Origin of the sequence: Salmonella sp. SSDFZ54, from assembly GCF_004010735.1 — a bacterium.
Classification (GTDB): domain Bacteria; phylum Pseudomonadota; class Gammaproteobacteria; order Enterobacterales; family Enterobacteriaceae; genus Salmonella; species Salmonella enterica.
The window spans coordinates 2,130,561-2,361,246 of sequence record NZ_CP034819.1 but is presented as its reverse complement, the minus strand read 5'-3'; the positions used below and the strand labels follow the sequence as shown (position 1 = coordinate 2,361,246).

The 230,686-nt window shown below is 52.7% G+C and carries 209 protein-coding genes, 7 tRNA genes, 6 rRNA genes, 3 pseudogenes and 2 riboswitches (2 of these 227 only partly in view); of the genes and pseudogenes, 104 read left to right on the top strand and 121 right to left on the bottom strand.

The features are described 5' to 3' along the window. The 6 genes from EOS97_RS11790 to dnaB all read right to left on the bottom strand — a co-directional run. Positions 1–255, bottom strand: partial view of an MmcQ/YjbR family DNA-binding protein gene (locus tag EOS97_RS11790; protein WP_000155665.1) — the 5' portion only. Its footprint begins 102 nt before the window's first position; 255 of the gene's 357 nt are visible here — the first part of the coding sequence; the start codon lies at positions 253–255; its stop codon lies beyond the left edge, outside the window. Between the two features lie 2 nt (positions 256–257). Further along, positions 258–674, bottom strand: coding sequence for a secondary thiamine-phosphate synthase enzyme YjbQ (locus EOS97_RS11785; RefSeq protein WP_000270392.1), 417 nt, complete (start codon positions 672–674; stop codon positions 258–260). Positions 675–802: 128 nt separating this feature from the next. Then, positions 803–1,516 carry an acid phosphatase AphA gene (gene aphA, locus EOS97_RS11780; protein WP_000724431.1) on the bottom strand — a complete coding sequence of 238 codons (714 nt, stop codon included), beginning with the start codon at positions 1,514–1,516 and terminating at the stop codon, positions 803–805. Positions 1,517–1,702: 186 nt separating this feature from the next. Beyond that, positions 1,703–2,896: an aromatic amino acid transaminase gene (gene tyrB, locus EOS97_RS11775; protein WP_000486914.1), complete on the bottom strand. Its 1,194-nt coding sequence runs from the start codon at positions 2,894–2,896 to the stop codon at positions 1,703–1,705. 185 nt (positions 2,897–3,081) lie between these two features. Continuing rightward, positions 3,082–4,161 (bottom strand): alanine racemase, encoded by a 1,080-nt coding sequence (alr, locus tag EOS97_RS11770; RefSeq protein ID WP_001147297.1) that lies wholly within the window; start codon positions 4,159–4,161, stop codon positions 3,082–3,084. Between the two features lie 31 nt (positions 4,162–4,192). Beyond that, on the bottom strand, positions 4,193–5,608 hold the full coding sequence (dnaB, locus tag EOS97_RS11765) for a replicative DNA helicase (RefSeq protein WP_000918353.1): 1,416 nt from the start codon (positions 5,606–5,608) through the stop codon (positions 4,193–4,195). A gap of 64 nt (positions 5,609–5,672) precedes the next feature. On the opposite strand from dnaB, the gene EOS97_RS11760 reads away from it, so the two are divergent. Beyond that, positions 5,673–6,656, top strand: coding sequence for a quinone oxidoreductase (locus tag EOS97_RS11760; RefSeq protein ID WP_000235550.1), 984 nt, complete (start codon positions 5,673–5,675; stop codon positions 6,654–6,656). A gap of 174 nt (positions 6,657–6,830) precedes the next feature. Here the strand turns inward: EOS97_RS11760 and pspG are convergent, their stop codons facing one another. The 3 genes from pspG to EOS97_RS11745 all read right to left on the bottom strand — a co-directional run bounded on the left by pspG (position 6,831) and on the right by EOS97_RS11745 (position 9,637). Then, positions 6,831–7,073, bottom strand: a complete 243-nt coding sequence (gene pspG, locus EOS97_RS11755) for an envelope stress response protein PspG (protein WP_000891413.1) — start codon at positions 7,071–7,073, stop codon at positions 6,831–6,833. A 167-nt stretch (positions 7,074–7,240) separates the two neighbouring features. Beyond that, positions 7,241–8,239, bottom strand: a complete 999-nt coding sequence (gene dusA, locus EOS97_RS11750; protein ID WP_001182227.1) for a tRNA dihydrouridine(20/20a) synthase DusA — start codon at positions 8,237–8,239, stop codon at positions 7,241–7,243. Positions 8,240–8,326: 87 nt separating this feature from the next. After that, positions 8,327–9,637, bottom strand: coding sequence for a conjugal transfer protein TraF (locus EOS97_RS11745; RefSeq protein ID WP_001039327.1), 1,311 nt, complete (start codon positions 9,635–9,637; stop codon positions 8,327–8,329). 246 nt (positions 9,638–9,883) lie between these two features. Between EOS97_RS11745 and zur the strand changes: the two genes are divergently transcribed. Beyond that, complete coding sequence (zur, locus tag EOS97_RS11740; protein WP_000416271.1) at positions 9,884–10,399, top strand: zinc uptake transcriptional repressor Zur; 516 nt, start codon at positions 9,884–9,886, stop codon at positions 10,397–10,399. Between the two features lie 99 nt (positions 10,400–10,498). Here zur and EOS97_RS11735 read toward each other — a convergent pair whose 3' ends face one another. From EOS97_RS11735 to EOS97_RS11715, 5 genes are all read right to left on the bottom strand, one after another. Next, positions 10,499–10,708 carry a CsbD family protein gene (locus tag EOS97_RS11735; protein ID WP_001030592.1) on the bottom strand — a complete coding sequence of 70 codons (210 nt, stop codon included), beginning with the start codon at positions 10,706–10,708 and terminating at the stop codon, positions 10,499–10,501. 21 nt (positions 10,709–10,729) lie between these two features. Then, entirely contained in the window at positions 10,730–10,843 is a 114-nt protein-coding gene (locus EOS97_RS11730; RefSeq protein WP_001575282.1) for a hypothetical protein, read from the bottom strand. Then, positions 10,840–12,165 carry an MATE family efflux transporter DinF gene (gene dinF, locus EOS97_RS11725; RefSeq protein WP_001128113.1) on the bottom strand — a complete coding sequence of 442 codons (1,326 nt, stop codon included), beginning with the start codon at positions 12,163–12,165 and terminating at the stop codon, positions 10,840–10,842. The genes EOS97_RS11730 and dinF overlap by 4 nt, the downstream gene beginning before the upstream one ends. Positions 12,166–12,343: 178 nt before the next feature. Continuing rightward, positions 12,344–12,952, bottom strand: coding sequence for a transcriptional repressor LexA (lexA, locus tag EOS97_RS11720; protein ID WP_000646079.1), 609 nt, complete (start codon positions 12,950–12,952; stop codon positions 12,344–12,346). A 108-nt stretch (positions 12,953–13,060) separates the two neighbouring features. Then, positions 13,061–13,429, bottom strand: a complete 369-nt coding sequence (locus tag EOS97_RS11715; RefSeq protein WP_000002900.1) for a diacylglycerol kinase — start codon at positions 13,427–13,429, stop codon at positions 13,061–13,063. Positions 13,430–13,599: 170 nt separating this feature from the next. Here EOS97_RS11715 and plsB point away from each other — a divergent pair, with 170 nt between their 5' ends. Next, on the top strand, positions 13,600–16,020 hold the full coding sequence (gene plsB / locus EOS97_RS11710; RefSeq protein ID WP_000017360.1) for a glycerol-3-phosphate 1-O-acyltransferase PlsB: 2,421 nt from the start codon (positions 13,600–13,602) through the stop codon (positions 16,018–16,020). Between the two features lie 98 nt (positions 16,021–16,118). Here plsB and ubiA read toward each other — a convergent pair whose 3' ends face one another. The 5 genes from ubiA to malK form a co-directional block, all read right to left on the bottom strand. Then, on the bottom strand, positions 16,119–16,991 hold the full coding sequence (ubiA, locus tag EOS97_RS11705) for a 4-hydroxybenzoate octaprenyltransferase (RefSeq protein ID WP_000455249.1): 873 nt from the start codon (positions 16,989–16,991) through the stop codon (positions 16,119–16,121). 13 nt (positions 16,992–17,004) lie between these two features. Continuing rightward, positions 17,005–17,502 carry a chorismate lyase gene (gene ubiC, locus EOS97_RS11700; protein WP_000019229.1) on the bottom strand — a complete coding sequence of 166 codons (498 nt, stop codon included), beginning with the start codon at positions 17,500–17,502 and terminating at the stop codon, positions 17,005–17,007. A 180-nt stretch (positions 17,503–17,682) separates the two neighbouring features. Then, complete coding sequence (malM, locus tag EOS97_RS11695; RefSeq protein ID WP_000782504.1) at positions 17,683–18,600, bottom strand: maltose operon protein MalM; 918 nt, start codon at positions 18,598–18,600, stop codon at positions 17,683–17,685. 163 nt (positions 18,601–18,763) lie between these two features. Further along, positions 18,764–20,122, bottom strand: a complete 1,359-nt coding sequence (locus EOS97_RS11690) for a maltoporin (protein WP_000973643.1) — start codon at positions 20,120–20,122, stop codon at positions 18,764–18,766. An 88-nt stretch (positions 20,123–20,210) separates the two neighbouring features. Next, positions 20,211–21,320: a maltose/maltodextrin ABC transporter ATP-binding protein MalK gene (gene malK, locus EOS97_RS11685; protein ID WP_000179176.1), complete on the bottom strand. Its 1,110-nt coding sequence runs from the start codon at positions 21,318–21,320 to the stop codon at positions 20,211–20,213. 361 nt (positions 21,321–21,681) lie between these two features. Here malK and malE point away from each other — a divergent pair, with 361 nt between their 5' ends. From malE to malG, 3 genes are all read left to right on the top strand, one after another. After that, the gene (gene malE / locus EOS97_RS11680) at positions 21,682–22,872 is read left to right on the top strand and encodes a maltose/maltodextrin ABC transporter substrate-binding protein MalE (protein ID WP_000695415.1); all 1,191 of its coding nucleotides are present in this window, start codon (positions 21,682–21,684) and stop codon (positions 22,870–22,872) included. A gap of 131 nt (positions 22,873–23,003) precedes the next feature. Continuing rightward, entirely contained in the window at positions 23,004–24,548 is a 1,545-nt protein-coding gene (gene malF / locus EOS97_RS11675; protein ID WP_000382576.1) for a maltose ABC transporter permease MalF, read from the top strand. Positions 24,549–24,562: 14 nt separating this feature from the next. After that, positions 24,563–25,453, top strand: coding sequence for a maltose ABC transporter permease MalG (gene malG / locus EOS97_RS11670; RefSeq protein WP_001252081.1), 891 nt, complete (start codon positions 24,563–24,565; stop codon positions 25,451–25,453). Between the two features lie 165 nt (positions 25,454–25,618). Here malG and psiE read toward each other — a convergent pair whose 3' ends face one another. From psiE to pgi, 6 genes are all read right to left on the bottom strand, one after another. Beyond that, positions 25,619–26,029, bottom strand: a complete 411-nt coding sequence (psiE, locus tag EOS97_RS11665; RefSeq protein ID WP_000982752.1) for a phosphate-starvation-inducible protein PsiE — start codon at positions 26,027–26,029, stop codon at positions 25,619–25,621. A gap of 142 nt (positions 26,030–26,171) precedes the next feature. Further along, positions 26,172–28,268: a YjbH domain-containing protein gene (locus tag EOS97_RS11660; RefSeq protein WP_000750791.1), complete on the bottom strand. Its 2,097-nt coding sequence runs from the start codon at positions 28,266–28,268 to the stop codon at positions 26,172–26,174. Continuing rightward, the gene (locus EOS97_RS11655) at positions 28,268–29,005 is read right to left on the bottom strand and encodes a capsule biosynthesis GfcC family protein (RefSeq protein WP_000977975.1); all 738 of its coding nucleotides are present in this window, start codon (positions 29,003–29,005) and stop codon (positions 28,268–28,270) included. The genes EOS97_RS11660 and EOS97_RS11655 overlap by 1 nt, the downstream gene beginning before the upstream one ends. Beyond that, on the bottom strand, positions 29,002–29,640 hold the full coding sequence (locus EOS97_RS11650) for a YjbF family lipoprotein (protein WP_000824801.1): 639 nt from the start codon (positions 29,638–29,640) through the stop codon (positions 29,002–29,004). Before EOS97_RS11650 ends, EOS97_RS11655 begins: the two co-directional genes overlap by 4 nt. Positions 29,641–29,703: 63 nt before the next feature. Then, positions 29,704–29,946, bottom strand: coding sequence for an exopolysaccharide production protein YjbE (gene yjbE / locus EOS97_RS11645; protein WP_001541297.1), 243 nt, complete (start codon positions 29,944–29,946; stop codon positions 29,704–29,706). A gap of 443 nt (positions 29,947–30,389) precedes the next feature. Continuing rightward, positions 30,390–32,039 (bottom strand): glucose-6-phosphate isomerase, encoded by a 1,650-nt coding sequence (pgi, locus tag EOS97_RS11640; RefSeq protein ID WP_000790024.1) that lies wholly within the window; start codon positions 32,037–32,039, stop codon positions 30,390–30,392. A gap of 388 nt (positions 32,040–32,427) precedes the next feature. On the opposite strand from pgi, the gene lysC reads away from it, so the two are divergent. Then, positions 32,428–33,777, top strand: coding sequence for a lysine-sensitive aspartokinase 3 (lysC, locus tag EOS97_RS11635; protein WP_000136392.1), 1,350 nt, complete (start codon positions 32,428–32,430; stop codon positions 33,775–33,777). 130 nt (positions 33,778–33,907) lie between these two features. Here lysC and EOS97_RS11630 read toward each other — a convergent pair whose 3' ends face one another. Then, positions 33,908–34,255 (bottom strand): Mor transcription activator family protein, encoded by a 348-nt coding sequence (locus EOS97_RS11630; protein WP_000615248.1) that lies wholly within the window; start codon positions 34,253–34,255, stop codon positions 33,908–33,910. 576 nt (positions 34,256–34,831) lie between these two features. Here EOS97_RS11630 and EOS97_RS11625 point away from each other — a divergent pair. The 27 genes and pseudogenes from EOS97_RS11625 to EOS97_RS11495 all read left to right on the top strand — a co-directional run bounded on the left by EOS97_RS11625 (position 34,832) and on the right by EOS97_RS11495 (position 55,709). Next, positions 34,832–35,119, top strand: a complete 288-nt coding sequence (locus tag EOS97_RS11625) for a putative holin (protein WP_001226439.1) — start codon at positions 34,832–34,834, stop codon at positions 35,117–35,119. 2 nt (positions 35,120–35,121) lie between these two features. Further along, complete coding sequence (locus tag EOS97_RS11620) at positions 35,122–35,727, top strand: lytic transglycosylase domain-containing protein (protein WP_001270444.1); 606 nt, start codon at positions 35,122–35,124, stop codon at positions 35,725–35,727. 12 nt (positions 35,728–35,739) lie between these two features. Then, complete coding sequence (locus EOS97_RS11615; RefSeq protein ID WP_000777266.1) at positions 35,740–36,054, top strand: membrane protein; 315 nt, start codon at positions 35,740–35,742, stop codon at positions 36,052–36,054. A gap of 159 nt (positions 36,055–36,213) precedes the next feature. Continuing rightward, positions 36,214–36,669, top strand: coding sequence for a Gp37 family protein (locus EOS97_RS11610; protein WP_000449435.1), 456 nt, complete (start codon positions 36,214–36,216; stop codon positions 36,667–36,669). After that, a complete protein-coding gene (locus EOS97_RS11605) occupies positions 36,666–36,863 on the top strand; it encodes a hypothetical protein (RefSeq protein ID WP_000875314.1) in 198 nt (65 codons plus the stop codon). The genes EOS97_RS11610 and EOS97_RS11605 overlap by 4 nt, the downstream gene beginning before the upstream one ends. Beyond that, entirely contained in the window at positions 36,853–38,280 is a 1,428-nt protein-coding gene (locus EOS97_RS11600; protein WP_000729848.1) for a phage tail sheath family protein, read from the top strand. The genes EOS97_RS11605 and EOS97_RS11600 overlap by 11 nt, the downstream gene beginning before the upstream one ends. Then, positions 38,280–38,804, top strand: coding sequence for a phage major tail tube protein (locus tag EOS97_RS11595; RefSeq protein ID WP_000907495.1), 525 nt, complete (start codon positions 38,280–38,282; stop codon positions 38,802–38,804). Before EOS97_RS11600 ends, EOS97_RS11595 begins: the two co-directional genes overlap by 1 nt. Positions 38,805–38,855: 51 nt before the next feature. After that, positions 38,856–39,173, top strand: a complete 318-nt coding sequence (locus EOS97_RS11590; protein WP_001003638.1) for a phage tail assembly protein — start codon at positions 38,856–38,858, stop codon at positions 39,171–39,173. Next, positions 39,133–39,261, top strand: a complete 129-nt coding sequence (locus EOS97_RS27495) for a GpE family phage tail protein (protein WP_001185654.1) — start codon at positions 39,133–39,135, stop codon at positions 39,259–39,261. The genes EOS97_RS11590 and EOS97_RS27495 overlap by 41 nt, the downstream gene beginning before the upstream one ends. A 96-nt stretch (positions 39,262–39,357) precedes the next feature. Continuing rightward, a complete protein-coding gene (locus EOS97_RS11580) occupies positions 39,358–41,724 on the top strand; it encodes a phage tail tape measure protein (protein WP_001262487.1) in 2,367 nt (788 codons plus the stop codon). Next, positions 41,724–42,677, top strand: a complete 954-nt coding sequence (locus tag EOS97_RS11575; RefSeq protein ID WP_000271430.1) for a phage tail protein — start codon at positions 41,724–41,726, stop codon at positions 42,675–42,677. Before EOS97_RS11580 ends, EOS97_RS11575 begins: the two co-directional genes overlap by 1 nt. Beyond that, positions 42,677–42,886 carry a tail protein X gene (locus tag EOS97_RS11570; RefSeq protein WP_001269716.1) on the top strand — a complete coding sequence of 70 codons (210 nt, stop codon included), beginning with the start codon at positions 42,677–42,679 and terminating at the stop codon, positions 42,884–42,886. Before EOS97_RS11575 ends, EOS97_RS11570 begins: the two co-directional genes overlap by 1 nt. Further along, positions 42,874–43,917: a phage late control D family protein gene (locus tag EOS97_RS11565; protein WP_000818143.1), complete on the top strand. Its 1,044-nt coding sequence runs from the start codon at positions 42,874–42,876 to the stop codon at positions 43,915–43,917. Before EOS97_RS11570 ends, EOS97_RS11565 begins: the two co-directional genes overlap by 13 nt. 9 nt (positions 43,918–43,926) lie before the next feature. Then, positions 43,927–44,649 carry a phage baseplate assembly protein V gene (locus EOS97_RS11560; protein WP_000679389.1) on the top strand — a complete coding sequence of 241 codons (723 nt, stop codon included), beginning with the start codon at positions 43,927–43,929 and terminating at the stop codon, positions 44,647–44,649. A 327-nt stretch (positions 44,650–44,976) separates the two neighbouring features. After that, positions 44,977–45,339, top strand: coding sequence for a GtrA family protein (locus EOS97_RS11555; protein ID WP_000593184.1), 363 nt, complete (start codon positions 44,977–44,979; stop codon positions 45,337–45,339). Next, a complete protein-coding gene (locus tag EOS97_RS11550; RefSeq protein ID WP_000703634.1) occupies positions 45,336–46,265 on the top strand; it encodes a glycosyltransferase family 2 protein in 930 nt (309 codons plus the stop codon). Before EOS97_RS11555 ends, EOS97_RS11550 begins: the two co-directional genes overlap by 4 nt. Beyond that, positions 46,265–47,812, top strand: coding sequence for a DUF6056 family protein (locus EOS97_RS11545; protein ID WP_023165900.1), 1,548 nt, complete (start codon positions 46,265–46,267; stop codon positions 47,810–47,812). Before EOS97_RS11550 ends, EOS97_RS11545 begins: the two co-directional genes overlap by 1 nt. A 163-nt stretch (positions 47,813–47,975) precedes the next feature. Next, positions 47,976–48,335 (top strand): GPW/gp25 family protein, encoded by a 360-nt coding sequence (locus tag EOS97_RS11540; RefSeq protein ID WP_001093494.1) that lies wholly within the window; start codon positions 47,976–47,978, stop codon positions 48,333–48,335. Beyond that, complete coding sequence (locus EOS97_RS11535) at positions 48,326–49,441, top strand: baseplate J/gp47 family protein (protein ID WP_000951738.1); 1,116 nt, start codon at positions 48,326–48,328, stop codon at positions 49,439–49,441. The genes EOS97_RS11540 and EOS97_RS11535 overlap by 10 nt, the downstream gene beginning before the upstream one ends. Then, a complete protein-coding gene (locus tag EOS97_RS11530; protein WP_000359504.1) occupies positions 49,434–50,066 on the top strand; it encodes a phage tail protein I in 633 nt (210 codons plus the stop codon). The genes EOS97_RS11535 and EOS97_RS11530 overlap by 8 nt, the downstream gene beginning before the upstream one ends. A 2-nt stretch (positions 50,067–50,068) precedes the next feature. Then, positions 50,069–51,514, top strand: coding sequence for a phage tail protein (locus tag EOS97_RS11525; RefSeq protein WP_000368191.1), 1,446 nt, complete (start codon positions 50,069–50,071; stop codon positions 51,512–51,514). Between the two features lie 2 nt (positions 51,515–51,516). Next, entirely contained in the window at positions 51,517–52,218 is a 702-nt protein-coding gene (locus EOS97_RS11520; protein WP_000493810.1) for a DUF4376 domain-containing protein, read from the top strand. Further along, positions 52,215–52,670, top strand: a complete 456-nt coding sequence (locus tag EOS97_RS11515; protein ID WP_000084333.1) for a hypothetical protein — start codon at positions 52,215–52,217, stop codon at positions 52,668–52,670. The genes EOS97_RS11520 and EOS97_RS11515 overlap by 4 nt, the downstream gene beginning before the upstream one ends. 251 nt (positions 52,671–52,921) lie before the next feature. Beyond that, a pseudogene (locus EOS97_RS11510) lies at positions 52,922–53,211 on the top strand (hypothetical protein). 196 nt (positions 53,212–53,407) lie between these two features. After that, positions 53,408–54,136 carry a hypothetical protein gene (locus EOS97_RS11505; RefSeq protein ID WP_000587743.1) on the top strand — a complete coding sequence of 243 codons (729 nt, stop codon included), beginning with the start codon at positions 53,408–53,410 and terminating at the stop codon, positions 54,134–54,136. Between the two features lie 261 nt (positions 54,137–54,397). Further along, positions 54,398–55,339, top strand: a complete 942-nt coding sequence (gene panS, locus EOS97_RS11500; protein ID WP_000881648.1) for a ketopantoate/pantoate/pantothenate transporter PanS — start codon at positions 54,398–54,400, stop codon at positions 55,337–55,339. A 97-nt stretch (positions 55,340–55,436) separates the two neighbouring features. Continuing rightward, positions 55,437–55,709 carry a DUF3811 domain-containing protein gene (locus tag EOS97_RS11495; RefSeq protein WP_001207628.1) on the top strand — a complete coding sequence of 91 codons (273 nt, stop codon included), beginning with the start codon at positions 55,437–55,439 and terminating at the stop codon, positions 55,707–55,709. On the opposite strand, the gene rluF is transcribed toward EOS97_RS11495, so the two are convergent. Genes rluF through EOS97_RS11480 form a run of 3 tightly spaced genes read right to left on the bottom strand, consistent with a single transcriptional unit; the run spans position 55,706 to position 57,297 of the window. Further along, complete coding sequence (rluF, locus tag EOS97_RS11490) at positions 55,706–56,575, bottom strand: 23S rRNA pseudouridine(2604) synthase RluF (RefSeq protein WP_000954618.1); 870 nt, start codon at positions 56,573–56,575, stop codon at positions 55,706–55,708. The two genes, EOS97_RS11495 and rluF, sit on opposite strands and share 4 nt — an antisense overlap. 46 nt (positions 56,576–56,621) lie before the next feature. After that, complete coding sequence (locus EOS97_RS11485; RefSeq protein WP_001096727.1) at positions 56,622–57,161, bottom strand: DUF2058 domain-containing protein; 540 nt, start codon at positions 57,159–57,161, stop codon at positions 56,622–56,624. A 34-nt stretch (positions 57,162–57,195) separates the two neighbouring features. After that, on the bottom strand, positions 57,196–57,297 hold the full coding sequence (locus tag EOS97_RS11480; RefSeq protein ID WP_031606603.1) for a hypothetical protein: 102 nt from the start codon (positions 57,295–57,297) through the stop codon (positions 57,196–57,198). Positions 57,298–57,368: 71 nt separating this feature from the next. Here EOS97_RS11480 and pepE point away from each other — a divergent pair, with 71 nt between their 5' ends. Beyond that, the gene (pepE, locus tag EOS97_RS11475) at positions 57,369–58,058 is read left to right on the top strand and encodes a dipeptidase PepE (protein WP_000421775.1); all 690 of its coding nucleotides are present in this window, start codon (positions 57,369–57,371) and stop codon (positions 58,056–58,058) included. A gap of 75 nt (positions 58,059–58,133) precedes the next feature. Here pepE and EOS97_RS11470 read toward each other — a convergent pair whose 3' ends face one another. Both EOS97_RS11470 and metH read right to left on the bottom strand, forming a co-directional pair. Further along, on the bottom strand, positions 58,134–59,765 hold the full coding sequence (locus EOS97_RS11470) for a Na/Pi cotransporter family protein (protein WP_127836149.1): 1,632 nt from the start codon (positions 59,763–59,765) through the stop codon (positions 58,134–58,136). Positions 59,766–60,031: 266 nt separating this feature from the next. After that, positions 60,032–63,715, bottom strand: coding sequence for a methionine synthase (metH, locus tag EOS97_RS11465; protein WP_000095973.1), 3,684 nt, complete (start codon positions 63,713–63,715; stop codon positions 60,032–60,034). Positions 63,716–64,019: 304 nt separating this feature from the next. Between metH and iclR the strand changes: the two genes are divergently transcribed. Both iclR and EOS97_RS11455 read left to right on the top strand, forming a co-directional pair. Beyond that, entirely contained in the window at positions 64,020–64,844 is an 825-nt protein-coding gene (iclR, locus tag EOS97_RS11460) for a glyoxylate bypass operon transcriptional repressor IclR (protein ID WP_000226434.1), read from the top strand. Positions 64,845–64,854: 10 nt separating this feature from the next. Beyond that, entirely contained in the window at positions 64,855–65,262 is a 408-nt protein-coding gene (locus tag EOS97_RS11455; protein WP_010989091.1) for an ASCH domain-containing protein, read from the top strand. Here the strand turns inward: EOS97_RS11455 and aceK are convergent. The 4 genes from aceK to metA all read right to left on the bottom strand — a co-directional run bounded on the left by aceK (position 65,226) and on the right by metA (position 71,214). Next, the gene (gene aceK / locus EOS97_RS11450; protein WP_127836148.1) at positions 65,226–66,977 is read right to left on the bottom strand and encodes a bifunctional isocitrate dehydrogenase kinase/phosphatase; all 1,752 of its coding nucleotides are present in this window, start codon (positions 66,975–66,977) and stop codon (positions 65,226–65,228) included. The genes EOS97_RS11455 and aceK overlap by 37 nt on opposite strands. Before the next feature lie 101 nt (positions 66,978–67,078). After that, positions 67,079–68,383, bottom strand: a complete 1,305-nt coding sequence (aceA, locus tag EOS97_RS11445) for an isocitrate lyase (protein WP_000857882.1) — start codon at positions 68,381–68,383, stop codon at positions 67,079–67,081. A 31-nt stretch (positions 68,384–68,414) separates the two neighbouring features. After that, on the bottom strand, positions 68,415–70,016 hold the full coding sequence (gene aceB / locus EOS97_RS11440) for a malate synthase A (protein ID WP_001069363.1): 1,602 nt from the start codon (positions 70,014–70,016) through the stop codon (positions 68,415–68,417). A 268-nt stretch (positions 70,017–70,284) separates the two neighbouring features. Further along, on the bottom strand, positions 70,285–71,214 hold the full coding sequence (gene metA, locus EOS97_RS11435) for a homoserine O-succinyltransferase (protein ID WP_001122764.1): 930 nt from the start codon (positions 71,212–71,214) through the stop codon (positions 70,285–70,287). Positions 71,215–71,370: 156 nt separating this feature from the next. Here metA and EOS97_RS11430 point away from each other — a divergent pair, with 156 nt between their 5' ends. Then, positions 71,371–71,808 (top strand): acetyltransferase, encoded by a 438-nt coding sequence (locus EOS97_RS11430; protein WP_000973248.1) that lies wholly within the window; start codon positions 71,371–71,373, stop codon positions 71,806–71,808. Positions 71,809–72,102: 294 nt separating this feature from the next. On the opposite strand, the gene rrf (EOS97_RS11425) is transcribed toward EOS97_RS11430, so the two are convergent. The 4 genes from rrf (EOS97_RS11425) to EOS97_RS11410 form a co-directional block, all read right to left on the bottom strand. Next, positions 72,103–72,218, bottom strand: a 5S ribosomal RNA gene (gene rrf / locus EOS97_RS11425). Between the two features lie 93 nt (positions 72,219–72,311). After that, positions 72,312–75,316 (bottom strand): 23S ribosomal RNA (locus EOS97_RS11420). Between the two features lie 232 nt (positions 75,317–75,548). Next, positions 75,549–75,624, bottom strand: a tRNA-Glu gene (locus EOS97_RS11415). 85 nt (positions 75,625–75,709) lie between these two features. Continuing rightward, positions 75,710–77,251: ribosomal RNA gene (locus EOS97_RS11410) — 16S ribosomal RNA — on the bottom strand. Together the 16S, 23S and 5S rRNA genes with 1 tRNA gene alongside form the textbook arrangement of a ribosomal RNA operon. A 625-nt stretch (positions 77,252–77,876) precedes the next feature. Between EOS97_RS11410 and purH the strand changes: the two genes are divergently transcribed. Then, positions 77,877–79,466 carry a bifunctional phosphoribosylaminoimidazolecarboxamide formyltransferase/IMP cyclohydrolase gene (gene purH / locus EOS97_RS11405; RefSeq protein ID WP_001187511.1) on the top strand — a complete coding sequence of 530 codons (1,590 nt, stop codon included), beginning with the start codon at positions 77,877–77,879 and terminating at the stop codon, positions 79,464–79,466. Between the two features lie 15 nt (positions 79,467–79,481). Beyond that, on the top strand, positions 79,482–80,771 hold the full coding sequence (purD, locus tag EOS97_RS11400) for a phosphoribosylamine--glycine ligase (protein ID WP_000866787.1): 1,290 nt from the start codon (positions 79,482–79,484) through the stop codon (positions 80,769–80,771). On the opposite strand, the gene zraR is transcribed toward purD, so the two are convergent. Beyond that, the gene (zraR, locus tag EOS97_RS11395; RefSeq protein ID WP_000617934.1) at positions 80,768–82,093 is read right to left on the bottom strand and encodes a sigma-54-dependent response regulator transcription factor ZraR; all 1,326 of its coding nucleotides are present in this window, start codon (positions 82,091–82,093) and stop codon (positions 80,768–80,770) included. The genes purD and zraR overlap by 4 nt on opposite strands. A gap of 5 nt (positions 82,094–82,098) precedes the next feature. Further along, a complete protein-coding gene (gene zraS / locus EOS97_RS11390; RefSeq protein ID WP_001533549.1) occupies positions 82,099–83,496 on the bottom strand; it encodes a two-component system sensor histidine kinase ZraS in 1,398 nt (465 codons plus the stop codon). 253 nt (positions 83,497–83,749) lie between these two features. Between zraS and zraP the strand changes: the two genes are divergently transcribed. After that, complete coding sequence (zraP, locus tag EOS97_RS11385; RefSeq protein WP_000828135.1) at positions 83,750–84,205, top strand: zinc resistance sensor/chaperone ZraP; 456 nt, start codon at positions 83,750–83,752, stop codon at positions 84,203–84,205. 41 nt (positions 84,206–84,246) lie between these two features. On the opposite strand, the gene EOS97_RS11380 is transcribed toward zraP, so the two are convergent. The 6 genes from EOS97_RS11380 to nudC all read right to left on the bottom strand — a co-directional run bounded on the left by EOS97_RS11380 (position 84,247) and on the right by nudC (position 88,601). Then, entirely contained in the window at positions 84,247–84,939 is a 693-nt protein-coding gene (locus EOS97_RS11380; RefSeq protein WP_001083931.1) for a DUF1481 domain-containing protein, read from the bottom strand. Between the two features lie 11 nt (positions 84,940–84,950). Further along, on the bottom strand, positions 84,951–85,223 hold the full coding sequence (hupA, locus tag EOS97_RS11375; protein ID WP_001044509.1) for a nucleoid-associated protein HU-alpha: 273 nt from the start codon (positions 85,221–85,223) through the stop codon (positions 84,951–84,953). Between the two features lie 186 nt (positions 85,224–85,409). Next, positions 85,410–86,000: a YjaG family protein gene (locus EOS97_RS11370; protein WP_000940092.1), complete on the bottom strand. Its 591-nt coding sequence runs from the start codon at positions 85,998–86,000 to the stop codon at positions 85,410–85,412. A gap of 41 nt (positions 86,001–86,041) precedes the next feature. Continuing rightward, positions 86,042–86,713, bottom strand: a complete 672-nt coding sequence (nfi, locus tag EOS97_RS11365; protein WP_000362363.1) for a deoxyribonuclease V — start codon at positions 86,711–86,713, stop codon at positions 86,042–86,044. Positions 86,714–86,722: 9 nt separating this feature from the next. Further along, positions 86,723–87,787 (bottom strand): uroporphyrinogen decarboxylase, encoded by a 1,065-nt coding sequence (gene hemE / locus EOS97_RS11360; RefSeq protein WP_000137620.1) that lies wholly within the window; start codon positions 87,785–87,787, stop codon positions 86,723–86,725. Positions 87,788–87,827: 40 nt separating this feature from the next. Then, positions 87,828–88,601 carry an NAD(+) diphosphatase gene (nudC, locus tag EOS97_RS11355; protein ID WP_000373960.1) on the bottom strand — a complete coding sequence of 258 codons (774 nt, stop codon included), beginning with the start codon at positions 88,599–88,601 and terminating at the stop codon, positions 87,828–87,830. A gap of 92 nt (positions 88,602–88,693) precedes the next feature. On the opposite strand from nudC, the gene rsd reads away from it, so the two are divergent. From rsd to thiH, 7 genes are all read left to right on the top strand, one after another. Continuing rightward, entirely contained in the window at positions 88,694–89,182 is a 489-nt protein-coding gene (gene rsd, locus EOS97_RS11350; protein ID WP_000934317.1) for a sigma D regulator, read from the top strand. Between the two features lie 52 nt (positions 89,183–89,234). After that, a riboswitch (TPP riboswitch) is annotated at positions 89,235–89,459 on the top strand. 86 nt (positions 89,460–89,545) lie between these two features. Further along, complete coding sequence (gene thiC, locus EOS97_RS11345; RefSeq protein WP_000108406.1) at positions 89,546–91,441, top strand: phosphomethylpyrimidine synthase ThiC; 1,896 nt, start codon at positions 89,546–89,548, stop codon at positions 91,439–91,441. Then, a complete protein-coding gene (thiE, locus tag EOS97_RS11340) occupies positions 91,441–92,076 on the top strand; it encodes a thiamine phosphate synthase (RefSeq protein ID WP_000284628.1) in 636 nt (211 codons plus the stop codon). The genes thiC and thiE overlap by 1 nt, the downstream gene beginning before the upstream one ends. Continuing rightward, positions 92,069–92,827 carry a HesA/MoeB/ThiF family protein gene (locus EOS97_RS11335; protein WP_000997755.1) on the top strand — a complete coding sequence of 253 codons (759 nt, stop codon included), beginning with the start codon at positions 92,069–92,071 and terminating at the stop codon, positions 92,825–92,827. The genes thiE and EOS97_RS11335 overlap by 8 nt, the downstream gene beginning before the upstream one ends. Further along, the gene (thiS, locus tag EOS97_RS11330) at positions 92,808–93,008 is read left to right on the top strand and encodes a sulfur carrier protein ThiS (RefSeq protein WP_001166834.1); all 201 of its coding nucleotides are present in this window, start codon (positions 92,808–92,810) and stop codon (positions 93,006–93,008) included. The genes EOS97_RS11335 and thiS overlap by 20 nt, the downstream gene beginning before the upstream one ends. 1 nt (position 93,009) lies before the next feature. Beyond that, entirely contained in the window at positions 93,010–93,780 is a 771-nt protein-coding gene (gene thiG / locus EOS97_RS11325; protein ID WP_000944079.1) for a thiazole synthase, read from the top strand. Further along, a complete protein-coding gene (thiH, locus tag EOS97_RS11320; RefSeq protein ID WP_000847488.1) occupies positions 93,777–94,910 on the top strand; it encodes a 2-iminoacetate synthase ThiH in 1,134 nt (377 codons plus the stop codon). Before thiG ends, thiH begins: the two co-directional genes overlap by 4 nt. A gap of 220 nt (positions 94,911–95,130) precedes the next feature. Here thiH and EOS97_RS11315 read toward each other — a convergent pair whose 3' ends face one another. After that, a complete protein-coding gene (locus EOS97_RS11315) occupies positions 95,131–96,159 on the bottom strand; it encodes a type III secretion system effector arginine glycosyltransferase SseK1 (RefSeq protein WP_000400595.1) in 1,029 nt (342 codons plus the stop codon). Positions 96,160–96,539: 380 nt separating this feature from the next. Here EOS97_RS11315 and EOS97_RS11305 point away from each other — a divergent pair, with 380 nt between their 5' ends. Next, the gene (locus tag EOS97_RS11305) at positions 96,540–96,899 is read left to right on the top strand and encodes a hypothetical protein (protein ID WP_031606606.1); all 360 of its coding nucleotides are present in this window, start codon (positions 96,540–96,542) and stop codon (positions 96,897–96,899) included. On the opposite strand, the gene EOS97_RS11300 is transcribed toward EOS97_RS11305, so the two are convergent. The 14 genes from EOS97_RS11300 to EOS97_RS11235 all read right to left on the bottom strand — a co-directional run bounded on the left by EOS97_RS11300 (position 96,885) and on the right by EOS97_RS11235 (position 111,443). Further along, entirely contained in the window at positions 96,885–97,211 is a 327-nt protein-coding gene (locus tag EOS97_RS11300; protein ID WP_077906551.1) for a hypothetical protein, read from the bottom strand. The two genes, EOS97_RS11305 and EOS97_RS11300, sit on opposite strands and share 15 nt — an antisense overlap. A 41-nt stretch (positions 97,212–97,252) precedes the next feature. Continuing rightward, positions 97,253–101,476 carry a DNA-directed RNA polymerase subunit beta' gene (rpoC, locus tag EOS97_RS11295; RefSeq protein ID WP_000653964.1) on the bottom strand — a complete coding sequence of 1,408 codons (4,224 nt, stop codon included), beginning with the start codon at positions 101,474–101,476 and terminating at the stop codon, positions 97,253–97,255. A gap of 76 nt (positions 101,477–101,552) precedes the next feature. After that, positions 101,553–105,581 (bottom strand): DNA-directed RNA polymerase subunit beta, encoded by a 4,029-nt coding sequence (rpoB, locus tag EOS97_RS11290; protein WP_000263105.1) that lies wholly within the window; start codon positions 105,579–105,581, stop codon positions 101,553–101,555. A 317-nt stretch (positions 105,582–105,898) separates the two neighbouring features. Continuing rightward, positions 105,899–106,264, bottom strand: coding sequence for a 50S ribosomal protein L7/L12 (rplL, locus tag EOS97_RS11285; protein ID WP_000028882.1), 366 nt, complete (start codon positions 106,262–106,264; stop codon positions 105,899–105,901). Positions 106,265–106,330: 66 nt separating this feature from the next. Then, entirely contained in the window at positions 106,331–106,828 is a 498-nt protein-coding gene (rplJ, locus tag EOS97_RS11280) for a 50S ribosomal protein L10 (RefSeq protein ID WP_001207203.1), read from the bottom strand. A gap of 419 nt (positions 106,829–107,247) precedes the next feature. Next, the gene (gene rplA / locus EOS97_RS11275; RefSeq protein ID WP_001096676.1) at positions 107,248–107,952 is read right to left on the bottom strand and encodes a 50S ribosomal protein L1; all 705 of its coding nucleotides are present in this window, start codon (positions 107,950–107,952) and stop codon (positions 107,248–107,250) included. Between the two features lie 3 nt (positions 107,953–107,955). Continuing rightward, complete coding sequence (gene rplK / locus EOS97_RS11270; protein WP_001085926.1) at positions 107,956–108,384, bottom strand: 50S ribosomal protein L11; 429 nt, start codon at positions 108,382–108,384, stop codon at positions 107,956–107,958. A gap of 157 nt (positions 108,385–108,541) precedes the next feature. After that, positions 108,542–109,087 carry a transcription termination/antitermination protein NusG gene (gene nusG / locus EOS97_RS11265; RefSeq protein ID WP_001287521.1) on the bottom strand — a complete coding sequence of 182 codons (546 nt, stop codon included), beginning with the start codon at positions 109,085–109,087 and terminating at the stop codon, positions 108,542–108,544. Between the two features lies 1 nt (position 109,088). Then, positions 109,089–109,472: a preprotein translocase subunit SecE gene (gene secE / locus EOS97_RS11260; RefSeq protein ID WP_001275691.1), complete on the bottom strand. Its 384-nt coding sequence runs from the start codon at positions 109,470–109,472 to the stop codon at positions 109,089–109,091. Between the two features lie 229 nt (positions 109,473–109,701). Next, positions 109,702–110,886: an elongation factor Tu gene (gene tuf / locus EOS97_RS11255; protein ID WP_000031748.1), complete on the bottom strand. Its 1,185-nt coding sequence runs from the start codon at positions 110,884–110,886 to the stop codon at positions 109,702–109,704. Between the two features lie 115 nt (positions 110,887–111,001). Continuing rightward, positions 111,002–111,077: transfer RNA gene (locus EOS97_RS11250), tRNA-Thr, on the bottom strand. Between the two features lie 6 nt (positions 111,078–111,083). Then, positions 111,084–111,158, bottom strand: a tRNA-Gly gene (locus EOS97_RS11245). A 116-nt stretch (positions 111,159–111,274) separates the two neighbouring features. Beyond that, positions 111,275–111,359 (bottom strand) — tRNA-Tyr (locus tag EOS97_RS11240). An 8-nt stretch (positions 111,360–111,367) separates the two neighbouring features. After that, positions 111,368–111,443: transfer RNA gene (locus EOS97_RS11235), tRNA-Thr, on the bottom strand. A gap of 19 nt (positions 111,444–111,462) precedes the next feature. On the opposite strand from EOS97_RS11235, the gene EOS97_RS11230 reads away from it, so the two are divergent. Together EOS97_RS11230 and coaA are read left to right on the top strand one after the other, a co-directional pair. Continuing rightward, positions 111,463–111,636 carry a hypothetical protein gene (locus tag EOS97_RS11230; RefSeq protein ID WP_001541267.1) on the top strand — a complete coding sequence of 58 codons (174 nt, stop codon included), beginning with the start codon at positions 111,463–111,465 and terminating at the stop codon, positions 111,634–111,636. A 208-nt stretch (positions 111,637–111,844) separates the two neighbouring features. Beyond that, a complete protein-coding gene (gene coaA, locus EOS97_RS11225) occupies positions 111,845–112,795 on the top strand; it encodes a type I pantothenate kinase (protein ID WP_000023068.1) in 951 nt (316 codons plus the stop codon). Positions 112,796–112,829: 34 nt separating this feature from the next. Here coaA and birA read toward each other — a convergent pair whose 3' ends face one another. The 9 genes from birA to btuB all read right to left on the bottom strand — a co-directional run bounded on the left by birA (position 112,830) and on the right by btuB (position 123,375). Next, positions 112,830–113,792: a bifunctional biotin--[acetyl-CoA-carboxylase] ligase/biotin operon repressor BirA gene (gene birA / locus EOS97_RS11220; RefSeq protein ID WP_000655746.1), complete on the bottom strand. Its 963-nt coding sequence runs from the start codon at positions 113,790–113,792 to the stop codon at positions 112,830–112,832. Next, positions 113,789–114,817: a UDP-N-acetylmuramate dehydrogenase gene (gene murB / locus EOS97_RS11215; protein ID WP_000149798.1), complete on the bottom strand. Its 1,029-nt coding sequence runs from the start codon at positions 114,815–114,817 to the stop codon at positions 113,789–113,791. The genes birA and murB overlap by 4 nt, the downstream gene beginning before the upstream one ends. Positions 114,818–114,998: 181 nt before the next feature. Continuing rightward, a 5S ribosomal RNA gene (rrf, locus tag EOS97_RS11205) occupies positions 114,999–115,114 on the bottom strand. 93 nt (positions 115,115–115,207) lie between these two features. Continuing rightward, a 23S ribosomal RNA gene (locus EOS97_RS11200) occupies positions 115,208–118,298 on the bottom strand. A gap of 182 nt (positions 118,299–118,480) precedes the next feature. Further along, a tRNA-Ala gene (locus EOS97_RS11195) sits at positions 118,481–118,556 on the bottom strand. Between the two features lie 111 nt (positions 118,557–118,667). Then, positions 118,668–118,744 (bottom strand) — tRNA-Ile (locus EOS97_RS11190). A gap of 69 nt (positions 118,745–118,813) precedes the next feature. Continuing rightward, a 16S ribosomal RNA gene (locus EOS97_RS11185) occupies positions 118,814–120,355 on the bottom strand. Between the two features lie 379 nt (positions 120,356–120,734). Continuing rightward, entirely contained in the window at positions 120,735–121,586 is an 852-nt protein-coding gene (gene murI, locus EOS97_RS11180) for a glutamate racemase (RefSeq protein ID WP_000201805.1), read from the bottom strand. Next, complete coding sequence (gene btuB, locus EOS97_RS11175; RefSeq protein ID WP_000591403.1) at positions 121,531–123,375, bottom strand: TonB-dependent vitamin B12 receptor BtuB; 1,845 nt, start codon at positions 123,373–123,375, stop codon at positions 121,531–121,533. The genes murI and btuB overlap by 56 nt, the downstream gene beginning before the upstream one ends. A 65-nt stretch (positions 123,376–123,440) precedes the next feature. Further along, positions 123,441–123,634: riboswitch (cobalamin riboswitch) on the bottom strand. A 114-nt stretch (positions 123,635–123,748) separates the two neighbouring features. On the opposite strand from btuB, the gene trmA reads away from it, so the two are divergent. Further along, a complete protein-coding gene (gene trmA / locus EOS97_RS11170) occupies positions 123,749–124,849 on the top strand; it encodes a tRNA (uridine(54)-C5)-methyltransferase TrmA (protein WP_127836147.1) in 1,101 nt (366 codons plus the stop codon). A 46-nt stretch (positions 124,850–124,895) separates the two neighbouring features. On the opposite strand, the gene EOS97_RS11165 is transcribed toward trmA, so the two are convergent. Then, entirely contained in the window at positions 124,896–125,255 is a 360-nt protein-coding gene (locus EOS97_RS11165) for a YijD family membrane protein (protein WP_000813838.1), read from the bottom strand. 15 nt (positions 125,256–125,270) lie between these two features. Next, entirely contained in the window at positions 125,271–125,906 is a 636-nt protein-coding gene (gene fabR, locus EOS97_RS11160; protein WP_000971958.1) for an HTH-type transcriptional repressor FabR, read from the bottom strand. Positions 125,907–126,104: 198 nt separating this feature from the next. On the opposite strand from fabR, the gene sthA reads away from it, so the two are divergent. Beyond that, positions 126,105–127,505, top strand: coding sequence for a Si-specific NAD(P)(+) transhydrogenase (sthA, locus tag EOS97_RS11155; RefSeq protein WP_001120791.1), 1,401 nt, complete (start codon positions 126,105–126,107; stop codon positions 127,503–127,505). Here the strand turns inward: sthA and oxyR are convergent. The 4 genes from oxyR to argC form a co-directional block, all read right to left on the bottom strand. Next, the gene (oxyR, locus tag EOS97_RS11150) at positions 127,488–128,405 is read right to left on the bottom strand and encodes a DNA-binding transcriptional regulator OxyR (RefSeq protein WP_001025919.1); all 918 of its coding nucleotides are present in this window, start codon (positions 128,403–128,405) and stop codon (positions 127,488–127,490) included. The genes sthA and oxyR overlap by 18 nt on opposite strands. Positions 128,406–128,688: 283 nt before the next feature. Continuing rightward, entirely contained in the window at positions 128,689–130,065 is a 1,377-nt protein-coding gene (gene argH / locus EOS97_RS11140; protein WP_001230048.1) for an argininosuccinate lyase, read from the bottom strand. A gap of 117 nt (positions 130,066–130,182) precedes the next feature. Next, positions 130,183–130,959 (bottom strand): acetylglutamate kinase, encoded by a 777-nt coding sequence (gene argB / locus EOS97_RS11135; RefSeq protein ID WP_001575262.1) that lies wholly within the window; start codon positions 130,957–130,959, stop codon positions 130,183–130,185. Between the two features lie 7 nt (positions 130,960–130,966). After that, positions 130,967–131,971: an N-acetyl-gamma-glutamyl-phosphate reductase gene (argC, locus tag EOS97_RS11130; RefSeq protein WP_000935337.1), complete on the bottom strand. Its 1,005-nt coding sequence runs from the start codon at positions 131,969–131,971 to the stop codon at positions 130,967–130,969. Between the two features lie 88 nt (positions 131,972–132,059). Here argC and argE point away from each other — a divergent pair, with 88 nt between their 5' ends. The 7 genes from argE to EOS97_RS11090 all read left to right on the top strand — a co-directional run bounded on the left by argE (position 132,060) and on the right by EOS97_RS11090 (position 142,109). Beyond that, positions 132,060–133,211, top strand: a complete 1,152-nt coding sequence (gene argE, locus EOS97_RS11125) for an acetylornithine deacetylase (protein WP_000800201.1) — start codon at positions 132,060–132,062, stop codon at positions 133,209–133,211. A 391-nt stretch (positions 133,212–133,602) separates the two neighbouring features. Next, the gene (gene ppc / locus EOS97_RS11115) at positions 133,603–136,254 is read left to right on the top strand and encodes a phosphoenolpyruvate carboxylase (RefSeq protein WP_001005550.1); all 2,652 of its coding nucleotides are present in this window, start codon (positions 133,603–133,605) and stop codon (positions 136,252–136,254) included. 210 nt (positions 136,255–136,464) lie between these two features. Continuing rightward, positions 136,465–138,198 carry a phosphoethanolamine transferase CptA gene (locus EOS97_RS11110; protein WP_001192092.1) on the top strand — a complete coding sequence of 578 codons (1,734 nt, stop codon included), beginning with the start codon at positions 136,465–136,467 and terminating at the stop codon, positions 138,196–138,198. Positions 138,199–138,358: 160 nt separating this feature from the next. Then, on the top strand, positions 138,359–139,195 hold the full coding sequence (locus EOS97_RS11105) for an AraC family transcriptional regulator (RefSeq protein ID WP_000274595.1): 837 nt from the start codon (positions 138,359–138,361) through the stop codon (positions 139,193–139,195). 254 nt (positions 139,196–139,449) lie between these two features. Next, positions 139,450–140,112 carry a fructose-6-phosphate aldolase gene (fsa, locus tag EOS97_RS11100; protein WP_000424870.1) on the top strand — a complete coding sequence of 221 codons (663 nt, stop codon included), beginning with the start codon at positions 139,450–139,452 and terminating at the stop codon, positions 140,110–140,112. 11 nt (positions 140,113–140,123) lie between these two features. Then, entirely contained in the window at positions 140,124–141,227 is a 1,104-nt protein-coding gene (locus tag EOS97_RS11095) for a glycerol dehydrogenase (RefSeq protein WP_000374031.1), read from the top strand. A 258-nt stretch (positions 141,228–141,485) separates the two neighbouring features. Then, positions 141,486–142,109, top strand: a complete 624-nt coding sequence (locus EOS97_RS11090) for a DUF1287 domain-containing protein (protein ID WP_000666688.1) — start codon at positions 141,486–141,488, stop codon at positions 142,107–142,109. A 57-nt stretch (positions 142,110–142,166) separates the two neighbouring features. Here EOS97_RS11090 and katG read toward each other — a convergent pair whose 3' ends face one another. From katG to EOS97_RS11075, 3 genes are all read right to left on the bottom strand, one after another. Beyond that, on the bottom strand, positions 142,167–144,347 hold the full coding sequence (gene katG / locus EOS97_RS11085; RefSeq protein ID WP_000108105.1) for a catalase/peroxidase HPI: 2,181 nt from the start codon (positions 144,345–144,347) through the stop codon (positions 142,167–142,169). Positions 144,348–144,511: 164 nt separating this feature from the next. Then, positions 144,512–145,402, bottom strand: coding sequence for a methylenetetrahydrofolate reductase (gene metF, locus EOS97_RS11080; protein WP_000007507.1), 891 nt, complete (start codon positions 145,400–145,402; stop codon positions 144,512–144,514). 194 nt (positions 145,403–145,596) lie between these two features. Then, positions 145,597–147,153 (bottom strand): bifunctional UDP-sugar hydrolase/5'-nucleotidase, encoded by a 1,557-nt coding sequence (locus EOS97_RS11075; RefSeq protein WP_000865257.1) that lies wholly within the window; start codon positions 147,151–147,153, stop codon positions 145,597–145,599. Positions 147,154–147,288: 135 nt separating this feature from the next. On the opposite strand from EOS97_RS11075, the gene EOS97_RS11070 reads away from it, so the two are divergent. The 3 genes from EOS97_RS11070 to mscS all read left to right on the top strand — a co-directional run bounded on the left by EOS97_RS11070 (position 147,289) and on the right by mscS (position 150,506). Beyond that, the gene (locus tag EOS97_RS11070) at positions 147,289–148,413 is read left to right on the top strand and encodes a hypothetical protein (protein WP_001134800.1); all 1,125 of its coding nucleotides are present in this window, start codon (positions 147,289–147,291) and stop codon (positions 148,411–148,413) included. A gap of 234 nt (positions 148,414–148,647) precedes the next feature. Continuing rightward, positions 148,648–149,646 carry a hypothetical protein gene (locus EOS97_RS11065; protein WP_000406832.1) on the top strand — a complete coding sequence of 333 codons (999 nt, stop codon included), beginning with the start codon at positions 148,648–148,650 and terminating at the stop codon, positions 149,644–149,646. A gap of 2 nt (positions 149,647–149,648) precedes the next feature. Continuing rightward, on the top strand, positions 149,649–150,506 hold the full coding sequence (gene mscS, locus EOS97_RS11060) for a small-conductance mechanosensitive channel MscS (protein WP_000398251.1): 858 nt from the start codon (positions 149,649–149,651) through the stop codon (positions 150,504–150,506). A 115-nt stretch (positions 150,507–150,621) separates the two neighbouring features. On the opposite strand, the gene EOS97_RS11055 is transcribed toward mscS, so the two are convergent. Together EOS97_RS11055 and metB are read right to left on the bottom strand one after the other, a co-directional pair. Then, on the bottom strand, positions 150,622–153,054 hold the full coding sequence (locus EOS97_RS11055) for a bifunctional aspartate kinase/homoserine dehydrogenase II (RefSeq protein WP_000110805.1): 2,433 nt from the start codon (positions 153,052–153,054) through the stop codon (positions 150,622–150,624). Between the two features lie 2 nt (positions 153,055–153,056). Continuing rightward, positions 153,057–154,217, bottom strand: coding sequence for a cystathionine gamma-synthase (gene metB / locus EOS97_RS11050; protein WP_000197215.1), 1,161 nt, complete (start codon positions 154,215–154,217; stop codon positions 153,057–153,059). Between the two features lie 264 nt (positions 154,218–154,481). Between metB and metJ the strand changes: the two genes are divergently transcribed. Continuing rightward, positions 154,482–154,799: a met regulon transcriptional regulator MetJ gene (metJ, locus tag EOS97_RS11045; RefSeq protein WP_000852811.1), complete on the top strand. Its 318-nt coding sequence runs from the start codon at positions 154,482–154,484 to the stop codon at positions 154,797–154,799. A gap of 456 nt (positions 154,800–155,255) precedes the next feature. Then, positions 155,256–157,046, top strand: coding sequence for an aryl-sulfate sulfotransferase (locus tag EOS97_RS11040; protein ID WP_000899639.1), 1,791 nt, complete (start codon positions 155,256–155,258; stop codon positions 157,044–157,046). A gap of 996 nt (positions 157,047–158,042) precedes the next feature. Here the strand turns inward: EOS97_RS11040 and rpmE are convergent. Beyond that, positions 158,043–158,255, bottom strand: coding sequence for a 50S ribosomal protein L31 (rpmE, locus tag EOS97_RS11025; RefSeq protein WP_000715284.1), 213 nt, complete (start codon positions 158,253–158,255; stop codon positions 158,043–158,045). Between the two features lie 203 nt (positions 158,256–158,458). Between rpmE and priA the strand changes: the two genes are divergently transcribed. The 7 genes from priA to rraA all read left to right on the top strand — a co-directional run bounded on the left by priA (position 158,459) and on the right by rraA (position 166,445). After that, the gene (priA, locus tag EOS97_RS11020) at positions 158,459–160,657 is read left to right on the top strand and encodes a primosomal protein N' (protein ID WP_023165889.1); all 2,199 of its coding nucleotides are present in this window, start codon (positions 158,459–158,461) and stop codon (positions 160,655–160,657) included. Between the two features lie 154 nt (positions 160,658–160,811). Further along, the gene (gene cytR / locus EOS97_RS11015; protein WP_000841337.1) at positions 160,812–161,837 is read left to right on the top strand and encodes a DNA-binding transcriptional regulator CytR; all 1,026 of its coding nucleotides are present in this window, start codon (positions 160,812–160,814) and stop codon (positions 161,835–161,837) included. Between the two features lie 93 nt (positions 161,838–161,930). Then, positions 161,931–162,908, top strand: coding sequence for a cell division protein FtsN (ftsN, locus tag EOS97_RS11010; protein ID WP_000068809.1), 978 nt, complete (start codon positions 161,931–161,933; stop codon positions 162,906–162,908). Between the two features lie 91 nt (positions 162,909–162,999). Further along, on the top strand, positions 163,000–163,530 hold the full coding sequence (gene hslV / locus EOS97_RS11005) for an ATP-dependent protease subunit HslV (protein WP_000208240.1): 531 nt from the start codon (positions 163,000–163,002) through the stop codon (positions 163,528–163,530). Between the two features lie 9 nt (positions 163,531–163,539). Beyond that, positions 163,540–164,871: an HslU--HslV peptidase ATPase subunit gene (gene hslU / locus EOS97_RS11000; RefSeq protein WP_001293360.1), complete on the top strand. Its 1,332-nt coding sequence runs from the start codon at positions 163,540–163,542 to the stop codon at positions 164,869–164,871. Between the two features lie 66 nt (positions 164,872–164,937). Continuing rightward, on the top strand, positions 164,938–165,867 hold the full coding sequence (gene menA / locus EOS97_RS10995; RefSeq protein WP_000139639.1) for a 1,4-dihydroxy-2-naphthoate polyprenyltransferase: 930 nt from the start codon (positions 164,938–164,940) through the stop codon (positions 165,865–165,867). Between the two features lie 92 nt (positions 165,868–165,959). Continuing rightward, positions 165,960–166,445, top strand: coding sequence for a ribonuclease E activity regulator RraA (gene rraA / locus EOS97_RS10990; protein ID WP_000872918.1), 486 nt, complete (start codon positions 165,960–165,962; stop codon positions 166,443–166,445). 221 nt (positions 166,446–166,666) lie between these two features. Here rraA and zapB read toward each other — a convergent pair whose 3' ends face one another. Beyond that, on the bottom strand, positions 166,667–166,906 hold the full coding sequence (zapB, locus tag EOS97_RS10985; RefSeq protein ID WP_000051370.1) for a septal ring assembly protein ZapB: 240 nt from the start codon (positions 166,904–166,906) through the stop codon (positions 166,667–166,669). 398 nt (positions 166,907–167,304) lie between these two features. Here zapB and EOS97_RS10980 point away from each other — a divergent pair, with 398 nt between their 5' ends. From EOS97_RS10980 to fpr, 4 genes are all read left to right on the top strand, one after another. Continuing rightward, positions 167,305–168,150 carry an MIP/aquaporin family protein gene (locus EOS97_RS10980; RefSeq protein ID WP_000084285.1) on the top strand — a complete coding sequence of 282 codons (846 nt, stop codon included), beginning with the start codon at positions 167,305–167,307 and terminating at the stop codon, positions 168,148–168,150. A gap of 20 nt (positions 168,151–168,170) precedes the next feature. Next, the gene (gene glpK / locus EOS97_RS10975; RefSeq protein ID WP_127836146.1) at positions 168,171–169,679 is read left to right on the top strand and encodes a glycerol kinase GlpK; all 1,509 of its coding nucleotides are present in this window, start codon (positions 168,171–168,173) and stop codon (positions 169,677–169,679) included. Positions 169,680–169,790: 111 nt separating this feature from the next. Continuing rightward, a complete protein-coding gene (gene glpX / locus EOS97_RS10970; RefSeq protein WP_001250624.1) occupies positions 169,791–170,801 on the top strand; it encodes a class II fructose-bisphosphatase in 1,011 nt (336 codons plus the stop codon). 96 nt (positions 170,802–170,897) lie between these two features. Further along, positions 170,898–171,644, top strand: a complete 747-nt coding sequence (gene fpr, locus EOS97_RS10965) for a ferredoxin--NADP(+) reductase (protein ID WP_000796303.1) — start codon at positions 170,898–170,900, stop codon at positions 171,642–171,644. Between the two features lie 106 nt (positions 171,645–171,750). Here fpr and EOS97_RS10960 read toward each other — a convergent pair whose 3' ends face one another. Further along, a complete protein-coding gene (locus EOS97_RS10960; RefSeq protein ID WP_000155239.1) occupies positions 171,751–172,179 on the bottom strand; it encodes a DUF805 domain-containing protein in 429 nt (142 codons plus the stop codon). A 100-nt stretch (positions 172,180–172,279) separates the two neighbouring features. Between EOS97_RS10960 and EOS97_RS10955 the strand changes: the two genes are divergently transcribed. Together EOS97_RS10955 and tpiA are read left to right on the top strand one after the other, a co-directional pair. After that, positions 172,280–172,876 (top strand): YiiQ family protein, encoded by a 597-nt coding sequence (locus EOS97_RS10955; RefSeq protein ID WP_000802241.1) that lies wholly within the window; start codon positions 172,280–172,282, stop codon positions 172,874–172,876. Between the two features lie 112 nt (positions 172,877–172,988). After that, positions 172,989–173,756, top strand: coding sequence for a triose-phosphate isomerase (tpiA, locus tag EOS97_RS10950; RefSeq protein WP_001216339.1), 768 nt, complete (start codon positions 172,989–172,991; stop codon positions 173,754–173,756). A 91-nt stretch (positions 173,757–173,847) separates the two neighbouring features. On the opposite strand, the gene EOS97_RS10945 is transcribed toward tpiA, so the two are convergent. The 7 genes from EOS97_RS10945 to lsrA form a co-directional block, all read right to left on the bottom strand. Further along, entirely contained in the window at positions 173,848–174,612 is a 765-nt protein-coding gene (locus EOS97_RS10945) for an epimerase (RefSeq protein ID WP_001088047.1), read from the bottom strand. 9 nt (positions 174,613–174,621) lie between these two features. Then, on the bottom strand, positions 174,622–174,912 hold the full coding sequence (lsrG, locus tag EOS97_RS10940; protein ID WP_001519465.1) for a (4S)-4-hydroxy-5-phosphonooxypentane-2,3-dione isomerase: 291 nt from the start codon (positions 174,910–174,912) through the stop codon (positions 174,622–174,624). 82 nt (positions 174,913–174,994) lie between these two features. Beyond that, a complete protein-coding gene (gene lsrF, locus EOS97_RS10935) occupies positions 174,995–175,870 on the bottom strand; it encodes a 3-hydroxy-5-phosphonooxypentane-2,4-dione thiolase (protein ID WP_000774150.1) in 876 nt (291 codons plus the stop codon). Positions 175,871–175,898: 28 nt separating this feature from the next. Next, positions 175,899–176,921 carry an autoinducer 2 ABC transporter substrate-binding protein LsrB gene (lsrB, locus tag EOS97_RS10930; protein ID WP_000090737.1) on the bottom strand — a complete coding sequence of 341 codons (1,023 nt, stop codon included), beginning with the start codon at positions 176,919–176,921 and terminating at the stop codon, positions 175,899–175,901. Positions 176,922–176,949: 28 nt separating this feature from the next. Then, positions 176,950–177,951, bottom strand: a complete 1,002-nt coding sequence (lsrD, locus tag EOS97_RS10925) for an autoinducer 2 ABC transporter permease LsrD (RefSeq protein WP_000981826.1) — start codon at positions 177,949–177,951, stop codon at positions 176,950–176,952. Further along, positions 177,948–178,991: an autoinducer 2 ABC transporter permease LsrC gene (gene lsrC / locus EOS97_RS10920; RefSeq protein ID WP_000911133.1), complete on the bottom strand. Its 1,044-nt coding sequence runs from the start codon at positions 178,989–178,991 to the stop codon at positions 177,948–177,950. Before lsrC ends, lsrD begins: the two co-directional genes overlap by 4 nt. Further along, the gene (gene lsrA, locus EOS97_RS10915; RefSeq protein ID WP_001167248.1) at positions 178,985–180,520 is read right to left on the bottom strand and encodes an autoinducer 2 ABC transporter ATP-binding protein LsrA; all 1,536 of its coding nucleotides are present in this window, start codon (positions 180,518–180,520) and stop codon (positions 178,985–178,987) included. Before lsrA ends, lsrC begins: the two co-directional genes overlap by 7 nt. Positions 180,521–180,775: 255 nt before the next feature. Here lsrA and lsrR point away from each other — a divergent pair, with 255 nt between their 5' ends. From lsrR to EOS97_RS10900, 3 genes are all read left to right on the top strand, one after another. Continuing rightward, the gene (gene lsrR / locus EOS97_RS10910; protein WP_001283049.1) at positions 180,776–181,735 is read left to right on the top strand and encodes a transcriptional regulator LsrR; all 960 of its coding nucleotides are present in this window, start codon (positions 180,776–180,778) and stop codon (positions 181,733–181,735) included. An 87-nt stretch (positions 181,736–181,822) separates the two neighbouring features. After that, a complete protein-coding gene (gene lsrK / locus EOS97_RS10905; RefSeq protein WP_000113083.1) occupies positions 181,823–183,415 on the top strand; it encodes an autoinducer-2 kinase in 1,593 nt (530 codons plus the stop codon). 13 nt (positions 183,416–183,428) lie between these two features. Further along, positions 183,429–183,779 carry a cupin domain-containing protein gene (locus tag EOS97_RS10900; RefSeq protein WP_001173080.1) on the top strand — a complete coding sequence of 117 codons (351 nt, stop codon included), beginning with the start codon at positions 183,429–183,431 and terminating at the stop codon, positions 183,777–183,779. Between the two features lie 101 nt (positions 183,780–183,880). Here the strand turns inward: EOS97_RS10900 and EOS97_RS10895 are convergent. From EOS97_RS10895 to cpxP, 11 genes and pseudogenes are all read right to left on the bottom strand, one after another. Next, positions 183,881–184,009 (bottom strand): annotated as a pseudogene (locus EOS97_RS10895) (CDP-diacylglycerol diphosphatase); the annotation flags it as partial. A gap of 51 nt (positions 184,010–184,060) precedes the next feature. Continuing rightward, positions 184,061–184,186: pseudogene (locus EOS97_RS10890) on the bottom strand (hypothetical protein); the annotation flags it as partial. A 97-nt stretch (positions 184,187–184,283) separates the two neighbouring features. After that, positions 184,284–185,006 carry a GntR family transcriptional regulator gene (locus tag EOS97_RS10885; protein ID WP_023165890.1) on the bottom strand — a complete coding sequence of 241 codons (723 nt, stop codon included), beginning with the start codon at positions 185,004–185,006 and terminating at the stop codon, positions 184,284–184,286. 62 nt (positions 185,007–185,068) lie between these two features. Continuing rightward, positions 185,069–186,109, bottom strand: coding sequence for an ADP-ribosylglycohydrolase family protein (locus EOS97_RS10880; protein ID WP_000557882.1), 1,041 nt, complete (start codon positions 186,107–186,109; stop codon positions 185,069–185,071). A 9-nt stretch (positions 186,110–186,118) separates the two neighbouring features. Continuing rightward, a complete protein-coding gene (locus tag EOS97_RS10875; RefSeq protein WP_000646498.1) occupies positions 186,119–187,078 on the bottom strand; it encodes an aminoimidazole riboside kinase in 960 nt (319 codons plus the stop codon). A 10-nt stretch (positions 187,079–187,088) separates the two neighbouring features. Beyond that, positions 187,089–188,423, bottom strand: coding sequence for an MFS transporter (locus EOS97_RS10870; RefSeq protein WP_000777314.1), 1,335 nt, complete (start codon positions 188,421–188,423; stop codon positions 187,089–187,091). A gap of 263 nt (positions 188,424–188,686) precedes the next feature. Next, a complete protein-coding gene (locus EOS97_RS10865) occupies positions 188,687–189,442 on the bottom strand; it encodes a CDP-diacylglycerol diphosphatase (protein WP_000750762.1) in 756 nt (251 codons plus the stop codon). 100 nt (positions 189,443–189,542) lie between these two features. Further along, entirely contained in the window at positions 189,543–190,532 is a 990-nt protein-coding gene (locus EOS97_RS10860) for a sulfate ABC transporter substrate-binding protein (RefSeq protein WP_000758714.1), read from the bottom strand. A 203-nt stretch (positions 190,533–190,735) separates the two neighbouring features. Further along, on the bottom strand, positions 190,736–191,698 hold the full coding sequence (gene pfkA, locus EOS97_RS10855; RefSeq protein ID WP_000591793.1) for a 6-phosphofructokinase: 963 nt from the start codon (positions 191,696–191,698) through the stop codon (positions 190,736–190,738). Positions 191,699–191,882: 184 nt separating this feature from the next. Continuing rightward, on the bottom strand, positions 191,883–192,785 hold the full coding sequence (gene fieF, locus EOS97_RS10850) for a CDF family cation-efflux transporter FieF (RefSeq protein WP_001077321.1): 903 nt from the start codon (positions 192,783–192,785) through the stop codon (positions 191,883–191,885). A gap of 147 nt (positions 192,786–192,932) precedes the next feature. Beyond that, complete coding sequence (cpxP, locus tag EOS97_RS10845; RefSeq protein ID WP_001233463.1) at positions 192,933–193,433, bottom strand: cell-envelope stress modulator CpxP; 501 nt, start codon at positions 193,431–193,433, stop codon at positions 192,933–192,935. A 150-nt stretch (positions 193,434–193,583) separates the two neighbouring features. Here cpxP and cpxR point away from each other — a divergent pair, with 150 nt between their 5' ends. Together cpxR and cpxA are read left to right on the top strand one after the other, a co-directional pair. Beyond that, entirely contained in the window at positions 193,584–194,282 is a 699-nt protein-coding gene (gene cpxR / locus EOS97_RS10840; protein ID WP_001033731.1) for an envelope stress response regulator transcription factor CpxR, read from the top strand. Then, complete coding sequence (cpxA, locus tag EOS97_RS10835; RefSeq protein WP_000580402.1) at positions 194,279–195,652, top strand: envelope stress sensor histidine kinase CpxA; 1,374 nt, start codon at positions 194,279–194,281, stop codon at positions 195,650–195,652. Before cpxR ends, cpxA begins: the two co-directional genes overlap by 4 nt. Positions 195,653–195,699: 47 nt before the next feature. Here cpxA and EOS97_RS10830 read toward each other — a convergent pair whose 3' ends face one another. The 4 genes from EOS97_RS10830 to sodA form a co-directional block, all read right to left on the bottom strand. Then, on the bottom strand, positions 195,700–195,903 hold the full coding sequence (locus EOS97_RS10830; protein ID WP_000338671.1) for a hypothetical protein: 204 nt from the start codon (positions 195,901–195,903) through the stop codon (positions 195,700–195,702). Positions 195,904–196,023: 120 nt separating this feature from the next. Then, positions 196,024–196,419 carry a nuclear transport factor 2 family protein gene (locus EOS97_RS10825; RefSeq protein ID WP_000133442.1) on the bottom strand — a complete coding sequence of 132 codons (396 nt, stop codon included), beginning with the start codon at positions 196,417–196,419 and terminating at the stop codon, positions 196,024–196,026. A gap of 11 nt (positions 196,420–196,430) precedes the next feature. Beyond that, positions 196,431–197,120, bottom strand: a complete 690-nt coding sequence (yiiM, locus tag EOS97_RS10820; protein ID WP_000559219.1) for a 6-hydroxyaminopurine reductase — start codon at positions 197,118–197,120, stop codon at positions 196,431–196,433. Between the two features lie 69 nt (positions 197,121–197,189). Further along, complete coding sequence (gene sodA, locus EOS97_RS10815; protein ID WP_000122632.1) at positions 197,190–197,810, bottom strand: superoxide dismutase [Mn]; 621 nt, start codon at positions 197,808–197,810, stop codon at positions 197,190–197,192. Positions 197,811–198,138: 328 nt separating this feature from the next. Here sodA and EOS97_RS10810 point away from each other — a divergent pair, with 328 nt between their 5' ends. The 3 genes from EOS97_RS10810 to EOS97_RS10800 are packed head-to-tail and all read left to right on the top strand — an operon-like array spanning position 198,139 to position 200,956. Further along, positions 198,139–199,122, top strand: a complete 984-nt coding sequence (locus EOS97_RS10810; protein ID WP_000812816.1) for a TRAP transporter substrate-binding protein — start codon at positions 198,139–198,141, stop codon at positions 199,120–199,122. An 18-nt stretch (positions 199,123–199,140) separates the two neighbouring features. After that, on the top strand, positions 199,141–199,656 hold the full coding sequence (locus EOS97_RS10805) for a TRAP transporter small permease (RefSeq protein WP_001091413.1): 516 nt from the start codon (positions 199,141–199,143) through the stop codon (positions 199,654–199,656). Beyond that, positions 199,649–200,956: a TRAP transporter large permease gene (locus tag EOS97_RS10800; RefSeq protein WP_000566800.1), complete on the top strand. Its 1,308-nt coding sequence runs from the start codon at positions 199,649–199,651 to the stop codon at positions 200,954–200,956. The genes EOS97_RS10805 and EOS97_RS10800 overlap by 8 nt, the downstream gene beginning before the upstream one ends. Before the next feature lie 157 nt (positions 200,957–201,113). Here the strand turns inward: EOS97_RS10800 and EOS97_RS10795 are convergent, their stop codons facing one another. Next, positions 201,114–201,797 (bottom strand): oligogalacturonate-specific porin KdgM family protein, encoded by a 684-nt coding sequence (locus EOS97_RS10795; RefSeq protein ID WP_000378721.1) that lies wholly within the window; start codon positions 201,795–201,797, stop codon positions 201,114–201,116. A 618-nt stretch (positions 201,798–202,415) separates the two neighbouring features. Here EOS97_RS10795 and rhaT point away from each other — a divergent pair. Next, complete coding sequence (gene rhaT / locus EOS97_RS10790; protein ID WP_000063541.1) at positions 202,416–203,450, top strand: L-rhamnose/proton symporter RhaT; 1,035 nt, start codon at positions 202,416–202,418, stop codon at positions 203,448–203,450. Here rhaT and rhaR read toward each other — a convergent pair. Both rhaR and rhaS read right to left on the bottom strand, forming a co-directional pair. Next, positions 203,447–204,295, bottom strand: a complete 849-nt coding sequence (rhaR, locus tag EOS97_RS10785; protein ID WP_000013288.1) for an HTH-type transcriptional activator RhaR — start codon at positions 204,293–204,295, stop codon at positions 203,447–203,449. The genes rhaT and rhaR overlap by 4 nt on opposite strands. A gap of 152 nt (positions 204,296–204,447) precedes the next feature. Further along, positions 204,448–205,284 carry an HTH-type transcriptional activator RhaS gene (gene rhaS / locus EOS97_RS10780; protein WP_000217112.1) on the bottom strand — a complete coding sequence of 279 codons (837 nt, stop codon included), beginning with the start codon at positions 205,282–205,284 and terminating at the stop codon, positions 204,448–204,450. Between the two features lie 287 nt (positions 205,285–205,571). Between rhaS and rhaB the strand changes: the two genes are divergently transcribed. The 5 genes from rhaB (at position 205,572) to rhaM (ending at position 210,853) form a co-directional block, all read left to right on the top strand. Beyond that, positions 205,572–207,041, top strand: coding sequence for a rhamnulokinase (gene rhaB / locus EOS97_RS10775; RefSeq protein WP_000143963.1), 1,470 nt, complete (start codon positions 205,572–205,574; stop codon positions 207,039–207,041). After that, a complete protein-coding gene (locus tag EOS97_RS10770) occupies positions 207,038–208,297 on the top strand; it encodes an L-rhamnose isomerase (protein ID WP_000211472.1) in 1,260 nt (419 codons plus the stop codon). Before rhaB ends, EOS97_RS10770 begins: the two co-directional genes overlap by 4 nt. A 142-nt stretch (positions 208,298–208,439) precedes the next feature. Continuing rightward, a complete protein-coding gene (rhaD, locus tag EOS97_RS10765) occupies positions 208,440–209,267 on the top strand; it encodes a rhamnulose-1-phosphate aldolase (protein WP_001179685.1) in 828 nt (275 codons plus the stop codon). Between the two features lie 126 nt (positions 209,268–209,393). Next, the gene (fucO, locus tag EOS97_RS10760; RefSeq protein WP_000009259.1) at positions 209,394–210,542 is read left to right on the top strand and encodes a lactaldehyde reductase; all 1,149 of its coding nucleotides are present in this window, start codon (positions 209,394–209,396) and stop codon (positions 210,540–210,542) included. After that, a complete protein-coding gene (gene rhaM, locus EOS97_RS10755) occupies positions 210,539–210,853 on the top strand; it encodes an L-rhamnose mutarotase (RefSeq protein ID WP_000619478.1) in 315 nt (104 codons plus the stop codon). The genes fucO and rhaM overlap by 4 nt, the downstream gene beginning before the upstream one ends. An 88-nt stretch (positions 210,854–210,941) precedes the next feature. On the opposite strand, the gene EOS97_RS10750 is transcribed toward rhaM, so the two are convergent. Then, positions 210,942–211,490, bottom strand: a complete 549-nt coding sequence (locus tag EOS97_RS10750) for a helix-turn-helix domain-containing protein (RefSeq protein WP_001517951.1) — start codon at positions 211,488–211,490, stop codon at positions 210,942–210,944. Positions 211,491–211,590: 100 nt separating this feature from the next. Here EOS97_RS10750 and EOS97_RS10745 point away from each other — a divergent pair, with 100 nt between their 5' ends. Both EOS97_RS10745 and EOS97_RS10740 read left to right on the top strand, forming a co-directional pair. Further along, a complete protein-coding gene (locus EOS97_RS10745; RefSeq protein ID WP_000683586.1) occupies positions 211,591–212,250 on the top strand; it encodes an AzlC family ABC transporter permease in 660 nt (219 codons plus the stop codon). Then, positions 212,250–212,573, top strand: coding sequence for an AzlD domain-containing protein (locus tag EOS97_RS10740; RefSeq protein ID WP_000527677.1), 324 nt, complete (start codon positions 212,250–212,252; stop codon positions 212,571–212,573). The genes EOS97_RS10745 and EOS97_RS10740 overlap by 1 nt, the downstream gene beginning before the upstream one ends. A 355-nt stretch (positions 212,574–212,928) precedes the next feature. Here EOS97_RS10740 and EOS97_RS10735 read toward each other — a convergent pair whose 3' ends face one another. Continuing rightward, positions 212,929–214,029 carry a YiiG family protein gene (locus EOS97_RS10735; RefSeq protein WP_000828048.1) on the bottom strand — a complete coding sequence of 367 codons (1,101 nt, stop codon included), beginning with the start codon at positions 214,027–214,029 and terminating at the stop codon, positions 212,929–212,931. A gap of 182 nt (positions 214,030–214,211) precedes the next feature. Here EOS97_RS10735 and EOS97_RS10730 point away from each other — a divergent pair, with 182 nt between their 5' ends. After that, a complete protein-coding gene (locus EOS97_RS10730; protein WP_000710969.1) occupies positions 214,212–215,243 on the top strand; it encodes a YiiG family protein in 1,032 nt (343 codons plus the stop codon). A gap of 267 nt (positions 215,244–215,510) precedes the next feature. Here the strand turns inward: EOS97_RS10730 and fdhD are convergent, their stop codons facing one another. Continuing rightward, a complete protein-coding gene (gene fdhD / locus EOS97_RS10725) occupies positions 215,511–216,347 on the bottom strand; it encodes a formate dehydrogenase accessory sulfurtransferase FdhD (protein ID WP_001059745.1) in 837 nt (278 codons plus the stop codon). 194 nt (positions 216,348–216,541) lie between these two features. On the opposite strand from fdhD, the gene fdnG reads away from it, so the two are divergent. The 4 genes from fdnG to fdhE are packed head-to-tail and all read left to right on the top strand — an operon-like array spanning position 216,542 to position 222,065. After that, complete coding sequence (gene fdnG, locus EOS97_RS10720; RefSeq protein WP_077248424.1) at positions 216,542–219,592, top strand: formate dehydrogenase-N subunit alpha; 3,051 nt, start codon at positions 216,542–216,544, stop codon at positions 219,590–219,592. 12 nt (positions 219,593–219,604) lie between these two features. Continuing rightward, complete coding sequence (fdxH, locus tag EOS97_RS10715) at positions 219,605–220,507, top strand: formate dehydrogenase subunit beta (protein WP_000331361.1); 903 nt, start codon at positions 219,605–219,607, stop codon at positions 220,505–220,507. Continuing rightward, positions 220,504–221,139 (top strand): formate dehydrogenase cytochrome b556 subunit, encoded by a 636-nt coding sequence (fdoI, locus tag EOS97_RS10710; RefSeq protein WP_000829025.1) that lies wholly within the window; start codon positions 220,504–220,506, stop codon positions 221,137–221,139. Before fdxH ends, fdoI begins: the two co-directional genes overlap by 4 nt. Next, positions 221,136–222,065 (top strand): formate dehydrogenase accessory protein FdhE, encoded by a 930-nt coding sequence (fdhE, locus tag EOS97_RS10705; protein ID WP_000027730.1) that lies wholly within the window; start codon positions 221,136–221,138, stop codon positions 222,063–222,065. Before fdoI ends, fdhE begins: the two co-directional genes overlap by 4 nt. A gap of 46 nt (positions 222,066–222,111) precedes the next feature. On the opposite strand, the gene EOS97_RS10700 is transcribed toward fdhE, so the two are convergent. Further along, positions 222,112–222,402: a DNA-binding transcriptional regulator gene (locus tag EOS97_RS10700; protein ID WP_000362050.1), complete on the bottom strand. Its 291-nt coding sequence runs from the start codon at positions 222,400–222,402 to the stop codon at positions 222,112–222,114. Then, positions 222,403–222,714, bottom strand: a complete 312-nt coding sequence (locus EOS97_RS10695) for a hypothetical protein (protein ID WP_001159628.1) — start codon at positions 222,712–222,714, stop codon at positions 222,403–222,405. It lies immediately after the preceding gene. Positions 222,715–222,931: 217 nt separating this feature from the next. On the opposite strand from EOS97_RS10695, the gene EOS97_RS10690 reads away from it, so the two are divergent. From EOS97_RS10690 to EOS97_RS10680, 3 genes are all read left to right on the top strand, one after another. After that, positions 222,932–223,861 carry an alpha/beta hydrolase gene (locus EOS97_RS10690; RefSeq protein WP_001127701.1) on the top strand — a complete coding sequence of 310 codons (930 nt, stop codon included), beginning with the start codon at positions 222,932–222,934 and terminating at the stop codon, positions 223,859–223,861. Positions 223,862–223,946: 85 nt separating this feature from the next. Beyond that, positions 223,947–224,258 carry a type II toxin-antitoxin system HigB family toxin gene (locus EOS97_RS10685; RefSeq protein ID WP_000558166.1) on the top strand — a complete coding sequence of 104 codons (312 nt, stop codon included), beginning with the start codon at positions 223,947–223,949 and terminating at the stop codon, positions 224,256–224,258. After that, positions 224,255–224,701: a type II toxin-antitoxin system HigA family antitoxin gene (locus EOS97_RS10680; protein WP_001259011.1), complete on the top strand. Its 447-nt coding sequence runs from the start codon at positions 224,255–224,257 to the stop codon at positions 224,699–224,701. Before EOS97_RS10685 ends, EOS97_RS10680 begins: the two co-directional genes overlap by 4 nt. A gap of 14 nt (positions 224,702–224,715) precedes the next feature. Here the strand turns inward: EOS97_RS10680 and fabY are convergent, their stop codons facing one another. From fabY to EOS97_RS10650, 6 genes are all read right to left on the bottom strand, one after another. After that, the gene (gene fabY, locus EOS97_RS10675) at positions 224,716–225,657 is read right to left on the bottom strand and encodes a fatty acid biosynthesis protein FabY (RefSeq protein ID WP_001518251.1); all 942 of its coding nucleotides are present in this window, start codon (positions 225,655–225,657) and stop codon (positions 224,716–224,718) included. Positions 225,658–225,701: 44 nt separating this feature from the next. Further along, positions 225,702–226,139, bottom strand: a complete 438-nt coding sequence (dtd, locus tag EOS97_RS10670; RefSeq protein ID WP_000560969.1) for a D-aminoacyl-tRNA deacylase — start codon at positions 226,137–226,139, stop codon at positions 225,702–225,704. Next, a complete protein-coding gene (locus EOS97_RS10665; protein WP_000921423.1) occupies positions 226,136–227,008 on the bottom strand; it encodes a virulence factor BrkB family protein in 873 nt (290 codons plus the stop codon). Before EOS97_RS10665 ends, dtd begins: the two co-directional genes overlap by 4 nt. Then, positions 227,002–227,601: a glucose-1-phosphatase gene (gene yihX, locus EOS97_RS10660; RefSeq protein WP_000965695.1), complete on the bottom strand. Its 600-nt coding sequence runs from the start codon at positions 227,599–227,601 to the stop codon at positions 227,002–227,004. Before yihX ends, EOS97_RS10665 begins: the two co-directional genes overlap by 7 nt. A 190-nt stretch (positions 227,602–227,791) precedes the next feature. Continuing rightward, the gene (locus EOS97_RS10655; RefSeq protein WP_000059693.1) at positions 227,792–228,595 is read right to left on the bottom strand and encodes a DeoR/GlpR family DNA-binding transcription regulator; all 804 of its coding nucleotides are present in this window, start codon (positions 228,593–228,595) and stop codon (positions 227,792–227,794) included. A 33-nt stretch (positions 228,596–228,628) separates the two neighbouring features. Then, positions 228,629–229,525, bottom strand: coding sequence for a sugar kinase (locus EOS97_RS10650; RefSeq protein WP_001805206.1), 897 nt, complete (start codon positions 229,523–229,525; stop codon positions 228,629–228,631). A gap of 164 nt (positions 229,526–229,689) precedes the next feature. Here EOS97_RS10650 and yihU point away from each other — a divergent pair, with 164 nt between their 5' ends. Together yihU and yihT are read left to right on the top strand one after the other, a co-directional pair. Further along, positions 229,690–230,586: a sulfolactaldehyde 3-reductase gene (gene yihU, locus EOS97_RS10645; protein ID WP_000268248.1), complete on the top strand. Its 897-nt coding sequence runs from the start codon at positions 229,690–229,692 to the stop codon at positions 230,584–230,586. A 22-nt stretch (positions 230,587–230,608) separates the two neighbouring features. Further along, on the top strand, positions 230,609–230,686 hold the start of the coding sequence (yihT, locus tag EOS97_RS10640; protein WP_001067413.1) for a sulfofructosephosphate aldolase. It continues 801 nt past the right edge of the window; 78 of the gene's 879 nt are visible here — the first part of the coding sequence; the start codon lies at positions 230,609–230,611; its stop codon lies off the right edge, out of view.

Sequence of the window (230,686 nt, the reverse complement as noted above, 5' to 3'; positions counted from 1 at the left end):
TCCGTCCAGATAGACCGTGCTCCAGTGCGCTTTATTAAGGTGCCGACTCGGTCGTACATCGCTGTGCTGCTGACGTAACAACTCTGCCAGTTCCGGGCTGGTTTTGAGAGAGGCTGCCGGTCGTCCTTCAACTTCTTTTACCATCGCGAAAAGTACATCTTCCACTTTAATTTGCGTCGCTTTCCAGTCGCTGTGGACGCTCTGCTCTGCGCCAGGTTTTGCCATGCAGTATTGCAGTAATTCCGAAATGGTCATTATCATTCCCCTTGTAGTGTCGCGATGATTTTACGTGGACCGCCGTGAATACGGTGCTCTCCCAACCAGATACCTTGCCATGTTCCTAACTGTAAACGCCCCTGGCGTACAGGCAGCAGCAACGAGACGCCCAATACTGACGACTTAATATGCGAAGGCATGTCATCCGCCCCTTCGTAATCATGTTCATACGCCGCATTATCGGGAACGGTTTTCAGGAAATGGCGCTCCATATCAGCGCGCACGGTGGGATCGCAGTTTTCGTTTAACGTCAGCGAGGCCGAGGTGTGTAGCAACAACAGATGCAGCAAACCCGTTTCGACAGGCGGTAAGCCAGACAATTTATCGATAATTTCATCTGTTATCAGATGAAACCCGCGCGGCTTCTCGCTCAGTGTAATGGTGCGCTGATACCACATAGGCTGCTCCTTCCTAAAAACAAACGTCTCCTGAATAGTGTGCAGCAAGTCTGGAAAAGGTAAAAGCCAGCGGGGCAAGTTTGTGCAAAAATCATGCAAAAAAGGAGAGCCTGTCGCTCTCCTGATTTTTAGTACTCCGAGTTGACAATGACTTCCTCGCCAAACGCTCCTGCCTGTGGCAGCGGTTTGTAGGTGGAGTTAGCCGCGCGCAGGATGCGAATACCGCGGATACCACAATCACGGGCCGCGGTAATATCGTTATCCGAATCGCCGTAGAAGATACGCATGTTCTTCTCCTGCAGCCACTGTACTTTCGTATTTTGTTCTGGTTTATCGCCGGCGAAAATCACCGGATTCATATTCGCCGCCGGAATATGGAAGTTATCCGCCAGCGTTTTCGACACGGTTTCCGTTTTCGTCTGACTACGACCAGTGACAAAGTAAATACTGTCGCCACGGCGAACATGCATATCAATGAGCTGTCGGGCCACTTCTTTTGGAATACTGAACTCATCCCAGCCGTTGTTCATTTTTTCCCAAAAGGCCGGATTTTTCAGATAATCGTCGCTGTCCGGGGAGTAGGTTTTCTTTCCGCGCCAGAATCCGGGGCTGGAAAATAACACGGTGTCGTCAATATCAAAGCCGACCGCCATCGGCGGGCGTCCGGTGAGGCTGTTTTCAATCTGGGCGACAGAGACCCAATGGACAGGCGCTTGTTCCGCGAGTTTTGCAACATTAGTGCCCGGATTGAGCGTCGAAGGGGAAGATACTAACGCATTCGCGGAATGGTTTAGCGTAAACAATAAACAGATGGCACTTAGCGCCAGGGTTATTTTTTTCATGCTTTTCCCTTAAAATTCAAAATATTATAATTATTAAGATGAGTCTTTGCTCAAAAAACTATCTGACCATAACGCCAGTAACGGTCAAAAGGAAGGATTATCTGCGGTTTTGTTACGAAAAAAGAGGATGATCACAACAGCTATTGTCAGGCCGGAGGGCAATGTTATCGCCGTCCGGCCTGAATATTACATGACAGCGGCAAATGCCTTCGCCACGCGGTGTACATTTGAAGCATTAAGCCCGGCGACACACATGCGGCCACTGGCAATCAGGTAAACGCCAAACTCATCGCGCAACCGCTCGACCTGCTCCTCGCTTAACCCGGTATAGCTGAACATACCGCGCTGCTGTAACAAGTAATCAAAGTTGCGGTCAGGCATCTCCGCCTTCAGCTCCTTCACCAGCGTCTGGCGCATCGATATAATGCGGTTACGCATCGCGTCGACTTCCGCCAGCCAGCTCGCTTTTAACGCCTCATCGCCCAGGACCGTAGCGACCACCTGAGCGCCGAAACACGGCGGACTGGAGTAAATTCGGCGCACCGTCGCTTTTAGCTGTCCCAGAACCCTCGCGGCGATTTCAGCATCTTCACACACCACGGACAGGCCGCCGACGCGCTCGCCGTACAGCGAGAAAATCTTCGAAAAAGAATTACTGACTAACGCAGGTAACCCGGCGCTGGCAATGGCGCGAATAGCGTAAGCATCCTCGTCCATGCCTGCGCCAAACCCCTGATAGGCAATATCAAGGAACGGAATCAGATCGCGCGCTTTCACTATCTCAATCACCGCATCCCATTGCGAAGGCGTTAAATCCGCCCCGGTCGGGTTGTGACAACAGGGGTGCAGCAGCACGATACTGCGCGCAGGTAACGTATTCAGCGTGGCCAGCAGATCGTTAAAACGGATGCCGTTAGTCGCGTCGTCATACCAGGGGTAAGTACTCACTTCGAATCCTGCCCCGGCAAATATCGCAATATGGTTTTCCCAGGTGGGGTCGCTCACCCATACGCCTGCGTCGGGGAAATAACGCTTCAGGAAATCCGCGCCCACTTTCAGCGCGCCGGAACCGCCTAATGTCTGGATAGTAGCCACGCGCTGTTGCTGAAGAACCGGGTGATCGGCGCCAAAGAGCAAAGGCGCGATAGTATGGCGATAAGTATTGAGTCCTTCCATCGGCAGGTACAGCGAAGCGCCATGCGGCTGCGCGTTAAGCCGGGCTTCGGCTTCGGCCACCGTTTTAAGCTGTGGGATAATCCCGTCTTCGTTGTAATACAGGCCAATGCTCAGATTTACTTTGTCGTGACGGGAGTCGTCTTTAAAACGCTCCATCAGTGAAAGAATCGGATCGCCGGCATAGGCGTCAACTTTTTGAAACACGCGATGGTTCTCCAGGTTTACAGAGGGCAGGAAATAACACAATAAACCGGAAGGACGAGAAGATCGAGAGGATGTTGTGGTGGATGCGCATATTACCGGATAGCGGCGTGAACGTCTTATCCGGCCTACAGCCAATGCGCGATACAAGCCGGATAAGCGCAAGCGCCACCCGGCCCGCCGCGTATTTAATCAATATACTTCATCGCCACCCTTGAGGTCAGGCGCGTGATAAGTTCGTAAGCACTTACTTTTGTCATTTCAGCGATACGTTCAACCGGCAGACCTTCACCCCATAAGACCACCGGATCGCCCGCGTTATCCTGCGCGTTTGGCCCCAAATCTACGCAAATCATATCCATCGCCACCCGCCCGACAATCGGAACTTCACGACCATTGACCAGTACTGGCGTACCGGAAGGCGCCGCTCGTGGGTAGCCATCGCCATAACCCATCGCCACCACGCCCAGGCGCGTGTCGCGCTCACTCACCCATGTCCCGCCGTAGCCCACCGGTTCGCCCGCTTTGTGGTCACGCACCGCGATCAAACTGGAGGTTAAGGACATCACCGGCTGAAAACCAAAATCCGGCCCCCAGGGTTTGTGCTCCAGCGGCGATACGCCATACAAAATGATGCCCGGACGCGCCCAGTCAAAGTGAGACTGCGGCCACAGCAGGATACCGCCAGACGCGGCAATAGAGCGCTGACCGGGTTTACCCTGACAGAAGGCATTAAAAATGTCGAGCTGATGTTCGGTAGCGCCGCATTCCGGCTCATCCGCACGGGCAAAATGGCTGACGATATTCACCGGCTGGCGTACATTTTTACAGTGCGTCAGACGCTGGTAGAACGCCTCCGCCTCTTCGGGACGCACGCCGAGACGATGCATACCGGTATCCAGTTTCATCCAGACCGTTACCGGCTCCGCCAGCTCCACCGCCTCCAGGGCGGCAAGCTGCTCCTGATTATGTACGGCGGTATGCAGACATTGCGCGGAAATGGTCGGCAGATCGGCGGCGTCGAAAAAACCCTCCAGCAGCAGGATAGGCTGCGTGATCCCGCCCGCTCGCAGACGTAGAGCCTCTTCAAGACGCGCCACGCCAAAAGCGTCAGCATCAGGGAGCGTTCGCGCGGTCTCCAGAAGACCGTGTCCATAAGCGTTCGCTTTCACCACCGCAACCAGCTTACTGGCAGGCGCCAGTTCACGCAGACGTTGCAGGTTGTGTCGCAGAGCGCGGCGGTTAATGACGACTGTTGCCGCTTGCATTTGAATTCCTTGTTAAAAGAATGACGGAGAGTTACTCATCATCGTATTGCGGTCCCGCATAGTTATCGAAGCGCGACCACTGACCATTGAACGTCAGACGAACCGTACCGATAGGACCGTTACGCTGCTTACCAATAATAATTTCAGCAATGCCTTTTAAGTCGCTGTTCTCGTGATAAACCTCATCACGGTAGATAAACATAATTAAGTCGGCATCCTGTTCAATAGAGCCGGATTCACGCAGGTCGGAGTTCACCGGACGTTTATCCGCGCGTTGTTCCAGGGAGCGGTTAAGCTGCGATAGCGCCACGACCGGCACCTGGAGTTCCTTCGCCAGCGCTTTCAACGAGCGAGAAATTTCGGCGATTTCCAGAGTACGGTTATCAGAAAGCGACGGCACACGCATCAATTGCAGGTAGTCGATCATAATCAGACTTAACCCGCCATGTTCGCGGAAAATACGCCGCGCGCGCGAACGGACTTCTGTCGGCGTAAGACCTGAGGAGTCGTCAATATACATATTGCGTTTCTCCAGCAGAATGCCCATCGTGCCGGAGATTCGCGCCCAGTCTTCATCATCAAGTTGACCGGTACGAATACGTGTCTGATCGACGCGGGACAGCGAGGCCAGCATACGCATCATGATCTGTTCGCCGGGCATCTCCAGGCTGAAGATCAGTACCGGTTTATCCTGCAACATCGCCGCATTTTCGCAGAGGTTCATCGCAAAAGTGGTTTTACCCATGGAGGGGCGCGCCGCGACGATAATCAAATCCGAACGCTGTAACCCTGCCGTCTTTTTATTGAGGTCCTGATAGCCGGTATCCACGCCTGTAACGCCATCGTGCGGTTGCTGGAACAACTGCTCAATACGCGCCACGGTGGCGTCGAGAATCTGGTCGATGCTTTTCGGACCTTCGTCTTTGTTGGCCCGGTTTTCCGCGATCTGGAAGACGCGCGACTCCGCCAGATCCAGCAGTTCGTCGCTATTGCGCCCCTGTGGATCGTAACCGGCGTCCGCAATTTCATGCGCCACCGCGATCATATCGCGGACCACGGCGCGTTCGCGCACAATGTCCGCATAAGCACTGATATTCGCCGCGCTTGGCGTGTTTTTAGACAGCTCCGCCAGATAGGCGAAACCGCCGACGCTGTCCAGTTGGCCCTGCCGCTCCAGCGATTCCGCGAGCGTAATCAGGTCGATAGGACTGCCGCTTTCCTGCAAGCGCCCCATCTCTGTAAAGATATGGCGATGCGGGCGGGTATAGAAATCTTCCGCCACCACGCGCTCGGCCACATCGTCCCAGCGCTCGTTATCCAGCATTAAACCGCCCAACACCGACTGTTCCGCTTCAATCGAGTGCGGCGGCACTTTTATCCCGGCAACCTGCGGATCGCGGTCGCGGGCATCAGTCTGTGGTTTGTTGAAGGGTTTATTTCCTGCCATAGTGAATGGAGTTACCGAGATAGTGATTGGGTCGAAAGATTACCACATTTCTTTTGGAGGAAGCATGGCAACGCGTATTGAATTTCACAAGCATGGTGGTCCGGAAGTGCTTCAGACCGTGGAGTTTACGCCAGCGGAACCGGCGGAACACGAAATCCAGGTTGAGAACAAAGCCATTGGTATCAACTTCATCGACACCTATATCCGTAGCGGACTCTATCCGCCCCCGTCGTTACCTGCGGGCCTGGGAACCGAAGCTGCGGGTGTAGTCAGTAAAGTCGGCAACGGCGTGGAGCACATTCGCGTGGGCGATCGCGTCGTCTACGCGCAGTCAACGCTCGGCGCTTACAGTTCCGTCCATAACGTCCCCGCAGATAAAGCCGCGATTTTACCTGACGCCATTTCCTTCGAACAGGCGGCAGCCTCTTTTCTCAAGGGGTTGACCGTTTTTTACCTGTTGCGCAAAACCTATGAAGTGAAACCCGACGAACCCTTCCTGTTTCATGCCGCTGCGGGCGGCGTCGGTCTGATCGCCTGCCAGTGGGCGAAAGCGCTGGGCGCGAAGCTTATCGGTACCGTCGGTAGCGCGCAAAAAGCGCAGCGGGCGCTGGACGCTGGCGCCTGGCAGGTAATTAATTACCGTGAGGAGAGTATTGTCGAACGGGTAAAAGAGATCACCGGCGGCAAAAAAGTCCGCGTGGTCTATGACTCCGTGGGGAAAGATACCTGGGAAGCCTCACTGGACTGCCTGCAACGTCGGGGACTGATGGTCAGTTTCGGCAATGCGTCCGGCCCCGTCACTGGCGTGAATTTAGGTATTCTGAATCAGAAAGGTTCCCTGTATGCCACGCGACCTTCACTACAGGGGTATATTACGACACGTGAAGAACTGACCGAAGCCAGCAATGAATTGTTCTCATTGATCGCCAGCGGCGTGATTAAAGTTGATGTGGCTGAAAATCAACGCTATGCGTTAAAAGATGCCCGTCGCGCGCATGAAGTGCTGGAAAGCCGGGCCACACAGGGCTCAAGCCTGCTGATTCCGTAATAGCTCTGCAAAGAAATTGGGCTTCCACCCGGGAAGCCCTTTCTTTTTTTGTTCGGCTGTATGTAGGGTACAGCGCGATGAATTCGTTACCTGCGCAATCATGACAGATTTAATAATCGATTCCTATTTGCTTGTGAGGGCAAAGTTCCAGGTTGTGACGAACCGCTCAATACCTTAGTAAAACCGACGGTTATTGCGCTGATACTGTGGGATTTTTGGCGTTTTTACTGCTTTGATCACCCACACCACAGCCACCGCCAGCAGTAGCCACGGTAACAGCTTGATCATCAGGGCGAACATTCCGCCCAGGAATATGACGGCAGTCGCTACAACCAGCGCGGCCAGAATGCCCAGCAAGGAGACGCCCGTCACCATTAACATCAGAAAAAAGCCAAGCACAAAAAGTAGTTCCAGCATAGTCGCTCCCCATAAAGATGGCATTGCCCGGCGGCACGGCGCTTACCGGGTTTGGTCAGGTAAGCTATTACAAAAATCATGCCAATATTTATGTTTTTGATATATAAAGAAAACGCCCTGCAAGACTGCACAGGGCGTGGTGAGATTGACTAATTTTTGGCGAACTTTTAACGCTTGTCTGCCACCAGTTTTAGCGCCTGCTCCAGTACAGCAACATCCGCGCCAGCTTTATGGGCGTTTTCGCTCAGATAGCGACGCCACTGTCGCGCGCCGGGGATACCCTGGAACAACCCCAGCATATGGCGAGTGATATGCCCCAGATACGCTCCCTGGCTCAATTCACGCTCAATATAGGGATACATCGCGCGAACCACCGCAACCGGGTCGGCATCGGTGGTATCGGCGCCAAAAATCTCCCGATCCACCGCGGCCAGAATACCCGGATTCTGATAAGCTTCGCGGCCAACCATGACGCCATCCATATGGCGCAGGTGCTCCTTCGCCTCTTCCAGCGATTTGATGCCGCCGTTAATGGACATGGTCAGGTGCGGAAAATCCCGCTTTAGCTGATAGACGCGCGGGTAATCCAGCGGCGGGATCTCACGATTTTCTTTCGGGCTTAAGCCAGAAAGCCAGGCTTTGCGCGCATGGATAATAAACATCTCGCATTCGCCCCGACCGGAAACCGTATCGATGAAATCACACAGAAACGCATAACTGTCCTGATCGTCAATACCAATGCGGGTTTTTACCGTTACCGGAATCGAGACGACATCACGCATGGCTTTAACACAATCGGCGACCAGTTGCGCATTGCCCATCAAACAGGCGCCAAACATACCATTTTGCACGCGATCGGAAGGGCACCCCACGTTGAGGTTAATTTCATCGTAGCCACGCGCTTCCGCCAGCTTTGCACAATGCGCAAGCTGAGCCGGATCGCTTCCACCAAGCTGTAGAGCGACCGGATGCTCTTCTTCGCTATAAGCCAGATAGTCACCCTTACCGTGAATAATCGCGCCCGTGGTCACCATTTCGGTGTAGAGCAGCGTCTGGCGAGACAGCAAACGCAGGAAATAGCGGCAATGTCTGTCCGTCCAGTCGAGCATAGGCGCGATGGAGAAGCGATAAGCAGGAAAAGCGGAGGACTGGGTTTCAGGCTGCATGACGAATAAATAAGCATCCGGTTAAAAAAGGGGCGTTACTATAGCATAACGCTAAACCGGAGGCGTAGCGCCTCCGGTGAAAGCACCTCAGAATGTCATTGTAAGCTGCGCGCCTGCCCCCCAGGTTTCATCTTCGCCGTACAGTCCCATTAAATCGAGATGCACACGGTTAAAGGGCGCAAAGCCAAGACCGCCGGTAACCACATTGCTATCGTTATTTTTCACATCCGCACGATACCCTGCGCGCACCGCCAGCCATGACAACGGTCGAACTTCAGCGCCGACGCCAACGTACTGTGAATTGTCTTCGCTCTTAAAGCCTTTCGTTTCCGTCAGATCGCCATCGGCGCTTACGGTCAGCAAATCGTTATGCCATGCGATGCCCGCGGTAACCAGGGGGCGGATTTGGTATGTATCTTTGTAGTTGGTGGTTTCTCCCGTCATACCATTAGTGATGTAAATATCTTTCGTATCGATATCGCGAGATACCAGATTTTGCCCGCTCAGCCCCAACGTCCAGTTTTCACCGATATCGGCAGCAAGCCCCGCATCAATGTTAAAACCCGTATCGTCATTGCGATAACGGCTGCTATTCCAGTCGCTACTGTCGTAGTTATAAATTGAGGTGGTGTAGTTATAGAGCCAGGTTTTTTGCAGTTTTGGCGTAACGCCAATGGAAACAGGCACCTCGCCCACCACAAACTGCTTCGCCAGCGCAATACCGTAGTCAGATACAATCGCTACCCGCCCCGACGCGGTAGAGTTTAAATGCTTTGTAATTTCGTCAGACCCCAGCAAAGCAGCGCGTCCTGCTTCACGAAGCGCGACACGTTCATCATGCTGGATATCGCGCAGATACTGAATATCGTTCTGATCAATGGACGAACTCACGCGCCCATGCGCATAACCTTTGGCGATAAACGCCACGGAAAGCGTTTGTCCTGGAATACTTACCGCCAACCCGGCGCCGGCATTGGCGCGAGCGGTTTTTCCGTTGAGATATTCCAGCTCATCGGCCAGGTCGCGCGCGGCGCCCTGAAATTGATTCAGCACGCCTCGCGGATTGAGCAGAATTTGCCCCAACGTAAGGTTATCGACGGCCTCATCGTAGTAATCCACTTTATCGCTGATATCGTCAATTTCATCCTGGAGATTGTCTTTATCCGTAATCTGGACGCCGACCGCAGGAAGGACAACCGTGATATTGTCTTCCGGTTTGGCTTTTGCCAGTAACGCCGGATTTAATAGTACTCCGCTGCCATAATTCGCGGACGCGACGCCCGTCCCGCCCATTGCGTCATTACGCGCTTCCGTCCAGGTATTGGCGGCGCTCGCCTGCTTTGCCATAAAAAGCGAGACCGCGATAGCAATCAGTGAAAGTTTGACGTTTTTGTTCACAGTTAGCCCATCTTATTATCAGGTGAAGTAATCCCTCCGCCACGCTTTACCGGACAGAGGCGAACTATTGCTGTGAAATAGTGATGTTAAATCCTGTTGTTATAATATCGACCCTCATTAGGTATAGATGAGAATACTGGCGCGGAAAAGCTTAGCAGGCGATATATTGTCGCGTGGTAATTTCAGAGTTTTAAGCAGCTCGTGGTAAAGTAACGGATTAGACTTTCATGCCATTCGAGGTGCTACATGGAAAAGACCACAACGCAAGAGTTACTGGCGCAAGCTGAAAAACTCTGCGCGCAGCGCAACGTGCGCCTGACGCCTCAGCGCCTCGAAGTGCTGCGCCTGATGAGTCTGCAACAGGGTGCCATCAGCGCATACGATTTGCTCGATTTGCTGCGCGAAACGGAACCACAGGCCAAACCGCCTACCATCTACCGCGCGCTGGATTTTTTGCTCGAACAGGGTTTTGTCCATAAAGTGGAATCCACCAATAGTTATGTGGTTTGCCACCTGTTCGACCAGCCGACGCACAGCTCGGCCATGTTTATCTGCGATCGTTGCGGCGTGGTGAAGGAAGAGTGTGCCGAGGGCGTGGAAGACATCATGCATACGCTGGCGGCTAAAATGGGATTTGCGCTACGACATAACGTTATTGAGGCGCACGGTCTGTGCCCTGCGTGCGTAGAAGTGGAAGCGTGTCGCCATCCGGGCGACTGTGGTCACGATCACTCGGTGCTGGTGAAGAAAAAACCGCGTTAGCCTGAACGGAAAAACGGGCGGCAGTAGAGAGGGGCACGCCCGCATTCATAAGCAAACAGTGGGAAGCACATCCATGTACTCCTGGTAGGGGAAAACATATTACCAGCGATAGTTGTTACGGGTTTCCCAGTCAACAACCTCTTTTTCCGCCTGATCTTTCTGGTAACCGTAACGCTCCTGGATTTTACCTACCAGTTGGTCGCGTTTACCTTCGATAACGGTCATATCGTCATCGGTCAGTTTGCCCCATTGTTCTTTCATTTTACCTTTAAACTGTTTCCAGTTACCGCCGGCTTCGTCTTTATTCATCATCTTGTCCTCATCATTCGGTTAGGAATAGCAGGTGTTATTCGCCCAAATGCACTGCAATTTCTGCTGGACGTGATAATAATTGTAGGCAGGAATTCGGCCTTCGGTTTTATATTCAGAATTTTTAACCGTCACGATCTGGCAAACCATGTACCCTCGCGCCAGTGACGACGCCAGATAAGGCTCAACGACAGACCGCGAAGCGCCAGGAACACGGTTAATGCCAGCCATAAACCATGATTTCCTAATACCGGCAGGGCGAAGAGCGTCAGCGCGAATCCTCCCGCGGCGACTGCCATGCTATTGCGCATTTCGGCGGCGCGCGTCGCGCCAATAAACATACCGTCGAGCAGATAGCACCATACGCCCACCAGCGGTAATACCACCTGCCAGATAAGATACCGATCCGCCAGTAGCTGTATTTGCGGCAATGAGGTCAGTAACGCGACAATATGTTCGCCTGCCAGGGCATAGACTGTAGAAAACAACAAGGCCACAATTCCTGACTGACGACACGCCGCTCGCCAGACGTCCAGTAGCTTGCTACCGTCACGCGCGCCGTAAGCCTGACCGGAGTGCGCCTCCACCGCATAAGCAAAACCGTCCAGCGCATAGGCCGTAAAGGTGAGTAAGGTCATCAGGACTGCATTTACCGCGATAATATCGCTGCCCAGCCGCGCGCCTGACACCGTGATTGCGCCAAAACAAAGCTGAAGGAGCAATGAGCGCAGCATAATATCGCGATTGAGCGCCAAAAGGCGGCGCACGTTGCCGCGCCAGGCCTGTTTTAGCATATCCAGCGACACACCGCGGAGATGGAGAACTTTACGTACCATCATGAGGCCGATCAGTAACGTGGCATATTCTGCGATGACCGTCGCCAGGGCGGCGCCCTGCACGTTCATATGAAGCCCCATCACCAGCCACAGGTCGAGCGCGATGTTGAGAATATTGCCCACGACCAACAAGATAACCGGAGCCCGCGCATACTGAACGCCTAACAGCCAACCGAGCAGTACCAGATTCGCCAGTGACGCGGGAGCGCTTAGCCAACGAATTTCAAGGAAGCGTCTCGCCTGCACCAGGACAGCGTCGTTCCCGCCGACAATATGTAAAGCCAGCTCGATAAGCGGCGTGCGAAATAGCACAATCATCACGCCAGCGCCCAGTGCCAGCAATAACGGTTGAATGAGCGCCCGGGCTAACGCCTGCGGATTTTTGGCGCCAAATGCCTGCGCCGTTAGGCCGGTGGTGCTCATACGTAGAAATAGCAGCAGCATGAAAAGAAAGCTGGTGGCAGTCGCGCCCACCGCCACGCCGCCCAGGAAAACCGGGCTGTCCAGATGACCAATCACCGCCGTATCGACCAGCCCCAGTAAGGGGACGGTGATGTTAGAAAAAATCATCGGCAGCGCGAGACGCCAGAGAGCTTTATCAGAGGAGGTAAAAAGCGGCATGGAAAAAAGCCTGACAAGGAGTTAAACGAAACGAGCGCATTGCCGGATGGCGACGTAACGCCTTATCCGGCCTACAAATTAATCATCTCAGGAACTGCATTCCCGTAGGCCTGATAAGCGCAGCGCCATCAGGCTGCACGATTGCCGGATGACGGCTTACAAGGAGATTAAAAAGAGATTACAACCATTCCCCGTTGCGAATGACGCCTACCGCCAGCCCTTCAATCGTAAAGCTTTGTTCGCGCAGATCCACCACTATCGGTGTAAACTCGCTGTTTTCCGGCAGCAGCTCCACTTTATTGCCCTGCTTTTTCAGGCGTTTTACTGTCACTTCATCATCAATGCGAGCGACAACCACCTGGCCATTACGGACGTCCTGCGTTTTATGTACCGCCAGCAAATCCCCATCCATAATACCGATGTCTTTCATCGACATACCGCTCACGCGCAGCAGGAAATCGGCGCTGGGTTTGAACAGTGAAGGATCGACCTGGTAATGGCCTTCAATATGCTGCTGCGCCAGTAGCGGTTCACCCGCCGCGACACGCCCGACAAGCGGTAATCCGTCCTCTTCTTCCTGTAACAGACGGATACCTCGCGATGCGCCGGAAACGATTTCAAGCACCCCTTTGCGCGCCAGCGCTTTAAGGTGTTCTTCCGCCGCGTTTGGGGAACGGAACCCCAAACGCTGCGCGATTTCCGCACGCGTCGGTGGCATACCTGTCTGGCTGATGTGATCCCGGATGAGATCAAACACCTCTTGTTGCCTGGCCGTTAACGCTTTCATTCCGCCCCCTGGGTGTATATACAGTCATGCTGTGAGTATATACAGTTAAAGGTGATTTTGGAACCACAAACGGCGCAAAAAACAAGAGATTTATAAAATTTGGAACCTTTATCGAAAATGTGACCATAACAGGATGCCCCAGGTCATCAGGGCAACGAAAATAGACAGTAGCACCGCAGCCGATCCCATATCTTTCGCACGGCCGGAAAGCTCATGGTATTCAGAACCGATGCGGTCCACGACCGCTTCAATAGCGCTGTTGAGGATTTCAACAATCATGATAAGTAAAACGGAACCTATCAATAACACACGGGTAATCGCATCCACATCCAGCCAGCAGGCGATGATGACGCCCAGCAATACCGCGATACTTTCCTGGCGAAACGCCGCTTCGTGAGTCCATGCGGCGCGAAATCCTTTCCAGGAATATCCTGCCGCTTTGATAATTCTGGTGAATCCAGTGGTATTATTGGCCATCAAAAGAACCTTTTTACATTATTAACGTCAATGACATTATACGGTTGCCCTGCACGATTCGGACTGCCGTAACGCAGCGCGAAGTATGACGGGATACAACAGAAATTCGCTAAACTTTCTGATATCCTTGCACCGCATTTGCATTATTAACCAGAGGCTTTACATCGTTTATGTCCGGCTGGCCACGAATTTACTACAAATTACTGAATTTACCATTAAGCATACTGGTAAAAAGCAAGTCTATTCCGGCGGAACCCGCCCAGGAATTGGGGCTCGATACTTCTCGCCCCATTATGTATGTCTTGCCATACAACTCAAAAGCGGACTTACTGACGCTGCGGGCGCAATGTCTGGCGCACGATCTCCCGGATCCGCTGGAGCCGCTGGAGATCGACGGCGCGCTGCTGCCACGCTATGTATTTATTCACGGCGGACCGCGTGTCTTTACCTATTACACGCCAAAAGAAGAGTCGGTGAAACTTTTTCACGATTATCTCGATCTGCATCGGAGTAATCCGGCTTTGGACGTGCAGATGGTGCCCGTTTCCGTGATGTTTGGCCGCGCGCCGGGTCGTGAAAAGGGAGAAGATAACCCGCCTTTACGTATGCTGAACGGCGTACAGAAATTCTTTGCCATCTCCTGGCTGGGTCGCGATAGCTTTGTCCGATTCTCGCCGTCCGTCTCATTGCGTCGCATGGCTGATGAACACGGCACCGATAAAATCATCGCGCAGAAGCTGGCTCGCGTGGCGCGTATGCACTTTGCTCGCCAGCGCCTGGCGGCGGTTGGCCCACGCCTGCCCGCCCGTCAGGATCTGTTTAACAAACTGCTGGCCTCGAAAGCGATCGCCCGCGCGGTAGAAGACGAAGCGCGCAGTAAGAAAATCTCTCATGAAAAAGCGCAGCAAAACGCCATTGCGCTGATGGAAGAGATCGCGGCGAACTTCTCTTACGAGATGATTCGTTTGACCGACAGGATTTTGGGGTTTACCTGGAACCGACTTTACCAGGGGATTAACGTGCATAACGCCGAGCGCGTACGCCAACTGGCGCACGACGGCCATGAAATCGTCTATGTACCCTGTCACCGCAGCCATATGGACTATTTGCTCCTTTCTTATGTGCTGTACCATCAGGGACTGGTTCCGCCGCACATTGCCGCAGGCATTAACCTTAATTTCTGGCCCGCTGGCCCGATTTTCCGTCGTCTGGGCGCGTTCTTTATTCGTCGCACCTTTAAGGGGAATAAACTCTATTCCACCGTCTTTCGCGAATACCTGGGCGAGCTGTTCAGCCGCGGTTACTCGGTTGAGTATTTTGTCGAAGGAGGACGTTCGCGTACCGGACGTTTGTTAGACCCGAAAACCGGCACCCTGTCGATGACTATCCAGGCGATGCTGCGCGGCGGTACCCGTCCAATTACGTTAGTGCCTATTTACATCGGCTATGAGCACGTCATGGAAGTGGGCACCTATGCGAAAGAGCTGCGCGGCGCGACAAAAGAGAAAGAGAGTCTGCCGCAGATGCTGAAAGGCTTGAGCAAGCTGCGCAATCTGGGTCAGGGCTACGTTAACTTTGGCGAACCGATGCCGCTCATGACGTACCTGAACCAGCATGTGCCGGAGTGGCGCGAATCTATCGACCCTATAGAGGCCATACGCCCAGCCTGGCTGACGCCGACGGTAAATAGTATCGCCGCCGATCTGATGGTGCGTATTAACAACGCTGGCGCGGCAAACGCGATGAACCTGTGTTGTACCGCGCTGTTAGCGTCGCGTCAGCGCTCGCTCACCCGCGAGCAGCTCACCGAGCAGCTTGATTGCTATCTCGATCTGATGCGCAATGTCCCTTATTCCACAGACTCAACCGTTCCTGCCGCCAGCGCTGGCGAGCTCATCGCTCACGCGCTGCAGATGAATAAGTTTGAGGTCGAGAAAGACACCATTGGCGATATCATCATCCTGCCGCGCGAGCAGGCGGTGTTGATGACCTATTATCGTAACAATATCGCGCATATGTTGATTATGCCTTCGCTGATGGCGGCGATTATCACCCAGCATCGTCGCATTTCGCGTGATGCGTTGCAGCAGCATGTTGAAGCGCTCTATCCGATGTTAAAAGCGGAGCTGTTCCTGCGCTGGGAGCGCGAGGAGTTAGCCTCGGTCATTGACGCGCTGGCCAGTGAAATGCAGCGTCAGGGGCTAATTACCCTGCAGGATGATGAACTGCATATCAACCCGACGCATTCCCGTACGCTGCAACTGCTGGCGGCAGGCGCGCGCGAAACGCTACAGCGTTATGCCATTACGTTCTGGCTGTTGAGCGCCAATCCGTCCATCAACCGCAGTACGCTGGAGAAAGAAAGCCGTACCGTGGCGCAACGTCTGTCTGTCCTGCACGGTATTAACGCGCCGGAGTTTTTCGACAAAGCGGTGTTCAGTTCACTCGTGTTGACGCTACGGGATGAGGGTTATATCAGTGATACGGGCGATGCCGAACCGGCAGAAACGATGAAGATATATCAGATGCTTGCCGATCTGATTACCTCTGATGTCCGTCTGACGATTGAAAGCGCGACGCAGGGCGAGTAAGCCAGTGCCTGAAATGCCCGATGGCGTAAGCTTATCGGGCAACTGATATGACGTATTGAAAATTTTGGCTTTGTAGGCCGGGTCCGCCCGGCATGACATCAGAAGTGCCAGTAACTCATCGCCAGCCCTAAAAATAGCACCAGGCCAACGTAGTTATTGTTCATAAAGGCTTTAAAGCAGGCTTCACGCTCACGGTTCGCAATCAGTTTTTGCTGGTAGACAAACAGCGCGCCCGCCACCAGCACAGCCCAGTAATATCCCCATCCCAGACCATTCAACCAGCCGATCAGCGCCATTAACGCCATGACGCCAAGCTGCAGAATCCCGATAATCAATGTGTCATAACGACCAAACAAGATCGCCGTCGATTTAATGCCTATCTTGATATCATCATCTCTGTCGACCATCGCATATTGCGTATCGTAAGCCACTGCCCAGAGAATATTGGCGAGGAACATTAGCCAGCAGCTCAACGGCAGGGATTCGCTCACCGCGGCGAACGCCATGGGGATTGACCAGCCGAAAGCGGCCCCCAGCACGACCTGCGGCAGGTGGGTATAGCGTTTCATAAAGGGATAAACCCAGGCCAACGCCAGCGCCGCCACGGAAAGCAGAATCGTCATGGCGTTCAGCGTCAGCACCAACAGAAACGCCAGCAGCACCAGCACCACAAACAGGTTGCGCGCTTCTTTCTCTGTCACGGCGCCGCTGGGTAAAGGTCGGTTGACCGTACGTTTTACATGTCCGTCAAATTTACGATCGGCATAATCATTCACCACGCAGCCCGCCGCGCGCATTAACCACACGCCAGCGACAAAAACTGCCAAAATCCACAGCTGAGGCATACCCGGCGTCGCCACCCATAGCGCCCAAAGCGTCGGCCAGAGCAGCAGCAACGCGCCAATAGGCTTATCTGTACGCATCAAACGGTGAAACGCCAGCAGCTTACTCTGCGTCAGACTCCACTCCATCTTTATCTTCCTCTCAGTACAGCGGCGATGCAGGTAAAAAAAGCTCGGTAAGCAACAGCGGTTTTCCGCTCAACCGCAGTCGAGAGCGGCGCCCCCACAGCGTTGCATCGCGTCCAATTTCAATAAAATCGCGGGTCAGTGTCGATGATGTAAATAGATAACGTCCAAGCGGGGTTTTACCCAGATGTTGTAAGACCTGTTCAGGTCCGCATAGCGTGGATTCCGGTACCACGGTACGTCCGGCAAGCCAGGGCTCGCCGTCAGCGCAAAGCAGTATCTCACGTAACCAGTAGCGGGATTCGGATGGCAGTAAACCTGATGCTTCCTCGACCTCACTTTGGCCGACAAACGCTTCCCGAATCAGCGTCACGCTTACCCGCTTTCCCTGCTGCTCAAAACGTTTAGTCATAGAATCTTCCAGCAACAGCCAGTCCAGCAAATGGGGATCAAGCGCAGGAATCGCATCAAAATAGCGCAGCGCACGCAGTCGCGTTAACGCAGGGTGTGACATGCCTTACTCTCCGATTCATAACCTAAAGTCATTGTATCTCAGAAAAGACATTACGGGGGGCGTAATCACAATTAAGTGATCTGTTGCGCAACAAAAAAATAACAATTCGCATGAAATGATAAAAAAAGGTGCGCCAGGAGACGCACCAGTTGCTGCAAAATCAGCACTGTGGGGAAACAATTACCCCTTGCCTTTTACACTGCTGATAAAGGTGGAACGGGCAGATGTCGATCCCAGACGTTCGGCCTCATCAAGCAGTTTCAGCGCTTTATCGACGTCGCCTTTCGCTACGGCATCCTTAATCGCTTTATTAAAGTAGCTTTCCGTATCGTTCAACATCGGTTCGCTTTTCTTCGGCGCGACTGGCGCTGGCGCAGCGACCGGCGCGGCGGTATTGCCTACCGTTACCGGCCCGGTACCGGACGAGCCAAACAACGGCCCGACCAATACGCTGGAGCTGCTGTTGGTTTTCACCTTCAGTTTCACCACGCCGTCAGTGGTATGGCGAGCAACTGGATCGGGAATATCCGGGATAGAGTTACCGACGCCTTTGGCATAGGCTTTTGCCGGATCGAGCAGCGTAGTGGTTTGCTGAAGATCTTTTTCGGTCGTAAACACCAGAACATAGAGTTTCTGCTGCCCCAACGCAGGCGTCAGGCGCATCACGCCTTCCAGCCGGTCTGCGCTCATGACGCCCGGCTGCTGATAAGTAAAGTAACTGCTGGGGAAGAACGCCGAAGGCGTCATATTTTGGTCAAGAATCAACACGTTTGGCGCAAAAACGCTGGCTTGCTTATTGACCTCGCTGGTCAGAGTTAATGTCAGCTCGCCGATATTCGCCGGAACGCTATAAGCGGCGACCGGGCCGGTAATGCCGGCGACGTCAAGGCGCTGGCCGCCAGTCGCCAGTTGGGTAGACTGCGTTTTTGACTGATCTACAGGCGTCCAGGTTAATTGCTGTAGCGCGGCAGCAGGAATAACGGGCGCGGCGCTGGTATTTTGCGGTACATAGTTCACTTCCGCCAGGCTGATACCCGGCACGCTGGCGAACAGCCCTGCGGTTAAACAGAGGGCGACGAGACTTTTCTTCATTTTCATTATTCTCACCTCAATAAGGCGGGTTCAGCGGTAGCCAGGCAATAGCGCGCCAACCCAAACATATCGCCGAATGGCGGCTGGCGCCTTATTCGGCTTACAAGCATCATCAGACCTGATGTTTCAGAGGGGCTTGCGCCCCTCGTTACGTCAGATGACCATCGTATTACCACCAGATTTCCATCTGGGCGCCGAAGGTCCACTCATCGCTATCGCCACGGCTGTTGGTGGAAATGCCGGAGTTAGTTGCTGCGGCATAACGGGAAATGTTATTGCCGTCTTTGATATAGCCCCATTTCTCATCCCATTTCGCGTAGGTGGCGAAAATACGGATAGCCGGACGCGACCAGATGCTGTCGCCCGCCTGCCACTGTTGCGCCAGGGTGATTTTATATTGATTGTTACGATCGCCGGTCTGCTGAGATTTCACGTTGTCGTAGCCGACTTCCAGCAGGGTACTCATGATTGGCGTCCACTTGTACATTGGACGTACGCCCACGGTCCACCACTCAGTACCCAGGTTATTATCCCAATCGATATTCTGGTACATACCGACGTACATCAAATCCCATTTATCACCAAGCGAGATGGCGCCATGATCCAAAATACGCCACATATCGCCATTATTATTGATGACCTTATTGGCGTAATTAATTTTGGTTCCATCAGGCAATTCTTCAGTGAAAGATGAAGAACCGTCGGAACCGCGCGCCTGGCCTTTACCCTGCGTAGTCATGGCATCGGTGGCATATTGCACGACAAACTTGTTATAGCCTTTCAACATGCTTTGCGTGTGTTCGGCGGTGAACATCCAGCCGTCTTTCGATGCCCCATCCGCCAGCTTATAACCATCGGTCGTATTGGCGCGACCGTAGTCAACGCCCAGCTCCAGTACGCCGTCCGGGTTCGTTTGCAGACCAGCCAGACGTACGTCAAAGACGTCGTTAGCGGTATCTTTTACTTCATCATAAATATTCTGGCTGCTGAAGGTGTAAGAGCCGCCCGCTTCAGTAGACCGGGTCGCCGCCAGCGAAAGCTTACCGAAGCCCAGATCGATATTTTCGATACCCGCGCCAGGACCTGAAATATCCCAGTAGTAGAAGTCGATCATGTGTACGTCATGACGCTGATAGAAGCGCTTACCGGCCCAGATGGTAGAGCCCGGCAGCCATTCAATCAGGTTTTTACCCTGCACGTTCGCTTCGCGGAAGGCGGGATCGGTCGATTCCCAGTCGTTCTGCTGGTTAACCGAATAGGCGACGTTGGTGTCGAAATAGAAGCTCTTATCGCCCTCTTTCCACACTTCCTGGCCCAGTTTCAGTTCCGCATAGGTTTCACATTCGTTACCAAGACGGTATTTACTTTGGGCACCCGTTGCCTGGAAACACTGTTGTTCGCCGCCGCTTCCCGTCCAGCCAATACCGGAACGGGCGTAACCGTGGAAATCGACAGCCATTGCCTGAGCGGACATTACGCCCGCTGCGACAGCAACCGCCAGTGGGAGTTTGCGCAGAGTAATCATCATTCTATCTCCTGAGATCATTGCTTTTCTTTAAACGCTGCCACCTTCTAAAACTGCGAATGGTTTTGCGTTTCGTTTTTTTATGGAGGCCTTAAACACCCGGCTCTTGATGCAGACGACGACATGCGCTGCCATCCTCGCGGAACAGATGACAGCGCTCTGGCGGCAGGCCGATAGCGAATGTGGCGCCCTCTTCTACCAACACCACGTCATTCTGGCGATAAACCAGGTTTTGACGGATGGCGGGGATCTGGATATGAATTTGTGTTTCATGACCAAGCTGCTCGACCACCTGGACTTCGCCTTCCAGGGTGACATCGGCGATATCGCTCGGCAGCAGGTGTTCCGGCCGAATGCCTAAAGACATATTGGCGCCGACCTGCACGCCGCGACTTTCGACCGGCAGCCAGATTTGCTGGCGATTCGGCAGTTCGACCTGGACTTGTTCAATCGCGGTGGCGGTCACTTTCACCGGCAGGAAGTTCATCTTCGGCGAGCCGATGAAGCCCGCGACAAAACGGTCCGCCGGATAGTGGTACAGCTCCAGCGGCTTACCGACCTGCGCGACGCGACCGGCGTCCAGCACCACGATTTTGTCGGCCAGCGTCATCGCCTCGACCTGATCGTGGGTGACGTAAATCATCGTGCGGCCCAGACGTTTATGCAGGCGAGAAATTTCAATGCGCATCTGCACGCGTAGCGCGGCATCCAGGTTAGAGAGCGGTTCATCCAGTAAAAACACACGCGGCTCCGCCACCAGCGTGCGGCCAATCGCTACGCGCTGACGCTGACCGCCGGAAAGCGCTTTTGGCTTACGTTCCAGCAGATGCGCCAGTTGCAGTACTTCCGCCACCTGATTGACGCGTTGATTCATTACCTCTTTTTTGGCGCCCGCCAGCTTGAGGCCGAAAGACATGTTTTCTGCAACGGAGAGATGGGGATAGAGCGCATAAGACTGGAATACCATGCCCACGCCGCGCTCGGCAGGCGGAATATCATTCATACGGGTTTCCCCGATAAACAGGTCGCCACTGGTGATGGTTTCAAGCCCGGCGATCATACGCAGCAAGGTCGATTTACCACAGCCTGACGGTCCGACAAACACCACGAACTCCCCGTCATGGATATCGAGGTTAATATCTTTCGATACCACCACGTCACCCCAGGCTTTCGTTACATTTCGTAGCTGTACGCTCGCCATGCCCTTCTCCCTTCGTTACAACCTGTCATTGACAGCAACATTCATGATGGCCTGACTATGCGCGATCCCTGACTGGGGTAAATCCTCCACCCCCCGGCTTTTTTATGGGGGAGGAGGCGGGAGGATGAGGGCACAGCGCCTGAGACCACGGGCGCGGACAGAAAAGGAATTTCGTGATGCCGCCCGCAAAAATCGGCGTGTTTTTGTGTGCGCCAGCACGCATTACTCACATTTATGCAACACAGATCACATAAAGCCGGGGTGGGGCGTAGGGGCGGGGAGGATGGAAAGAGGTTGTCGTATAAAGAAACTAGAGACCGTTAAACCACCTCTGTGTACATCACCAAAAAGGATGGGAGATATGAAGATTAAAACTGGCGTAGGCATCCTCGCATTATCCGCACTTACGACGATGATGATTTCCGCCCCGGCTCTCGCCAAAATTGAAGAAGGTAAACTGGTTATCTGGATCAACGGCGACAAGGGTTATAACGGTCTGGCCGAGGTCGGTAAAAAATTTGAGCAAGACACCGGCATTAAAGTGACCGTTGAGCACCCGGATAAGCTGGAAGAGAAATTCCCGCAGGTGGCAGCCACCGGCGACGGTCCTGACATTATCTTCTGGGCGCACGACCGTTTTGGCGGCTACGCGCAGTCTGGTCTGCTGGCGGAGGTCACTCCGGATAAAGCGTTTCAGGACAAACTCTATCCGTTTACCTGGGATGCGGTACGTTATAACGGCAAGCTGATCGCCTACCCCATCGCCGTTGAAGCCCTCTCCCTGATTTATAACAAAGACCTTGTCCCGAACCCGCCGAAAACCTGGGAAGAGATCCCGGCGCTGGATAAAGAGCTAAAAGCGAAAGGGAAGTCGGCGATAATGTTCAACCTGCAAGAGCCGTATTTCACCTGGCCTTTGATCGCCGCTGACGGCGGTTACGCGTTCAAATTTGAAAACGGCAAGTATGACGTGAAAGACGTTGGCGTCGACAACGCCGGCGCGAAAGCGGGCCTGACTTTCCTGATCGATATGATCAAGAACAAAAATATGAGCGCCGATACCGATTACTCCATCGCCGAAGCGGCCTTCAATAAAGGCGAAACGGCAATGACCATCAACGGTCCGTGGGCATGGTCGAACATCGACAAGAGCAAAGTCAACTACGGTGTCACCCTGCTGCCGACCTTCAAAGGTAAACCCTCGAAGCCGTTCGTCGGCGTGCTGAGCGCGGGGATTAACGCTGCCAGCCCGAACAAGGAGCTGGCGAAAGAGTTCCTCGAAAACTACCTGCTGACCGATCAGGGTCTGGAAGCGGTGAACAAAGATAAACCGCTGGGCGCCGTGGCGCTGAAATCTTTCCAGGAGCAGTTAGCGAAAGACCCCCGTATCGCCGCCACCATGGATAACGCCCAGAAAGGCGAGATCATGCCGAATATTCCGCAGATGTCCGCCTTCTGGTATGCGGTACGTACGGCTGTGATCAACGCCGCCAGCGGCCGTCAAACCGTGGATGCCGCGCTGAAAGATGCACAAAGCCGTATCACCAAGTAATGCCGCGAGCCTGTGCCGGATGGCGGCATAAATGCCTTATCCGGCCTACAACACACCGTAGGCCTGATAAGCGCAGCGCCATCAGGCACATCTCCGGCCAGGAAGTTTCAACGCTGTAGAGGAAAACCCCCATGGATGTCATTAAAAAGAAACACTGGTGGCAAAGCGACCAGCTTAAATGGTCAGTAATTGGTCTGCTGGGCCTGCTGGTGGGTTACCTTGTAGTTTTAATGTACGTACAAGGGGAGTATCTGTTCGCCATCATGACGCTGATTTTAAGCTCTGCTGGCCTGTATATTTTCGCAAATCGTAAAACCTACGCCTGGCGCTACGTTTACCCTGGCCTCGCCGGCATGGGGCTGTTTGTGCTATTCCCGCTGGTGTGCACCATCGCCATCGCCTTTACTAACTACAGCAGCACCAACCAGCTCACCTTTGAACGCGCCCAGCAAGTGCTGATGGACCGTTCTTATCAGGCAGGAAAAACCTATAACTTCGGTCTTTACCCGGTCGGCGACGAGTGGCAACTGGCCCTCACCGACGGAGAAACGGGCAAACATTACCTGTCTGACGCATTTTCCTTCGGCGGCGAACAAAAATTACAGCTGAAAGAGACCGATGCCCTGCCGGGCGGCGAACGCGCCAATCTGCGGATAATCACCCAGAACCGTCTGGCGCTGAACCAGATAACCGCCGTCCTGCCGGATGAAAGTAAAGTGATTATGAGCTCGCTGCGTCAGTTTTCCGGTACTCGTCCGCTGTACACACTGGCTGATGACGGCCTGCTGACCAATAACCAGAGCGGCGTAAAATACCGGCCAAACAACGATAGCGGTTATTATCAGTCGATCAACGCCGACGGAAGCTGGGGTGATGAAAAACTCAGTCCTGGTTATACCGTTACTATCGGCGCGAAAAACTTTACGCGCGTCTTTACCGACGAAGGGATCCAGAAGCCTTTTTTCGCTATCTTCGTCTGGACCGTGGTCTTTTCGGTCCTCACTGTGGTGTTAACCGTGGCGGTTGGGATGGTATTGGCCTGCCTCGTACAGTGGGAAGCGCTGAAAGGTAAAGCTATCTACCGCGTCCTGCTGATTCTGCCCTACGCCGTACCGTCGTTTATTTCAATTTTGATTTTCAAAGGGTTATTCAACCAAAGCTTTGGTGAAATCAATATGATGCTGAGCGCGCTGTTCGGCATTAAACCTGCCTGGTTCAGCGACCCCAACACCGCGCGGGCAATGGTGATTATCGTGAATACCTGGCTGGGCTATCCCTACATGATGATCCTGTGCATGGGACTGCTGAAAGCGATTCCGGACGACCTGTACGAAGCCTCCGCAATGGACGGCGCCGGTCCATTTCAGAATTTCTTTAAGATCACCTTACCGCTGCTGATTAAGCCGCTAACGCCGCTGATGATCGCCAGCTTCGCCTTTAACTTTAATAACTTTGTCCTGATTCAACTGTTGACCAACGGCGGGCCAGACCGTCTCGGCACCACCACGCCTGCCGGTTATACCGATCTGCTCGTCAGCTACACCTACCGTATCGCCTTTGAAGGCGGCGGCGGTCAGGACTTCGGTCTGGCGGCGGCCATTGCCACGCTGATCTTCCTGCTGGTAGGCGCGCTGGCAATAGTGAACCTGAAAGCCACGCGTATGAAGTTTGATTAAGGGAGATAATAACAATGGCTATGGTCCAACCCAAATCTCAGAAACTGCGTCTCTTCATCACGCACCTGGGGCTGCTGATTTTCATCGCGGCGATTATGTTCCCGCTGCTGATGGTCATCGCTATCTCGCTACGTGAAGGGAACTTCGCCACCGGAAGCCTGATCCCGGACAAAATCTCCTGGGAACACTGGCGGCTGGCGCTGGGTTTCAGCGTGGAACATGCGGATGGTCGGGTAACGCCGCCTCCCTTCCCGGTCCTGCTGTGGCTGTGGAACTCGGTGAAAATCGCCGGTATTACCGCCATCGGCATCGTGGCGCTCTCCACCACCTGCGCCTACGCTTTCGCACGAATGCGTTTTCCAGGTAAAGCAACACTGCTCAAAGGGATGCTGATTTTCCAGATGTTTCCGGCGGTTTTGTCTCTGGTAGCGCTGTATGCGTTATTTGATCGCCTGGGACAATACATTCCATTTATCGGTCTGAATACGCATGGCGGCGTGATCTTCGCCTATCTTGGCGGCATCGCGCTGCATGTCTGGACGATTAAAGGCTACTTCGAAACTATCGACAGTTCGCTGGAAGAGGCCGCCGCGCTGGATGGCGCAACCCCGTGGCAGGCGTTTCGCCTGGTGCTGCTGCCGCTTTCCGTACCGATTCTGGCGGTGGTGTTTATTCTGTCGTTCATCGCGGCGATTACCGAAGTTCCGGTCGCCTCGTTGTTACTGCGCGATGTGGACAGCTATACGCTGGCCGTGGGTATGCAGCAATATCTCAACCCGCAAAACTATTTGTGGGGCGACTTTGCCGCCGCCGCCGTCCTTTCCGCTATTCCTATCACCCTGGTGTTCCTGTTGGCGCAACGTTGGCTGGTCAACGGCCTGACGGCAGGGGGTGTGAAAGGTTAAGTTTTATCGAAGTACCTGCCCGGCAACGGGCAATGCCACTGCCCTCAACTTATGTTATCCCCACTTATGGTCGTATTTTGGCGCTCTTCGGAGCGCTTTTTTTATGCGTTATAGACAGAGGCTAATTTATTGACACGCCGTACGTCCGTTACGGTGTGGCGACGCCTATTCTCGCCGTAGTCGGTTCGAATTACATAACCACAACGTGATAACCAACAGGAGGATCGCCGCCGAATAGAGTAATACATCCATTGGCGTTTTATGATCGACAATGATCAGGCGCACAATCGCCGTGATCCCAATGTACACGAAATAGCGCAGCGGAAAGTGAAGGCCAGACTTAAAGTACTTCACAATCAGCGCAATAAATTCGAAATAAAGAAAGTAGATCACCAGCCCTTCCACCAGTTCATATTTGCTGGCTTGCTCAGGCACGAATAATGCATCCGCCAGATGCACCGTCTCTTTACCGAGAAAAACGACCAGGATCAGACCGAGGGTAAGCAGCCCCAAATTTAGTACGTTTTGTAAAATCGTGGCGATAAACTCAAGACGTGAGCGCGATAATGGCATCATAACAGCCCCCTCTTTCTCTGCGGCGAGGTTTCTGTATAACGCACAAATGTGACGGGTATCTATATTTTTTATTTATGTTTATATTTTGTTCAATAAGATAATTTGCCGGATAGCGCCGTGAACGCCTTATCCGGCCTGAGTATTAACGGAAATTTACGCTCCTGTCACTGGTCATATCATACAGGCCAAACTTACGGCCAAGCTGTTGACCACCGTCACGCGTCAGCGGCGTCCAGCCAATTGCCGCACGACTTCGGGTTGGGCCGGACGAGAAGAGATCCAGCGGCACGGAAACATATACGCCTTTGGTAAAATCCCCTTCTCCATATTCATCCGGCGACGCATCGGTAATCGTCGCGTAACCGCCGACAACGACGCCACTATCGAAGCGTTTGGCGATCTCCAGCGTACCGCCTTTATCGCCCGCCAGATACTGACCAACGCTGGCTTTCACCAGCACATCCTGGGCGAACGACGGCGTCCAGTATGCGGTCAAATGTCCGGTCTTCACGCTGTAATCGGTAAACTTCATCATATCCTGCGCGCTACGCCAGTCACGCTGTTTCACGTAGTTGGCATCCAGGCCAAACGCCCAATTGCTGTCTACCGGGCGATACAGGACTTCCGCCCCGGCACCGCCAAACATGGTCTCCAGATAACCGCCGTAGACCTGCCCATAGAAACCATTGCCAAAATACTGGAAGTAGTTGGCCTGTAGGTTATTCACATAAACATCATTCTGCACATACTCACGGACATGCGTACGCACCCGCGGCAGATGCGAATCCTTCGGCGGATTGGTGTAGTTAAATTTGTCGTAGTTGTTGGCGATATTGGCAAACACGCTGCCCGTGGTGAGCAGATGATCCGTGACCCACAGATCCGCAGTTCCCATTACGCCCAACTGATACATATAGAAGTTTTCCGGGCCGCCTACCGACTGATTCAGCACGGGATCAAGATGAAAATCAACGCGCGACTTGTCGATATACCAACCCTGTTCAGTACTCTCTGGCACGATCGGCTCCACGCGTTTTTGCGCCAGCGGGGTTTCATGTCCCAGCGGTTCGCCTTCCAGATGGCGTTTCAGGCTGGCGACATCGGTTTCAGTGGTGACCTGCGGCAGATTAAGGCGGTTTTCCGTCACGCGGATCGTGCGGGTCCCCTCCGGCAGATCGTTCATGACGATCCGGTTAGCGCGCACGATCCCTTCACGGGAGTCGCGGTACTTCATCTGTTCACCGGTAACGTATAGCGTATCGCCTTTGACCTGGATTTTCGGGTCCGCCAGACCGGCATTATATTTCAATAACGTTAATTGATTAGCCACTACCGAATGTTGCAGGATGGCATCCTGCGGCTGTGGTCGGTATTGCGGGCGTGAATTGTCATGATACGCGGGACGTAAATCGTTGAAATTGGTGCGCAGCGTAACGCCAAACATAAAGGTGTTGCCGCGCTCGTAGCTGAGGTTAACGTCGGCCCAATCGGTGACGCGGTAAATGGCGCCGACGTTAAACTTGCTCTTCTGCTCCAGTTTACCCGCAAAATCCTGCTGATAGTTATTGCCTTCATACTCCAGCTTCAGGCGTAGCGGTTGCCACGGGGTCTGGTATTCCACGCCGCCAAACAGCGAGGCCGGGCCGTGAAACATATCGCTACCGTCGACGGAACCTGCCTCTTTATAGCTGTTATCACGCGAACAGAATTTACCACTATACGAACAGAAAGGATTAGACACATTGCCGCTGGTGCCAAGATAGCCCCAGCCGAGACCTAATGAAAAATCAAATGGCCCCCAGGCCTTACTCGCTACAATATATTCCGCATCAAACAGCCCCGTCCCGCCGATATCGCGCGCGCCAACCGCCACCTGCGGCATCCAGTAACTCTCTTCCCACAACCGCAGTTTCACATCAAACGCTTTATCTTTGTAAGTCTGGTCACCGGAGAATGATTCCACGCTGCTGTACTTTTTCGTACGGACATCGGTATAGCGCAACGTGGTTTCCAGCCACGGGAAAAGCTGAACCGAAGCCGAGTAGTAGCGGTACTGATCGTTATCGCGATAGTTCAGGCTCATCTCCCCTTCACGCGCCATACGCGCTGTCGGCGTTTGCAGCAGGCCCACGCCGCCAAAGTCAGATTGTGAAGGCCCAATAGGGGCTGGATATGTTTCGGCATGGCAGGCCGCGCTAATACCCAGCGCCAGCACGCTGAGCAGATGTGTTTTTTTCATTATTCAGGTATCCGCTGCGTCAGGGTATGAAGAATGTCGGCATTCATCGCCTCCGGCGTGCCGCGCCAAAGGGAATCGGCAAAACCGACAAAAATAATGCTGCCGGGCATCGGCTCGATATGACGCTTATTCCAGTAAGCCACCGGCGCTTTTTGGCTGCGTCCATCAGGGTAAACCACCCAAGCATAGCTACGATCCGCGCCGCTGAGTAAGCGCTGACCCTCAAGATAACTGGCGACGTCCCGCCCAGGGACGAACGGCTGGCTGCCCGGCTGGCTAATCAAGCCAAAGAGCGTCACCTGCGTGGGTTGCGGCCCGACCCAGAGCGTGTAGTGACCTTGCAGCGGCGGGTTACCTCGTTCGCTCACCCGCACCACGTCAGGATCAAGATTCACGAATTGTCTGCCCGTCACCTTCACCGCCTGAATCTGTCGGCGTAGTGTGTTTATTGCCGCCGCCGCATCGCCATCTTCCTCAGCGCTGAGCGCCGCCAGTCGCCCGAGAAGTTCCTGCTGCTGTTGACGCGCCGTCACGGTCGCCTGTTCTTCGCCTATCACCGCCGCAGGCCACCAGCTCGTTGCCAGGCGCGGCTGTCCGACTAAATCGAGCAGACGCTCAGCGTCTGTCAGCGTTTTAGGCTCGCTATTACCCTGGGTAAAAACGGTAACAGTGCCGCTGGCAAAGGCGGATGACGCGACAAAGGCCAGCGCCAGCGCGCTTATCGTCCTTTTCATCATGATTTTGCCGCCTTAATCAGCGTGGTTTTCACCGGAAAGTAATTCGCGCCCAGATACTGTTCCGTCTGGCGAATTTGGCCTTCGCTATCAATCCAGTAGCGATTACGCCAGCGCGTTTGATCGGTCGTCACTTCTTCATCCAGCACCCGCACGGCGGTCTCTTCACTGCCGACGCTAACGCTATCGGTCCCTCGCCATGTAAAAACGGAACGGGCGGTGGCGTAACGCACCTGGCGATGTTCGGTCCAGCCCAGGGTGCGAGTCCAGGTCGCGCCATCGATAATCTGTCCTGGTTTCGCCAGCGGGTCGGTCGCCAGATTATTCACATCGATCAGGTTGTCGCCGCCGAGCAGAGTTTTGACCAGACGGCCATGCTGCGTCACGATCGTCGCGCCATCCTGCGTCACCCATTTCTGCTGCCCGTTTTCCGAGAAAGCGAGCACCACAAACAGTTGAGGACCGCCGTTAAGTTGCATGTACTGGCTGGCATAAGGCATGTTTTGAATATCGTCATCAGTTAGCTGTACGCCTGGCGTACCGAACAAACTGTCCCACAGTGAATCGCCCAGGCCTTTAGTGGTGGCCGAACACGCCTGTAATAGCAGGCAAATCAGGATAAGTGCGAGTCGCTTCACGACGCTTCTCCAGAGGGGCAAAATAACCACACCGGAGTGTGGTTATGGTTAAACGTACCGATACTACTGGGTACTGGTGGTCGTGGTGGTCGTGGTTCCGGTATTAGAACCATCGCCGCCGCCGGTTGCCGCTAACGCGACGCCCACCGCCGAACTTACGGTGCTAACGCTGGTAGCGGAGGAGCTTCCCGCCGATACCGACGTCGCTGCCGACCCTGCCGCTTCACCCACCTGAACGGGGGCTGCCGAGACAGATGTCGCCGCAAGCGCGGTTATGGCAAAAATGCCATACAGTACTTTTTTCATCATAATTTCCCTTCATTGAATGAATGGAGATTTACCCAAAAGAATTTCGGGCGCTACCGAGTATACACAACCAAAGCAGGCGGATTATGTCCGGGAGAAATAACAGCGAGGTTTTAGGATAATTAAACTTTAAAGAAGTAACGCCTACATCATTTAATTAACAAACAAATAAAATCAATAAGTTAAAATTAAACTAAAAGACATCGACATCCGTATAATCTGAAAATAACGCAGAGTGATTTTCTGGTTATTGCTTATTTTAGGATTAAGCTCAATATAAAATTGTGGGGATAAAGACGGACAAGCGGAATTATCTTATAAAAAAAGCCGATGTGAATATCGGCCTTTTTATTATCTTATTCTCTTTTTGCCGGATGGCGGCGAAACGCTTTATCCGGCCTACAGACACTATGCATTACGTAGACCGGATAAGCGCAGCGCCATCAGGCGCGCCAGGCTTTATAACGGTTAATCAGACCGTTGGTAGAGCTATCATGGGACGAAATAGCTTTATCATCGCCCAGCTCCGGCAGAATACGGTTAGCCAACTGTTTACCCAACTCAACGCCCCACTGGTCGAAAGTAAAGATGTTCAGGATGGCGCCCTGCGTAAAGATTTTATGCTCGTACAACGCAATCAGCGCGCCCAGACTGAACGGCGTAATTTCGCGCAGCAGGATAGAGTTGGTCGGGCGGTTGCCTTCAAACACTTTGAATGGCACAACGTGTTCAAGCTGCGCCGGATCTTTACCCTGATCGCGATATTCCTGCTCAACCACCTCGCGGGATTTACCAAACGCCAGCGCTTCGGTCTGCGCGAAGAAGTTAGACAGCAGCTTCTGATGATGATCGGATAGCGGGTTATGGGTGATAGCCGGGGCGATAAAATCACACGGCACCATTTTAGTACCCTGGTGAATCAATTGATAAAACGCGTGCTGACCGTTGGTGCCTGGTTCGCCCCAGATAATTGGGCCTGTCTGGTAATCCACGGCGTTGCCGTTACGGTCAACGTATTTACCGTTGGATTCCATGTTGCCCTGCTGGAAGTAGGCGGCGAAACGGTGCATATACTGGTCGTACGGCAGAATGGCTTCGGTTTCCGCGCCGAAGAAATTGTTGTACCAGATACCAATCAACGCCAGCAGAATGGGTAGGTTTTTCTCCGCCGGAGTGGTGGAGAAATGCTTGTCCATCGCGTGCGCGCCGGAAAGCAGCTCGACAAAGTTGTCGAAACCGACGGACAGAATAATGGACAGCCCGATGGCAGACCACAGCGAGTAACGACCGCCGACCCAGTCCCAGAACTCGAACATATTGGCCGTGTCGATACCAAATTCGCCGACCGCTTTGGCGTTGGTGGAGAGCGCAGCAAAGTGTTTCGCCACGTGTTTTTCATCGCCTGCACTTTTCAGGAACCAGTCGCGCGCGCTGTGGGCGTTGGTCATGGTTTCCTGCGTAGTGAAGGTTTTCGACGCCACCAGGAACAGCGTGGTTTCCGGGTTCACTTTTTTCAGCACTTCAGCGATGTGGGTACCATCAACGTTAGAGACGAAGTGCATGTTCAGATGGTTTTTATACGGACGCAGCGCTTCGGTCACCATGAACGGGCCGAGGTCGGAACCGCCGATACCGATGTTCACCACGTCGGTGATGGCCTTACCGGTGTAGCCTTTCCACTGACCGGAGATAATCGCTTGCGAGAAAGTTTTCATCTTCTCAAGCACGGCGTTCACTTCCGGCATCACATCTTTGCCGTCCACGATGATCGGCGTATTGCTACGGTTACGCAGCGCCACGTGCAGCACGGCGCGGTCTTCGGTGCGGTTGATCTTCTCGCCGGAGAACATGGATTTAATCGCGCCGGCCAGATCGGTCTCTTTCGCCAGATCCTGTAATTTTGCCAGCGTCTCTTCGGTGATGCGGTTTTTGGAGAAATCCACCAGCATCAGATCGTCAAACGTCGCGGAAAATTTAGCGAAACGGTCGCTATCGTTCGCGAAAAGCTCAGCGATCGTAACGTCTTTCATTTCATCGTAGTGTTTCTGGAGCGCCTGCCAGGCAGAAGTCTGCGTTGGATTGATGTTTTTCATTAGCAATACTCTTCTGATTTGAGAATTGTGACTGGGATCGATTGTAACGCCAGTCACAGAAAAGTGTGATTGTTTTAGTGCCGTTGCCCCAGGCACTGTCGAATGAGGATAAAAAGTATATACCCTAAATAATTCGAGGTGCAGAAAGGCGGCAAATGGGTGAGTCGCCGGGCGCATAGATAAGCCAACATTCCTACAAACGGGTATCGGGGTTATAAGCGCTGTTACTGAGCCTAAACTCAGCATAAAAAATCCGCATAATCCCAACGTTGACAGTCCAGGCCACAACTTTTATTTATAAATACGTTACTTGCATTTGCGCCTGCACCGGTTTCTGTTCTGCCCTTGTGCCATGGTCGCGTTTTTCATTTCCTGACACGAGGTTGATATGACAGAGATCGTTGTTTCCAAATTTGGCGGTACCAGCGTCGCTGATTTTGACGCCATGAACCGTAGCGCGGATATCGTACTTTCCGACGCCAATGTTCGTTTAGTCGTGCTTTCCGCGTCTGCCGGCATCACTAATCTGCTGGTGGCGCTGGCCGAAGGGATGGAGCCCGGCGAACGTTTCGCTACGCTCGACGCCATCCGTAAAATCCAGTTCGATATCCTTGATCGTCTGCGTCATCCGAATGTCATTCGCGAAGAGATTGAACGCCTGCTGGAAAACATCACTATTCTGGCGGAGGCGGCATCGCTGGCGACATCGGCAGCCCTGACCGATGAACTGGTCAGCCACGGCGAGCTGATGTCTACCCTGCTATTTGTTGAGATCCTGCGTGAACGCGACGTACAGGCCCACTGGTTCGACGTGCGCAAAGTGATGCGTACCAGCGATCGCTTTGGTCGTGCGGAACCGGACGTCGCAGCGCTTGCGGAACTGGCCGCGCAGCAGTTGCTCCCGCGCCTGAACGAAACGTTGGTCATTACTCAGGGCTTTATCGGCAGTGAAAGCAAAGGCCGCACCACGACGTTAGGCCGCGGCGGCAGCGACTATACGGCAGCGTTGCTGGCTGAAGCGCTCCATGCCGCGCGGGTTGATATCTGGACAGATGTGCCCGGTATTTACACCACCGACCCGCGCGTAGTGCCCGTCGCGCAGCGAATTGATGAAATCGACTTTGAAGAAGCGGCGGAGATGGCAACCTTCGGCGCAAAAGTACTGCATCCAGCCACCTTACTCCCGGCCGTGCGCAGCGATATCCCGGTCTTCGTTGGCTCCAGTAAAGATCCGCAAGCGGGCGGTACGCTGGTGTGCAATAAAACCCAAAACCCGCCGCTGTTCCGCGCGCTGGCGCTGCGCCGCAATCAAACGCTATTGACGCTGCACAGCCTGAATATGCTGCACTCACGAGGTTTCCTGGCAGAGGTGTTCGGCATTCTGGCGCGGCATAATATTTCGGTAGATCTGATTACCACTTCGGAGGTGAGCGTTGCGCTGACGCTGGATACTACCGGCTCCACCTCCACGGGCGATACGTTACTGACCCAATCCTTATTGATGGAGCTTTCCGCGCTGTGTCGGGTCGAAGTCGAAGAAGGACTGGCGCTGGTCGCGCTGATTGGCAACAACCTGTCAAAAGCCTGCGGTGTTGGTAAAGAAGTGTTTGGCGTCCTGGAACCGTTCAACATTCGCATGATTTGTTACGGCGCCTCCAGCCACAATCTGTGCTTCCTCGTGCCGGGAGACGATGCCGAGAAAGTGGTGCAAAAGCTACATCAGAACTTATTTGAATAATCGCCCTGACACGGCAGCGGGTGAGCGCTATCAGGCAATACGCTGCCGGATGGCGACGCAAGCGCCTTATCCGGCCTGTCGCAGCTCCCGGCGTATAGCGCTTGTCGCTATACGCCATACCCGATATCGCTTACAACATACGCCGCTGGTGCTGTTTTTCCGTGTGGACCCGCTTAACGATTTTATAGATCCACTGCAGTGTCAAATTGTACTTTTTGGCCAGCTCCGCATAATTACGCCCATCGCACTCGCTGTAAATCTGATAATCCCGTTCCGAAGCCCGACCAGAGATACCTTTGGGGAAATAAATGCTTTGCCCGCCCCAGTTGCGCATCATTCTGTCAGCAATTGCCTGACCGGCATTTTCGGCTGACGCGCTATCAATATTCATGCTTTCAATAAGTACCTGCGACGCATGAAACGCCAGATCGTTAATAATCTCCGGAAGCCGAACCATTTCTTTTGATTTCTGAATCATATTTTATCTCCATATCCAGCACCATGCTCCCCGTGACGGCACCAAAAAGGGAAGCGTAAAAAACGGTGCAATAACTACCTATCAATATATTCAAAATATATATAAATATTTACTATCAACGACATTTAATTATAAATTAAAAGAATGTATATATCGCTTTCAATTTATAATATGTATTTATTTTATAGGTGAAGTAAGCCTTCACTGATGTCATCATTTTACACAATACTGTATGTATATACAGTTAATTTTTTGCATTTTTTTCTGCGTTCGATCAAAAAGATCGCTTTCCTCACGATCGCGTGAATTTTTAAAGTGACTTTAAAAATCAATAAGATAATTTTAATCAAAGATTATTATGACGCAGCAATACCGCCATCATTGCCTGCCACAGACACATACTGACTCTCCGCAGGCAGCCTCTACCCCCTGCCCCGAAAGCTTTATTTATTCGTTTATTTGTTGGCATTTGACACCATGCGCTAAACATTTTTTAAAGTTATTTATTAAAGCCCTTTTCGTTCTTCCGTTATGGGGAAAAGCGATACTTCTCTCTCAATTATCAGGAGATAGAGTATGCGAAAAATTATTGTTCCCCGACTTTCCGGCTGGCTGATTGCCTCTGTCGTACTGTTTGCGCTTATCGGCTGGACATCATCAGCGCAAATTCCGGTCGTCATCTATAAACTCAGCCTGGTTTCGTTATCAGCGGTGCTGGGTTACTGGCTCGACCGTAGTCTTTTCCCCTGGGCGCGTCCCGACTCCTTTTGCCCCTGGGAAGAATCGCTGTGCTGCGCCGCGGCGATGATTCGTCGCGCGATCATCGTTGCGGCAATTTGCCTTGCCGTCGCGCTGGGGCTGTAACGATGCGTTATCAATACGTATGCCTGGTCTGCGTTATGACTTTCTTGTCTGCCGACGCTGCCGAACCGCCGCGCGCTTCTCTGCAATGGCGAAACGAAGTGATTCGTACCGCGCGCGAAATCTGGGGGCTTAACGCCCCCGTTGCTGATTTTGCCGGGCAACTACATCAGGAATCCGGCTGGGCGCCTGACGCCCGTTCCCCGGCTGGCGCGCAGGGTATGGCGCAATTTATGCCCGCAACGGCAAAATGGGTAAGCCAGTTGTACCCAGCGCTTCGCGAGAACAAGCCGTTTAATCCCGCCTGGGCGATACGCGCGCTGGTACAGTATGACCGCCAGTTGTGGAAAAGCGTGTTAGCAAAAAATAGCTGCCAGCGAATGGCTTTCACTCTGAGCGCCTATAACGGCGGGCAAGGCTGGGTTAACAGAGATAAAAAGCTGGCCGCCGCAAAGGGGTTAGATACGTCCATCTGGTTTGAACATGTAGAACGCGTTAACGCCGGGCGCAGCGCCGCAAACTGGCGCGAGAATCGTCACTACCCCAAAGCGATTTTATACCAACATGCTCCCCGTTATTTGCAATGGGGGCAGGCTAGCTGCATTCATTAATCAGAGGGAGTAATGAAACTCAGTATCGATTTTTGGGAAGTCATCTCCCTCTTACTTTCGTTTGTTGGATTAATGTTTGCTGCCGGTAAATTGCTGCTGGCGCAAATTGAAAAACGGCTGAATGAACGTTTTGAAGCACTGGAAGCTGCCCGGCGCGAATCAGAAGCGGGCTGGTCCAGGCTGGAGAGAGAATTTCTGGAATTTCGCGCCGATTTACCGCTGCATTATGTCCGCCGCGAGGATTATCTTCGCGGCCAGGCCGTTCTGGAAGCAAAACTGGATGCGCTATATAGCAAAATAGAACTGATTCAACGAGGTAACCATTAAACAAATCCCCGTCGTTTATACGCCGGGGATTTTTTATTTGTTTTAACTTTTTTCTCTAAAGGAGATTAAAAGACGCCTGATGCCTGATACATCAAAATACGTCTGAACGATAACGAAGAGAGAATATTATCTCTCCCGGTAAATCAAGGAAAACCGTATATGGAAACATTATCTGTTATACATACCGTGGCGAATAGACTACGTGAATTAAACCCTGATATGGATATACATATTTCATCAACCGATGCGAAAGTATATATCCCAACAGGACAGCAGGTAACGGTATTAATTCACTACTGCGGTTCGGTTTTTACCGCCCCAGAAAATACGAATGCCACGGTACAAAAACAACTAATCCGGATTTCCGCCACCGTTATTGTTCCGCAAATAAGTGACGCGATAAACGCGCTGGATCGTCTACGTCGTTCGTTGGGGGGCATTGAACTTCCCGACTGTGATCGTCCGCTCTGGCTGGAAAGCGAAAAATATATCGGCGACGCCGCAAACTTCTGCCGTTACGCCCTGGATATGACCGCCAGCACCCTGTTTATCGCGGAACAGGAAAGCAAGGACTCCCCCCTGCTGACAATCGTTAATTATGAGGAAATTCAATGAAATATATCTACAGTGGCCCGGCAAGCGGCGTCACGCTCGCCGACGGTCAGGAAGTCTTACTGTGGCCCAATAGCGAAATCTCGCTGCCGGAAGATAACGAGTGGGTAATCACCATGATTGCCCGCCGTCACCTGGTGCCAGTGGTTACGCAAGAAGTAGAAACTAATGAAGAGGAAATTGTCCATGGCAGCTAATTACCTGCACGGTGTAGAGACCATTGAGATCGAAACCGGCCCACGTCCGGTTAAGGCGGTTAAATCTGCGGTTATTGGTCTGATCGGCACCGCGCCATGCGGCCCGGTTAACCAGCCAACGCTGTGCCTTTCTGAAAGCGACGCGGCGCAGTTTGGCCCAGGCCTGGCAAATTTCACCATCCCGCAGGCGCTGAAGGCGATCTACGATCACGGCGCGGGGACGGTCGTGGTGATTAACGTGCTGAATCCGGCGGTACACAAAAGTACCATTCCCAGTGAAACCGTGAAGGTTGATGACAACGGTCAGATTCAACTCAAGCACGGGGCCGTGCAAACGATGAACATTGGCCGCAGCACGAACGCCGGAAACGCTTATATCAAAGGCACCGATTACACCATTGATATGCTGACCGGTAAAATCACCTGCATGGGAACCAACCTGAAACCCGGCGTTCAGGCCTATGTAAATTATACTTACGCGGACCCCACCAAAGTGACTGCCGCCGATATTATTGGCGCGGTAAACACCGCGGGTGACCGTACCGGCATGAAGCTGTTACAGGACACCTGGAACCAGTTTGGTTTTTACGCAAAGATCCTGATTGCGCCGGTCTTTTGTACGCAAAACTCGGTCGCCGTTAAGCTTATCGCTCAGGCAGAAGCGCTGGGAGCCATTACCTACATTGATGCGCCCATCGGCACGACTTTCCAGCAGGTTCTGGCAGGGCGCGGCCCGCAGGGGGCGATTAACTTCAATACCAGTTCCGATCGCGCGCGTCTGTGCTATCCGCACGTTAAAGTGTACGACAGCGCGACGGACAGCGAAGTCCTGGAGCCGCTCTCCTCCCGCGCCGCTGGCCTGCGTGCCAAAGTGGATCTGGAAAAAGGCTTCTGGTGGAGCAACTCAAACCAAGAAATTCAGGGCATTACCGGCGTAGAGCGCTCGCTGTCAGCGATGATCGACGATCCGCAAAGCGAAGTGAATCAACTGAATGAAAACGGCATCACCACCATCTTCAACAGCTATGGCTCCGGTTTGCGCCTGTGGGGTAACCGTACCGCCGCCTGGCCGACGGTTACTCATATGCGTAACTTTGAGAACGTGCGCCGTACCGGCGATGTAATCAACGAATCGATTCGTTATTTCAGCCAGCAGTATATGGATATGCCGATAAACCAGGCGCTGATCGATGCGCTAACCGAATCGGTGAACACCTGGGGTCGCAAGCTGATTGCCGACGGCGCGTTGTTGGGCTTTGAATGCTGGTACGACCCGGCGCGTAACGAACAGACTGAACTGGCAGCCGGGCATCTGTTGCTGAGCTACAAATTCACCCCGCCGCCGCCGCTGGAACGTCTGACGTTTGAAACCGAAATTACCTCTGAATATTTAGTTTCTCTGGAGAGCAATCGCTAATGGCTGGAAAAATTCAAATTAACCGTATTACCAACGCCAATATTTATCTTGATGGTAATAATCTTTTAGGTCGCGCGAGTGAAATTAAACTGCCTGATATCAGCATGATTATGCAGGAGCATAAAGCGCTGGGGATGGTCGGTAAAATTGAACTGCCTGCCGGTTTTGACAAACTGGAAGGTGAAATTAAATGGAACTCATTTTACCACGACGTCATGCGTAAAACGGCAAACCCGTGGCAGGCGGTGGCATTGCAGTGCCGCTCCAGCATCGATTGTTATAACTCGCAGGGTAAAGCGGATCAGTTAGCGCTGGTGACGCATATGACCGTAATGTTTAAAAAGAACCCGCTGGGAACGTTTAAACAGAATGAAAACCCGGAATTCAGCAGCGCCTTCGGCTGCACTTATATTAAACAGGTGGTTGACGGTGAAACGCTTCTTGAACTGGATTATCTGGCGAATATTTTCCGCGTAAATGGCACGGATCAATTAAATGCCTACCGCAATAATATTGGCGGTTAATTACTTCGGGGCTACGGCCCCGAATTTAACACGACGAATAAGGACTACACCATGAACGAAAAATATACCCTGCAATTCCCGTTTACCTCCGCCGCCGGGGAACGTATCGACGTTCTGCAATTACGTCGCCTGAAGGTAAAAGATATGCGCGCCGCGCGACGCGCCAGCGATAAACCGGAAGAGTGGGATGAGCCGTTGATGGCGGCTATGACCGGGCTGGTAGCCGAAGATCTGGCGGAAATGGATCTGCTGGACTATCAGGCATTGCAGAAACGATTTCAGGCCATGCTTAGCATGGCTACAGAACCCACAGCAGTTGTGGCAGGCAATGGCGCTGCTGGCGAGGTGGTTTCGCTTTCCGCCCAGTGAAATTGACGCGCTGTCGGTTGACGATTTTACCTGCTGGCTGGACGAAGCCAGCGCGCAAATTAAACACGAATACGACTCGCAGGCTTAATGCCTGCGGGTTTCCTGACCCAAGCCCGGTTCACTCCTTCCCTGTCCTTTTTCCGGCAAGCAGCCTGTTACCGGGCAACTTATACGAGACACTATTTTGGCCAACGACATTATTACTCAGCTTCAGGCGCGTAATGAGACGTTGACGCAGGCAATAGCCCGTTACGGCTCACTCAACGCCAGCACGCTGCACACGCTCAGCTTTGAGCAAACAAAAATCACCCGGCTTACGCAACAGCTCGCTAACTCCGCCCTTCGCCGGGAAGAGAACGATAAACAGCGCGCCGGGTTGCTGGAAAAAACACAAACGTTCGCCGGACAACTCGGCAAGCTCCTGAACGTTGAGACTCCCGACTGGAAGCTGCCTTACGAATTTCAGGGCAACATGGTCGATATGGCGGCGAAAGGCGGCATGGATAACACCGCGCGGGACGCCCTGAGCCTGAATATCCGCGACTGGAGCCTTGATTTCAATCAGGATCAAAAAGATCTGCAAAGCGCCGCCGCCACGATGATCGAAGGCGGCGTCAGCGCATTGCAGGATCTTAGCCGCTACATGCCCGATATCGCCAAAGCCGCGACCGCCTCCCGCGACAGCGCGCAAAGCTGGGCGCAGGCGGCTCTGGCCACTCGCGACAAACTGAACATCGCCCCTGACGACTTCCGTTTTGCGCAAAGTATGCTGTACAGCGTGGCAAAAAGCGGCGGCGGCTCTGTTGCAGAACAAACCCAGTGGATTAACGCCTTTGCCGGAAAAACCGGCGCTCAGGGGAAAGAAGGCATTGCGGAACTGACCGCAACGATGCAAATCGCCATGAAAAACGCCCCTGACGCAGGCGCGGCGGCAGCGAATTTCGACCATTTCCTGAAATCTACCTTCTCGAAAGAGACGGACAGTTGGTTTGCCCGCCAGGGCGTGGATCTTCAGGGATCGCTGCTGGAGCATCAGCAAAACGGCATCGGCATCACCGAAGCGATGGCCCACATCGTGCAGATGCAACTGGAGAAAATGAACCCGCAGATCCTCGACACCTTCAGGCAAACCATGAAGATTGAGGATCTTTCCGCGCGCGGCGACGCGCTACAGGCCATGGTGGAGAAATTTAACCTTGGCGCGATGTTCGGCGATGCGCAAACGCGGGATTTTCTCGCCCCGATGCTGGCGAATATGGACGTATATCGCCAGCTAAAAGCCTCCGCAATGCAGGCGGCGGGGCAACATTTTATTGATGATGACTTCGCCGCGAAAATGACATCGCCCGGAGAACAGACCAAAGCGTTACAACTTTCACTTAACGATCTGTGGCTGACCGTCGGCCTGGCGCTGATGCCCGCCATTGGCGAACTGGCGCAAAACATCACGCCGCTGGTGCGGCAGTTCAGCGCCTGGCTGCGGGAAAATCCGGCGCTGGTGCAAGGGGTCGCCAAAGTCGTTGGCGTTATCTGGCTGTTCAACGGGGCGCTGAATATTCTCAGGCTGGGAGCAAACCTCATTGCGTCACCGTTTATTCGCCTGATCGATATCTTCCTGAAGGTCAAAGCCGGTCTGGCGCTGGGCGGCGGCAGTCGCGCGCTGTCGGTTCTGAAATCGTTTGGCAACGGTGCGAAAAGCCTGACGATGCTGCTGGGAAATGGCCTGATAAAAGGGCTACGGCTGGTCGGCCAGACATTTATCTGGCTGGGTCGGGCGCTGCTGATGAACCCTGTCGGCCTGACTATTACCGCTATCGCAGGCGCCGCCTATTTACTTTATCGCTACTGGGAACCGATTTCCGGTTTCTTTGCCGGAGTCTGGGAGCGCATCAAAACCGCCTTTGACGGAGGCATTGCCGGCGTCACGCGTCTGATTCTCGACTGGTCGCCGCTGGGGCTGTTTTACCGCGCCTTCGCCAGCGTACTGGACTGGTTTGGCATTGAACTCCCCGCCAGCTTCAGCGAATTTGGCGGCAATATTCTGGATAGCCTGATCAATGGCATTCTGAACGCGCTTCCTTTCCTGAACGGGGCGATTGAGAAGATAAAAGCGCTGATCCCCGACTGGGCGAAAAGCGCGCTGGGTATCAGCGCTGAAATACCGTCTGTCGCCGCCGCCGTCCCCGGTATTGCCGGAACAATGGTTGCGCAACAGGCCAGCGCGCCGCTGGCATCGGGAGCGAAAGCGGTGACAACGCCGCTGGCGTCCACGGCCAAAACGATGGCCTCGCCGCAGCCTGTGAAGACGAACAGCGCCGCCACGTCGCCGACGCCAGCCGCGCTTCCCGGCAAATCCGGCGGGAAACCTTATACGCTGCCCTCCCGCGCGCAAAGCAACGTGCAGGTACACTTTTCCCCGCAGGTTACCGTGCAGGGAAACGGCGCGAATGCCGCCAAAGATATCAACAACGTGCTGTCGCTGAGCAAACGCGAGCTGGAGAGAATGATTAACGATGTCATGGCGCAACAACGGCGCCGGGAGTACGCATAATGTATGCCGTATTAGGCGAAATAGAATTTGACGTCGTCGCTTACTGGGACGAATTTGAAAGCACGATGGGCGTGGATTATACCAGCCATGCCCGTATTGAAGGGAAACCGGGCGTGCAATTTATCGGCGATAAGCTGGACAAAATCACCCTGAAATTCAACTTTCATAGTCAGTATTGCCAGCCGACCACCGAGCTGAACCGTCTGCGGGAAGCGATGACCGCGCACCAGGCGATGGCGCTGGTGTTCGGCAATGGCGATTATCGCGGCTGGTTCGTGATTACCGATCTGACCGCTACCCACCAACACACCGATCCTTACGGTAACGTCATTGCCCAGGGCGGCACTCTGTCGCTACAGGAGTACACCGGCGATCCGAAGAGTCCGTTACTGCCTCCGGCCATCACCACTCAGGAACCGAACATTGACGAGATGTTGGATGAGCTTCCCGACGTTAGCGATTCCTGGTTCGATGAACTGCTGAGCGCCGTCGAAGAGGGTATGCGTGAAGCCAAAGAGATGATGAATGAGGTGGCCGACGTCATTGATGACATCAAAAAAACGATCGCCCAGGCGAAAGAGCTGGTGAAGGAAGCCAAAGCGCTGAAAGAAAAATGCGGCGATATCGTCGATTCGCTGAAAAAAACCATTAGCGCGATAGACGCGCTGTTCCAGCAGCCGCTGGATTTGCAAACGCTGGCCGGGCTGCCGAAAGCGCTGGCGGCGAAAATGCAGGAACTGATCGACAGCCTGCCGGGGATCCGCGAATGCGCGGGCGATGCCGGCACGCTTATCGAACACGCCGAATCGCTGTTTGACGCTATCACCAGCAGCGTCGCGGAAGCGACTTACGACAGCGCCGCGACGCTGGTCAATCAGGCGCGCGGCACGCTGCAAACAAGCGCCCCTGACGTGAGCCAGCTTGCTGCCGCCGATATTACGAGGAGTCTGTAATGCGCTACCTTGAACATGTCACTACCGACGGCGAACGCTGGGATAATCTCGCCTGGCGCTATTACGGCGATGCGCTGGCCTACGAACGCATCATCGCGGCCAATCCGCACGTCGCTATTATGCCGGTTTTGCCGTCAGGCGTGCGGCTGATCATCCCGGTTATCAGCGTTACGCAAACGACCCCGGAGCTACCGCCATGGCTGAGATAACGGTATCCGGCGGGGTGTTCGCCACCCTGACGCCCATTTTTACCCTTTGGTACGGACATAAAGAGATCACTTACGACATCGCGCCTTACGTCACCAGCATCAGTTACAGCGACAGCATTAAAAACGAGTCGGATGTTATTGCCATTGCGCTGGAAGATAGCGCCGGGCGCTGGGTAAACGAATGGTATCCAGGAAAAGGCGACACGCTGGCGCTGCGCCTGGGCTACCAGGGCGAAGATCTGCTCGATTGCGGAATCTATATCATTGATAAAATTGATATCAGCGCGCCGCCTTCGACGGTCAATATCGACGGTATCGCTACCTCGGTCAGCAAAGCGCTACGCACCAAAAACAGCCAGGGCTTTGAGGAGACGACGCTTTCCGCCATCGCCAGTCGCATCGCGCAAAAACACGGTTTAACGCTGGCGGGCAAGATTGCGCCGCTGACGATTGATCGGGTCACGCAATATGCCGAAACCGATGTGGCGTTTCTCAAACGGCTGGCGAGTGAATATGGCTATACCGTGAAAGTGACGGCGACGGAGCTGATCTTTTCGCATCTGCCGACGCTACGCTGTCTGGCGCCGGTGAAGACGTTCAGACGGACGGATATTTCGCACTACACGTTCAAAGATACCATCAACCGGATCTACAAAAACGCCACCGTGCAACATCAAAATAGCAAGCAAAAAGAACTGGTTATCTACACCCATGACAGCCAGGAAAAAGCCCCGGCGCGCGGTGCGGCGACCAGCGCCGATACCCTGAAGATTAACAGTCGCGCTCCGGATACCGGCGCGGCGCAGGCTAAAGCCAACGCCGCGCTGGACAGCCACAACGAATACCAGCAAACCGGCACGCTCAGCTTGATGGGCTGCCCGCAGTTGACGGCGGGCAACAAGATAGAACTGAGCGATTTTGGCGTGCTTTCCGGGCAGTGGCTGATTGATAAATCTATGCACAAACTCACGCGCAGCGGCGGCTACACTACCGAAATCGACATTTCACGCGGACCGGCAACCAGCCAGTAAGGAGACAATATGAAAGGCGTTACCCGCCAGACGGGCATTATCAGTGATATTGATGAGGCGGTCGTGCGCGTCAGAGTCACTCTGCCGGAGTGCGATAACCTGCGCAGTAACTGGCTTGCGGTGCTGCAACGCAACACGCAGGACAACAAAGATTACTGGTTGCCGGATATTGGCGAACAGGTGGAAGTTTTGCTCGACGACAACGGCGAGGATGGGGTGGTGCTGGGCGCGGTCTACTCCAGCGTGGATACCGCGCCGCTGGCCTCGCGCGACAAGCGCTACGTGCAGTTTTCCGACGGCGCGGCCTTTGAATATGACCGTGCGTTACACCAGCTCACCGTCAACGGCGGCATAGAAAAAATCGTCATTGAAGTGAAGGAACGTACGCAGCTTACTTCACCGCAAGTAGAGATCAGGGCGCAGCACGTCACGGTGATATCAGAAACCGTAGACGTGGCGGCCACCTCCGTGGGCGTCAAGGCGGTAGATGTCAACGTGGAAGCGCCCCATACGGGCATTAAAGCGCTGAATGTCACCGTCGATGCGCCGCTCAGCACCTTTACCGGCGACGTTACCGTGATGAAAAAACTTACCTGGCTTGGCGGTATGGCCGGTAGCGGCGGCGTCGGAAACAGCGCGGTTATCACGGGCAACGTGAATGTCCTCGGCAACGTTAACGCCAGCGGCACGCTGATGGACAACGGCGGCAACTCTAACCACCACTCCCACTAACCTGCAAATTGCTGCTGGATGGTGGCTTCGCCTTATCCAGCCTGCAAAAGGTGCATAAACACAGGCCCGGTAAGCGCAAAAGCGCCACCGGGCAAATTGCTGGAGGATATTTATTTTCAGCGCAACGTGATTAGTCCCTTTTCGCGCGCTATTTCCGATGAAAATGTAATCACTTTGCGCTGCAAATATTGCATATATGTATATTGGAAAACTAACGCTATTTTTTACTTTAACTTCGCCCTGTTTACATAAAATCTGCTGTTCAGGAATGATCCTCTCAGTTTTGTCTGGTAGACTTCGCTGAATTACAACTTCTTGATTGCTATAATGATAAAATTATTTATAAAGTACGTTTCGATAGGCGTACTTAATACTGCTTTGCACTGGGCTATCTTTGCCCTTTGCGTCTATGGATTTCAAACAAGTCAGGCTTTGGCAAACGTAACGGGCTTTGCTGTCGCTGTCAGTTTTAGTTTTTTCGCTAACGCCCGGTTTACCTTTGGAGCCAGCGTATCAACCGGACGTTATTTGCTGTACGTCGGTTTTATGGGCGTGCTGAGCGCCGTCGTGGGATGGACAGGCGACAAGTGTGCTATGCCTCCCATTTTTACGCTCATTGTATTTTCCGCAATTAGCCTTATTTGCGGATTTTTATATTCCAGATTCATTGTTTTCAGGAATGAGAAATGAAAATTTCATTAGTGGTTCCCGTCTTTAATGAAGAGGACGCGATCCCTATTTTCTATAAAACGGTCAGAGAATACAGTTCACTTAAACCTTATAACGTTGAGATTATCTTCGTTAATGATGGGAGTCACGATGCGACTGAATCAATCATCAGCGCATTAGCTGTTGCCGATCCTCTTGTTGTTCCGATCTCATTTACCCGCAATTTTGGTAAAGAACCTGCACTTTTTGCCGGATTGGATTACGCGACCGGAGATGTGGTGATCCCTATCGATGTTGATTTACAAGATCCCATCGAAGTAATCCCACATTTGATCAATAAATGGCAGGCTGGTGCAGAAATGGTGCTGGCTAAGCGTATCGATCGTTCAACGGATGGCCACCTGAAGCGTAAAAGCGCTGAGTGGTTCTACAGGCTGCATAACAAAATCAGTACGCCAAAGATTGAAGAGAATGTCGGTGATTTTCGATTGATGTCGCGCGAGATTGTAGAAAATATCAAGCTATTACCAGAACGTAACCTTTTCATGAAAGGTATACTTTCATGGGTTGGAGGTCAAACAGATGTTGTCGAATATGCCCGTGCTGAACGTGTCGCAGGTAGCTCAAAATTTAATGGCTGGAAACTCTGGAACCTGGCGCTGGAGGGGATTACAAGTTTTTCTACTTTCCCTTTGCGTATCTGGACGTATATAGGAGTGAGCGTTTCTGCCCTCTCCCTGATATATGCCATGTGGATGATCATTGATAAATTGATGTGGGGAAACCCTGTTCCTGGTTATCCTTCGCTTATGACCGCGATTCTCTTCTTAGGCGGCATCCAGCTTATCGGCATAGGCATCATGGGTGAATATATCGGACGCGTTTACACGGAGGTAAAGCAAAGGCCTCGCTATATCGTGAAAAACAAAAAAACAATGATGGAATAATGATTACTATGCTCAAGATATTACCGAAAACGGCGATGATACTACTGGCTTTTTTGGCCATTTTTCTTATTGAATGGTATACCCCCATTCACTCTGATGATTACCGCTATTACCTTTTAGGAATTTCGCCGGAATCACATTTTCATCATTATATGACATGGAGTGGCAGGATTATAGCTGATTACACCAGCGCACTCATCCTGTATACACGTTCTCAACTCGTGTATTCCATCAGCGCTGCCGTTTCGACACTGGTATTTTGTTATTTCATTGTGAAGACACCCTCAGGTACATTACGCTGGAATAAATCCGACTACTTATTATTCCCACTAATATTCTTCACTTACTGGATTTCGAACCCGAATTTGGGTCAAACCACTTTCTGGATCGTTGGTGCTGCGAATTATTTGTGGACGAATCTGTTCGTTGTTGCATGGCTGTTCTTCTTTTACACCATAACAATAAAAAACAGTAAAGCGATCAGCCCGTGGGTTGCATTACTAAGTTTTATGGCAGGCTGTTCCAATGAAAGCGTCTCACCTTTCGTCTCGCTTATTTCTGTTCTGGCCATTGCATACGAGTTATGGCAAAACAAATCTGTTTCGCGCAATAAGATAGTTTATAGTCTCTGTGCAATCGCAGGTTCATGCGTATTGATACTTTCTCCGGGCAATTTCATCCGCGCCAGCGGCAAAGAATTCTGGTATGGAAGGCCGATTTTTGAACGTATTTTCATTCACTTAACAGAACGCGTTCATAACCATCTGGCGCTGATCTGGATAGCTTATGTTGTTTTGTTATTGCTGGTCTTACTGGTCATATTCAATAAGCAGATTCGCGCCAAAATTGATAAAACGTCCCTTATCTGCGCTGCGTTAGTCGTATGTATAGGTATTGGCACTTCCTTAATCATGTTCGCGTCGCCGTCCTACCCCGATCGGGTTATGAACGGTACGTTTATGTTTTTCCTTTTAGCTATCTCCTTCATCGCTTACGCCCTGTTGAAAAGTGGCGTTAAGGCTGGAGTCGTAGGCGTAACTGCCGTGACTGTCCTCTGTGGTATCGTATTCCTTTGGTCCTATTCATTGATGCTTAACGGTTATAAAAAAACGGCCGGACAGGAAATCGTAAGACAAAAAATCATTACTAAAGAAATAGCGGCAGGTAAGCAGGAGTTTATCATCCCTGACTATTATTTCGTCAAATTGCAAAATAGCGGTGGTCATTTTGGTTTATTCCATGATCCTGCTGTTTACGGCGAGTATTATCATGTACAAGCTATTTTCAAAAAGAAAATCAATTTTGATTATTCTGTAATCGCTAATGGAGCGAAGCACAGCCTTCCCAATGAAACGACGGCTTATAGCAACACCCGCGGGGATTTCGCTATTATCAGCCGGGAGCAGCTAACGGGTTCGATCACACTCTCAGTTAATGGACGACAGAAAACGATTCCAGTTGAGAAAATGAAGCACGCAGAAATCAATGATGAATTCTGGTACTACGCTTCTGTAGGCAAAGGTGAAATTACAGCAATTTCATTTTAACTTTACGTAAAACGCGATCTTCGCCATTTAACAAAATGTGTATCAACACAGGCCCGGTAAGCGCAGAAGCGCCGCCGGGCAAAACACATTCTGACCCCGCCATCAATTATTTCCTTAAAGCGCTTTAATATCTCTCCCCCCGCCGGAAGGCGAAAATAGCCTCATGAACACGAAAACACGACCCTCGACCCTGCACTGGCAACCTGCCTTGCAACGTCCTGAAGAATACGTCTGCGGGCTGGATGATATTCATCAGGCAATACACATCATTCTGCGCACGCCGCGCGGCAGCGATCCCCACAGGCTGCTTTTTGGCAGCAATCTGTGGCGCTACATCGATTACCCGATCGAGCGGGCCATTCCGCACGTTGTTCGCGAATCGGTGGAAGCGATTCGCATGTGGGAACCCCGCTGCCGGTTGCTGAAGGTGACGCCGACGATTGACGGCGAACACCTGACGTTACGCGTGCAATGGCGCGCCGCAGACGGCGTAATTAACTCAACGGAGGTGTTATGGCGATAGCCGAACCCGACTTTATTGACCGCGATCCCGCGCAAATCACCAGCGAGATGATTGCGCAATATGAAGAAGCCAGCGGTAAAAAACTCTATCCGGCGCAGGCTGAGCGGCTGCTCATTGACCTGTTTGCTTATCGTGAAAACCTTGTCCGCATCGCCATCCAGGAGGCGGCGAAGCAAAACCTGGTCGCGTATTCCCGTGCGCCGATGCTGGATTATTTAGGCGAGCTGGTTGGCGTTCACCGTCTGCCCGCTCAGGCGGCGAAAACCACGCTGCAGTTTTCTGTTACGCAAGCGGCTAAAAGTAACCTGGTGATTCCACAGGGTACCCGCGCCAGCGCGTCGGATAGCGTGATGTTCGCCACCGACGAAGATGTTCTGTTGCCTACGGGCAGCCTGAGCGTTGCGGTAACTGCAACCTGTGTAGCGACCGGTGAATCCGGCAATAACTGGCAACCTGCGCAAATCAGCGCGCTGGTGGATCGGGTAGGCAATTACGATCTCAGCGTCACCAATCTGACGGCCTCAAGTGGCGGCTGCGGCGAAGAGAACGACGACGCGCTACGTAAACGCGTCCAGCTAGCGCCGGAAAGTTTCAGCAACGCGGGCAGCTATGGCGCCTATCGCTTCCATACGCTCTCGGTCAGCCAGTCGATTATCGACGTGGCGGTGCTGGGGCCGGATGAAGGGCTGGCGGAAGGCTGCGTGGAACTCTATCCACTGACCCTGAACGGACTGCCGGGGCCGGAGCTTCTTGCCCAGATCGAACGGGAGGTGAGCAAAGAGAAAAAGCGCCCGCTAACCGATAAGGTGAGCGCTAAATGTTCTCCGCGCGTACCTTATCAGATCCGCGCCCGGTTGACGCTGTTTACCACCGCCGATCAGGAGACGACGCTTGCCGCCGCGCGTGAAGCGATTAATACATGGACGCGCTCGCGCCAGACCCGGCTGGGCCAGGACATTGTGCCAAACCAGATAATTAAAGTGCTGCAGGTTGATGGCGTTTACGACGTGGCGCTGGATATGCCCGCGAAAAAGGTATTGCAGGCACACGAATGGGCGGAATGCACGGCCATTGACGTGACGATTGCCGGGGTCAGCGATGGATAAACTGCTTCTGCCGCCGCCGCTGGCCAGCGACGAACGTTTTTCGATTCTGGCGAATATTGCCGCCGAACGCTTTGCGCAAATCGACCTGACGGCGTTGCTGGTCTATCTGGTGGATATCGTTGATGCCTCGGCACTGCCCTCGTTGGCCGGACAGTTTCATGTTCAGGGGCTGGAGGGCTGGCTATTTGCCGCCAATGAACAGGAGAAACGAGAGTTAATTAAACAGGCGATTGAACTGCATAAATATAAAGGAACTCCCTGGGCCGTTCGCCGCGTACTGGAAATATTATCCTTACCCGGCACGATTTCCGAATGGTTTGAGTATGGCGGCAAAGCTTATTTCTTCAAGGTTGAAATTAAGCTAATCAACCAGGGCATGGATGAAAATCTGTTTAATAATCTGGTCGATCTTATTCATGAGTATAAGAACGTGCGCTCAAAGCTGGAAGCGTTAATTGTCTGGATAATTAACCAAAGCGCTATTCCTGTTATTGGCAGCGCGCTTTACGGTGGAGAAATAACGACCGTCTTACCCTTCCAGGTTCTGGAAGTTCAACAAACTAAACCGATCTATTTCGGTACAGGGCAATGGAGCCTTGAAATTACATCTATTTACCCGGAGTAATTATGGATAATGAGTTTTATACCCTCCTGACCGACAGGGGAATGGCGAAAATCGCCAGCGCCCTTGCGGATAAGAAACAGATACATCTGCAAAAGATGGCGGTTGGCGACGGCGGTGGGCAATATTATGAGCCCACCGCCAGCCAGACCAAATTACGCCACGAAGTCTGGCGCGGCGAGATGAATACGCTAACCGTTGCGCCGAATAATCCTAACTGGCTGATTGCCGAGTTGGTGCTGCCGGAAGAGGTTGGCGGCTGGTACGTGCGTGAAGTGGGCGTGTTCGACAACGAGGGCGAGCTGATCGCCATCGGCAAATTCCCGGAATCCTACAAACCGCTGCTGCCGGGCGGCTGCGGCAAGCAGGTCTGTATCCGCCTGATTATGGAAGTCTCCAACACCACGGCGGTGACGCTGACGGTCGATCCGAGTATTGTGCTGGCAACGCGCGACTATGTGGATGCCCGGCTGGACGAGCATGAACATTCGACAAATCACCCGGATGCGACATTAACGCAGAAAGGCTTTACGCAGCTCAGTAACGCCACTGACAGCGATGACGAAACCAAAGCCGCCACGCCAAAGGCGGTGAAAGCGGCGATGGCGGAAGCGCGTAATCACACGCATACCTGGAACCAGATTACCGGCGTTCCGGACGGTACGCTGACGCAAAAGGGGATTGTTAAGCTTAACAGTGCGACGGACAGCACCAGCACAACGGAAGCGGCAACGCCGAGCGCGGTCAAGGCGGCGATGGATAAGGCGCTTAATGCCATAGCATGTCCTGTTGGCACTCCAATTCCATGGCCGTCAGACACCGCACCATCAGGGTATGTTTTTATGAATGGGCAGCCATTTAATAAAAATATATATACCGAATTAGCTATCGCGTATCCTTCTGGTGTACTACCTGATATGCGAGGGTGGGTAATTAAAGGGAAGCCAAGTAGCAGACGTACTATTCTTTCTACTGAATTAGACAGTATTAAGTTGCATACACATACTGCTAGCACAACAAATACAAATCTTGGAACCGTTTCAACAACGTTAGTAGACCTAGGGGCCAAGACGACTGAAAAAGCTGATCTTGGTTCAAAAACAACTGCGGCTTTTGACTATGGGACAAAAACGACAAACTCCGCTGGCATACATAGCCACACGATCCCTGTAAATGGGGAAGGCACAGCTAACAAAAATGCAGATTCCACATCACCATCGTCAAAAGAAGGTGTTACAAATAGCGCTGGCGCACACAACCATACGATTGGAATTGGTTCCCATGCGCATACGCTGAATCTAGGGTCACATATACATACTGTAGCACTGGGAACACATGCACATTCAATAACTCTTGGTTCGCATTCACACACTGTAACAGTACATGAGACAGGAAATACCGAAAACACCATCAAAAATATCGCATTCAACTATATTGTGAGGCTTGCATAATTATGTTTACTTTTTCAAATGAACCACAAATTTTATCCGTTTTTAATTTTTCACCTGACACCAAAGAATTTATTGGCGAATCTGATGCCTATATCGCACCAAATACCGGACTACCAAGGAATTGTACACAAACACCACCGCCAGAGATAAAACAGGGCTTTACCCCAGTTTGGCTAGGCGAGGAATGGCAATTAGTTGAGGATCATCGAGGTCAAACTTTTTATGATAAACAATCCGGCCACAAAGTGTATATTACAGAACTGGGACCACTTTCTGAAAACATCACTATAATCTCCCCGATGAGCAAATTTGATCGCTGGAACGGTGAAACATGGCAACCTTCAATTACTGATGCTAAAGCAGCCAAAATTCAGCAAATCAAAGCTCACCGCGACACCGTTACCGCCGATTACATCATTATCGACGGCAACCATTTCCACAGCGATGCTAACAGCCGTATTCAGCAAATGTCACTCACCAGAATGGGTCAGGCAAAGCAGATTCCGGCAGGGTTAATGTGGCAGACCAAAAATAACGGTTTGATTAAACTGACCAACGACATCGCCGCGCAGTTTGAAACCGTCACTATGGATCACGATATGCGCCTGTTTGCCAACGCGCAGCGGCATATTGCGGCGGTAGAAGCGCTGGGGGATATCCAGGAAGTGCTCGACTACGACTATTCATCAGGCTGGCAGCCATGAGTCAAACCACCGTCTGGCTCGCTTGCTATAAGGGGCGATCGGAGTATCGCGGCATCGCCAGGTTTGCCGACTGGCTCACGCGCAAAGTCACGCGCGGTATCTACTCTCACTGTGAACTGGCGGTAGAACACGGCGGTAATGAATACCTGTGCTACTCCGCGTCGTTTCGTGATCGCGGCGTGCGGGGAAAGATAATACCGTTACCGGACGATAAGTGGGATAAGCTACCGTTAAAGGCCACGTTGCCGGAAGTGGAAGTCTTTTTCCGCAAACATAACGGCAAACGCTATGACTGGCAGGGCGCGCTCGGTATCGCGCTGTATAACCGGGAGCGCAAAGATAAACTGTTTTGCAGCGAGTTTTGCGCTGAATTTCTCGGACTAAACGATAGCTGGCGCTACTCCCCCAGCCACCTTTATGCCTTAGTCAGTAGCTGGCAATACGATTGTTGAATCTCTCGCCGGGTATAAAGCCCGGCGGTGTTGAATTAAGTAATACCCGTTAGTATTTATTTGTTAGCATCAAATGTTCAGTTTGCATAGCAAATGAAGTATTATAAAAAACCATCTTATAGTATTTTTACCAATTGATACGTGAACCTTCCACGATAATAACATTTATTTAACAAGCTAGCTTTCTTCGTTGGAGGAAGAAAAAATCAAACTCTTACATTGCTTATTATTTTCCATATCTAAAAAAGGAAGTGGATTACGGAAATACTGGCGGCATGAGATCATTCTCAGGAATGAATTTTTATTATATCGATTACTTATGCAGGCCAATAACAATCGCCGTCGTAATTTTTTATTTTGGTGGCGTCTGGCAAATGAGATGTATATCTATGGTTCAAAAAAACAGAAAAAAACTGGATTATGGATTAATCGCAAGCTAAATTCCAAATTTGGAATTGATATAGAGCTGGGAGCAGTAAAAAGGGGAAATAAGATCACTCCCATCCCAACTCTTATTTTATATCTCCCCATGGAAATATAAAAGACAAAACAATCATTAAAACATTTATCAACTTACATTACATATATTAATAACATTATAAACAAATTAATTACATTCACATCTTGAATGTAATTAAACTTCAATAACCATATGAACACTAATTTTGTTGCAATATAAAGCACATTAAATATAGTGGAACATGGCTAAAAACACCTAATATTCACCGGGGAATATAATGATTATTGTTTCTGTGCTCAGACAAAGCAAAGACTTCACCACAAAACATGCTCAATGGTTACATAAGCAGCTCAAAGGTTATGATTCTGTTTGTTTAACAGATGCGCTAAAGATAAAAGGGGTAAATACAGCGCCTCTTTTGTATGATTGGCCAGGATGGTGGGCAAAACTAGAACTTTTCAATCCACTGCATCCTGTTCTTGGTAATGAGGATATTCTCTATATTGATATAGATAGCGTTGTTGTGGGAGATATTACTCCTCTGACAACTATGAAAAAAATAACATTACTTAATGACTTTTCTCAGCATGGTGCTTCAGTTGCGCCAGCAACAGGTATTATGTTTATTCCTGCACCCGCAAAAAAAAATGTGTGGGATGAATTTATGAAAAATCCTGAAAAGGAAATCAATGCCATAAGAACCCCGCCCTATCATGGCGATCAAGGATTTATCGGCAGAATATGTCAAGATGCTGAAAGATGGCAAAACATCTTACCCGGAAGAATTATTAGTTATAAAGCTAATATAGCAACACCAAAAATGATTGGTTTTAACCCTGAACTATACGATGGGACAGGTAATGGAAAATTACCTGACGGAGCAAGCATAGTCTGTTTTCATGGTTCCCCTCGCCCCTGGAACACAGCATTGCCCTGGGTGCCTTACTTTAGTTTAAAAAACACAATCCAAAGCAAAGTGAAACAATATAAGTTATCACTGCGTTAAAGCTTCCTTCTCTTCAATGCCGGCGCTTTTCTTTACGCCACCAGAACCTCTATATATTTCTAATACGGTAGCGTAAGCGCCATCGGGCGATGCGTTGCCGGATGGCGACGCAGGCGCGTCATCCGGCCTGCCACGTGCCCACACTGGATCATGAGCGTAATTTGTTTGAATAATCTTCCTTCACGCGATAAACAATAACTATGGTCTGGCTCGATCCTGACCCGTTGATAACAAACACAACATACTTGCAAGGAAAACAACATGCTCGCCGTCATTACCCGGCTGTTCCCGTTATGGGCGCTGCTGCTCTCTCTCATTGCGTATTACACACCATCCACCTTTACTCCTGTTGGGCCGTGGGTCGCGACACTACTGATGTTGATTATGTTCGGTATGGGGGTCCATCTTAACGTTGACGACTTTAAACGCGTGCTCTCCCGACCAGCCCCTGTCGCCGCAGGGATATTCCTGCACTATCTGGTAATGCCGCTCGCGGCATGGCTGCTGGCGTTGCTGTTTAAGATGCCGCCAAATCTGTCCGCCGGGATGGTACTGGTCGGCAGCGTAGCCAGCGGCACCGCCTCTAACGTAATGATCTATCTGGCGAAGGGAGACGTCGCGCTCTCAGTCACCATTTCATCGGTCTCCACGCTGGTCGGCGTGGTCGCCACACCACTACTCACGCGCCTGTATGTCGATGCCCATATTCAAGTCGACGTGATGGGTATGCTGCTGAGCATTCTACAGATTGTGGTCATTCCAATCACGCTGGGGCTGGTGATTCACCATCTGTTTCCGCGCGTAGTGAAAGTGGTAAAACCTTATCTGCCAGCATTCTCGATGGTGTGCATTTTGGCAATCATCAGCGCGGTGGTCGCGGGTTCAGCTTCACATATCGCCTCCGTCGGCTTTATGGTGATCATCGCGGTGATCCTGCATAACACCCTTGGCCTGCTTGGCGGCTACTGGGGTGGACGTCTGTTCGGTTTTGATGAGTCAACCTGTCGAACGCTGGCGATCGAAGTCGGGATGCAGAACTCTGGTCTTGCTGCTGCATTGGGTAAAATCTACTTTGGCCCGCTCGCAGCGCTGCCTGGCGCGCTGTTCTCAGTGTGGCACAACCTTTCAGGGTCACTACTGGCTGGTTACTGGTCCGGGAAACCGATTGTTGAAAAATCGGGCGAAACGGCAAAGGTAAATTAAAATATTGCCGGGTGGCGCAAGCTTACCCGGCTTACACGCTATCCGCCCGTTGCGTATTGCCGTAGACTAAATGCATCGGCTAACTGAGGGCACCCGTATGGCACTCCCCCGCATTACCCAAAAAGAGATGACCGAGCGCGAACAGCGCGAACTGAAAACGTTGCTGGACCGCGCCCGTATTGCGCACGGTCGTCCGCTGACCAATTCTGAGACCAACAGCGTAAAAAAGGAGTACATCGATAAGCTGATGGCGCTGCGTGAGGCTGAAGCGAAAAAAGCCCGCCAGTTGAAGAAGAAGCAGGCGTATAAACCCGATACGGAAGCGTCATTCTCCTGGTCGGCGAATACGCCGACGCGCGGCAGACGTTAACGTCCTTTCTTCTTTCGTCCCGGCGAGGTAAAGCGCTTACCGCTTGATGCCGGGCGCGCTTTCTCATTGCTTTTTTCGATCGCCACGACCGGTCGCTTAATACCCGTGGTCTTCGGCTTCGCTTTGGCCTTTGGTTTGGCTTCGGAAGAGGAACGCTCAATCAACTTAAACAGATCGATCAGCTCATCGTCCGTCAGATCGCGCCACTCGCCCAGCGGAATCCCGCTCAGGCTGACGTTCATAATGCGCGTACGCTCCAGTTTCGTCACTTCATAACCAAAGTATTCACACATACGACGGATCTGACGGTTTAATCCCTGCACCAGGGTGATGCGAAAGACAAACGGCGCCTCTTTTTTCACCTTACATTTTTTGGTGACGGTACCCAGAATCGGCACGCCAGCGCCCATACCGCGAATAAACTCGTCGGTAATCGGTTTATCCACCGTCACCAGATACTCTTTTTCGTGATCGTTACCGGCACGCAGAATCTTATTGACCAGATCGCCGTGGTTAGTCAGAAATATCAGCCCCTGCGAGTCTTTATCCAGACGACCAATCGGGAAGATACGTTTGCTGTGGTTCACAAAATCGACAATATTGTCTCGTTCGCCGTCTTCAGTGGTACTGACAATGCCAACCGGTTTATTCAGCGCAATCAGCACTAAATCATCCGCTTCTCGCGGCTCAATCAACCGACCATTTACTTTAACAACATCCCCGGCGACCACCTGATCGCCAATGGCGGCGCGTTTGCCGTTGATAAAGACATTGCCCTGTTCGATAAAACGGTCCGCCTCGCGACGCGAACAGATGCCGCTTTCACTGATATATTTATTAAGCCGGGTAGATGTGTCGGTCAGCATATTTACTCTCTGAGAAATTTTTCTACATAAACGTCGGGAATGTGACTTACCACATCAAATCGTCAGGAACTTTAAAATCGGCATACGGATCATCTTCGTCCTGCTCTTCCTGACTCAGCGCACTGTTTACGACAATACTGTCCGCATCTCGTTGTGCGATTTTATCGGCGACGCTCGCGGGAATAATCGCATATTCACATTCACTGCTGTTATTGATAACCAGACGCGCAATCGCGAGACGCCCATTAATCAATTGCGTCTGAGTGAGCTTATCCACGTCTATTTTTTTGATGACGTTATTATCGGTGAAGTTAAAACCAATATCGCCTTTAGATACATTGATTCTATTCATTTCAATAAGTTGCTTAACCTGAGCTTTAAACTCTTTCGCTAAAACCGCTTGTTTTTGCTGTTCACTGAGTTGTTTATCACGCTCAAGTTGCGCCTTTTTATTTTCTTCCACCGCCTCTCTGGCCTCACGAGCCTGAACGCGTGATTTTTTAGCCGTGCGCTGGACTTTGGCCATTTTTTTGCTGGTCACTAATCCCGCTTGTAGCAGTTGCTCTTGTAAGGTCAGTTTTGCCATTTTCGTCTCTAAACGTGTTAAATAATTTTGCGGATTATACCTGTAATTTTTCAGGCGATACCAGATGGCAGATCTGGCCTGTCGTCACTTTTAGCGACCGCGCTTTGCCTGTGACACGCATAACATCATGAGCCATATCAGTAAGACATTAAATGGATAATGGTAGCATTATTACGTTTTGACATTTCCTGATGAAGTGGAGAAGTAATGGAACTGCTTTTATTAAGTAACTCGACGCTGCCGGGTAAAGCCTGGCTGGAACACGCTCTGCCGCTGATAGCGAATCAATTGAACGGTCGACGCTCAGCCGTGTTTATTCCGTTTGCCGGCGTCACGCAAACATGGGACGAGTACACGGATAAAACCGCAGAGGTACTTGCGCCATTAGGGATAAACGTCACAGGGATTCATCGTGTCGCCGATCCGCTTGCGGCGATTGAGAAAGCGGAAATCATTATTGTCGGCGGCGGAAATACCTTTCAGCTACTGAAAGAATCGCGTGAACGCGGGCTGCTGGCGCCGATGGCGGACAGGGTAAAACGCGGCGCGCTGTATATCGGCTGGAGCGCGGGCGCCAACCTTGCCTGCCCGACTATCCGCACGACCAACGATATGCCGATCGTCGATCCAAACGGTTTCGACGCGCTGGATCTGTTCCCGCTGCAAATTAATCCTCACTTCACTAACGCCTTGCCGGAAGGTCATAAGGGCGAGACCCGCGAGCAGCGTATTCGCGAACTGCTGGTGGTCGCGCCGGAACTGACAGTGATTGGTTTGCCGGAAGGTAACTGGATTCAGGTGAGCAACGGCCAGGCGGTTCTCGGCGGCCCGAATACCACCTGGGTGTTTAAAGCGGGCGAAGAGGCCGTGGCGCTGGAAGCGGGTCATCACTTTTAATCCCAGGCCACATTGAATGCCGAATGGCGGGCCTACGCGCATGTTCTCCGTAGGCCCCGCCATCCGGCATTTCACTTAATACTCGCCCCGTTCCTCGTCCTGATCCGGCTGTTCCAGTACGCTATAGGCGACCGAACAGAACAGTGAGTTAAGACGCTTCATATCGCCCAGCAGCCCTAAATGGAGCGAGCTGGTTTCAATGCTTTGCACGTTCTGCTGGTGCAGGCGGTCGACATGCGCATGTGAGTATCGGCGATTAAGTATACGGAAGCGATGTTTACTGCGGCGCAACCGACGGGCGCTGGTGACATCGCCGGAGAAAAAGACCGACATCGCCAGTTGCAGATTACTGAGCAGTTGATCGTAAAGCGCATCCAGCTCTTTCAATCCTTCTTCTGAAAATGCCCGACGCGCCGCCAGCGACTTGTCGGCAATCTCACTGCCCATTCGCTCGATAATATCCGACGCCTGTTCGAGGTTCAGGGCCATCTCAATAATCTCCGCCCACCGGCGGGACTCCTCCGCCGCCAGCTCGTCTTTCGGCATTCGCGCCAGATAAAGCTTAATCGCGGTGTAGAGCACGTTAACGTCATCCGCCAGCTTGCGCAGCGCTTTCTCTTCACGCGGCTCGCCGTGCATGACCTTTTTTAGCCCTTCCATCATCTGTTCCATCGCATCGCCAATGCGCAACACCTCGCGGGCAGCATTAGCCAGCGCCAGCGTTGGCGTATCCAGCGCGCTGACATCCAGATGTTGCGGCTTCAGATGGGTATCCAGTTCAGGCTCATCACGAATAATTCGTTTACAAAAACGCGCCATCAGCTCGGCAAATGGCACCATCGCCAGGCAGCGCACCAGGTTATAGAAAACGTGGAAATAGATCACCAGCTCTGACTTCGGTAGCGATAGCTCATCCATCAGATTCGCCAGCGGATGGACAAACGGCAGGATGACCAGGCTGCCGATCAATTTGAACAATAGGCTGCCGAGCGCTACGCGACGCGCGGCAGCATTGGCGGCGCTGTTATTGAGCATCGCCAGCAGCCCCGATCCCAGATTAGCGCCGATAACCAGGCACAACGCCACCGGGAACGATATAATCCCCGCCGCCGTCAGGGTCGCCGTCAGCAACACCGCCGCCAGGCTGGAATAACTGATAATAGCGAACATAGCGCCAATCAGCGCATCCAGCATAATGTCGCCCGTCAGCGACGCGAAAATGACCTGCACGCCATTAGCCTGAGTGATCGGCGTCACTGCCTGCACAATCAGCTCCAGCGCCAGTAGAATCAGGCCAAGCCCGATACCGACGCGACCCAGCTGCCCGGCGCGGGACTGCTTACGTCCCAAAAAGAAAATCACGCCGATAAAAATCAGCAGCGGCGACAGCCACGAGAGATCGAAGGTCAGGATACGCGCCATTAGCGCAGTACCCACATCAGCGCCCAGCACAATCACCAGAGCTGGCGTCAGGGCGACAAGATCCTGGGCGACAAACGACGTTACCAATAAAGTGGTGGCGTTACTGCTTTGTACCAGCGCGGTAACACCGATACCCGCACAAAAGGCGAGCGGTTTCTTTTCCACGCTGCGGCTGAGGACAGTGCGTAGACGCGCGCCAAACACGCGCATTACGCCAGTACGAACGATATGTGTTCCCCATACCAACAGCGCAACGGCAGAAAGTAGATGGAGCAAAGTTAACACGGCGTCAGGTTCTCCTTATCGTTATACGTTTTCCTGAAGCTCACTTGCGATAAATTGCCTGATGGCGCAAAGCGTTAAGGCCTGCTGGCGTTGCACGCCACCGGGCTTACCATACGTAATACGGTATGCTGGATAAGGCGTTTACGCCGCCATCCGGCAAATTCAGCGTAGAGCCTTCCTTCAGTATAAGGGTTTAATTGTAAGAAAGAGACAAGGCACCCAATGAGTGCCTTGTATGTTGTAAGGAAAAGTGACGATTTTATGAATCAGTCCGCATCGTAACCCAGGTTCGGCGCCAGCCACCGCTCAACGTCCTCAACGCTCATTCCTTTACGGAAAGCATAATCTATCACCTGATCGCGTTGGATCTGCGCTACCGCGAAGTATTTGCTCTCAGGATGGCTGAAGTACCAGCCGGAGACCGACGCGCCAGGCCACATGGCGAAAGATTCGGTGAGCTTCATCCCGGTGTGTTTTTCGACATCCAGTAGCTGCCAGATAGTGCCTTTTTCGGTATGTTCCGGGCAGGCAGGATAACCCGGCGCCGGGCGAATCCCCTGGTAGTTTTCGCGGATTAATTCGTCGTTACTCAGGCTCTCGTTCGGCGCATATCCCCAGTAAACCTTACGTACACGCTCATGCAGATACTCGGCAAACGCTTCCGCCAGACGGTCGGCAATCGCTTTCACCATGATCTTGTTATAGTCGTCGTGTTGCGCTTCGTAAGCATCAGCCAGATCGTCTTCTTCAAGACCGCCGGTGACTGCGAAAGCACCGATGTAATCCGCTTTTCCGCTCAGTTTCGGCGCGACAAAATCCGCCAGACAGTAGTTGGCAAAACCGACTTTCTCGGTCTGCTGGCGCAGGTGGTGGCTGACCGTCAGAACATGAGTACGGGTTTCGTCGCGATAAATTTCGATGTCATCGCCAATGCGGTTCGCCGGGAACAGGCCCACCACGCCACGCGGATTCAACAGTTTCTCGGCGCTCAGTTTATCCAGCATATCATTGGCGTCTTTAAACAGACGCTGCGCCTCAACGCCCACCACCTCATCTTCCAGAATGCGCGGGTATTTGCCGGCCAGCGACCAGGTCATAAAGAACGGCGTCCAGTCGATGTAGTTGCGCAGAGTTTCGATGCTGGCTTCCACCTCCTGCACGCCCAAACGGTGGGCTACCGGCGGGGTGTAGCGTTCCCAATCGAATGCCAGATCATTATCGCGCGCCGCTTCCAGCGTGACCGGCGGCGTACGCGGTTTTTTGCGGGCGTGCTGAATACGCACGGTTTCGTACTCTTTGCGGGTACGGGCGACAAAGTCATCGCGCTGGTTGTCGGAGAGTAGCGCCGCCACCACGCCCACGGTACGCGAAGCATTCTGCACGTAGACCGTCGGACCGCTGTAGTTCTGCTCGATTTTCACCGCCGTATGCGCTTTCGAAGTGGTTGCGCCGCCGATCAGTAGCGGGATAGTAAAGCCCTGTCGCTCCATCTCTTTCGCCACGTTGACCATCTCGTCCAGAGACGGGGTGATAAGCCCGGAAAGACCGATCAGATCGGCATTCACTTCACGCGCCGTTCTGAGGATTTTCTCCGCAGGCACCATCACGCCAAGATCGACGATTTCGTAGTTGTTGCATTGCAGCACCACGCCAACGATGTTCTTGCCAATGTCGTGCACATCGCCCTTCACGGTGGCGATGACCATCTTGCCGTTGCTGGAGCCTTTTTCTTTGCTGGCTTCAATAAACGGCTCCAGGTAGGCCACCGCTTGTTTCATCACGCGAGCGGATTTCACCACCTGCGGCAGGAACATTTTCCCTTCGCCGAACAGGTCGCCGACCACGTTCATGCCGTCCATCAGCGGGCCTTCAATCACCTCAATCGGACGGGCGGCCTGCTGGCGGGCTTCTTCGGTATCCTGTTCGATAAATTCGGTAATGCCTTTCACCAGCGAGTATTCGAGACGCTTTTTCACGTCCCAGCTACGCCATTCCGCCTGCTGGGCACTGGCAGCTTCGTCGGTTTTGCTGCCGCGGTATTTCTCCGCCAAATCCAGCAAACGCTCGGTGCCGTCATCGCGACGGTTAAGAATGACATCTTCAACCGCATCGCGCAGCTCGGCGGGCAGGTCGTCGTAGATAGCCAGCTGTCCGGCGTTGACGATACCCATGTCCATGCCGTTGCGGATGGCGTAGTAGAGGAATACCGCGTGGATAGCCTCACGTACCGGGTCGTTGCCGCGGAACGAGAAGGACACGTTAGACACGCCGCCGGAGATCAGCGCGTGCGGCAGCTCGCGTTTGATGTCTTCACAAGCGCCGATAAAGTCCTGCGCGTAGTTGTTGTGCTCTTCAATACCGGTCGCCACGGCGAAGATATTCGGGTCGAAGATGATGTCTTCTGGCGGGAAGCCCACCTCTTCGGTGAGAATTTTGTAGGCTCGGCGGCAAATTTCGATTTTACGCGCGCGGGTGTCGGCCTGCCCCTGCTCATCAAAAGCCATCACCACCACTGCCGCGCCGTAGCGACGTAGCAACTTCGCATGATGAATAAAGGCTTCCACGCCCTCTTTCATCGAAATAGAGTTGACGATGCCTTTACCCTGAATGCACTTCAGCCCTTTTTCAATAACCTCCCATTTGGAGGAGTCAATCATGATTGGTACACGGGCAATGTCCGGCTCACCGGCAATCAGGCTGAGGAAACGCACCATCGCCGCTTCGGCGTCGAGCATCCCCTCATCCATATTGATATCAATAATCTGCGCGCCGCTTTCGACCTGCTGACGGGCGACATCCAGCGCTTCGCTGTATTTCTCTTCTTTGATCAGCCGTTTAAATTTGGCCGAGCCGGTGACGTTAGTACGTTCGCCGACGTTCACAAACAGGCTATCGTCGCCAATGTTCAGCGGCTCCAGGCCGGAAAGGCGGCAGGCCACCGGGATATCCGGCAGCTGGCGCGGCGGCAAACCGGCAACGGCGCGGCTCATGGCGGCGATATGCTCCGGCGTAGTGCCACAGCAGCCGCCAACGATATTCAGGAAGCCCGCTTCCGCCCATTCGCGAATCTGTTTCGCCATGGTGTCGGCGTCGAGGTCGTACTCGCCGAAAGCGTTCGGCAGGCCGGCGTTCGGGTGCGCGGTGACGTAGCATTCGGCAATCCGCGACAGTTCCTGGACGTACTGGCGCAGCTCATCAGGCCCCAGCGCGCAGTTAAGGCCAAAAGTGAGCGCCTCGGCGTGGCGCAGCGAGTTATAAAAGGCTTCGGTAGTCTGGCCGGAAAGCGTACGGCCAGAGGCGTCGGTGATGGTGCCGGAAATCATGATCGGCAGATCAACGCCCAGCGCTTCAAACTCTTCTTTCACCGCAAACACCGCCGCTTTGGCGTTGAGGGTGTCGAAGACGGTTTCAATCAGGATCAGATCTACGCCACCTTCCACCAGCGCTTTGGTGGATTCGCGGTAGGCGGCCACCAGCTGATCGAAGGTGATATTACGAAACGCCGGGTCGTTGACGTCCGGCGAAATGGAGGCCGTGCGGTTAGTTGGACCAAGCACGCCCGCAACAAAGCGTGGTTTTTCTGGTGTTCGCGCCGTCCATTCATCGGCGCAGGCGCGCGCCAGTTTGGCCGCCGCATAGTTAATTTCCGCCGACAGGGATTCCATCCGGTAATCCGCCATCGCAATGGTTGTCGAGTTAAAGGTGTTGGTTTCGATGATATCCGCGCCAGCCTCAAAGTAGGCGTTGTGGATAGCGGCGATCACCTCCGGCTTGCTGAGGACCAGCAGGTCATTGTTGCCTTTCAGGTCGCAGGGCCAGTCGGCAAAGCGCTCCCCGCGGAAATCTTCTTCATGTAGACGATAGCTCTGGATCATAGTGCCCATACCGCCGTCCAGCACCAGAATACGTTCATTTAACTGCGCACGCAGTTGTTCAACTTTGCTGCTCACACTCGCTCCCGACAACGCTCCACGTAACGAGCCATACTGGCACAAAGCGTGCTGGCGGAAAAGAGAACAACGGGCAACATGAGACATGTTCAGCTTGCCACCCACTTCTGTCGCTTTGTCGGATGGCGGCGCAAGCGCCTTATCCAGCCTACAAATTACTTTGGCGGCTCCCAAAGCGTAGGCCTGATAAGCGAAGCGCCATCGGGCATCCTGTGATGTCACTCATCCGATCAGTTCAGGAACTCTTGCATTATAATTGAATAAAACGAAAATGATTTCCACGATACAGAAAAAGGAGTCTGCCATGGTTGCCCCTGTTCCCGCGAAACGCGGGAGAAAACCTGCCGCTACCACTGCACCCGTAACCGGGCAGGTTCAGTCTTTAACTCGCGGTCTGAAGCTACTGGAGTGGATTGCCGAGTCCAACGGCAGCGTCGCGCTGACCGAACTGGCGCAACAGGCGGGTTTGCCTAATTCCACGACTCACCGTCTACTCACCACCATGCAGCAACAGGGTTTTGTCCGCCAGGTCGGTGAGCTGGGCCACTGGGCCGTAGGCGCACACGCGTTTATCGTCGGCAGCAGCTTCTTACAGAGCCGTAATCTGCTGGCGATTGTCCATCCGATTTTGCGCAAACTGATGGAGGACTCCGGCGAAACGGTAAACCTTGCCGTACTCGACCAGAGCGACCATCAGGCCATTATTATCGACCAGGTGCAGTGTACGCAGCTGATGCGTATGTCCGCGCCTATTGGCGGCAAGCTGCCCATGCACGCCTCTGGCGCGGGCAAGGCGTTTTTATCACAGCTCAGTGAGGAACAGGTTACCAGTCTGCTGCACCGCAAGGGGTTGCACGCTTATACCCATGCGACGCTGGTGTCACCGCTGCATCTGAAAGATGACCTCGCCCAGACGCGCAAGCGCGGCTATTCCTTTGACGACGAAGAACATGCGCTCGGTCTGCGCTGCGTGGCCTCGTGTATTTATGACGAACACCGCGAACCGTTTGCGGCCCTCTCTATTTCCGGCCCCTGCTCACGCATTACTGACGATCGCGTTACCGAACTTGGCGCCATGGTGATTAAAGCGGCGAAAGAGGTGACGCTGGCCTATGGTGGAACTCGCTGAAATGAGCAGCCTGAAATTATACTGGCAGGAGAAGTACCCACAGGCCTTCTGTTGGTCTTTCGGTGATTCGCCGGCGCTGGCCGACGAGCTGGCGGCGCTAGTGGTCGCCGGTAAAAAGCGTGGCACCTGTAGCTCGCTGGTTAGCTATCAGAAAGAGCAGCCCCCTGTCACGCCCGGGTCATATCACATTGTGCTCAACGGCACAGGCGACGCCGTGTGCGTCATACGCACGCTGGCGCTCAGGCTGATCCGTTTTAACGAGATGAGCGCCGATCTCGCCGCACTGGAAGGCGAAGGCGATCTTAGCCTGGCGTACTGGCAAGCGGCACACCGGGCCTTTTTTGAGCGCGAGGGTAATTGGTCGCCGGAGATGGAACTGGTTTACGAAGAGTTCGCCGTACTCGAGATCGCGCCGTAACGCACGCTAAAGCGCTGTCTACGTCGATAGGCATACACATCTTCTACATGCCCTTCTTTAATACGCGTCTGTAGCGCGCGCCAGTAATCGGCGCGAAACAGGTCGGCATGCATCTCTTCAAACAATGGCCCGATACGCGGATCGGCACACAGCCAGTGGCGAAACTCCTCCGGGAAAACATCACCTGGCGAGACGCTATACCAGGGTTCGCTGGCCAGTTCGTCTTCCGGATAACGCGCTGGCGGAATATCGCGGAAATTCACTTCCGTCATGTAGCAAATTTCATCGTAGTCGTAGAACACCACGCGGCCATGACGGGTAACGCCAAAGTTTTTAAACAACATATCGCCGGGGAAAATATTAGCGGCGGCAAGCTGGCGAATCGCATTACCATATTCTTCTATCGCATCGCGCAACTGCTGGCCTTCTACCTGTTCCAGCCAGATATTGAGTGGCACCATGCGACGTTCAATATAGAGATGGCGAATGACGATATGTTCCCCAAGATCGGTAATCTTCTCTGGCACTTCTTGTCGTAACAGCGCCATCCGCGCCGGATCAATTTGCCGTTTATCCAGTACGAAATTCTCAAACTCCTGGGTATCCGCCATACGACCGACGCGATCATGCTCTTTTACCAGTTGATAACAGGCACGCACATGGGCGGCAGACATCTCTTTCTGCGGGGCGAATTTGTCTTTAATGATTTTAAATACCCGGTCGAAACCTGGCAGGGTAAACACCAGCATCACCATGCCGCGGATGCCAGGCGCCTCAATGAATTTCTCATTGCTTTCAGCCAGATAACACAAATATTCGCGGTAGCTTTCGGTTTTCGCATGTTTCTGGCAGCCAATCGCCATATACAGTTCGGCAGTGGTTTTACCCGGCAGGATTTCACGCAACCACTCAACCAGCGCGGCAGGCAGCGGCGCATACACCATAAAATAAGAGCGGGCAAAACCAAACACAATGCTCGCTTCTGCCGTGGTGGTCAGGCAGGTATCGACAAACAGTTCACCCTCATCAGTGCGATGAATCGGCAATAAAAACGGCAGCGTACCGTCAGGTGTGGTTAATTTACCTACCAGCCAGGCCGCTTTATTACGGTAAAACAACTCGTTCGCCACCTGGACATGGCAGCGAGGTAGCGCGTCCTCGCCCAGTGTTTCAGTCAGGTGCGCGATAATATAGCGGATATCCCGGCTTTTATTCTGCCAGGGCAGACGCAGCGGTAAGTCACTGAGTATGCGCATCAACAGCGGCTCCCAACCGTGATCGGGAAAGAAGTCTTTGGCCAGTGGGCGCGGGATAGTACGGAAGCGACGCTCCGGTTGCGAACTGAAAATAAACAACCGCTCGGGTGTTAACGAGCGGTGGTCAAATAACCGGCAATAAACGGAGTTGAAAAAACTCTCCGCAATCTCGAAGCGCGGGTAATCCGGCAACAGCCGGGTGTAATGCTCTTTAACGCGTAAAAGGAAATCCGCGTCGGTACTTTTGCCATCGGTAATACAGCGCAGTTGCTCCACCACCAGACCCACATGATGATCATAGAGGTGGATACGGCTTTTCATCGCCTGCTGGACGGCGTGCCAGTCGGCCTGTTCAAAACGCTGCTGCGCGCCGGAAGTCACTTCCAGAAATCGACCATACTGCGCGTCAAAGCCTTGCAGGATGGTTTGAGCAATCAGTAATTCCAGGCCACGCGGCATTTTTTTCCCTCATCCGGCACCACGTCATGCCGGATGGCGCGTTCGCTTATCCGGCCTACGCTATCTGTAGGCCCGGTAAGCGCAGCGCCACCGGGCATCAATCAAAACTGCGATTCTTCGGTGGAACCCGTTAACGCGGTAACGGATGACGCGCCGCCCTGAATAATGGTGGTGACTTTGTCGAAGTAACCAGTACCCACTTCCTGCTGGTGGGAAACAAAGGTGTAGCCATCTTTCGCCGCAGCGAACTCGGGTTGTTGAACCTTCTCAACATAGTGTTTCATGCCCTCGCCCTGCGCGTATGCATGCGCCAGGTCGAACATGTTGAACCACATGCTGTGGATGCCCGCCAGGGTAATAAACTGGTATTTGTAACCCATGTCCGACAACTGCTGCTGGAAGCTGGCAATGGTCTTGTCGTCCAGATTCTTCTGCCAGTTGAAGGATGGCGAACAGTTATAGGCCAGCAGTTTGCCCGGATACTTCGCGTGGATAGCATCGGCAAAACGACGCGCCAGTTCGAGATCCGGCGTAGAGGTTTCGCACCACACCAGATCGGCATACGGGGCATACGCCAGACCGCGGCTGATCGCCTGCTCAATGCCCGCATGGGTGCGGTAAAAACCTTCGCTGGTGCGTTCGCCGGTAATAAAACCGCTGTCATAGGGATCGCAGTCGGAGGTGATCAGATCTGCCGCATCCGCATCGGTACGCGCAATCACCAGCGTCGGGACGCCCATCACATCAGCGGCCAGACGCGCAGCAACCAGTTTCTGAATCGCCTCCTGCGTGGGGACCAGCACCTTGCCGCCCATATGGCCGCATTTCTTCACCGACGCCAGCTGATCTTCGAAGTGAACGGCCGCTGCACCGGCTTCAATCATCGATTTCATCAGTTCGAAGGCATTCAGAACGCCGCCAAAACCGGCTTCCGCATCAGCAACGATCGGCAGGAAGTAATCCACATAGCGCGGATCGTTGGGTTCAATACCGGATGCCCACTGGATCTGATCCGCACGACGGAAAGTGTTGTTGATCCGATCCACTACCGCCGGAACAGAGTTTGCCGGGTACAACGATTGATCCGGATACATGCTGGATGCCAGGTTGGCATCTGCCGCCACCTGCCAGCCTGAAAGATAAATCGCCTCAATACCGGCTTTCGCCTGCTGCAACGCCTGACCGCCGGTCAGCGCGCCAAGGCTGTTGATATAGCCTTTTTTCGCTTCACCGTGCAACAGCCGCCACATTTTCGCGGCGCCGAGCTGCGCCAGCGTGCACTCCGGGTTAACCGAGCCGCGTAATTTCACCACCTCCTCCGCGCTGTACGGGCGGGTGATGCCTTCCCAGCGCGGTTGTGTCCACTCTTTCTGTAATTCTTCGATTTGTTGAGTACGGGTTTTCATGTGCAGATGCTCCATATTGTTATGTGGTGAATTAAGCCAGTAAGCGATAGCCCGGCAGGGTGAGGAAGTCGATTAAGTCATCTGAGGTGGTGATTTGCTCCATCAGACGTGCGGCATCGTCGAAGCGCCCGCTGCTGTAGCGGTGCTCGCCCAGTTCGTCCTGGATTACCCGCATCTCTTCCGCCAACATTTCGCGGAAAAGCGCTTTCGTTACGGGTTTTCCATTGCTCAGTGTTTTCTCATGGTGAATCCACTGCCAGATAGAGGTTCGTGAGATTTCCGCCGTCGCGGCATCCTCCATCAGACCGTAAATCGGTACACAGCCATTGCCGGAGATCCACGCTTCAATGTACTGCACTGCCACGCGAATATTGGCGCGCATTCCCGCTTCTGTGCGTTCGCCTTCACATGGCTCCAGTAACTGTTCAGCGGTAATCGGCGCATCTTCATCACGGGTAATGAACAGCTGATTTTTGTGCTCGCCCAGTACCTCGTTAAAGACGGCCATTGCGGTATCCGCCAACCCGGGATGCGCAATCCACGTGCCGTCGTGGCCGTTGTTCGCTTCCAGCGCTTTATCCGCTTTCACTTTGGCAAGGACCTGATTGTTGCGTTCAACGTCTTTGCTCGGGATAAACGCCGCCATACCGCCCATCGCGAACGCGCCGCGCTTGTGACAGGTTTTGATTAGCAGGCGCGAGTAGGCGCTCAGAAACGGTTTGTCCATCGTTACCACCTGCCTGTCCGGCAAGACGCGATCCGGGTGATTTTTCAACGTTTTGATATAGCTGAAAATATAATCCCAGCGACCACAGTTGAGACCGACGATATGATCACGCAACGCATGAAGAATCTCATCCATCTGGAAAACAGCAGGCAGCGTTTCAATCAACAGGGTCGCTTTGATCGTACCGCGCGGCAGGTTAAAGCGGTCTTCGGCGTAGCTGAAGACTTCGCTCCACCAGGCTGCCTCCTGCCAGGCTTGCGTTTTCGGCAGGTAAAAATACGGGCCGCTACCTTTAGCGAGCAGCGCTTTATAGTTGTGGAAAAAGTACAGAGCAAAATCAAACAGGCTGCCGGGAATGGCTTCCCCCCGCCAGGTAACATGTTTTTCTGGCAGATGTAGACCACGTACACGACAAATCAATACGGCCGGATCGGGCTTGAGCTGATAGATTTTTCCGGCTTCGTTGGTATAGCTAATGGTGCCGTTCACCGCATCACGCAGGTTGATTTGACCATCAATAACTTTATTCCAGTCCGGCGCCAGCGAGTCTTCAAAATCCGCCATAAACACTTTCACATTTGCGTTCAGGGCATTAATCACCATTTTACGTTCAACCGGCCCGGTAATTTCTACTCGGCGATCCTGTAAATCCGCCGGAATACCACGAATCTGCCAATTACTTTCTCTAATGGAAGTCATTTCCGAAATAAAATCAGGCAACTTACCGTTATCAATATCCTGCTGTTGCTGGATACGTGCAGCCAGGAGTTTATTGCGTTTTGGCGTAAAACGGGTGACTAACTCCGTCAAAAACTCGACTGCCTCAGCGGTCAGGACTTGCTTTTCCAGCTCGCCTTGCGGCCTGGTAAAGGTTAATTCATCAGTTGTGGTTGCCTGTGGATTCATCATGCAGCTCCTCGTTGTTGATCCAGATACATCCCCAATGCGAACGAAGGATCACTGTGCGCTTTTCGTTCAACACAACTAAGACTACTCAATTAAATTTCAAAATCAAAAACAATTTCCATTTTTAATTTAATTATGCATTAACCTATTGATAACAATATAAATTAAATTTAATTACATGATGAGGTGCGTTTCGGAAATAAAAAAGGCACCCGAAGGTGCCTGATTCAACATGCTGAAACGCTTTAGGATCGTCAGAAGCAGAAGATTAATCCAGGGTTGGATTCATGTGACGCAGATCATATGGCGTAATCTGGTAGACATAATAGTTGAGCCAGTTAGTAAACAGTAAATTACCGTGGCTGCGCCAGGTTGCGCGCGGTATGTTTTGCGGATCGTTTTTCGGGAAATAGTTGTACGGAATCTCCGGATTTAACCCGGCCTCAACGTCACGAAAATATTCACCCGCTAACGTATGAGCGTCATATTCAGGATGACCGGTGACAAACGCAATACGTTTATCTTTGCTGGCAAACAGGTACGCATCCCCCTCTTCTGTTTCGGCCAGAATTTCAAGATCCGTATAATCCCGTATTAGCGCCGCCGGGAAATCGGCATAGCGTGAGTGTGGCGCCAGAAACGAATCATCAAAACCACGCGTCAACAGAGCATGAGGATGAAGGATGTGATGTTCATAGACGCCGGAAAGTTTATCTGTACGGGTCTGCTTAGGGATACCATAAAGAATATTGAGTGCGGCCTGAACGGCCCAACAGACAAATAGCGTCGAAGTAACGTGATCTTTCGCCCATTCCAGCACCTGCCTAATCTGCGGCCAGTAAGCCACGTCATTAAATTCCACCAGACCCAGCGGCGCTCCGGTCACGATAAGCCCATCAAAGTTCTGATCGCAGATATCGTCGAAGTTACAGTAAAAGTTGTTCAGATGCTCGGCTGGCGTGTTCCTCGACTCGCGGGCATCTATCCGCAGCAGTTGAATATCGACCTGCAATGGCGAGTTCGATAGCAAACGCAGAAACTGATTTTCCGTTTCAATCTTCTTCGGCATCAGGTTAAGGATAAGTACCTTTAGCGGGCGAATTTCCTGACCTGATGCGCGAGAAGTCGTCATGACGAAGACATTCTCCTCACGTAAAAAATTGACGGCGGGTAGCTCGTCCAGCACGCGAATCGGCATAACCTGATAACCTCACGACATACGTTTAAACGTTTAGACATCCAGACAGCTGAAGATACTCAGAAATCAGGCGAATGTCGAGTCTGCAAGTTCAAGGTGAGAAAGTTTCACGACAGCATTTGCATTAGAATAGAAGTAAGCAAAAAAGGAGTGAAGATGATGATTAACATTCGCCGTTCAAGGCATGAGGAAGGGGAAAAACTGATTGCGATCTGGCGTCGCTCAGTCGATGCCACGCACGATTTTCTGTCAAACGCTTATCGGGCCGAACTGGAAGAGCTGGTGAGCGATTTTCTGCCAGAAGCGCCACTATGGGTTGCCGTGACCGATCAGGATGAGCCGGTAGGATTTATGCTGCTTACCGGTGAACATATGGATGCGCTGTTTGTCGATCCGGACGTGCGTGGTCAGGGTATCGGTAAGAGATTAGTTGAACATGCGTTAACACTGGCGCCGGGGTTGACAACCAATGTTAACGAGCAAAATACACAAGCTGTTGGATTTTATAAGAAAATGGGATTTAAGGTGACGGGACGTTCGGAGGTTGACGATCTTGGGAAACCGTATCCATTGTTGAATTTAATTTATCCGTGAGTAGTGGTGCTGCCTGATAAGTGCATACAGGCCGGATAAGGCGAAACTGCCATCCGGCGGTGCCGGTTGCCTGATGGCGCTGCGCTTATCAGGCCTACATTTTTACAGTTACCACACACGCAAAGAAGCCCGTCCAGACGGACGGGCTTCTTCACTTGTCTGATGCCTGGCAGTTTATGGCGGGCGTCCTGCCCGCCACCCTACGGGCCGTTGCTGCGCAACGAGTGCTCACCGACAGACTACAGATAAAACAAAAGGCCCAGTCTTCCGACAGGGCCCTTCGTTTTATTTGATGCCTGGCAGTTCCCTACTCTCGCATGGGGAGACCCCACACTACCATCGGCGCTACGGCGTTTCACTTCTGAGTTCGGCATGGGGTCAGGTGGGACCACCGCGCTAGTGCCGCCAGGCAAATTCTGTTATCAGACCGTTTTTACGTTCTGATGTAATCTGAATCTGAGCTGAAAATCGTCTCTCATCCGCCAAAACATCTTCGGCGTTGTAAGGTTAAGCCTCACGGTTCATTAGTACCGGTTAGCTCAACGCATCGCTGCGCTTACACACCCGGCCTATCAACGTCGTCGTCTTCAACGTTCCTTCAGGAGACTCTAAGTCTCAGGGAGAACTCATCTCGGGGCAAGTTTCGTGCTTAGATGCTTTCAGCACTTATCTCTTCCGCATTTAGCTACCGGGCAGTGCCATTGGCATGACAACCCGAACACCAGTGATGCGTCCACTCCGGTCCTCTCGTACTAGGAGCAGCCCCCCTCAGTTCTCCAGCGCCCACGGCAGATAGGGACCGAACTGTCTCACGACGTTCTAAACCCAGCTCGCGTACCACTTTAAATGGCGAACAGCCATACCCTTGGGACCTACTTCAGCCCCAGGATGTGATGAGCCGACATCGAGGTGCCAAACACCGCCGTCGATATGAACTCTTGGGCGGTATCAGCCTGTTATCCCCGGAGTACCTTTTATCCGTTGAGCGATGGCCCTTCCATTCAGAACCACCGGATCACTATGACCTGCTTTCGCACCTGCTCGCGCCGTCACGCTCGCAGTCAAGCTGGCTTATGCCATTGCACTAACCTCCTGATGTCCGACCAGGATTAGCCAACCTTCGTGCTCCTCCGTTACTCTTTAGGAGGAGACCGCCCCAGTCAAACTACCCACCAGACACTGTCCGCAACCCGGATTACGGGTCCACGTTAGAACATCAAACATTAAAGGGTGGTATTTCAAGGTCGGCTCCATGCAGACTGGCGTCCACACTTCAAAGCCTCCCACCTATCCTACACATCAAGGCTCAATGTTCAGTGTCAAGCTATAGTAAAGGTTCACGGGGTCTTTCCGTCTTGCCGCGGGTACACTGCATCTTCACAGCGAGTTCAATTTCACTGAGTCTCGGGTGGAGACAGCCTGGCCATCATTACGCCATTCGTGCAGGTCGGAACTTACCCGACAAGGAATTTCGCTACCTTAGGACCGTTATAGTTACGGCCGCCGTTTACCGGGGCTTCGATCAGGAGCTTCGCTTGCGCTGACCCCATCAATTAACCTTCCGGCACCGGGCAGGCGTCACACCGTATACGTCCACTTTCGTGTTTGCACAGTGCTGTGTTTTTAATAAACAGTTGCAGCCAGCTGGTATCTTCGACTGACTTCAGCTCCATGAGTAAATCACTTCACCTACATGTCAGCGTGCCTTCTCCCGAAGTTACGGCACCATTTTGCCTAGTTCCTTCACCCGAGTTCTCTCAAGCGCCTTGGTATTCTCTACCTGACCACCTGTGTCGGTTTGGGGTACGATTTGATGTTACCTGATGCTTAGAGGCTTTTCCTGGAAGCAGGGCATTTGTTGCTTCAGCACCGTAGTGCCTCGTCATCACGCCTCAGCCTTGATTTTCCGGATTTGCCTGGAAAACCAGCCTACACGCTTAAACCGGGACAACCGTCGCCCGGCCAACATAGCCTTCTCCGTCCCCCCTTCGCAGTAACACCAAGTACGGGAATATTAACCCGTTTCCCATCGACTACGCCTTTCGGCCTCGCCTTAGGGGTCGACTCACCCTGCCCCGATTAACGTTGGACAGGAACCCTTGGTCTTCCGGCGAGCGGGCTTTTCACCCGCTTTATCGTTACTTATGTCAGCATTCGCACTTCTGATACCTCCAGCAACCCTCACAGGCCACCTTCACAGGCTTACAGAACGCTCCCCTACCCAACAACGCATCAGCGTCGCTGCCGCAGCTTCGGTGCATGGTTTAGCCCCGTTACATCTTCCGCGCAGGCCGACTCGACCAGTGAGCTATTACGCTTTCTTTAAATGATGGCTGCTTCTAAGCCAACATCCTGGCTGTCTGGGCCTTCCCACATCGTTTCCCACTTAACCATGACTTTGGGACCTTAGCTGGCGGTCTGGGTTGTTTCCCTCTTCACGACGGACGTTAGCACCCGCCGTGTGTCTCCCGTGATAACATTCTCCGGTATTCGCAGTTTGCATCGGGTTGGTAAGCCGGGATGGCCCCCTAGCCGAAACAGTGCTCTACCCCCGGAGATGAGTTCACGAGGCGCTACCTAAATAGCTTTCGGGGAGAACCAGCTATCTCCCGGTTTGATTGGCCTTTCACCCCCAGCCACAGGTCATCCGCTAATTTTTCAACATTAGTCGGTTCGGTCCTCCAGTTAGTGTTACCCAACCTTCAACCTGCCCATGGCTAGATCACCGGGTTTCGGGTCTATACCCTGCAACTTAACGCCCAATTAAGACTCGGTTTCCCTCCGGCTCCCCTATTCGGTTAACCTTGCTACAGAATATAAGTCGCTGACCCATTATACAAAAGGTACGCAGTCACCCCACCACTAAGCCCCCTCTGCTTCTTTTGAGGTTGAACGTCGCTTTCGCTCCGTTAACCGTATCCTCAGCAAAGGATGCGTATGTGGAGTTCACCACTGGCTTAGTGGTGGGGCTCCCACTGCTTGTACGTACACGGTTTCAGGTTCTTTTTCACTCCCCTCGCCGGGGTTCTTTTCGCCTTTCCCTCACGGTACTGGTTCACTATCGGTCAGTCAGGAGTATTTAGCCTTGGAGGATGGTCCCCCCATATTCAGACAGGATACCACGTGTCCCGCCCTACTCATCGAGCTCACAGCATATGCGCTTTTGTGTACGGGGCTGTCACCCTGTATCGCGCGCCTTTCCAGACGCTTCCACTAACACACATGCTGATTCAGGCTCTGGGCTCCTCCCCGTTCGCTCGCCGCTACTGGGGGAATCTCGGTTGATTTCTTTTCCTCGGGGTACTTAGATGTTTCAGTTCCCCCGGTTCGCCTCATTAACCTATGGATTCAGTTAATGATAGTGTGACGAATCACACTGGGTTTCCCCATTCGGGTATCGCCGGTTATAACGGTTCATATCACCTTACCGGCGCTTATCGCAGATTAGCACGCCCTTCATCGCCTCTGACTGCCAGGGCATCCACCGTGTACGCTTAGTCGCTTAACCTCACAACCCGAAGATGTTTCTTACGATTCATCATCGTGTTGCGAAAATTTGAGAGACTCACGAACAACTTTCGTTGTTCTGTGTTTCAATTTTCAGCTTGATCCAGATTTTTAAAGAGCAAATATCTCAAACGTGACTCGTAAGTCAGTTTTGAGATATTAAGGCAGGTGACTTTCACTCACAAACCAGCAAGTGGCGTCCCCTGGAGGTTTGACCTCATCAGTTTGAACGCTGGCGTCCCCTAGGGGATTCGAACCCCTGTTACCGCCGTGAAAGGGCGGTGTCCTGGGCCTCTAGACGAAGGGGACACTGAAGTCTCAATCGCAAGACGCCTTGCTATTCACTTTTCATCAGACAATCTGTGTGAGCACTGCAAAGTACGCTTCTTTAAGGTAAGGAGGTGATCCAACCGCAGGTTCCCCTACGGTTACCTTGTTACGACTTCACCCCAGTCATGAATCACAAAGTGGTAAGCGCCCTCCCGAAGGTTAAGCTACCTACTTCTTTTGCAACCCACTCCCATGGTGTGACGGGCGGTGTGTACAAGGCCCGGGAACGTATTCACCGTGGCATTCTGATCCACGATTACTAGCGATTCCGACTTCATGGAGTCGAGTTGCAGACTCCAATCCGGACTACGACGCACTTTATGAGGTCCGCTTGCTCTCGCGAGGTCGCTTCTCTTTGTATGCGCCATTGTAGCACGTGTGTAGCCCTGGTCGTAAGGGCCATGATGACTTGACGTCATCCCCACCTTCCTCCAGTTTATCACTGGCAGTCTCCTTTGAGTTCCCGGCCGGACCGCTGGCAACAAAGGATAAGGGTTGCGCTCGTTGCGGGACTTAACCCAACATTTCACAACACGAGCTGACGACAGCCATGCAGCACCTGTCTCACGGTTCCCGAAGGCACAAATCCATCTCTGAATTCTTCCGTGGATGTCAAGACCAGGTAAGGTTCTTCGCGTTGCATCGAATTAAACCACATGCTCCACCGCTTGTGCGGGCCCCCGTCAATTCATTTGAGTTTTAACCTTGCGGCCGTACTCCCCAGGCGGTCTACTTAACGCGTTAGCTCCGGAAGCCACGCCTCAAGGGCACAACCTCCAAGTAGACATCGTTTACGGCGTGGACTACCAGGGTATCTAATCCTGTTTGCTCCCCACGCTTTCGCACCTGAGCGTCAGTCTTTGTCCAGGGGGCCGCCTTCGCCACCGGTATTCCTCCAGATCTCTACGCATTTCACCGCTACACCTGGAATTCTACCCCCCTCTACAAGACTCAAGCCTGCCAGTTTCGAATGCAGTTCCCAGGTTGAGCCCGGGGATTTCACATCCGACTTGACAGACCGCCTGCGTGCGCTTTACGCCCAGTAATTCCGATTAACGCTTGCACCCTCCGTATTACCGCGGCTGCTGGCACGGAGTTAGCCGGTGCTTCTTCTGCGGGTAACGTCAATTGCTGTGGTTATTAACGACAACACCTTCCTCCCCGCTGAAAGTACTTTACAACCCGAAGGCCTTCTTCATACACGCGGCATGGCTGCATCAGGCTTGCGCCCATTGTGCAATATTCCCCACTGCTGCCTCCCGTAGGAGTCTGGACCGTGTCTCAGTTCCAGTGTGGCTGGTCATCCTCTCAGACCAGCTAGGGATCGTCGCCTTGGTGAGCCGTTACCTCACCAACAAGCTAATCCCATCTGGGCACATCTGATGGCAAGAGGCCCGAAGGTCCCCCTCTTTGGTCTTGCGACGTTATGCGGTATTAGCCACCGTTTCCAGTAGTTATCCCCCTCCATCAGGCAGTTTCCCAGACATTACTCACCCGTCCGCCACTCGTCAGCAAAGCAGCAAGCTGCTTCCTGTTACCGTTCGACTTGCATGTGTTAGGCCTGCCGCCAGCGTTCAATCTGAGCCATGATCAAACTCTTCAATTTAAAAGTTTGATGCTCAAAGAATTAAACTTCGTAATGAATTACGTGTTCACTCTTGAGACTTGGTATTCATTTTTCGTCTTGCGACGTCAAGAATCCGTATCTTCGAGTGCCCACACAGATTGTCTGATAAATTGTTAAAGAGCAGATGCGATGCGGCTTGCAGCTCACCGTCGCGAGGTGGCGTATATTACGCTTTCCTCTTTCAGAGTCAACCCTGAATTTCAGGATTTTTCTCTTTAACCGACCGGCTGTTTGTGTGAAGTGATTCACATCCGCCGTGTCGATGGAGGCGCATTATAGGGAGTTCTCTGCTGACCGCAATAGAAAAATTGCAGAAAAATGACTGTTTGCTGCATTCCCCAGCAAAACCCCTGGTTATACCCATTTACGCACAGACTTATCCACAAAATGCGCGTTCATTTCCTCGATCTTCTCACTCTGCAAACGATCTTTCAGGGATAAAAGCGGGGACAGAATTTAAAGAGAAAAATTCGCGAGCGTTGCGCAAACGTTTTCGTTACAATGTCGCCGCAAAATGAGAATACCCCATAAGGGGCGTTAGCTGAGTTTTTCACGAAAAATTCAGCTAACGCTCTCTGTAATCGTCAAATCCAGGGGATTTACCATGCAACAACGTCGTCCAGTCCGCCGCGCTCTGCTCAGTGTTTCTGACAAGGCCGGTATCATCGAATTCGCCCAGGCACTTTCCGCACGCGGTGTGGAGCTGCTGTCTACGGGGGGCACCGCCCGCCTGTTAGCAGAAAAAGGCCTGCCGGTGACCGAAGTTTCCGATTACACCGGTTTTCCGGAAATGATGGATGGACGCGTAAAGACCCTGCATCCAAAAGTCCACGGCGGCATCCTCGGTCGCCGCGGCCAGGACGATGCCATTATGGAACAGCACCACATCGCCCCTATCGATATGGTTGTCGTTAACCTGTATCCGTTCGCTGAGACCGTTGCCCGCGAAGGTTGCTCGCTGGAAGATGCGGTAGAGAACATCGATATCGGCGGCCCGACCATGGTGCGCTCCGCCGCGAAGAACCATAAAGACGTGGCCATCGTGGTGAAGAGCAGCGACTACGACGCCATTATTAAAGAGATGGATGCTAACGAGGGCTCTCTGACCCTCGACACCCGTTTCGATCTCGCGATTAAAGCCTTCGAACACACCGCCGCCTACGACAGCATGATTGCCAACTACTTCGGCAGCATGGTTCCGGCTTATCACGGTGAGAGCAAAGAAGCCGCCGGTCGCTTCCCGCGTACGCTGAACCTGAACTTCATTAAGAAGCAGGATATGCGCTACGGCGAGAACAGCCACCAGCAGGCAGCCTTCTATATAGAAGAAAATGTGAAAGAAGCGTCCGTTGCCACCGCACAGCAGGTTCAGGGCAAAGCGCTTTCTTACAACAACATCGCTGATACCGACGCGGCGCTGGAGTGTGTGAAAGAGTTCAACGAGCCAGCCTGCGTAATCGTCAAGCACGCTAACCCGTGCGGCGTGGCGGTGAGCACCACTATTCTCGACGCTTACGACCGTGCGTATAAAACCGACCCAACCTCCGCGTTCGGCGGCATTATCGCCTTCAACCGCGAGCTGGATGCCGAAACCTCGCAGGCCATCATCTCCCGTCAGTTCGTGGAAGTGATCATCGCCCCATCCGCAAGCGAAGAAGCGCTGAAGATCACTGCCGCTAAACAGAACGTTCGCGTCCTGACCTGTGGTCAGTGGGCACAGCGCGTACCTGGTCTGGACTTCAAACGCGTTAACGGCGGCCTGCTGGTTCAGGACAGGGATCTGGGTATGGTGAGCGAAGCTGAACTGCGCGTGGTCTCTAAACGCCAGCCGACCGAGCAGGAACTGCGCGATGCGCTGTTCTGCTGGAAAGTGGCAAAGTTCGTGAAATCCAACGCCATTGTGTATGCCAAAGAGAACATGACCATCGGCATAGGCGCAGGCCAGATGAGCCGCGTGTACTCCGCCAAAATCGCCGGGATTAAAGCGGCTGACGAAGGTCTGGAAGTGAAAGGCTCCGCGATGGCCTCTGATGCCTTCTTCCCGTTCCGCGATGGTATTGATGCCGCTGCCGCTGTCGGCGTGAGCTGCGTTATCCAGCCTGGCGGTTCTATCCGTGATGATGAAGTCATTGCCGCTGCCGATGAACACGGCATTGCGATGATCTTCACCGACATGCGCCACTTCCGCCATTAATTCAGGGAGCAGACGATGAAAGTTTTAGTCATTGGTAACGGCGGGCGCGAACATGCGCTGGCCTGGAAAGCCGCACAGTCGCCGCTGGTTGATACCGTTTTTGTCGCACCGGGTAACGCCGGTACCGCGCTGGAGCCCGCGTTGCAGAACGTGGCTATCGGCGTCACCGATATTCCGGCGCTGCTGAGCTTTGCCCGGGACGAGAAGATCGATCTGACCATCGTCGGTCCGGAAGCGCCGCTGGTGATTGGCGTGGTCGATGCCTTCCGCGCCGCAGGCCTGAAAATTTTCGGCCCAACCGAAGGGGCCGCCCAACTGGAAGGCTCCAAAGCCTTCACCAAAGATTTCCTCGCTCGTCACCAGATTCCGACGGCGGAATACCAGAATTTCACCGAGATTGAGCCTGCCCTGGCTTATCTGCGTGAGAAAGGCGCGCCGATCGTCATCAAGGCCGATGGTCTGGCCGCCGGTAAAGGCGTTATCGTGGCGATGACGCTGGAAGAAGCCGAAGCCGCCGTGCAGGACATGCTGGCAGGCAACGCCTTTGGCGACGCGGGTCACCGCATCGTGATTGAAGAGTTCCTCGACGGCGAAGAGGCAAGCTTTATCGTGATGGTCGACGGTGAGCACGTTCTGCCGATGGCCACCAGCCAGGATCACAAACGCGTAGGCAACGGCGATACCGGCCCGAACACTGGCGGTATGGGGGCCTACTCACCGGCGCCGGTGGTAACCGATGAAGTGCACCAGCGCACCATGGAACGCATCATCTGGCCAACCGTGAAAGGCATGGCAGCAGAAGGTAACACGTACACCGGCTTCCTGTATGCGGGTCTGATGATCGACAAGCAGGGCAACCCGAAAGTTATCGAGTTCAACTGCCGCTTCGGCGATCCGGAAACCCAGCCGATCATGCTGCGCATGAAATCGGATCTGGTGGATCTTTGCCTGGCCGCCTGCGACGGCAAGCTGGATGAGAAAACCTCCGAGTGGGACGAGCGCGCTTCATTAGGCGTGGTGATCGCCGCGGGCGGTTATCCGGGCAGCTACAGCACCGGCGACGAGATCCACGGTCTGCCGCTGGAAGAAGTGGCTGACGGTAAGGTTTTCCACGCGGGCACCAAACTCGCCGATGACGATCGCGTGTTGACCAGCGGCGGTCGCGTACTGTGCGCCACCGCGCTGGGCCACACCGTGGCTGAGGCGCAGAAACGCGCTTACGCCCTGATGACCGACATCCGCTGGGACGGCAGCTTCAGCCGTAACGACATTGGCTGGCGCGCCATCGAGCGTGAACAGAACTAACGGCTGAGTTTAGCCAGTAGCGTTTTGCGCGTAATGCCCAATTGACGGGCGGCTTCGGTTTTGTTGCCGCCCGTTTTTTCCAGCGCAGCCAGAATCACCTCTTTTTCGACGTCCACCAGCGGTTGGATCTCACCACTGTATTCCGTTTTTATCGGCGTCGCGGCAATAGCGAGAGGCAATTCGCGTTCAGAAATGTATTCTCCCGTCAGCAACACCACCGCCCGCTCGATAGCGTTTTCCAGCTCACGGATATTGCCCGGCCAGTCGTAGTGGATCAGCAGATCCATCGCCTGCGGCGTAAACCCCTTCACCACTTTGCGGTTACGTTCGGCAAAACGCCGCAGAAAATGGTCTGCCAGTAGCGGAATATCTTCCCGACGCTGGCGCAAAGAAGGCATTTCAATCGCCACCACATTCAGGCGGTAATAGAGATCCTGGCGAAAACGACCAGCACTCACCTCTTCCGCCAGATCGCGGTGGGTAGCGGCAATCAGCCGCACATCAACCGACACGGTCTGATTGCTGCCCACACGCTGCACCTCACGTTCCTGAATCGCCCGCAGCAGGCGTACCTGCATCAGCGGTGAAATATCGCCAATTTCATCGAGGAATAAGGTGCCGCCATCCGCTTCGACAAAGCGTCCCTCCCGACGTTTATCCGCACCGGTAAACGCGCCTTTTTCGTGTCCGAACAGCTCAGACTCCAGCAGCGATTCATTAAGCGCCGCGCAGTTGAGCGTGACCAGCGGTTTATCGCTCCTGGCGCTACAGGCGTGTAGCGCCCGCGCCACCAGCTCTTTACCCGTGCCGGAGTCTCCGTGAATCAATACCGTGGCGTCTGATGGTGCGACCATCGCGATTTCATTCAGTAAATGTTGCATCGCCGGACTGCTGCCAATCATGCCAAACTGCGCAGCCGACGCCGATGGCAATTCAGCGCCCGTTTCCCGCGTATGCGCCAACGCCTTTTCCAGCGTCTCCTGCAGACGGTCAAAATCCAGCGGTTTAATTAAATAGTCGAGCGCACCGGCTTTCAACGCCTCTACCGCCGTTTCCACGCTGGAGAATGCCGTCATAATCAAAATCGGAATGGCGGGGTTGAGCGCTTTAATCTCCTTCAGCGTGGCGATACCGTCCATCTCCGCCATACGCACATCGCACAGTACCAGATCAAAGACTTTCTCACGCACCTGAGCCAACGCATCATGCCCACTGTAGGCCAGAGCGACGTTATAGCCCCAGCCCCGAAGCAGCGCCTGTAAAATCGTGCAGTGGCTTACATCATCATCCACAACCAGAATATCGATTTTTCCGCGTATCACCCTTGTTAATCCTGTTGTCTCGCTATCACTGGCAACCAGATAGTAAAGACCGCGCCTTTACCCTCAATACTTTTCACCTTAATCGCGCCGCCATGCTGTTCGATGATATTTTGCACCACCGCCAGCCCCAGGCCTGTCCCGTCAGCTTTGGTCGTAAAATAAGGTGTAAAAATCGCCTCCAGCTGATCCGGGGCGATCCCTTTCCCGCTATCGGTAACAGTGATGATAACGCGGTCGGTCCCACTTTCTTTTGCCTCTACGCTAATCGTTCCCTGGCGGCCAATCGCATGAATAGCGTTCAGGTACAAATTCAACAGCACCTGAGTCAGCCTGTCCGGGTCAGCCTGAATACGCTTAAGCGTCTCATTCGCCGTGAACCTCAACTGAATCTCTCTGCTTTGGGCATCCTGACTGACCAGATTCAGGGAGTGAGTAATAATATCATTGAGGTTAACCGTCTGGAGCGTCAGATGCGCGGGCTTTACCAGTTCGAGCAATTCGCTTACCACCCGGTTCAAACGGTCGGCCTCTTTGGCCATCACCTGCGCCAGTTCATGCGACTCGCCGCCGGCAGGCGTGCGCTCGGCAAAGTATTTCGCCAGCCCTTTGATGGACGAGAGCGGGTTACGAATTTCGTGCGCGACGCCCGCCGCCAGATGCCCCATCGCCACCAGCTTTTCTTTACGCTTCATTGCATCAAGCAGTTCTCTGTGTGAGCGCTGATAACGCTGATGCCAAAAAAACGCCAGTAACGTTGCCAACAGCACCGCCGCTAACGCAGACAAAACAATCAGCGTATTACGCCACTCCCTTGCCTGTGTCGCGGCCAGCTCGCTGGCGTCAAAGGCAATAAAAATAGTTTGTTTCGCTGGTTCGTCGTCATTGGCGCTACGCGCCATGCCGTGCCCCCTCATACCGTGACCTCTCATACCGAAAAGCGGCTGGAACTGACGGTAAATTTCCAGCGCAGGCACCGTCTCGCCGTTAGCAGCAACGTCGACACGCCGCCAACGCTCCTGCGGCCCGGGGTTTAGTTGATGCATTTCAGATGCGGAATAGAGCGATTTGCCCACCATGCCAGGGTTGCTATGAGTGATGATTACCCCCTGCGCATCCGTTACGGCGAACCACAACACGCCTGGCTGACCCGCCATCTCTTCCAGCAATGTCTGCTGCTGCGCGTGATGCATCCGCATTCCCATACCTACTCGCGTGCCGGACTCCAGAGCGCGAATGAGTACATTTCCCTTTTCCAGCAGCGTCTGCCTGGCGGCAGCGCTCTCACGGCCATAGTCGCGAATGACCATAATGGAAAATAGCCCCACCAGAATGAAGATCGCCACAGGTAACAGTCGACTCAACCACGTTGCAGCGGCATCTTTATGTAATCGTATAAAACTCACAGGCTTCCCCGGCTCGTTTTTATTTTCCTTACTTAAGCAGAGATCATGCCATTCTTCGCTCCGCATAACCGCGCGGTGTCGCACACCCTTTCGGATACTAGTGGGTAAAAATGACTCGCCAGGCGGGTCATGCGAGTCATTTTTACTCGCTTTTTGCCGCCTGAAGCGGGTTAACTCGCTGCCCGACAAGGAATAGTTACCTGGCACGGAAGATGCAAGAGAGAGGATAAGATGAGCAACAGGAGAACGCAAAATGAAACGGAACAATAAATCAGCTATCGCGCTAATCGCCCTCTCTCTTTTGGCCCTGAGCTCCGGCGCCGCCTTCGCCGGGCATCACTGGGGCAACAATGACGGTATGTGGCAACAGGGAGGTAGCCCGGTAACTACGGAACAGCAGGCGACGGCGCAGAAGATTTATGATGATTACTATACGCAGACCAGCGCGCTGCGCCAGCAACTGATATCCAAACGTTATGAATACAACGCGCTACTGACCGCCAGTTCGCCGGATACTGCGAAAATTAACGCGGTTGCCAAAGAGATGGAGTCATTAGGCCAGAAGTTAGATGAGCAACGCGTGAAACGGGATGTCGCGATGGCGCAGGCTGGCATACCACGCGGCGCAGGAATGGGCTATGGCGGTTGCGGCGGCTATGGCGGCGGTTATCATCGCGGCGGCGGTCACATGGGTATGGGAAACTGGTAAAGCATGTTTGCCGAATGGCGGCTTCGCCATCCGGTATTCCATCAAAAGGTTTTCGCTTGCGGCTGCCAGTGACAGAAATCTGAATTCGCCACCAGCAAAAGTTGCGATCCTTCCGGCGCCTCCAGCCATGCTACGCTCACCTCTACCGATGAGTGGTTCTGGCGGCGCTCAATGTGGCTTATTGCCCAGGAATCCAGATCCGGTTTCAGCGTTTCACCTTCACAGGTGGTTACCGTATGGTCGGCGTGCCAGCGTCCCTGGCGTAGTATGACCCGCCCCAAGCGCAAGGCGTCGCTGGTCTGACGGATTTGTTCGGCGCGATAGCGATACAAGGCAATCTGATCGTTGGAAAGCTGCTGCTTCTGCCCCCCGACTTCACGCTGCATAAAACTGAGTTCGCCATGAGCGTCGAAACGCGCGCGAATATGTTCTGGCGGTTTGCTGTAAATATTGAGTTCAATAAGCGAAAGCGTATCACCCTGCCAACGATATTCGCTGGTCGTCGTGCTGCCGCTATGCCACGGGCTAAAAACAGAAAGCAGATGGACTTCATCGTTCGTATCTTTACGCCAGATACGCACCGCGCCGTGATCGCCGGCAAAGCCGCTGGCAGTAAACGGAGGCGGTGAAGCGTTATGACTGCAGGCAGTCAGCAACAGCGCGCCAGAAAACAGAAACGCGCGACGCCAGACAGACAAAAGGGGCTGACGAGCCCCTTCGATAAAACTGTTCACAGCTACGCGTCTTACTTAACTGCGTCTTTCAGAGCTTTACCAGAAACAAACGCCGGTACGTTAGCGGCGGCGATTTTGATTTCTTTACCGGTCTGTGGGTTACGGCCAGTGCGCTCAGCACGGTGGTTCACTTTGAAGGTACCGAAACCAACCAGTTGTACAGCATCGCCTTCTTTCAGAGACTCAGTAATAGCAGCCAGAGTGGATTCCAGAGCAGCTTTAGCCTGGGTTTTGGACAGTTCTGCTTTGTCTGCAATTACATCAATCAGTTGAGTCTTGTTCATAAGTTATCCTTACAATGTGTTTATCGCTTGCTAAGCATCGAGTGCGACGGAAATGCCAGAAAAGCACTCTCCTGCATACACGCACCGATAGCCACTTTTTTTCGCCTCCCAAATGTAGACCAGACGGGGGGCATAAGGGAAGCCTTATGGCACGACAAATCAGACGTTAAATCACGTTTTCTGGTGTCATTGCTGAAAATTTATACCGATATTGCTCTCACCAGCCTCGCGCAGGTCTGCCCTGAGCCCTTTTATCAGTTCAATATCGCGTTCTTCGCAGTCGGCTAAAAGTCGGAATATTTCCCACTGAATATCCCATTCCTGTTCAACGGCAGGGTTCGTTTTGAGCTCCTCATCGGTCATTTCCCGACCAGCCTGAGTCATTTCCAACATCGCCACCGTAGTAATGGAAGTCTTACTAACCTCAATAGCGTGTTCCAGCGTTTCGCCGCTAAGACGAGAATGCATTAATTCGCTTAATGCGACGCAGGCATCAATCGCCGGGTAAACGCCGTACAGATCATAGTCGTCAGCTGCCGGAATTGCCTCTTCAAACTTCTCCAGTTGGCTATCGAAATTGACCTTTGCATCTTTCACCGTCAGGGTTTCCCAGATCAGATCCAGAATGCGACGGTAGATCTGTCCGTCGCCGAATTCCGTCTGCTTGCAAAACATGGCGTAGTTCGGGTACATGCGCTCGCACAAGCAGGCCATAAAGGTAACGTGCTGCCAGCTTTCCAGCCGCTCCAGACGCAAATGAATCGGGTTTTGTAACATGATGGAATCTCGAATCGGAAATTAGCGGCAGTTTACCTGAATCAGCGCTGAATTTCTTGCCAACGAACAAACGCCGGACGTCCGGAAGCGACGGCATCCGCCCAGCGCGTCGGCTCCGGCAGGCGATACCCTTTCATACAGCGCTGTACCCACGCCAGCGCGCTGTCAGTACTGACCCGGTGCCCCGTCGCGATAAACAGCGGATTACAGCGCGCCTTGCTGCGCCATACCCACGCCAGTTGCTCGCCTTTATCCATTAAGGGGCTAAGTGCGCCAGGTTCGGTGGAAAGTGGCTCAAATTTACCGCATAGCCGTTTTTTCGCTACGCCGATGGTCGGCACGTCCACCAACAGTCCAAAATGACTGGCGACGCCAAGCCGACGCGGATGCGAAATACCGTGACCGTCCACAAACAGCAAATCGGGCTTTTGCGAGAGCTGTTCCCACGCCGCCAGCAGAGCAGGATATTCACGAAAAGAGAGAAAGCCGGGGATATACGGCATGGTGGTGGCAATACGCGCCACCTTGTACTCTACCAGTTCAAGCGACGGATATTTCAGCAACACCATCGCCGCCCGCGTCACCTCGCCCCCCTGCTCAAAACCGACGTCCGCCCCGCCGATAAACGCTGGCGGATCTTTGTCCAACCGATCTTCGCGGCAAACCGATGAAGCAAGTTCTATCTGTTGAGCGCGTAGCGACGCGAGATCCATACTAACTCCTTAGCTGTGATACTGCGCAGAAAGTCGGTGCACTGCCTCCACAAATGCGCCAGCATGTTCTGGCGGCACATCCTGATGGATGCCATGTCCAAGGTTAAAGACGTGCCCTTCTCCCTGACCGAAACCAGCAAGTATAGTCGCTACTTCGTCTTCGATCCGTGCCGGCGGCGCATACAGCATCGAGGGGTCCATATTGCCCTGCAGCGCCACTTTATGGCCAACGCGACGGCGCGCATCGGCGATATCTGTCGTCCAGTCGAGACCCAGCGCGTCGCAGCCGGTTTCCGCCATCGCCTCCAGCCACTGACCGCCACCTTTAGTGAACAGCGTTACCGGCACGCGGCGACCGTCGTTTTCACGCAGCAGGCCATCGACGATTTTATGCATGTAGTAGAGGGAGAACTGCTGGTAATCGCGGCCAGTCAGCACGCCGCCCCAGGTGTCGAAAATCATCACCGACTGCGCGCCCGCTTTGATTTGCGCGTTGAGGTACAGCGTGACGCTTTTCGCCAACTTATCCAGCAGCAGATGCAACGCCTGCGGGTCAGCGTACATCATCTTTTTAATCACCGTGAAGGCTTTGCTACTGCCGCCTTCCACCATGTAAGTTGCCAGCGTCCACGGGCTGCCGGAGAAGCCAATCAGCGGAACCTCGCCTTTTAGTTCGCGGCGAATCGTGCGTACCGCATTCATCACGTAGCCCAGTTCATCCTCCGGATCGGGAATGGGCAGCTTATCGACATCGGCTTTGCAGGTGACAGGAGCCGTAAAGCGCGGGCCTTCCCCGGCTTCAAAATAGAGCCCCAGGCCCATCGCGTCCGGAATCGTCAGGATATCCGAGAAAAGGATCGCCGCATCAAGCGGATAACGGCGCAGCGGCTGTAAAGTGACCTCGCAGGCCAGTTCGGCATTTTTGCACAGCGACATAAAATCGCCCGCCTGAGCGCGAGTGGCTTTGTACTCCGGTAGATAACGGCCCGCCTGGCGCATCATCCACACTGGCGTAACATCAACGGGCTGGCGCAGCAGCGCACGTAGATAACGATCGTTTTTGAGTTCGGTCATTTTTACATTCCTTTAGCGTTGATGCGCCCAGTGTAACATGTCAATCATATTCAGCCCGACACATTGCCACCGTATCTTCGATCAAACGGCGCGCGACGGTGCCCGGCGGCGGCAGTAGCGGCAGATCGTCATAACGGTACCAATTTGCTTCCAACAGTTCTTTCGGGTCGATGACAATCTCGCCGCTGTCATACTCCGCCATAAAAGCGGTCATCAACGACTGCGGGAAAGGCCACGGCTGGGAAGTCACATAGCGCAGATTTTTCACCTTAATCCCGCTCTCCTCCATTACCTCTCGCGCGACCGCCTGTTCTAAGGTTTCGCCGACTTCAACAAACCCGGCCAGTACCGTATGCACGCCGTTGCGGTGGCGAACGTGCCGGGCCAGCAGGATGGAATCCTCACGGCGAATGGCAACAATAATGCAGGGGGCAATTTGCGGATAGTAGCGTTCGCGGCAATGGCTGCACAGCATCGCCCATTCGGTTTTACTCGGGTGCATAGGGTGCCCGCAATAGCCGCAAAATTTATGCGATCGGTAAAACTCCGCCAACTGTACGCCACGTCCCGCCAGTTGGAACAACCCTGCATCCTGATCGATAACCTGGCGAACCGATCCCATATCATGGCGTCGATGCTGTAACACCAGCCAGACGGGCTCGCCTTGCCATTCACCTATCCGGAGTGCGCGCTGCCCCACAAGATCGAAATTTGCTGCCAGCCCGTGTGGTAATTCCCCATACGGCAACCATAATTTTTGTTCATGGCTGACGATCCACCAGCCACTCTCTAATTTTTCAATTATACGATCCATAGCTCTTGCACTACCTTTGCTTCACTGGCATGTTGTTAACATTATTTTTACATTCATGGCGAGCAGCCTTTATCTAACTTGCGGAGACAATCATGCTAAACCAGCTGGAAAACCTGACGGAGCGCGTTGGCGGAAGCAACAAACTGGTCGATCGCTGGCTGGATGTACGTAAGCACCTGCTCGTGGCTTACTACAACCTGGTTGGCATTAAGCCTGGCAAAGAATCGTACATGCGGCTGAATGAAAAAGCGCTGGATAATTTTTGTCAGAGCCTGGTCGATTACCTTTCCGCCGGGCACTTCAGTATTTATGAACGTATTCTCCATAAATTGGAAGGAAACGGTCAGCTTTTACATGCGGCAAAAATCTGGCCGCTGCTGGAAGATAATACGCAGCGCATTATGGATTATTACGACACCAGCCTGGAAACTGCCATCGATCACGATAATTGTCTCGAATTTCAACAAGCTCTGTCAGATATCGGCGAAGCGCTGGAAGCCCGCTTTGTGCTGGAAGACAAGCTGATTATGCTGGTGTTTGACGCGATGCACGACGGCGCCAGAGTCAAACGTCCCGCTTGAGTTCTGCGCGAGTAACAGGTAGTTTACTTCAGCCCCCTCTTCGGAGGGGCAGTTATCTTGTCGGAGTGCTAATTTTCCACAAAAGCGTTCGTGATGCGTCAAGGCGGCAAGTCGGTGAATCTCCAGGAGCTTACATAAGTAAGTGACTGGAGTGAGCGGACGAAGCCAACGAAGAGGCAGCGCGAAGGATGAAGTGGAAAAGGCTGAGACCGTTAATTCGGGATCCGCGGAACCTGATCAGGTTAATACCTGCGAAGGGAACAAGAGTAATTCTGCTTTATGCTGCTGCCTTTACGGGCGGCGCACATCCATTACTCCATCCGTCGTCTGACAAGCCACGTCCTTAATTTTTTGGAATGAGCTATGTCTACAACAACGTTAACCCGCCGCGAGCAGCGCGCTAAAGCCCAGCATTTTATCGATACGCTGGAAGGGACTGCCTTCCCCAACTCGAAACGCATCTACGTGACCGGTTCGCAGCATGATATTCGCGTACCGATGCGTGAAATTCAACTGAGCCCGACGCTCATCGGCGGCAGCAAAGACAACCCGCAGTTTGAAGAGAACGAAGCCGTGCCGGTGTACGACACCTCCGGCCCCTATGGCGATCCTGAGGTGGCGATTAACGTCCAGCAGGGTCTGGCGAAACTGCGCCAGCCATGGATTGACGCACGTAACGATAGCGAAGAACTAGACGACCGTAGCTCGGCTTACACTAAAGAACGTCTGGCCGACGATGGCCTGGACGATCTGCGTTTTACCGGCCTGCTGACGCCGAAACGCGCTAAAGCGGGCAAGCGCGTCACCCAGTTACACTACGCCCGCCAGGGGATTGTCACCCCCGAAATGGAGTTCATCGCCATCCGTGAAAACATGGGCCGCGAGCGCATTCGCAGTGAAGTGCTGCGCCACCAGCATCCGGGGATGAACTTTGGCGCGCGCCTGCCGGAAAACATCACCCCGGAATTCGTGCGCGATGAAGTCGCCGCGGGCCGCGCGATTATTCCCGCCAACATCAACCACCCGGAATCCGAGCCGATGATTATCGGCCGCAACTTCCTGGTGAAGGTCAACGCCAATATCGGCAACTCGGCGGTGACCTCCTCTATCGAAGAAGAGGTGGAAAAACTGGTGTGGGCGACGCGCTGGGGGGCGGATACGATAATGGACCTCTCCACCGGCCGCTATATTCACGAAACCCGCGAATGGATCCTGCGTAACAGCCCGGTACCGATCGGCACCGTCCCGATCTACCAGGCGCTGGAAAAGGTCAACGGGATCGCCGAAGATCTTACTTGGGAAGCGTTCCGCGACACGCTGCTGGAGCAAGCTGAACAGGGCGTCGACTACTTCACCATCCACGCGGGCGTGCTGCTGCGCTACGTGCCGATGACCGCCAAACGCCTGACCGGGATTGTCTCGCGCGGCGGTTCAATCATGGCGAAATGGTGTCTCTCCCACCACAAAGAGAACTTCCTGTTCGAACATTTCTGCGAGATTTGCGAAATCTGCGCCGCCTACGACGTTTCCCTGTCGCTGGGAGACGGCCTGCGTCCCGGCTCCATCCAGGACGCCAACGACGAAGCGCAGTTCTCCGAGCTGCATACGCTGGGCGAGTTGACCAAAATCGCCTGGGAATACGACGTGCAGGTGATGATTGAAGGCCCAGGCCACGTGCCGATGCATATGATTCAGCGCAACATGACCGAGGAACTGGAGCACTGCCATGAAGCGCCGTTCTACACCTTAGGGCCGTTGACCACTGACATCGCGCCGGGCTATGACCACTTCACCTCCGGGATCGGTGCGGCGATGATCGGCTGGTTTGGCTGTGCGATGCTGTGTTACGTGACGCCGAAAGAGCACCTCGGTCTGCCGAACAAAGAAGATGTGAAGCAAGGGCTGATTACCTACAAGATTGCCGCCCACGCCGCTGACTTAGCGAAAGGCCATCCGGGCGCGCAGATCCGCGATAACGCCATGTCGAAAGCGCGCTTCGAATTCCGCTGGGAAGATCAGTTTAACCTCGCGCTCGACCCGTTCACCGCCCGCGCCTACCACGATGAAACCCTGCCGCAGGAGTCCGGTAAGGTCGCTCACTTCTGTTCCATGTGCGGGCCAAAGTTCTGCTCGATGAAAATCAGTCAGGAAGTCCGCGACTATGCCGCCGCGCAAACCATCGAAGTCGGCATGGCGGATATGTCGGAAAACTTCCGCGCCAAAGGCGGCGAAATTTATCTCAAACGGGAGGAAGCCTGATGTATCAGCCTGATTTCCCCACCGTGCCGTTCCGCCTCGGGCTTTACCCGGTGGTGGACAGCGTTGCATGGATTGAGCGTCTACTGGAGGCGGGCGTACGCACCATCCAGCTGCGTATCAAAGATAAACGCGATGAAGAGGTGGAAGCCGACGTTATCGCCGCCATTGCACTGGGGCGTCGTTATGACGCCCGCCTGTTTATCAACGACTACTGGCGACTGGCGATTAAGCACAACGCCTACGGCGTGCACCTGGGCCAGGAAGATCTCGAAACCACTGACCTGAAGGCGATTCAGGCGGCGGGGTTACGCCTGGGCGTATCGACCCACGATGATATGGAGATAGACGTGGCGCTGGCCGCTAAGCCTTCTTATATCGCACTCGGCCACGTCTTCCCCACGCAAACCAAGCAAATGCCTTCCGCCCCGCAGGGACTGGCGCAGTTGGCGCGGCATATTGACCGGCTGGCGGATTATCCCACCGTGGCGATTGGCGGCATCAGTGTGGAACGCGCTCCGTCAGTGCTGGCGACCGGCGTCGGCAGTATTGCCGTGGTCAGCGCCATCACCCAAGCCGCCGACTGGCGCGCCGCTACGCAACAGTTACTTGCAATCGCAGGAGTCGGCGATGAATGACCATGATTTTATGCGTTATAGCCGCCAGATCCTGCTCGGCGATATCGCCATTGAAGGCCAGCAAAAGCTGCTCAATAGCCATGTATTGATTGTCGGCTTAGGCGGATTGGGTTCGCCTGCCGCGCTGTATCTGGCGGGAGCAGGCATCGGCACACTGACGCTGGCGGATGATGACGATGTTCACTTGAGCAATCTCCAGCGGCAAATTCTGTTCACCACCGACGATATTGCCCACCCGAAGGCGCAGGCGGCAAAGCTACGGCTGGCGCAGCTCAACCCCGGTAGCGAGCTGATCGTATTGCAACAGCGTCTGACTGGCGATGTGCTTAAAAACGCGGTAGCGCGTGCCGACGTGGTGCTCGACTGTACCGACAACATGGCGACCCGTCAGGAGATCAACGTCACCTGCGTGGCACTGAATACACCATTAATTACCGCCAGCGCCGTTGGCTTTGGCGGCCAACTGATGGTCCTCACGCCACCGTGGGAACAAGGCTGTTACCGCTGCCTGTGGCCGGACGATGTCGAGCCTGAACGCAACTGCCGTACCGCCGGTATCGTCGGACCGGTTGTTGGCGTGATGGGCACTTTGCAGGCGCTGGAGGCGATTAAATTACTCAGCGGTATTGAGACGCCCAGCGGAGAGCTACGCCTGTTTGACGGCAAAACCAGCCAGTGGCGCAGCCTCGCGCTGCGTCGCGCCAGCGGCTGTCCGGTATGCGGAGGGCGACATGCAAATTCAATTCAATGATGAGCCGATGCAGTGCGCCGCAGGGCAAACCGTCAGCAGCCTGCTCGCTACGCTTAATCAGCTTAAACCGGGCGCAGCGTTGGCGCTCAATCAGCAGATCCTGCCGCGCGAGCAGTGGCAGCAGCAAATCGTGCAGGAAGGTGACCAGATCCTGCTTTTTCACGTTATAGCAGGAGGTTGAGATGTTACGTATTGCCGACAAAACGTTTGATTCGCATCTGTTCACCGGTACCGGAAAATTTGCTTCGTCGCAGCTGATGGTCGAGGCGATTCGCGCCTCCGGTAGCCAGTTGGTGACACTGGCGATGAAACGCGTGGATTTACGTCAGCACAACGACGCTATCCTGGCGCCGCTCATTGAAGCGGGCGTCACGCTGCTGCCCAATACCTCCGGGGCGAAAACTGCCGAAGAGGCGATCTTCGCCGCCCAGCTGGCGCGTGAAGCGCTGGGCACAAACTGGTTGAAATTAGAAATCCACCCGGATGCCCGCTGGCTATTGCCGGACCCGATCGAAACGCTAAAAGCCGCCGAGGCGCTGGTGAAGCAGGGTTTTGTGGTGCTGCCCTACTGCGGCGCGGATCCGGTGTTGTGCAAGCGGCTGGAAGAGGTCGGCTGCGCGGCGGTGATGCCGCTTGGCGCGCCTATCGGTTCGAATCAAGGGCTGGAAACCAAAGCGATGTTGGAGATTATTATCCAGCAGTCCACCGTACCGGTGGTGGTTGATGCGGGCATTGGCGTGCCCAGCCATGCCGCTCAAGCGCTGGAAATGGGCGCTGATGCGGTGCTGGTTAACACGGCGATTGCCGTGGCGGACGATCCGGTGATGATGGCAACCGCTTTCCGCCTGGCTGTAGAAGCGGGAGTACTGGCGCGTCAGGCGGTGCCAGGAAGCAAAAGTTCGCAGGCCAGCGCCACCAGCCCGCTCACCGGGTTTCTGGAGGCGTTAGCATGAAAACCTTCAGCGACCGTTGGCGGCAACTGGAGTGGGACGATATTCGCCTGCGCATCAACGGTAAAACTGCCGCCGACGTGGAGCGCGCGCTGAATGCTTCACGCCTCGACCGCGAGGATATGATGGCGTTGCTCTCCCCCGCCGCCGCCGATTATCTGGAACCGATGGCGCAGCGGGCACAAAGGCTGACCCGACAACGCTTTGGCAATACTGTCAGTTTTTACGTGCCGCTTTATCTCTCAAACCTCTGCGCTAATGACTGCACCTACTGCGGCTTCTCAATGAGCAACCGCATTAAGCGTAAAACGCTGGATGAGGTGGATATTCAAAGGGAGTGCGATGCTATCCGTAAACTGGGCTTTGAGCATCTGTTGCTGGTGACTGGCGAACATCAGGCCAAAGTCGGCATGGACTATTTTCGCCGTCATTTACCGGCTATCCGCCGTCAATTTTCATCATTACAGATGGAAGTCCAGCCCTTGTCGCAAGAAAACTATGCGGAGCTCAAAACGCTGGGGATCGATGGCGTGATGGTTTATCAGGAAACTTACCATGAGGCAATTTATGCACAGCATCACCTGAAGGGAAAGAAACAGGACTTTTTCTGGCGGCTGGAAACGCCGGATCGGTTAGGCCGGGCAGGTATCGACAAAATTGGTTTAGGCGCGCTAATCGGGCTTTCCGACAGCTGGCGGGTTGATTGCTATATGGTGGCGGAGCATCTGTTGTGGATGCAGAAACACTATTGGCAGAGTCGCTATTCTGTTTCCTTCCCGCGTCTGCGTCCGTGTACTGGCGGTGTGGAACCCGCATCTGTGATGGATGAAAAGCAACTGGTGCAAACGATTTGCGCTTTCCGGTTATTGGCACCGGAAATTGAATTATCACTCTCCACCCGCGAATCGCCGTGGTTTCGAGACCATGTGATTCCTCTGGCAATCAACAACGTCAGCGCCTTCTCAAAAACGCAGCCCGGCGGCTACGCTGACGATCATCCGGAACTTGAGCAGTTTTCTCCCCACGATGCCCGTCGGCCTGAAACCGTAGCAAGCGCGTTAAGCGCGCAAGGATTGCAGCCCGTCTGGAAAGACTGGGACAGTTGGCTGGGGCGCGCTTCGCAAATGCGGTGAACCCGTATGTAAACGCATTAGTATTTCACAAGCGAGTACGTAATGTGAAAAACGGGAGATTGTTATCGACCTCCCGTTTTTTTATGTCCGTTCTGAACAGCACTGCGATTTTAAAGCTGGTTGTAGTAGAGAAAACTGAGCAACAAATATTTTTTCGCGGAAATTTGATAGTTTATGTCAATATTTTATGTATTCAATAGCATGATTATTGCCATTTCCGCTACTGCACATGCCTCGCCCATGAACTTTGCGTAAACTGACTGGTATTCATTATAATGTTATCATGCTTAAACTCAATAAAATCGCAAAAAGAATTATAATCTTCATTTAAAGAATAATTAAAATGTTTTCTAATTCCATTACATACACCATCGGAATAGGGATCAGCATCAAATTTAGTATGCATTATTTCCAATCCAGCAAGTAAAGCCGGGTGGTTATTGCGATCAACAGCTATTATCCCGTTTTCCATAGAAGCACGGCCATCTATCCTTTCTACATGAACAGCGATTCCATCCGGAATATATATACCCCCCAATTTTTCCGTGATAATCATATCAGCATCGAGATATATACACCCACTATTTGTTGATAAATCATAACACCCAACCTTATCCGCCTCCAGGAATAACTGACCAGCCTTTAACATAGCCATATTCCTGTAAAAATCAAACCATACATGGCCTTTATCCAGTAAGTAAGATTTAATTAATGAATCATTATCCTCTTGAATATCACTCAATTCTTTTTTCAATAGCTGCAGTAAATGACAATCCCTTTTTTCTTCTGGCATGGATTCTTGCTTAGAAATATTTTCCATATAAATTTCTGATAATTTTTTATCGTACATGCTAAAGTCAATATCATTTCTATATATGACTTTTATGTTTTCATAGTCATACTCAAGTTTTGAAAAAGCATCCTTTTGTCCCGGAAAAAAATCACCATCTACAAAAATACCTATAAGACGTTCTTTTTCAATTGTTGCTGCTTTAATGATATTGTTAAGGTAGGGGTTTTTCTCTGTGTTAATTATAGGTATATCATTTTTCCCAAAGCGAGCAGGATTCCGCTCAAACCACTGGAAAAGAAGAGGGGTTTTCTCATCTAAAAAGCACAAGGGATAATCTTTTCCATTAAAAGTTGTAAACTGAATGTCCCTGTCGGTAACAGTTTTAACCAATTCATTTTTTGAAAGCGCGGGAACATATCTATTTAATGGTGGGATCATAACAATTAAATGCTCCATACTTACTTCATTACATATTTTACATGATGATTATTAGCACATGGTTTTTAGCGTTGCAATCGCTGTCAGCTAAAAGATGTTAAACTAAGCATTAACCGATGGATACATAAATATCCTACTAGTGAGCAATTAAATAAATAATTTATTAAATTTATTTTTATTCCACAAATGGCATCATATTTATAATTCCTGTAATAAGAGCAAACAAAGACCTTAATGGAATTAAATACTCCATTTAATGATTTAAAATGTCCCGCGTAAACAATCAATAAAACAGGTTTATCATTTAATGTATGAACAGCAGGCATTTTATAATGGCGAACCAATAGACTTTAATAACTTAGATTTATGGGATAAATTTAAAGTCACATTTGGACTCAATGTTACAGAAAAAACCAAACCCAATGGTAAAAAATTTCAATTTTGAGTATTGTGGATTCTCTACTTTTATTACGCCGGTTGATGGCGTTGACGGGATTTTAGCAAAGTGGTTCTCAAACAAACATAATGTAATTGTCCCAACGCCTTATACATTCGGTCAGGACCCCATTCCTGGCGTCAATCTTTATCGTAATACAAAAGCAAAATTTGTTATGGCTAACGGCGGTAATAGTCTTCCCTGTGCGATGGCAAAATATAATGCAAAAACTGGACAATTTATTCATATAACCAGTGATAGTGAGTTTTCACCAATAATACGAGAAACAAGAGTCATAAAAAATAATTCATTTATTCATTAAATTTATAATTACAGATAAAATCAAGAGCCAGCATGGCATTGAAAAATAAAATACGGCTTTTTTATCCGCGCTGATTTTGACTTGATGAAGAATAACGGTGGCGACAATAATAATAAGACAATAAATAAATATAAGTAATGATTTATGGTGAAGTATATATAACGATAGAAACAATAAAAAAGCGGACAGAACGTTTGAAATGGTTATCTTTTTTGTAAATACCAAAAGACTAAACATTAAATAGATTAATGAAATAATCGCTGGCATTTTCTTTCCTTGTAGGCAAGCGACCCGGGATTCGGTATCCAGCATGAAGCTGGTGGAGGGATAAATACCCCTCCACCATTTAACGATTACTCGTGATCAGAACCGCCCAGACCTGCGTTCAGCAGCTCTGCCAGGCTGGCAGATGCATCTTCCGCAGTGACCTGCGGTGTTGCTGGCTGCTCACCCGCGGCGCGACGGCGCATACGATCCTGGTGGTACGCATAACCGGTACCGGCCGGAATCAGACGACCCACGATAACGTTCTCTTTCAGGCCGCGCAGTTCGTCGCGTTTACCCGCAACGGCTGCTTCGGTCAGGACACGCGTGGTCTCCTGGAACGATGCGGCAGAGATGAACGATTCGGTTGCCAGAGACGCTTTGGTGATACCCAACAGATCGCGGGAGAAGGTAGCCCCCACTTTGCCATTCGCTTCCAGCTCGCGGTTAGCGATCTTGACGCGAGAGTATTCAACCTGTTCGCCTTCCAGGAAGTCGGAACTACCGGCGCTTTCGATGGTCGCTTTACGCAGCATCTGACGAACGATAACTTCGATGTGTTTATCGTTAATCTTAACGCCCTGCAGACGGTATACATCCTGAACTTCGTTAACAATGTAACGCGTCACAGCATGAACGCCACGCAGACGCAGAATGTCGTGCGGCGCTTCCGGACCATCGGAAATCACATCACCACGTTCTACACGTTCACCTTCGAACACGTTGAGCTGACGCCATTTCGGAATCATCTCTTCGTACGGGTCACTACCATCAACCGGCGTAATCACCAGACGACGTTTGCCTTTGGTTTCTTTACCGAAGGAAACGATACCTGCGATTTCAGCAAGGATTGCCGGCTCTTTCGGACGACGCGCTTCGAACAGATCCGCAACGCGCGGCAGACCACCGGTAATATCCTTGGTACCGCCGGATTCCTGCGGAATACGCGCCAGGGTGTCACCAGAACTGATCTGTACGCCATCTTCCAGCTGTACAATCGCTTTACCCGGCAGGAAGTACTGCGCAGGCATATCGGTACCCGGGATCAGAACGTCATTACCCTGAGCATCAACGATTTTCAGCGCCGGACGCAGATCTTTACCACCGGTAGTACGTTCAGCCGAATCCAGAACCACCAGCGAAGACAAACCGGTCAGTTCGTCGGTCTGACGCGTAATGGTCTGACCGTCGATCATGTCAGTGAAGCGGATGAAACCACTCACTTCGGTGATAACCGGCATGGTGTGCGGGTCCCAGTTTGCCACGGTTTCGCCGCCGGCAACCTGCTCGCCATCACCTTTCGCCATGACAGCGCCATAAGGCACTTTATAGCTCTCTTTGGTACGACCGAATTCGTCGATCAGCTTCAGTTCGGTGTTACGAGAAGTGATAACCAGTTTACCGCTGGAGTTCACAACCGACTTCACGTTGCTGAGCTTGATGCTACCTTTGTTTTTCACCTGGATGCTGGATTCAGCAGCCGCACGCGATGCCGCACCACCGATGTGGAACGTACGCATCGTCAGCTGTGTACCCGGTTCACCGATGGACTGTGCCGCGATAACGCCGATAGCTTCACCTTTGTTGATGATGTGGCCACGCGCCAGGTCACGACCATAGCAGTGCGCACATACACCAAAGTCGGTGTCGCAGGATACAACGGAACGCACTTTAACGGCGTCAACGGAGTTTGCTTCCAGCAGGTCACACCACTGTTCGTGCAGCAGCGTGTTGCGTGGAACCAGAATGTCCGCAGTACCCGGTTTCAGCACATCTTCCGCCGTCACACGACCAAGAACGCGGTCACGCAGCGGCTCTTTCACGTCGCCACCCTCGATAACCGGGGTCATCAGGATACCTTCGTGCGTACCACAGTCATCTTCGGTCACCACCAGATCCTGCGCGACGTCAACCAGACGACGGGTCAGATAACCGGAGTTCGCGGTTTTCAGTGCGGTATCCGCCAAACCTTTACGCGCACCGTGGGTGGAGATGAAGTACTGGAGTACGTTCAGACCTTCACGGAAGTTCGCGGTGATTGGCGTTTCGATGATGGAGCCATCCGGCTTCGCCATCAGACCACGCATACCAGCCAGCTGACGAATCTGTGCCGCAGAACCACGCGCACCGGAGTCGGCCATCATGTAGATGCTGTTGAAGGAAACCTGCTGCTCTTCCTGGCCGTCACGGTTAATCACGGTTTCGGTTTGCAGGTTATCCATCATCGCTTTGGATACACGATCGTTTGCCGCAGCCCAGATATCGATAACTTTGTTATAGCGTTCGCCAGCGGTTACCAGACCGGACTGGAACTGCTCCTGGATCTCAGCAACTTCAGCTTCCGCTTCAGAAATGATCTCGTGTTTTTTCTCCGGGATGACCATGTCATCAATACCAACGGACGCACCTGAACGCGCTGCATAAGCAAAGCCGGTGTACATCGTCTGGTCCGCAAAAATAACGGTCGGTTTCAGGCCCAGAATACGGTAGCAAGTGTTCAGCATTTTGGAGATCGCTTTCTTGCCCAGCGCCTGGTTGACGATGGAGAAAGGCAGACCTTTCGGTACGATCATCCACAGAATGGCGCGACCAACGGTCGTGTCTTTCAGGCTGGTGTGCGCAACGAATTCGCCGTTTTCATCTTTTTCATATTCAGTGATACGCACTTTAACGCGCGCATGCAGAGAGGCCAGACCTGCGCGATAGATACGCTCAGCTTCTTTCGGGCCAGTCAGCACCATGCCTTCGCCTTTGGCGTTAACACAGTCACGGGTCATGTAGTACAGACCCAGTACCACGTCCTGAGACGGAACGATGATAGGTTCGCCGTTCGCCGGAGACAGGATGTTGTTGGTAGACATCATCAGCGCACGCGCTTCAAGCTGGGCTTCCAGCGTCAGCGGTACGTGAACAGCCATCTGGTCACCATCGAAGTCGGCGTTATAGGCCGCACAAACCAGCGGGTGCAGCTGGATAGCTTTACCTTCGATCAGTACCGGTTCAAATGCCTGGATACCCAGACGGTGCAGAGTCGGCGCACGGTTCAGCAGTACCGGGTGTTCGCGGATCACTTCGTCCAGGATATCCCAAACGACAGCTTCTTCACGCTCAACCATTTTCTTCGCGGCTTTGATGGTGGTGGCCAGGCCACGCAGTTCCAGCTTGCCGTAGATGAACGGTTTGAACAGCTCCAGCGCCATTTTCTTCGGCAGACCGCACTGGTGCAGACGCAGGTATGGACCTACGGTGATAACAGAACGACCGGAGTAGTCAACACGCTTACCGAGCAGGTTCTGACGGAAACGACCTTGTTTACCTTTGATCATGTCGGCCAAAGATTTCAGAGGACGCTTGTTAGAACCGGTGATCGCACGACCGCGACGACCGTTATCCAGCAGGGCGTCAACCGCTTCCTGCAGCATACGTTTTTCGTTGCGTACGATGATGTCCGGCGCAGCCAGATCCAGCAGACGCTTCAGACGGTTGTTACGGTTAATGACGCGACGATACAGATCGTTCAGGTCAGAAGTCGCGAAACGACCACCATCCAGCGGAACCAGCGGACGCAGATCTGGCGGCAGAACCGGCAGAACGGTCAGGATCATCCACTCTGGCTTGTTGCCAGACTGTACGAAGGCTTCCAGCAGTTTGATACGCTTGGTCAGCTTTTTACGCTTGGTTTCGGAGTTGGTTTCGTTCAGCTCTTCGCGCAGAGTTTCACACTCTTGCTCCAGATCCATGCTCTTCAGCAGGGCCTGGATAGCTTCCGCACCCATCTTCGCGTCGAATTCGTCACCGAACTCTTCCAGCGCGTCCAGATACTGCTCTTCAGTCAGGATCTGTTGACGTTCCAGGTTGGTCATACCGCCTTCGATAACCACATAAGATTCGAAGTACAGTACGCGTTCGATATCGCGCAACGGCATATCGAGCAGCAGACCGATACGGGACGGCAGCGATTTCAGGAACCAGATGTGAGCAGTCGGGGACGCCAGCTCGATGTGGCCCATACGCTCACGGCGTACTTTGGTCTGGGTCACTTCAACGCCGCACTTCTCACAAATAACACCACGGTGTTTCAGGCGCTTGTACTTACCGCACAGGCACTCGTAGTCTTTTACCGGCCCAAAGATACGGGCGCAGAAAAGGCCGTCACGCTCAGGTTTGAACGTACGGTAGTTGATGGTTTCCGGCTTTTTAACTTCACCGAAAGACCATGAACGGATCATGTCTGGCGAAGCCAGAGCAATTTTGATCGCATCAAACTCTTCGGTTTTAGTCTGCGCTTTCAGAAACTTTAATAAATCTTTCACGGATTTGCTCCCGTCGGAGTTAGCACAATCTGGTGTCGGGTTTTACCCCGACACCAGTGACCTGTTTGAGCGAGAATTACTCGTCTTCCAGTTCGATGTTGATGCCCAGCGAGCGGATCTCTTTCAACAGAACGTTGAAGGATTCCGGCATACCCGGTTCCATCTGATGGTTGCCGTCCACGATGTTCTTATACATCTTGGTACGACCGTTCACGTCATCAGACTTAACGGTGAGCATTTCCTGCAGGGTGTAGGCGGCGCCGTAAGCTTCCAGCGCCCACACTTCCATCTCCCCGAAGCGCTGACCACCGAACTGCGCCTTACCACCCAGCGGCTGCTGAGTAACCAGGCTGTAAGAACCGGTAGAACGCGCATGCATCTTGTCATCAACCAGGTGGTTCAGTTTCAGCATGTACATGTAACCGACGGTTACCGGACGTTCGAACTGTTCACCCGTACGGCCATCGAACAGGGTGATCTGACCGGAGGTCGGCAGGTCGCCCAGTTTCAGCAGCTCTTTGATTTCCGCTTCTTTCGCACCGTCAAACACTGGTGTGGCAATCGGCATACCTTTACGCAGGTTTTCTGCCAGACGCAGCACTTCATCATCGCTGAAGGTGCTCAGGTCGACTTTCTGACGAACGTCGGCGCCCAGATCGTAGGCACGCTGGATGAATTCGCGTAGTTTCGCGACTTCCTGCTGCTGTTTCAGCATGGCGTTAATCTTGTCGCCAATACCTTTCGCAGCCATACCCAGGTGGGTTTCCAGAATCTGACCGATGTTCATACGAGACGGTACGCCCAGCGGGTTCAGTACGATGTCTACCGGCGTGCCGTTTTCATCGTAAGGCATGTCTTCGATCGGGTTGATCTTAGAGATAACACCCTTGTTACCGTGACGACCTGCCATCTTATCACCCGGCTGGATACGGCGTTTAACGGCCAGATAGACCTTCACGATCTTCAGCACGCCCGGCGCCAGATCGTCGCCCTGGGTGATTTTACGGCGCTTCGCTTCAAGTTTTTTCTCGAACTCGTGTTTCAGTTCGTCATACTGCTCAGCCAGTTGTTCCAGCTGATTTTGTTTCTCTTCGTCGGTCAGACCGAGTTCCAGCCAGCGGTCGCGCGGCAGTTTGTCGAGCTTCTCAGCTTCAACGCCGCCGGACACCAGCACCGCACGGATACGGCTAAACAGGCCCGCTTCGAGGATCTGCAGTTCTTCAGACAGGTCTTTTTTCGCCTGCTTGAGCTGCATCTCTTCGATTTCCAGAGCACGTTTGTCTTTTTCTACGCCATCGCGAGTAAAGACCTGAACGTCGATCACCGTACCGGAGACACCGTTAGGTACGCGCAGAGAAGAGTCTTTAACGTCAGACGCTTTCTCACCGAAGATCGCACGCAGCAGTTTCTCTTCCGGCGTCAGCTGGGTTTCACCTTTCGGCGTCACCTTACCGACCAGAATGTCGCCGCCGGTCACTTCCGCGCCGATGTAAACGATACCGGATTCATCCAGTTTGGAGAGCGCAGCTTCACCCACGTTCGGGATATCAGCGGTGATCTCTTCCGGCCCCAGCTTGGTGTCACGGGACACGCACGCCAGTTCCTGAATGTGGATGGTGGTGAAACGGTCTTCCTGAACAACACGCTCGGATACGAGGATGGAGTCTTCGAAGTTGTAGCCGTTCCACGGCATGAACGCCACGCGCATGTTCTGACCGAGCGCCAGTTCACCGAGGTCGGTGGACGGACCGTCTGCCAGCACGTCGCCGCGTTCAACCGGCTCGCCCAGAGACACACATGGCATCTGGTTGATACAGGTGTTCTGGTTAGAGCGGGTGTATTTGGTCAGGTTATAGATGTCGATACCCGCTTCGCCCGGGTACATCTCGTCTTCGTTAACTTTGATAACGATACGGGACGCATCCACGTACTGAACAGTACCGCCACGTTTAGCTACTGCAGTAACACCGGAGTCGACGGCGACAGCACGTTCCATACCGGTACCCACCAGCGGCTTGTCAGCGCGCAGAGTCGGAACCGCCTGACGTTGCATGTTCGCACCCATCAATGCACGGTTGGCATCATCGTGTTCCAGGAACGGGATCAGGGACGCACCGACGGAGACCACCTGCTGGGTGGAAACGTCCATGTAGTCAACCTGGTCGCGGCTGAACAAGCTGGATTCGCCTTTGCTACGGCAGGTCACCAGATCTTCTACAAAGTGGCCTTCGTCATCCAGGTTGGAGTTCGCCTGAGCGATAACGTAGTTGCCTTCTTCGATAGCAGACAGGTAATGAATTTCGTCAGTGACCACGCCATCAACCACACGACGGTACGGCGTCTCAAGGAAGCCATATTCGTTAGTCTGTGCGTACACGGACAGGGAGTTGATCAGACCGATGTTCGGACCTTCCGGCGTTTCGATAGGACATACGCGACCGTAGTGCGTCGGGTGTACGTCTCGAACTTCGAAGCCTGCGCGTTCGCGGGTCAGACCGCCTGGGCCGAGTGCGGAGATACGACGTTTGTGCGTAATCTCAGACAGCGGGTTGTTCTGGTCCATAAACTGAGACAGCTGGCTGGAACCAAAGAACTCTTTCACTGCGGCGGAAATCGGCTTGGCGTTGATCATATCCTGAGGCATCAGGGTATCCAGATCGCCCAGAGACAGACGCTCTTTCACCGCACGCTCTACACGCACCAGGCCAACGCGGAACTGGTTTTCCGCCATTTCGCCGACGGAACGGATACGACGGTTGCCGAGGTGGTCGATATCATCCACTTCGCCTTTACCGTTACGGATATCGATGAGCTTTTTCATAACATCAATGATGTCGTCTTTGCTCAGGATACCGGAACCTTCGATTTCGTCGCGCAGCAGAGAACGGTTGAACTTCATACGACCCACCGCAGACAGGTCATAGCGGTCTTCGGAGAAGAACAGGTTCTCGAACAGGCTTTCAGCCGCTTCACGAGTCGGCGGCTCACCAGGGCGCATCATGCGGTAGATTTCTACCAGCGCGCTCAGACGATCGTTAGTTGGGTCGACGCGTACCGTTTCAGAAATGTACGGGCCGTGGTCCAGATCGTTGGTAAACAGCGTTTCGATACGTTTGTGGCCGGACTGGCTCAGCTTAGCCAGCAGATCCAGGCTCAGCTCCATGTTCGCCGCGCAGATCAGCTCGCCAGTGGATTCGTCAACGTAGTCTTTAGAGACGACTTTACCTGCGATGTACTCAACCGGAACTTCGATATGCTTGATATCGTCTTTTTCCAGCTGACGGATGTGACGCGCGGTAATGCGACGGCCTTTTTCAACGTACACTTTGCCGTTAGCTTCGATATCGAACGACGCGGTTTCGCCGCGCAGACGTTCTGGAATCAGCTCCATCTGCAGCTTGTTGTCGCGAATTTCGAAGACGACTTTCTCAAAGAACAGGTCAAGGATCTGCTCAGTGGTGTAGTTCAGCGCACGCAGGATGATGGTCGCAGGCAGTTTACGGCGACGGTCGATACGCACGAACAGGTTGTCCTTCGGATCGAATTCGAAGTCCAGCCAGGAACCACGGTAAGGAATGATGCGCGCGTTATACAGCACTTTACCCGAAGAGTGGGTTTTACCTTTGTCGGAGTCAAAGAAGACGCCCGGACTACGGTGCAGCTGAGAAACAATAACACGCTCAGTACCGTTGATAACAAAGGTACCGTTGTCGGTCATGAGCGGAATTTCGCCCATGTAGACTTCTTGTTCTTTAATGTCTTTAACGGTGCCTTCCGGCGCTTCGCGCTCGTAGATCACCAGACGCAGTTTTACGCGCAGCGGTGCGGAATAGGTCACGCCACGGATCTGACATTCCTGAACGTCAAACACCGGTTCGCCAAGGCGGTAGCTGACGTACTGCAGCTCGGAATTACCGCTGTAGCTCTGAATCGGGAACACGGAACGGAAGGCTGCTTCCAGGCCGTACTGCCCTTCAGGATCTTGCTCGATAAACTTCTGAAACGAGTCAAGCTGGATAGAAAGGAGATAAGGTACATCCAGAACTTGTGGACGTTTACCAAAATCCTTACGAATACGTTTTTTCTCGGTATAGGAGTAAACCATAGGGTTCCTCAGCTCGCTGACAAGTCGACCCATCTGTCCTGCGGGGGACAGTTTGTGCAACACTATTTTGTTGACCGGAAAATGGATACTTTCCGCAATGCCTGTTGCTATCACGCTTAAACCATTTCATTGCGATTTACACAGAACGTACGCTCTGTCGCAGTATATTAAGTCGTCGATAGAAACAAGCATTGAAAGGCACAGCAGTAGTCAAACAGTGTGAAACGCTACTGGCGCCTTACAGCGCAAAAAGGCTGGTGACTAAAAAGTCACCAGCCATCAGCCTGATTTCTCAGGCTGCAACCGGAAGGGTTGGCTTATTTAACTTCAACTTCAGCGCCAGCTTCTTCCAGAGATTTTTTCAGTGCTTCAGCGTCATCTTTGCTCACGCCTTCTTTCAGAGCGGCCGGAGCAGATTCTACCAGGTCTTTAGCTTCTTTCAGACCCAGGCCAGTTGCGCCACGTACTGCTTTGATAACAGCAACTTTGTTAGCGCCAGCAGCTTTCAGAATTACGTCGAATTCAGTTTTTTCTTCAGCAGCTTCAGCCGGGCCAGCAGCTACAGCTACAGCAGCAGCAGCGGAAACACCGAATTTTTCTTCCATTGCAGAAATCAGTTCTACAACGTCCATTACGGACATAGCGGATACTGCTTCAATGATTTGATCTTTAGTGATAGACATTTAAATTGTTCCTGAATATCAGAATAAGTTTATACGTAAGCAAATGCTTGATAAAGACAACTGCGATTACGCAGCTTCTTTTGCATCGCGTACAGCAGCCAGTGTGCGAACCAGTTTGCCAGCCGAAGCTTCTTTCATGGTTGCCATCAGGCGTGCAATTGCTTCTTCGTAGGTCGGCAGAGTTGCCAGGCGGTCGATCTGAGACGCCGGGATCAGCTCACCTTCAAAGGCTGCAGCTTTGACCTCAAATTTTGCATTCGCTTTCGCGAACTCTTTGAACAGACGAGCAGCAGCGCCCGGGTGTTCCATAGAGTATGCAATCAGGGTCGGACCAACAAACGTGTCTTTCAGGCACTCGAACTGAGTACCTTCAACGACGCGACGCAGCAGGGTGTTACGAACAACACGCATGTATACGCCAGCTTCACGACCTGCTTTACGCAGTTCAGTCATTTTATCTACAGTTACGCCACGGGAATCCGCAACTACTGCAGACAGCGCGCCTTTGGCTACTTCGCTGACTTCAGCAACAATCGCTTGTTTGTCTTGAAGATTTAAAGCCATTAGCTTTGCTCCTGGATGTTTGCCGGAACTCATGTTCCGGAACTCACTTCACTCATCTCAACGAGAAGAGCGTCTTAATACGGTGAGCAGAAACAAGCCAGAGTATCAAAAATAATCTTAGCGTTCTGTCACCGTCTACGCAGGGGATTAAGCCTCTTGCGAGACGCCTGCGGTCTTCGACGGAGGCCTGGATAGGCCAGGCTCCAACGAACAAATTCTTTCTATGACTTCGTCCTTTGAACCGCAGCTGTGTTAGCTGCGCTCGTTCACACCAGTCACATAGTTAACTATGCTCCTGGCGATTCACTCACTTGCTGCCTTGCTGCAATTCAAATGACTCGCATACTGCTCTGTTATATTTCAACAGAATCGTGGGGGTAAGATTGTAGACAAAATCACCGCCCACGTAAAGACTAATCTTAGTTCGCAGATGCGCTCAGACCAGCCTGATCAACGGCAACGCCAGCACCCATGGTGGTGGAGATGCTAACTTTCTTGATGTACACGCCTTTCGCCTGGCTCGGTTTTGCTTTTTTCAGCGCAACCAGCAGAGCTTCCAGGTTTTCTTTCAGTTTGTCAGCGTCAAAGTCCACTTTACCGATGGTGGTGTGGATGATGCCGTTTTTGTCGTTACGGTAACGAACCTGACCTGCTTTAGCGTTCTTAACCGCTTCAGCAACGTTCGGCGTTACGGTACCGACTTTCGGGTTTGGCATCAGGCCGCGCGGACCCAGAACCTGGCCCAGCTGGCCAACAACGCGCATTGCATCCGGGGATGCGATAACAACGTCGAAGTTCATTTCGCCTTTCTTGATCTGGTCAGCCAGATCTTCCATACCTACCAGCTCAGCGCCAGCAGCTTTAGCTGCTTCAGCGTTCGGGCCCTGGGTAAATACGGCAACGCGAACAGAACGGCCAGTACCGTGCGGCAGTACAGTCGCGCCACGAACGTTCTGGTCAGATTTACGAGCATCGATGCCGAGGTTAACGGCAACGTCAACGCTTTCGTTGAATTTAGCAGTGGCCAGCTCTTTCAGCAGGGCAATAGCTTCGTTGATGTCGTACTGTTTGGTCGCATCAACTTTTTCACGGATCACGCGCATACGCTTGGTCAGTTTAGCCATTTCTTAGTCCTCCACTACCAGGCCCATGGAACGTGCAGTACCTTCGATGGAGCGAGTCATCGCTTCAATGTCGGCACCGGTCATGTCGGCAGCTTTGGTCTGCGCGATTTCCTGCAGCTGAGCGCGGGAAATTTTACCTACTTTGTCTTTGTTCGGCTTGCCGGAACCAGACTTGATACCAGCCGCTTTTTTCAGCAGAACAGCTGCCGGAGGCGTTTTGGTAACGAAGGTGAAAGAACGGTCAGCGTAAACGGTAATAACAACCGGAATCGGCAGACCTTTTTCGATGGAATCCGTTTTTGCGTTGAACGCTTTGCAGAATTCCATGATGTTCACACCCTGCTGACCCAGTGCTGGACCAACCGGCGGACTCGGGTTCGCCATACCAGCTGCAACCTGCAGCTTGACGTAGGCTTGTACTTTCTTAGCCATTCTAAATTCCTCGAATTGGGTAGTATCGCTTCAAAGAAGCTCCCCGTGATAAATATCGCTTTATGAGCATAAGGCCCATAAAAACAAAAGGCGCGAAATTGTATGTCAATTTCGCGCCCTATGCAACGATTAGATCGCTGCTTTTTTGATCGCAGCCTTACGCTTTCTCAACCTGGCTGAAGTCCAGCTCTACCGGGGTCGCACGACCGAAGATAGAAACAGACACTTTCAGGCGAGACTTCTCATAATCGACTTCTTCGACAACGCCGTTAAAGTCTGCGAACGGACCGTCGTTAACACGAACCATTTCACCCGGTTCAAACAGAGTTTTCGGCCGCGGCTTATCGCCAACCTGCTGCAGGCGGTTCATGATCGCATCGACTTCTTTGTCGCTGATCGGCGCCGGACGGTCAGAGGTACCGCCGATAAAGCCCATCACACGCGGCACGCTACGCACCAGGTGCCAGCTTGCGTCGTTCATGACCATCTGGACCAGAACGTAACCCGGGAAGAATTTGCGTTCGCTTTTGCGACGCTGGCCGCCACGGATCTCAACGACTTCTTCAGTCGGCACCATGACTTCGCCAAACAGCTCTTCCATATTGTGTAATTTGATATGCTCGCGCAGCGATGTGGCTACGCGGCCTTCAAAACCGGAAAACGCCTGAACGACGTACCAGCGCTTTTTAGGTGCTTCAGACATCTCAGAACCTCAGGCCAGTGATAAAGGATACCAGGCGAACCAGAATACCATCCAGTCCCCACAGGATCAGTGACATAACTGCGGTAACCGCAGCGACGATCAGCGTGGTGTGCAGCGTTTCCTGGCGAGTCGGCCAAATGACCTTACGGACTTCGGTTCTCGCTTCACGGGCAAAAGCAACGGTTGCTTTACCTTTTGTCGTCAACAGCGCGACACCACCCGCTGCAGCAATCAGAATTACTACGGCCAGCGCACGCAGCGGCAGCATCATGTCGCGATAGAGGTAGTTGCCGACGATTGCGACGATCAGCAATATGGCAACAACTATCCACTTCATCGCTTCCAGGCCGCGCCCGCTCCCTTGAGCTTCGGTATTCGCACTCATAAACCAACCTGTCAGAAGTATTCTACAAACATTTTCACCCCGCAATCGCGAGGCAATCCAAATCGAAACGCTTATTCGCCTTTCGGATTATACGCCCTCTACAGAGCCTGTCTCAGCAATGATTATGACAAATAAAATCACTGATGAGCCAGGTTCTGGTGTGAAAGCGTGCAAAAAGGGCATCAAATGATGCCCTTTTATTGCGCATTGCGTCAAATGTTATCAGCGATTAGCCGAGAACTTTAGCAACAACGCCCGCGCCAACGGTACGGCCGCCTTCACGGATTGCGAAACGCAGACCGTCGTCCATCGCGATCGGGTGGATCAGGGTAACAACCATTTTGATGTTGTCGCCCGGCATTACCATCTCTACGCCTTCCGGCAGTTCGATGGTACCAGTCACGTCAGTAGTACGGAAGTAGAACTGCGGACGGTAGCCTTTGAAGAACGGAGTATGACGGCCGCCTTCATCTTTGGACAGAATGTACACTTCAGATTCGAACTTGGTGTGCGGCTTGATGGTGCCCGGCTTAGCCAGTACCTGACCACGTTCGATTTCTTCACGTTTGATACCACGCAGCAGAACACCTACGTTCTCACCGGCACGGCCTTCGTCCAGCAGTTTGCGGAACATTTCAACGCCAGTACAGGTAGACTTCTGAGTCTCTTTGATACCAACGATTTCAACTTCTTCGCCCACTTTGATGATACCGCGCTCTACACGACCGGTAACAACGGTACCACGACCGGAGATGGAGAATACGTCTTCGATCGGCAGCAGGAACGGCTTGTCAATCGCACGCTCTGGTTCCGGAATGTAAGAATCCAGGAAGCCAGCCAGTTCGATGATTTTCGCTTCCCACTCTGCGTCGCCTTCCAGCGCTTTCAGAGCAGAACCACGAACGATCGGAGTGTCGTCGCCCGGGAAGTCGTACTGAGACAGAAGTTCACGAACTTCCATTTCAACCAGTTCCAGCAGCTCTTCGTCATCAACCATGTCGCATTTGTTCAGGAACACGATGATGTACGGAACGCCTACCTGACGACCCAGCAGGATGTGCTCACGGGTCTGCGGCATCGGGCCGTCAGTCGCAGCAACAACCAGGATCGCGCCGTCCATCTGAGCAGCACCGGTGATCATGTTTTTAACATAGTCGGCGTGCCCCGGGCAGTCTACGTGTGCGTAGTGGCGGGTCGGGGTATCGTATTCAACGTGAGAAGTGTTGATGGTGATACCACGCGCTTTTTCTTCCGGCGCGTTATCGATCTGGTCGAATGCGCGAGCGGCACCGCCGTAGGTTTTAGCCAGTACGGTAGTAATGGCAGCGGTCAGCGTTGTTTTACCATGGTCAACGTGGCCGATAGTACCGACGTTAACGTGCGGTTTTGTACGTTCAAACTTTTCTTTAGACATCGATTGTCCCTCTAAGACACGGATAAATCGGTGATATCACCACATCAACCAGGCAACACGCCCGACTTGTTGAATGCTAATAAACAGAAGAGAAAAACAGGAAGGAGAAAAGAAGTGGTGCTGATAGGCAGATTCGAACTGCCGACCTCACCCTTACCAAGGGTGCGCTCTACCAACTGAGCTATATCAGCACATCTTGGAGCGGGCAGCGGGAATCGAACCCGCATCATCAGCTTGGAAGGCTGAGGTAATAGCCATTATACGATGCCCGCATCCTGGAACTCGGCTACCTGATTTTCATTCTGCACTGAATATCGAGAGAAACTCTCTTTATTCGAGCCGGTAAGCGAACTTATCGTCTCGGGCTACGCCATCGCGCGGCCGAAAATGGTGGTGGGGGAAGGATTCGAACCTTCGAAGTCTGTGACGGCAGATTTACAGTCTGCTCCCTTTGGCCGCTCGGGAACCCCACCGGACTTGATGGTGCCGACTACCGGAATCGAACTGGTGACCTACTGATTACAAGTCAGTTGCTCTACCTACTGAGCTAAGTCGGCATCAAGTAGCGCGCATTCTATGGAGACCTGCGTGCTCATGCAACTAAAAAATTGCATAAAATGTTCTATCGCTCACATTTTGCGCTATAAGAGACAAAAATGCTCTAATTTCAAACAAGAGAGCATAAATTTTCGGCATTTTACCGACCGTCTGACCAGGATACGACGCGGCATTTCAACGCTCCGTCGATAGAAAGCAATCTTCTGTATCTGGTATATTCGTCACATTGCTTCTCAGGGATAGCTTTCACAGCGAGATTTTTTCTTATTATTCCTCCCCATCTGGTGTTACCCTCCTGCCCATTGTCCAAATTAACTTAAATGTGACGTGCCGTTGCACGTCAGGGATGGCCCTCGTTCATCGCTGAACTGATGTAGCAATAGCAGCCAGAAACATGCTTATGAGTATAAAAGAGCAATCGTTAATGACGCCTTACCTACAGTTTGATCGCAGCCAGTGGGCTGCGCTTCGCGATTCTGTGCCGATGACCCTGACCGAGGATGAGATCGCGCAGTTAAAAGGCATTAATGAAGATTTATCGCTGGAAGAAGTTGCAGAAATATATTTACCTCTCTCCCGTTTGCTAAATTTCTATATCAGTTCAAATCTGCGTCGTCAGGCTGTCCTGGAACAGTTTCTGGGCACTAACGGCCAGCGAATCCCTTACATCATCAGTATCGCGGGCAGTGTCGCAGTGGGTAAAAGCACGACAGCACGCGTTCTGCAAGCGTTGCTGAGTCGCTGGCCGGAACACCGCCGTGTTGAATTGATTACCACAGACGGCTTCCTCCACCCAAATCAGGTGTTGAAAGAACGCGGGTTAATGAAGAAAAAGGGGTTCCCCGAATCGTATGATATGCACCGACTGGTGAAATTCGTTTCTGACCTCAAGTCGGGCGTACCGAACGTGACGGCGCCAGTCTATTCTCATTTGATTTACGATGTTATTCCTGAAGGGGATAAAACCGTCGCTCAGCCTGATATATTGATTCTTGAAGGTTTGAATGTTTTACAAAGCGGTATGGATTATCCTCACGATCCGCACCATGTATTTGTCTCTGATTTCGTTGATTTCTCTATTTACGTTGATGCGCCAGAAGAACTTCTTCAGACGTGGTATATCAATCGCTTCCTGAAATTCCGCGAAGGGGCGTTTACCGATCCTGACTCTTATTTCCACAATTATGCGAAATTATCTAAAGAAGAAGCTGTTAATACAGCAGCTTCGCTTTGGAAAGAAATTAACTGGTTGAATTTAAAGCAAAATATATTACCCACGCGAGAACGTGCCAGCCTTATTATGACCAAGAGCGCTAACCATGCGGTGGAACAGGTAAGATTGCGGAAATAACAGAAAAAAGGGGAGTACCGACTCCCCCTTTTTACTATTCGGCGCTTCGCAGCGATATTTCTCCACCCATCCAGGGTTTAATCACACCATCCTGTTCAAGCAATAATGCGCCCTGAGTATCAATGCCGCGAGAAATACCAAATATTTCTTTGTCGCCAATAATTAGTTTTACCGGACGATCAATAAAATTATCCAGTTTTTTCCAGCGCGAAAGATAAGGAGAAAGACCTTCTTGCTCAAAAAGCTCAAGCGCAGCACGTAACTTATAAATCAGCTTTGCGGCCAGCATATTGCGGTCGAGCGTAATTCCGGCCTCTTGTAGTGTGATCCATCCCTGATTTATCACGTCCTCTTCTACGCGACGCATTGCCATGTTAATACCAGCGCCAATCACTATTTGTGCGGCATCGCCCGTTTTACCGGTTAACTCGACCAGAATACCCGCCAGTTTGCGATCCAGCAGGTAGAGGTCGTTAGGCCACTTCACACGAACTTTATCTGCGCCCAGTTCACGCAGCACTTCCGCCATCACAATTCCAATGACCAGACTCAAGCCTATTGCCGCCGCAGGCCCCTGCTCCAGACGCCAGTACATTGAAAGATATAGATTCGCGCCAAACGGTGAGAACCATTTACGCCCGCGACGACCACGCCCTGCCTGTTGGTATTCTGCTACACAGGCATCGCCTGAGCGCAGCTCGCCAATTCGATCAAGTAAATACTGATTGGTTGAATCGATAACGGGCAATACCGCCACGTTTCCGCTATCCAGTTGGCTATGAATACGGTCAGCATCCAGTAACTGAATGGGTTCCGGCAAGCTATATCCTTTCCCCGGAACGGTAAATACATCTACTCCCCAGTCGCGTAATGTCTGGATATGTTTATTAATCGCCGCGCGGCTCATTCCCAGCCGTTCACCCAACTGCTCGCCTGAGTGAAACTCTCCGTCGGCAAGTAGTGAGATCAGCGTCAGGGGAACGGTAGTATCTTTCATGCAATGCTCTCCACTGCGTTCACCTCTCCGAACTGACCAATAAAGCGAACCTCAGGCTCCAGCCAGACATTAAATTTTTCACCCACTTTTTGCCGGACATGATGCGCCAGCGCCACCACATCTTTACTTGTCGCATCATTCGCATTAATCAATACCAGCGCCTGTTGGCGATGCACCGCAGCGCCGCCAATGGTGACGCCTTTCAACTGACATTGATCTATCAGCCAGCCTGCCGCCAGCTTCACTGAGCCGTCTGCCTGAGGGTAATGCGGCGCGTTGGGAAATCGCTCTAACAGTTCCATAGCGATATCGGCTGCGACAACGGGATTTTTAAAAAAGCTGCCCGCATTGCCATTCACTTTAGGATCCGGCAATTTTGTGGTGCGCATATGGCATACAGCATCAAACACCTGTTGCGCGGTGACCGTTTTCGGGTCCAGACGAGTAAGATCGCCATAGGTCAACACCGGCTGCCATTGCTTTGACAAACGCAGACCCACCGCGACGATCGCAACGCGATCCTGATATTCATTTTTGAAGATACTGTCACGATAGCCGAAACGGCATTCCGCCGCGGACAAACGCAGACGTTTTCCCGTTTCCAGTTCAACGCAGTCAACGTAGTCGCAGACGCGCTGTAGTTCTACGCCATACGCGCCAATATTCTGTATAGGCGAGGAACCAACGCAGCCAGGGATGAGCGCCAGATTCTCCAGGCCGGGCATGTTGTTGTCCAGCGCGTAGCGAACAAGTTGATGCCAGTTTTCGCCTGCGCCGACGTGTAGGTGCCAGGCGTCCGCGGTTTCATTGACCTCAATGCCTTTCAGGCGGTTAAGGATCACGGTGCCGGCGTAATTTTCCAGAAACAGGACATTGCTTCCTTCACCCAGGATCATAACCGGCAGTCCCTCACGAGTTGCTTGCTGCCAGGCGCTCAGTAGTTGTTGTTCGTTTTCAGCGCATACGATGTGCTTTGCACAATGATCAATGCCGAAGGTATTCCAGGGTTTTAGGGAGTGGGTCATGGCTGCTTTCCTGATACTCAATCGGCAATAGTTTACCGTATCTGTGTTGGGAAGGCTTGTGGTTATATTGAGGGTGGATCGGCGCGTCCCTGTAGGCCGGATAAGGCGGAGCCGCCATCCGGCAGACTACAGATAAAACAAAAGGCCCTGTCTTCCGACAGGGCCCTTCGTTTTATTTGATGCCTGGCAGTTCCCTACTCTCGCATGGGGAGACCCCACACTACCATCGGCGCTACGGCGTTTCACTTCTGAGTTCGGCATGGGGTCAGGTGGGACCACCGCGCTAGTGCCGCCAGGCAAATTCTGTTATCAGACCGTTTTTACGTTCTGATGTAATCTGAATCTGAGCTGAAAATCGTCTCTCATCCGCCAAAACATCTTCGGCGTTGTAAGGTTAAGCCTCACGGTTCATTAGTACCGGTTAGCTCAACGCATCGCTGCGCTTACACACCCGGCCTATCAACGTCGTCGTCTTCAACGTTCCTTCAGGAGACTCTAAGTCTCAGGGAGAACTCATCTCGGGGCAAGTTTCGTGCTTAGATGCTTTCAGCACTTATCTCTTCCGCATTTAGCTACCGGGCAGTGCCATTGGCATGACAACCCGAACACCAGTGATGCGTCCACTCCGGTCCTCTCGTACTAGGAGCAGCCCCCCTCAGTTCTCCAGCGCCCACGGCAGATAGGGACCGAACTGTCTCACGACGTTCTAAACCCAGCTCGCGTACCACTTTAAATGGCGAACAGCCATACCCTTGGGACCTACTTCAGCCCCAGGATGTGATGAGCCGACATCGAGGTGCCAAACACCGCCGTCGATATGAACTCTTGGGCGGTATCAGCCTGTTATCCCCGGAGTACCTTTTATCCGTTGAGCGATGGCCCTTCCATTCAGAACCACCGGATCACTATGACCTGCTTTCGCACCTGCTCGCGCCGTCACGCTCGCAGTCAAGCTGGCTTATGCCATTGCACTAACCTCCTGATGTCCGACCAGGATTAGCCAACCTTCGTGCTCCTCCGTTACTCTTTAGGAGGAGACCGCCCCAGTCAAACTACCCACCAGACACTGTCCGCAACCCGGATCACGGGTCCACGTTAGAACATCAAACATTAAAGGGTGGTATTTCAAGGTCGGCTCCATGCAGACTGGCGTCCACACTTCAAAGCCTCCCACCTATCCTACACATCAAGGCTCAATGTTCAGTGTCAAGCTATAGTAAAGGTTCACGGGGTCTTTCCGTCTTGCCGCGGGTACACTGCATCTTCACAGCGAGTTCAATTTCACTGAGTCTCGGGTGGAGACAGCCTGGCCATCATTACGCCATTCGTGCAGGTCGGAACTTACCCGACAAGGAATTTCGCTACCTTAGGACCGTTATAGTTACGGCCGCCGTTTACCGGGGCTTCGATCAGGAGCTTCGCTTGCGCTGACCCCATCAATTAACCTTCCGGCACCGGGCAGGCGTCACACCGTATACGTCCACTTTCGTGTTTGCACAGTGCTGTGTTTTTAATAAACAGTTGCAGCCAGCTGGTATCTTCGACTGACTTCAGCTCCATGAGTAAATCACTTCACCTACGTGTCAGCGTGCCTTCTCCCGAAGTTACGGCACCATTTTGCCTAGTTCCTTCACCCGAGTTCTCTCAAGCGCCTTGGTATTCTCTACCTGACCACCTGTGTCGGTTTGGGGTACGATTTGATGTTACCTGATGCTTAGAGGCTTTTCCTGGAAGCAGGGCATTTGTTGCTTCAGCACCGTAGTGCCTCGTCGTCACGCCTCAGTGTTAAAGTGAACCGGATTTACCTGGAACACACACCTACACGCTTAAACCGGGACAACCGTCGCCCGGCCAACATAGCCTTCTCCGTCCCCCCTTCGCAGTAACACCAAGTACGGGAATATTAACCCGTTTCCCATCGACTACGCCTTTCGGCCTCGCCTTAGGGGTCGACTCACCCTGCCCCGATTAACGTTGGACAGGAACCCTTGGTCTTCCGGCGAGCGGGCTTTTCACCCGCTTTATCGTTACTTATGTCAGCATTCGCACTTCTGATACCTCCAGCAACCCTCACAGGCCACCTTCACAGGCTTACAGAACGCTCCCCTACCCAACGAACGTATCCCTAAGCCAACTCGACTTTAATGAACGCTTTGACGTCGCTTCGCTCCGTCAATCGTTAACTCCGTAAAGTTGTCTTGGGTGATACGTTCGCTGCCGCAGCTTCGGTGCATGGTTTAGCCCCGTTACATCTTCCGCGCAGGCCGACTCGACCAGTGAGCTATTACGCTTTCTTTAAATGATGGCTGCTTCTAAGCCAACATCCTGGCTGTCTGGGCCTTCCCACATCGTTTCCCACTTAACCATGACTTTGGGACCTTAGCTGGCGGTCTGGGTTGTTTCCCTCTTCACGACGGACGTTAGCACCCGCCGTGTGTCTCCCGTGATAACATTCTCCGGTATTCGCAGTTTGCATCGGGTTGGTAAGCCGGGATGGCCCCCTAGCCGAAACAGTGCTCTACCCCCGGAGATGAATTCACGAGGCGCTACCTAAATAGCTTTCGGGGAGAACCAGCTATCTCCCGGTTTGATTGGCCTTTCACCCCCAGCCACAGGTCATCCGCTAATTTTTCAACATTAGTCGGTTCGGTCCTCCAGTTAGTGTTACCCAACCTTCAACCTGCCCATGGCTAGATCACCGGGTTTCGGGTCTATACCCTGCAACTTAACGCCCAATTAAGACTCGGTTTCCCTCCGGCTCCCCTATTCGGTTAACCTTGCTACAGAATATAAGTCGCTGACCCATTATACAAAAGGTACGCAGTCACCCCACCACTAAGCCCCCTCTGCTTCTTTTGAGGTTGAACGTCGCTTTCGCTCCGTTAACCGTATCCTCAGCAAAGGATGCGTATGTGGAGTTCACCACTGGCTTAGTGGTGGGGCTCCCACTGCTTGTACGTACACGGTTTCAGGTTCTTTTTCACTCCCCTCGCCGGGGTTCTTTTCGCCTTTCCCTCACGGTACTGGTTCACTATCGGTCAGTCAGGAGTATTTAGCCTTGGAGGATGGTCCCCCCATATTCAGACAGGATACCACGTGTCCCGCCCTACTCATCGAGCTCACAGCACATGCGCTTTTGTGTACGGGGCTGTCACCCTGTATCGCGCGCCTTTCCAGACGCTTCCACTAACACACATGCTGATTCAGGCTCTGGGCTCCTCCCCGTTCGCTCGCCGCTACTGGGGGAATCTCGGTTGATTTCTTTTCCTCGGGGTACTTAGATGTTTCAGTTCCCCCGGTTCGCCTCATTAACCTATGGATTCAGTTAATGATAGTGTGACGAATCACACTGGGTTTCCCCATTCGGGTATCGCCGGTTATAACGGTTCATATCACCTTACCGGCGCTTATCGCAGATTAGCACGCCCTTCATCGCCTCTGACTGCCAGGGCATCCACCGTGTACGCTTAGTCGCTTAACCTCACAACCCGAAGATGTTTCTCGCGATTCATCGTCGTGTTGCGAAAATTTGAGAGACTCACGAACAACTTTCGTTGTTCTGTGTTTCAATTTTCAGCTTGATCCAGATTTTTAAAGAGCAAAACTTCGCAGTGAACCCTTTCAGGTACACTCTGAAGTATTTTTTCGTAAACACTCACGAGATGGTGGAGCTATGCGGGATCGAACCGCAGACCTCCTGCGTGCAAAGCAGGCGCTCTCCCAGCTGAGCTATAGCCCCATCGTGTAGTCAGAACCTCTTTACCGATAATTTTTCCTGAGACAAGGCGTGGAATAACGAAGCATACATCAGTATGTGAGTTATTTCACAACGCAGTATTCAGGGAAAATTTGGTAGGCCTGAGTGGACTTGAACCACCGACCTCACCCTTATCAGGGGTGCGCTCTAACCACCTGAGCTACAAGCCTGTAGAGGTTTTACTGCTCGTTTTTCATCAGACAATCTGTGTGAGCACTGCAAAGAACAGTTCTTTAAGGTAAGGAGGTGATCCAACCGCAGGTTCCCCTACGGTTACCTTGTTACGACTTCACCCCAGTCATGAATCACAAAGTGGTAAGCGCCCTCCCGAAGGTTAAGCTACCTACTTCTTTTGCAACCCACTCCCATGGTGTGACGGGCGGTGTGTACAAGGCCCGGGAACGTATTCACCGTGGCATTCTGATCCACGATTACTAGCGATTCCGACTTCATGGAGTCGAGTTGCAGACTCCAATCCGGACTACGACGCACTTTATGAGATCCGCTTGCTCTCGCGAGGTCGCTTCTCTTTGTATGCGCCATTGTAGCACGTGTGTAGCCCTGGTCGTAAGGGCCATGATGACTTGACGTCATCCCCACCTTCCTCCAGTTTATCACTGGCAGTCTCCTTTGAGTTCCCGGCCTAACCGCTGGCAACAAAGGATAAGGGTTGCGCTCGTTGCGGGACTTAACCCAACATTTCACAACACGAGCTGACGACAGCCATGCAGCACCTGTCTCACAGTTCCCGAAGGCACAAATCCATCTCTGGATTCTTCTGTGGATGTCAAGACCAGGTAAGGTTCTTCGCGTTGCATCGAATTAAACCACATGCTCCACCGCTTGTGCGGGCCCCCGTCAATTCATTTGAGTTTTAACCTTGCGGCCGTACTCCCCAGGCGGTCTACTTAACGCGTTAGCTCCGGAAGCCACGCCTCAAGGGCACAACCTCCAAGTAGACATCGTTTACGGCGTGGACTACCAGGGTATCTAATCCTGTTTGCTCCCCACGCTTTCGCACCTGAGCGTCAGTCTTTGTCCAGGGGGCCGCCTTCGCCACCGGTATTCCTCCAGATCTCTACGCATTTCACCGCTACACCTGGAATTCTACCCCCCTCTACAAGACTCAAGCCTGCCAGTTTCGAATGCAGTTCCCAGGTTGAGCCCGGGGATTTCACATCCGACTTGACAGACCGCCTGCGTGCGCTTTACGCCCAGTAATTCCGATTAACGCTTGCACCCTCCGTATTACCGCGGCTGCTGGCACGGAGTTAGCCGGTGCTTCTTCTGCGGGTAACGTCAATTGCTGTGGTTATTAACCACAACACCTTCCTCCCCGCTGAAAGTACTTTACAACCCGAAGGCCTTCTTCATACACGCGGCATGGCTGCATCAGGCTTGCGCCCATTGTGCAATATTCCCCACTGCTGCCTCCCGTAGGAGTCTGGACCGTGTCTCAGTTCCAGTGTGGCTGGTCATCCTCTCAGACCAGCTAGGGATCGTCGCCTTGGTGAGCCGTTACCTCACCAACAAGCTAATCCCATCTGGGCACATCTGATGGCAAGAGGCCCGAAGGTCCCCCTCTTTGGTCTTGCGACGTTATGCGGTATTAGCCACCGTTTCCAGTAGTTATCCCCCTCCATCAGGCAGTTTCCCAGACATTACTCACCCGTCCGCCACTCGTCAGCGAAGCAGCAAGCTGCTTCCTGTTACCGTTCGACTTGCATGTGTTAGGCCTGCCGCCAGCGTTCAATCTGAGCCATGATCAAACTCTTCAATTTAAAAGTTTGATGCTCAAAGAATTAAACTTCGTAATGAATTACGTGTTCACTCTTGAGACTTGGTATTCATTTTTCGTCTTGCGACGTCAAGAATCCGTATCTTCGAGTGCCCACACAGATTGTCTGATAAATTGTTAAAGAGCAGTGCCGCTTCGCTTTTTCTCAGCGGCGCGGGGTGTGCATATTACGCTTTCCCGCTTCAGAGTCAAGCGTTTATTTTCGCTTTTCTCCGTGAGGTTCTGGTCTGAACCCCACTGACCCGGCGGCCTGTGTGCCGTTGTTCCGTGTCAGTGGTGGCGCATTATAGGGAGTTATTTCTGCCTGACAAGAGGAAATTTAAAATAATTTCTCAAGTGCCTGGTATTTACCCAAAACGCCATTAAACCGGCAGTTTTTCGAGCGTTTCAAAGCCATAACGCTGTAAAACGGGTAATAATTGTTCAGCTCCTGGCGTCATTGCCATGCAATAAGCAATATTGGCATCGGTTGATTTCGCATCCGGCGCTTCATGTTCCAACAGCCAGGCTGTACGACGCGCTATCGCCGCGCCGGAATCCACTAACCGCGTCCCTTCAGGCAGGACTTGCAAAAGCTCGTCCCGTAATAGAGGGAAATGCGTACACCCCAGAACGACCGTGTCAGGCGGCTCCGGCATTCGTAGCCATGGGCGTAATATGCGGCGCAGCTCTTCCAGCGATACCGAGTCGCCATGTAGTTTAGCTTCCGCCAGTTCCACCAGTTCTGCCGACCCCAACATCGCTATCTGACATTCATTGGCGAAGCGCGCAATCAGCTCGTGAGTATAAGGACGTTTGACCGTGGCTCTCGTCGCCAGTAGCCCGACGACGCCATTTGCGGTCAGCCGCGCCGCTGGTTTAATCGCAGGCACAACGCCCACCACCGGGAAGGCAAACTTTTCACGTAATGCGGGAAGTGAGACCGTACTGGCGGTATTACAGGCAATCACCGCCAGTGAAAGGGGATAGCGCTGCTGTACCGCGGTCACAATCTCGACAACGCGCTCAACGATAAACGTTTCGCTCTTTTCCCCGTAGGGGAAAGCCACGTTATCGAAAGCATATATATAGTGGAGATCCGGCAGGAGCCGCCGAATCTCATCATAGACCGACAATCCACCGACGCCGGAATCAAATACCAGCACGGTGGGACGTGGTTCAGAAGGTGTAGCTGCCAGACAAGGTGTATTCTCGTCCTGCAGTTTGGTAGCCATAAACTGTCTCGTAATCTTTGTCGAACAGGTTGGCTATTTTACCACGAACTGTCAGATGTGAGGTGACCGGATATGCAACCGTAAGATCCCATAAACTGACGCCGCCCATTTTTACCGTCCGGTATGGGTAAGCGGAGTAATCCGAATCATAGCGGGAACCAAGGTATTGATATGTCACCCCCCAGTCAAAATCGTAAACGTCCCAGTCAAGTTGATATTTTGCCATCTGTTTGGAACGCCGCGGTAATGGCGTATCGGTAATCGCATTACGCGCATCAACGTAATCATAACTGACCGTATGCGTTAACGGTCCGGTATCGAAATTCGCCGTCGCCTCAATACCTTTAATGCGCGCCTTACCTTCGTTGTAATATTTTTGCAGATGATCGTCATAATCGATCATGTCATTAATATCGTTACGATAACCTGAAATACGCCAGCTGACGCCAGCGGTTAGCCCTTCAAATGCGCCTTCCCACTGTTTACTCTTTTCAGGATTCAGGTTCGGATTACCGTAATAACCATACAGTTGGCCCAAATTAGGCGCTTTGTAGGAGGTTCCGTAGGAGGCAATAAAGCGATAACCTTCTATAAACTCCCATCCTGCGCTGGTTTGCCATGTACCATGACGGCCAAACTGGGAGTTGTCATCACTGCGCGCCGCCGCTTCCAGAGTGAAGTCACCCAACTGTTGTAATCCTGTCAGGTAAACCCCGGTATTACGCTGGTCATATCCCTCGGGCACATAGCCGGTACCTGGCGTGGTAGTCTGCTTCTGCCAGTCTACGCCCGCCCCAACATTACCGTGCCCCACGACCACACTGTTGGTCCATTGAACATTGTACTGTTTCATCTCATCCAGCGTGGCGGAGGTATCATACCGGCCATAGTGCGGATCATAGTTGTAATCTTTACTGTGGCTATAGCTTGAAACCAGCTGAGACTGAATACGTTCGCCATTAAAGCGCAGCCCGGCGTCCCAGCTTTGGCTATAAAGTTTGCGTGTATCAATCAGCGGCGAGCCCGGCGAGTAATAAGCGTCGTAATCGGTACGGTTATCATAGCCATAACCACGCACGAATCCGCTCCAGCGATCAGAAAAGGTATGCTCTAACGCGCCATAAAGCGTTTTACTCAAAAAGCCGTCCCGGTCAGGCTGCGCCTGCATCCCGGTACCGCCTTTCGCTACCACGTCAAACCCTTTGGTGTATTCGTAATCGCCGATCAACGTCGCCCGCGTGTTTTCGCCAAGTTGCTGTTGCGTCGAGATGTCGTAATTCTGGTAGCTATTGCTTCCCCATCCAGCGGTTAATTCTGTGCCTGGGTTATCGCGCGTCGTAATGATATTCACTACGCCGCCGATAGCATCGGAACCATAAATAGCGGAGCGCGGACCGCGAATATATTCAATGCGCTGTACCAGCGACACCGGGAACTGGCTGAGATCGGCGGACCCGCTCACGCCTGCTAAATTCAGACGCACGCCGTCAATCAATACCAGTACATGGCTGGAGTTGGTGCCGCGAATGAAAATGGAGGAGTTTTGTCCGGCGCCGCCGCTCTGCGCAATATCGACGCCAGGCAAACGGCGCAGAACATCATTTACGGAGGTCGATTGCCAGCGTTCAATATCCTGACGCGTCACGATGGTAACGGGCGCCAGAACCGCGCTGCGCGGCTGCTGAAAACGGTTGGCGGTGACAACCAGGGTATCCGGGCTAGTGTCCTGCGCCCAAGCGGAAAAGGCCGTGACGGAGAACGCCGTCAGCAGCGTAGCTTTTTTAATCATTGTAAAGCATCCACAATATAAGAAGGATGCCGCAGGCTTCATCGATAGTACGCGATGATGAAAAACCAGATGCGACGTTAGCCGGCAGGTCTTCGGGCTTGGAGGGTTATCCGTTGACTGGATAGCAGAAATGATGACTTCCCGCCGGAGGCAGTGTCTGCTTACGCTCTCATCTCACCTTTCCTTACCGCTGCGCGTCAGCTCCAGATTTTCACTGGATTCCCTATTAACTCACAGGACCGGCCCACGGATGCTACCGTCTGTCACAACACCCTGTCCAGACCGCGCATCACAAATCAGAAATCATCAATAGCTGGACATCCACTGAGCAATCCCTACAATCCCCGCGTACTTTTATTATTCAGGATGCGATATGACCCCCGAACATCTTCCGACAGAACAGTATGAGGCGCAGCTGGCCGAAAAAGTGGCGCGCTTGCAGAGTATGATGGCGCCGTTTTCTGGCCTGGTTCCGGAAGTATTTCGCTCGCCGGTCAGTCACTATCGTATGCGTGCGGAATTTCGCCTGTGGCATGACGGCGATGACCTGTACCACATTATGTTTGATCAGCAGACCAAAAGCCGCATTCGCGTTGACACCTTCCCGGCGGCCAGCCAACTGATTAATACCTTAATGAAGGCGATGATTGCTGGCGTGCGCGATAATCATGCGCTGCGGCATAAGCTGTTCCAGATCGATTATCTCACGACCTTGAGCAACCAGGCGGTAGTGTCGTTGCTGTACCATAAGAAGCTGGACGAAGAGTGGCGTGAAGCCGCCACTGCGTTACGCGATGCTTTACGCGCACAAGGTCTGAACGTACTCCTGATTGGCCGGGCCACTAAAACTAAAATCGAATTGGATCAGGATTATATTGATGAGCGTCTGCCTGTGGCAGGTAAAGAGATGATCTACCGCCAGGTCGAAAACAGCTTTACGCAGCCAAACGCCGCCATGAATATTCAGATGTTAGAGTGGGCGCTGGAGGTGACGAAAGACTCAAAAGGCGATCTGCTTGAGTTGTATTGCGGCAACGGCAATTTTTCTTTAGCGCTGGCGCGCAATTTTGACCGCGTGCTGGCAACCGAAATCGCCAAACCGTCCGTCGCTGCCGCACAGTACAATATTGCCGCTAATCATATTGATAATGTGCAAATTATTCGCATGGCGGCGGAAGAGTTTACCCAGGCGATGAATGGCGTTCGTGAGTTTAACCGCCTGCAGGGGATCGACCTGAAGCGCTATCAGTGCGAAACCATTTTTGTCGATCCGCCGCGCAGCGGTCTGGACAGCGAAACGGAAAAAATGGTGCAGGCTTATCCACATATTCTGTACATTTCCTGCAATCCGGAAACGTTGTGCAAAAACCTGGAAACGTTAAGCCAGACGCACACGGTGTCTCGCCTGGCGCTATTCGATCAGTTCCCGTATACACATCATATGGAATGCGGGGTATTACTCACCGCAAGGTAAAATGTACGTCGGATGGCCGGTTATACCGCCATCCGGCCTTCGCACACTACTCTGCGGTGTCCTGCTTGCGGTTACGCAGCTTAAAGCCAATCCAGAATACCAGAATCACCGACAGCACCGCCGGGAAGAAATTAGAACCAATATCCGGATATTCTGCACGCACCACGGTGCTATACAGTAAAACGCCAAGGATGAAACAGGCGGCGGCCAACCCCGGCAAACCTACCGGCATAGTACGATTTTGGTAGCGCTGATGCAGGCAATATACCGTCAGCACCAGCGAGATAACCGGGAATACGGAGAACGGCACAATAGCGCTAAACAGCGCCGCGAATGTGCCGTTAATCGATAAGCCAGCGATGAGCGCCAGCAACAGCGTACCTTTATCTTGACCTGACTGTTTCATTACTCGTCCTTCACGTTATTCGGAATGATGTGCTATTTTCTCTTGCTCACGGCGATACCAGTAATACGCCCCTTTCGCAATCATGCGCAGTTGCAATACCAGCCGCTCTTCTAATTGCCGACGCTGTTCAGCGCCGATGTCCAACGCCTCTGCGCCCGCGCTAAAGACAATAGTTACCATCGCTTCGGCCTGGGCTTCAGTAAACGCGCGCGGCATATGGTTTTCGAGTTCCAGATAGTCGGCAAGTTCCGCAATAAAATGCTGAATCTCCCGCGCGACGGCGGCACGAAACGCCGCTGAAGTGCCGGAACGCTCGCGCAACAACAGACGGAAGGCGTTGGGGTTGTTGCCGATAAACTCCATAAATGTGGAGACCGACGTGCGAATGACGCTGCCGCCTTTCGCGATGCGCTGCCGCGCCTGACGCATCAACTGACGCAGCATCAGACCGCTTTCATCCACCATCGTCAGACCGAGTTCATCGACATCGCGAAAATGACGGTAAAACGACGTTGGCGCAATGCCCGCTTCACGCGCCACCTCACGCAAACTCAGGCTGGCGAAACTCCGCTCAGCGCTCAGTTGGCTGAATGCGGCTTCCACCAGCGAACGCCGGGTTTTTTCTTTTTGTTGCGCTCTAACACCCATCACAATGTCTGAATCCTTCCATATGCCTTATTCGGCACTATACCAGAGAATAAAAGTAACGGGTTCACACTGGATTGTGAATGATTGTTTACAGACAGTTTGTGCTCCGGCTTCGCAAAAAAGCACAACGATAATTGGGTTAAAGCTGGGCAAATGTTATCATCGTGTTTATTTTATGTATAAAAACAGGTGAGTAATACCATGCCACATTCCTGGGATTATGATGCAGTCGTCATAGGGTCAGGCCCCGGCGGTGAAGGCGCTGCAATGGGTCTGGTTAAGCAAGGAGCACGCGTCGCGGTGATTGAACGTTATCATAACGTTGGCGGCGGATGTACCCACTGGGGCACCATCCCATCCAAAGCCCTTCGCCACGCCGTCAGCCGCATTATTGAATTTAATCAAAACCCGCTCTATAGCGACCACTCCCGTCTTCTTCGTTCTTCTTTCGCCGATATCCTTAATCATGCCGATAACGTGATTAATCAACAAACGCGTATGCGTCAGGGGTTTTATGAGCGTAACCACTGTGAAATCTTGCAGGGCAACGCCCATTTTATTGACGAACATACCCTGGCGCTGGAATGCCATGACGGCACGGTTGAAACCCTGACGGCAGAAAAATTTGTTATTGCCTGTGGTTCGCGTCCTTACCATCCCAGTGATGTGGATTTCTCGCATCCGCGCATTTATGACAGCGACTCAATCCTGAGTCTCCACCATGAACCGCGCCACGTTATTATTTACGGCGCTGGCGTTATCGGCTGCGAATATGCGTCCATCTTCCGCGGTATGGATGTGAAAGTGGATCTGATCAACACCCGCGATCGCCTGCTGGCCTTTCTCGATCAGGAGATGTCCGACTCTCTCTCTTACCATTTCTGGAATAGCGGCGTGGTTATTCGCCACAATGAAGAGTATGAGAAAATCGAAGGCTGCGATGATGGCGTCATCATGCACCTGAAATCCGGCAAAAAACTGAAGGCTGACTGCCTGCTCTATGCTAATGGCCGTACCGGTAACACCGATTCGCTGGCGCTGGAGAATATTGGTCTGGAAACAGATAGCCGTGGACAGCTCAAAGTCAACAGTATGTACCAGACCGCCCTGCCGCACGTCTATGCGGTGGGCGACGTGATTGGCTATCCCAGTCTGGCCTCCGCCGCCTACGATCAGGGGCGTATTGCAGCGCAGGCGCTGGTGAAAGGCGAAGCGACCGCGCATCTTATCGAAGATATCCCCACCGGGATTTATACCATTCCGGAAATCAGTTCTGTCGGCAAAACCGAGCAACAGTTAACGGCAATGAAAGTGCCTTACGAAGTGGGCCGCGCGCAGTTTAAGCATCTGGCGCGAGCGCAAATCGTCGGCATGAACGTCGGCACGCTAAAAATTCTCTTCCACCGCGAAACCAAAGAAATTCTGGGGATTCACTGCTTTGGCGAACGCGCCGCCGAAATTATTCATATCGGCCAGGCGATCATGGAGCAGAAAGGTGGCGGTAACACTATCGAATACTTCGTTAACACCACCTTTAACTACCCAACCATGGCGGAAGCTTATCGGGTTGCGGCGTTGAACGGCTTAAACCGCCTGTTTTAACGCCTTGTCGAAATGGCCATCCATTGCGCCACGGATGGCCTCTGCCAGTTGCTCATAACGGCTACGCAGCGGCGATCCCGGGCGATAAACCAGCCCCACGGTACGACGCGGCTCCGGCTTAATGCATGGCAGATAAACCACGCCGTCGCGCTTACGCTCCTGCGGTACGGCCAGCGCGGGAAGTAGTGTAATACCACTGCCCGCCGCTACCATGTTGCGCAGCGTTTCCAGACTGGTCGCCCGGAAATGGGTATCTTCATCCGCTCCCGCTTCAAAACAGAACCCCATCGCCTGATCGCGCAGACAGTGGCCATCTTCCAGCATCAGCAATTTCTCGCCCGCCAGATCGGACATCGGCACGCGATCGCGATTCGCCCACGGATGATCCTCATAAATAGCCAGCATCATGGGCTCATCAAACAGCGGCACTTCGATAAACGCCTCGCTCTCTTTCACCAGCGCCAGAATAGCGCAGTCAAGCTTGCCGCTATCGAGTTGCGCTAACAGCTGATGCGTTTGCGCCTCATGCAGATACATTTCCAGCTTCGGGAAAGTCTGGTGCAACATTGGAATGATAAGCGGCAGCAAATAGGGACCAATCGTTGGGATTAAACCAATATGCAGCGGGCCGGACATCGTCTCGCCTTGTTGGCTTGCCATCTCCTTGAGCACCTTGACCTCACGCAGTACGGTACGCGCCTGATCCACCAGCAGTAAGCCCGCCTGGGTAAACAGCACTTTACGGCTCGTACGCTCCAGCAGCATAACGCCCAGCTCATCTTCCAGCTTACGTATTTGCCCACTAAGGGTTGGCTGGCTGACGTGACAGGAGTCCGCCGCTCGCCGGAAATGGCGATGTTCGGCTAACGCCACCAGATATTCAAGATCACGAATATTCATTATTCATCCTCCGTCACCACGATAGTTCATGGCGATAGGTAGCATAGCAACGAACGATTATCCCTATCAACCTTTCTGATTAATAATACATCACAGAACGGAGCGGTTTCTCGTTTAACCCTTGAAGACACCGCCCGTTCAGAGGGTATCTCTCGAACCCGAAATAACTAAAGCCAACGTGAACTTTTGCGGACCTCTGGTCCGCTTTTTTTTGCGTAAAAAAGCCCGGCGTCGCTGATGCTCGGCCGGGCAGTATTACCTGATAGCGTTACGCTTATAAGGCCTACAACGCGAGGCGCGCCCTGGCATCGTCGATGGCCTGCGCCACCTGCTGCGGAGAAACGCCGCCTTTTGCCGCCCGTTTATCCAGACACGACTGCAAAGACAATATCGGATACACATCGTCGCCAATCACGCGGCTGAATTTCTGTAAATCGGCCAGCGGCAACGCTTCCAGCGGCTTACCCTGGCGAATAGCTTCTACCACCGCTTCGCCGACAATATGGTGCGCTTCACGGAACGGCACGCCTTTCGCGACCAGGTAATCCGCCAGCTCCGTGGCGTTGGCATACCCCTGTTGCGCCGCGTCCTGACAACGTGGGCGTTTCACCTGAATACCGTCCAGCACTAACGCCGCCATATGCAGGCAGTCAAGCCAGGTATCGAGCGCATCGAACAGCCCTTCTTTGTCTTCCTGCATATCTTTGTTATACGCCAGCGGCAGACCTTTTAAAGTCATCATCATGCCGGTTAGCGCCCCTTGTACGCGACCGCACTTACCGCGAATCAGCTCCAGCGCGTCCGGGTTTTTCTTCTGCGGCATTAACGATGAACCGGAAGTCACGCGGTCAGAAAGCTCTACAAAACCCGCTTCACCAGAATTAAAGAAAATCAGATCTTCCGCGAAGCGTGACAGATGCACCATGCCGATAGCCGCATCAGAAAGCAGTTCCAGTACGTGGTCACGATCGGACACGCTGTCCAGGCTGTTGCGGGTCGCAGACGCAAAGCCCAGCCAGCCTGCCAATTGTTCACGGTCAATTTCATAGGCCGTTCCCGCCAACGCGCCGCAACCTAGCGGACTCACGTCCAGACGTTTAAGCGTGTCCTGCAGGCGGCTTTCATCGCGCGCCAGCATTTCGACATACGCGAGACACCAGTGGGCGAAAGTCACCGGCTGCGCGCGTTGCAGATGGGTATATCCCGGCATTACCGCGTCCTGGTTCGCCTGCGCGGTTTCCACCAGCGCGCTCTGTAGCTGGCGGTTAGCGGTAAGCAGTTCCCTCACCGTCTCTTTGCACCACAGTTTCAGGTCCGTCGCCACCTGATCGTTACGGCTGCGCCCGGTGTGCAGCTTTTTACCCAACTGACCCACTTTGTCGATGAGCTTACCTTCCACCCAGCTATGGATATCTTCCGCATCGCTTTGCAGGATTTGCTGCGGATTCGCGCGAACCTCTTCCAGCAGCACGTTCAGCGCTTCTTCCAACTGTCGTTGCTCATCGGCAGTCAGTACGCCTACCGTGACCAATGCTTTGGACCAGGCCACAGAACCGACAATATCCTGCTCCGCCAGACGGTAATCGAAGCGCAACGAATCATTGAATTGTTTAAACCGCTGGTCTGCCGCCTGTGTAAAACGCCCACCCCAAAGTGCCATAATAGACTTCCTTAAATTCTTCGAATTTCACTGCCGGATAGCGCTACGCTTATCCGGCTTACAATTTCTGTTCACGTAGGCCCGATAAGGCGCAGCCGCCATCGGGCGAACAAATAGTTAAGCCAGAATACGCGTGCCAATCGGCGTGCCGTTAAACAGTGCAGGCAATTGTTCCGCATGACGCCAGGAAGCGATATCCACCGGGCGACCCAGCGCCCGCGCAGCATCGAGAGCCGCATTCACTTTCACAATCATCCCGTCGGTAATAATGCCCTGGTCGATAAGCTGCTCGGCTTTGGACGCCGTCATTTCGGCGATACGCTGGCCTTTGCCGTCCAGAATACCGCTCACGTCGGAAAGCAGGATCAGATCGGCCCCCAGCGTCGCCGCCAGCGCGGTTGCCGCCTGATCGGCGTTGACGTTCATCAGTTGGCCGTCGTCTGTTACGCCAATGGAGCTGACCACCGGCAGAAAACCGTTTTCCAGCAGCATGTTAATCAGCTTCGGCGACCCCGGCTGCGCCAGCCCGACGTGGCCTAACGCTTCATCGAGTTGGGTCACGTTTACGCTGTCGCCATCGCCCAGAAACAGACCAACAGAGGCGATATGGTGTTTCTTCGCCCAGGCCAGCAGAGTCTTGTTAGCGGTTCCCGCCAGCGCGCCGGTAATGATGCCAATCTGATCGGCAGGCGTCACGCGCAGGCCGTCTTTCTTTTTCACTGGCAAATTCAGCCCTTTCATCAGCTCATCCACCACGCAACCGCCGCCGTGAACAATCACCAGCGGACGCTGATGGGACTCACGATAGTTGACCAGCGCGGTAAAAAGACGTTCCAGAGCCTCTTCGCTATCCAGTAATACGCCACCCAGCTTGATAATTAATGGATTCATCATTTCACCCTTAAATAAGAGACTGCGTTTCAGCGAAGCCAAAACGAATATTAGCGCACTGCACCGCCTGCGCCGCTGCGCCTTTCAACAAGTTGTCTTCGGTTGCCACCACAATCAGATGTTCGCCCTGGACGGCAAAACCAATATCGCAGAACGGCAGCCCGACGACGTTCTTTAACGCCGGAACGCCTTTGTCATACAGGCGCACCAGCGGTTTGTCGCCATAGGCTTTTTGCAACACGTCGGCGACCTGCGCATGGGTTACTCCCGCTTTCAGGCGGCAGGTAATGGTTTCCAGAATCCCGCGCGGGAAATTCCCCAGATGCGGGGTGAAGATGACCTCCGCGCCCAGATGGGCGGTGATTTCCGGCTGATGACGATGCGTAAACACGCCATACGGTTGCAAACTCACTTCACAGAAACTGTTCGATATTGCCGCTTTGCGCCCCGCGCCGCTCACTCCGCTGGTGGCATTAATTACCGGCCACTGCGTCAGATCCAGAAGCCCGCCGTCAATCAGCGGTTTTAGCGACAACTGCGCTGCGGTTGGATAGCAACCAGGAACCGCAATCAGATTCGCCGTGTTCAGTTTATCGGCATTCCACTCCGCCAGACCGTACACCGCCTGCTCCAGCAGCTCAGGATACTGATGAGTAAATCCGTAGTACTTTTCATAGAAGGCGCGATCGTTTACCCGAAACGCGCCGGAAAGATCGAATACGACGCATCCGGCCTGTAAAAACTGCGGCGCCAGATCGTGGCTCACTTCATGCGCTGTCGCCAGGAACACCACATCAACATCTGCGCTAAAGTCACGTACATCCGACATCGGTTGCAATGGCAGGTCGACAATCCCTTTTAACTGCGGATGTAAATCAGAAATTAACTTTCCTGCATCATTGCTTTGCGCTGAGACGGTCAAAGCGGTTATGGTCATATGTGGGTGGCGATTTACGTAGCTTACAAGCTCTGCGCCCGCATAACCGCTAGCGCCTACAATCAGCGTATTCAACATCGGGTTCCTTTATGCTCAACGTTAATGTATTTTTATTCATAATTAATGCATGAATATTGATACTATCATGACCTGAGGTGTGTCAACAATGAAAAACGTTTTACCGCCATTTATCGAGATTTACCGCGCTCTGATTGCCACACCGTCGATAAGCGCAACCGAAGAATCCCTGGATCAAAGTAATGCGTCTTTAATCACTTTGCTTGCAGGCTGGTTCAGGGATCTTGGTTTCAACGTAGAGGTTCAGCCGGTTCCAGGAACGCGAAACAAATTTAATATGCTCGCCAGCACCGGACATGGCGCGGGCGGTTTGCTGCTGACCGGCCATACCGACACGGTTCCCTTTGATGACGGACGCTGGACGCGCGACCCGTTCACGCTGACCGAGCACGACAATAAGCTCTATGGCCTGGGCACTGCGGATATGAAAGGCTTCTTCGCTTTTATTCTGGACGCGCTACGTGACGTTGACGTCACAAAGTTGAAAAAGCCGCTCTACATTCTGGCGACCGCCGATGAAGAGACCAGCATGGCGGGGGCGCGTTATTTTTCCGAAACCACGGCATTACGTCCGGACTGCGCGATCATTGGCGAACCGACGTCGTTGCAACCGATACGCGCGCACAAAGGGCATATCTCTAATGTCGTTCGCGTCCTGGGGCAGTCCGGTCATTCCAGCGACCCGGCGCGTGGGGTTAACGCCATTGAACTGATGCACGATGCGATTGGCCACATCATGCAACTGCGTGACTCGCTGAAAGCGCGGTATCACTACGAGGCGTTTACCGTTCCGTATCCAACGCTGAATCTGGGCCATATTCACGGCGGCGATGCCTCAAATCGTATCTGCGCCTGCTGCGAATTGCATATGGATATTCGTCCACTGCCGGGCATGACGTTAAACGACCTTAATGGACTGCTTAACGACGCGCTGGCCCCGGTAAGCGAACGCTGGCCGGGCCGCCTGACGGTGGCGGAATTACATCCGCCGATTCCAGGTTATGAGTGTCCACCGGACCACCAACTGGTTGAAGTAGTAGAAAAACTGTTGGGAACGAAAACCGACGTGGTGAACTACTGTACTGAAGCGCCGTTTATGCAGACATTATGCCCAACGCTGGTGCTTGGTCCGGGCTCAATTAATCAGGCGCATCAGCCGGATGAATATCTCGAAACGCGTTTTATTAAGCCAACCCGGGAATTGATTACCCAGGTAGTACACCATTTTTGCTGGCATTAATGCATATTGCCCGGTGACGCGATGTTTACCGGGCCTACCCCGTCTTGTAGGCCGGATAAGCGCAGCGCCATCCGGCATCTCTACGCCACATGTTCATAAGCATTTCTTATTTGGCACGATGCGAATTAACTTTAATAAATTACCGCCATTTTTTCGTTTGCTGAACCGATTTCGCAGTAATTGACGCCACGGGTTTTACGTGGCTTTATAAAGATGAGAAGTGATGTGAAAAAGCTTGGTCCGAAAGATTTCGCGTTGCGGCAAGACGGCAAACGAGCACATCCCAGGGAGCTTACATAAGTAAGTGACCTGGGTGGGAGAGCGCAGCCAACGCCGCCGCAGCGTGAAAGATGCAGGACAATTACAACAGAGATGGGGTGTCTGGGATCATATGAACGAACAATATTCCGCGTTGCGTAGTAATGTCAGTATGCTCGGCAAGGTGCTGGGAGAAACCATCAAGGATGCGCTGGGAGAACACATTCTTGATCGCGTAGAAACAATCCGTAAGCTATCCAAATCTTCACGCGCCGGCAATGAAGCTAATCGCCAGGAGCTGCTCACCACGCTACAAAATTTGTCTAATGACGAGCTGCTGCCAGTTGCGCGCGCGTTTAGTCAGTTCCTGAACCTGGCCAATACTGCCGAGCAATACCACAGCATTTCGCCAAAAGGCGAAGCCGCCAGCAACCCGGAAGTGATTGCCCGCACTCTGCGTAAACTGAAAAACCAACCGGACCTCAACGACGCAACCATCAAAAAAGCGGTAGAGTCGCTGTCTCTGGAGTTGGTGTTAACCGCCCACCCGACAGAAATTACCCGCCGTACGCTTATTCACAAGATGGGTGAAATCAACAACTGTCTGAAACAGCTTGATAATACCGATATCGCCGACTACGAACGTCACCAGGTGATGCGTCGCCTGCGCCAGTTGATTGCCCAATCCTGGCATACGGATGAGATCCGCAAGCAGCGCCCAAGCCCGGTGGATGAAGCCAAATGGGGCTTCGCCGTGGTTGAGAACAGCCTGTGGCAGGGCGTACCTAACTATCTGCGTGAACTGAACGAACAGCTGGAAGAAAATCTCGGCTACAAATTGCCGGTGGATTTTGTGCCGGTACGTTTTACCTCCTGGATGGGCGGCGACCGTGACGGCAACCCGAACGTGACGGCGGATATCACCCGCCACGTACTCTTGTTAAGCCGCTGGAAAGCCACCGATCTGTTCCTGAAAGACATTCATGTTCTGGTATCAGAACTGTCGATGGTCGACGCCACGCCGAAGCTGCTGGCGTTAGTGGGCGAAGAAGGCGCGTCTGAGCCGTATCGCTACCTGATGAAAAAATTGCGCGCCCGTCTGATGGCGACCCAGTCCTGGCTGGAAGCGCGTCTGAAAGGCGAGAAGCTGCCCAAACCGGCTGGCCTGCTGACGCAAAACGAGCAGCTCTGGGAACCTCTGTACGCCTGCTACCAGTCGTTACAGGCCTGCGGCATGGGCATTATCGCCAACGGCGAGTTACTCGACACGCTCCGCCGCGTGAAGTGTTTCGGCGTACCGCTGGTGCGTATTGATATCCGTCAGGAGAGCACCCGCCATACCGAAGCGCTGGGCGAAATTACCCGCTACCTCGGTATTGGCGACTACGAAAGCTGGTCGGAAGCCGACAAGCAGGCCTTCCTGATCCGCGAGCTGAACTCCAAACGTCCGCTGCTGCCGCGTAACTGGGAGCCGAGCAACGATACCCGCGAAGTGCTTGAAACCTGCAAGGTTATTGCCGAAGCGCCAAAAGGGTCGATCGCCGCCTACGTAATTTCAATGGCGAAAACGCCGTCTGATGTGCTGGCTGTGCATCTGCTGCTGAAAGAGGCAGGTATCGGCTTTGCCATGCCAGTCGCGCCGCTGTTTGAAACCCTCGACGACCTGAACAACGCCGACGACGTGATGACCCAGTTGTTGAATATCGACTGGTATCGCGGGCTGATTCAGGGTAAGCAGATGGTCATGATCGGCTACTCCGACTCGGCGAAAGACGCCGGCGTTATGGCCGCGTCATGGGCGCAGTATCAGGCGCAGGACGCCCTGATTAAAACCTGTGAAAAAGCCGGCATCGAGCTCACCCTCTTCCACGGCCGCGGCGGCTCTATTGGCCGTGGCGGCGCGCCAGCCCACGCGGCGCTGCTTTCGCAACCGCCAGGCAGTCTGAAAGGCGGTCTGCGCGTGACCGAGCAGGGCGAGATGATCCGCTTCAAATACGGCCTGCCGGAAGTCACCGTCAGCAGCCTGTCGCTCTACACCAGCGCAATTCTGGAAGCAAACCTGCTGCCGCCGCCGGAACCGAAAGACAGCTGGCGTCATATTATGGATGAGCTTTCCGTCATCTCCTGTGAAACCTACCGCGGCTACGTGCGCGAAAATAAAGACTTTGTACCGTACTTCCGCTCCGCGACGCCGGAACAAGAGCTGGGCAAATTGCCGCTCGGCTCACGTCCGGCGAAACGTCGTCCAACTGGCGGCGTCGAATCGCTGCGCGCGATTCCGTGGATCTTCGCCTGGACGCAAAACCGCCTGATGCTGCCAGCCTGGCTGGGCGCGGGTACTGCGCTGCAAAAAGTGGTGGAAGACGGTAAACAAAGCGAACTGGAAGCCATGTGCCGCGACTGGCCGTTCTTCTCCACGCGTCTTGGGATGCTGGAAATGGTGTTCTCAAAAGCCGACCTGTGGCTGGCCGACTATTACGATCAGCGTCTGGTGGCGAAAACGCTATGGCCGCTGGGCAAAGAGCTACGAGACCTGCTGGAAGAAGACATTAAAGTGGTGCTGGCGATTGCCAACGATTCGCACCTGATGGCCGACTTACCGTGGATTGCGGAGTCCATTCAGTTAAGAAACGTTTATACCGATCCATTAAACGTGTTGCAGGCCGAGTTGCTGTATCGTTCCCGTCTGACTGAAGAGCAGGGCAAATCGCCCGATCCTCGCGTCGAACAGGCGTTGATGGTCACGATTGCGGGCGTCGCCGCCGGTATGCGCAACACCGGCTAACGCCAAAAGAAAGCCGCCCTCACGCAGTTATGTGGGGGCGGCATGAAATACTGCTGTCATCCTCGTCATTTTTTCAATATATTCCTGTCTGCATTTTATGCATTTGTAAATCTTTCTTAGCAAAACGTGCGGCATAAAGCAGGTTTGCTTCAGATTCTTTTAAGGTTCAGGCGTTACGTTTGGCGCTACGATTAAAGACAGGCTCTCATTATGCAATCCACATTACTCCAGACTAAACCCGCGTTTAGCTGGAAAGCCCTGGGCTGGGCACTGCTCTACTTTTGGTTCTTTTCCACCCTCCTGCAGGCCATTATTTATCTCACCGGATACAGTGGGACAAACGGTCTGCGGGATTCGCTACTGTACAGCTCACTGTGGCTGATCCCGGTCTTTCTGTTTCCAGGCCGCATCCGGGTTATTGCTGCCGTTATTGGCGTCGTACTTTGGGCCGCCTCGCTGGCGGCACTGAGCTATTACGTAATCTACGGGCAGGAGTTCTCGCAAAGCGTGCTGTTTGTGATGTTTGAAACCAACGCCAATGAAGCCAGCGAATATTTAAGCCAATATTTCAGTCTGAAAATTGTTCTTGTCGCGCTGGCTTATACGGTAGCGGCGATTCTGCTGTGGACACGTCTGCGCCCTGTTTATATTCCATCCCCCTGGCGCTATCTGGTGTCGTTTGCCCTGCTGTACGGGCTGATCCTCCATCCCATCGCGATGAATACCTTTATCAAGCATAAGTCGATGGAGAAAACGCTGGATAGCCTGGCGTCACGAATGGAGCCCGCCGCGCCGTGGCAATTTATTACTGGCTACTATCAGTACCGTTTACAGCTCGCCTCGCTGAATAAACTGCTGAATGAAAACGATGCCCTGCCGCCGCTGGCTAACTTCCAGGACCACTCCGGCGATGCGCCGCGCACACTGGTACTGGTGATTGGCGAATCGACCCAGCGTGGCCGTATGAGTCTGTACGGTTATCCGCGCGAAACCACGCCGGAACTGGACGCGCTGCATAAAACCGACCCCGGGCTGACCGTGTTTAATAATGTGGTAACTTCGCGACCGTACACCATTGAGATCCTGCAACAGGCGCTAACGTTCGCGGACGAAAAGAACCCGGACTGGTATCTGACGAAGCCATCGCTGATGAATATGATGAAACAGGCCGGGTATAAAACCTTCTGGATCACTAACCAGCAGACGATGACGGCGCGTAATACCATGCTGACCGTGTTCTCTAAGCAGACTGATAAGCAGTTCTATATGAACCAGCAGCGCACTCAAAGCGCGCGCGAATATGACAGCAACGTGCTGGCGCCGTTTAAAGCGGTGTTAGCCGACCCGGCGCCGAAAAAATTCATTATTGTGCATCTGCTGGGAACGCATATTAAATACAAGTTCCGCTATCCAGAAAACCAGGGCAAGTTTGATGGTAAAACCGACCATGTTCCGCCGGGATTAAGCAGCGACGAACTGGAGTCGTATAACGATTACGACAACGCGAACCTGTATAACGACTATGTTGTCGCCAGCCTGATTAAGGACTATAAAGCGACCGATCCGAACGGTTTCCTGCTCTACTTCTCCGACCACGGTGAAGAAGTGTATGACACGCCGCCGCATAAGACGCAGGGACGAAACGAAGATTCGCCAACCCGTCATATGTATACGGTGCCGTTCCTGCTGTGGACCTCAGAGAAATGGCAGGCGGCGCATCCGCGCGACTTCTCACAGGATGTCGATCGTAAGTACAGCAGTTCCGAGCTTATCCATACCTGGTCGGACTTAGCGGGCCTGACCTATGATGGCTACGACCCGACGCGTTCCATCACCAACCCGCAGTTCAAAGAGACCACGCGCTGGATTGGCAACCCGTATAAGAAAAACGCGCTGATTGATTATGATACGTTGCCGTATGGCGATCAGGTCGGCAATCAATAGCCTGTATGTTGCCCGATAACGCTAACGCTTATCGGGCCTGGCGTTCTTCTCTCCCGTAGTCCGGATAAGGCGCAAAGCGCCGCCATCCGGCAATAATCGCTTGAGGACATCGGTTTTCGACGTTACTGTTTCCTCTGTTTGCGATCGGCAGGGGATTATCATGTATCACGACGTCAGCCACCTTCTCTCCCGTCTCATCAACGGCCCGCTGCCGCTGCGCCAGATTTATTTTGCCAGCGCCAGCGGCCCAGCGCCGGAACTGGCGTACCAGGTGGATTTTCCGCGGCTGGAGATTGTGCTGGAGGGCGAGCTTACTGACATGAGCATTACCGCCCCGCTCATTCCTTGCGATGTTCTCTACGTTCCGGCTGGCGGCTGGAACATCCCGCAGTGGCAAACGCCCGTCACCACCCTGAGCATTCTGTTTGGCAAACAGCAGTTAGGTTTCAGCGTGGTCCACTGGGACGGTCAGCAGCATCAAAACCTCACGAAACAGCACGTTGCGCGCCGTGGCCCGCGTATCGGCTCTTTCCTGTTACAAACGCTTAATGAGATGCAGATGCAGCCGCAAGAGCAGCAAACGGCCAGATTGATTGTCGCCAGCCTACTAAGCCATTGCCGCGATCTGCTCGGCAGCCAAATCCAGACCGCCTCCCGCAGCCGCGCGCTTTTTGAAGCCATTCGGGAGTATATTGATGAACGCTACGCCGCGCCGTTGACGCGTGAATCGGTAGCACAGGCGTTTTATATCTCGCCAAATTACCTCTCGCACCTGTTCCAGAAAACGGGGGCCATCGGCTTTAACGAATACCTGAACCATACGCGACTGGAACACGCCAAAACGTTGCTGAAGGGCTATGACCTGAAAGTGAAAGAGGTGGCGCACCGCTGCGGCTTTGTCGACAGTAACTATTTCTGCCGCCTGTTTCGCAAAAATACGGAACGCTCGCCGTCGGAGTATCGCCGCCAGTATCACAGCCAGCTAACGGAAAAATAATCCACACGCCAGTAAAGAGAATACAGTAGATAAAACGCGCATTTACTGGATTATTGTAATATCAATGCAAAAACCTCACTCCCCCACATGGCATACAACAGCACGTTATACGTTAACCATCACCAACTTGTGAAGTAAATCACACTTTACCAAGAGCATCACATTTGTCCAGTTTTTGGCAGATTTGTCACATAGCGCATCCGGGGCACGCTCCTTTATCCTGTCCATAACGAAAACTCACGAAGAGAAAGACTATGGAACTCTATCTGGATACCGCTAACGTGGCGGAAGTTGAACGTCTGGCGCGCATTTTCCCGATTGCCGGCGTCACCACCAATCCAAGCATTGTGGCAGCCAGCAAAGAATCTATCTGGGATGTGCTGCCCAGGCTGCAAAACGCCATCGGCGAAGAAGGCACTTTATTTGCGCAGACCATGAGCCGCGACGCGAAAGGGATGGTGGAAGAAGCCAAACGACTGAATAACGTCATCCCCGGCATTGTGGTGAAAATTCCGGTGACCGCCGAAGGTCTTGCAGCGATTAAATTGCTGAAAAAAGAAGGCATCGTAACACTGGGCACCGCCGTCTACAGCGCGTCGCAGGGCCTGCTGGCGGCGCTGGCTGGCGCAAAATATGTCGCTCCCTACGTCAACCGCGTTGATGCGCAGGGCGGCGATGGCATTCGTATGGTTCAGGAGCTGCAAACGCTACTGGAACATCACGCTCCCGACAGCATGGTGCTGGCGGCCAGCTTTAAAACACCGCGGCAGGCGCTGGATTGCTTACTGGCAGGTTGCCAGGCGATTACCCTTCCTTTAGATGTAGCGCAACAAATGCTCAATACGCCTGCGGTAGAGTCAGCAATAGAGAAGTTTGAGCAAGACTGGAAAAACGCTTTTGGTAATCTGAACCTGTAGGAGAGAAATGTATGGATCGCATTATTCAGTCACCAGGTAAGTATATTCAGGGTGCAAACGTCATCGCGCGTCTTGGCGATTATTTAAAACCAATGGCGAACAACTGGCTGGTTGTGGGCGATAAATTCGTGCTGGGATTTGCCGAAGAGACGCTGCGCAAAAGCCTGACGGATGCCGGTTTGTCAGTAGAAATCGCCCCGTTTGGCGGCGAATGTTCGCAAAATGAGATCGACAGGCTGCGCGCCGTCGCCGAAAAAAGTCAGTGTGGCGCCGTACTGGGTATCGGCGGCGGTAAAACGCTGGATACCGCCAAAGCGCTGGCGCACTTTATGAACGTCCCGGTCGCTATCGCGCCGACCATCGCCTCTACCGACGCACCGTGCAGCGCGCTCTCGGTTATTTATACGGATGCCGGTGAGTTTGACCGTTATCTGCTGCTGCCGCATAACCCGAATATGGTCATTGTCGATACGCAGATAGTGGCGGGCGCGCCGGCGCGTCTGCTGGCAGCCGGTATCGGCGATGCGCTGGCGACCTGGTTTGAAGCGCGCGCCTGCTCACGCAGCGGCGCCACCACAATGGCGGGCGGCAAGTGTACACAGGCCGCGCTGGCGCTGGCGGAGCTATGCTATAACACGCTGATCGAAGAAGGCGAAAAAGCCATGTTGGCCGCCGAACAGCACGTCGTCACGCCAGCGCTGGAACGCGTCATCGAAGCCAACACCTACCTGAGCGGGGTCGGTTTTGAAAGCGGCGGTCTGGCCGCAGCGCACGCGATTCATAACGGTTTAACGGCGATTCCGGATGCGCACCACTATTATCACGGTGAGAAGGTCGCTTTCGGTACGCTGACGCAACTGGTGCTGGAAAACGCGCCGGTCGAAGAAATCGAAACCGTTGCGGCGCTGTGCCATTCCGTTGGCCTGCCGATTACGCTGGCGCAACTGGATATTAAACAGGATATCCCGGCCAAAATGCGCACCGTCGCGGAAGCCTCCTGCGCAGAAGGTGAAACTATTCATAACATGCCTGGCGGCGCAACGCCGGATGAAGTGTACGCCGCGCTGCTGGTCGCCGACCAGTACGGTCAACGCTTCTTGCAGGAATGGGAATAAGGTCTGAGCAATACTCCTGACGATAGTCAGGAGTATTTCAGCTTGCTGACACAACAGAATTCATTTGCCGAATGTCGACACAGGCGCCTTATCTGGCCTTGTTATCCAATCATCCAGGCCGGGTAAGCGAAGCGCTATCATCAGGTATTCCATAGCCTGGAATCAGTCCATTTTGTCCTGAAATAGACTTTTTTGTCACGCACCATTCTCTCCGCGGAAAGTCAAATGACGTACTGACACACTTCACGGACGAAGAAGATGAAATTCGCACAGGCGCTTATCGGTATTCTTGCTGCTTTTTTTATTAGCCATATCTCTCATCATTCGCCACGCTCTGATACCAGACCAATAACCGTTCAGGCGCAAACTAATGCTGCAATCGCCCAAAGTGCCGGGACGCAAATAGGTAAGACGCTATTTTATGATGCTGCCTATGTTCGTCTGGATTATCCGAATGGCGATCTTCCGCTGGAGCGTGGCGTATGTGCAGATGTCGTCATCCGCGCGCTGCGCAGTCAGCAGGTTGATTTACAGAAACGGGTACATGAAGACATGCAGGCGCATTTCTCTGCCTATCCGAATAACTGGAAGCTGAAACGCCCGGACAGCAATATCGACCATCGCCGCGTTCCGAATCTGGAAACCTGGTTCCAGCGCCACAACAAAGCGTTGCCGGTGACAGATAAATATAGCGATTATCAACCGGGAGATATTGTCTCCTGGCGACTGGATAACGGCCTTGCGCATATTGGCGTGGTATCCCTGAACGTCACGCCTGAAGGGGTGCCGCTGGTTGTGCATAACATAGGCGCGGGAGCACAGGAGGAAGATGTATTATTTAACTGGAAAGTCACGGGGCATTTTCGTTATTTTTCGCATTAAACGCGGAAAACGTCAGCGACTACCGAATAGCAGCCGCTGACGAATTAACCTATCAGATTATTGCAGATCGAAACGGTCCAGGTTCATCACTTTCACCCATGCCGCGACGAAGTCCTTCACAAACTTCTCGTGCGCATCGCTACACGCGTAAACTTCCGCCAGCGCGCGCAGTACGGAGTTGGAACCAAACACCAGATCGGCGCGGGTCGCCGTGTATTTCACCTCGCCAGTCAGACGATCCCGGCCTTCGAACAGCTCATTAGATTCGTCGGTCGGTTTCCACTCGTAACGCATATCCAGCAGATTAGCGAAGAAGTCTGTGCTGAGCACGCCCGGTCTGTCGGTAAAGACACCGTTCTGGCTGCCGTCAAAGTTGGTTCCCAGCACACGCATCCCGCCAACCAGTACCGTCATTTCCGGCGCGGTCAACGTTAACTGCTGCGCTTTATCAATCAACAGCGATTCGGTCGTCGACACATCCAGACGCGCACGATAGTTACGGAATCCATCGGCAATCGGTTCAAGCAGCGAGAACATCTCGATGTCGGTCTGATCCTGACGCGCATCCACCCGGCCCGGCGCAAAAGGTACGCTGATGCTGACACCCGCAGCAGCGGCCGCCTGCTCGATACCGACCACGCCCGCCAGCACAATAATATCGGCCAGCGAAGCTTTATTCGTCGTTTTCTGGATCTCTTCTAATACCGGCAGAACACGAGCCGCAACGGCGTTGACATCCCAGTCGCGCTGAGGCGCTAATGCCAGACGCGCGCCGTTAGCGCCGCCACGCTTATCGCCGCCGCGGAAAGTAGACGCGGATGCCCAGGCAACCGAAACCATCTCGCTAATAGAAAGCCCGGATGCAGCGATCGCCGCTTTCAGGTTGATAATGTCTTCCTGCGTTGGCTGGTAGAGCGGTTGCGGCAACGGGTCCTGCCAGATCAGATCTTCTTTCGGCACTTCCGGTCCGATGTAACGCGCTTTTGGTCCCATATCTCTGTGCGTCAGTTTGAACCAGGCACGAGCAAAGGCTTCATTAAAGGCCTGCGGATCGTTAAGGAAACGACGGGAAATCTTCTCGAACTCCGGATCAAAACGCAGCGTCAGGTCGGTGACCAGCATGGTTGGCTTACGTTTTTTCGACGGATCGAACGGGTCCGGGATGATGTCCGGCGCGTCTACCGCTTCAAACTGGATAGCGCCAGCCGGACTACGGGTTTGTACCCACTCATATTTGAACAGGTTCTCGAAGAAATAGTTGCTCCACTGGGTCGGCGTCTGCGTCCAGACCACTTCCAGCCCGGAGGTGATAGCATCCGCGCCAACGCCGCTACCATAGCTGCTGGCCCAACCTAAGCCCTGCGCTTCAATCGGCGCGGCTTCCGGATCGGCCCCTACATGGGATGCCGCTGCCGCGCCGTGGGTTTTACCGAGGGTATGCCCGCCAGCGATCAACGCCACGGTTTCTTCGTCGTTCATCCCCATATTGCCAAAGGTAGCGCGAATAGCGGCGGCGGCAGAAAGTGGTTCGCCGCTGTGATCCGGCCCTTCCGGGTTAACGTAGATAAGGCCCATCTCGGTCGCGCCCAGCGGCGCTTTTGCCAGCGCTTCAGGGTGTCGGTGAGTCAACCAGGCTTTTTCATCGCCCCAGTTCACATCCAGATCCGGTTCCCAGACATCTTCACGCCCGGCGCCGAAACCGAAGGTACGGAAGCCGGAGTTTTCCAGCGCCACGTTACCCGCCAGAATAAACAGGTCGGCCCAGGAAATTTTCTGGCCATATTTCTGCTTAATCGGCCACAACAAACGACGCGCCTTATCCAGGCTGACGTTATCCGGCCAGGAGTTAAGCGGCGCAAAACGCTGTTGACCACGACCCGCGCCGCCACGACCATCAATAGAACGGTAGGTGCCAGCGCCATGCCAGGCCATACGAATAAACAAACCGACATAGCTGCCCCAGTCGGCGGGCCACCACGGTTGTGAATCGGTCAGCAGCGCCTTGAGATCCCCTTTCAGGGCGGAGTAGTCTAACTTGCTAAACTCTTTGCGGTAGTCAAAGTCTTCACCCAGCGGGTTAGAACGGTTGGAATGTTGATTCAAAAGATCCACGCGAAGCTGGTTCGGCCACCAGTCGCGGCTGGCTGTCCCTGCGCCTGCGCTTCGGTCATGCCCCCCCTGATGGAAAGGACATTTTCCAGTGGATAACGTGTTATGGGTATCGTCGGTCGTGCTCATATCTCAGCTCCCTTTTAAAGTGTTACCGTTACGATATACACCAGGAGCAAATAGATATAGTTGAATTAATCCACAGATTCGATAGCTAATACCTTTTATATTTTTAGTTACAGAGATGTAGATCAATATGAGGTGTAATAAAGCTCCCGGCAGGGAGCTGGAGGTTATAAACCCGGTCTTACGCCCAGTGTGTGGCAAATGGCATAACTCATTTCCGCACGATTCAACGTGTAGAAGTGGAAATCCTTCACTCCTTCGCGACTTAAAATTTTCACCATGTCCATCGCAATGTTAGCGCCCACCAGCTTGCGGGTTTCTGCGTCATCATCCAGCCCCTCAAACATCAGTGACATCCAGGACGGAATGCGGACATTGGTCATATCGGCAAATTTTTTCGCCTGTTTAAAGTTAGACACCGGTAAAATGCCGGGAATAATTTCTACGTCGATACCGGCGGAAACACAGCGGTCGCGAAAACGCAGGTAGCTTTCCACATCGAAGAAAAATTGGGTTATCGCGCGGTTAGCGCCAGCATCCACTTTACGCTTCAGATTAAGCAGATCGGCCTGCGCGCTTTTCGCTTCCGGATGTACCTCCGGATAGGCCGCTACTGAAATATCGAAATCGGCCACCTCTTTGAGCAAACCAACCAGATCGGCGGCGTACATCTCCGGCTTACCGCTGCCCGGCGGCAAATCGCCGCGCAAAGCGACAATGTGGCGGATACCGTTATTCCAGTAGTCGCGGGCGATGGTGCGCAGTTCATCGCGCGTGGCGTCAATACAGGTAAGGTGCGGCGCGGCCTCAAGCCCAGTACGCTCTTTAATGCCTTTAATAACGCTATGAGTGCGGTCGCGTTCCCCGGAGTTGGCGCCATACGTTACCGAAACAAACTTCGGTTTCAGACTGCTCAGGCGATCGATGGAGTTCCACAGGGTTTGCTCCATTTCACTGGTGCGCGGCGGGAAAAATTCAAACGAAACGTTAATCTGACCCTGTACTTCCGCCAGGCTCTGATTCAGGGCTTCCCGCTGGTTGGCGTGAAAAAAGCTCATACCTTACCTCATCAATCGCATGTTATTATTTGTTGTGTTGTAAACATCTATCCGTTTAGACGTCCAGATGTAAAAATGACGGAAAAGCAGAAGGACGTCAACTGAAAAATCACGCCAAAGAATGAGGAATATTCAGCAAAGTTGAATTTTCTTCATGTCACGCCGCGACACTGAACGCGCCGCGGCAGGGGAAATTACTTCTTCACATCCGCAACGCGCATCCCTTTGAGCTGCTCATCCGTGATGGTGTTGCCCGCCTTAAAGTAATCAACTATCGCATTCGACACATAGTAGCCGCCGGAGGTATTCCGCGCCTGGCCTTCCGTGAATGCCGCAAAACCATCGCCGCCGTCGGCAAGGAAGCTGTTGGTAGCGATGTGATAAACCGTAGCATCGTCAATCGGCTTGCCATTGAGCGTCAGCACGGTAACCCGCTGGCCGATAGGTTTGCTGCTGTCATACTTCATCTCCAGCCCTTTAGACACCTGCAATACGCCGTTGCTTAAGCCAGCGCCATGCTCCATCAGGCTGCGCAATTGTTTACCGGTTAAATCCATCGTGACCAGTTCATTAGGGAACGGGAAGGTACTGATTACCGCCCCCATCGTCACCGCGCCAGCCGGGATTTCGTTGCGGATACCGCCAGAGTTAGTAAGCGCTAACTGGGTGTCTTTCCCCGCCGTAAAAAGCAGCGCATCCGCCGCCAGATTCCCCAGCGACGACGATTCGCCATACGCGCGGGTCAGCTCAACCGGCGACTGCGCCACCGTTTGCTGCACGACTTTATCGAGCTTTTTGTTCCAGCCGTCGATCACCTGTTTCGTTTGCGGATCGGGCTTCCACTCATCAGCAAAAATGGTCTTCAGCTCGAAGTTCTTCACGGTAAACTGATGCGGCTTTTCCTGGTAGTCCAGCACCAGTTTGCCGACATCAATGCCGCCGCTGTCCGTTGAGAGGATCAGCGTATTACCGACTTTAATCGGTTCCGGCGTACCGACATGCGCGTGGCCGGTAATCAAAATATCCAGCCCTTTTACCTGACTTGCGGTCTGAATATCTTTATCCAGCGCGCGTCGCACATCGGTATTCCCCATGCTGGACTGGCGGGCCGGGGTGCCTTCGTGAATCAGCGCCACGGTCAGATCGACTTTACCTTTAAGTTCATCAATGTAACGTTGCAGCCACTTAATCTCATCGCGTGCCTCAATGCCCACGCGCGTCGCGGCAGAAACCGTATCATTAAAAGCAAAGACACCGTGTAAGCCGATTACGCCAATCTTGACGCCATCTTTTTCAACAATGGTGTACGGCTTATCCCAGAAGGATTTACTGCTGTCCTCATAAAAAATATTGCCCTGTACGATAGGGAATTTCGCCCGGCTCAGTTGCAACAATGTATTGTCCCAGCCATGATCGAACTCATGATTACCGATAGTGGCAGCGTCATACTGCATGGTATTCAAAATATCGATAATCGCTTTACCCTTCGTCAGGCTGCTGATATACGGTCCGGTAAAGTAATCTCCGGCATCAAAAAACCACGTCGCCTTATTTTTGGCTTTTTCCTGCTTCACCAGCGTAGTGATATTGGCCCAACCGCCAATATCGCGTTTACCGTCAGCAATCCACGGCACTTTATAAGGCTCCACATGGGCGTGTAGATCGTTGGTGTAAATAATGGTGACATCTTTGGCGCAGGCCCAGAACGGCAGCGTGAACAAAATACCGGCAGCAAGCAGTTTTACTTTCATAAATAAGTCCCTTTCAGTCATATAAAGATTCGCTACGTTACGTTCTGAAAGGTTTTTTTATGTGAGAGTCCTCACACCCGCGTACCGTTTTATGAAGGCAGAATCAACGACCTGCCAAAATCGTTGGTAAAATGTATGCCGCCTCTGTTCACCATTAATGCCTGCAAAAGCGCTGGTTGTCGCAATCTTGGGCTGCCTGACTCGCCGGATTATGTGTGGCCGGACTATCGCCTGGGTTATCCGGCATTGCATTGTCGAGCCTGCGGCAGTTATCCGCCGCTCTTCAACGAGGGGGAATTTCGCCGCTGGGCGTCTGCTTATATCGCGCAATATGCCAAAGAGCATGGTCACTTTTGTCCCGACTGCTATCAAAAAACATGGATTCACTATGGACGTAATCCCGGCGGAACGCAGCGACTTCAGTGCCAGTACTGTAAGAAGGTCTGGACGCCAAAACAGCACGCGCTGAATGTCGCCGAAACGCCGGAACAGATTTGCAGTATTCCGCTGCTCGTACCGTTTCAGGGAGCGAATGCCTTCCAGCAATTGTATTTTTTATTCAGTTTTGACGCTGTTCGCGGCAATATTCTTCACCTTTCCAGCAATTTCACGTTACTTTCTGCCGGAAAGAGTTTGCATTACCACTGGAAAGGAATTGCGCCGCCCGAGGGTGAGAATGGCGATATTATTCACCGTATCTCCACTAAAGAACGGCAATTTTTACAGCGCAGTCAGTTCGATGAGATTCAGTATGGCCCGGCGGCGCTTAAACGTAACGCGCAAGGAACAATACTTCGCCCGGTCATTACGGCGCATGGTCATTTTCGGGTGCTGAAAAACCGCTTTCCTGATGTCACGACACACATCATTGCCCATGAGTGTTTTTTGCGCGGCGCGGTCATTACGGCATGGGCGGAGCGGTTTCGCCAGCGTCTCTCCTCGCTGTGGTTCGTTGAGGAAGAGATAAACGATGACGATTGCCGCGCAGAGTGGCAACTGTTAGGCAAAACATGGCAGGGATGGTGGCAAAATCAGTGGCAACTCTGGGGGCAAGGTCACAACCGCAAAATGGTCTGTTCGTTAACTGGTTCCCACTTAGAACAAGGTGTCGCCGTTAATCTGGCGGCTAGTCGCCGCTTTGTTACCTGGCTATGGCAACAACCTGAATTCCAGCAAAGCGCCCACTATTCCGCCAAACGCGTCACGCAAATTCTGTATTTGCTGACGGAAAAATATAACTCACAATGGAATCACATTTAACCCAATGATGTAATGCCACGCATAAAAAATCACAGATTATCATTCAGAAGGCGCTATAGATTTAATCACCTCACATCCTGCTTTTATACGCTGAAAAAGAATAGAACTATTTGATAAAATGGCCCTTCGTTTTAAGTTAAAATCGGCTATAAACGTTATTCACATAATCAATATTTATTATCAATTTAAATAGTTCTATACATTCTTATTTTCTATGGAAAACAAGGGATAAATATGGAAATTACTTTACCGTCAATGTCAGATAAAAAATGGACCTGCGCCGATCTCCTGAGTAGCTATCGATTCTGGGGGATCACTTTTTTCTTTTTGGTGCTCTCTTTTATCAGTTCGCTGGGATCGTCGTATGGTGTTTATTTTTGGAGTAAATCTCTGTCTATTCCAGCCAATCGTATTGGCGCCATTCTCGTTGGCGGCCAACTGGGATACCTCCTGGGTATGGTTGCCAGCTGGTTTGTCTGCCGTATAAAAAATTGTTACCCCTTCTACTTTGTTGCGCTCCTGTTAATCATTAGCGTGGTCTGTTCCTTCTGCATAAATGGCCCGTCTGACGTAGTCAGGCTTATCATAGCGCAGTTTTTAATTAATCTGGGTATGGGGATCGTAACGCTGTTAGTCCCCATGCTGCTTTTCAGCGCTATCGGCAGTGCTCAGACATTTGTTATTTTATTTAGCCTCTGCTTACTGTTCAAATTTATCATCGCTGGCTATCTGTCTATATTTATATACTCAATTCCTTATATAGGAATAATCGTAATTACTTTAGCGGTTATCGCGCTTTTGCTACTATTACCGCTCAAAAAAGAACTTTTCTATATTGCACCGCCCAAAAGGTTCTCATCAACCCAGCGACCTGAGTGCGCAGAACCCCTTGTCGTCGCATTATTGGCCTTTTTCATTCCATTTTATATTATTTATTGGTTCTTCAGAATTCACCGGGAAATGCAATTTGTGGCGCCTTCGCCCCGACTCATGACCGCATGTGGCGCGGGATGGCTGTCAGCCATTATGCCGTTTGGCACAGCCATATTGTGTCTGACGCTTAGCGACGAAATCCGCGCTCTGCTGGCGAATAAAAACGAAGATGGCGGAATACGAACCGGCTGGACACTATTCTGGGCGTTACTGCTGCCACCCGTCGGCGCGGCGATTATCCAGGCAAAAATGAACCGTTTTATTACCGCTAATACCGCAGATACTGCTGACAGAGGATAAACATGGAAGGTTTTGAGCTATTTCCAAAAATTAAAGGCGCGATCAAATGGATGGCCGAGCACAGTGACTCGGTAATTCATTTTGGCTGGAATGTTGTTGCTGCCATCATTCTACTTTTCATCGGTAAGTTAATAGCTCGCTTACTATCGAGGGGGCTGGAAAAGTTACTTCTCAGGCGGCAAGTGGATGCCACTATTGTCCACTTTTTCTCCGCGCTGGTTCGCTACATCACAATAGCTTTCACGGCAGTAGCCGCTCTTGGCCGTGTCGGTATAGAAACCTCCTCAATTATTGCCGTTATCGGCGCGGCGGGTTTAGCCATTGGCCTGGCGTTGCAAGGGTCACTTTCCAACTTTGCCGCAGGCGTACTGCTTGTCTCCCTGCGCCCTTTCCGCGCCGGGGAAATTGTACAAATTGGCCTGGTTATCGGCACAGTAGAAAAGGTCCATATTTTCTCCACCACTCTGCTCACTGCGGATAGCAAAGAAGTTGTCATCCCGAATGGTAAAATTATTGCTGATAATATTATCAACTATTCACGACACCCCTATCGACGTATTGATCTGATTATTGGCGTGGATTACCAAAGCCGTATTGCTGACGTAAAAAGCGTGATACATCGTATTATTGAACAAGATCATCGCATTGATAAAACCCGCGATATTACGGTCCGCCTGGGCGAACTTGCGCCCTCTAGCCTGAATTTCTATGTTCGCGTATGGGTGCCCAACGCTCAGTACTGGAGTACTTACTACGATCTTCTGGAAAATATCAAGGAAGCAATGGATGAAAACGGCATCAATATTCCTTACCCCCGGATGGATGTCCGGGTTGAGAATGTAAAAAGCATCACGCCATAATGTTTCGTCAGCAATCGGATAGCGCTTCGTATATCAGTATCTACAGAATGACTGCATAACGTATTGATGAGGGAGCGAAGCGCAACCCGGCGCTTCGCTCACGAACTTGCCTTTATTACAGCAACTGCGCCAGGCGGTTGATATCCGACTGAATCGCCCCGGCGGTCACATCGCGACCCGCGCCCGGCCCACGGATCACCAGCGGGTTATCGCGATACCAGCGGCTTTCAATAGCAAAGACATTATCGCACGGCAGCAGCGCCGCCAGCGGATGCTCCGGACGCACCGCTTCAACGCCGACGCGCGCTTTGCCATTGGCGTCGAAACGCGCCACGTAACGCAACACCAGCCCCAGTTCGCGGGCTGCCTCCAGACGCTGCACCATCTGTTCATTCAGCGCGTCGCCGTTTTCGAAAAAGTGATCGATAGACCCTTCTTCACAATGCGCCGGCACCAACGATTCTACACGCACCTGATCCGGCTCGATGTCGTATCCCGCCTCGCGCGCCAGAATCACCAGCTTACGCATGACATCTTTTCCGGAAAGATCGACGCGCGGATCGGGTTCGGTCAGCCCCTGCTGCCAGGCCTGATCCACCAGATCGGTAAACGGCACCGTACCGTCAAATTGCAGGAACAGCCAGGATAGCGTCCCGGAGAAGATCCCGCTGATCGAGAGAATCGTATCGCCGCTGTCAATCAGATCCCGCACCGTGTGGTTGATCGGCAACCCCGCGCCCACGGTGGCGTTATACAGCCAGTAACGCCCGGTTTTTTCAAACGCGTCATGAATCTGGCGATACTTATCGCTGGCGCTTGCGCCCGCCAGTTTATTGGCGCTAATCACATGAAAACCGTGGCTGGCGAAATCAAGGTACTGATCGGCCAGTTGCTCGCTTGCTGTCACATCCAGCACCACTAAATCATCATACGGATGCGCACGCATCCACAGGAATAGCGACTCTTCGTCCTGCTCAACGGCTTCATCATCAAAGAATGCCAGCGCGCGGCTGGCGTCCAGCCCTTCATAATTCAACAGGCTACGGCGGCTATCCACCACGCCCGCCAGCACAAATTCAAAACCAGTACGCGCGGAAAGCGTGCTTTGTTCACGGGCAAATAGTTCCAGCCAACGGGAGCCGATGTTCCCCTTACCGAACAGCATCAGGCCAATGCGTTTTTCGGCGCGGAAAACCGACTGGTGCAGCCCCTGAATCAGGCTCTCAGTCGGGCCGGTACGCAGCACCGCCACCAGACTGATGCCCTCCTCCGACTGCCAGGTAAACTCCACTGGCTGACCTTTCAACTGCTGCCAGAAGCGATGGCAGTGTAGCGGATTGCGAGTGACGCCCGCACCGACCATCGCCACCAGCGCCAGCCCCTGCCGCAGGCGCAATTCGCCCGGCAGCCCGACATCGTCGAGGAGTTTCAGTACGCTATCCGCTACCTCGGCGGTATAGCAGAACTGCAATAGCTGGCGATCGCGATGCACGCCCACCGCCAGCGGACGCGCCTGCGCCCGTTTTAAAATGTGGTCGAGCTCTTTATGCGCCAGCCTGAAATCCTGGCTGGCAGGCACCTGAAACTCAATCAGACAGATATCATCGTGACTGGTCACGATACGCGCGCCCGTCCCGGAAGCCAGCACCCGTTCAATTCGGGTTGACCCTTGATCCGGCGTGTAGCTACAGCGCAACTGCAAATCGATATCGCTACCGGACACTGGCTGTAGTGTGCGGGCGTGCAGAACAGGCGCCGCCAGACGCGCCAGCTCGCTGGCTTCGTCCAGACGCAGCAACGGCAGCAGGCAGGCATCTTTCACTTTGCGCGGGTCGGCGCTATAAACGCCCGCGACATCGCTCCAGATGGTCACGCGGGAAACGCCCGCCAGCGCGCCGATTTGCGTGGCGGAATAGTCGGAACCGTTCCGGCCTAACAGGACTGTTTCGCCGTCATGATTGCGGCTGATAAAGCCGGTCACGACCAGACGTTTGCCCGGATGCTGCGCCAGTAGCTGCTGCAATAAAGGATAAGATAGCCCTTCATCAACCTGCGGCTGTGCGGCGCGTTCGGCGCGTAAAAATGCGCGCGCGTCCAGCCAGGCGGCATCCAGCCCCTGCTGATTCAGGACGGCGGACATCAATCTCGCCGACCAAATTTCGCCGTGTCCGACGATCTCAGCATAGACGGCATCCGTTACGCCGCCGTCGAGCAAGGCGGCAAGACGTTCCAGATCGCTGATAAAAGCGCTGGTTAAGTCATCTGCCGCGTCGGCGGGAAGCAGCCCGCTAATCAGATCGCACTGGTAGCGGCGTAACGTCTGTAATACCTGATGCGCAGAAAGGCGATCGGTCTGGCTTAACTTGAGCCAGCTAATCAACTGGTTGGTGGTACTGCCTGCGGCGGACACTACCATCATATCGTCAGGCTGCGAATACTCCGCCATAATGCCTGCGACACGCAGGTAACACTTCACATCCGCCAGACTACTGCCGCCAAATTTATGCAGTTGACGACCTTTCGCCCCTGCCTGCGCAATCACACTCATGTTTACCCCTTGTTTGCAGCCCGGAAGCCATTTTCCAGGTCGGCAATTAAATCTTCGCCATCTTCAATACCGGTGGAGATACGCAGTAGCGTTTCGGAGATCCCGGCGGCGGCACGCGCCTGCGGCGACATACCGGCATGCGTCATGGTGGCGGCGTGAGAGATCAAACTTTCCACTCCCCCTAAAGATTCCGCCAGCGTAAACAACGACAGCCCGCCCAGAAAACGACGTAGCGTCTCCTCATCCCCATCCAGTTCAAAACTCAACATTGCGCCAAAGCCTTTTTGCTGGCGCGCGGCAATTTCATGCCCCTGATTTTCCGGCAGCGACGGGTGATACAGTTTTTTCACCAGCGGCTGGGTTTGCAGATATTTCACAATCTCCTGCGCGTTGCGCTGCGCCAGCTCCATACGCGGCACCAGAGTTCGCAAACCGCGCAGCAGCAGATAGCTATCAAACGCCCCGCCAGTGACGCCAATATTATTCGCCCACCACGCCAGTTCAGTGACCATTTCCGGATCTTTAGCAATCACCACGCCAGCCACGACATCCGAATGACCGTTGAGATATTTCGTGCATGAATGCAACACCAGATCGGCACCCAACGCCAGCGGATTTTGCAGCGCCGGGCTTAAAAACGTGTTATCAACGACGCTCACTGCGCCCGCCTCGCGCGCCAGCCGACAGATTTTCGCAATATCCACCACGCGTAACAATGGATTACTTGGACTTTCTACCAGTACTAGCTTCGGTTTTTCTTCCAGCGCCGCCTGTAAGGCGCGTTCATCGCCCTGATCGACAAACCGCACACGATAACAGCCGCGTGTCGCCAGACTGTCAAACAGACGATAACTGCCACCATAGCAATCATGCGGCGCGACCAGCAGATCGCCCGGCTTGAGGAAAACGGTGGTGACCAGATGAATCGCCGACATGCCGGTATTCGTCAATACCGCGCCCGCGCCGCCTTCCAGTTCCGCTAATGCGCGCTGAACCACATCACGCGTGGGATTACCGCGGCGGGAATAATCATGCGCGCGCGGCTCATTGAAACCGGTAAAGTTATAGGTGCTGGAGAGATGGATCGGCGGCACAACGCAGCCGTATTGCTCGTCGTCGTTTAATCCGCTACGCACTGCGATAGTGGCCTGTTTACGCGTCATATGAAGATATTCCTGGCTGAGTCGGTGAAAGTCAGGCCACAGATTAACCACTACCACGATAGACGTCAATACATCTGGACATCTAAACTTCTTTGCGTATAGATTGAGCAAACCGCAAATAGCCGTTAAAATTATATGCATTAGCGCACATCTGCGACCGCTAACTTCGTGTCAGGGCCGCGCCACTACGGTAAACTACGCGCGATTATGGTCCGGGCTCAGGTTCAGACCTCAATATTAATGACGAAGAGGATTAAGTATCTCATGGCTGAATGGAGCGGCGAATATATCAGCCCATACGCTGAGCACGGTAAGAAGAGTGAGCAAGTCAAAAAAATTACGGTTTCCATTCCTCTGAAGGTGTTAAAAATCCTCACCGATGAACGTACGCGTCGTCAGGTGAACAACCTGCGCCACGCCACCAACAGCGAGCTGTTGTGTGAAGCATTTCTGCACGCCTTTACCGGGCAACCCTTGCCGGATGATGCCGATCTGCGAAAAGAGCGCAGCGATGAAATCCCGGAAGCGGCAAAAGAGATCATGCGTGAGATGGGGATTGACCCGGAAACGTGGGAATACTGATAGCAAAGCATGCGGTCAGAACGCCTCTGGCCGCGCTTTTTTAACGATTCCCCCTGTACACGGCTATCTCCGACATTTTTCTAAACGTTCATCTTCCCGAATAGCCCTCGATGGATAAATTTGTCAGACATGATAAGTTTCTCTTCTTTATTTTCCTGAAAAAAATTCCCGACATGTCATAACCGATATAATTTTATTATATTTAAACTTCCAATCTTTATTTAAATTTTCACGTAGCAAAGCGCACATGAATAATAATACACCGCCATATATTTACTGAACAAATAGTATAACGATGAGTATTGTTAAAAAGACCATGGACACCTCATATTTGTGACAAACATCATTATTCCCCTCCGCGGATTGTTTTACTTTTTTAAATGTTTTTTCATCTCCGATAAATAAGAAGGTTAATATACATTCATTTTATCGATAATATCGAATGGGGAAATAAATATGTTATTTACAAGGAAAGTCTTACCTGTATTATGCTGCCTGTGTTTGAGCGGCAGCGTTTTGGCCTCAGGCGTTTTAGACCCAAACAGGCCAATGGTCGCATCAGCAGATGTCATTCCAGTACATGAAGGACCATTAGGTATGGTCGATGTCGCCCCCTACGGCGGCGTTTTCCCATTAACAGCAATCATTAATAAAGCCAATCATAATGTACAGGACGTGAAGGTTACCGTTTTAGGGAAAGGGGAAAAAGGTATCCCGATCAGTTATGATGTCGGCCCGCAGGCTATAAATACCCATGACGGCATACCTGTATTTGGCTTGTATCCAGATTATGTCAATAAGGTTAAAGTTGACTGGACTGAAGAAGGTAAAAAACAAACTTATACGTGGTCCATTTACGCCGCACCGGTATCATTACCCTCTACTACCGGGCAAACTGCCGTTCTTCCTACAGTAGAACCGGTTAAAGTCGATAGCTCGCTTAAAAATCGCTTATATCTTTTTAACCATATAACGGGGATGCCAAGAGCCGGCCACATTATGCATGTCGCAGGCGGAGCGGCGAACTGGGATTATACCGGTATCAACTGGATTAGCGATACGAATGGCGATGTTCGTGGCTATATGAATATTGATAAATTCCGTAACCAGGATGATATAACGCGTTTTGGTTCCATGATGAGCTTCCATCAGGTTAACGATGGCAATCTTATTTTTGGCCAGGGTCAACGTTACTTTAAATATGATTTCTTAGGCCGCGTTATTTCTGATAAACGACTGCCAAAAGGATTTATTGATTTTTCGCACGCCATTACCGAAACGCCGAAAGGCACCTACCTGCTGCGTGTCGCAAAAGAAAATTATCCATTAAATGGTAAATACACCATCAATACGGTGCGTGATCATATTCTTGAAGTTGACCAGAACGGCGATACCGTCGATTACTGGGATCTGCCAAAAATCCTCGACCCCTATCGTGACGACGTTATTCTGGCGATGGATCAGGGAGCGGTATGTTTGAGCGTCGATGCCGAACATTCCGGTCAGGTCATGACCAAAGAGCAGCTTGCAAAACAACCCTTCGGCGATATCGCGGGCTCCGGCCCGGGCCGCAACTGGGCGCATGTTAACTCCGTCAGCTACGATCCTCGCGACGACAGCATTATCATTAGCTCGCGCCACCAGTCTGCCATCATCAAAATTGGTCGCGATAAAAAAGTGAAATGGATACTTTCCGATCCATCCGGCTGGAAAGGCGAACTGGCGAAAAAAGTACTGAAACCCGTAGACAGCAACGGTAAACCACTAACCTGCGAAGCGCACCACTGCGACGGTGGATTTGACTGGACATGGACACAACATACCGGTTGGTTAGTGCCATCCAAAAGCACCGGAGGTAAAACCGTCGTGACCGCCTTTGATAACGGCGATGCGCGCGGCATGGAACAACCGGCCATGCCGTCAATGAAATATTCCCGCGGCGTGGAATATCAGATTGACGAAAAAAATATGACGGTTTCCCAAATGTGGGAATATGGTAAAGAGCGCGGTTTTGACTGGTACAGCGCCATTACTTCCGTCACGGAATATCGCCCGGAAACCAAAACGATGTTCATGTACTCGGCTACAGCGGGAATGAGCGGTACAAAACCGATCGTTTCCGTTCTGGATGAAGTTAAAGACGGCACTCAGGATGTGATGCTGGAGCTAAAAGTACACAGTAACCGTGCCGGTATGCTGGGTTATCGGGCGCTGATTATCGATCCAGAGCAGATGTTTAAAAAATAAAGCGAGATAGTAAAAGTAAAACAGGCGGAAGCTAACTTCCGCCTGAATGGTTAAAACGTATTGTAGTTATGACATTCGCCTTATCCAGACTCAGATCGACCACCCGTTTCTTCAGCTGGAAGGTCAGAATTTGACATTGTCGCAGTTAGCCATTTATGTTGAAGGACGACTGAAGAATGTGATGCCGCTGTAGCATTTTTAACGTGACACATAATTCTGAACGCTCTCAAGATAATTTCTTCTCCAGATTTTATTTTAAAATTGTGTAATTAATAACTCACTTTAAAATAAATTATTTCTTTTTCTTTCGTCCTGTATCCCATCCATTTATTCTATAAACAACGCATAGCAACCATGCGCCAGTGGCATAAAAGAAAACAGGAGCAAAAATATCATTAATATTAAAATCAATTTTTGGCCATGTCGAAAATCTGAAATAATAGATACCTCTTAGAATCCATTCTCCCACAAAACACATAAGGAAAAATGAAAAGTACACATAAAAATACAATAGTATGAATTTAATTATTCCTTTCATTTTTTCGTCTCCTCTGTATCAAAAATCTCCTCTGATTTATCTCCTATATATTCAGAGAGGACTACACCGAACAGGCCACGTCCGTCGGCGCGCCAATCAGCACACCCGCTGCCCCCCTGGACTATCGGACCACCCACCGGGGTCATGTCACCCTGACGCGCCGCCGGTTTTCCACTTATTGTTATATCCTTATGAGTTATAGTTGCGCAAAACCCTACAAGGAACAGGTGGTATACAAAAGATCAAAAATGGTTGTACGGTGAATTTTAGGAATATATCAAGATCGGCGGGCGAGAAAGGTTGTTCGAATAATAAGCAGCGTTATTACCACTGGCTAGTCCTGGAATAGATTGACATATCTTCCTTTGTATATAAATAAAATGTGTCAACGTTATTATTCAGGACGGGTCATCCATAACAAAAAAAGCGCCCTGCGGCGCTTTTTTTCTGGCGGTAACTTATTTGCTGCCAGGGATGCTGAAGCGCTTGTTGAAGCGCTCAACACGACCACCGGTATCAACAACACGCTGCTTACCAGTGAAGAACGGGTGGCATTTGCCGCACACGTCCAGGTTCAGGTCGTGACCCACGGTAGAGTGGGTTTTGATAACATTACCGCAAGAACAGGTTGCAGTAATTTCTACGTAATTCGGGTGAATACCTTTTTTCATGGGGAACCTCAGTGTAAGGCCGCGTCGCTCTTCCAGCCCTAACGCCAGACACCACGCGAAGTTAATAGTAAAGGGTTTGATGCTCACAACACGCACCAAAGGCGGCGAATCATACAGAATTTGACCACCGTATGCAAACTGATCCGCGCTCCCTTATCGTAATGTGTATACTACCCGACGAAATTTCAAGTCAGGAAGATGCTATGTCCGTCGCGCACGTTGCCTTGCCCGTTCCGCTTCCCCGAACCTTTGATTACCTGCTGCCGGAAGGCGGGGTCGCCAAAGCCGGGTGCCGCGTGCGCGTGCCGTTCGGCAAGCAGCAAGAGCGCGTGGGCATTGTCGTCTCGGTTAACGACCACAGCGAATTGCCGCTCGATGAATTAAAATCGGTCATTGAAATCCTGGATAACGAGCCAATCTTTTCTCCCTCCATCTGGCGCTTACTCCTCTGGGCGGCGGATTACTACCACCATCCCCTCGGCGACGTTCTGTTTCACGCTCTGCCGGTTTTACTGCGTCAGGGAAAACCAGCCAGCAACGCGCCCCTATGGTATTGGTTCGCCACCGAAGAGGGGCAAGCCGTCGACATCAACAGCCTGAAACGCTCCGCCAAACAACAACAGGCGCTGGCGGCGCTGCGGCAAGGAAAGATCTGGCGCTATCAGGTAGCCGAGCTTGATTTTACTGACGCCACGCTGCAAACGCTGCGGCGTAAGGGGCTTTGTGAGCTTGCCAGTGAAACGCCCGCGTTTACCGACTGGCGGGAGCATTACGCCGTCGCAGGAGAGCGCCTGCGGCTGAATACCGAACAGGCGACAGCAGTCGGCGCGATTCACAGCGCGTCGGACGGTTTCTCCGCCTGGTTGCTGGCAGGCGTAACCGGTTCCGGCAAGACCGAGGTGTATCTGAGCGTGCTGGAAAACGTCCTCGCCCAGGGCAAACAGGCGCTGGTGATGGTGCCGGAAATCGGCCTGACGCCGCAAACGATCGCCCGTTTTCGCGAACGTTTTAACGCGCCGGTGGAAGTGCTGCATTCCGGGCTAAACGACAGCGAGCGTCTTTCGGCATGGCTGAAAGCGAAAAACGGCGAAGCGGCGATTGTCATCGGCACGCGCTCCTCGCTGTTTACGCCGTTTAAAAATCTTGGCGTGATTGTCATCGACGAAGAGCACGACAGCTCTTATAAACAGCAGGAAGGGTGGCGCTACCATGCCCGCGATTTGGCTGTGTATCGCGCCCATAGCGAGCAGATCCCGATTATTCTCGGCTCCGCCACCCCAGCCCTGGAAACGCTATGCAACGTGCGGCAGAAAAAATACCGGATGCTGCGTCTGACGCGGCGCGCAGGCAACGCCCGCCCAGCCCTGCAGCATGTGCTGGATTTAAAAGGCCAGCGTCTTCAGGCGGGACTGGCACCCGCCCTTATCGCCCGTATGCGCCAACATCTCCAGGCCGACAATCAGGTAATTTTATTTCTTAACCGCCGGGGATTCGCGCCCGCGCTGCTTTGCCACGACTGCGGCTGGATTGCGGAGTGCCCGCGTTGCGATCACTACTACACGCTGCACCAGGCGCAGCATCATTTACGCTGTCATCACTGCGACAGCCAACGTCCGGTACCGCGTCAGTGCCCCTCCTGCGGCTCCACACATATGCTACCGGTTGGGTTAGGGACGGAACAGTTGGAGCAGGTGCTGGCGCCCTTCTTCCCCGGCGTGCCGATCTCACGAATCGACCGTGATACCACCAGTCGTAAAGGCGCGCTGGAGCAGCATCTGGCGGAAGTTCACCGCGGCGGAGCGCGCATTCTGATAGGCACACAAATGCTGGCGAAAGGCCATCACTTTCCGGACGTCACGCTGGTGGCGTTGCTGGATGTCGATGGCGCGCTTTTTTCCGCAGATTTTCGTTCGGCGGAACGCTTCGCCCAGCTCTACACTCAGGTTTCCGGCCGCGCCGGGCGCGCGGGCAAACAGGGCGAAGTGGTGCTCCAAACGCACCATCCTGAGCATCCCCTGCTGCAAACGTTACTGTATAAAGGCTATGATGCGTTTGCGGAGCAGGCGCTGGCGGAACGGCAAACGCTCCAGCTTCCGCCGTGGACCAGCCACGTCATTATTCGCGCAGAGGATCACAACAATCAGCAGGCGCCCGTCTTTCTCCAGCAGTTGCGTAATCTGATTCAGGCCAGCCCGCTATCAGACGATAAGCTGTGGATCTTAGGTCCGGTTCCGGCCCTCGCGCCAAAACGCGGCGGCCGCTATCGCTGGCAAATTTTACTTCAGCATCCTTCACGGATTCGCCTGCAACACATCATCAGCGGCACGCTGGCGTTGATCAATACGCTCCCTGAAGCGCGGAAAGTTAAATGGGTTCTGGACGTCGATCCGATTGAAGGATAGTCCTCACGATGCGAGGCGGATCGTAAAATTAAAGATCCATCACACTTTTTATGAAAATTCTGTAACCGCTTCCACGCACTATCTGATAAAAATGTTTTCGATGAGTGTTACCAGGGATAGATCTGCGCCAGCAGTTCCCAGGCGAGGAGAAAGAGTGAAATCGAACAAGCAGGTTACTGCCGCTACGATGAAGGATGTTGCGTTGAAGGCGAAAGTCTCTACGGCAACCGTATCCCGCGCGTTAATGAACCCCGATAAAGTCTCCCAGTCGACCCGTAGCCGGGTTGAACAGGCCGCGCTTGAAGTGGGTTATTTCCCGCAGTCGATGGGGCGAAATGTAAAACGCAATGAATCCCGTACGATTTTGGTGATTGTCCCGGATATTTGCGATCCCTTCTTCAGTGAAATTATCCGCGGTATCGAAGTGACCGCGGCAGAACAGGGGTATCTGGTGCTGATTGGCGATTGCGCCCATCAAAACCAGAAAGAAAAAACCTTTCTTAATCTCATCATCACCAAACAGATCGACGGCATGGTACTTCTCAGTTCCCGACTGCCCTTTGACGCCAGCGTTGAGGAGCAGCGCAATTTGCCTCCGATGGTGATGTCGAATGAGTTTGCGCCGGAGCTTGAACTGCCGACGGTACATATCGATAACCTGACCGCCGCGTTCAATGCCATGAATTACCTGTTGGATTTGGGCCACAAACGGATTGGTTGTATTGCGGGGCCGGAAGATATGCCGCTCTGTCACTATCGCTTACAAGGTTACGTACAGGCATTAAGACGCAGTGGCATTGTGGTCGATCCGCATTACATCGCCCGTGGCGACTTTACTTTTGAAGCCGGGGCAAACGCATTAAAGCAGTTGCTTGAGCAACCGTTGCCGCCTACCGCCGTCTTTTGTCATAGCGACGTAATGGCGCTGGGCGCCCTCTCCTGGGCCAAGCGCCAGGGTCTGAAAGTACCTGACGATCTGTCGATTATTGGCTTTGACAATATCGCGCTGGCCGAGTTTTGCGATCCTCCGTTGACAACCGTGGCGCAGCCGCGTTTTGACATTGGTCGCGAGGCGATGCTGCTGTTGCTCGATCAGATGCAGGGGCAAAATGTGAGCAGCGGCTCGCGTTTAATGGATTGCGAGCTGATTATTCGCGGTTCTACGCGCGCTTTACCCTAAAGTAAATAGCTTTAAGACTCACCTGTCTGGTCAAAGGCCCGCCGCTTCAGTAACATGACGGGCTGACGAACGAATAAATACAGCGAAACGATAGTGGCACAACGAGATTATGTACGTCGCGGCCAACCGGCTCCTTCGCGGCGCAAAAAGAGCACCTCACGGAACTCACGGAAGAAGCAAAGCAACATGCCTGCCGTCTCGCCGGCAATGGTCGCGATTGCGGCAGCCGTCCTTGTGACCTTTATCGGCGGTCTGTACTTCATTACTCACCATAAGAAAGAAGAGTCCGAAACGCTACAAAACCAGAAAGTCACCGGCAATGGGCTTCCGCCAAAACCGGAAGAGCGCTGGCGTTACATCAAAGAGCTGGAAAGTCGCCAGCCGGGCGTGCGTACGCCAACGGAACCGTCCGCCGGCGGCGAAGTCATGAATCCGAATCAGCTCACCAGCGAGCAGCGTCAACTCCTGGAGCAGATGCAGGCGGATATGCGTCAGCAGCCGACGCAACTTAACGAAGTGCCGTGGAACGAGCAGACGCCAGAACAACGCCAGCAAACGCTACAGCGCCAGCGTCAGGCGCAGCAGCAGCAGCAGTGGGCTCAAACGCAGCCTGTTCAGCAACCACGTACGCAGCCGCGGGTAAACGAGCAGCCGCAAACACGCACGGTACAGTCCGCCCCGGCGCAACCCGCGCGCCAAAGTCAGCCGCCGAAGCAGACGGCCTCGCAGCAACCTTATCAGGATTTGCTGCAAACGCCGGCGCATACCAGCGCGGCAGCGCCAAAAGCCGCGCCAATTACGCGCGCGCCTGAAGCGCCGAAGGCGACAGCAGAGAAAAAAGATGAACGTCGCTGGATGGTGCAATGTGGTTCATTCAAAGGCGCCGAGCAGGCAGAAAGCGTCCGCGCTCAGCTGGCGTTTGAAGGCTTTGACTCCAAAATTACCACCAATAACGGCTGGAATCGCGTGGTTATCGGGCCGGTGAAAGGTAAAGAAAATGCCGACAGCACCATTAACCGTCTGAAGATGGCGGGCCATACAAACTGCATTCGACTCGCCACCGGGGGTTGAAACCCTCAAAATCTCCCCCATCTATACTTGCATTATGCCCCGTACGCCGTACGGGGCCGCAATTCAGCATTAGTAACCAAGGGGTCTGCTCGTGACAACAATAGTAAGCGTACGCCGTAACGGCCACGTGGTAATCGCCGGTGATGGTCAGGCCACACTGGGTAACACAGTAATGAAAGGCAACGTGAAGAAAGTCCGCCGCCTCTACAACGACAAGGTCATTGCGGGCTTTGCGGGCGGTACTGCGGATGCATTCACGCTGTTCGAGCTGTTTGAACGTAAACTGGAAATGCATCAGGGGCACCTGGTCAAAGCCGCCGTTGAACTGGCGAAAGACTGGCGTACCGACCGTATGCTACGCAAACTGGAAGCGTTGCTGGCCGTCGCGGATGAAACCGCCTCGCTCATCATCACGGGTAACGGCGATGTCGTGCAACCTGAAAACGATTTAATTGCTATCGGCTCCGGCGGTCCTTATGCCCAGGCTGCCGCTCGCGCTCTGTTGGAAAATACCGAGCTCGGCGCGCGCGAAATTGCTGAAAAGGCGTTGGATATTGCAGGCGATATCTGCATTTACACCAACCATTTCCACACCATTGAAGAATTGACCGCCAAAGCGTAAGGACCTCTCATGTCTGAAATGACCCCACGCGAAATTGTCAGCGAACTGAACAAACACATTATCGGCCAGGATAACGCAAAGCGTTCCGTGGCGATTGCATTGCGTAACCGCTGGCGTCGTATGCAGCTTGATGAAGAGCTGCGCCACGAAGTGACGCCGAAAAATATTCTGATGATTGGCCCGACCGGCGTCGGTAAAACCGAAATCGCCCGTCGTCTGGCAAAACTCGCCAACGCGCCATTCATTAAAGTCGAAGCCACCAAATTCACCGAAGTGGGCTATGTCGGGAAAGAAGTGGACTCTATCATCCGCGATCTGACCGATGCCGCTGTGAAAATGGTTCGCGTACAGGCTATCGAGAAAAACCGCTATCGTGCGGAAGAGTTGGCGGAAGAACGTATTCTCGACGTGCTGATCCCACCCGCAAAAAATAACTGGGGCCAGGCCGAACAGCAGCAGGAGCCTTCTGCCGCCCGTCAAACGTTCCGCAAAAAACTGCGCGAAGGCCAGCTCGACGATAAAGAGATCGAGATTAACCTCGCCGCCGCGCCGATGGGCGTAGAGATTATGGCGCCTCCGGGCATGGAAGAGATGACCAGCCAGTTGCAGTCTATGTTCCAGAACCTGGGCGGTCAGAAACAGAAACCGCGTAAGCTGAAAATTAAAGACGCGATGAAACTGTTGGTTGAAGAAGAGGCTGCTAAGCTGGTCAACCCGGAAGAGCTGAAACAGGACGCTATCGACGCGGTTGAACAGCACGGCATCGTGTTTATCGATGAAATTGACAAAATTTGTAAGCGTGGCGAAACCTCCGGCCCGGATGTTTCACGCGAAGGCGTACAGCGCGACTTACTGCCGCTGGTAGAAGGCTGCACGGTTTCGACCAAACACGGGATGGTCAAAACGGATCATATTCTGTTTATCGCCTCTGGCGCGTTCCAGGTGGCGAAGCCGTCTGATCTGATCCCGGAACTGCAGGGCCGTCTGCCGATTCGCGTTGAACTTCAGGCGCTGACCACCAGCGATTTCGAACGCATTTTGACCGAGCCAAACGCCTCCGTCACTGTGCAGTATAAAGCGCTGATGGCAACTGAAGGCGTCAATATCGAGTTCACCGATTCCGGTATTAAACGTATTGCCGAAGCCGCCTGGCAGGTTAACGAAACCACCGAAAACATCGGCGCGCGCCGTCTGCATACCGTACTGGAGCGTCTGATGGAAGAGATTTCCTATAATGCCAGCGATCTGCACGGCCAAAACATCACAATTGATGCGGAATATGTGAGCAAACATCTGGATGCGCTGGTCGCAGATGAAGATCTAAGCCGTTTTATCTTATAATCGCGTCCAATGCATTTTCATCACTGTTGATGGGGCTGAAAAGCCCCATTTTTATTGGCGCTAAATATGACTGAACAACAACAAATTAGCCGCACCCAAGCCTGGCTGGAAAGCTTACGACCCAAAACCTTACCCCTCGCCTTCGCGGCGATTATCGTCGGTACGGCCCTGGCATGGTGGCAAGGCTATTTCGATCCTCTGGTCGCACTGCTGGCCCTTATCACCGCCGGGCTGCTGCAAATTTTATCCAACCTCGCCAACGATTACGGCGACGCTGTCAAAGGCAGCGATAAACCGGATCGCATCGGGCCGCTGCGGGGGATGCAAAAAGGCGTCATCACCCGGCAGGAGATGAAGCGGGCGTTAATCATTACCGTCGTGCTGATCTGTATCTCCGGACTGGCGCTGGTGGCGGTCGCGTGCCATACGTTAACCGATTTTGTCGGCTTCCTGATTTTGGGCGGACTGTCGATTATCGCCGCCATCACCTACACCGTGGGTAATCGGCCCTACGGCTATATCGGGCTGGGTGATATCTCTGTTCTGGTATTCTTTGGCTGGCTAAGTGTCATGGGGAGCTGGTATCTCCAGGCGCATACGCTGATTCCGGCGCTGATTCTCCCGGCCACCGCCTGCGGTTTACTGGCGACGGCGGTGCTGAATATTAATAACCTGCGCGATATTAATAGCGACAGAGAGAACGGCAAAAACACCCTTGTGGTACGACTGGGCGATGTCAACGCGCGTCGTTATCACGCCTGCCTGTTGCTAGGCGCGCTGCTCTGTCTGGCGCTGTTTAATCTGCTCTCGCTACACAGTCCGTGGGGATGGTTGTTTATTCTGGCCGCGCCCTTGCTCATTAAACAAGCGCGCTACGTAATGCGCGAAAGGGAGCCTGCGGCAATGCGCCCGATGCTTGAACGTACCGTTAAAGGCGCGTTGTTAACCAACCTGTTATTTGTGATTGGGATACTCTTAAGTCAGTGGGCCGTTTAACTGACAAATATCAATTAACAATTGATGATTTTGCCAACAGTATACTTAGCGCGATATACTAAAAATTCTCGCAGCAACTGAACGTTAAGCCTATGAAATACGATACTTCCGAGCTTTGTGACATCTATCAGGAAGATGTCAACGTCGTGGAACCGCTGTTCTCTAATTTTGGAGGGCGGTCGTCGTTTGGCGGACAAATCATCACGGTAAAATGTTTCGAGGACAACGGGTTGCTGTACGATCTGCTCGAACAAAATGGCCGTGGTCGGGTTCTGCTGGTCGATGGCGGCGGTTCTGTCCGCCGTGCATTAGTCGATGCGGAGCTGGCGCGTCTGGCCACGCAAAATGAATGGGAAGGGCTGGTTATCTATGGCGCGGTGCGTCAGGTGGACGATCTGGAAGAGCTAGATATCGGCATTCAGGCGATCGCCGCCATTCCGGTTGGCGCCGCAGGTGAAGGCATTGGGGAAAGCGATGTGCGCGTCAATTTCGGCGGCGTGACGTTCTTCTCCGGCGATCATCTCTATGCCGACAACACCGGGATTATCCTTTCCGAAGACCCGCTTGATATCGAGTGATCAAAAAAGGCGCCGTAAGGCGCCTTTTTTATGCGTTGTCGCTGATTGCCGGATGGCAGCTTACGCCTTATCCGGCCCACCGGTATCCGCATTCTAAATCCTCTATAGATTTCGCGTCAGGGCAAGGCGGCAAGTAAGTGAATCCCCAGGAGCATAGGCCACTATGTGACTGGGGTGAACGCACGCAGCCAACGCCGCCATAACGTGAAATATGACGAGGATTAGACTTCTTCCATACGACCAAGCAGCGCCTGCAAACGTTCCTGCCAGCCGCTCTGCTGTTCCTTCAGAGAATTATTTTCACGCTCGAGTTCTTCACGCTGATGCTGTGCAGACTGCACTTCCTGCGTCAGGCTGTTGTTTTTTTCTTTCAGCTCTTCAATTTCCATCTGTAACAGGGTGATGGTGTCAATCGCCTGCTGTACTTTTGCTTCCAGTTTCTCAAACACTTCTAAAGACATGATCTTACCTCTCCTGAATTGCAAGGCGACGCTTCACGTAAACGCGCACAATATATAGTGTCGATTGTATGAAGCCCCGCTCTCGCTGTCCAGCGACATACCGCGTAGATCGCGGTTTGCAGCAATTTTCATCCATCTCCTGGTAACATTCATTCAATAACTTAAAAGTGTTAACATATTGGTTAATGAAATGATTCAATTCACTCTCTTCTGCTGTCTCAAAATGCGCCTCATGGCGCGATAACGCTCATTTTATTGACGCAGTACACACATTTTGATTTCGATATTTCTCGTTTTTGCTCGTTAACGATAAATTAACAGTGTGCCTACAGGGCATCGTGGATGTCCATGACCTCCTCGCATACCAATAATCATTACATACTCTTCAGGATCCGATTATGAGTCAAACATCAACCTTAAAAGGCCAGTGCATTGCTGAATTCCTCGGTACCGGGTTGTTGATTTTTTTCGGTGTGGGTTGTGTCGCTGCGCTTAAAGTTGCCGGAGCTACTTTTGGACAGTGGGAAATCAGCGTCATCTGGGGTCTGGGGGTAGCGATGGCTATCTACCTGACGGCAGGTGTTTCTGGCGCACACCTGAACCCGGCAGTGACCATCGCACTCTGGCTATTTGCCTGTTTCGACAAACGTAAAGTTGTTCCTTTTATTATTTCTCAAGTTGCCGGCGCCTTTTGCGCAGCGGCGTTAGTTTACGGGCTTTATTACAATCTTTTTGTGGACTTCGAACAAACCCACCATATCGTCCGTGGCAGCGTTGAAAGTCTCGATCTCGCAGGCATTTTCTCAACTTACCCGAATCCTCATATCAATTTTGTGCAGGCCTTCGCGGTTGAAATGGTGATTACCGCTATTCTGATGGGGCTGATTCTGGCGCTGACCGACGACGGAAACGGCGTACCTCGCGGTCCGCTTGCGCCACTGCTCATTGGTTTACTGATCGCCGTTATCGGTGCCTCTATGGGGCCGTTGACCGGGTTTGCGATGAATCCGGCGCGTGACTTTGGCCCCAAAATGTTCGCCGGGCTTGCCGGCTGGGGTGAAATTGCGTTTACCGGCGGTAGAGACATTCCTTACTTCCTGGTGCCGCTGTTTGGCCCCATCGTCGGCGCCATTCTGGGCGCGTTTGCTTATCGCAAATTTATTGGCCGTCATTTGCCGTGCGATACCTGCGTCGTGGAAGAGAAGGACTCCACCGCGACCACACAACAAAATGCTTCGCTGTAATCTGATTACGGGACAAAATTATGACTGAAAAAAAATATATCGTTGCGCTCGACCAGGGTACCACCAGCTCCCGCGCGGTCGTTATGGATCATGACGCGAATATCGTCAGCGTATCACAGCGTGAATTTGAGCAAATTTATCCTAAGCCAGGCTGGGTAGAACACGACCCGATGGAAATTTGGGCGTCCCAAAGCTCAACGCTGGTAGAAGTGCTGGCTAAGGCCGATATCAGTTCCGATCAGATTGCCGCTATCGGTATCACCAACCAACGTGAAACCGCGATCGTCTGGGAACGTGAAACCGGCAAACCGATATACAACGCTATTGTCTGGCAGTGCCGTCGTACCGCCGATATTTGCGAACAGCTTAAACGCGACGGCCTGGAAGATTACATCCGCGACAATACCGGTCTGGTCGTCGACCCGTACTTCTCTGGCACTAAAGTGAAATGGATCCTTGACCATGTGGAAGGTTCGCGCGAACGCGCGAAGCGTGGCGAGCTGCTGTTCGGTACGGTGGATACCTGGCTTATCTGGAAGATGACGCAGGGCCGCGTCCACGTTACGGATTACACCAACGCCTCACGAACCATGCTGTTCAACATCCATGATTTGGACTGGGACGATAAAATGCTGGACGTGCTGGATATCCCACGCGCGATGCTGCCCCAGGTACATAAGTCCTCCGAAGTCTACGGCCAGACCAATATTGGCGGTAAAGGCGGTACACGTATTCCTATCGCCGGGATTGCCGGGGATCAGCAGGCCGCGCTATTCGGCCAACTGTGCGTAAAGGAAGGAATGGCAAAGAACACCTACGGCACCGGCTGCTTTATGCTGATGAACACCGGCGAGAAAGCGGTAAAATCGGAAAACGGCCTGCTGACCACCATCGCCTGCGGCCCAAGCGGCGAAGTCAACTATGCGCTGGAAGGTGCGGTGTTTATGGCGGGAGCGTCCATTCAATGGCTGCGTGATGAAATGAAGCTCATCAGCGACGCATTCGACTCCGAATATTTCGCCACGAAAGTGAAAGATACCAACGGTGTCTACGTGGTTCCGGCCTTCACCGGTCTGGGCGCGCCGTACTGGGATCCGTATGCCCGCGGCGCCATTTTTGGCCTGACCCGCGGCGTGAACTCTAATCACATTATCCGCGCGACGCTCGAATCCATCGCTTACCAGACCCGCGACGTACTGGAAGCGATGCAGGCTGACTCCGGTATCCGCCTGCACGCTCTGCGTGTGGACGGCGGCGCAGTGGCCAACAACTTCCTGATGCAGTTCCAGTCAGATATTCTCGGCACGCGGGTGGAACGCCCGGAAGTGCGCGAAGTGACCGCGCTGGGCGCCGCCTATCTGGCTGGTCTGGCCGTCGGTTACTGGCAGAACCTGGACGAGCTGCAGGAAAAAGCCGTCATTGAGCGAGAATTCCGCCCCGGCATTGAAACCACCGAGCGTAACTACCGTTATAGCGGCTGGAAGAAAGCGGTTAAACGCGCAATGGCGTGGGAAGATCACGACAAGTAAGGTCGCCATCCGGCAAAATCTTTGTGCGGGGGCAACTCCGCACACACATCAATTATTCCCTCCTTCCCCTGTGCTACACTGCGCGCCACTCCTTTTTGCTACGAGTTTGTTATGAGACGAGAACTTGCCATCGAATTTTCCCGTGTGACCGAAGCGGCGGCGCTGGCTGGCTACAAATGGCTGGGACGCGGCGATAAAAATACCGCGGACGGCGCGGCGGTCAACGCCATGCGTATCATGCTCAACCAGGTCAACATTGACGGCACCATCGTGATTGGCGAAGGCGAAATCGACGAGGCCCCAATGCTCTATATCGGCGAGAAAGTCGGTACCGGCCACGGCGATGCGGTAGATATCGCCGTCGATCCGATTGAGGGCACGCGCATGACGGCGATGGGTCAGGCGAACGCGCTGGCGGTGCTGGCGGTCGGCGATAAAGGCTGTTTCCTGAATGCGCCCGATATGTATATGGAAAAACTGATTGTCGGTCCGGGTGCCAAAGGGGCGATCGATCTCAATCTGCCGCTGGCGGATAACCTGCGCAACATCGCGGATGCGCTGGGTAAACCGCTTGGCGATCTGACCGTGACCATTCTGGCAAAACCGCGTCATGACGAGGTTATCGCAGAGATGGCCAAACTGGGCGTACGCGTGTTTGCCATTCCTGACGGCGACGTCGCGGCCTCAATTCTGACCTGTATGCCGGATAGCGAAGTCGACGTGCTGTACGGGATTGGCGGCGCACCAGAAGGCGTGGTATCCGCAGCGGTGATCCGCGCGCTGGACGGCGATATGCAGGGTCGTCTGCTGGCGCGCCATGATGTGAAAGGCGACAGCGAAGAAAACCGCCGCATTGGCGAACAGGAACTGGCGCGCTGCAAAGCAATGGGCATTGAAGCGGGCAAGGCGTTATGCCTGGGCGACATGGCGCGTAGCGATAACGTTATTTTCTCCGCGACCGGCATCACGAAAGGCGATCTGCTGGAAGGAATTAGCCGGAAAGGCCATATTGCCACGACGGAAACGCTGCTGATCCGCGGCAAATCACGCACCATCCGCCGCATTCAGTCGATCCACTATCTTGATCGTAAAGATCCGGATGTACAGGCGCATATCCTCTAGCGCATTTGTTAGTTAGAGCCTTCCAGCCTCGCGGGGCTGGAAATCTTTCTCCTGACGAACGAAGATAAGGTTAGCGATTCAGAACAGGAGAAAACCATGGCCGATTGGGTAACAGGTAAAGTCACTAAGGTGCAAAACTGGACTGACGCACTGTTCAGCCTGACCGTTCACGCCCCCATTAATCCTTTTACTGCAGGCCAATTTACCAAACTCGGACTGGAGATCGATGGCGAGCGCGTTCAGCGCGCGTATTCCTATGTCAATGCGCCTGACAATCCGAATTTAGAGTTTTATCTGGTGACGGTGCCGCAAGGAAAGCTCAGCCCGCGGCTGGCGGCGCTAAAACCTGGCGATGAGGTGCAAGTGGTCAGCGACGCGTCGGGTTTCTTTGTACTGGATGAAGTGCCTGACTGCGAGACGCTATGGATGCTGGCGACCGGAACCGCTATTGGCCCGTATTTGTCTATTCTGCAATATGGCCAGGATGTCGCGCGCTTTAAAAATCTGGTCTTAGTCCACGCCGCACGCTTCGCCGCCGATTTAAGCTATCTGCCGCTAATGCTGGAACTGCAACAGCGTTATGAAGGCAAGCTGCGCATCCAAACGGTGGTCAGCCGGGAGAGCGTGCCAGGCTCGCTTACCGGACGCGTGCCAGCGCTCATTGAAAACGGCGAGCTGGAAAAAGCCGTTGGATTGCCGATGGATAAAGAGACCAGCCACGTTATGCTGTGCGGGAACCCGCAGATGGTGCGCGATACGCAGCAACTGCTGAAAGAGACCCGACAGATGACTAAACATCTGCGCCGCCGACCGGGGCATATGACGGCTGAACATTACTGGTGATGTTTTACCGAATGGCGGCTGGGGCTTATCCGGCCTGCAAATCATCACCAATCTGTAGGCCCGGTAAGCGTCAGCGCCACCGGGCAAATTACGGTTTACCGCCCGTTTACGGTTCTGCTTTAAACTTCACGCCCTGTGTCGCTTTCCCAAACTTATTTTCCCCCTGAACACCGACAAACGCGCCCAGATCGATAAGCATCATCACCAGGATCAGCGTCGGAATAAATCGCCCGACGACCCACTGCCACATCCCCGGCAGCATCACCCAGTTTCCGGCCAGCAGCATCCACGCCAGAATCATCAGCAACGCCCACGCGCCGGAGCGTCCCCGGTCATGCAGACGTTTGACCATGACGGCGGCGGTCGGCCACAGCAGGCACACCAGGCAAAATGCCGCCGTTTGGATATCAAGCAGATTTTTCCCCGCCAGCGAAAATAGCGCCAGCATCCCGGCAAACCAGAGGCCGATCCAAATCCAGAAATCACGGCGTCCGATACGCCCTTTAAATGAGAATAACCATTGCTGTATGGTCATGTAAGTTCCTTATATTTTGCCTTCCGCTACAGTTTACCCTTTTGACAAGCCCGACAGTTATCGTTTTAATCGTGAGCAGTCCTAACGAAAGGTAAGATTGATGAAGCCAGGATGTACTCTGTTTTTACTGTTGTTTTCTGCCCTCACCGCCAGCATAACGGCGCACGCGCAGCTCTCTTCATCGACCACGACAGCGCCCTATCTGCTGGCGGGCTCGCCAACCTTTGATCTTTCTATTAGCCAGTTTCGTGAGAACTTTAACCGCCAGAATCCCGATCTGCCGCTCAATGAATTTCGCGCCATTGAGAATAGCCGTGATAAGGCGAATCTGACCCGCGCCGCCAGTAAGATTAACGAAAATCTGTATGCCTCCACGGCGCTGGAGCGCGGTACGCTCAAAGTGAAAAGTATGCAGATTACCTGGCTGCCCATTCAGGGGCCGGAACAGAAAGCGGCGAAAGCGAAAGCGCTGGAATATATGGCCGCCATTATTCGCACTGTCGCCCCGTTACTGACAAAAGAGCAAAGCCAGAAAAAACTGCAAAAGATGCTTATCGCCGGTAAAGGTAAACACTATTACGCCGAGACCGAAGGCGCAGTACGTTATGTTGTCGCAGATAACGGCGAAAAGGGGCTGACCTTCGCGGTTGAACCGATTAAGCTGGCGTTATCTGAAAATCTGGAAGGGGCGAATTGATGACAAAAAGCAAAGCCTTTCCAGGGATGAATCTCTATACTGTTTCACAGACCATGCTGCTCTGACGAGCGGCCATCTTCCTTAATTCGCTGACTAAGCGTGGAGAAATGAAATGCGACATCCTTTAGTGATGGGTAACTGGAAACTGAACGGCAGCCGCCACATGGTAAACGAACTGGTGGCTAACCTGCGTAAAGAACTGACGGGCGTAGCAGGCTGCGACGTGGCAATCGCTCCGCCGGAAATGTATATCGATCTGGCGAAACGCGCTGCTGCCGGCAGCCACATCATGCTGGGCGCGCAGAACGTTGATCTGAATCTGTCTGGCGCATTCACCGGTGAAACTTCGGCTGAAATGCTGAAGGATATCGGCGCGCAGTACATTATTATCGGCCACTCCGAGCGTCGTACTTATCACAAAGAATCTGACGAGCTGATCGCCAAAAAATTCGCCGTACTGAAAGAACAAGGTCTGACGCCGGTACTGTGCATCGGTGAAACCGAAGCAGAAAACGAAGCGGGCAAAACAGAAGAAGTGTGCGCACGCCAGATCGACGCGGTACTGAAAACGCAGGGCGCGGCAGCCTTTGAAGGCGCGGTTATCGCTTACGAACCCGTATGGGCGATCGGTACCGGTAAATCTGCAACTCCTGCGCAGGCGCAGGCAGTGCACAAATTCATCCGTGACCACATTGCTAAAGCTGACGCGAAAATCGCTGAACAGGTTATTATCCAGTACGGCGGTTCTGTTAATGCCTCCAACGCAGCCGAACTGTTCGCGCAGCCGGACATCGACGGCGCGCTGGTAGGCGGCGCTTCTCTGAAAGCTGACGCCTTCGCCGTGATCGTGAAAGCAGCAGAAGCTGCTAAACAGGCTTAATTGCCAATCAATGTCTGATGGCGCTGCGCTTATCAGGCCTACCAGCCGAGTGCTTATGTAGGCCTGATAAGGTAAAGCCGCCATCCGGCATTTATGCTGTGGAGGGTAAGAAAGTAGTATCCCCGGCAACCTTAAACATCGCCCTCCAGCTCCGCGTATTCTCAGCCAGCCGATCATCACGAAATAACGCACTACCAGAAACAACACGATCGATGCCCTGTGCAATCAACGAAGGCAATTGATCCTGCGTTAACGACCCATCAATAACGATAATTTTACCTTCGCGTTTATCACCAAGTAGACAGAGAAGCTGCGCCACGCGCTCGTGCAAATCACTGGAGCGCATTTTACTGCCGTATCCAGGGTTCACTGCCAGTAGTTGAATAACCTCAACGTCGCTCAGAATAGGGATAATGACATCCAGAGGCGTTGCCGGGCATAAACTAATCCCCCGAATCACCGGCATTTCACCGCCAATAACGGGCACGGTCTGCTGACCAAGCCAGCTTAGCGTATGATGCAGATGAATATCGCCTTCAGCCTGAAGCGTGATGCAGTGTGCGCCCGCCTTCACGCAGGCTTGCGCCGCCGTCCATTGATCCGCTACCATCAAATGAACATCTTTGATAAAGGTTTGCGGCAGTTGCCCAACTGCCCATGGCCCAACGGTAAACTGCGGGCAAAATTGACCATCCATCAAATCCAAATGCAACAGCGGCTGGTTTAGGGCTTCCAACTGTTGCAGATAGCGATGCAACGCAATCCACTGCCCTGCCAGAATACCCACACTAAGCGGATATGACGCTAACAATGCCACACATGCTTCGCGCGTTAATCCGGCAAACTGGCTGTTCATGAGCGCTCCTTAAGGCATCAAACCCATAAAAACTTTTTTTGTCCGCGGACCGGTCATCAACGGTTCAAGCTGCTCCACGCAAGTTTTGTAGTGTGGCGTTGTCTTGTGAAAAGCGACGGCCTGTTCATCAATGTAGGCTTCATAAATATAAAATCGCGTAGGCACCTGCGGATCCTGCAGAACATCAAAACGCAAGTTACCCGGCTCTTTAATTGAGCCCAGATGATTCTGCCGAAAAACATCGATAAATTGTTCAACCTTGTCATCATGAACGTTAATTTCAACCAGCGTGACGTGCATCATTAACCCCCTGATTATTCCAAATAAAATAACAGTCATCCCCATCTCCTCGCATCGGTAAAAGATGGGGAAGCGATCTCATTTAACCTTTCTCACTCAAAAACAGCTCATAAGCACGCTCTGCTGTTTCGTTATGATGAACGACAGCATGTACCGCTTTAATCATGGCTACCGGATCTTCTGACTGGAATATATTACGCCCCATATCTACGCCAGAAGCCCCCTGGTCAATCGCCTGATAGCACATTTCCAATGCTTCACGTTCAGGCAGTTTTTTACCGCCGGCGATGACAATCGGCACCGGACAACCTGCCGCAATACGCTCAAAACCTTTATCGACATAATACGTTTTGATAATTTGCGCCCCCATTTCCGCAGCGATACGCGTTGCCAGTGAAAAATAACGCTGGTCGCGAGCCATATCTTTACCCACCCCGGTCACTGCCATTATTGGCATCCCAACGCGTAACCCGGCATCAATCAGTTGAATAATATTTTTAATCGACTGATGTTCATGCTCACTACCAATATAAACCTGTGCGGCAGCAGCACAGCTATTCAACCGCACAGCGTCATCCATCGCCACCGCAACCGCCTCATTGCTTAATTCAGTGAGAATAGAATTCGCCCCGGACGCGCGTAAAACGACTGGTTTATTGATTGCCGGAGGTACCACACTGCGTAATATGCCGCGAGTACACATTAAGACATCAGCATATTCAAAGAGCGGCGCAATATTGATATCAATACGCTCAAGTCCGGTTGTCGGCCCCTGGAAATATCCATGGTCAAAGGCCAGCATGACCGTTTTTCTGGTCCTGGGATTAAAAATCCTCGCCAGTCTGGACTGCATTCCCCAATCCAGCGCGCCACAGCCTTTTAATGCGAACAAAGTGTTAGTTTGTGGTTTATCGGTGTGAAAATCTTTGCCATCTTTAATATCATCTAAATCAGCCATTCTTTACTCCGTCGATACATAACAGTTATCAGAAATCATATTTGTCGATATTGTCTTTGTTGAAAATGACACGCTCCGGCAATAACACAATGCCGTTACCTTTTGCCTCATAGTGATATCCCTGCTCACTATTAGGTGAAACGGTGACTTTGCCGATGCCGGGAATATCCAGTGAATCACCGACATTCATTGGCATATTTTTCAGCAACGCGTTGGCGACATATACGGAAATTTTTCCCTGTTGGACGACATCCCACAGGCCAAACTCTTTAACAGTGCCGCGCTGAACATAAGGGCGCATTACATTCGGCGTACTAAAACCAACAATCGCGAGATTATTACGTTTAAGGTTCTCCGCCGCCTGTGCCGCAGCAGGTAAAGCGTTAGCGTCAGGCGCGATGATGGCATCCAGATCGGGATACGCTTTGATGATACCTTCCGCCGTCTGGAGCGATTTCGTGGCATCGTTATAGCCAAACTGGGTAGTGACTATCTCCCACCCCGGATGTTCCTGGCTAATTTTGGCTTTAGCTTCTTTCACCCACTGGTTCTGGTCGGTCACCGTTGGGCTGGAATAGAAGAAAGCGACTTTCGCTTTCTCTTTGTCCACCTGATGAGCGGCCATCTCTACCAGCATGCTGCCGAGCTGTTTTGGCGTCCCTTGATTGATATAGTAAGAACGGCACTCCGGCTTGGTATCGGAATCCCAGGTTAATATTTTCACGCCTCTTTGCATTGCCCGCTTCAACGCCGGGCACAGGCCATCAGGCGAAACGGCAGAAACGATAATGGCGTCATACCCCTGATTGACAAAGTTATTCACCAGTTGAACCTGGCCTGAGACGCTGGGCTCTGTAGGGCCATCGTAAGTTACGTCAATGCCCAGCGCTTTTCCCGCTTCCTGCGCGCCATTGCCGCCGCTGGTAAAAAAGCCCACGCCAACCAGTTTGGGAATAAAAGCAATCCGCTCTGCCGCCTGCACGGTCATTGCCGCAGATGCCAGACCAAACGCAGTGAGTAAGGCGATCATTTTAATGCTGTGTCTTGCCATTTTTTTCTCCATAAATTTCAAAAGGAAATCATGCCTGATGCGCATTGCGACGGCGTGAGTACCATTCAAGGATTTGGTGACGATGCAAACTGACGGAACGACCAACGACAACAACAATGAGAAGCGCACCGGACAATGCGCTGGAAATTTGATTCGGCACTCCGGCCATCTGTAGCCCCTGCTGTAAAAATCCCACCAGCAGCGCCGCCAACGCGGACCCCATAATCGACCCGGAGCCGCCATAAATATTGGCACCTCCCAGCACAACCGCCGTAATGGCCGGCATCAGGAAAGAGGCGCCCAGATCCGAACGTGCGGAGCCAAAGTAAGAAACCAGTAATACGGCGGCGATAGCGGAGGCGCATCCGGTCATGGCATACACGGTATACAACGTGCGATTCACCGGGATCGCGCTGTACTGCGCGACACGGGCGCTCTGGCCAATCAGGAAAACGTTGCGTCCCATATGCGTGCGATGCATGAGCAGCCAGAAAAACAAACAGCACACAAGAAAAAAAATAAGCGGCATAGGAATACCAAGAAATGAAATATTGGCAAAGTCAGTGAACGCTGTGGGAAATCCACCAATACCTTCATAACCTGTGGCGCCAGCCATACCAGATAACAATAATGCGCTACCACCAAATAAATACATGGTTCCCAGGGTAATCACCAACGGGTTTACGCCGGTATAAATAATAAGTCCGGCATTTATCAGCCCACATATTGCGCCGAGTAGTAGGGTAATAATAATCGCTAAAGGTAGCGGCATACCGAGCTGAAACAGCACACCCAGGGTAATCGCGCATAGCCCGATTGTAGAACCAAATGAAATATCCATACCACCGCTGACAATAACCATTGTTAGCGGCAAAGCGACAATACCGATACAAATAAAATCGCTAGTGCTAAAAAGTAAGACATTAATATCTAATAAACGTGGATTAATCAGACCGAAAGCCAGAATTTCAAAGATCAATAAGGCTGCCAGCGCAATTTCCCAGCTATAGCGTCGCCATGGATTCATCATGCCACCTCTTTGTTTTTATTCTGTTGTGCGTGCGTTTTTGCTTCCGCCTGTAGTGGAGTGGGTGGTGATATAAAACGGGCATATTTCTGGCGGCGCAGATTGCGTTGTAATGCGCAACGCAGCCGCCCATCGAATACCAGTACGCCCAACAATACCAGGCCAGCAATAAAATCGTTCCACCAGGCGGGGATGCGCAGCAGCACTAACACACTATCGATTTGCGTAAGAAAATAAGCGCCGAGAATAGCGCCGATGACCGTGCCTGACCCGCCTAACAGGCTAATTCCCCCCAATACGCAGGCCGCGATGGCTTTCATTTCCAGCCCCGTGCCGGTTTGATTGGGAATGAAGCCAATCTGCGAGGCAAACACGATTCCAGCCAATGCCGCCATACCGCCATTAAGTGAAAATGCCATGATGCGTACCATCTCGGTACGGACACCCAATTGCCGGGCGCCCTGCAGGTTATCGCCGGTGGCGTAAAAATTGCGGCCAAAGGCGGTTTTCGCCAGGAGCCAGGCCATAAGCAGCGCTAACACCAGGGTAAACCAGCCGATTGCGGAAATTCCCAGAAACACCGGAGCAGAGAGTTGCTTTAAGCCTGCGGGTAATCCTTCAATCCATTTTCCCCCTGTCCATAGCAGCATGATCCCACGATACAAGCCCAGCGTTCCCAGCGTGGCGACAATGGCGGGTATCTTCAACCAGGCAACCAGTACGCCATTAAAAAATCCGGCGACAATTCCTAATATTAGTGTGGCCAGGCAGGCGACCGGCAGGCTATAGCCGGCGTTTAACATCACTCCCAGCAATACCGCGCACATTCCTGTCGTCGAGCCCACCGATACATCAATATTGCGGGTGAGCATTACCATCGTCGCGCCAATTGCCAACAGCATCAAAATTTGCGCGCTACTGAAAACCATTGTCAGCGTTTGCACGCTCAAATACTGGCTATCCAGCGCGCCAGGAAACACGAATAAACAGACTATTGCCAGCAGTGCCGTCGCTTCCCGATTATTTTGGATGAATTTCAACATGTTGCCTCCGACGCACCATGTTCGCCAAACGCAACGTGCATGATGGTATCAACGTTAATTTCCTCGCCGCATAACGCAGGCCCCCCCAGTTCCCCCTGGTGCATGACATATACGCGATCGGCCATCTGCTCTATCTCTTCCAGATCGGAGGAAATAAACAGCACTGCGACATTTTGTTGCGCGATACTGCGCAACAGCTGATAAATATCGCTGCGGGCGGAGACATCGACACCGCGGGTCGGTTCATCGACAATCAGTAATTGCGGAGAGGCTTCCAGGCATTTAGCAATCAATACTTTTTGCTGGTTACCGCCGGATAAAGTACGCGCCGCCTGTTCGGCATTATTGAGTTTGATATTTAACGCGCGGTGGTAACGTTCAAGAGTGGCGTTATCCCGCTGGGGCTTTATCCAAAATCCTTTTTGGTTGTGGGTCAGCGAACAGACATTCCATGCCAGGGAAGCGTCAAGATACAGCCCGGATGACTGCCGATCTTCCGGCAAATAGACCAGGCCGAGCTGCAACCGCTGTTGGGTTGTCAGGGCGTTAATTTCTTCACCATTGAACAGCATCCGCCCCGCATTGACCGGTCTAATACCGTACAGCGTTTCAGCCAGTTCTGTGCGTCCCGCGCCGACCAACCCGGCCAGACCAAGTATTTCACCTGCCCGCACCTCAAGGTTGATATTCATAAAACCTTCGCCCGTCAGCGACTCCAGCGCTAATACCGTCGCGCCGCGTTCGTTCTGCGGGCGGCTGCCAGGCAATTCCAGCCACAACTTTTGATTCGCGGAAAGACTGACGCCCTGCGTTGCCGGGGTGATAGCTTGAATAATCTCGTCGGTAGAAAGGTCATGCGTTTTTCCGAATAATGCGATTTTACCGTCACGCATCACGCTAACGCAGTGAGCTAACTGTCTAATTTCTGGCAGCTTATGAGAAATAAATACAATTCCGACCCCTTTTTTCAGCAACTCTTGCAGACGCGTAAATAACCGGTCAGTTTCGGCTGGCGTTAACGACGCCGTGGGCTCATCAAGAATTAAGATTCGCGAGTCGCGCATCAAGCCGCGCATAATTTCAACGATCTGGCGGTCTGCAACATCAAGCGTACCCGCAGCGCTCGCCGGATCGAGTTGGCATCCCATCGCCTTTAATAGCTGCTGCATTTTTTCCGTGGAGGCCTGACGTCCCTGCAAGCCAAACAAGATATTTTCCCGCACAGATAAACTCGGAAATAACAGAGGCTCCTGGGGAACCAGGTAAATGCCATACTGGTGCGCCTTCAGAGGCGTTAAATGACTGCAACGCACACCAGCAATATCGATAGTCCCTCCATCTGGCGGGACTATACCGGCAATAATCTTCATTAATGTTGATTTACCCGCACCATTGCCGCCAAGCAATGCGTGCACCTCTCCCGCATGCAGAGTAAAGTCAATTCCCTTTAGTACTTCGACGCCGGAATAACTTTTATAAATGTTCTGCACACAAATCAGAGGGGATGCAGTATTGTGACTGATTTGCATGTTGCCTCCGCTCCCTCAATGTTGACTGACGGGACTGAACAAATGTTTTTTGAAAAAGAAATTGTTCAAAACGGTAGTAGTTATTTGGTCAAAAAACTCTCATCCAGATCACGTTTTCTGAATAAATGAATTTTTATATGATAAATGTTCAGATTTGACGCGTTTTTGTGGCGTTAATCACGGTTATTTCGGAGTGATAACTGAACAATTGTGTTAATGATTTAGAAATGTTCAAAGTAAAGCCAGGTTATGACAATGAGCGATAATACGTTGGTATCTGATTATGGAATGTGCGAAGAAGAGCAGGTGGCGCGTATTGCCTGGTTCTACTATCACGATGGATTGACGCAGAGTGAAATCAGCGAGCGTCTGGGGCTAACCCGGCTGAAGGTTTCTCGTCTGCTGGAGAAAGGGCATCAGTCCGGTATTATTCGCGTACAAATCAACTCCCGCTTCGAAGGGTGTCTTGAGTATGAAAATGCCTTGCGCAACCACTTCGCATTGCAGAATATCCGCGTGCTGCCGGCATTACCCGATGCCGATATTGGTCTGCGCTTAGGAATCGGCGCCGCCCATATGTTGATGGAGTCACTGCGGCCACAGCAACTGCTGGCCGTCGGCTTTGGCGAAGCCACGATGACCACATTAAAACGCCTCAGCGGATTTATCTCGGCGCAACAAATCCGACTGGTCACGTTATCCGGCGGCGTGGGGCCGTATATGACCGGAATAGGCCAGCTTGATGCCGCTTGTAGCGTAAGTATTATGCCCGCGCCGCTGCGCGCATCATCGCAGGAAATTGCCTGCACGCTGCGCAATGAAAATAGCGTGCGGGATGTGATGCTCACAGCGCAAGCTGCCGATGCCGCCATCGTGGGGATTGGGGCAATTAACCAGAAAGATCAAGCCAGTATCTTAAAATCCGGTTATATCACTCAGGGTGAACAACTCATGATTGGCCGCAAAGGCGCAGTAGGCGATATTCTGGGCTATTTTTTTGATGCTCATGGCGAAATTATTCCAGACATCAAAATCCATAACGAATTAATTGGCCTGAAGTTAAATTCACTTTCCACGATCCCAACCGTGATTGGCGTCGCCGGCGGCGAACAAAAAGCAGAAGCTATTATTGCCGCTATGCGCGGTAACTATATCAATGCGCTGGTTACCGATCAGAAAACCGCAGGAAAAATAATTCAACTTATTGAAAAATAAAAAAATAAAATAACACTTACCTCAATTCAATAAACAATAACTGACAGGATTTTATGTAACGATGTAAAAATAGCCGAGGATAAAAAAATGGCTCGACTCTGTACCCATACTGAATCAGGACATTACCTGATGGCTCTTGACGCCGGTACCGGTAGCGTCAGAGCAGTAATTTTTGATCTACAAGGAAAGCAAATAGCTGTCGGTCAAGCGGAATGGCAGCATCTGGCCGTGCCGGATGTGCCTGGTTCGATGGAGTTTGATCTTGCCAAAAACTGGCAACTGGCTTGCCAGTGTATCCGTCAGGCACTACAGAAAGCCGCCATCCCTGCAACGGCTATCGCTGCCGTATCGGCCTGTTCGATGCGTGAAGGCATTGTTATTTATGACAGTAACGGCGAACCCATTTGGGCCTGCGCTAATGTTGACGCCCGCGCGGCGCACGAAGTCAGTGAATTAAAAGAGCTGCACGATAACACCTTTGAGGAGGAAGTTTATCGTTGCTCCGGGCAAACGCTGGCGCTCAGCGCTATTCCGCGTCTGCTCTGGCTTGCCCACCATCGTCCGGATATTTATCATCGCGCGTCAACCGTCACTATGATCAGCGACTGGATGGCCTTTATGCTCAGCGGCGAACTGGCGGTCGATCCCTCCAACGCAGGCACGACGGGGTTATTGGATCTAGTGACCCGCAACTGGAAACGTAGCCTGTTACAGATGGCGGGCCTGCGTTCTGACATTCTCTCGCCGGTAAAAGAAACCGGGACGCTGCTCGGTCACATTTCACAGAAAGCGGCTGAACAGTGCGACCTGCAAGCGGGTACGCCGGTCATCGTTGGCGGCGGCGATGTGCAGTTAGGCTGTCTGGGGCTGGGCGTCGTACGCCCGGCGCAAACGGCCGTGCTGGGCGGAACCTTCTGGCAACAGGTCGTCAATCTTCCCGCGCCGGTCACCGACCCAAACATGAACGTTCGCATCAATCCTCATGTGATCCCCGGTATGGTACAAACCGAGTCTATTAGCTTTTTTACTGGGTTAACGATGCGTTGGTTCCGCGACGCCTTTTGCGCCGAGGAAAAACTAATCGCTGAAAGGTTAGGTATTGATGCGTATTCCCTGCTGGAAGATATGGCCAGCCGGGTTCCTCCCGGCGCGCACGGTGTGATGCCCATCTTCTCTGACGTTATGCGTTTTAAACGCTGGTACCATGCCGCGCCGTCGTTTATCAATCTGTCTATCGATCCTGAAAAGTGTAATAAAGCGACCCTATTTCGCGCGCTGGAAGAGAATGCCGCCATTGTTTCCGCCTGCAATTTACAGCAAATTGCCGCGTTTTCCGGCGTACAGGCCGACTCGCTGGTTTTTGCCGGCGGAGGATCTAAAGGCAAATTATGGAGCCAAATACTTGCCGACGTTACGGGACTCACCGTTCACGTACCTGTCGTCAAAGAAGCTACCGCGCTAGGGTGCGCTATTGCCGCAGGCGTTGGCGTGGGTGTCTGGCCATCGCTGGCGGAAACGGGAGAAAAGCTAGTGCGCTGGGATCGGGAGCATAAACCTAATCCTGAAAATTTTGCTGTCTATCAGCAGGCCAGAGAAAAATGGCAGGCCGTTTATCAGGATCAACGCGCGCTGGTCGATGGTGGCTTAACGACATCCCTCTGGAAAGCGCCAGGCCTGTAACAGGAGAATAAGCATGCAAAAAACGAATGAGAAGAATCATGAATACCGCTTTGGCGATAATGGCCCTAAATACTTAATCCGTGGGCCGGGCTGCGATATGGGCGTCGTCATACTACAACCAGGGCAGTCATTCCCTAACCATCGCCATAATACCGCTTGTGAGATTTTTTATACCCTAAGCGGTGAAGTGTGCCTGTATCTGGAAGGAACACCTCATATCCTGCAAACTGGAGATGTTTTACAGTGCGAACCTGGGGAGGCGCATTATCTCATTAATAACGGCGATAAACCCTGGAAAGGCGTGTTTATTAAATCGCCGCATCTGGAAAATGACAGCCACCCCGCAGATCCACCGGCCTGGTAACGCCCGCGCCATCGCCAGATTTTGCCGGATAGCGCCACGAGAGCCTTGTCCGGCCTCCAAACGGCATTCGTTAATGCAATATCAAGCTGCCATTTGATGACCTGTTGGTTCAAGATATCACACTGATGATCCTGAATTTCCTCGGCAGAAGCGCGATTGAAGATCAGTAAATTACGCTCGGTCGCCAGCAGGACAAAAGAGCCATCGCTTTGGCGTATCACCGCCAGCGCGATACATCACAGCATCCCCGCCCGCGCAGGAACTTTCCCTGGTCCCATCGCCACCACAGCAGCAAAAAATAGCAGTGCGGTCATAAACTCCGGCAGTGGCGAAGTCGCCCACAGAAGGATAGTAACGCCAACGATGATGAAAGGGAGGAACAGAGGATGGGACAACCAGAGCGACATACCTGTCTCCTGACGATTTTTTCAGCAAGAATACGACGGACAGTCAGGCAGGTAAACGCCAGATATAGTGAGGTTATCGCAGGATTAAGCGGACAGATCAGTGATAATGAATTTCACCAAAGTATTCAGACAGCACGTAATAGCGACAATACTCAAAAGGGCTGTCCTTCCCGGCCTGAAACGTCTGTCTGGCGACGGATAGCAGCGGTTTATTGGCGGCGATTTGCAATTTTTCGCACAGGTCGGCGGAAGGTAAAATCGCCTCAACTTTTTCTATCGCCGAGTCGCTTGTGACGTTTAATAACGAATAAAGCGACGTATGCTCCAGCGCCTGCGGTGTGAGTTGCAGATCGGGAAAGAAGCTAAGATCGAGATAAATTTTCTCATGGTTAAATGGACGGTTATTCAGGCAACGAATACGCGAAATATAGAGATAGTGATGCTGTGCGGGCAGGCTCAAGCCGTCTGCCTGAGCGTCGCGCGCGCGGCGCGGCACGATTTCCAGAATACGGTTCTCAATCGCCACGCTGGCGTCCTGGAGATCGCGGGTAATACCGCGAAACGTGTGCCCGTAGCTCACGCCTTCCGGCACCGAGCACACCACCGAACCACTCCCGCGCTGCGACGAAATAATGCCCGCATTGATTAATTCGCTCCAGGCCTGTTTAACCACAATCAGCGAGACGTTGTAGGCTCTGGCGATCTCTTTTTGCGTCGGCAGCTGGCTGCCTAAAGGCAGGGATCCATTTTGGATCTGCTGACAGATGATAAAAAATAGTTGCTTATAAAGCGGAGTAAAGCTCGTTTTATCAACCTGCAAGCTGCGCACCTCACGTCTTCGCCAGCAGGGGACGTTTTACCGTCCCCGGCAGGGTGAATTCGCTACCCTGCGATTTGCCTGGCCAGTTCTGCCAAATCGAAATGATTCATACGATCCAAAGTCGTTAAATAATCGGCGGGAAAAGCCTCCACGCCATGGAATGCGCCGGAAATCGCCCCGACCATGGTGGCGACAGTATCAGTATCATTGCCGATATTAACGCCGGAGATAATAGCATCTACGGCAGAATTCGGACAACACGCGAACAGGCCAAAGGCCGCCGGCACCGCTTCACTCACGTGCAGCCCGGAGCCAATAATATCAGCAAGTTCCACCACCGCCGTTTCCCAATGGCGATGACGTTTACCGATATCCACGGCCAGTTCAATGCGTCGGGCAACGGAAGGCCCGGCGACCATCATCGCCCCTTGCTCCTGCGCCAGCAGATAGCCCCTTTGCGCACCGTAAATACCGGCGGCAATAATGCTGTCTGCGTTGGTCTGCGCTCTTAACGCCTCGCTGGTTGCCGCCGCCATCGCCGCTGCGCCGGACATCGCCAGCACGTTATTATGGGTAAAGCGGCAAATCTGCAGCGCGCAGTCAATCGCCGCGTCAATATCACCCGGATGCAGCACCGCCGCTGGCCAAATCTTCATGGCGGCGCCGTTCGTTGCCTCCGCGTTACCCTTATTAATGATCTGTACCGATTGTTTTTCGCCTTCCAGCTCACCCTGTAAAGATGCGCGGTTATCATTGAATATTGCCTTCATTGCCGCACGCGTCGTCGGGCCGGTAAAGTTGGCGTAGTACGGGTAATCCAGCCACTGCTGAAAAGCCTCGCGCATCGCCTCGTCGCTGACCTGGCGTTGATGGCGCAGCAGCGCATCCATGATGTACTTAGCCTGAATAAAATCATCCGTGCACATCCCCGCTTCGTTGCAGCGGCCAAACGTGTCCGCTGGCGGTTTTTGAAAGGTCGTCACCCAGCCGCCAAAATAGTCTTTTATTTGCTGCTGGGTGCGTACTTCCGTCGCGGCTCCCATCGCGTCCGCGGCGGCGGCGCCCACCAGGCATCCCAGTATTTTGTTTTGATCAACGTGCATGATGACTCCTTATTTCACGGTCATGGCTTGTGCCAGCGAATGGCTGGAAAGAAAAGTGTTGAGTTGGTCAGGAAACGGTAAAGCGGTCATTGCGCCCTTTGCCGTTACCGCCATGGCGCCGCAGGCGTTGGCATTGCTGATGGCCTCCGCCAGCAGGGCATGGTTCCAGCAATTTGCGCGGGAAAGGGTGAACAGCAGGCCGCCGACAAAAGCATCACCGGCTCCCGTGGTATCAACAACATCGACGCGCGGTGCGGGAAAATGGAACTCCCCCTCGGCGGTAATCAACAGCGCGCCATCGGCCCCCAGCGAAATGATCGTGGTGTCACAGCCAAGATCGCGCAGGTAATAACGCGCATCCTGCCAGTGACTGGCCCCGCTGAGCTGGCACAGCTCATCTGCCGAGACTTTGCAGATAGAAGCCAGCGCGGCGGACCGGGCGATCAGTTCAGGGATTTCATCAGTATTCCCCCACATTTTGCTGCGCAGATTGACGTCAAACAGTACGTAACCACCCGCTTCACGCATTCTTCTCGCCCCCTCAAGGCACGCCTCGCGAGCGGGCCTGTCGGTGAGGCCAATTGAGCTGAAGTAAAACCATTCGTGCTGCCTGAACGGCGGCAGGTCCTGCGGCGAAACGTAGGTATCGGCACCAGGATGCACCAGATAGGTAAAACTACGCTCCCCATCAGCCGTCAGGTTGACGATCAGCACCGCGCTGGTCAGGGCTGCATCCAGCCTTAGAAACGTGACATCCACGCCGTTATCCTGAAAAACCTGGCGCAGAAAACGGCCGGCGTCATCATCACCAAGACAACCGATAAAACCGCACTCTCCGCCCAGCCTGGCAACGCATACCCCCACGTTCGCCGACGCTCCGCCGGGGCATTTCAGATAGCTGTTCTGTTTTTCCGGCACCAGATCAACGGAGGCATCGCCGATAACCCAAACCTTATTCATGGCCTTCATTTGCGCCTCCTTATGCCTGCTTCTGCGCCAGGGCAAGCTGAATATCACGATAATATTCGTTATTAATCAGATACTTTTTCATCAGCAGCCCAACCGCAAGATGGAACAGTGCCGGAATGAGCGTCATCATCAGCGCAATACCGGTGAGCGAACGCGCGCTCTGTTCAACATCGGCCTGATAGCCAAAGTGGCTCAGCAGGAATCCGAGTATCCCGCCCGCGATCCCCATCCCAAACTTCTGGAAGAAGAGGATGCCGCCAAACGCCAACCCGGAAACGCGCAGACCGGTTTTCTTTTCTCCGTAATCCACCGCTTCGGCGATAGAGGACCAGAACACCGGCATTTGCATATCGCAGAAGAAATTAATAAGAAAATAGAACGCAAACGCCAGGATAAGATTTTCACGCCCGACGGAGAAATACATCAGCGCGCTCAGGATAAAGGTAATAATCTGGGTGTAGCGGAACATCTTAATTTTGTCCCAGAACTTGGTTATCCAGGTGGTGGCAATCATCGCTAAAATAGAGGCAACGACGCCGGTAGTCAGGAAGGGTGAAATCAGGCTATCTCCGCCGTTCAGATAATACTTGGCGTAATAAGCGGCAACGGAACCGCGAATAACATAACCGCACATCAGCAGCAGAATAACAACGCCGAGAATAATCCACTGATCGTTACGTAACAGATATTTAAACTGTTTCCCCACCGATAGCGAGGTAATCTCCGGCTCGCTGCGTTCACGCGTGGTGAGAAAACAGAAGATAAACAGCAGCGCACCCATTGCCCCCATTAAGCCCATCGAAAACTGATAGCCCAAAGCCTTATTACCCTGCCCCAGCCAGACGGCAAGCATCGGTACGACGATAGTCACCAGGAAAGCGGCAATCTTAGTCATCACAAAACGATAGCCGTTGGCACTTAACCGTTCGACGGGGTCGCTGGTAATCACGCCAATCATCGAAATATAGGGAATGGTGATCGCGGTATAGACCAGGGTCATAAGAATATAGGTGCCATAGGCCCACGCCAGCTTGGCCATATAAGCCATATCAGGCGTAATAAACATCAAATAAACGGCGAAGCCAAAAGGAATAGCAAACCACAGCAGCCACGGGCGATAACGCCCCCAGCGCGTATTCAGTTTATCGGTAAGAACCCCCATGGCCGGATCGATAATGGCATCAATCATCCGCACAACCACAAACAGTACGCCAACATCAGCGGCGCTCAGGCCGTAGATATCGGTATAGAAATAGGCGAGGAGCAGCTGCATGGCGATAATCACAACGTTTATCGCCATATCTCCCGCGCCGAAGCCGATTTTTTCCACGATAGAAAGTTTCATGTTGATATTCCTTTACGCTTAACAGCGCAAATCTGGTGAACAATTAATGATGTCACTACATGAAATAAAAACGTTTTTATATAAGCCATCCACCAGACAATCTATGGAGGCTATGAAGAGAGTGTAACTAACCATCAAAAGATATAAAGGTATACCTTTATATCTTTTGATCGGTTTCACATATTTTTATAGACACGATCTTACCCCAGTTTTAAACCGGGATAAGAATCAATAAGATAATGAGCAGGGGGGTGTAACGAAAATCAGCGGGAAGACAAAATGGCGCAACTATGGTCCTGAATCTCTTCCGCCGATGCGCGATTAAGCGTCAGCAGGTTACGCTCGGTCGCCAGCAGAACAAAAGAGTCGTCGCTTTGGCGTACCACCGCCAGCGCATAGCGTCCCATATGATCGCGCGCTTCCGGCACCTCTTCCGCCAGCATCATAAACGGACTACGCTGCGCCAGTTCGCTCTCGGTTACCCGGCGCGCCAGGTATTCATGCCCCATCAGGCCACCCGGCAGCGGAAGCCAGCGAGTGCTGATGCGCGTGAGATCGTTATCCAGTTGTTCCCGAACGTCAGGACGGATGCAAGAAATATGGATATGCAAATGGTCCTGTGAACGACCAAGCCGCGAATTAATCGCCAGCGAGACCGCGCTATCCGGAATATCATGCCCGTATTTTTTACTCATATAGCCGCGAGCCTGCCAGGCCAGCCAGAAAAAGTTGGGCGTAGCGGGTTCCAGCAATAGCGGGCTTTCTGTACCGTTGATACGGTAGGTGGGCATCAATAAATATTGCAACGGACCGTGACGATCTTTAAAGACGACATAGCCGGCGCGAGGTTTGACTTCCGCGCAAGGCGCTGGGTTTTGATGCTGTAACTGATCGGGCAGGCACTGTTCAAGCACGATTTCCCGTAATGCATCAGGGTTGCCGGAAAATTTCCAGTAACCGACGCCCGCCGCGGCGACAATCACTATCACCGCCAGTAAAAAGTAGCCTGTTTTTTTCATGATATGCGTTCCCTGTGACCCATAGACGGGGAAGAGTAACGCAAAATTGTGGCAAAGAAAAAACCCGGTAACATAATACGTTACCGGGTTTATAAACGGTTTAGCGTTTGCTAATTTGGTCGAACGTACCACCATTAGCGAAGTGATCTTTTTGCGCCTTCGCCCAGCCGCCAAACACCTCGTCAATGGTGAACAGCTTCAGCTTCGGAAACGCATCGTCGTATTTTTTCGCCACGTCAGCATCGCGCGGACGGTAGAAGTTTTTCGCTGCTATCTCCTGCCCTTCCGGCGAGTAGAGATACTTCAGATACGCTTCCGCCACCGCATTCGTCCCTTTCTTCTCAACGACTTTATCCACCACGGACACGGTCGGCTCTGCGAGAATAGATTCACTCGGGGTCACTATCTCGAATTTATCTTTACCCAGTTCATTCGTCGCCAGTAGCGCTTCGTTTTCCCAGGCAATCAGCACATCACCGATACCGCGTTCAACGAAAGTATTGGTTGAGCCGCGCGCGCCGGAGTCCAGCACTTCAACGTTTTTAAACAGGGCTTTGACAAAGTCCTGCGCTTTGGCCTGATCGTTATTGTTGTGGTGCAGGGCGTAGCCCCATGCCGCCAGATAGTTCCAGCGGGCGCCGCCGGAGCTTTTCGGGTTTGGCGTAATAACGGACACGCCCGGTTTAATCAGATCGTTCCAGTCATGAATTTGTTTTGGATTACCTTTGCGGACCAGGAAAACGATGGTGGAGGTGTAAGGTGCTGAGTTATCCGGCAGACGCTTGATCCAGTTTTTATCGATACGACCACGTTCAGCAATAGCGTCCACATCGTAAGCCAGCGCCAGCGTCACGACATCGGCTTCAATGCCGTTAATAACGGAAGTCGCCTGTTTACCCGAACCGCCGTGCGATTGGCGGATCACGACGTTGTCGCCGGTTTCCTGCTTCCAGTGCGCGCTAAACGCTTTGTTGTACTGCTCGTACAGCTCACGCGTTGGATCGTATGATACGTTAAGTAACTGAATATCCTTTGCCAGAATGCTGGTTGACGCCAGCAATAATGTGAACCCCACGCCCCACTTTTTCATCGCCCGACTCGCTTATGTTGTGTTGTGATGAGCAAAGCGTGCCAGAAAGCGATCCAAACATTAAAGAATAAAAAAAGATTGGCTATAACTTCGAGGAATAAATCTGAGGGATTGCCGGATGGCGGCTAGCGCCTAATCCGGCCTACACGTTTCTGCAACCTGTAGGCCTGATAAGCGTAGCGCCATCAGGCGCGCAAAAACAATCAGTACAGTTTTTTCGCGCACTCCATCCAGTCGCTTTTGAACGGACGCTTCATGTTTTCAATCGCATCGATGATGTCATGATGAACAAGCTGCTCATTCTGGATACCGACACAACGACCGCCATGGCCTTCCAGCAGCAGGTCAATAGCATACGCGCCCATACGGGAAGCCAGAATGCGATCGTAAGGTACCGGGGAACCACCGCGCTGAATGTGGCCGAGCACCGTCGCACGCGTTTCACGGCCCGTTTCTTTTTCAATAAAGTGCGCCAGTTCGTCAACATCACACATATGTTCGGTGATAGCGACGATAGCGTGTTTTTTCCCTTTCGCGATCCCGGCTTTGATTTCGGCCACCAGATCTTCGCGATTAAATTCAACTTCCGGCACCACGATAAACTCACAGCCGCCAGCAATAGCCGCCGCCAACGTCAGGTCGCCGCAATAACGGCCCATCACCTCAACGATAGAGATACGCTGGTGAGAAGAGGAGGTGTCACGCAGACGGTCAATCGCTTCCACTACAGTGCCGAGAGCAGTGAAATAGCCGATAGTGTAGTCGGTGCCTTTGATGTCGTTATCGATAGTGCCTGGCAGACCGATGCACGGGAAGCCCATTTCAGTCAGACGTTTTGCACCCATATAAGAACCGTCGCCGCCAATAACTACCAGCGCATCGATACCGCGTTTTTTCAGGTTTTCGATCGCGACAGCGCGAATATTTTCGTCACGGAATTCCGGAAAACGGGCGGAACCGAGGAAAGTACCGCCACGGTTGATCATGTCAGATACGCTGTAACGGTCAAGCTGAACCATACGATCTTCATACAGGCCCAGATAGCCGTCATAAATGCCCATGACTTCCAGCCCTTCCGTCAACGCTGCGCGCACAACACCGCGGATTGCCGCGTTCATGCCCGGCGCATCACCGCCGCTTGTCAACACACCGATTTTCTTAATCATGACTACCTCTGAACTTTGGAATGCAAAATGAAATCTATTGCCGGAAGCCGATTTCGCACTTCGAAACGATCCAACGAATATACAGATAGTATAACAATCCCTTCCTGCTGAATTGATTCAGGTCAGGCCAAATGGCGGTAATTTATACACAAAATGCTGGCCTGGCTCACTTTTTAACAATCAATTATACAAGCTCGAACTTCCTGCCTTCCCTGGGGACGACTGAACAGGGATCCTGATGAATAATGACATCTGAACCCGGAAAACGCCGCAAAATCGCCTGCTCTACCTGGTCAGCCACAAAATGCGCCTGAACGAGCGGCAGATTATCTTCCATTTCCAAATGAATCTGAATAAAGCGGGTCGGCCCTGACTGCCGCGTGCGGAGATCGTGCGCGCCGCTGACTCCCGGCCATGACGTCACGATATCAATAATTTCCTGTCGTTCCGCATCGGGCAGCGCGCGATCCAATAATGACTGCACCGCCTCATACCCCATACGCAACGCGCTATACAAAATATAGATGCCGATACCTAACGCAAACAGGGCATCCGCACGATGCCAACCGTACCAGGATAACCCCAGCGCGATAAGAATCGCTCCGTTCATCATAACATCAGACTGATAATGAAGCATATCCGCCCGTACCGCCTGACTTTGGGTCTTGCGTACCACCCAGCGCTGAAACGTGACCAGTATAATAGTGCATATCAGAGCGATGACGGTAACGCCAATCCCCACGCCGGGGTCGTTCATTGGCGTCGGCTTAATCAGATTCTGGATACTGGTCAAAAACAGAAACAACGCCGAACCGGAAATAAACATACTTTGCGCCAGCGCCGCCAGCGACTCCGCTTTACCGTGACCAAACGTATGTTCATCATCTGCGGGTTGCAGCGAATAACGCACGACCAACAAATTCGTCAATGACGCGGCAATATCCACCAGCGAGTCCACCAACGCCGCCAGAATACTCACCGATCCCGTATACCACCACGCAAAAATTTTGATCAAAAGTAACGCTGATGCCATCGCCGTTGCCGCGATAGCCGCCCGGCTAACCAGCCGTCCATAGGTTTGATTCATAAATACTCCCGCTATCTTCTGCCGGTAGTATAACGGATGGTTTAAAACAGTAAGCTAATAACAGAATGACAAACTGGAGATAAAAAAAACCCCCACATCATGTGGGGGAAGACAGGGATGGTGTCTATGGCAAGGAAAACAGGGTTGTTACTGGGAACGTGAGTTGCTACTACTCAATAATTTCAACGATGAACTTTTTTGCCATTGCGCCACGTCGCGCAGTTGCTCCATTCGTTGCTGATGCTTTTCATTCAAAACCGCTTGCTGCTCCGGCGTTAACAGGCGATACATCTGGTTACGCACGCGGGCCATTTCGACCTGGCGGGCAACCTGCTCTTGCGCCATTTTTTCTGCCTGAGCGCGCACAGCGCTTTCATCAAATTTTTCTGCGGTGACAAGCCGATGCATTGTCTCCATTTCGCTAACATTAACAGGAGGCTGTTCGTGCCTTGCCTGTTGCATAAGATCTCGCATCTGCTGACGCTGATGTTCGGTTAAACTTATGCCGTCAAACATATGATTTTGCGCGCTACGCTGCGTGGCCCCGTCACCGGGGTGCCAGTTATCGCTTGTAACAACTTCAGCTGCGTGGCTTAAAAAACTGAATGCCAGCGTTGAGGCCATAACAGCAGCGGTAACTTTGCGCATCGCTTGCTCCCAAAATCTTTTCTGTCGCGATTCAACGAGAGACAGTTTACGATTCGGGCTGCAAACATGCGTCAGGGGGTGTAAAACAACGTAAAGTCATGGATTAGCGACGCTTGATGACGTAATTTCTGCCTCGGAGGTACGTAAACAATGAATAAAATCCTGTTAGTTGATGATGACCGAGAGCTGACTTCCCTGTTAAAAGAGCTCCTCGAAATGGAAGGTTTTAATGTCCTGGTGGCCCACGACGGCGAGCAGGCGCTTGAGCTTTTGGATGACAGCATCGATTTACTTTTGCTTGACGTCATGATGCCGAAGAAAAACGGTATCGATACGTTGAAAGCGCTTCGCCAGACACACCAGACGCCTGTCATTATGCTGACCGCGCGCGGCAGCGAGCTGGATCGCGTTCTCGGCCTTGAGCTGGGCGCGGACGACTATTTGCCCAAACCGTTTAACGACCGCGAGCTGGTAGCGCGCATCAGGGCTATTTTGCGCCGTTCCCACTGGAGCGAGCAGCAGCAGAGCAGCGACAACGGCTCGCCGACGCTGGAAGTCGATGCGCTAAGCCTTAATCCGGGCCGCCAGGAAGCCAGTTTCGATGGCCAAACGCTGGAGCTGACCGGTACGGAATTCACCCTGCTCTATTTGCTGGCGCAACACCTCGGCCAGGTGGTTTCCCGTGAACATTTAAGCCAGGAAGTGCTGGGTAAGCGCCTGACGCCGTTTGATCGCGCCATTGATATGCATATTTCTAACCTGCGCCGCAAACTGCCGGAACGCAAAGACGGTCACCCGTGGTTTAAAACATTGCGTGGTCGCGGCTATCTGATGGTTTCCGCTTCATGATAGGAAGTTTAACCGCGCGCATCTTCGCCATCTTCTGGTTGACGCTGGCGCTGGTGCTAATGCTGGTACTGATGTTGCCCAAGCTCGATTCACGCCAGATGACCGAGCTGCTGGACAGCGAGCAGCGCCAGGGATTGATGATAGAGCAACATGTAGAAGCTGAACTTGCGAACGATCCGCCCAACGACCTGATGTGGTGGCGTCGCCTGTTCCGCGCGATCGATAAGTGGGCGCCGCCTGGACAGCGGTTATTACTGGTGACCTCTGAAGGACGCGTGATCGGCGCTGAACGCAGCGAAATGCAGATCATTCGTAACTTCATTGGTCAGGCGGATAACGCCGATCATCCGCAGAAGAAAAAATATGGCCGCGTAGAGATGGTGGGGCCGTTCTCCGTTCGCGACGGAGAGGATAATTACCAGCTTTACCTGATTCGACCGGCCAGCAGTTCGCAATCCGATTTTATTAATCTGCTGTTTGACCGCCCGCTCCTGTTGCTCATTGTCACGATGCTGGTCAGTTCGCCGCTCTTGCTATGGCTGGCATGGAGTCTGGCGAAACCGGCGCGTAAGTTGAAAAACGCGGCTGATGAAGTGGCGCAAGGCAACCTGCGTCAGCATCCGGAGCTGGAGGCGGGTCCGCAGGAGTTCCTCGCCGCTGGCGCCAGTTTTAACCAGATGGTGACGGCGCTGGAACGGATGATGACCTCGCAGCAGCGTTTGCTGTCAGACATCTCCCATGAGCTGCGAACGCCCCTTACGCGCCTGCAACTGGGTACCGCGCTGCTGCGTCGTCGTGGCGGCGAAAGCAAAGAGCTGGAGCGTATTGAAACCGAAGCGCAGCGTCTGGACAGCATGATCAATGACCTGCTGGTGATGTCGCGTAACCAACAGAAAAACGCGCTGGTCAGCGAAACGATGAAAGCCAATCAGCTATGGGGCGAAGTGCTGGATAACGCCGCCTTTGAAGCCGAACAGATGGGCAAGTCGTTAACGGTAAATTATCCGCCGGGGCCGTGGCCGCTCTATGGCAACCCAAACGCGCTGGAAAGCGCGCTGGAAAATATTGTTCGTAATGCGCTGCGCTATTCACATACGAAGATTGAAGTCGGCTTCTCGGTGGATAAAGACGGTATTACGATCACGGTCGATGACGACGGGCCGGGCGTCAGCCCTGAAGACCGCGAGCAGATCTTCCGTCCGTTCTATCGCACTGATGAGGCGCGCGACCGCGAGTCTGGCGGCACCGGGCTGGGGCTGGCGATTGTCGAAAGCGCCATGCAGCAGCACCGCGGCTGGGTGAAGGCTGACGATAGCCCGCTCGGCGGGTTGCGGCTTACGCTGTGGCTACCGCTGTACAAGCGAACCTAATGTTATTCATGGCTCGGTAATACTTTCCCTTACCGAGCCTTAACCATTTAAAGCGTATCGAGGATGCTGTCCAATTCATCACCATTCACGCCATACTTTTCCGTTATGAACTTAAACTGTTGATACAACTCAGCTAAAAAATCCTCATCCAGAGACCGCTCCCAAAGCTCCTCGATAGATTTGAGGTGATACTCTTCGAATAAGATGTGCTTAACTTCTTCCGTACAAGCCTCGAGAATATGTGCGTCCATAATTTACATATCTTTTGTGAATAATTAATAGGTTACCAGCGGAATAAGGCAAACGCCGTCATCCGGCAATGTACACCTGACTGCCTGACGGCGCTACGCTTATCCGGCCTACGTACCGCGCTATCGGGAGATTTCCGGCGCTAAAATCCACTCGGCGCTGTCATTCCACACGTCCATCCGGGTAATTTTGCCATCGCGCACTTCGAAGCGGTCGATAAAACGGTTATCGGCAAACGGGCGACCGTCGGGCCATTCGCCATACAACGTACCGTTGGAATAAATCACAACGTAATCATCATGCTGCACCGCATCAAACTCGCCCAGCGCCTTCTTCACCCACTTGTAGCGAGCGCCGTTAAACTGCGCGATATCTGCCGCGCCCGCCATCGCCCGGCCTCCGGTGAAGGTAATTTTCACCTCCGGGTGCATATACGTTGCGGCGCGTTCAGCATCGGGAATCATCGAGGCCACCAAAAATTCTTTTACGATCGCCACCGCATTTTCAGCTTCAGTCATAATCCTTCCTTTCATTTTGGCGGAGTTTTATCCCCCCACAGTCGTCTGGCGCTATCTTCAATTTTGCCGCTCAAACGACGCTTCTGCATGGTGCGGCTCCAGCTCGCCGACAGCCCGGCGGCGCTCAACAGCCGGTGATATTGTTCGTCATCAAACGGCATAGACCAGGCGATAACACCCGCTTCATGAACCGAGACATCGCTCAGACGCGACGCCAGTTCCAGCGGCGCATCGCTGGAGACCTTACCTGGCGCAATGACCCGATACAGCCAGCCGGTTTTTCCGCTGTTCTGCATAAGGAGGGCCATGTCGCTGATGGCAAAGTGGAAATTAAGTTTAAAGCATGGAGAGCGCGGCTGAGTGACCTGGATCAACACCTCGCCCCAGCGGTAGATGTCGCCAATAAACACGTTGTGTTCGGTCATTCCGTCCGTCGACAGATTCTCGCCAAACGCCGGGGCGCAAAACAGCGTCGCCTGCTCGGGGAACTGGCGAATCCAATCAGCATAGTGTTCGCGGGGGTAATGGCATAGCGCGCGATCGGGGCCGCCGTGGATTTTCTTTTCGGCCTGCTCATCGCCTGCCAGACCCAGCTCGGTCAGCATGAGTTCGCCGTCGATTTGCACCTTGGCGATAGCGCTCGGGCGGCTGCCGTCATAGTCACGAATTTTGCCAATAAACACGTCAACCGGATAATGCATCTGCTGCTCCTTACGCGGATACAAAAAAAGCGAGTCATCAGACTCGCTTCTACAGACGTGCAATGCAAATTATTTTTTAGCGGCGAAACGCGCTGCTGCTTCGTCCCAGTTCACCACGTTCCAGAACTCTTTGATGTAGTCCGGGCGGCGGTTCTGGAATTTCAGGTAGTAAGCGTGTTCCCACACGTCCAGACCCAGGATCGGGAAGCCGGAAGCGCCGGAAATGGCTTCACCCATCAGCGGGGAATCCTGGTTTGCGGTAGAAACCACAGCCAGTTTGTCGCCTTTCAGCACCAGCCACGCCCAGCCGGAGCCGAAACGAGTTGCTGCTGCTTTTTCGAATTCAGCTTTGAAGTTGTCAACGGAACCGAAGTCACGCTCGATAGCCGCTTTCAGATCGCCCTGCAGAGTGGTGCCTTTTTTCAGCCCTTTCCAGAACAGGCTGTGGTTAGCGTGGCCGCCCGCGTTGTTACGCAGCACGGTTTTTTTGTCCGCTGGCACCTGGTCCAGTTTAGTAATCAGTTCTTCAACCGGCAGGTCAGCAAACTCTGGCAGGTTTTCCAGCGCCGCGTTAGCGTTGTTGACATAGGTTTGATGGTGTTTGGTGTGGTGAATCTCCATCGTCTGCTTATCGAAGTGCGGTTCCAGTGCATCATAAGCGTACGGCAGGGATGGCAGTGTATAACTCATAATCATCTCCATTATTGTCGAGCGGCACAGTGTTAACGCCGCGTAAGCAGTTGGTTCATTATAGTTAATTAAATGATATTGAAAATGATTATCAATGCCGTACTTTTTCCAGGGTTATAAACGTTACGGCATCCGCTGAAAAAAACCGATTTTTACGCCTCCAACCGAAACCGCCTGTTGATGAATTCCTGGAAATCATGAAATGTGAAACAGGGTTTCAAAATCTTTCTTTTGGTGCCAATTTTTATCAGCGGTGGCAAAATCAAGAAGGTTATAATTTCACCATGCAATTACATTCCCGGTAAATTATTACAATTGCGAGGGAATTATGAAGCAACCTGGTTTTATACGTCTGGCTACGTTGGCCTTACTCTCCACACTCTCTTTCTTCTCCCACGGCGAAACCATTTTGCGCCTGGCCTACGCTGAAAATAGCCAGCCGGTAAAAGATGCGTTGCACTTCCTGGGGCAGCAAGTTGAAGAGAAAACGGGCGGCGATATCAAAGTACAGTACTTCCCAGACGGACAGCTTGGCGGCGAGCGCGAACTGGTGGAGTTGACGCAGGTCGGCGTCGTCGACATCACTAAAGTGTCGTCCGGGCTGATGGAGAGTTTTTCGCCTGAGTACGGCGTGTTCTCACTTCCCTACCTGTTTGCCACCGTCGATGAATACTACCGCGTAATGGATAACCCACAGGTGATGGAGCCTGTTTATCAGTCCACCGCCGCACAGGGGTTTGTCGGCGTAGGCTGGTATGATTCCGGCGCGCGTAATTTTTATATGAGCAAAGCGCCGGTTAAACGCATTGAGGATTTACGCGGGAAGAAGATCCGCGTCATGCAGAGTGAGACGGCGATCCAAACTCTCAAACTGCTGGGCGCTTCGCCCATCGCCATGAGCCAGGCGGAGGTCTATACCTCGTTACAACAAGGCATTCTCGACGGCGCGGAAAACAATGAGTTCGCTCTCACCATCGCCCGCCACGGCGAAGTCGCCCGTTATTACACCTACGATATGCACACCCGCATTCCCGATATCCTGCTAATGAGTACTCTCACGCTGGAAAAGCTGACGCCGGAACAGCAGCGCATCGTCGAAGCCGCCATCAAGGCGTCGATCGAATTTGAGAAAGCCGCATGGGACAAGGAAATAGAGAAAACCAGGCTGGCGGCGGTAAAAGATTTCAACGTTGAATTCTACGAGATCGACAAAAAACCCTTCCAGAAGGCAGTACAGCCTATTTACGACGGTCTGAAAAACAAACCACGGCTTTACGGGCTGTATCAACGTATCCAGACAGCAAAAAATTAATCTAATCAGGAAATTAAGATGAACACATTCAGAAAAGGACTTGATTTATTGCTGGGCGCTATCTGTTGCCTGGTGCTGGCGATAATGGTGGGCATCGCCTGCTGGCAGGTGGTGAGCCGCTACATTCTGGGCGTTCCCAGCACCCTTACCGAAGAGATGCTACGATTTCTCCTGGTGTGGGTATCAATGCTGGGCATGGCTTTTGTCGCCGGTCAGAAACAGCATATTAGCCTGACTCTCTTACTGGATAAGGTGTCGCCGACGATTCGTGGCTGGTGGGATATTATTCTGCAGGTCATTTTTATCGCGTTTTCCATTTGGGTATTGATTATCGGCGGCTTAAAGATTTCTGCGATTTCTATGCTGCAAATCTCCCCTGCGCTGGGCATTCCGATGGGAAAAATTTATTACGCGCTCCCCTGCGCAGGCGTACTGATCATCCTCTATGGGCTGCTGAATATCGTTGACGCCCTGAAAGCTATCCATTCCGCCACGGATACCACTGAGCACACTCTGGAGAAATCACATGATTGACCCTATTTTTGCGTCCTGTACGCTAATTGCCGTCTTTGTTGTTTTACTGGCCATGGGCGCGCCTATTGGGATCTGCATCGTTATCGCCTCTTTCAGCACTATGATGCTGGTACTGCCTTTCGATATTTCGATGTTCGCCACCGCGCAAAAAATGTTCTCCAGCCTGGACAGTTTTGCCTTGCTGGCCGTGCCGTTCTTCGTTTTGTCCGGGGTGATCATGAATAGCGGGGGAATTGCCGCCCGGCTGGTCAATTTTGCCAAACTGTTTACTGGCAAACTGCCCGGCTCGCTCTCTTATACCAACATCGTCGGCAATATGATGTTCGGTGCAATTTCCGGATCGGCAATTGCCGCCTCAACCTCTATCGGCGGCGTGATGGTGCCGATGAGCGCGCGCGAAGGTTACGATCGCGGCTTTGCGGCCGCGGTGAATATCGCCTCCGCGCCGACGGGAATGTTAATTCCGCCCACCACGGCTTTTATCCTTTACGCGCTGGCAAGCGGGGGAACATCGATTGCCGCTCTGTTCGCCGGCGGTCTGGTCGCGGGAGTACTGTGGGGCGTTGGCTGTATGCTGGTCACGCTGGTAGTCGCTAAGCGTCGAAATTATCGGGTTTTCTTCACCGTCCAAAAAGGCATGGCGCTAAAAGTTGCCGTTGAGGCCATTCCCAGCCTGTTACTGATCGTGATTATCGTCGGCGGCATTGTGCAGGGGATTTTCACCGCCATTGAAGCCTCCGCGATTGCCGTGGTGTATACGTTATTGCTGACGATGGTGTTTTACCGCACGCTGAAAATTAAGGATTTGCCTTCGATTTTGCTCCAGACAGTGGTAATGACCGGGGTCATCATGTTCCTGCTGGCAACCTCTTCGGCGATGTCCTTCTCAATGTCGATCACCAATATTCCTGCGGCGCTGAGCGATATGATCCTCGGTATTTCCGCCAATAAACTGGTTATCCTGTTAGTCATTACCGTCTTTTTGTTGATTATCGGCGCATTTATGGATATCGGTCCGGCCATTCTGATTTTTACCCCGATTCTGCTGCCGATCATGGCTAAACTGGGCGTCGATCCGGTGCATTTCGGCATTATCATGATCTATAACCTGGCGATTGGCACCATTACGCCGCCAGTTGGCAGTGGTTTATATGTCGGGGCGAGCGTCGGTAAAGTCAAAGTTGAGGAAGTGATTAAACCGTTGCTGCCTTTTTACGGCGCGATTATCGGCGTTCTGTTATTAATTACCTATATTCCGGAAATCACACTGTTCTTACCCCGTCTACTGGGCATCATGTAAGCGCATAGTTTCCTGCGCATCTCGTTGCCGGATGGCGATTCGCGTCTTATCCGGCCAACGCACGATAATAATTATCCGCAGGTCATCACCAGGTAAAAAAAACCGGCTACCTATAAAGTAGCCGGAAAAGGGAATAAATAATAAACAGGGATAATGATTAGAATGTGTAGCCTATACCTACGCGGAAACGGGTTTGTCTTTCATCGCTGTTGCTATTGACGGAAACATTACCTACCTCAACGAATGGCGACCATTGATCAATAATATAGGCAGTTCTGAAGTTATATTCATAGTTATCTTTGCCGCCATCGTAAAGATCATATTTATCGGCTTTCTTATAAATTCCTTCGATTGTCCAGTCAAAGTTGTTCCATTTATAACCCGCCCAGACATCCATACGATTGATGGTATCATCATCACGGATATCAGAAGAACGGCGTACATATTCAAAACGATAGCGCGCACCAACCCACCAGCTTTCATTTAATGTCCACGTCGCGCGGAAGTAAGGCTTATAGGTAGAGTAACCGTTGCCTGTTTCCAGCACGAAACCCGGTTGCCAGGCGACATCACCGGTTTTAAATTGGTAGCTTATCGTATATTCGTTGCCCTGTGTTTCCAGGTCATTAAACGCTTTATTGGTGTCATCCCCGCCTGATTTTGAGATAGCTTCTATCGCAAAACCAACACCATTCGCAAACCGATGAGAAATATAAGCACGGTCATAGTTAGCTTTACTATCATCAAGATATTCATGACGAACATCGACATATACTGCATGCGCATTTGTTACAACAAGAGGTAATAGTAAGAAAAGAGATTTTCTCATAACAGAATCCATTTAATTTAAAATTAAAACATTGTTTCATGTCAGACCATTACAACCATAATACGCAATGTGAATGGCGACAATATAGACAAAGATCTTTAATTTAAAATTGGGATAATGTTCAAAAAGCAAAATAAAATAAATGAAATTCATATTCGTCATATAAAATAAAAATCAAAACACCATCAACAACGCCAATATAGGGATTTCCTTATATTTATATTTCATTGATTCCTAACGTTAATTTCAATATATTTAAATTGTAAATACAAATAAAACAACCAAATAATTACTGTATAACTACCCTTTTATCAAATGGTAAGTCAGACTATTCCCATTATGTGATCTCACGCAGCGTTTTCTTTGCATTGCTGCCAGCTAAGTCGTTTCGTGTCGTTATGATGAAGGTATTTTAGAAAACAAATATTACCCACTGATTTAAATAACATCCAGACGGTCACGATGCGCTCCGACTTTTTTAAAACGTGAAGTTAATCACTTCATTAACGTGCTGATTGCCAGAATACACCCAACGGCGGCAATCGTTATAAGGTTACCAGGCTGCGTAATTTTTAAACTCATGCAAACGGAAGGGGTATCCCGTCCATAAAAAATAATGAGGAACATGTCATGAGTAACGCGATTACGATGGGTATTTTCTGGCATTTGATAGGGGCGGCCAGTGCAGCCTGCTTCTATGCCCCGTTCAAGCAAGTGAAACAGTGGTCATGGGAAACCATGTGGTCAGTGGGCGGCATCGTCTCATGGCTTATTCTGCCGTGGACAATTAGCGCTCTGTTACTGCCTGATTTCTGGGCCTATTATGGGCAGTTTAACCTCTCCACCCTTTTACCGGTTTTTCTGTTCGGCGCCATGTGGGGCATCGGCAATATTAATTACGGTCTGACCATGCGTTATCTCGGGATGTCGATGGGTATCGGCATCGCTATCGGCATTACGCTTATCGTCGGCACGCTGATGACGCCTATCATCAACGGTAACTTCGATGTGTTAATCCATACCGAAGGGGGACGCATGACGCTACTTGGCGTTTTTGTCGCGCTGATCGGCGTCGGGATTGTGACGCGCGCCGGACAGTTAAAAGAACGCAAAATGGGCATTAAAGCGGAGGAGTTCAATCTGAAGAAAGGGCTTCTGCTGGCAGTGATGTGCGGTATTTTCTCGGCGGGGATGTCTTTTGCCATGAACGCCGCGAAACCGATGCATGAAGCTGCTGCCGCGCTTGGCGTTGACCCGCTCTATGTCGCGCTGCCGAGTTACGTGGTGATTATGGGCGGCGGCGCGCTAGTGAACCTCGGTTTCTGTTTTATCCGCCTGGCAAAAGTGCAAAATCTGTCGATAAAAGCCGACTTCTCGCTGGCAAGACCGTTGATTATCAGCAATATTCTGCTGTCCGCGCTTGGCGGTCTGATGTGGTATTTACAGTTCTTTTTCTATGCCTGGGGTCACGCGCGCATTCCCGCGCAATATGACTACATGAGCTGGATGCTGCACATGAGCTTCTATGTGCTGTGCGGGGGGCTTGTCGGTCTGGTGCTAAAAGAGTGGAAAAATGCTGGCCGCCGTCCCGTTGCCGTATTAAGCCTCGGCTGCGTGGTAATTATTATCGCGGCAAATATTGTCGGTTTAGGCATGGCCAGTTAATCGCTTTGATTACTGAGATGACGCCATTGGCTCGGCGTCATCCCGGTTTCCCGCGTGAACACCACTGAAAAATAATTACTATCTTCAAAACCGCACTGCATCGAAATCTCGCTAATCATCAGCGGGCTATGCTGAAGCAGATACTGCGCGTGGCAAATACGGACCTGGCGTAAATATTGATTAATCGTCATCCCGGTTTGGGCGCGAAACTGCTGCCGCAGCACCCGTTCGCTGCATTGTTCCTGCTGGCAAAACGCATCCAGCGCAAAGGGACACTCAAGGCTATTAGCCAAAGCGGTAATTAATTTATCCAACAGGGTTTCTCGGGAGGTTGCCGGAAGATCGTCGGTCGCGTAGCGATGCCGTTTTAACGTCATCACCAGTTGACCAAACAGCAATTCCGCCATCTCATTCGCCAGCGGATCGCGCCCATTACTCTCATGTTCAAGCTGGTTAATAACCTGCCGCGCCTGATTCATTCCCATACTGCCCAGCCGCCAGTGAGGATGCCACTGCGCTCCCTGAAAGCCGGGAATCATCGCCTGCCAGTTTATATTGAGTTTCAAACGCTCCGGGCAGTAAATAATATTTTGCAGCACCAGATCGTTAACGGAAGTATAGGAGTGTTTGTCTTCAGCACGAATGTAAAACAGATCGCCGCGGGTAATTCTGTATGGGCGCTCATTAAGAACGTGTAGGCCATTGCCCCGCCAGACCATCACCAGTTCACAAAACTCATGCGTATGTTCCGCAAAAACATCCTGTGGATAGCGATCGGCAACCGTAACGGCCTGCTGCTCATCAGTAAAAAAATCTTTTTTCAAAAGGATTAACTGATTTGCCACCGCAGCACCTCATGTTGAATGCTTGCCGGATGGCGCTACGCTTATTCTGTCTACCGCTCGCCGCCGTAGGCCAGGTAAGGCGCAGCCGCCATCCGGTATTAAAGGGTATAATTATCAGCATATTGGCGACGAAAACGTTGATAGCGTTCGCGTTACTGGATTATCGCATCGCGTCCCTGACGGATATCCCGCGGCGACCAGTTAAATTCTCGGCGAAACAGAGTCGAAAAGTGGTTACTGTCGCCAAAACCGCAGCGGTACGCGATTTCTGTCACGCTATGATCGCTATGGCGCAATAAATGCCGGGCTTTGATCAAACGCAGGCGATTAAGGTAACGTTGCGGCGTCAGCCCGGTATGCTGTTTAAGCTGACGATGCAGCGTGCGTAGCGACAGCGAAAACTGTTCAGCTACCGCCTCCCAGCAGACCTCCTCCGCAAAATGGTCTTCCAGCCATGCCATCAGTTGGTTGAGTTTGGCGTCGTTATTGGTCGCGCCTTCCATCAGGCTACTGCGGCGTAACAACACCAGTAGTTGCATAAACAAAATTTCGCGATTCGCCACGGCAGGCGCATCCATGCCGTCTCCGGCGCGCTCCATCAGACCGACCAACTGGCGCACCTGCTGCAACACACTCTGATTCACCCGCCAGTGAGAAGGATAGTAACCATCCTGCTCCTGCGGCAGCAATTGATCCAACCCCGCCAGGAACTGGAAGGCGTCCGGTGAACGCCACAGTACATTCGTCAGGCATAGGTTGTCGGTATGTTCATATAAATGCCGGTCGTGATCGCGAACAAAACACACGGTACCGCCGCTGATGGTATACGGCTGCCCGTTGAATACATGAATGCCCGTACCGTGTTCCACAATCACGATTTCATGAAAATCATGATGATGTTCAGGGAAAGCGGCTTGCGGCAGACGAGGCTCAATCGCCACGGGTGCTTTACCTGATGGAAAAAAATCCACGCTATGCAGTACGGTCATGGTTGCTTCCTCCTGAATTCAACATGTCCGAATAGTAATTAAGGGTTATCGGCCTCACCTTAAATTTTTGACGCTAAAGCGCGCAAACATGGTCTTTTTTTCAAGAAAAGGCGGGAAAAAGCGGGAAATGCGGACGACATCACACCGGCCTATTAGTAGAAACTGTGAACGCTATCACGTTCATCTTTGCCTTGTTGCCAGCGGCTCATTTTCCTGTCAGTAACGAGAAGGTAGGTCTTTGAGGGCTTTTTTAGACTGTGCGCAATGACTCTAAGAAGGACCTGATTATGACTTTTCGCCATTGTGTCGCGGTTGATCTCGGCGCATCCAGCGGGCGCGTGATGCTGGCGCGTTACGACAGCAAACACCGTACCCTGACGCTACGTGAAATTCACCGTTTTGTGAACTGCCTACAAAAAACAGACGGGTTTGACACCTGGGACATCGACAGTCTGGAAAAGGATATCCGTCTTGGTCTGAAGAAAGTCTGCAATGAAGGCATTCTTATCGACAGCATCGGCATCGACACCTGGGGCGTCGATTATGTCCTGCTGGATAAACAAGGTCAGCGTGTCGGCCTGCCGGTCTCCTACCGCGATAACCGTACCACGGGCATCATGCCGCAAGCGCTGGTCCAGATCGGCAAAAGCGAAATCTATCGCCGCAGCGGGATTCAGTTTCTGCCGTTTAACACCATCTATCAGCTACGCGCGCTGACGAAACAACAGCCTGAGTTAACGGCGCAGGTCGCTCATGCGCTGCTGATGCCCGATTATTTCAGCTACCGCCTGACCGGTGAAATGAACTGGGAATACACCAACGCCACGACCACCCAGTTGGTCAATATCAATACCGATGACTGGGACGATACCCTGCTGGCGTGGACCGGCGCGAAAAAGAGCTGGTTCGGTCGCCCCTCGCACCCTGGCAATGTTATCGGCGACTGGATTTGCCCGCAGGGCAACCGTATTCCGGTGGTAGCCGTCGCCAGCCACGATACCGCCAGCGCCGTTATTGCCTCTCCGCTGGCAAATAAACATAGCGCTTACCTGTCTTCAGGCACCTGGTCGTTGATGGGTTTTGAAAGCAAAATGCCCTACACCACTGACGAGGCGCTGGCTGCCAATATCACCAACGAAGGCGGCGCGGAAGGGCGTTATCGGGTACTGAAAAACATTATGGGTTTGTGGCTGCTCCAGCGCGTGCTGAAAGAACGGCGCATTACCGATCTGCCTGCGCTTATCGCCCAAACAGAAGCGCTGCCGGCCTGCCGTTTCCTGATTAACCCGAATGACGATCGCTTTATCAATCCTGACGATATGCGCGCCGAAATCCAGGCCGCCTGTCGCGAGACCGACCAGCCCGTTCCCGTCAGCGATGCCGAACTGGCGCGCTGCATTTTCGACAGTCTGGCGCTGTTATATGCCGACATTCTGCACGAACTGGCAAATCTGCGCGGCGAAAAATTTACCCAACTGCATATTGTCGGCGGCGGATGCCAAAACGCGCTACTCAACCAGTTGTGCGCCGATGCATGTGGCATTCGCGTGATGGCCGGGCCGATTGAAGCCTCCACCCTTGGCAATATTGGTATTCAGCTTATGACCCTCGACGAATTAAACAACGTCGATGACTTCCGTCAGGTCGTCAGCGCTAACTACGACCTGACAACCTATATCCCTAATCCTGATAGTGAAATTGCCCGCCACGTTGCGCAGTTTCAACCCAAACGACAGACAAAGGAGCTTTGCGCATGACCACTCAACTGGAACAAGCCTGGGAACTGGCAAAACAACGTTTCGCCGCAGTAGGTATTGATGTCGAGGAGGCGCTGCGCCAGCTCGATCGCCTGCCGGTTTCCATGCACTGCTGGCAGGGCGACGATGTTGCCGGATTCGAGAACCCGGAAGGTTCGTTGACGGGCGGAATTCAGTCGACCGGCAACTATCCGGGCAAAGCGCGTAACGCCACCGAACTGCGCGCCGATCTGGAACAGGCGCTGCGTCTGATCCCAGGACCAAAACGGCTGAACCTGCACGCCATTTACCTTGAGTCGGATACGCCGGTTGCTCGCGACCAGATCAAACCGGAGCATTTTAAAAACTGGGTGGAGTGGGCGAAAGCGAACCGGCTGGGGCTGGATTTCAACCCCACCTGTTTTTCTCATCCACTGAGCGCTGACGGTTTTACCCTCTCTCATCCAGACGCGAAAATTCGCCAGTTCTGGATCGATCACTGCAAGGCCAGCCGCCGCGTCTCGGCATACTTTGGTGAGCAGCTCGGTACGCCGTCGGTGATGAACATCTGGATTCCGGACGGCATGAAAGACATTACCGTCGACCGTTTAGCCCCGCGCCAGCGCCTGCTGGAAGCGCTGGATGAGGTCATTAGCGAAAAATTCGACCCGGCGCACCACATCGACGCCGTTGAGAGCAAACTGTTTGGCATCGGCGCGGAAAGCTACACCGTCGGCTCCAATGAGTTCTACATGGGCTACGCCACCAGCCGTCAGACCGCGCTGTGCCTGGATGCGGGCCACTTCCATCCCACTGAAGTGATTTCCGACAAAATTTCCGCCGCCATGCTCTATGTGCCACGGCTGCTGCTGCACGTCAGCCGCCCGGTACGCTGGGATAGCGACCACGTGGTGCTCCTGGACGATGAAACCCAGGCAATTGCCAGCGAGATCGTCCGTCATAACCTGTTCGACCGTGTGCATATCGGCCTGGATTTCTTCGACGCCTCTATCAACCGTGTCGCCGCGTGGGTTATCGGTACCCGCAACATGAAAAAAGCGCTGCTGCGCGCTCTGCTGGAACCCACAGATCAACTGCGTCAGCTTGAGGCCAGCGGCGATTACACCGCGCGTCTGGCGCTACTGGAAGAGCAGAAATCTCTGCCGTGGCAGGCCGTCTGGGAAATGTATTGCCAGCGTCACGACACGCCGACTGGCAGCCAGTGGCTGGACAGCGTTCGCACCTACGAAAAAGAGATCCTGAGCAAACGTAGCTGACAGCGACACCTGATCTGTAGGCCGGATAAGACGCCCGCGTCGCCATCCGGCAATAAATGAAACACAATTGCCGGATGGCGCTGCGCTTATCCGGCCTACGTAAGACCCGAATAACCTTCGGGCAATAAATGGGAACACGAACATGCAAAATATTACCGATTCCTGGTTTGTCCAGGGCATGATTAAAGCCACGTCTGATGCGTGGCTGAAAGGGTGGGACGAACGTAATGGCGGTAACCTGACGCTGCGTCTGGATGAAGCCGATATCGCACCGTTTGCAGCTAATTTCCACGAAAAACCGCGCTACATCGCGCTAAGTCAACCCATGCCGCTGCTGGCGAACACGCCGTTTATCGTTACCGGTTCCGGCAAATTCTTTCGCAACGTGCAGCTCGATCCGGCAGCCAATTTAGGCGTGGTCAAAATCGACAGCGACGGCGCAGGCTACCACATTCTGTGGGGCTTAACCCACGACGCGGTACCCACCTCTGAACTCCCGGCGCATTTCCTCTCCCACTGCGAACGCATCAAGGCCACTCACGGCAAAGACCGCGTCATTATGCATTGCCATGCGACTAACCTGATCGCCCTCACCTACGTACTGGAAAACAACACTGCGCTGATCACCCGCAAACTGTGGGAAGGCAGCACCGAATGTCTGGTGGTATTCCCGGACGGTGTCGGCATTCTGCCGTGGATGGTGCCAGGCACCGATGAAATCGGCCAGGCCACCGCGCAAGAAATGCAGAAACATTCGCTGGTGCTGTGGCCGTTCCACGGCGTGTTCGGAAGCGGACCTACGCTGGATGAAACCTTCGGTTTGATAGATACCGCAGAGAAATCCGCTGAGGTATTAGTCAAAATCTATTCGATGGGCGGTATGAAGCAGACCATCACGCGCGAAGAACTGGTCGCACTCGGCAAACGTTTTGGTGTGACACCGCTGGCCAGCGCCGTAGCGCTGTACTAATACCTCCCAACTCAACGCCGGATGCGGCTTTGCCTTATCCGGCCTACAGGTCGGTGCGCATTTTACCGTAGGCCCGATAAGCATAGCGCCATCGGGCAACAGGGAATTTTTTTAAGGAGAATAGTGATGAGCTTTATGTTGGCACTGCCAAAAATTAGCCTGCATGGCGCTGGAGCGATTGCCGATATGGTGAACCTCGTGGCGAATAAGCAATGGGGCAAAGCGCTGATCGTTACCGATGGTCAACTGGTAAAGCTGGGCCTGCTGGATAGCCTGTTTAGCGCACTGGATGAACATCAAATGTCTTACCACCTGTTTGATGAGGTGTTCCCAAACCCGACAGAAGAGCTGGTGCAGAAAGGTTTTGCGGCGTATCAGACCGCAGAATGTGACTACATTATCGCCTTCGGCGGCGGCAGCCCGATCGATACCGCAAAAGCGGTGAAAATTCTGACCGCCAACCCAGGTCCATCTACCGCCTACTCCGGCGTCGGCAAAGTGAAAAACGCCGGCGTACCGCTGGTAGCGATTAACACTACGGCAGGTACCGCGGCCGAGATGACCAGCAACGCGGTGATTATCGACTCTGCCCGTAAGGTCAAAGAGGTGATCATCGACCCGAATATCATCCCGGATATTGCCGTGGATGACGCCAGCGTCATGCTGGAAATCCCGGCTTCTGTGACCGCCGCAACCGGCATGGATGCCCTGACCCATGCGGTGGAAGCCTATGTCTCCGTTGGCGCGCATCCGCTCACCGACGCTAACGCGCTGGAAGCGATTCGCTTAATCAATTTGTGGCTACCGAAAGCGGTTGACGATGGCCATAACCTCGAAGCCCGTGAGCAAATGGCATTCGGCCAGTACCTGGCGGGTATGGCGTTCAACAGCGCTGGTTTGGGGCTGGTTCACGCGCTGGCGCACCAGCCGGGCGCAACTCACAACCTGCCGCACGGCGTCTGCAACGCTATCCTGCTGCCAATTGTCGAGAACTTTAACCGTCCGAACGCCGTCGCGCGTTTTGCCCGCATCGCACAGGCGATGGGCGTGGAGACGCGCGGTATGTCTGACGAGGCCGCAAGTCAGGAAGCGATTAACGCTATCCGTACGCTGAGCAAACGCGTCGGCATTCCAGAAGGTTTCAGCAAGCTGGGCGTCAAAAAAGAAGATATCGAAGGCTGGCTGGATAAAGCCCTCGCCGACCCGTGCGCGCCGTGTAACCCGCGCACCGCCAGCCGCGATGAAGTTCGCGAGCTGTACCTGGAGGCGTTATGATCCGCAAAGCCTTTGTGATGCAGGTAAATGCCGACGCGCACGAGGAGTATCAGCGTCGTCATAACCCAATCTGGCCGGAGCTGGAAGCCGTATTAAAATCTCACGGCGCGCATCACTACGCGATTTATCTCGATCAGGAGCGCAATCTGCTGTTCGCCACCGTTGAGATTGAATCCGAGGAGCGCTGGAACGCCGTTGCCAGCACCGACGTTTGTCAGCGTTGGTGGAAACATATGCGTGACGTTATGCCCGCGAATCCGGATAACAGCCCGGTCAGCGCAGAGCTAAAAGAGGTGTTCTATCTGCAGTAAGTCGTGTGCCCGGTGGCGCAAGCTTACCGGGCCTACGGTTTTATTTTTTGTAGGCCGGATAAGGCGGTTACGCCGCCATCCGGCAATTTCAATTCTGCTCCGCTACCAGGATAGCCTGTGTATCCGGTTCCAGCGCTTTAAAGATATGCGCCTGGTCGCCGGGATAACAAATGTAATCGCCCTCCGCCAGCTCTTCCGGCGCCTCGGTTAAGCCGACGAGGGCTTTTCCCTGCGTAACAATAATATGTTCCACCGACCCCGGCGGATGCGGGTGAGAGATCCGGTCGGCCCCCGGCTGCGTCAACAGCAGATAGATATCACGCCGCGCGCCGGGCGGACACGCCGCCAGTAATATCGCCTGATAATGCGCCTGCTCCGCCACGACTTTGGTGCCCTCTCCGCGGCGAATCACCTGCGTTTTTTGTACCTGCGGCTCCAGCAGCCTGGCAAAGGGAATGTCGAGCGCGACGCATAGCGACCATAACGTCTCCAGGCTGGGGTTGCCGTTCCCTGCTTCCAGTTGTGAAAGCGTAGATTTAGCGATGCCTGCGCGCCGCGCAATCTCCGCCAGCGACAGTCCGGTTCGCTGGCGTTCGCGTACCAGACTTCTGGCAATGACGCTAATAGGTTGTGTCATAAAGCATCCAACGTTCACTATAACGAACGAAATGTTCGTCTTGTAAAGCAAATCTGTTCCGTTCATTATAATGAAAATTCGTTCGATATGACTAAAGAAGATGAAACACTATTTTTCCTGTCTCAAGGGAGACACGATAAAAGCGATATTTTTAGTGTGCCTGGCCGTGGGCGTCGTCGGCATGTCCTATGGCTCACTGGCGATGGCCTACGGTTTCCCACTGTGGGTGCCGTTTGTCCTCTCTATTTTTGTACTGGCGGGCGCGTCCGAATTTATGTTTATCGGCATTGTTGCCAGCGGCGGCAATCCGTTAGCGGCAGCGGCGGCAGGACTGCTGGTGAATGCGCGCCACGTGCCGTTTGGCGTAACGGTGCGCGATTTGGTTGGCACCCGCGCCGCCAGCTTTTTCGGCTGCCATATTATGAATGATGAGAGCGTGGTGTTCGGCCTGTCGCAAAAAACACCCGAACAACGTAAAGCCGCCTACTGGCTATGCGGTCTGGGCGTCGCCCTATTCTGGCCGATTGGCACACTGATTGGCGCAGGTGTCGGCAAACTGCTCCCGGCCCCAGAAACCATCGGTCTGGATGCCGTATTCCCGGCAATCTTACTGGCGCTGGTGATCCCGGCGTTTAAAAACCGCACCACATTGATTCGTGGTTGCAGCGGCGCCGCGCTGTCGCTTGCCGCCGTTCCCTTTGTGGCTGCCGGATTGCCGGTGTTGCTTTCGCTGCTTGGCCTACTGGCGAGGAAAAAATAATGGGCAATATGACGCTATTTATTATCGGTATTGCTCTTTTGTCTGCGGGAACCTATTTGATGCGCCTCGGCGGCGCGAAACTTGGCAGCCGTCTGGCGCTGTCTGAGCGTTCACAGGCGCTGCTCTCGGATGCGGCAACGGTGCTGCTATTCTCCGTCGCGCTGGCGACCACCTTTTACGAAGGCGAACATTTTGCCGGAATGGCGCGCGTTCTTGGGGTTGGCTTCGCCGTATTTTTAGCCTGGCGTAAAATGCCGCTTATTGTGGTGATTATCGCCGCTGCGGTAGTGACCGCGTTATTACGAATGGCGGGTATTAATTAACGTCTTACAGAACAGTTGGACGTGACACCCTATAAGTGATGAAGGCTGGGCCGCCCTATGCTGAAGTGGCTCAGAATTTTCGCATCAGGCGGGATAAATGCTTTCCATATAAATGCCGATCCTCAATTACACTACCAGTACCTTCCAGCGTGACGTCAACATCTTATGATAGCTTCAGATTACTGGTTTTTCTAATAGCTCTCTTTAGTTAATGTTTACGTCAGCTATTTTTACGGATATTGCCTGATGAAGAATACATAAACGAAAAAAGCGCCTGATCGGCGCTTTTTATTGGCGTTATAGCGTAATTTTATAGGCGCTTGCGCCAGCCTGCACGCAGTTAATGCGCCATCACTCAACGCAGGCGGTTATAATCATCCACCATCTCGTTATAACTTCTCAACGACGCCGGATAAGAATCCGCAACCATCCATCCTGTTGCAGGGTCCTGCACCCGTTTCTTTTCAAAATCAGAATACTCAACATTGTCTCTGATGCGACGAATATATTTTTTAGCTTGTAGCTGATAATCAGCCGCAGAGCTGATGAAAGAAGAATTACGGCCATCAGTATTCACTTCTTTCAATTGCGCAATCATTGTTTCAAGTTCCGCGACTTTTTTCATCATCGCTTCGGCATCAAAGGTATCGGCAGAAATAACCTTGTTGATCTGCTTTGCCGAGATCATGACAGCCAGAGAATAATAGTTAAATGTTTTACCTTCCGCTTCTTCTATTCTCTTCAACTGTGTCAATTGCCGCCTGTCATTTATCTCCTGAATAGCCTCATGATATTTTTCCGAGACGGGTTTAAAATCCTCGATATTCTTCAGTAATGTCTGATGCAGCGCCTTACCTTTAGCAAAGGCATCATCTTTATAGTTTTCCTGGGTATAATATTTTTCCATTTCGTTAATGGTATTACCCAGCGCGGCGGCGCTATCAATATAGCTAACGGCAACGCCATCAATAGGCTCAAGTAATGGCGTTAAGGCGGCCACCTGTTTCATCTCTTTCTGGCAATTCGTTATGTAAGACTCCGTAATACCATAAATGCCATAAACCAGGCTCTCTTTCCCTGTCGGACCTTTTTTAAAGTCTTTCACCCAATCCGCGTAACGCGCCAGACTGCGCTGAACGGGCAATTGAAGTTTATTAAAACAATCGATATAGACATCCATTTTTTCACTATAAACTTCTTCAGCGTCAACCTCCGGCTGAGCTGGCGTTTCTGGCTTCGCCGCCGGGGGCTGAGTTGCCGTTTCTGGCTTCGCTGCTGGGGGCTGCGCTGGACTTTCGCCAGATTGCGTTTCCGGCGTCTGAGAAGGCGCTGGCGTCGCAGGCTGACTGCTGGCGGCCGGCGTCGCCTCGGTTTTGACATTATTGTCATCACATCCTGTTGCGCCCAGGGTCATTAGCGCAATGATTATCGCTGAGGATAATAAATTCCTTTTCATTTAATTGCCTTTTGTATATTTACGTTGGGGTTCTCTTATTTTAACGAACACATTGATATTGATAATGTTAATTATAATGAAATATGGATTAAGTATTTTTTGTGTTGAATAAATCACATACCTGTTTTTTTTCATTAAAATGAATCTGTAAATTTCAATGATATTATTTATAGGTTATTCTAATGAAAAAGGATTTGTTATCATCAATTATTATCGCTATGCTGATGACTGCCGGGCTAAGCGCTTGTGATGAAAAAAAAGCGGACGAACAACCTGTAGCTCAAAGTGCGGATTCATCAGCGAGCAATACACAATCCACATCAGCGGAAAGCGCAGATGCGAACGATGTTCTTAACCAAAAGCTGAATGTTTACATTGATTGTTATAATAATCTCCAGGCAGATATTTACCGTGCTGTAAATCGTTATGCTAACACATTCGACGATTTCCGCACCGGCCCTACCGGTAAGGAAGACGATCCCTCTCCGCTGGTTCCTGTGTATCCTGCATTTATCCAGGACTGCCGGAAAGACATCAAGGCGGCGGCTGAATTAAAGCCGGCGTTTGCCTCTCTGGATAGTGCTGCTCTGGCATTTATTAATGCGGCTGGGCCACTAGCTGAAACAATCAATAGTATGAATAAATACTATGATCAAGATAACTTCAAGGATGATGCCTTTGCTGGCGCTAAAGCGTTCCATAAAACGTTTATAAAACAGTTCGATGAGTTTGATCCCATTGCGAAGAAATATATCGCCGAGATTACCATTATGAGTAAGCAGCATGCGGCTAATGAAATTAAGGCGACCGAGAAGAAAGAAGGTAAATCCATTAAGTACTATACGCTTTTGACGATGCAGGAAGCCGAGACGCTTAATGACGCTGTAGCTGATGCTTCTTTTGATGTGGCGGCAGTAAGCAAACAGCTCGCTGATTTTGAAGAGCATACTCAGAAGCTAAACGAGAAGATCAACGTTGATATAGATAAACATCGTAGCTTCCCTGGCTTTATTTCTGAGCTGGAAAAATTCCAGGGCAAGGTGAAAAAACGCATTCGGCGCGTGCGCGATAACGTGGCGTATACCTCGCATGAGCAGGACTACCTCAATAGCGGCAGCGGCGATATGGTAGATGGTTCTTATGAGGCTGTGGTTAAAGCTTATAACGAACTCATCGATACCTATAATGGCTATCATCTTGAGCGTGAGTTCTAAGCTTTTCACGCTGCAAATCGCGTGCATATAACCGCTAAACTGAGCAAATAAGTCGTTAGCGACTGTCGAAAGAGCGCCCCAGAGGCGCTTTTTTCGTTCGAAGTATTACCGGGTAGCAAGCGCCTCGTGAATGGCTGGAATAAGCTGCGGCCCAGCATAAAAACGATTAAAACCTGTATGGCCTCGCCACTATACGTGATTCCGTTATCAAGAGAGGCTGTAAAATTGAGAAAATATATATTTTACGCAAATGTAGAGGGTACTATTTTAGTCTGCGATTAACCGCTGCGGATGGGTATAAATCGTCGCCCGACCCGGCTTACAGAACCCCACCAGCGTAAGATTACACCGTTCAGCGACGTCAACCGCGAGCGTGGTGGCAGCAGAAACCGCAAACAAAATCTCCACACCGCACATCGCCGACTTCTGCACCATTTCGTAACTCGCACGACTGGAAACCAGCGCCGCGCCTTGCCGCCATTCCTCACCTTCCGTAGCGCGGCGGCCGAGCAGTTTATCCAGCGCAACGTGGCGTCCGACATCTTCATGGCCCCCCGCCAGTTCACCCGACGGCATGACCCACGCCGCAGCGTGCGTACAACCCGTCAGCTTACCCGTCGGTTGAAAATCATTCAGATGTTTTAACGCGCGATCAAGGTTACCGAGATTAAACGTTTGGCTAAACGGCAGCGGTTGCACCGGCTTACCGATGTCATTGAGCTGTTCCACGCCACACACGCCGCAACCGGTGCGTCCGGCCAGCGCGCGACGACGCGCTTTCAGCCCCATAAATCGACGGCTGGAAAGATCAATCTGCACTTCAAGTCCGTTACAGGACGGCACAACGTCCATGCCATAGATTTCACGCGGGCTGTCAATGATCCCTTCCGACAGAGAAAACCCTATTGCGAAATTCGTCAGATCTTTCGGAGAGGCCATCATAACGACATGCGAAATGCCGTTATACACCAGTGCCACTGGCACTTCCTCGGCAACATCATCAAGTTGGGGGGACTGCAAATCCTCGCGTTTCCAGAGAGTCAACTGGCGTGAGGTTGTGAAATCAGTCACATTTAGGACTTCTTCAGACAGTATATTGTTCACTTTCTTTTAACCATATAAGAACACACACACCAACATTATGGTATTCTGTTACAACTCCTCCCGGATGGAGGAAAATTTATCCAATTCTGAACCTTTGCGGGCCCGTCCGCAAAGAAAAATAACAACCACTCCCTGAGCGTTTCGGATAGAGAAATGTGAAAGAGAAGTGACAATGTCGAAACAAGGAGCAAACCATGCAGGTCAGCAGAAGGCAGTTCTTTAAGATCTGCGCTGGCGGTATGGCAGGCACCACGGCGGCGGCACTGGGCTTCGCGCCCGGCGTAGCGCTAGCGGAAACACGGCAATATAAACTGCTGCGCACCCGCGAAACCCGTAACACCTGCACCTACTGTTCCGTTGGCTGCGGGCTGTTGATGTACAGCCTCGGCGACGGTGCGAAAAACGCCAAAGCATCTATTTTCCATATCGAAGGGGACCCGGATCATCCGGTAAGCCGTGGCGCGCTGTGCCCGAAAGGGGCCGGTCTGGTGGACTTTATCCACTCTGAAAGCCGCCTGAAATTCCCGCAATACCGCGCGCCGGGTTCAGATAAGTGGCAACAAATCAGTTGGGAAGAAGCGTTTGACCGCATCGCTAAACTGATGAAGGAAGATCGCGACGCCAACTATCAGGCGCAGAACGCCGAAGGCGTTACCGTTAACCGCTGGCTCACCACCGGGATGCTGTGCGCTTCCGCATCCAGTAACGAGACGGGTTATTTAACGCAAAAATTCTCCCGCGCGCTGGGTATGCTCGCGGTCGACAACCAGGCGCGTGTCTGACACGGACCAACGGTAGCAAGTCTTGCTCCAACATTTGGTCGCGGTGCGATGACCAACCACTGGGTCGACATCAAGAACGCCAACCTCGTCGTGGTGATGGGCGGTAACGCCGCAGAAGCTCACCCGGTCGGGTTCCGCTGGGCGATGGAAGCCAAAATTCACAACGGCGCGAAGCTGATTGTGATCGATCCGCGCTTTACGCGTACCGCGTCGGTGGCCGATTTCTATGCGCCAATACGCTCTGGTACTGACATTGCCTTCTTGTCAGGCGTGATGCTGTATCTGCTGACTAACGAAAAATACAACCGTGAATACACCGAGGCCTATACCAATGCCAGCCTGATCGTGCGTGAAGATTTTGGCTTCGATGATGGTCTGTTCACCGGCTACGACGCAGATAAGCGGCAGTACGATAAAACCAGTTGGCACTATGAGCTGGACGAAAACGGTTTTGCCAAACGCGATACGACACTGCAACACCCGCGCTGTGTCTGGAATCTGTTGAAACAGCATGTCTCACGCTATACGCCGGACGTGGTAGAAAATATCTGCGGTACGCCGAAAGCGGACTTCCTGAAAGTGTGCGAGTACATTGCAGAAACCAGCGCAAAAGATAAAACCGCGTCGTTCCTGTACGCGCTGGGCTGGACGCAGCATTCCATCGGCGCGCAGAACATCCGTACTATGGCGATGATCCAGCTTCTGCTCGGTAACATGGGGATGGCGGGCGGCGGCGTTAACGCCCTGCGCGGTCACTCCAACATTCAGGGACTGACCGACTTAGGACTGCTGTCGCAAAGTCTGCCGGGCTATCTGACGCTGCCGAGCGAAAAACAGACCGATTTGCAAACCTATCTGGCTGCCAATACGCCGAAGCCATTGTTGAAGGATCAGGTCAACTACTGGGGCAACTATCCGAAATTCTTCGTCTCGATGATGAAGGCCTTCTTTGGTGATAAAGCGACAGCGGAAAATAGCTGGGGCTTCGACTGGCTACCGAAGTGGGACAAAGGCTACGACGTGTTGCAGTACTTCGAGATGATGAAACAGGGCAAGGTCAACGGCTATATCTGCCAGGGCTTTAACCCGGTGGCCTCATTCCCGAACAAAAACAAAGTGGTCGCGTCGCTTTCCAAACTGAAGTACCTGGTGACTATCGATCCGCTCAACACCGAAACGTCCACCTTCTGGCAAAACCACGGTGAGTCGAACGACGTTGATCCCGCAAAAATCCAGACCGAAGTGTTCCGTCTGCCTTCCACCTGTTTTGCCGAGGAAAATGGTTCCATCGTTAACTCCGGTCGCTGGTTACAGTGGCACTGGAAGGGCGCGGACGCCCCGGGAATTGCCATGACCGACGGCGAAATCCTCGCCGGTATCTTCTTACGCCTGCGTAAGATGTACTCTGAACAGGGCGGCGCCAACCCGGAACAGGTACTGAATATGACCTGGAACTACACCAAACCATACGAACCCGCCTCTGAAGAAGTGGCGATGGAAAGTAACGGTAAAGCGCTGGCCGATCTTATCGACCCGGCAACCGGCGCGGTGGTGGTGAAGAAAGGCCAACAACTCAGTTCGTTCGCGCAACTGCGCGATGACGGTACGACGTCCAGCGGCTGCTGGATTTTCGCCGGTAGCTGGACGCCGGAAGGCAACATGATGGCGCGTCGTGATAACGCCGACCCGTCTGGTCTCGGCAACACGCTGGGCTGGGCCTGGGCGTGGCCGCTTAACCGCCGCATCCTCTATAACCGCGCCTCCGCCGATCCGCAGGGTAATCCCTGGGACCCGAAACGTCAGCTACTGAAATGGGAAGGCGGAAAATGGGCCGGATGGGATATTCCGGACTACAGCGCCGCCGCGCCCGGCAGCGACGTCGGACCGTTTATCATGCAGCCGGAAGGGATGGGCCGCCTGTTTGCTATCGATAAGATGGCGGAAGGGCCGTTCCCGGAACACTACGAGCCGTTTGAAACGCCGCTGGGCACTAACCCGCTGCACCCGAACGTTATCTCTAACCCTGCCGCCCGTATCTTTAAAGACGATGCCGACGCGCTGGGCAAAGCGGATAAGTTCCCGTATGTCGGAACCACTTACCGTCTGACCGAGCACTTCCACTACTGGACCAAGCACGCGTTGCTTAACGCTATCGCCCAGCCGGAACAGTTTGTGGAAATTGGCGAGAAGCTGGCGAATAAGCTCGGTATCGCGCATGGCGATACCGTGAAGGTCTCCTCAAACCGCGGCTATATCAAAGCCAAAGCGGTGGTGACCAAGCGTATTCGCACGCTGAAAGCGGACGGCAAGGATATCGATACCATCGGTATTCCTATTCACTGGGGCTACGAAGGCGTGGCGAAAAAAGGTTTTATCGCCAATACGTTAACGCCTTTCGTCGGCGATGCGAACACGCAAACGCCGGAGTTTAAATCCTTCCTTGTGAACGTGGAAAAGGTGTAACGGAGACGACCTATGGCTTATCAATCGCAAGACATCATTCGTCGTTCCGCCACTAACGGTTTCACCCCCGCGCCCCAGGCGCGGGACCACCAGGAAGAGGTGGCGAAACTCATCGACGTCACCACCTGTATCGGCTGTAAAGCGTGTCAGGTGGCGTGCTCCGAGTGGAACGACATCCGTGATGAAGTGGGCAATAACGTCGGGGTGTATGACAACCCGGCTGATTTGACCGCGAAATCCTGGACGGTGATGCGCTTCTCGGAAGTGGAACAGAACGACAAACTGGAGTGGCTGATCCGTAAGGATGGCTGTATGCACTGCGCCGATCCCGGCTGCCTGAAGGCCTGTCCGGCGGAAGGGGCGATCATTCAGTACGCTAACGGTATTGTCGACTTCCAGTCCGAGCAGTGTATCGGCTGCGGCTACTGTATCGCTGGCTGCCCGTTCAACGTGCCGCGCCTTAACCCGGAAGACAACCGCGTCTATAAATGTACGCTGTGCGTTGACCGCGTGACCGTGGGGCAAGAACCGGCCTGCGTGAAGACCTGTCCAACCGGCGCCATTCATTTTGGCTCGAAAGAAGATATGAAAACGCTGGCGGGCGAGCGTGTGGCGGAACTAAAAACCCGTGGTTATGACAACGCGGGTCTGTACGATCCGGCGGGAGTAGGCGGTACGCATGTCATGTACGTGCTGCATCATGCCGACAAGCCGAATCTGTATCACGGTCTGCCGGAAAACCCGGAAATCAGCGAAACCGTTAAGTTCTGGAAAGGCGTCTGGAAACCGCTCGCCGCGTTCGGTTTTGCCGCAACCTTTGCCGCCAGCGTCTTCCACTATGTCGGCGTCGGCCCGAACCGTGCGGAAGAGGAAGATGACAACCTGCATGAAGAGAAAGACGAGGTGCGCAAATGAAACGACGTGACACCATCGTGCGCTATACGGCGCCGGAACGCATCAACCACTGGATCGTCGCCTTCTGCTTCGTGCTGGCGGCGGTGAGCGGGCTGGGCTTTTTATTCCCATCCTTCAACTGGTTGATGCATATCCTGGGCACCCCACAACTGGCGCGAATTCTGCACCCGTTTGTGGGCGTGGTTATGTTTGCCTCGTTCATCATCATGTTTTTCCGTTATTGGCACCACAATCTAATCAATCGGGATGATATCTTTTGGGCGAAGAATATTCGTAAGATCGTCGTCAACGAGGAAGTGGGTGACACCGGGCGTTATAACTTCGGTCAGAAATGCGTATTCTGGGCGGCGATTATCTTCCTGGTGCTGCTGCTGGTGAGCGGGGTAATTATCTGGCGTCCGTACTTTGCGCCTGCTTTCTCAATCCCGGTGATCCGATTCGCGTTAATGTTGCATTCTTTTGCCGCAGTAGCGTTAATTGTGGTTATCATGGTGCATATCTACGCCGCCCTTTGGGTGAAAGGCACCATTACCGCGATGGTGGAAGGCTGGGTAACCCGGTCGTGGGCGAAGAAACATCACCCGCGCTGGTACCGAGAAGTCCGCAAGACAACGGAAAAAGAAACTGAATGAGTATTCGCATAATCCCGCAAGATGAGCTGGGGTCGAGCGAGAAACGTACGGCGGATATGATTCCGCCGTTATTGTTCCCCCGACTCAAAAACGTCTACAACCGCCGCGCCGAACGTCTGCGCGAGCTGGCTGAAAATAACCCGCTGGGCGATTACCTGCGCTTTGCCGCGCTTATCGCGCACGCGCAGGAAGTGGTGCTGTACGACCATCCGCTGGAGATGGATCTGACCGCACGTATTAAAGAAGCGAACGACCAGGGCAAGCCGCCGCTGGATATCCACGTGCTGCCGCGTGATAAGCACTGGCAAAAACTGCTGCATTCGTTGATTGCCGAGCTAAAACCCGAGATGAGCGGCCCCGCGCTGGCGGTGATTGAGAACCTGGAGAAAGCCTCAGAGCAGGAGCTGGAGCAGATGGCCAGCGCGCTGTTTGCCTCGGATTTTGCCTCCGTCAGCAGCGATAAAGCCCCGTTTATCTGGGCCGCGCTCTCCCTTTACTGGGCGCAAATGGCCAGCTTGATTCCAGGCAAAGCCCGCGCGGAATACGGTGAAGCGCGCCAGTATTGCCCGGTGTGCGGTTCGATGCCGGTCTCCAGCATGGTGCAGATCGGCACCACGCAGGGGCTGCGTTATCTGCACTGTAACCTGTGCGAAACCGAATGGCATGTCGTGCGCGTAAAATGCAGTAACTGCGAACAGAGCCGCGACTTACACTACTGGTCGCTGGAAAATGAGCAGGCTGCGGTGAAAGCCGAAAGCTGCGGCGATTGCGGGACTTACCTGAAGATTCTCTATCAGGAAAAAGACCCGAAAGTGGAAGCAGTGGCCGACGACCTCGCCTCGCTGGTGCTGGACGCGCGCATGGAACAGGAGGGCTTCGCCCGCAGTTCCATCAACCCGTTCCTGTTCCCGGGGGAAGGGGAATAAGTTCTCTGGTATACCGGCTAGCAATCTACGTTAGCCGGATCATTGCTCAATAACGCAATGCTTGTATAACGTTTCTCGGGTCGTTGGCAATGGCGCGAAGTAACGCTTTGGCTGGCCCTGTCGGTGAACGTCTTCCTTGCTCCCAGTTGCGCAGAGTATCCACGTTGACCGAAATCAGCTCTGCAAACTTAGATTGCGACAACCCAGATGCCTGCCGTATTTCTTTAATCTTCATTGCATCAATATGAAAGGTACGAGAAGGCTCACGGGTCCCTTCAATGATTTCATTCATTTGAGACATACTTTGAGTTAATCGCTCAAATAACACTTTATCCATCTACCACCTCTCATTCAGCATACGAAGCACCGCTTTTTCCTGCGGCGTGAGATCATCTTTAATGCCTTTTTGATAAATCAGAAGCAAGCGAATCTCATACCGTTGACTACGGTGAAAATAGATAATTCGCACGCCACTACGCTTTCCTTTGCCTCGCGATCCCCAGCGCATTTTTCTCAGGCCGCCCGTTTCCTGAATGACATCACCACAATCTGGATGCTGAGCCATAAAAACCTGAAACTTATGGTATTCATCATCATCGAGCAGTTTTTTAACATCTTCAGTAAAGAGTTCCGTTTCTATAAATTGCATATTCCATACGCCATTGGCTTATAGTAGTGAAAATAATCTATACGTCAATGGCGTATAGCATCATCGTTTCACAGTACAAAAATTAAAAACCCAGCGCCAACCGCATTCCATTTTTTGCGAACCTCTATCCAGAATCATCATCCCCTCGTTTCACCACTTTCCATCCCCAACGAACCAGGTTACAAACTGTACATACATACAGTCAAAGGAGCGTTATATGCCACTGGAAAAAGGAATTGCCGAACTGGTCGCTGGGTTTATCGCCGCGGGCCGTCCCTCTTCACGAGAGCAGAATATTGATGACCGGAGAGCGGGCTATATTGCCAGCACAACGCTGGCGGGTGAGAAAGAAATTCGGGTGAGTTCGGAAGATATCGTGCTGGAAGGGATGACATTTCGCGTCGTTTCGCCGCCAAACGCATCCGGTTCTCTACCCTGTATCCTCTACTATCACGGCGGCTGTTTTGTTAGCGGCGGCTTTCTGACTCATGACCCCCAGCTACGGCAACTGGCCTGGAAAAGCGGCTGTAAGGTGATTGCCATTCAGTATCGTCTTGCGCCAGAACACACCTTCCCTGCGGCTCATGACGACGCTGAACGCGGGGCCAATATCGTCTATCAATACGCGGAGCAGTTAGGCATCGATCGTGAACGTATCACGCTTGCTGGCGACAGCGCAGGCGGGCACCTGGCATTGGTCAGCGCGCTACGCCTGAAATCCACCGCCCACTGGTCTCCGGCGAAGCTGCTGTTGATCTACCCGATGCTTGACGCTACTGCCAGTTTCCCCAGCTATGCCAGCAACGGGCAAGACTACATCATCACCCGCGATACGCTGTTATCGGGTTTCGAAATGTATCTCCAGGGTACCGACCTCCGCCACCCGGAAGCCAGCCCGCTCTGGCGTGAGGACTTCGCCGGACTGCCATCCACGCACATCATTACTGCCGAATTCGACCCACTGCGCGATGAGGGCGAGGCCCTGTACCAACGGTTCCAGGAACAGGGTGTGGAATGCACTTGCCAGCGCTATCTCGGTGTCATCCATGGCTTTTTCCAGCTCGGAGGCGTGAGCCAGGCGGCACGAAGCGCCATGCGAGATGTGGCCTGGCGTGTTGTAAGTCCATCAACAAGCAAAATGACCTAAAATTCAATTTTGTTTTCAACTTGAAAACTGGATAACGTTGCGCTAAATTGTTTTCAGGTTGAAAACTTTGTAATGGAACTACATTGTGCATGTTATCAGCCGAAAACCGTTCAATGAAGCGATGCTCATGTATCCAAACCATGAGCTTGCTCTCACTGAGTTGCTGAATGTTCTGGAGAAAAAAACATTCACTCAGCCTGAAGAGATGAAGCGGTATATTCCTTCACTGGATAATTTTAAGTACAGAGATAAATGGTGGGTGATTGATGTTTCTGGTAACAGCCTGAGACTCATTTCCTACATAGATTTCAGGTTACATAAGATATTTGTGAAACATATCGTTTCCCATGCCGAATATGACAAACTGACCGCATATTATCGGGGTAATAAAGAATGAGAACTCATCGTCAGATGGATGCAACCAGCGCAAAAAAGATCGTTGATACCTTCAGCGATGCGGTAAAAACCGTCCCACTGATGGGGGAAGACCGAAATGACAATGAGTATCGCAGGGCACTAGCGCTAGTGGAGTTTCTGGTCGACCACGACGATCTTGAAAACCCACTATTTGAATTGCTCTGTGCCCGAATCAGTGAATACGAAAAACATGCGCCGGAATTCAAAGCACTCAACCAACACCTGGAGAAAACGCCCCCTGGCGTTTCAGTATTGCGAACGCTCATGGATCAATACGGTCTCAAAGCAGCAGATCTTGCCAACGAACTTGGTTCTAAATCGAACGTCAGCAACATCTTAAATGGCCGCAGAGCACTAACGGTTAATCATATTAAAGCGCTTACACAACGCTTTAAACTACCAGCGGATGCCTTCATCGAGTAGTTGGATATGTCCAGCTACTCCTCCTCGTTGCCGCCCTCTTCATACGGGCCGAACGGTTTCGCAGGTAGTACGATATAAATGCCTTCGAAAATTGCCCCAGCGGTCTCGCCGCCCAACAGTTCAACCTGCAACTGGACACGCGCTTTTTTACCCCGCGCCAGCCTGTCCAAATCACCGCTTAGCGACCCCAAATCAGCCACGGCGTTTGGCTTTCCGCTAATGGGTTTACTGTAGCGAATATGGGCGTCAGCAAGAATAATCGTCCCGCCCAGGTGGCGTTCACGGAGCATCAGCCAGATAAGTCCCCATCCGGTCAGCGTCGCCAGGGAGAACAGGCTGCCGGCAAACACCGTGTGATGCGGATTTTGATTACCGGTTTCCGGCATCGTGGTAATAAATTTTTGCCCGGTGTACTGCTGAATGCGCACCCCCATCTTTTCGCTCAATGGAATGTGCTCATACCAGGCCTGCTGAAGCTGCCCGCACCAGTCGCCGCGATGCAGGATATCATCCAGCGATGCTACCGGTTTAATCATCAGAAAATGGCGGATTGGCGTGGTTGTGGGCGTAGTAATCTCCCCCTGATTGACAAATCCGAGTTTGGCAAAGAACTCAACCGCATCTTCGCGCGCGCTGCAGGTGACGCGCTTAACGCCTTCCTGGCGGGCGACAGACTCCAGGGTCATCGCCATTAATGTCCCCAGCCCTTTATCCTGTACCGAGGGATGTACAGCCATAAAACGGATAGACGCCTCGTTATCTGCATTGATATACAGGCGGCCCACTGCTACTAAATTTCCTTCTTCGTCCACCACCATTTGATGGTGCGCCAACGCATCCCAGCCATCCCGTTCCGACCCTTTCGGCTGGTGCAGCGGTTTACGCAGCATCTCCCAGCGAAACTGGTAGTAACGTTCTAATTCTTCTTCTGTTTGCGGAACTCGAAGGTGATACATAGCCGTACTCTCTCTTGTTATCCGCGGCCACGCCGGAAGCTGACTCATACCTGGAGCCAGAATGTCACGGGACCGTCATTAACCAGCTCAACCTGCATATCGGCAGCGAAGCGTCCGGTTTGCGTGTTTATCGCCTGCTGGCGGCAGCGTTCGACAAAATATTCATAAAGCGCCTGCGCGCGATCCGGCGCAGCCCCGCCGGAAAAGCTTGGTCGCATACCGCGCTCGGTATCTGCCGCCAGCGTAAACTGCGACACCACCAGCACGCTGCCGCCAGCCTGTTGTACATTCAGATTCATCTTGCCGTCAGCATCGCTGAAGATACGGTATCCCAGCACGCGCTCGCACAGACGATTCGCTTTTTGTTCGTCATCTTCTTTTTCGACACCCAATAACACCAAAAGTCCTGGGCCGATTTCACCCGTCACCTCGTCCTCCACGGTGACGCTGGCACGGGTTACGCGTTGAATTAATGCAATCATGGTTGGTCAGCTTCTTCTTGTTCTGCGGCTTGTTTGAGTTTTCGGTATTCCCCGAGAGTGACAGTTATTTCTGCGCCAAGCAAGACTATACACCAGGTCCAGTATACCCAGACAAACAGGATTGGGATCACTGCCAGTACGCCATAAATGAGCTGATATGACGGGAACATGGTGATATAAAGCGCGAAACCTTTCTTTCCGGCCTCGAACAGCAACGCTGCGACAAACGCGCCGACAAGGGCGTCACGGTTCGGTACGCGAGTTGTTGGGACAATACTGTAAAGTAACCAGAATGAGATCCACGAGAGCAGCAGCGGAAGGATGCGCAATACATTGTCGATGACCGTATTCAGATCGCTGGCCCAGCGTAAAGAAAGCAGGTAGGAGCTGATCGCCAGGCTGGCGCCAGCGAGAAGCGGGCCGAGCGTGAGGATCATCCAGTACACCGCAAAAGAGTACACTTTTGGCCGTGTGCGTTTGCTGCGCCAGATAGTGTTTAAGGCGCTATCAATGGCGTACATCAACAGCAATGCCGTCACAATCAGTCCACAGGCACCTACCGCCGTCATTTTGTTGGAGTTAGCGACAAACTGCTCAATATAGCGCTGAATCACGTCTCCGGTGGCTGGCATAAAGTTAGCAAAAATAAAATGGCGTAACTGAATGCTGACATCAGAAAACATCGGAAAAGCAGCGAAAAGGGCAAAAACGACGGCAATAAGCGGTACTAAGGAGAGTAATGAGACATAGGCGAGATTTCCCGCCAGAGTCGTCATATTATCCTCATCAATACGCTGCCATAATAGCTTGAGCCAGGCCCGAACAGGGCGCGTATGGCGTCCAGCTTTTTGGTGAACGGTTTTTAGCATAACAGCTTCGCGAAATAGTCAGGGATGGTGGCTTTATCCTTCACCAGAATGCTGGTGATCCCCAACTGGTTGGCCCCTTCTATATTATCGGCATTGTCGTCGAAAAAGACCGCATCGGCAGCGGAAAAACCTTCTTTCTGCAGGACGTGCTGATAAATACGCGCTTCCGGCTTACGCATTCCCAAGTCCTGCGATAAATAGATATGGTCGGCGGCAGCGCGCACCTCCGGGTATTCCTCCGGCCAGAAGTGGGTATGCAGTCGGTTAGTATTGGATAGCACCACCACGCGATGCCCCTGCTCGCGCAGTTTATGCATGATAGCAATCACTTCGGGCCGTAATCCGACAAATACCGCCTGCCAGCCGTGCGCAAATTGTTCATAACTGAGCGATAACGCCATTTCATGACAGAAAGCTTCAGCAAACGCTTCGTCCGTTATCTCACCGCGTTCATGTTGGTGAAAAGTCTCGCCCATCGTAAATTTTTGCTTCAGCGAAGCCAGCGGTACTCGACTCAGGTCGCTCCACACACCTAATACGCGGTTAAAGTCGATGTCGACAATCACATTACCTAAATCAAAGATGTAGAGCATGTCATTCTCCTTGCTAACCGGGGATGAATAACTGTAGCGGGAAAGGAGAAGTTTGACTATGTATCCCTTTATAAATCAATTAACAAAAAGACAATAGAAACGCAGACGATGTTCAATATCGCCTGCATCACAGCGCCGTTTTATTGGCTGGATAAAGCGCTGACGCGACCATCCGGCGCAAGGGCGCTTGTCACGCTGAAACGGCGTCGTCCAGCGAAGGACTCACCTGAACCACTTCGATTTGCTGGGATTGAAGTAAATTCTGTAATGCCGGACCGGGATACTCGTCCGTAAACAGAGCGGTAATCTGTGACACATTGCCGATCTCAACCGCCGCAGAAGCATGGTATTTCGTATGATCGGCGGCCAGCAGAATATGTCGCGAGTGGGCCATCATGGTTTTCACTACGCTGGCTTCGTTGACATCAAACTCCAGTAACGCGCCATCGCTCTCTATCGCGCCTACGCTGGTGACGAGATAGTCCGCCCGGAACCCCGCGACAAACGCCGCCGCGGATGGCCCGATAATGCCGCTATTATGCGGGCGCAGCGTGCCGCCAGGCACCATCACTTCAAAGCGAGGGTTATTATAAAGAATGTGCGCGACGCGCAGGCTATTGGTGATAATGCGCAGATGATTATGGTTGAGCAGCGCGCGCGCCACCTGCTCAACCGTCGTTCCAATCGTGATAAATATCGTGGAGCCATCCGGAATATAGTCAGCCACGGCTTCCGCAATGGCTTTTTTCTCTTGCGTCCAGGAGACCTCTCGCTGCTCAAAGGCGGTATTGACCACACTGGACGCTCTGCCAGCGCCGCCGTGATGACGCGTAATCAGCCCCTGCTCGCTTAATTTACGAATATCGCGGCGAACCGTCTGGGTAGAGACCTCCAACAAACTGGCTAACTCATCGATATTCATATAGCCGCGCTCATCAATAAGCATTAACAGCCGATCGTGTCGCGGATTACCGGTCAGTTCGGTAAGACTCATGAGCATTCCTCTAAAAGCTTCCTACTGCTCATATTATACAAAAAGTGACAAGAAAGATCGGGTTTGCTCACAATCAGGGATACCCGCCCGGCCACCCGGGCGCGTACACTTCAGCGCGGCAACGCCGCTGGCGAATCTGACAGCCTCTTCGATGGCGTATCCGCTTGCCAGGCCAAATGCCAGTGCGCCATGAAAAACATCGCCCGCGCCGGTAGTATCCACCACCTCCACGGTAAAACCCGGTTGGTGGCGTACCGCCGCTTTTTCCAACCAGTTGCAGCCTTCACTGCCTCGCGTGACATAGACATGTCCATTTGTGAGCATTTGTGCTTTTTTTAGCGCATCAATGGCTTCGCTCATCCCCGTCAGGCGTGCCAGCCCTGGCTCGGAGAAGGCGGCGTGGTCGCTTAACGCCACCAGCTCGCTAATATCCTGCGGCGTAATATCGCCATCAAGAACAGTCATGACGCCAGCCTGACGCGCCAGCGTAAACGCCTGTTTTGCGCCGTCATGCCAGCGCACATCCGCCAACACCACATCCCACTGCGAAAAATCGATCTCGTTAAGCCAGTCGGCGTCAGGTAATAAATCCGGGCTGGGATAATTAACGATAATCCGCTCTCCTTTGGCATCCACCATAATCGCTGACTGCGACGACATGGCCTGCGTGTAGCGGCGGGTATAGCGCGTATTTACCCCCAGGGATTCCAGCTCTGCCAGCAGACTGTTTCCGGTGTCGTCATCGCCCACACGGCCAATAAAGTCCACCTGTGCGCCCAATTTCGCCGCAGCCACGGCAGCGGTCGCCGCAGGCCCGCCGCCCACTTCCGTATAGCGCTTCGCCACATATTTACCCCCTTCTGTCGGTAATCCTTCCACGTAATAGATGCGATCCATCACGGTAATACCTACACAAGCAATACGAACCATGGTCATTCCTCAAGCATTTTCGATGTGCTCATTTTAATTTCACGAAATGTTTAAAAAGTGACGGCTGTCAATTTTTTGACCATAAATTACAAATACGATCACAAACAGACAGAAAAAGGCTCATTAATGACAAAAAATGACACCACCGTGTTCAGGAGAACGATATGGCAGTTATAGCATTTATCGGGTTGGGACAGATGGGCTCCCCTATGGCGAGCAATCTGCTAAAGCAGGGCCATCAACTCAGCGTCTTCGATGTTAATCCCGACGCCGTACAGCGTCTGGTAGACAAAGGCGCGCAACCTGCAAGCAGCCCGGCTCAGGCAACCATCGGCGCTGAATTTGTTATCACCATGCTCCCGAACGGCGATCTGGTTCGTTCCGTTTTGTTTGGCGAGCAAGGCGTTTGTGAAACTCTTTCCCGTGAAGCGCTGGTCATTGATATGTCCACTATTCATCCGTTGCAAACCGATAAGCTGATTGCCGACATGCAGAGCAAAGGGTTCAGCATGATGGATGTGCCGGTAGGCCGGACATCCGACAACGCGATTACCGGCACATTGTTGCTGCTGGCAGGCGGTACGGCGGAGCAAGTAGAGCGCGCTACCCCTGTTCTGATGGCGATGGGTAATGAGCTGGTCAACACCGGCGGCCCGGGAATGGGTATTCGCGTAAAACTGATCAACAACTACATGAGTATTGCGCTAAATGCGCTCTCCGCCGAAGCCGCCGTGCTGTGTGAAGCGCTGGGGCTTTCCTTCGACGTGGCTTTAAAAGTGATGAGCGGCACTGCCGCAGGCAAAGGGCATTTCACCACCACCTGGCCGAATAAAGTGATGAAAGGAGATCTGTCTCCCGCCTTCATGATCGATCTGGCGCACAAAGATCTTGGCATCGCGTTGGATGTCGCCAATCAACTGCACGTACCGATGCCGCTCGGCGCCGCCTCCCGTGAAGTTTATAACCTGGCGCGGGCCGCAGGCCGCGGTCGGGAAGACTGGAGCGCCATCCTGGAACAGGTGCGCATCAGCGCCGGGCTGACCGCCAACGTAAAAAAGTAACGACTGTATAAAGGAAAATTGAATGAACAACTACACCATCAAAGACATTACGCGAGCGTCCGGCGGGTTTGCCATGCTGGCTGTCGATCAGCGCGAGGCG

Bases quoted from the DNA above. Each gene is read 5' to 3' on its own strand.
- EOS97_RS11625 (WP_001226439.1), top strand. From the start codon at position 34,832: ATGCGAAAAATTATTGTTCCCCGACTTTCCGGCTGGCTGATTGCCTCT.
- EOS97_RS10750 (WP_001517951.1), bottom strand. From the start codon at position 211,490: ATGACACAACCTATTAGCGTCATTGCCAGAAGTCTGGTACGCGAACGC.
- argB (WP_001575262.1), bottom strand. From the start codon at position 130,959: ATGATGAATCCATTAATTATCAAGCTGGGTGGCGTATTACTGGATAGC.
- birA (WP_000655746.1), bottom strand. From the start codon at position 113,792: ATGAAAGATACTACCGTTCCCCTGACGCTGATCTCACTACTTGCCGAC.
- yiiM (WP_000559219.1), bottom strand. From the start codon at position 197,120: ATGCATTATCCGGTTGACGTGTTTATTGGCAAAATTCGTGACTATGAC.
- EOS97_RS10860 (WP_000758714.1), bottom strand. From the start codon at position 190,532: ATGAAAAAGTGGGGCGTGGGGTTCACATTATTGCTGGCGTCAACCAGC.
- rhaM (WP_000619478.1), top strand. From the start codon at position 210,539: ATGATCCGCAAAGCCTTTGTGATGCAGGTAAATGCCGACGCGCACGAG.
- EOS97_RS11630 (WP_000615248.1), bottom strand. From the start codon at position 34,255: ATGATTCAGAAATCAAAAGAAATGGTTCGGCTTCCGGAGATTATTAAC.
- EOS97_RS11075 (WP_000865257.1), bottom strand. From the start codon at position 147,153: ATGAAAGTAAAACTGCTTGCTGCCGGTATTTTGTTCACGCTGCCGTTC.
- sthA (WP_001120791.1), top strand. From the start codon at position 126,105: ATGCCACATTCCTGGGATTATGATGCAGTCGTCATAGGGTCAGGCCCC.
- EOS97_RS11505 (WP_000587743.1), top strand. From the start codon at position 53,408: ATGATTATTGTTTCTGTGCTCAGACAAAGCAAAGACTTCACCACAAAA.
- metF (WP_000007507.1), bottom strand. From the start codon at position 145,402: ATGAGCTTTTTTCACGCCAACCAGCGGGAAGCCCTGAATCAGAGCCTG.
- EOS97_RS11335 (WP_000997755.1), top strand. From the start codon at position 92,069: ATGAATGACCATGATTTTATGCGTTATAGCCGCCAGATCCTGCTCGGC.
- EOS97_RS11525 (WP_000368191.1), top strand. From the start codon at position 50,069: ATGGATAATGAGTTTTATACCCTCCTGACCGACAGGGGAATGGCGAAA.
- EOS97_RS10900 (WP_001173080.1), top strand. From the start codon at position 183,429: ATGCAAAAAACGAATGAGAAGAATCATGAATACCGCTTTGGCGATAAT.
- EOS97_RS11615 (WP_000777266.1), top strand. From the start codon at position 35,740: ATGAAACTCAGTATCGATTTTTGGGAAGTCATCTCCCTCTTACTTTCG.
- malK (WP_000179176.1), bottom strand. From the start codon at position 21,320: ATGGCGAGCGTACAGCTACGAAATGTAACGAAAGCCTGGGGTGACGTG.
- EOS97_RS10740 (WP_000527677.1), top strand. From the start codon at position 212,250: ATGGGCAATATGACGCTATTTATTATCGGTATTGCTCTTTTGTCTGCG.
- ubiC (WP_000019229.1), bottom strand. From the start codon at position 17,502: ATGTCACACCCTGCGTTAACGCGACTGCGTGCGCTGCGCTATTTTGAT.
- EOS97_RS11095 (WP_000374031.1), top strand. From the start codon at position 140,124: ATGGATCGCATTATTCAGTCACCAGGTAAGTATATTCAGGGTGCAAAC.
- EOS97_RS11370 (WP_000940092.1), bottom strand. From the start codon at position 86,000: ATGTTACAAAACCCGATTCATTTGCGTCTGGAGCGGCTGGAAAGCTGG.
- yjbE (WP_001541297.1), bottom strand. From the start codon at position 29,946: ATGAAAAAAGTACTGTATGGCATTTTTGCCATAACCGCGCTTGCGGCG.
- malM (WP_000782504.1), bottom strand. From the start codon at position 18,600: ATGAAAATGAAGAAAAGTCTCGTCGCCCTCTGTTTAACCGCAGGGCTG.
- fdxH (WP_000331361.1), top strand. From the start codon at position 219,605: ATGGCTTATCAATCGCAAGACATCATTCGTCGTTCCGCCACTAACGGT.
- alr (WP_001147297.1), bottom strand. From the start codon at position 4,161: ATGCAAGCGGCAACAGTCGTCATTAACCGCCGCGCTCTGCGACACAAC.
- EOS97_RS10770 (WP_000211472.1), top strand. From the start codon at position 207,038: ATGACCACTCAACTGGAACAAGCCTGGGAACTGGCAAAACAACGTTTC.
- fpr (WP_000796303.1), top strand. From the start codon at position 170,898: ATGGCCGATTGGGTAACAGGTAAAGTCACTAAGGTGCAAAACTGGACT.
- EOS97_RS11785 (WP_000270392.1), bottom strand. From the start codon at position 674: ATGTGGTATCAGCGCACCATTACACTGAGCGAGAAGCCGCGCGGGTTT.
- EOS97_RS10650 (WP_001805206.1), bottom strand. From the start codon at position 229,525: ATGGTTCGTATTGCTTGTGTAGGTATTACCGTGATGGATCGCATCTAT.
- EOS97_RS11040 (WP_000899639.1), top strand. From the start codon at position 155,256: ATGTTATTTACAAGGAAAGTCTTACCTGTATTATGCTGCCTGTGTTTG.
- thiG (WP_000944079.1), top strand. From the start codon at position 93,010: ATGTTACGTATTGCCGACAAAACGTTTGATTCGCATCTGTTCACCGGT.
- dnaB (WP_000918353.1), bottom strand. From the start codon at position 5,608: ATGGCAGGAAATAAACCCTTCAACAAACCACAGACTGATGCCCGCGAC.
- EOS97_RS10655 (WP_000059693.1), bottom strand. From the start codon at position 228,595: ATGAGTCTTACCGAACTGACCGGTAATCCGCGACACGATCGGCTGTTA.
- pepE (WP_000421775.1), top strand. From the start codon at position 57,369: ATGGAACTGCTTTTATTAAGTAACTCGACGCTGCCGGGTAAAGCCTGG.
- EOS97_RS10800 (WP_000566800.1), top strand. From the start codon at position 199,649: ATGATTGACCCTATTTTTGCGTCCTGTACGCTAATTGCCGTCTTTGTT.
- EOS97_RS10865 (WP_000750762.1), bottom strand. From the start codon at position 189,442: ATGAAAAAAACAGGCTACTTTTTACTGGCGGTGATAGTGATTGTCGCC.
- EOS97_RS11485 (WP_001096727.1), bottom strand. From the start codon at position 57,161: ATGGCAAAACTGACCTTACAAGAGCAACTGCTACAAGCGGGATTAGTG.
- lsrA (WP_001167248.1), bottom strand. From the start codon at position 180,520: ATGCAAATCAGTCACAATACTGCATCCCCTCTGATTTGTGTGCAGAAC.
- EOS97_RS11070 (WP_001134800.1), top strand. From the start codon at position 147,289: ATGCCGCCTCTGTTCACCATTAATGCCTGCAAAAGCGCTGGTTGTCGC.
- btuB (WP_000591403.1), bottom strand. From the start codon at position 123,375: ATGATTAAAAAAGCTACGCTGCTGACGGCGTTCTCCGTCACGGCCTTT.
- ppc (WP_001005550.1), top strand. From the start codon at position 133,603: ATGAACGAACAATATTCCGCGTTGCGTAGTAATGTCAGTATGCTCGGC.
- cpxR (WP_001033731.1), top strand. From the start codon at position 193,584: ATGAATAAAATCCTGTTAGTTGATGATGACCGAGAGCTGACTTCCCTG.
- EOS97_RS10690 (WP_001127701.1), top strand. From the start codon at position 222,932: ATGCCACTGGAAAAAGGAATTGCCGAACTGGTCGCTGGGTTTATCGCC.
- EOS97_RS11520 (WP_000493810.1), top strand. From the start codon at position 51,517: ATGTTTACTTTTTCAAATGAACCACAAATTTTATCCGTTTTTAATTTT.
- EOS97_RS10745 (WP_000683586.1), top strand. From the start codon at position 211,591: ATGAAACACTATTTTTCCTGTCTCAAGGGAGACACGATAAAAGCGATA.
- thiH (WP_000847488.1), top strand. From the start codon at position 93,777: ATGAAAACCTTCAGCGACCGTTGGCGGCAACTGGAGTGGGACGATATT.
- EOS97_RS11165 (WP_000813838.1), bottom strand. From the start codon at position 125,255: ATGAAACAGTCAGGTCAAGATAAAGGTACGCTGTTGCTGGCGCTCATC.
- EOS97_RS11545 (WP_023165900.1), top strand. From the start codon at position 46,265: ATGATTACTATGCTCAAGATATTACCGAAAACGGCGATGATACTACTG.
- dinF (WP_001128113.1), bottom strand. From the start codon at position 12,165: ATGCCGCTTTTTACCTCCTCTGATAAAGCTCTCTGGCGTCTCGCGCTG.
- lsrD (WP_000981826.1), bottom strand. From the start codon at position 177,951: ATGATGAATCCATGGCGACGCTATAGCTGGGAAATTGCGCTGGCAGCC.
- secE (WP_001275691.1), bottom strand. From the start codon at position 109,472: ATGAGTGCGAATACCGAAGCTCAAGGGAGCGGGCGCGGCCTGGAAGCG.
- EOS97_RS11495 (WP_001207628.1), top strand. From the start codon at position 55,437: ATGGCACTCCCCCGCATTACCCAAAAAGAGATGACCGAGCGCGAACAG.
- EOS97_RS11610 (WP_000449435.1), top strand. From the start codon at position 36,214: ATGGAAACATTATCTGTTATACATACCGTGGCGAATAGACTACGTGAA.
- rpmE (WP_000715284.1), bottom strand. From the start codon at position 158,255: ATGAAAAAAGGTATTCACCCGAATTACGTAGAAATTACTGCAACCTGT.
- cpxA (WP_000580402.1), top strand. From the start codon at position 194,279: ATGATAGGAAGTTTAACCGCGCGCATCTTCGCCATCTTCTGGTTGACG.
- purD (WP_000866787.1), top strand. From the start codon at position 79,482: ATGAAAGTTTTAGTCATTGGTAACGGCGGGCGCGAACATGCGCTGGCC.
- rluF (WP_000954618.1), bottom strand. From the start codon at position 56,575: ATGCTGACCGACACATCTACCCGGCTTAATAAATATATCAGTGAAAGC.
- lsrR (WP_001283049.1), top strand. From the start codon at position 180,776: ATGAGCGATAATACGTTGGTATCTGATTATGGAATGTGCGAAGAAGAG.
- dusA (WP_001182227.1), bottom strand. From the start codon at position 8,239: ATGCAGCCTGAAACCCAGTCCTCCGCTTTTCCTGCTTATCGCTTCTCC.
- EOS97_RS11620 (WP_001270444.1), top strand. From the start codon at position 35,122: ATGCGTTATCAATACGTATGCCTGGTCTGCGTTATGACTTTCTTGTCT.
- fieF (WP_001077321.1), bottom strand. From the start codon at position 192,785: ATGAATCAAACCTATGGACGGCTGGTTAGCCGGGCGGCTATCGCGGCA.
- nfi (WP_000362363.1), bottom strand. From the start codon at position 86,713: ATGGATCTCGCGTCGCTACGCGCTCAACAGATAGAACTTGCTTCATCG.
- argH (WP_001230048.1), bottom strand. From the start codon at position 130,065: ATGGCACTTTGGGGTGGGCGTTTTACACAGGCGGCAGACCAGCGGTTT.
- coaA (WP_000023068.1), top strand. From the start codon at position 111,845: ATGAGTATAAAAGAGCAATCGTTAATGACGCCTTACCTACAGTTTGAT.
- oxyR (WP_001025919.1), bottom strand. From the start codon at position 128,405: ATGAATATTCGTGATCTTGAATATCTGGTGGCGTTAGCCGAACATCGC.
- thiS (WP_001166834.1), top strand. From the start codon at position 92,808: ATGCAAATTCAATTCAATGATGAGCCGATGCAGTGCGCCGCAGGGCAA.
- mscS (WP_000398251.1), top strand. From the start codon at position 149,649: ATGGAAGGTTTTGAGCTATTTCCAAAAATTAAAGGCGCGATCAAATGG.
- EOS97_RS10810 (WP_000812816.1), top strand. From the start codon at position 198,139: ATGAAGCAACCTGGTTTTATACGTCTGGCTACGTTGGCCTTACTCTCC.
- lysC (WP_000136392.1), top strand. From the start codon at position 32,428: ATGACAGAGATCGTTGTTTCCAAATTTGGCGGTACCAGCGTCGCTGAT.
- rsd (WP_000934317.1), top strand. From the start codon at position 88,694: ATGCTAAACCAGCTGGAAAACCTGACGGAGCGCGTTGGCGGAAGCAAC.
- iclR (WP_000226434.1), top strand. From the start codon at position 64,020: ATGGTTGCCCCTGTTCCCGCGAAACGCGGGAGAAAACCTGCCGCTACC.
- EOS97_RS11480 (WP_031606603.1), bottom strand. From the start codon at position 57,297: ATGGCTCATGATGTTATGCGTGTCACAGGCAAAGCGCGGTCGCTAAAA.
- pgi (WP_000790024.1), bottom strand. From the start codon at position 32,039: ATGAAAAACATCAATCCAACGCAGACTTCTGCCTGGCAGGCGCTCCAG.
- EOS97_RS11515 (WP_000084333.1), top strand. From the start codon at position 52,215: ATGAGTCAAACCACCGTCTGGCTCGCTTGCTATAAGGGGCGATCGGAG.
- EOS97_RS10870 (WP_000777314.1), bottom strand. From the start codon at position 188,423: ATGAAACTTTCTATCGTGGAAAAAATCGGCTTCGGCGCGGGAGATATG.
- aceA (WP_000857882.1), bottom strand. From the start codon at position 68,383: ATGAAAACCCGTACTCAACAAATCGAAGAATTACAGAAAGAGTGGACA.
- EOS97_RS11555 (WP_000593184.1), top strand. From the start codon at position 44,977: ATGATAAAATTATTTATAAAGTACGTTTCGATAGGCGTACTTAATACT.
- rplJ (WP_001207203.1), bottom strand. From the start codon at position 106,828: ATGGCTTTAAATCTTCAAGACAAACAAGCGATTGTTGCTGAAGTCAGC.
- lexA (WP_000646079.1), bottom strand. From the start codon at position 12,952: ATGAAAGCGTTAACGGCCAGGCAACAAGAGGTGTTTGATCTCATCCGG.
- zraP (WP_000828135.1), top strand. From the start codon at position 83,750: ATGAAACGGAACAATAAATCAGCTATCGCGCTAATCGCCCTCTCTCTT.
- EOS97_RS11530 (WP_000359504.1), top strand. From the start codon at position 49,434: ATGGATAAACTGCTTCTGCCGCCGCCGCTGGCCAGCGACGAACGTTTT.
- aceB (WP_001069363.1), bottom strand. From the start codon at position 70,016: ATGAATCCACAGGCAACCACAACTGATGAATTAACCTTTACCAGGCCG.
- hupA (WP_001044509.1), bottom strand. From the start codon at position 85,223: ATGAACAAGACTCAACTGATTGATGTAATTGCAGACAAAGCAGAACTG.
- zapB (WP_000051370.1), bottom strand. From the start codon at position 166,906: ATGTCTTTAGAAGTGTTTGAGAAACTGGAAGCAAAAGTACAGCAGGCG.
- EOS97_RS10695 (WP_001159628.1), bottom strand. From the start codon at position 222,714: ATGCAATTTATAGAAACGGAACTCTTTACTGAAGATGTTAAAAAACTG.
- argC (WP_000935337.1), bottom strand. From the start codon at position 131,971: ATGTTGAATACGCTGATTGTAGGCGCTAGCGGTTATGCGGGCGCAGAG.
- EOS97_RS11535 (WP_000951738.1), top strand. From the start codon at position 48,326: ATGGCGATAGCCGAACCCGACTTTATTGACCGCGATCCCGCGCAAATC.
- pfkA (WP_000591793.1), bottom strand. From the start codon at position 191,698: ATGATTAAGAAAATCGGTGTGTTGACAAGCGGCGGTGATGCGCCGGGC.
- EOS97_RS11595 (WP_000907495.1), top strand. From the start codon at position 38,280: ATGGCTGGAAAAATTCAAATTAACCGTATTACCAACGCCAATATTTAT.
- psiE (WP_000982752.1), bottom strand. From the start codon at position 26,029: ATGATGCCATTATCGCGCTCACGTCTTGAGTTTATCGCCACGATTTTA.
- rraA (WP_000872918.1), top strand. From the start codon at position 165,960: ATGAAATACGATACTTCCGAGCTTTGTGACATCTATCAGGAAGATGTC.
- ubiA (WP_000455249.1), bottom strand. From the start codon at position 16,991: ATGGAGTGGAGTCTGACGCAGAGTAAGCTGCTGGCGTTTCACCGTTTG.
- yihX (WP_000965695.1), bottom strand. From the start codon at position 227,601: ATGCTCTACATCTTTGATTTAGGTAATGTGATTGTCGACATCGACTTT.
- EOS97_RS10880 (WP_000557882.1), bottom strand. From the start codon at position 186,109: ATGCACGTTGATCAAAACAAAATACTGGGATGCCTGGTGGGCGCCGCC.
- EOS97_RS11315 (WP_000400595.1), bottom strand. From the start codon at position 96,159: ATGGAGCATTTAATTGTTATGATCCCACCATTAAATAGATATGTTCCC.
- EOS97_RS11230 (WP_001541267.1), top strand. From the start codon at position 111,463: ATGGAGACCTGCGTGCTCATGCAACTAAAAAATTGCATAAAATGTTCT.
- EOS97_RS11570 (WP_001269716.1), top strand. From the start codon at position 42,677: ATGCGCTACCTTGAACATGTCACTACCGACGGCGAACGCTGGGATAAT.
- EOS97_RS11565 (WP_000818143.1), top strand. From the start codon at position 42,874: ATGGCTGAGATAACGGTATCCGGCGGGGTGTTCGCCACCCTGACGCCC.
- EOS97_RS10955 (WP_000802241.1), top strand. From the start codon at position 172,280: ATGAAGCCAGGATGTACTCTGTTTTTACTGTTGTTTTCTGCCCTCACC.
- rpoB (WP_000263105.1), bottom strand. From the start codon at position 105,581: ATGGTTTACTCCTATACCGAGAAAAAACGTATTCGTAAGGATTTTGGT.
- EOS97_RS11760 (WP_000235550.1), top strand. From the start codon at position 5,673: ATGGCAACGCGTATTGAATTTCACAAGCATGGTGGTCCGGAAGTGCTT.
- plsB (WP_000017360.1), top strand. From the start codon at position 13,600: ATGTCCGGCTGGCCACGAATTTACTACAAATTACTGAATTTACCATTA.
- EOS97_RS11735 (WP_001030592.1), bottom strand. From the start codon at position 10,708: ATGAATAAAGACGAAGCCGGCGGTAACTGGAAACAGTTTAAAGGTAAA.
- fucO (WP_000009259.1), top strand. From the start codon at position 209,394: ATGAGCTTTATGTTGGCACTGCCAAAAATTAGCCTGCATGGCGCTGGA.
- EOS97_RS11540 (WP_001093494.1), top strand. From the start codon at position 47,976: ATGAACACGAAAACACGACCCTCGACCCTGCACTGGCAACCTGCCTTG.
- EOS97_RS10945 (WP_001088047.1), bottom strand. From the start codon at position 174,612: ATGAACAGCCAGTTTGCCGGATTAACGCGCGAAGCATGTGTGGCATTG.
- EOS97_RS11550 (WP_000703634.1), top strand. From the start codon at position 45,336: ATGAAAATTTCATTAGTGGTTCCCGTCTTTAATGAAGAGGACGCGATC.
- EOS97_RS11600 (WP_000729848.1), top strand. From the start codon at position 36,853: ATGGCAGCTAATTACCTGCACGGTGTAGAGACCATTGAGATCGAAACC.
- hslU (WP_001293360.1), top strand. From the start codon at position 163,540: ATGTCTGAAATGACCCCACGCGAAATTGTCAGCGAACTGAACAAACAC.
- EOS97_RS27495 (WP_001185654.1), top strand. From the start codon at position 39,133: ATGGCGCTGCTGGCGAGGTGGTTTCGCTTTCCGCCCAGTGAAATTGAC.
- rplK (WP_001085926.1), bottom strand. From the start codon at position 108,384: ATGGCTAAGAAAGTACAAGCCTACGTCAAGCTGCAGGTTGCAGCTGGT.
- dtd (WP_000560969.1), bottom strand. From the start codon at position 226,139: ATGATTGCATTAATTCAACGCGTAACCCGTGCCAGCGTCACCGTGGAG.
- malF (WP_000382576.1), top strand. From the start codon at position 23,004: ATGGATGTCATTAAAAAGAAACACTGGTGGCAAAGCGACCAGCTTAAA.
- EOS97_RS11110 (WP_001192092.1), top strand. From the start codon at position 136,465: ATGCAATCCACATTACTCCAGACTAAACCCGCGTTTAGCTGGAAAGCC.
- metA (WP_001122764.1), bottom strand. From the start codon at position 71,214: ATGCCGATTCGCGTGCTGGACGAGCTACCCGCCGTCAATTTTTTACGT.
- EOS97_RS11560 (WP_000679389.1), top strand. From the start codon at position 43,927: ATGAAAGGCGTTACCCGCCAGACGGGCATTATCAGTGATATTGATGAG.
- aceK (WP_127836148.1), bottom strand. From the start codon at position 66,977: ATGCCGCGTGGCCTGGAATTACTGATTGCTCAAACCATCCTGCAAGGC.
- EOS97_RS11715 (WP_000002900.1), bottom strand. From the start codon at position 13,429: ATGGCCAATAATACCACTGGATTCACCAGAATTATCAAAGCGGCAGGA.
- metJ (WP_000852811.1), top strand. From the start codon at position 154,482: ATGGCTGAATGGAGCGGCGAATATATCAGCCCATACGCTGAGCACGGT.
- katG (WP_000108105.1), bottom strand. From the start codon at position 144,347: ATGAGCACGACCGACGATACCCATAACACGTTATCCACTGGAAAATGT.
- EOS97_RS10805 (WP_001091413.1), top strand. From the start codon at position 199,141: ATGAACACATTCAGAAAAGGACTTGATTTATTGCTGGGCGCTATCTGT.
- EOS97_RS10700 (WP_000362050.1), bottom strand. From the start codon at position 222,402: ATGGATAAAGTGTTATTTGAGCGATTAACTCAAAGTATGTCTCAAATG.
- EOS97_RS11575 (WP_000271430.1), top strand. From the start codon at position 41,724: ATGTATGCCGTATTAGGCGAAATAGAATTTGACGTCGTCGCTTACTGG.
- aphA (WP_000724431.1), bottom strand. From the start codon at position 1,516: ATGAAAAAAATAACCCTGGCGCTAAGTGCCATCTGTTTATTGTTTACG.
- EOS97_RS11655 (WP_000977975.1), bottom strand. From the start codon at position 29,005: ATGATGAAAAGGACGATAAGCGCGCTGGCGCTGGCCTTTGTCGCGTCA.
- fdhE (WP_000027730.1), top strand. From the start codon at position 221,136: ATGAGTATTCGCATAATCCCGCAAGATGAGCTGGGGTCGAGCGAGAAA.
- menA (WP_000139639.1), top strand. From the start codon at position 164,938: ATGACTGAACAACAACAAATTAGCCGCACCCAAGCCTGGCTGGAAAGC.
- lsrG (WP_001519465.1), bottom strand. From the start codon at position 174,912: ATGCACGTCACGCTGGTTGAAATTAACGTTCATGATGACAAGGTTGAA.
- thiC (WP_000108406.1), top strand. From the start codon at position 89,546: ATGTCTACAACAACGTTAACCCGCCGCGAGCAGCGCGCTAAAGCCCAG.
- rhaB (WP_000143963.1), top strand. From the start codon at position 205,572: ATGACTTTTCGCCATTGTGTCGCGGTTGATCTCGGCGCATCCAGCGGG.
- hemE (WP_000137620.1), bottom strand. From the start codon at position 87,787: ATGACCGAACTCAAAAACGATCGTTATCTACGTGCGCTGCTGCGCCAG.
- priA (WP_023165889.1), top strand. From the start codon at position 158,459: ATGTCCGTCGCGCACGTTGCCTTGCCCGTTCCGCTTCCCCGAACCTTT.
- glpX (WP_001250624.1), top strand. From the start codon at position 169,791: ATGAGACGAGAACTTGCCATCGAATTTTCCCGTGTGACCGAAGCGGCG.
- EOS97_RS11690 (WP_000973643.1), bottom strand. From the start codon at position 20,122: ATGATGATTACTCTGCGCAAACTCCCACTGGCGGTTGCTGTCGCAGCG.
- EOS97_RS10680 (WP_001259011.1), top strand. From the start codon at position 224,255: ATGAGAACTCATCGTCAGATGGATGCAACCAGCGCAAAAAAGATCGTT.
- EOS97_RS10825 (WP_000133442.1), bottom strand. From the start codon at position 196,419: ATGACTGAAGCTGAAAATGCGGTGGCGATCGTAAAAGAATTTTTGGTG.
- EOS97_RS10735 (WP_000828048.1), bottom strand. From the start codon at position 214,029: ATGAAAAGGAATTTATTATCCTCAGCGATAATCATTGCGCTAATGACC.
- rhaD (WP_001179685.1), top strand. From the start codon at position 208,440: ATGCAAAATATTACCGATTCCTGGTTTGTCCAGGGCATGATTAAAGCC.
- malE (WP_000695415.1), top strand. From the start codon at position 21,682: ATGAAGATTAAAACTGGCGTAGGCATCCTCGCATTATCCGCACTTACG.
- EOS97_RS11430 (WP_000973248.1), top strand. From the start codon at position 71,371: ATGATGATTAACATTCGCCGTTCAAGGCATGAGGAAGGGGAAAAACTG.
- EOS97_RS10875 (WP_000646498.1), bottom strand. From the start codon at position 187,078: ATGAAGGCCATGAATAAGGTTTGGGTTATCGGCGATGCCTCCGTTGAT.
- nusG (WP_001287521.1), bottom strand. From the start codon at position 109,087: ATGTCTGAAGCACCTAAAAAGCGCTGGTACGTCGTTCAGGCGTTTTCC.
- panS (WP_000881648.1), top strand. From the start codon at position 54,398: ATGCTCGCCGTCATTACCCGGCTGTTCCCGTTATGGGCGCTGCTGCTC.
- yihU (WP_000268248.1), top strand. From the start codon at position 229,690: ATGGCAGTTATAGCATTTATCGGGTTGGGACAGATGGGCTCCCCTATG.
- fdoI (WP_000829025.1), top strand. From the start codon at position 220,504: ATGAAACGACGTGACACCATCGTGCGCTATACGGCGCCGGAACGCATC.
- trmA (WP_127836147.1), top strand. From the start codon at position 123,749: ATGACCCCCGAACATCTTCCGACAGAACAGTATGAGGCGCAGCTGGCC.
- murB (WP_000149798.1), bottom strand. From the start codon at position 114,817: ATGACCCACTCCCTAAAACCCTGGAATACCTTCGGCATTGATCATTGT.
- rhaT (WP_000063541.1), top strand. From the start codon at position 202,416: ATGAGTAACGCGATTACGATGGGTATTTTCTGGCATTTGATAGGGGCG.
- glpK (WP_127836146.1), top strand. From the start codon at position 168,171: ATGACTGAAAAAAAATATATCGTTGCGCTCGACCAGGGTACCACCAGC.
- EOS97_RS11660 (WP_000750791.1), bottom strand. From the start codon at position 28,268: ATGAAAAAAACACATCTGCTCAGCGTGCTGGCGCTGGGTATTAGCGCG.
- argE (WP_000800201.1), top strand. From the start codon at position 132,060: ATGAAAAACGTTTTACCGCCATTTATCGAGATTTACCGCGCTCTGATT.
- EOS97_RS11055 (WP_000110805.1), bottom strand. From the start codon at position 153,054: ATGAGTGTGATTGCGCAGGCAGGGGCGAAAGGTCGTCAACTGCATAAA.
- pspG (WP_000891413.1), bottom strand. From the start codon at position 7,073: ATGCTGGAACTACTTTTTGTGCTTGGCTTTTTTCTGATGTTAATGGTG.
- EOS97_RS11090 (WP_000666688.1), top strand. From the start codon at position 141,486: ATGAAATTCGCACAGGCGCTTATCGGTATTCTTGCTGCTTTTTTTATT.
- EOS97_RS10980 (WP_000084285.1), top strand. From the start codon at position 167,305: ATGAGTCAAACATCAACCTTAAAAGGCCAGTGCATTGCTGAATTCCTC.
- sodA (WP_000122632.1), bottom strand. From the start codon at position 197,810: ATGAGTTATACACTGCCATCCCTGCCGTACGCTTATGATGCACTGGAA.
- rplA (WP_001096676.1), bottom strand. From the start codon at position 107,952: ATGGCTAAACTGACCAAGCGTATGCGCGTGATCCGTGAAAAAGTTGAT.
- fsa (WP_000424870.1), top strand. From the start codon at position 139,450: ATGGAACTCTATCTGGATACCGCTAACGTGGCGGAAGTTGAACGTCTG.
- EOS97_RS10730 (WP_000710969.1), top strand. From the start codon at position 214,212: ATGAAAAAGGATTTGTTATCATCAATTATTATCGCTATGCTGATGACT.
- tpiA (WP_001216339.1), top strand. From the start codon at position 172,989: ATGCGACATCCTTTAGTGATGGGTAACTGGAAACTGAACGGCAGCCGC.
- rplL (WP_000028882.1), bottom strand. From the start codon at position 106,264: ATGTCTATCACTAAAGATCAAATCATTGAAGCAGTATCCGCTATGTCC.
- EOS97_RS10830 (WP_000338671.1), bottom strand. From the start codon at position 195,903: ATGGACGCACATATTCTCGAGGCTTGTACGGAAGAAGTTAAGCACATC.
- fabY (WP_001518251.1), bottom strand. From the start codon at position 225,657: ATGTATCACCTTCGAGTTCCGCAAACAGAAGAAGAATTAGAACGTTAC.
- nudC (WP_000373960.1), bottom strand. From the start codon at position 88,601: ATGGATCGTATAATTGAAAAATTAGAGAGTGGCTGGTGGATCGTCAGC.
- metB (WP_000197215.1), bottom strand. From the start codon at position 154,217: ATGACGCGTAAACAGGCCACTATCGCAGTGCGTAGCGGATTAAACGAC.
- zur (WP_000416271.1), top strand. From the start codon at position 9,884: ATGGAAAAGACCACAACGCAAGAGTTACTGGCGCAAGCTGAAAAACTC.
- thiE (WP_000284628.1), top strand. From the start codon at position 91,441: ATGTATCAGCCTGATTTCCCCACCGTGCCGTTCCGCCTCGGGCTTTAC.
- cpxP (WP_001233463.1), bottom strand. From the start codon at position 193,433: ATGCGCAAAGTTACCGCTGCTGTTATGGCCTCAACGCTGGCATTCAGT.
- lsrK (WP_000113083.1), top strand. From the start codon at position 181,823: ATGGCTCGACTCTGTACCCATACTGAATCAGGACATTACCTGATGGCT.
- lsrC (WP_000911133.1), bottom strand. From the start codon at position 178,991: ATGTTGAAATTCATCCAAAATAATCGGGAAGCGACGGCACTGCTGGCA.
- tuf (WP_000031748.1), bottom strand. From the start codon at position 110,886: ATGTCTAAAGAAAAGTTTGAACGTACAAAACCGCACGTTAACGTCGGT.
- EOS97_RS10665 (WP_000921423.1), bottom strand. From the start codon at position 227,008: ATGCTAAAAACCGTTCACCAAAAAGCTGGACGCCATACGCGCCCTGTT.
- lsrF (WP_000774150.1), bottom strand. From the start codon at position 175,870: ATGGCTGATTTAGATGATATTAAAGATGGCAAAGATTTTCACACCGAT.
- EOS97_RS11105 (WP_000274595.1), top strand. From the start codon at position 138,359: ATGTATCACGACGTCAGCCACCTTCTCTCCCGTCTCATCAACGGCCCG.
- EOS97_RS10960 (WP_000155239.1), bottom strand. From the start codon at position 172,179: ATGACCATACAGCAATGGTTATTCTCATTTAAAGGGCGTATCGGACGC.
- EOS97_RS10795 (WP_000378721.1), bottom strand. From the start codon at position 201,797: ATGGATTCTGTTATGAGAAAATCTCTTTTCTTACTATTACCTCTTGTT.
- EOS97_RS11590 (WP_001003638.1), top strand. From the start codon at position 38,856: ATGAACGAAAAATATACCCTGCAATTCCCGTTTACCTCCGCCGCCGGG.
- rhaS (WP_000217112.1), bottom strand. From the start codon at position 205,284: ATGACCGTACTGCATAGCGTGGATTTTTTTCCATCAGGTAAAGCACCC.
- lsrB (WP_000090737.1), bottom strand. From the start codon at position 176,921: ATGGCAAGACACAGCATTAAAATGATCGCCTTACTCACTGCGTTTGGT.
- purH (WP_001187511.1), top strand. From the start codon at position 77,877: ATGCAACAACGTCGTCCAGTCCGCCGCGCTCTGCTCAGTGTTTCTGAC.
- EOS97_RS11305 (WP_031606606.1), top strand. From the start codon at position 96,540: ATGTTACAGAAAAAACCAAACCCAATGGTAAAAAATTTCAATTTTGAG.
- EOS97_RS11605 (WP_000875314.1), top strand. From the start codon at position 36,666: ATGAAATATATCTACAGTGGCCCGGCAAGCGGCGTCACGCTCGCCGAC.
- murI (WP_000201805.1), bottom strand. From the start codon at position 121,586: ATGGCTACCAAACTGCAGGACGAGAATACACCTTGTCTGGCAGCTACA.
- EOS97_RS11065 (WP_000406832.1), top strand. From the start codon at position 148,648: ATGGAAATTACTTTACCGTCAATGTCAGATAAAAAATGGACCTGCGCC.
- malG (WP_001252081.1), top strand. From the start codon at position 24,563: ATGGCTATGGTCCAACCCAAATCTCAGAAACTGCGTCTCTTCATCACG.
- EOS97_RS11300 (WP_077906551.1), bottom strand. From the start codon at position 97,211: ATGCTGGATACCGAATCCCGGGTCGCTTGCCTACAAGGAAAGAAAATG.